The following is a 162,881-nucleotide window of genomic DNA, read 5'->3' as shown; positions in this document are numbered from 1 at the left end:
CCACACCACCCGGTGCGACCACTTCAGGGGCACAAACTTCCGTGTTCCCATTCTATCATTTCCGGCCGGTCCGTGTCAACCCGCTGCCTTCGCAGGCACTCGACACCAACCCGCCAGACCCGCTAGGATCTCGCTCACCCCGTCTCCGGAGCAACCCTCCAAACTTACCGTGACATTCAGACCGTGTCAAAGTCCCTGTTTTCCAGAGGCCAGTGCAGAGCCCGAACACCGAAGTTCGTTGAGAGGGGTTCACCCCTGGGGCCCGTCCGCGCTTTGAGGCGTCCGGCTCGCTCCCGGGGCATTGAGAACTTTAGGCGGGCCCTCAAGGCCCGTCAAATCAGGCCCATCCTGAGAAACCGCAGGTCACCGTAGATCCGTACGGGAACCCGTGACCTTCGCTACCCAAACGTTACCGTTCTAAACGGCCAAGGCCCCGGTTTCGTCACCGGGGCCTTGGCCGTACAGCGGAGGAAGAGGTCAGGCGCCGAGCAGTTCGACGCCTCCGATGGAGCGCTTGCCACGCCGCAGCACCAGGAACCGCCCATGCAGCAGGTCCTCGGCCGAGGGCACGTACGCCTCATCGGTGATCTTCACGTTGTTGAGGTAGGCGCCGCCCTCCTTGACCGCCCTGCGCGCGGCGGACTTCGACTCCACCAGCCCGCTCTGGGCCAGCAGGTCGACATAGGAGGCTCCCAGCTCGGAGATCTCGGCGCGCGGCACCTCCGCCAGTGCCTCCCCCAGCGTCCGCGCGGGCAGTTCCTCCAGCGAACCCTGTCCGAACAGGGCGGCCGAGGCCGCGATCACGGCGGCGCACTCGTCCGCGCCGTGCACCAGCGTGGTGAACTCGGTGGCGAGCGCGCGCTGGGCCTCCCGGGCCGCGGGCCGTTCCACCGCCGCCTTCTCCAGCTCCTCGATCTCCTCGCGGGACTTGAAGCTGTAGATCTTAAGGAACTTCACGACGTCGCGGTCGTCGGCGTTCAGCCAGAACTGGTAGAAGGCGTACGGCGAGGTCATCTCCGGGTTGAGCCACACCGCGCCGCCGGCCGTCTTGCCGAACTTGGTCCCGTCGGCCTTCGTGATCAGCGGCACGGTCAGCGCGTGCACGTGGCCGCCGGTCACCCTGCGGATCAGGTCGGTTCCCGCGGTGATGTTGCCCCACTGGTCGCTGCCGCCGATCTGCAGCGTGCAGCCGTGGCGCCTGTTCAGCTCCAGGTAGTCGTTGGCCTGCAGGATCTGGTAGCTGAACTCGGTGTAGCTGAGCCCGTCGCCGCCCAGACGCGCCGAGACCGACTCGCGGGCCAGCATGCGGTTGATCGGGAAGTGTTTGCCGACGTCGCGCAGGAAGTCGATCGCGGACATGCCCTCGGTCCAGTCGAGGTTGCTGACCAGGGTGCCGCCGCCCTCCTCGGAGAAGTCGAGGAACTTCTCCAGCTGGACCCGGATCCGCGCGACCCACTCGGCGACGATCTCAGAGGAGTTGAGCGAGCGTTCGGTGCTGCGGCCGCTCGGATCTCCGATGAGACCCGTCGCGCCGCCGACCAGACCGATGATCCGGTGGCCGGCCCGCTGCAGGCGGGTGAGGGTCAGCAGCGGGACCAGGTTGCCGACGTGCAGGGAGGGCGCGGTCGGGTCGAAGCCGCAATAGACCGTGATCGGACCCTCGGCCATCGCAGCCCGCAGGGCGTCGATGTCGGTGGACTGCGCGATCAGGCCGCGCCAGGCGAGGTCATCCAGAATCTCGGTCACGATCTTTGCTTTCCAATGCTCGAACGGTCAGTACGGCTTCGCCTACAGCCTGCCCGATCTCCGCACCACTTCGCCACTTGATAGACGCACGTTCCCGGTCAGACCAGGGTGAATCCCTACCTACGCCGCGGAACGTGCGGCCGGTACGGGGAAACCGTGCGGTCGCCGTCGATCCAGAAACGCCAGGGGGTCTCCCGTCCCGTCGAGACACCGGTACGCGGTCCCGAACGGATCAGGCCGGGGCCGGCGGGCTTCCCCTCAAGGACCGTGATCGGTCCCGGCGGGCAGGCGTCGAGCCCGTTGTGCTCCCGGGTGAACCCGAGCGCGACCGCCAGGCGCGCGGGCCCGCGGGCGAGGTCGCGCCCGGAGACCGTACGGCTCGCACCCGCCGATCTTCGAGCCGCCGCGGTCTCGATCCCGGCGACCACCTCACCGGCACGCATCAGCACACCCGAGCCGACTCCCTCAGGCAGGCAGACCAGGTTGGCGCAGAAGTGCATGCCGTAGGTGAAGTAGACGTACAGATGCCCCGGAGGCCCGAACATCACCGCGTTGCGCGTCGTCCTGCCGCGGAAGGTGTGGGAGGCGGGGTCCTGACCCGGCACGCCGTACGCCTCGACCTCGGTGAGACGGACCGCGACCGGGCCGTATGTGATCACACGGCCCAGAAGGTCGGGGGCGACCTCGGGTCCCGGCCTGTCGAAGAAGTCGCGGGTCAGCGGGATGTCCCCGGCGAGCGGACGCTCGCCGGGTGTCAGTTGCCGCTCGCCCACGCCGCCTGGCCGTCGACGGTCTCCCGCAGGTCGAGGAGCTGGTCGCGCACCCTGTCGGGGGCCGTGCCGCCGTGGGCCTTGCGGGCCGCGAGCGCGCCCGGCACCGAGAGCACCTCCCGGGAGTCGGGGGTGAAGTGCTCGGAGACCTTGAGCAGTTCCTCGTCGGTGAGCTGGTCGAAGTCCTTGTCGTTGACCTGGCACCAGACGACCAGGTGGCCGACCGCCTCGTGCGCCTCCCTGAAGGGGACGCCCCTGCGCACCAGCAGCTCGGCCAGGTCCGTGGCCAGGGCGAACCCGTCGGGGGCCGAGGACTCCAGCTTGGCGGTGTTGACCCGCATGGTGGAGACCAGGCCGGCCATCGCGGGCAGGACCAGCAGCAGGGTGTCGACGGAGTCGAAGACCGGCTCCTTGTCCTCCTGCAGGTCACGGTTGTAGGTCAGCGGCAGACCCTTGAGCGTCGTCAGCAGCGACATGAGGTTGCCGACGAGACGGCCGCTCTTGCCCCTGGCGAGCTCGGCGACGTCGGGGTTCTTCTTCTGCGGCATGATCGACGAGCCGGTGGAGTAGGCGTCGTCCATCTCGATCCAGCGGAACTCCTGCGAGGCCCACAGGACGATCTCCTCGCCGAGCCGTGACAGGTGCACGCCGATCATCGCCGCGTCGAACAGGAACTCCGCCGCGAAGTCCCGGTCGGCCACGGCGTCCATCGAGTTGGGCGCGGCCGAGTCGAAGCCCAGCTCCCTGGCCACCGCCTGCGGGTCGAGCGGCAGGGAGGAGCCCGCCAGCGCGCCCGAGCCGAGCGGGGAGACGGCCGCCCGCCTGTCCCAGTCGCGCAGCCGTTCGATGTCGCGGGTGAAGGCGTGGACGTGGGCCAGGAGCTGGTGGCCGAAGGAGACCGGCTGCGCGTGCTGCAGGTGGGTCATGCCGGGAGCGGCCGTCTCGGCGTGCTGCTCGGCCTGGCTCATCAGCGCGGTCTCCAGCTCGACCAGCCGGGACACGATGTGCCTGACGTGGTCGCGGAGGTAGAGGCGAAGATCGGTGGCGATCTGGTCGTTGCGGCTGCGGCCCGCGCGGAGCTTTCCGCCGAGTGTGCCGAGGCGCTCCAGCAGACCGCGTTCGAGCGCGGTGTGGACGTCCTCATCCGCCACGGTCGGCCGGAACTCTCCGGCCTGGCAGGCCCGCTCAAGGTCGTCCAGGGCGCCGATCATGCGTCCCAGCTCGTCCTCGGTGAGCAGGCCCGCCCTCTGCAGCACCCGGGCGTGCGCGCGCGAGGCCAGCAGGTCGTACGGTACGAGCCGCCAGTCGAAGTGCACGCTCACCGAGAGCCGGGTCAGCGCGTCGGCCGGCCCTCCCTCGAACCGGCCGCCCCACAGCCGCATCGGCTTACCACCATCAGTCACCGTTGTTCTCCTCCCCATTCAATCCGCGACCTTAGCCCAATCAGGCCAGCCGAGCGTCCCGCGCCGCCGCGATCTTGGAAGGAAGGCTCCACAGCTCGACGAAGCCCTTGGCCAGGGACTGGTCGAAGGTGTCGCCGGTGTCGTAGGTGGCGAGGTTGAAGTCGTACAGCGAGGCCTCGGAGCGCCTGCCGGTGACGGTGGCCCGGCCGCCGTGCAGGACCATCCGGATCTCGCCGGTGACGTGCTCCTGGGCCTCGGCGATGAAGACGTCCAGGGCCTTCTTCAGCGGGGAGAACCACAGACCGTCGTAGACGAGCTCGCCCCAGCGCTGGTCGACGGACCTCTTGAACCTGGCCAGGTCGCGCTCGACGGTGACGTTCTCCAGCTCCATGTGCGCGGTGATCAGCGCGATGGCGCCCGGCGCCTCGTAGACCTCACGGGACTTGATGCCGACGAGCCGGTCCTCGACCATGTCGAGCCTGCCGACGCCCTGGGCGCCCGCGCGCTGGTTCAGCTCGGAGATGATCTGGAACGGGGTCAGGTGACGCCCGTCGAGCGCGACCGGGACGCCCTTGACGAAGCTGATGATGACCTCGTCGGCCTCACGCGGCTGGGCCGGGTCGGAGGTGTAGGAGTAGACGTCCTCGATGGGGCCGTTCCAGATGTCCTCCAGGAAGCCGGTCTCCACGGCCCTGCCCCAGATGTTCTGGTCGATCGAGTAGGGGTTCTTCTTGCTGGTCTCGATCGGGAGGTTCTTCTCCTCGGCGTAGGCGATCGCCTTGTCCCTGGTCCACGCGTAGTCACGGGCGGGGGCGATGACCTTGAGCTCGGGGAAGAGCGCGGCCAGGCCGGCCTCGAAGCGGACCTGGTCGTTGCCCTTGCCGGTGCAGCCGTGGGCGACGTGGGTGCCGCCGAACTGCTTGGCCGCGGTGGCCAGGTGCTTGACGATCAGCGGCCGGGACAGCGCGGAGACCAGCGGGTAGCGGTCCATGTAGAGCGCGTTGGCCTGCAGGGCGGGCACGCAGAAGTCGGCGGCGAACTCCTCTCGGGCGTCGACGACGACGGACTCGGCGGCGCCGCAGTCGATGGCCCGCTTGCGGATGATCTCCATGTCCTCACCGCCCTGGCCGACGTCGATGGCCACGGCGATCACCTCGGCTCCGGTCTTCTCCGCGAGGAACGGGATGGCAACGGAGGTGTCGAGGCCGCCTGAGAAGGCGAGTACGACCCGGTCAGTCATGATCAGTCTCTCCAAAGTCTTGTGCAGGTGTTTCTGGTTGAGCTGGGATGGCCCGCCGAAGCGGGCTACATACGTCGGTCGGCGTGCCTCAGCAGGGCCTCGGCGACCGCTTCCCCACCCATCGGGTCGCGGCTGATGACGAGGATCGTGTCGTCTCCGGCCACCGTGCCGAGGATGGACTTCCAGCCTGCGTGGTCGATGGCGGAGGCGAGGAACTGCGCGGCACCCGGCGGGGTGCGCACGATCACCAGGTTGGCGGACGCGTCCGCCGAGACGAGGAGTTCCTCGGCGATCCGGCTCAGCCGGGCGGCCGGAGTCTCACCGCCGCCGAGCCTGGCCGGCGGGATTCTTCCGCCGCCCTCGCCCGGCAGGGCGTAGACCAGGGAGCCGTCCTCGGCCCGCAGCTTGAGCGCGCCGAGTTCGTCCAGGTCGCGGGAGAGAGTGGCCTGGGTGACCTCCACCCCGCTCTCCAGCAGAAGCTTAGCCAGGTCAGGCTGGGAGCGGACCGGCTGCCGCGCCAGGAGCTCGGCGATTCTCGCCTGGCGGGCCACCTTGGTCATGGGAATCGTCACGGTGTCCGCCCTCCCTTCCCGGACTGCGAGACCAGCCAGTGCAGCAGGGCCTTCTGGGCGTGCAGGCGGTTCTCCGCCTGGTCCCACACCAGGCTCTGCGGGCCGTCGAGGACGTCGGCGGAGATCTCAAGCCCCCGGTAGGCGGGCAGGCAGTGCAGAACGATCGCGCCTCTGGCGGCCCGGTCCATCAGCTCGGCGTTGACCTGGAAGGGCGTCAGGTCGGCGATCCGCTGCTCCTTGCCGTCCTGGCCCATCGAGACCCAGGTGTCGGTCGTGACGACGTCGGCGTCCGCCACGGCCGTCCCGGCGTCCGGCAGCACGGCGACCGAGCCGCCGGTGCCCACGGCGATCTCGCCCGCCTTGCGCAGGACCGCCGGGTCGGGCCGGTACCCGGCCGGGGCGGCGATCCGCACGTGCATGCCCGCCAGCGCCCCGCCGAGCAGGTAGGAGTGGGCCATGTTGTTGGCGCCGTCCCCGAGGTAGGTCAGGGTGAGCCCGGCCGTGGAGCCGAAGTGTTCCCTGACGGTCTGCAGGTCGGCGAGGATCTGGCAGGGGTGGAACTCGTCGGTCAGCGCGTTGACCACCGGCACGGAGGAGGCCGCGGCCATGGCCTCGACCCGCTCCTGTCCCGAGGTGCGCCACACGATGGCGCTCGTCTGGCGTTCCAGGACCCGGGCGGTGTCCTCGATGGACTCGCCCCGGCCCATCTGCGAGGACCCGGCGTCGAGGATGAGGGGCAGGCCGCCCAGTTCCCCGACGCCCACGGCGAAGGAGATCCTGGTGCGGGTCGACGGCTTGTCGAAGAGCACCGCGACCGTCTGCGGGCCCTCGAAGGGGCGGTAGCCGTACCGGTCCTTCTTCATGGCCGTGGCCAGGTCGAGCACCTCCGCCTGCTCGGCGGGCGAGAGGTCGTCGTCACGCAGGAAGTGCCTGGTCCCTGAAACGGTGGTGCCTTGCTCAGTCACTGGATGCCTCGTCGAGAAGTACCGGAAGCGCGGTCACGAAGGTGGTGACCTGTTCCGCGGTGATCACGAGCGGGGGTGCGAGCCGTACGGCGTCCGGCTGGACGGCGTTGACCAGGAAGCCGGCGCGCTGGGCGGCCTCCTGGAATCGGCCCGCGCGCTCGGCGGTCAGGACGACGGCCAGCCACAGGCCCCGGCCTCTGACCCCCTTGAGCAGGGGGTGCTCGACCGCGGCGATTCCCTCGGACAGCAGTGTCCCGACGGTCTTGACGTGTTCGAGCAGGTCCTGGCTCTCGATGGTCTCCAGTACGGCCAGCGCCGCGGCGGCCGAGACGGGGTTGCCGCCGAAGGTCGAGCCGTGATCTCCCTTGGCGAAGAGCGTTCCTGCGGCGCCGAGGCCGACGCAGGCGCCGATCGGCATGCCTCCGCCGAGGCCCTTGGCCAGGGTCAGCACGTCGGGCAGGACGCCTTCGTGCTGGTGGGCGAACCAGCGTCCGGTACGGCCGATGGCCGACTGGATCTCGTCGGCGACCAGCAGCGCGCCGGTCGTGTCGCAGATCTCCCTGACGGCCCTGAGGTAGCCGTCGGGCGGCGGGACGACTCCGGCCTCGCCCTGGGTGGGTTCGAGGAAGACCGCGGCGCACTCGTCGGTGACGGCGTTCTTCAGCGCGTCGGCGTCGCCGTAGGGGACGAAGCGGACATCAGCCGGGAAGGGCCCGAACTGGTCGCGGATGGCGCGCTTGCCGGTCAGCGAGAGAGCGCCCAGGCTACGGCCGTGGAAGCCGTTCTCCGTGGCCACGACGTAGGGGCGGCCGTTGGCCTTGCCGTACTTGATGGCGAGTTTGAGGGCGGCCTCGTTCGCCTCGGTGCCCGAGTTGGTGAGGAACACCCGGGCGGGGGCGCCGAGCAGGCCGATCAGCCGTTCGGCGAGCAGCACCTCGGGCTCGTTCAGGAACAGGTTGCTGGTGTGGGCGAGCGTGGCGACCTGCCGGGTGACGGCCTCGACGAGCGCGGGATGCGCGTGGCCGAGCGAGCTGACCGCGATGCCGCCGATCAGGTCGAGGTACTCGGTGCCGTCGACGTCCCAGACCCGTGAGCCCTCGCCGCGCGCCAGCACCACCGGGGGCACGCCGTAGTTGGGCATGAAGGCGGCCTCGAAACGCCTGCTGAGCGCTTCCGACTGGTTGCTCACGTGTCACTCCCGTTCAGCTCGTTGGTGGTGCTCGCCCGCCGCCCGGCCGTGTCCGGCAGGACCATGGTGCCGACGCCCTCGTCGGTGAAGATCTCCAGCAGCACCGAGTGGGGCACCCTGCCGTCGAGCACGTGCGCCTGGGGCACGCCGCCGCGGACCGCGCTCAGGCAGGCCTCCATCTTGGGCACCATGCCGCTGGACAGGCCGGGCAGGAGCCCGGCGAGTTCGGCGGCCTTCAGGCGCCTGATGACCTCGTTCTCCCCGGCGGCCGCGTCGGGGCGCCAGTCGCGGTAGAGGCCTTCGACGTCGGTGAGGACGATCAGCTTGGAGGCGCCGAGCGCCACGGCCAGGGCGGCCGCCGCGGTGTCGGCGTTGACGTTGTAGACGGTGCCGTCCTCGCTGCGCGCGACCGAGGAGACGACGGGGATGCGCCCGTCGTCGAGCAGCGCCCGCACCGCTCCGGCCTCGACGTCGACGATGTCGCCGACCTGGCCGATGTCGACCTTGACGCCGTCGACGACGGCGTGCTTGCGGACCGCGGTGAACAGGTGGGCGTCCTCGCCGGACATGCCGATCGCGAGCGGGCCGTGCCGGTTGATCAGGCCGACGACGTCACGGTTGACCTGGCCGACCAGGACCATCCTGACGACCTGCATGGCCTCGGGGGTGGTGACCCGCAGGCCCGCGGTGAAGGTCGACTCGATGCCGAGCCGGTCGAGCTGGGCGTTGATCTGGGGGCCGCCGCCGTGCACGATCACCGGCTTGAGACCGGCGTAGCGCAGGAAGACGACGTCGTCGGCGAACTTCTCCCTCAGGTGCTCCTCGGTCATCGCGTTACCGCCGTACTTGATGACGACGGTCGCGCCCTGGAAGCGGGCGAGCCAGGGCAACGCCTCGATGAGCGTGTGCGCCTTGGCCAGGGCCGCCTGGGTCCTTGTGGGGACGCTCATGACGAGTAGGCCGAGTTCTCGTGGACGTAGGCCACGGTGAGGTCGGTGGTGTGGATCGTCGCGGCGTGCGGGCCCGCCGACAGGTCGACGGTGATCGTCACGTCGCGGGGGCGCAGGTCCACCTTGGAGCGGTCGTCCCCCGCGGCTCCGCCACGGCAGATCCACACGCCGTTGATGGCCACGTTGAGCCGGTCGGCCTCGAAGACGGCGTCGGTGGTGCCGACGGCGGACAGCACCCGGCCCCAGTTGGGGTCCTCGCCGTAGATGGCGCACTTGAGCAGGTTGGAGCGGGAGACGGCACGGCCGACGACGACGGCGTCCTCCTCGGAGGCGGCGCCGATGACCTCGATGGCGATCGCCTTGGTCGCGCCCTCGGCGTCGACCAGGAGCTGACGGGCCAGGTCGGCGCAGACGGCGCGGACGACCTGCCCGAACTCGGCGAGGTCGGGGCTGACACCGGAGGCGCCGCTGGCCAGCAGCAGGACGGTGTCGTTGGTCGACATGCAGCCGTCGGAGTCGAGCCGGTCGAAGGTGACCCTGGTCGCCTCGCGCAGCGCGGTCTGGAGCTGCTCGGCGGGCACGTCGGCGTCGGTGGTGATCACGCAGAGCATGGTGGCCAGGCCGGGGGCGAGCATGCCCGCGCCCTTGGCCATGCCGCCGACCATGTAGCCGCCCTCGCCCTTGCGGAAGGAGATCTTGGAGACGGTGTCCGTGGTGCGGATGGCGTCGGCGGCGGCCAGGCCGCCGTCCCTGCTGGCCTGGGAGACCGCGATGCCGATCCCGCCGAGCAGGGCGTCCATCGGCAGCCGTTCGCCGATCAGGCCGGTCGAGCAGACCGCGATCTCGCCCGCGGAGTCCTGGAGCTCCTCGGCGACGCGCTCGGCGGTCGCGTGGGTGTCCTGGAAGCCCGCGCTGCCGGTGCAGGCGTTCGCGCCGCCCGAGTTGAGCACGACGGCCCTGACCCGGCCCCCGGCCAGCACCTGCTGGGACCACACGACCGGTGCGGCCTTGACGCGGTTGCTCGTGAAGACACCGGCCGCGGCACGTGACGGGCCGTCGTTGACGACCAGTGCCAGGTCGCGGGCGTCACCGGACTTGATGCCTGCGGCGATGCCGGCTGCCCTGAATCCGAGGGGGGCGGTCACGCTCATGGGGCGACTCCGTTGAGAGGAAGGCCGAGTTCTTCTGACAGGCCGAGTGCGAGGTTGGCGCTCTGGATCGCGCCCCCCGCGGTGCCCTTGGTGAGGTTGTCGATGGCGACGACGGCGACGACGCGGCCGGCGCGCTCGTCCAGGGTGACCTGGAGGGCGGCGGTGTTGGCGCCGAGGGTCATCGAGGTCGTGGGCCACTGGCCCTCGGGCAGCAGCCGCAGGAACGGCTCGTCCTTCGTCGCGGCCTGGTAGGCCTCGCGGAGCAGGGCGGCGGTGACGCCGGGTTTGGCGGGCGCCGTGCAGGTGGCGAGGATGCCGCGGCTCATGGGAGCGAGCAGCGGGGTGAAGGAGACCTTCACCGGGGCTCCGGCCAGCGGGGAGAGGTTCTGCTCCATCTCGGGGGTGTGCCGGTGGACGCCGCCCACACCGTAGGCGCCGACCGAACCCATGACCTCGCTGCCCAGCAGGTTCGGCTTGAGGGACTTGCCCGCCCCGCTCGTGCCGCTCGCGGCGACCACGACCACGTCGGGCTCGACGAGACCCGCGGCGAAGGCGGGGAACATGGCCAGCGTGACGGCGGTCGGGTAGCAGCCGGGGACGGCGATCCTGCGGGTGGCGCGGAGTTCCTCGCGCCGTCCGGGCAGCTCGGGCAGGCCGTACGGCCAGGAGCCCGCGTGGGCGCCGCCGTAGAAGTGCTCCCAGGCGGCGGGGTCGGTGAGGCGGAAGTCGGCGCCGCAGTCGACGACCAGCGTGTCCTGGCCGAGTTGCTCGGCGACCGCGGCCGACTGGCCGTGCGGCAGCGCGAGGAAGACCAGGTCGTGGCCGCCGAGGGTCTCGGCGGTCGTCTCCAGGAGTGCGCGATCGGCGAGCGGGGCCAGGTGGGGCTGGTGGGCGCCCAGGAGGGTGCCCGCGTTCGACCCGGCGGTCACCGCGCCGATCTCAATCTCCGGGTGTGACAGCAGCAGGCGCAGGATCTCGCCTCCGGCGTAACCGCTGGCACCCGCGATGGCCGCTTTCATCCGCCCCCCAAACACTGCATATTCATGCACGATTGCTCATGAACTTACTAGAAAGATTATGCACGCCGGGGGAACGTCATGCAAGCATCAGACAATCTACTCTTCCATCCACAAAACATCACAAAACATGCATGTGATCATGCGGGGCCCGCCCCTGCCCCGCCCGGTATCGTGATGTCTCCCGCCCCTTCATCTCCGGGGAGTACGAACGCATGGCCGTCCCTCACGACCAGGTCCTGGCTCGGCTCACCGCCCCGGGGCAGCTCTTCGAGATGGAGGAGGTCCCGGGTTCCTGTGGCCCGGTGAGAACGTGGAAACACGCCCCTGTCCACTTCCGGACACTGCTTGAGGCCAGCAGGCGCCACGGCCCCAAGGTCTTCCTCGTCTACGAGGACGAGCGCGTCACCTACGAGGAGCACTACCTGCGCGCCGCGACGCTGGCCAGGCGTCTGGCCGGGGAGTACGGCGTGGCCAAGGGCGACCGGGTGGCCATCGCCATGCGCAACTACCCGGAATGGGTGATCGCCTTCTCCGCGGTGCTGGCCGCCGGGGCGGTCGCCGTACCGCTCAACGCGTGGTGGAGCGCCAAGGAGCTGGAGTTCGGCCTGTCCGACTCGGGGGCGCGGGTGCTGATCGCCGACGGCGAGCGCGCCGCGGCGCTCGCCGGGGCCGGGTGCCCGCTGATCGTGGCGCGCGGCGAGGTGCCCGCGGGCGCCCGTTCCTTCGCCGAGGTGCTGGGCGCCGTCGAGCCGGACGTGACGCCGCCGCCGGTCGACCTCTCCCCGCAGGATCCCGCGACCATCCTGTACACCTCCGGCACGACCGGCCGCCCGAAGGGCGCACTCGGCAGCCATCGCAACCTGGGCCAGTCCCCGCTGACGGTGGCCTACGGCACGACGCGCAGCGCGGTCAGGGCGGGCAGGGACCCCGCGCGCAAGGCGGGGAGGCGCCGCGTCACCCTCCTGACCGTCCCCCTCTTCCACGCCACCGGCTGCTTCGCGGTGATGACCACCACGATGTTCGGCGGCGACGGCCTGGTGCTGATGCGCAGGTGGGACGCGGGACGCGCGCTCGAACTCATCGAACGGGAGCGAGTCACCAACCTCAGCGGCGTGCCGACCAACATCTGGCAGCTGTTGTCCCACCCCGGCCTGGCCGAGGCCGACGTCTCAAGCCTCACCTCCCTCGGGTACGGCGGCGCCCCCGCCCCGCCGAGGCTGCTCGAACGGCTCACCGAACTGCTGCCCAGCCGCTCCCCGACCAACGGGTACGGCATGACCGAGACGACCGCGCTGGCCATCGGCAACGGCGGCCCGGACTATCTCGCCAGACCCGACAGCGTCGGCCTTCCCGTGCCGGTGGTCGACGTGCGCGTCACCGGCCAGGGCGGTGAGGAGCTGCCGGTCGGCGAGGTCGGCGAACTGCGCCTGCGCGGCCCCAACGTGATCCTCGGCTACTGGAACCGGCCGGAGGAGACCGCGGAGGCCTTCGCGGACGGCTGGCTGCGCACCGGAGACCTGGCCAGGGTCGACGAGGAGGGCTTCGTCTACATCGTCGACCGGGCCAAGGACATGGTCATCCGGGGCGGGGAGAACGTCTACTGCGCCGAGGTCGAGGCCGCGCTCTTCGAGCATCCGGCGGTCGAGGACGCCGCAGTGATCGGCATCCCGCACGAGGAGCTCGGCGAGGAGGTCGGCGCGATCGTACGGCTCGCCTCCCCCGTGGGGGACGAGGAGCTGCGGGCCTTCCTCCGCGAGCGGATCGCCCCCTTCAAGGTCCCCGTCCGGTTCTGGATCCGCGAGAGCGAGCTGCCCCGCAACCCCGGCGGCAAGATCCTCAAGACGGTCCTGCGCCGGGAGGTCCTCGGCGCCTGACCTGCCGCCGGGGGCGGAAAACCGTTTGCCCCGATGCGGAGCGATACCAAAAACTGTCTCCTTGTGCCGGAGAAATCTGATCGCTCCCTCGGGGGGCTGCTGCGTAGAGTCGGAATGGACCTTGGGCCGCTCCGCGACTCACGTGACTTCCGGCTGCTGTTCGCCTCCGGGGCCATCACGATGTTCGGCACCTTCCTCACCCTGGTCGCGCTGCCGCTGCAGATGAAGCAGCTCACCGACTCCTATGTGGCGGTCGGCCTGGTCAGCGCGGCCGAGTTCGTGCCGATGGTGCTGTGCGGGCTCTGGGGCGGCACGATCGCGGACGCGCTCGACCGGCGCAAGATCATTCTCTACACCGAGGCCGGGCTCTGCCTCACGACGGTCGCCCTGACGGTCAACGCCCTGCTGCCCAGGCCGCAGATCTGGGTCCTGTACGTGGTCGGGGCGCTCAGCGCGGGACTGGGCAGCCTGCAGCGGCCCAGCCTGGAGGCGCTGCTCCCCCGGGTCGTCCGGCACGACCAGGTCGGCGCCGCCGCCGCGCTGTCCGGCTTCCGCTGGACCCTCGGTGCCATCGTCGGCCCCGCGCTCAGCGGCCTGATCGCCGCCGTGTTCGGCGTCGCGGCGGCCTACGGCGTCGACGTGGCCACCTTCCTGATCTCCATGGCCCTGCTCTGGATGGTCAGGATGCCCGCGCAGTCGAAGGACGCTCCCCCCGCCTCGATCGCAGCGCTCGTCGAGGGGGTCCGCTACGCCGTGCGACGTCCCGACCTGATGGGCACCTATCTGGTGGACATCGCGGCGATGGTCTTCGCCTCGTGCGCCGCGTTGTACCCCTTCCTGGCCGACGAGCTCGGTTCCCCGCAGGCGATCGGCCTGCTCTTCTCCGCCACCGCCGTCGGATCGCTGGTCGCCTCGGCCACCTCCGGCTGGACGGCCCGGATCCACCGGCACGGCCTGGGTGTCATCGTCGCGGCGGCCGTCTGGGGGGTCGCGGTCGCGGCGGCGTCCGTCATGCCGACCGTCTGGGGCGTGTTCGCCTTCCTGGCGCTGGCCGGGGCGGCCGACATGATCAGCGGCATCTTCCGCTCGACCATCTGGAACCAGACCATCCCCGACGAGCTTCGGGGCCGTCTGGCCGGGATCGAACTGCTCTCCTACACCAGTGGCCCGATGCTGGGCAACGCGCGAGCGGGCATGATGGCCCAGCTCGGCGGCACCCGCTTCTCCATGGGCGTCGGCGGGCTGCTGTGCGTCGGCGCGGTCGCGGCGATGGCGGCGCTGCTGCCCGGCTTCGGGCGCTACGACGCCCGTACCGACGAGCACGCCGTACGGGAGCGTGCCCGCCGTACGGCCGTCGCCGAGGCCTAGAGGTCCTGCTCGCGCCAGCCGTCGTGCTCCTCGGCGAGTTCCTCAAGCCGGGTCACGGCCTCGGCGGGCAGCGCGCCGCCGGGGTCCTCGACGACCACGAGCCACTGGGCGTCCTCGGCGTCGTCCTCCCCCGCGAGGGTCTCCCGCACCACCGAGGGCGTCTCCACCTGGGGGAACTCCTCTCCCACCAGGTCCGCGACCTCCTCGGCCTCCGTACGTTCGGCGAACACCAGCAGATGTCTCATTCATCCCCCACAGGCGAAGGCCCCGGCCGCCACGGGTCGTCCGTGGTGGCCGGGGCCGTACCGAATCCGATCAGACCCCGCGCAGCTGCGCTCCGGTCCGCTCACCCGCCAGGGCAACCGCGGCGTCGCGGGCCGCGGTGGTCTCCTCGACGGTGAGCGTCCGGTCGGCCGCCCTGAACCACAGGGAGTAGGCCAGTGACTTGTTCCCCCCACCGATCTGGGCGCCGGTGTAGACGTCGAACAGCCGGATCGACTCCAGCAGTTCGCCCGCCCCCTCGCGCAGCGCCGCCTCGACCTCGGCAACCGGCGTCGCGGCGTCGACGACGAGCGCGACGTCCTGGGTGGCGATCGGGTAGGCGGAGATGGAGGAGACCTGCACCGGGCCCGGCATCAGCCCTTCGAGGTGGGTCAGCTCCAGCTCCATCGCGCTGGTGCGCGGCGGCAGGCCGTAGGCCTCGATGACGCGCGGGTGCAGCTCACCGGCGTGGCCGACGAGGACGTCCCCGACGTACAGCGCGGCGCAGCGGCCCGGGTGCCAGGGCTCGTGCCGGTCGGCGCGGACGTCGAGGACGACCCCCGCCTCGCGGGCCACCACGCGGGCGGCCTCGACGGCGTCGGCCCAGCCTGCCTGTCGGCCCTTGCCCCACCAGCCGGAGCGCTCGAACTCGCCCGCGAGCACCACTCCGGCCCTCAGCGGCTGGGCGGGTAGCGCCGCCTCGATCGAGGCGAGCTCCTCCGCCTCGGGCCTGCGGTCCACGCCGAGGACCGGCGCGGTCGCGGGCGCGTCCTCGGCGGGCCGGTAGACCAGGCCCGTCTCGAACAGCGCCACGTCGCCGAAGCCCCTGCCCACGTTGCGGACCAGCGTCTTGAGCAGGCCGGGCAGCAGCGTGGTGCGCAGCAGCGGCTCGTCCTCGCTGAGCGGGTTGGCCAGCCGTACGGCCAGGCGACGGGCGTCACCGGCGGGCAGCTGCAGGTTGTCGAGGTCGCGCTCCCCGAAGAACGGGTAGGCCAGGATCTCGACGTAGCCGGAGGCCGCCAGCGCCCTTCCCGTACGGCGGCGCAGCCGCTGTCCCGGGGTCAGGCCCGCGCCCGCCGGAGCACCCGGCAGGATCGAGGGCAGCCTGTCGTAGCCCTCAAGCCGGATGACCTCCTCGGCGAGGTCGTTGGGGTCGATCAGGTCGGGCCGCCACGAGGGCGGGGTGACGGTCAGCATGTCGTCGCCGACCACGGCCAGCTTGGCGGCCAGTTCGTCCCCGGGCTCGACCGAGCCTTCCACGACCGTGCAGCCGACCTGCTCCAGGTTCCGGACCACCGTCTCGCGGTCGTAGACGACGCCCGCGACCCGGCCGGGGTAGCCGCTCGGGATGGAGATCTGGACGGGCTCGATCTCGATCGCCGCGTGGGTCACCCCGGGCTGGACCACGCCGCCACCCAGTTCGGCCAGCAGGCTGACCGCACGCCAAGAGGCGTAGAGCGGAAGCTCCCGGTCCACACCCCGCTCGAAGCGCTTGGACGCCTCGCTGACCAGGTTGTGGCGGCGGGACATCCGCGCGATGCCGCTGGCGGAGAAGTGCGCGGCCTCGATCACGATGTCGGTCGAGGTGTCGGAGATCTCGGTGTTCAGGCCGCCCATGGTGCCCGCCATCGAGATGGCACCCGAGGCGTCGGTGATGAGGATGTCACCGGGGTCGAGCGTGCGCACGGCGTGGTCGAGGGTCTCCAGCTTCTCGCCGGGCTCGGCGCGGCGCACGACGATCTCACCGTCAAGCCGGGTCGCGTCGAAGGCGTGCAGGGGCTGGCCAAGCTCCAGCATCACGTAGTTGGTGACGTCGACGGCCAGCGAGACCGGCCGCATGCCCGCGCGCGACAGGCGCGTGCGCATCCACAGCGGGCTCGGCGCCGCCGGGTCGAAGCCCTGGACCTCCCGCAGCACGAAACGGTCGCACGCGCTCGCGTCGGCGATCGAGGCCGGGTAGGACGGGGCCGCCTCGGCGGGCGGGGAGACGTCGGCGGGGTCGAGGAAGGCCACCCCGAAGGCGGTGGCCACCTCCCTGGCCACGCCGCGGATCGACAGCGCGTAGCCGATGTCCGGGGTGATCTCCAGCTCGATCACGTCGTCGCGCAGGCCGAGGAGTTCGGCCACGTCCGCGCCGATGGGCGTGCCCTCCGGCAGCACCATGATGCCGTTGTGCTCGTCGCTCAGCCCGAGCTCGCGCTCCGAGCAGATCATGCCCTCGGACATGCGTCCGTAGGTCTTGCGCGCGCCGACCTCGAAACCGCCGGGCAGCACGCCGCCGGGCAGCACGACCGGCACCCGGTCGCCGACGACGAAGTTGGTCGCGCCGCACACGATCTCCCGCGGGGCGGCCTCACCGACCTCGACCTGGCAGTGCCGGATCGGCTTCTTGAAGCCCTGCAGCTCCTCGATGGCGAGCACCTCGCCGACCACGACGCTCTTGACGTCATGACCGTAGGAGGTGACGGCCTCCAGCTTGAGACCGGCGGCGGTGAGCCTGTCGGCCACCTCGTGCGCGGTCACTGCGGGGAGATCGACGTACTCCCGCAGCCATGAAAGCGGGACCTTCATCAGACCTCCATTCCGAACGGAAGCGTGAAACGCACGTCTCCCTCGACCATGTCACGCATGTCCTCGACGTTGTGGCGGAACATCAGCGTGCGCTCGATGCCCATACCGAAGGCGAACCCGCTGTAGCGGGACGGGTCGACGCCGCAGGCGATCAGCACCCGCGGGTTGACCATCCCGCAGCCGCCCCACTCGATCCAGCCCTCCGACTTGCACGTACGGCAGTGCGGGTTGCCCGGCACCGCGGAGGCGCCCCGGCACACGAAGCACCGCAGGTCCATCTCCGCCGAGGGCTCGGTGAACGGGAAGTAGTTCGGCCTGAACCTGGTGGTGATGCCCTCCCCGAACATGAGCTCGGCGAACCTGTCCAGGGTGCCCTTGAGGTGGGCCATGGTCAGGCCCTCGTCGACGGCCAGTCCCTCGACCTGGTGGAAGACCGGCGTGTGGGTGGCGTCGAGCTCGTCGGTGCGGAACACCTTGCCCGGCGAGATCACGTAGACCGGCAGCGGACGGCTCAGCAGCGCCCGGACCTGCACCGGGGAGGTCTGGGTGCGCAGCACCTTGCCCGAGTCGACGGACTCGACGAAGAAGGTGTCGTGCTCGGAGCGCGCCGGGTGGTCGGGCGAGATGTTCAGCGCGTCGAAGTTGAACCACTCGCCTTCCAGCTCCGGCCCCTCGGCGACCTCGTAGCCCATGCCGACGAAGGCGTCCGCGATGCGCTCCTGCAGGGTGGTCAGCGGGTGGCGGGCGCCGCGGGCCGTACGGTCCCAGGGCAGTGTGACGTCGACGGTCTCCTCAACGAGGACCCGCTCGTCGCGCTCGGCCTCCAGCTGTGCCTGACGCTCGGCGAAGGCGTCCGCGACGGCCTTGCGCGCGCCGCCGATGCGTTTGCCCGCCTCTGCCCGGGCCGCGGGCGGAAGCGCGCCGATCTCGCGGTTGGCCAGGGCGATCGGCGAGCGGTCGCCGGCGTGCGCGAGCCGTACCTGCTTGAGTTCGTCGAGGTCGCGCGCCGCCTTGACGGCGTCGAGCGCCTCCGCCTGCATGCGCGCCACCTCGTCGGCGTGCAGCGGGGTCACCTCGACCGGGTCGTAGTTAGACAAGAGAAAGCTCCGAATCCAGGGCTTGAGCGGCCATGAGTCTAGTCGGGGAAGCCCACCGGGCTGGCATCCGCGCTCAGGCGAAGTCAGGGGTGCCGGTGGGCACCATAAATCGAAACTCGGCCCCGCCCTCGGGCCCCCGCTGCACGGAGATGGTGCCGCCGTGGGCCTCGATGAGACCCTTGACGATGAAGAGACCGAGGCCGGTGCCACCGCGGCGGCGGGCGTTGCCCCGCCAGAACTGCCGGAACACGCGCGTGGCCAGCTCGGGCGGAATGCCCTCTCCCTGGTCACGGACGGACACGGTCACTCCCCATTGGTTCGGTTCGACGACTATTGTCACCGTACCGCGCCCGTGGCGCACGGCGTTTTCCATCAGGTTGGCCAGCACCTGGTCGATTTTGTCCTGATCGAGCCAGGTCTCGGGAAGTTCGCCCAGCACCCGGAGCAGGAAGCGCCCCTCGGGCTCCCCCGCTGCGACCCGCCCATCGATGATCTTCTGGACCCTCGCCGGGACGTCGACCACCTGACGATGGATCTCAAGGCGCCCCGACTCGATGCGGGACACGTCGAGCAGCTCGGTGATCAGCCGGGTCACCCGGTCGGCGTCGGCGTTGACCGTCTCCAGCATGACCAGCTTCTGGTCGTCGGTGAAGCGGGTCCATTTGGCGAGCAGGGTCGCGGTGAACCCCTTGACGCTGGTCAGCGGGGAGCGCAGCTCGTGGGCGACGGTCGAGACCAGGTCCGCGCGGCTGCGTTCGAGCCTGGCCCGCGCGCCCGCGTCACGCATCGTGATCACCACACGGGCGATCTCGCCACCCCGCTCCGGCCTGCGCACCAGCCGGGCCGCGACGAGCATCTCCTGACCGCCGGGAGTGCGCAGCGGCAGCTCGGGCTGGCGGGTGCGGGTCGGCAGGCCGCCGTAGGTGTCGAGCCACTTCCACCAGTCGCGCCCGTCGTGATCGCGGAAGGAGAACACGTCCCGCACGTGACGTCCGACGGCCTGTTCCCAGCCGATCCCGGTCAGCCGGGTCGCGGCCCGGTTGACGCTCAGCACGTGGCCGTCCCGATCGGTCACGACGAGGCCGTCGGGAAGGTCGTCGACGTCGATCACACAGGCGGAATCAGCGCTCCGCTCGTCGGTGTGTTCGCCGTGCACGACCCCGCCTCCTCGACGCTACAACGCCGACAATAGCGGGTTTCGCGTGTCCTCCGGCAGCCTCGGGACGGGGGGCCTCACCCGCTCAGGGGACGTACACGTTGAGACCGGGCAGAGGCATACAGACACACCGCGGCGGCCGTCGCGAGGTTGAGGCTCTCCGCCCCGCCGTAGATCGGCACCCTGACCACCTCGTCGGCAAGGTCGAGGATCTCCTTGGGCAGCCCCCAGGCCTCGTTGCCGAAGATCCAGGCCGCGGGCCCCGAGAGGTCGACGTCGTCGAGCGTCCGCGTTCCCGCGCCGTCGGCGGCGAACACCCGCAGGCCCGCCCCTTTGAGCCTGTCCACGGCCTGTGCCACCGGGGCACCGGTGACGACGGGCAGGTGGAAGAGGCTCCCGGCGCTGGCCCGAACGCACTTGCCGTTGTAGGGGTCGACGGAGGCGTCGGTGAAGACCACCGCGTCGGCCCCCGCGGCGTCCGCGGTGCGCAGCACGGTCCCGGCGTTGCCCGGGTCGCGGACGTGGGCGAGCACGGCGACGAGCCTCGCCTGGTCGGTGACCGCGCTCTCCAGGGGAACGTGCACGAACCGGCACACCGCCAGGAGGCCCTGCGGGGTGACGGTCTGGGCCAGTTCGGCCATCACCTCACCGCTGGCCCGGTGCACGGGCACCCCCGCGGAGACGGCGGCGGCGACGAGGTCGGCGTGGCGCGCCTCGGCCTCGACGGTGGTGAACAGCTCGGTCACGACGCCGTCGAGCGCCAGCGCCTCACGAACCGCCTGCGGCCCCTCCGCCAGGAAGGACCGGTCCCGGTCCCTGAAGGCTCGTTTGGTCAGCCGCCTGGCCGCCTTGACCCGCGGCGACTTGATGTTGGTCAGCTCAGATCCCGCCATGTCCGTTCCCCAGGAATGCGAATGCGGCCCACAGCGTGATCGCTGTGGGCCGCGTGTTCTTCAGCGCGTTCGTCGGCGCCGGATTCAGCCGGCGACCGGCGCGTTCACGTCGGCCGGAAGCGCCTTCTTGGCGGCTTCGACCAGGGTCGCGAACGTGGCGGCGTCGTTGACCGCGAGGTCAGCGAGGATCTTGCGGTCGACCTCGATGGAGGCCAGACGCAGCCCCTGGATGAGGCGGTTGTAGGTGATGCCGTTCTGACGGGCAGCGGCGTTGATGCGCTGAATCCACAGACGGCGGAAGGTGCCCTTGCGGTCCTTGCGGTCGCGGTAGGCGTAGGTCATCGAGTGGAGCATCTGCTCCTTGGCCTTGCGGTACAGCCTGGAGCGCTGCCCCCGGTAGCCCTTCGCCCGCTCAAGAACGACCTTGCGCTTCTTCTTGGCGTTGATCGCCCGCTTCACGCGTGCCATTTGTATCTATCTCCCCGGGGGCCGTTACTTAGCGAGCAGCTTCTTGATCTTCTTGGCGTCGGCGTCAGAGAGCACGACCTCGGGCTTGAGACGACGCGTCAGCTTGGAGGACTTCCACTCGTTGTAGTGGGCGCGGTTGGCGCGGCGGCGCTTGATCTTGCCTGAGCCGGTGAGCCGGAACCGCTTCTTCGCACCGCTGTGCGTCTTCATCTTCGGCATCTCAGCCGTCTCTCCCTCGATCGTGCCGATGTCCCGGGCCGGTAACCCGAGTCAAGGGCATGCCTGACTGTGAGACCGGACCCGGCCTCGGCTTCATCTCGCGACTGCCTGACGGTTCAGGCTATGCGAGTCACTCCTGCGGAGCGGGCACCTGCTCGTCCTGAGACCCGTCCGCGGCATCGTCGTCACGCCGCGCCTTGGCCGCCGCCTTCTCGGCCTTGGCCTCGGCCTTCTTCTTGTGCGGCCCGATAACCATGATCATGTTACGGCCATCCTGCTTGGGCTGGGACTCGACGAAGCCGAGCTCCGTGACGTCCTCGGCCAGCCGCTGCAGGAGCCGGAAGCCCAGCTCGGGCCGGGACTGCTCCCGGCCGCGGAACATGATCGTTACCTTGACCTTGTCCCCCGCCTTGAGGAACCGCACCACGTGACCCTTCTTGGTCTCGTAGTCGTGCGGGTCGATCTTCGGGCGGAGTTTGATCTCCTTGATGATCGTGTACGCCTGGTTACGCCGCGCCTCGCGTGCCTTCATCGCGGACTCGTACTTGAACTTGCCGTAGTCCATGAGCTTGCACACGGGCGGGCGAGCCGTAGCCGCGACCTCGACGAGGTCGAGATCGGCTTCCTGAGCCAGCTTCAGAGCATCGCCGATGGAGACGATGCCAACCTGTTCGCCGTTCGGACCGACGAGGCGGACCTCGGGGACGCGAATACGGTCGTTGATGCGGGGCTCGGCGCTGATGAGGCCTCCTAGGTTGCGATCCGCCGCCGTCCTTGCAGGCGGCTTTGCACATACTCGATCGTGCCGGGAGGGTCGCGGAACACAGGCCGTTTCCAGGTCGAGAAGCGCGAATGCCCCGCACGTCGCGCATGCGGGGCCACATGAACTCGCCGATTCACACACCGCGAGCTCGGCCGGAGTCATCCGGCTGTGATCCTTGACCTGCCGACCTCTCGGTCGACCAGGTGGGAGGTGAACCTCCGCTTGCGCGTCCAGCAGGCATGCCGGACCGATCGAGTAGTTACTCTATCACACCCCCCGACACCCGCCGAATCATTCCCGATCCCACCTTCTCAATATGCCGATGGTCGATATATAAAGACCATATGAACCAGAGATCGATGCAGGAGCCGACGTTCCTGATCCTCACGGCCCTGGCCGCGGGACCCCAGCACGGTTACGGGGTGATCAGCGACGTCCAGGAGATCTCCGGCGGCCGGGTGCGCCTGCGGGCGGGAACCCTGTACGCCGCCCTCGACCGGCTCCAGTCCGAAAACCTGATCGCCACCGACCGCGAGGAGGTCGTGGAGGGCCGGATACGGCGCTACTACCGGTTGACCGCGGAGGGCGGCACCCGCCTGGCCACCGAGGCCGAACGGCTGCGCAGGCACGCCGAGGCGGCCTCGACCCGGCTGCGTGCCCTGGTCCCCGGCGTGGGCGGGGGTGTGGCGTGAGCACACTGGAGGAGCGTTACCGCAGGCTGCTGGCCCTCTACCCGGCCGAGCACAGGGCCAGGCACGGGGAGGAGATGCTCGGGGTGATGCTGGCGCAAGCCGGGCAGGGGTGGCGGTTCCCCGACCCGCGTGACGTGCTCGACCTGGTCAAGGGCGGGGTGCTGATCCGCCTGCGGCACGCCTTCGGCCCGGGCAGCGGCGGATCCTGGCGTGACGCGCTGAACATCGCCGCGATCGTCGCCCCGCTCCACCTGCTGGTCCTGGAGATGAGCACCTGGGGCACCATACTGTTGACCGTCGACGGCACCCAGCCTCTCCTCTACGCCCTGACGCCCGCCGTCTACGCGCTGCCGCGCCTGCTGATCGTCTGGCTCGCGCTGCGCGGCCCGCGCTGGGCGGCCGCGGCGTCGGCCTGGGTCTTGACGGCCGCCAGCACGACGATCCCGGCTGTGCTCAGCATGGGCATCGATCCGTTCACCCCCTTCGAGAGGGCGTTCTACGCGCTGCCCGACCTCGCTGTCGCGCTTCTGCTGACGTTCGCCCCCAGCCCGACGGCGGGGGCGGCACTGGTCGGCCGCCGTTCGCTGCTGCGCTGGACCGCCGCGGCGATCCTGACGATGAACGTCGCCTCGGCTCTGGAGCACTTCCTCGCCCCCGAGTACTTCCTCGGTTCCCTGGCCATGACGACGATGGTCTGCATGGCCTGTGGAGCGGCCAGCCGCACCCCGGCGGGACGCCGGGCCGTCATCCTCCTGGTGCCGCTGTTCCTGGTGCTCTACCGCGGCGTGTCGTGGTCCGGGATGTCGCACGACGAGTGGCTTCCCGGACTCGTCCAGGTCCTGGTGGGCGTCACCGCCTTCGTCGTGGCCAGGAGGGGCTTCCGGCCGTACGGCTCGGGGACCGTCAGCTCCCCGGAGCCGCTCGCCTGACGATCTCGGCCTTGCCCGCCGCGCGCATCGCCTCGACCGGGACGTCGGTCCGGCCGGTCATCATCTCGACCTGCCGGACCGCCTGGTGCAGCAGCATCGGGAAGCCGCCGACCACGGTGCCGCCCGCGGCCTCCACGGCCGAGGCCAGCCGGGTCGGCCACGGCGCGTAGACCACGTCGAAGAGCGCGGGCACCCCGGCCAGCAGGCCGGCGAAACCGTCCGCGGCGCCGGAGGGCAGGGTGGAGACGACCAGGTCGACGTCCAGGACGCTCTCCAGCTCGTCGAAGGTGCGCACCGACAGGGCGGTGCCGAGCCGTTCGGCCACCTGTGCCGTCTCGCCCGCCCTGGCCGGGTCGCGGACCACCAGATTGGCCCGCGAGAGGCCCAGCTCGCGCAGGGCGGCCAGTGTCGAGGCGGCCGTCGCCCCGCCGCCGAGGACTGTGGCGCCGTGCGGCGGCTTGACCCCGGCCTCGGTGAGCGCCTGGACGATGCCGTACACGTCGGTGTTCTCCCCGTGGCGACCGGCCTCGGAGAAGATCACGGTGTTCGCCCCGCCTACCTCGACCGCCAGGTCGGAGACCGTGTCGAGCAGCGGGAGCACGGCGCGCTTGAGCGGCATCGTCAGCGACAGGCCCGCCCAGCCGGGGCCGAGCCCGTCGAGCAGGGCGGGCAGCCCCGCCTCGTCGCATTCGAAGGCCTCGTACTGCCAGTCGTACAGGCCGAGGGCCTCGTAGGCGGCCCGGTGCAGGTGGGGCGAGAGCGAGTGGGCGATGGGCGAGCCCAGGACCGCCGCCCGTGTCATCCGCCGTTCCTGTTCTTCTCGAACTCCGCCTTCAGCTGGAAGAACTCGGCCTCCGTCGAGGCGAACTTGGTGATGCCGCGCTTGGGGTCTGTGGTGACGAACCAGATCCAGTCGCCCTTGGCCGGGTCGAGCGCCGCCTGGATGGCGTGGTCACCCGGGTTGGCGATGGGGCCGGGCGGCAGGCCGAGCCGCTTGTAGGTGTTGTAGGGCGACTTGCTCTCCAGGTCGGCGTTGGTGGCGGAGATGCCGTACTTGTTCAGCCCGTACATCACCGTGCTGTCCATCTCCAGCTTGCGGTTGCCGTCCAGGCGGTTGTAGATGACCCGGGCCACCTTGGACATGTCCTCGACGCTGCCCGACTCGGCCTGGACGATGCTGGCGATCGTCATGATCTCGTGCGGGGTGTGCCCGAGGCTCTTGGCCGCCGAGACGAGCCCGTCCTTGTCGGCCGTCTGGTTGAAACGGTCGACCATCGCGGTGAGGATGTCCGCCGCGGTCATCTTGGGGGTGATGTCGTAGGTGGCGGGGAAGGCGTAGCCCTCCAGGCGCCCCTTGGCGTAGCCGGGCAGGCCGAGCGCCTTGACGTTCTTCGCGGCCTGCTGGAACTCCTTGAGCGGCTTGCCGGTCTCCTTGGCGAGCGTCGCCAGGGTGTCGGACAGGCGCAGGCCCTCCTTCAGCGTCACCCGCTCCAGCAGCCGCAGGGACGGGTCGAGCAGCTTGACGGCCGCCGCCGAGGACATCCGCTTGCGCATGCGGTACTCACCCGGTTGCAGGGATGCGCTCTTGCCCGCGTCGGCGACGGCCCCGGTGAACGTCCTGGCGCTCTTGACGACGTCCTGCTTCTCCAGGGTCTGGGCGACGTCGGAGGCGGTCTGACCGTCCTTGATCTCGATGACGACCTCGCCGCTGCCCTCACCGGCGTAGTCCTGGGGAGTCGTCACCTCACGCAGCCAGGTGTAACCGTAGAAGCCCGCCGCGCCGAGACCGCCGATCAGGACGATGACCGCGAGCATCGGGGCGAGGAAGCCGCCCCTGTTGCGGCGACGCCTTCTGCGGCGGCCACGCCGTCCTGGAGACTGGCGAGAGCCACGCCGTGACCCGTCGTCGTCCTCGGCGCCGACCAGAAAGTCCATATCGAGCCCGTTCATAGATGCGCTGGCCAATCTCCCGGCAGGGACGGCGTGGCGTCAAGCGGGTCCGCCAAACCGAGGAGGAGCCCCGGACCGGACACCTCGGACCGCCGTTGGCCCTCGTTCGGACCGCCGGAGTGGATCGCCGCGCGCGGCGGAACGGGGGGTGTTCCGCCGGACATCAGTGCGTCCCGAGGTATCTGTTCAGCTGTTCCCGGTATCTCACAAACTCACTCTCTTTGTCAGTGAATTTCGTGATTCTATGCGCCGGATCCGTGGTGACGAACCAGAACCACCTTCCCCGGCCAGGCCGAAGCGCCGCTCTCAGCGCCTTCTCCCCGGGACTGGCGACGGGGCCCGGCGGCAGGCCGGGCCTCAGATAGGTGTTGTACGGCGAGCGCACCGTGGTGTCCTTCTCCGAGACCATGAGGCTTCTACGCCTTTGCGCGTAGAGCACCGTGGTGTCGAGCTGGAGGGGGGAACCGGCCTTGATCCGGTTGTAGATCACTCTAGCGATCTTCGGATAGTCCGAGTATCTCCCACCTTCCGCCTGGACGATGCTGGCCACCGTGACGGCCTCAAGCGGGGTCAGGTCCCTCCTGGCGGCCCGCCGTTCCAGGTTCAGGTCGGCGGCGGCGGCCTTGAAACGTTCCACCATGGCCCCGAGCAGCTCGGCCGGGGTCGTGTCCGGCTCCACCTCGTAGGTCGCCGGGAACAGGAAGCCCTCGGGGCCCCTGGCGTAGCCGGGCAGGCCCAGCGCCCGGAGGTTCCTCGCCGCCCCGGCCAGGTCGGCCCTGCGCATCCCCGTGCCCTCCGCGAGCCGGTCGAGCAGCTCCGGCAGACGCAGCCCCTCGGGGACGACGACACGCCGCACCATCCGGGAGCGGGGCTCGGTCAGCAGGTCGAGTGCCGAGGTGGCCGACATGCCTTTGCGCATCCGGTAGTGCCCGGGGAACAGGCTGCCCGCCTTCCCGCGTTCCTCGGCCACCGCGACGAACGAGCCCGCGCTCGCCACGACCCCCGCCTCGGCCAGCGTCGCGGCGATCTCCCCCGCGCTCGCGCCCTGCGCGATCCGCACGGTGACCGCTCCCGTGCCGGGCCCCTCGAAGTCGGCGGGGGTGAGGTAGGGCCTGGCCAGGACATAACCCCCGGCTCCGAGCAGCGCGGCGCCCGCGCCGCAGGCCAGCAGCCATGTCAGCCGCCGCCCGCTCACCGTCCGGTCCCGCCGCTCGGCCTCTCCTCACCGGGCCGCCGGGCGCCCGGCGGCCCGGACGAAGAACCTCTCGGCGCCCCGGAGGACGGCCCTGCCGGTGGACCGGCCGCCACGCCCGGTGGCCTGCCGGTCGCCCGTTCGTTGTCCAGGGCCGCCTGGAGCAGCACGACCGCCGCCGCCTGGTCGACCACGCCGCGCTGCTCCCTGGCCCTGACGCCACTGGCGCGCAGCCCCTGCTGCGCGGTGACCGTGGTGAGCCGCTCGTCGAACAGCCTGACGGGGACGGGCGCCAGCCGCGAGGCGATCCTGCCCGCGAACTCGCGGGCCACCCCCGCCGCCTGCCCCTCACGGCCGGAGAGCGAGGTCGGCAGGCCGACGACGATCTCCACCGCCTCGTACTCGGCCGCGATCTCCGCGAGCCGGTCGAGGTCGCCTCTGCCTCGCCGTACGGTCTCCACCGGCGTGGCCAGCAATCCGGACGGATCGCTGCGGGCCACGCCGATGCGGACCGAGCCGACGTCGACACCCAGCCGGATGCCACTTCTCATCATGTTCTCCGCCTCCGCCTCAGAGCCGCGCGCGGCTCACCGGCTTCGGCCGCTCAGGCGAGTGTCTGGGCGATCGCCTGTTCGACGGCGCCCAGCGCGTCGCCGATCGCCTCGGGCCGGGTCCCGCCGCCCTGGGCGACGTCGTCCTTGCCGCCGCCGCCACCGCCGAGGGCCTTGGCCGCGACGCCGACGAGCCTGCCCGCCTTGAGGCCGCGCTCACGGCCCGCGTCGTTGACCGTGGCCACGACGACCGGCCGGTCGGCGGGAACCGCCGCGACGACGACGACCGCCGCGCGATCCCCTGGGAACCGTCCGCGCACGTCAAGGGCGAGTTTACGCAGATCATCCGCAGAGGTGCCATCAGGCGCGCGGTGTGTCACCACGGACACTCCGCCCAGATCACGTGCTCCGGCGGCCATCTCGCCCGCGAGCGCGAGGACCTGGGCGGAACGGAGCCTGTCCAGCTCCTTCTCCGCGGTGCGCAGCCGGGTGACGATGCCCTCGATCCGCTCGGGCAGTTCCTCCCTGCGGGCCTTGAGCTGCTCGGAGAGCTGGGCGACGAGCACGCTCTCACGGGCCAGGAAGCGGAAGGCGTCCAGGCCGACCAGGGCCTCGACCCGTCGCACTCCGGCGCCGATCGAGGCCTCGCCGAGCACCTTGACCAGGCCGAGCTGGCCCGATCTCGCGACGTGGGTGCCGCCGCAGAGCTCACGGGAGTAGTCGCCGACCTCGACGATGCGGACGGTCTCGCCGTACTTCTCGCCGAACAGGGCCAGCGCGCCCATCGCCCTCGCCTCCGCCTGGGAGGTGTGGAAGGCGTTGACCTTCAGGTCGTTGATCAGGATGGCGTTGACCTCGTCCTCGACGTCACGGAGCACACTGGGCGGCACGGCGCCCGCCGCGGTGAAGTCGAAGCGGAAACGGCCGGGCGAGTTCTCCGAACCCGCCTGCGCGGCCGTCTCGCCGAGCGCGTTGCGGAAGCCCCTGTGCACCAGGTGCGTGGCGGTGTGGCTGCGGGAGATGGCGCGGCGCCGCTCGACGTCGATCTCGGCCTGGGCCTGGTCTCCGACCCGGACCTCACCGGTCCTGACCTTGCCCCGGTGCACGATCACGCCCGAGACCGGGGACTGCACGTCGACGATCTCGACCTCGGCCCCGTCGGTGCGGATGATCCCCTGGTCGGCGAGCTGGCCGCCGCCCTCGGCGTAGAAGGGGGTACGGCTGAGCACGACCTCGACGGTGGTGCCCGCGCCCGCGGCGGGGACCGGGAGCCCGTCGACGAGCAGGCCGATGACCGCGGACTCGGCGGTCACGTTGTCGTAGCCGAGGAACTCGACCCTGCCGGTCTTCTCCAGGATCTGGCCGAAAACCGAGATGTCGGCGTTTCCGGTCTTCTTGGCGGCGGCGTCGGCCTTGGCGCGGTCGCGCTGTTCCTTCATCAGCCTGCGGAAGCCCTCCTCGTCGACCTTGAGGCCCTGCTCGGAGGCCATCTCCAGGGTCAGGTCGATCGGGAAGCCGTAGGTGTCGTGCAGCTGGAAGGCCTGGTCACCGCCGAGGGTGCCCCGTCCCTTGCGCTTGGTCTCCTCGACGGCCGCGTCGAAGATCGCGGTGCCGGTGCGCAGGGTGCCGAGGAAGGAGGCCTCCTCCGCGTCGATGACGCCGTGGATCTGCGGGGCGTCGGCCTTGAGGTCGGGATAGAGATCGCCCATCACGTCGATGGTCACCGCGGTCAGGTCGTGCATGTAGCGCTGCTCGCCCGCGCCCAGCAGGCGCAGGTTGCGGATCGCACGGCGCAGGATCCGCCGCAGCACGTAGCCCCGGCCCTCGTTGGAGGGCAGCACGCCGTCGGCGACGAGCATCACGCCGGTGCGGACGTGGTCGGCGACCACGCGCAGCGAGACGTCGGCGCGCTCGTCACGGCCGTAGCGGGTCCCGGTCAGCTCCGCGGCCCTGTCGAGGATCTTGTAGGTGGTGTCGATCTCGTAGATGTTGTCGACGCCCTGCAGGATCGCGGCCATCCGCTCCAGGCCCATGCCGGTGTCGACGCTCTTGGCGGGCAGTTCGCCCACGATGTCGAAGTCGGTCTTGCTGCGCACCGTACCGAGCTGGAACTGCATGAAGACGTTGTTCCAGACCTCCAGGTAACGGTTCTCGTCGGCGATCGGGCCGCCGTCCCTGCCGTACTCGGGGCCGCGGTCGTAGTAGATCTCGGTGCAGGGGCCGCCGGGGCCGGGCACGCCCATGTGCCAGTAGTTGTCGGCCAGGCCGCGGCGCTGGATGCGCTCCGCGGGGATGCCGACCTTGTGGTGCCAGATGTCGTAGGACTCGTCGTCGTCGTGGTAGACGGTGACCCAGAGCCGCTCCTCGGGGAAGCCGAAGCCGCCCTCGGACTCGGGCTTGGTCAGCAGCTCCCAGGCCAGCGGGATCGCCCGCTCCTTGAAGTAGTCGCCGAAGGAGAAGTTGCCGAGCATCTGGAAGAAGGTGGCGTGCCTGGTGGTCTTGCCGACCTCGTCGATGTCGGGGGTGCGCACGCACTTCTGGACGCTGGCCGCCCGGGGGTAGGGCGGCTTCTGCTGGCCCAGGAAGTAGGGCTTGAACGGCACCATGCCCGCGGGGACGAGAAGCAGCGTCGGGTCCTCGGCGATGAGGCTGGCCGAGGGCACGGCGGTGTGCCCACGCTCCTCGAAGAAGCGCAGGAAGCGGCGGGCGATCTCTGCCGACTCCATGTCAGCGGCCATCCTTTACGTGGTAGGTGTAGGTGTTCTCAACACTGTCGAGGCCGAATCGGGAGCGCAACTCGGTTTCCCGCTGCGCCGCGCCGTCCAGCGCCTCGGCCGCGAAGTCCCGGGCCTGGTCCAGGACTCCCGAGGCGCCGCGCACCGCACGGCGCGCCAGGTGGTTCGGATGCAGTGACTGCAGCTTACGCATCGCCCACACGGCGCCGAACGCGCCCAGGGAGATGTAGAAGAGCCTGCGGATCATCGCCGCCGCCCTTCGAGGACCCGGGAGCCGGGCCTGCCGTTCCTGCGGGCCGACAGGGCGCGCCTGACGCCGTGGGTCAGCGCGGCGAGCTTGATCAACGGCCCGGTCACCAGGGTCTGGGTGACGTCGCTGATCTTGGCGGCGTGCCCGCTGACCTGCTTGACGTCCTTGGCGATGGCCTCGACGGCGACCAGCTGGCGGTTGGTCTCGCTGACGGTGACCGTGACGTCCTCCAGCAGCGGGACCACACGTTCGCCCAGCTCGGAGACCATCTTGGTGGTCTCGGTCAGCAGCCGGGCCAGCTTGACCAGCGCCACGGCCAGGAAGCAGACCAGGATCGCCCAGGCCATCGCGACGATCAGTCCGGCGACCTCTCCTGCGGTAAGCATGCGCCGATCTCCTTAGTTGACCCGGCTGGAACAGGCAAGACCTTACCGCGTCCCGAACCGCTTCCCCGGCATACCGTGACACGACGCCCAGGCGGTCGGCCGTACCCGCCCGGCTTCCCCGCCGGCGACGGCCCGTTCCGTACGGCCAGGGTCCTGGGCGCGCCCCCGAAGGCGTCCATGCAGAGCTGGGCGAACCGGCCGACCCCCGGGATCATGAGTGTCCAGCCCGCCAGGGCCCAGCCGAGGTGGATGTGGGTCAGCACGTGGGCGATCGCCGCCACCCCCTGGGCACCGCGCCCGTCCGCCGACTCGTAGGTGATCCGGCGCAGCCCCGCAGGGTGGTCCTCCGCGGCGAGCACGCGCAGCCCGGCGGGACGGCGCGCGACGATCCACCCGCCGACCTGCGAGCAGATCCCGCAGGTGGTGGCCACGTACACGGACGCGACGACCCCGGGGAAGGCGACGGGCCGCCACCTGGGCACCCACGCCCGTACGGCGCGCCGGTAGGCGGCCCACTCCCCGCCGAAGCGCGCGGTGAGCCCCTCCCCCTCGTGCCAGGCCGCCAGCCCCGCCCCGTAGGCGAAGGCGACCAGCGCCGCGGCCAGGAACACCGGGTCGAGCAGGGCGAGCAGCAGGTAGCCGCCCGTCATCGCGGCCTGCATCGGGTTACGGACGTAGGCGTAGGGCCCGGTGACCACCAGCCGTTCCGGCGGGTCGTACGGCAGCGGCGTCCCCCGGCCGGCGAGCGCGAACTCCCGTACGGCGGCCAGCCCGAGCAGCGAGGGCACGGCCAGCGCCTGCGCCATGAGGCCGAGCACCCACGTGGGCTGCCGCCACACCCCGGTCAGCACGATGGGCAGCGCCATGCCCCCGGCGGCCGCGAGGACGATCTGGGCGGCGGCCCTGAGGGGCAGGCGGCGGCCTCCGGCCGTCCAGGAGGCCACCAGCAAACCGGGGAGCAGGGCGACGGCCATCGCGACCGCCTCCCCGGCGAGCCAGTGCTCGCCGAGCACGACGACGGGCTCGGCCAGGGGCATCACCGCCAGGTCCAGCCAGCCGAGGGACGCGGCGACCAGCGGGATCGGCGCCCGGCGTGCCACCAGGCCGGGAACCGCGCCCCAGAGCAGTGCCCAGCCCAGCAGCAGGTCGATCGGAACGCCCCGGTAGAGGGCCCCTACCGCGGTGAAGCGCCACCAGCCGAGGTCCTGGGCGAGGAGGTTCACCGCGATGAGCGCCTCCAGGTTCCACAGCGTGGCCAGGATCGCCGCGGCCGCGTCCCGTTCTCCGAGCCCCCGGCGGACCCGGCCTCTCCAGGTGGCCGCGAGCACCGCGGCGACCGGTACCGCGAGGGCCAGACCGCGCACCAGCACGGGGTCGCCCGTCATCGGGCGAAGGTCCCGGCCAGGTAGTCGGCGGCCTGGCCGACGGCGTAGCGCTGCAGGGGGCCGAAGTACCAGCCGGGGTCGAAGGTACGGCGGTAGCGCAGGGTCACCGCGAGCCTCCCGTTCCCCCAGGTGAACTCCGCCTCGCGGAGGTCGAGCCAGCGGGTCAGCGTGGTGTCGCGGACCACGGAGAAGGTCACCCGCCCCGGGCCGCGTTCCTTCACCCTGAGGGTCATCGAACGTGGTTCGGGAAGGGCGCCGACGCCGAGGGAGCGGCGCGGGTTGAAGGTGATCTCCCGCAGGGCGCCGACCTCAAGGCCGGTGCCGGTTGCCGCCAGCGGCCTGGGGAAGCCGATCTTCAGGAACGCCGACTCGAACGGGCCGAAGCGGGGGACGGCGGCCAGGGCCTGTTCCGTCCCGGTCCCCGGGGCCGCCCGCACCGCGGTGACCGCGTTGTCACGGGCCGGTCCGGCCACCTCCGCGCCCACGGCGACGAGCGTGAGCAGCACCAGCGGGGCGGCGAGCGCGTGGGGTCCCCGCCGGTCGAAGTAGTCGATGACGGCCCCGATCAGCAGGCCGACGAGGTAGAAGAGCGGGGCCGCGAACAGCAGGCAGACGATCCCCTCGCCGAGCAACGGTCCCGCGAAGGCGAGGGCCACGGTGATCGTCGCCAGGATCGCGCCGGTCGCGGACCTCGGTTTGCTCGTCAGCACGACCGTGATGGCGATGACGGCGGGGAGGCCGACGTAGAAGAGCGTCGTCTCCTCCAGGTGGCCCGCGTGCAGCACCCGGTAGAGCAGGAGCGCGACGAACAGGGCCAGGAGCAGACCGGCGAGGTTCCAGCGTGCCCTGCGCTCGGTCCGGTCCTCGGGGAGCGGTTCCGAGTCCGGTGATTTTCCGGACGGGTCATCCATGGAGCCACCTCTTCATCGGTCGATTTAATCAGTCGATTAAACCGTATGATCGAAGAGATCGTCTTGGCAAGGGAGCGGTGAAGTGAACAAGCAGGCGGGCGCGGAGACCCGGGAGCGGCTGATCGAGGCCGCCGCCGAGACCGTGCGGACCGAGGGATACGCCGGGGCCAGCGCCCGTACCATCGCCAAGGCCGCCGGGGTCAACTCGGCGCTGGTCTTCTACCACTTCGGCGGGGTCGATCCGCTGCTGCTCGCCGCACTCGACCGCGCCTCCGAGCAGCGGATGACCGACTACCGCAGAGCCGTCGAGCAGGCCCGCACGCTGGAGGAGCTGGCCGAGATCGCCACCGCGATCTACCGGGCCGACCTGGAGGCGGGGCACATCACGCTCTTCTCCGAGCTCGTCGGCGCGAGCATCGCCAGGCCCGAGCTCAGGGCGGAGATCGTCAAGCGCTCCGACCCGTGGATCGACTTCGTCGAGCAGACGCTGGAGCGGGTCATCGGCGGCTCACCCCTGGCCAGGCTCATGCCGCCCCGCGACCTCGCCTACGCCGCGATCACCTTCTACCTGGGCGTCAACCTCTTCACCCACCTTGACGCCGACCGCTCCCGCACCGACGCCCTGTTCACGCTGGCCCGCCGGGTCGCCCCCCGCGCCAGGCTGCTGACCGTGCGCTTCCCCCGCCGCGGACCTCGCGCCCGACGGCAGGACGGCGCGCCTCCCTCCTGAGGGGCTACTGGCCACCGCGCAGGAAGGCGCGGATCCTGCTCCAGCGGTCGGCGAAGGCGGCCTCGGCTCCGTGCCGGGTCGGCCGGTAGTAGCGGCGGTCCCTGAGCTCGGCGGGGGCGTAGTCCTGGCGGACCAGGCCGTGCTCGAAGTCGTGCGGGTAGCGGTAGCCCTCACCGTGGCCGAGCCCCCGTGCCCCGGGGTAGTGCGCGTCGCGCAGGTGGGCGGGGACCTGGCCGATGTCGCCCCGCCGTACGTCCTGGGCGGCGGCGTCGATCGCGGTGATCACCGCGTTGGACTTGGGGGCGAGCGCGCAGTGGACGACCGCCTGGGCCAGGTTCAGGCGGCCCTCGGGCAGGCCGATGAACTCGACCGCCTGCGCCGCGGCCACCGCCACCTGCAGGCAGGTGGGATCGGCCATGCCGACGTCCTCCGAGGCGAAGATGACGATCCTTCGGGCGATGAACCTGGGGTCCTCCCCCGCCTCGACCATCCTGGCCAGATAGTGCAGCGCGGCGTCGGCGTCGGAGCCCCGCATGCTCTTGATGAAGGCGCTGACCACGTCGTAGTGCTGGTCGCCCTGACGGTCGTAGCGCACGGCCGCCTTGTCGACCGCGCGCTCGACCACCTCGACGGTGATCTCGTCCTCGGCGATCAGCGCGGCCGCCTCCAGATAGGTGAGGGACCTGCGGGCGTCTCCCCCGGCCAGCCGTACCAGGTGCTCGACCGCCTCGGGCGCCAGCCGTACCCGACCGTCCAGGCCGCGCGGGTCGGCGGCGGCGCGTTCGAGCACGCCGCGGATGTCCTCCTCCGACAGCGACTCCAGGGTCAGCAGCAGCGAACGGGACAGCAGCGGCGAGATGACGGAGAAGAACGGGTTCTCCGTGGTCGCGCCGATGAAGGTGACCCAGCGGTTCTCGACGGCGGGCAGCAGGGCGTCCTGCTGGGCCTTGTTGAAGCGGTGCACCTCGTCGACGAACAGCACGGTCTGCCGCCCCGACATGCCCAGCTCGCGGCGGGCCTGCTCGATGGCGGCGCGGACCTCCTTGACCCCGGCGGAGACCGCGGAGACCTCGACGAAGCGGCGCTTGGTCACCCCCGCGACCACGTAGGCGAGGGTGGTCTTGCCCGTGCCCGGAGGCCCCCACAGGAACAGCGACATCGGGGCCTCGCCCTCGACGAGCCTGCGCAGCGGCGTGCCCGGCCCGAGCAGGTGACGCTGGCCGATCACCTCGTCCAGGCCACGGGGGCGCATCCGCACCGCCAGTGGCTCATGGCCGCGGTGGGCCTCCTCCGCCGCCGAGTCGAACAGGCTGTCCACGCTCAGACAGTACCGTCAGGGGGCGGGCTCCCGATCCCTCAGAAACCTCCCCAGACCGCGACGGCGCCGCTGTGGCCCGCCCTCACCACGTAGTAACCGGCCACCACGGCCAGGACCACCGTCAGCGCGCGCAGCGCCGTCCCGACCCCCTTGGGCGCGCTCTCCGAACGCCCGGGACGCGTGAGCCGGACGAGACCGAGTGAGACCACTCCGAGCGCCAGTACGGCCAGCAGCAACGGGGTCGCGAAGCTCTCGTGCTCGGCGACGCGCTGCCCGAGCTCCCCGCTCGCCGAGGAGAAACGTCCCCTTTTGAGCTCCTCACCGCTCTGCCTGGCCGCGAAGACCGCCACGGGCGAGATGACCGCGAGCCCGACGACCGCCCAGGTCAGCACCGCGCGCGTGCGTGCGGCCAGGGCGTAGACGGCGGCCAGCACCACCAGCAGGGGCGTCAGGACCACGGCGGCGTGGACGATCAGCGGGTGGGCGGGCAGGCCCAGAATCTCGTCGAACATAGGGGGGCTCCGGTCATCGGCGGCGTCTGTGCAGGTGGGATCCCACCGTGAACGCTACCTGGAACGCGGCACTTCACCCGCGTCTTCCTCTCCTACCCCATCTGACGGATTCTGTCACTTACATCCATCACACGCCGAGGCGGGTACGCTTTCGCCCAGTCAATAGTCATGGAACAGCAATTCTGGAGGACGAAGCGGTGAGCGGCGAAGACCGCCAGAGCCAGCTGGCGCGGGAGCACAAGGAGCGGCAGGCCCAGCGGGCCCAGCAGACCGCCCAGCAGTCGACCGCAAAGTCGAGGCGGAACACCTTCATCGGAGCCGGCGTCGCGGTCGTCGTCGTGGCCGGAGGCCTGTTCGCCGCGACGAACCTCCTCGGCGGCAACGACCCCAAGCGCCCCGTCTCCTCGGAGAAGAGCGCGGCGGCCGACCCAAGTCAGGCCCCCGCCCTGCAGCCGTCGCCGACCCCCTCGGCGGAGCTGGCCAAGCTGACCTGCTCCTACCGCAAGGACACCAGCGGCAGCCCGGCCAAGTACGTGGGCATGCCCCCGGCCAAGCCCAACCTGAAGCTGAAGAACATGAAGATCACCACCAACCTCGGTGACATCGTGATCGAGCTCCAGACGGACCGGGCCCCCTGCGCGGTCAACTCCTTCGCCTTCCTGGCGAAGAAGAACTTCTTCGACAACACCAGGTGCCACCGCCTGGCCACGCCGGAGAACTCCGGGCTCGGCCTGCTGCAGTGCGGCGACCCGCAGGCCAAGGCCGACGGCAAGAACCCCACCGACGGCCAGGGCAGCTCGGGTTACGTCTTCAACGACGAGAACCTCGGCGGGCTGCCCTACACCAGGGGAACGGTCGCGCTGGCCCAGGCGGCCGAGGCGGCGAACCAGAACGGCAGCCAGTTCTGGATCTCCCTGTCGGACGAGACCGCCCAGCTGCAGCCCGACTACACACCCCTCGGCACGGTCACGCAGGGCATGGACATCCTCGACAAGGTCTACAAGGGCGGCTGGATCGAGAACCCCAACGACATCACCGGCGACGGTGGCTCGAACGCCCCCAAGATCCCGGTGATCATCAAGGACGTTCAGCTCACCTAGGGCCACCTCGGAGGGCCTCGACGGGGGTGAGGCCCTTTCGTCGCAGGCTCGCTCGCACCGACATACCGGTCATCACGGCCACCATCTCGCACACGGCGGGCGAGCCGCGACCTCCCGGGCCAGACTGGAGGGGAACAGGATCCGATCCATCTCCCCGGGGGGCGCCGATGCCGGAGAAGTTACCTTTCGAGTTCATACTGAGCCCCGATCCGCACGCCGCCTGCGCCGCGCTCAGGGGGAAGGGCCCCGTCCATCCGGTCGACTTCCCTCCCGGCATGGGCGCCTTCCTGGTGCTCGACTACGAGCACGGCCGTCCCGCCCTCAACGACCCCCGCCTGGCCAAGAGCGTCTCCTGGGTGCCCGAGCCGTTCCGCGCGCGTTTCCACGCCGACAACCGGATCCTGGCCGGCAACATGCTCGACAGCGACCCTCCCGACCACACCCGGCTGCGCCGCCTGGTCTCCAAGGCCTTCACCCCCCGCAGGATCGAGGCCCTGCGCCCCCGCGTCCAGAAGATCGCCGACGACCTGGTCGACGCGATGCTCCCCAGGGGCGGGGCGGACCTGCTCGACGACTTCGCCTTCCCCCTGCCGATCACGGTGATCTGCGAACTGCTCGGCGTGCCCGTCGAGGACCAGGACGCCTTCCGCGACTGGTCCGGCACCCTCGTCGGCCCCGCGCTCAACGAGGAACAGGCCAGGCACCGCGGCGAGGTGAACCTCGCCGTCGGCGACTACTTCACCGCGATCATCGCCGAACGGCGGGCCGCCCCGCGTGACGACCTGGTCAGCGCGCTGGTCCTGGCCCGCGACGACGACGAACTGCTCGACGACCAGGAGCTCCTGGCGGGCCTGACGCTGCTGCTCATCGCCGGGCACGAGACCACGGTCAACCTGATCGGCAACGGCATGCTGGCCCTGCTGACCGCCCCCGAGCAGCTGAAGCTGTTACGGGAGCGGCCGGAACTGCTGCCGTCGGCGGTCGAGGAGTTCCTCCGGCACGACGGACCGGTCGAGCGTGCCACGTTCCGCTTCGCCACGGAGGATCTCGAACTGGCGGGAGTCCACATCCCGAAGGGCAGCGTGGTCCACATCCTGCTCGGCGCGGTCAACCGCGACCCCGAGGTCTTCCCCTGCCCCGACGTCCTGGACATCACCCGCGCGGACAACCGGCATGTGGCCTTCGGCCACGGCATCCACTTCTGCCTGGGCGCGCCGCTGGCCAGGCTTGAGGCGTCGATCGCCTTCGGGACGCTGCTGGAACGCCTGCCGGGCATCGAGCTGGACTGCGATCCCGCCGAGATCCGGTGGAACCTCAGCGGGTCACTCATCCGCGGCCTGCGCACGCTGCCCGTCCGCTTCTGACCCGCCGTGCCCGTACGGCCCGCAGCCGTACGAGCACGGCCCCGGGGCGTTGACCCCCGGAGCCGTGCCCCACCGGCCCTCAGGACCGTCTCAGGCGTCCGCCTTGGGCTTGGCGTCGACGCCCGCCTCCTTGCGCTGCTCGACCGTGATCGGGGTCGGCGCGCCCGTCAGCGGGTCGAAGCCGGAGGCCGTCTTCGGGAAGGCGATGACGTCACGGATCGAGTCGCCGCCGGAGAGCAGCATGCAGACCCGGTCCCAGCCGTAGGCGATGCCGCCGTGCGGCGGCGGGCCGTACTTGAACGCCTCGAGCAGGAAGCCGAACTTGCTCTCCGCCTCCTCCTTGGAGATGCCGAGCACGTCGAAGACGCGCTGCTGCATCTCGGCGCGGTGGATACGGATCGAGCCGCCGCCGATCTCCATGCCGTTGCAGACCATGTCGTAGGCGTAGGCGAGGGCCTCGCCCGGGTGGTCCTGGAAGTTGTCGGCCCACTCGGGCTTCGGACCGGTGAAGGGGTGGTGGACCGCGGTCCAGCCGCCCTCGCCGTCCTCCTCGAACATGGGCGCGTCGACGACCCACAGGAAGCTCCACGCCGACTCGTCGATCAGGCCGCAGCGGCGGCCGATCTCCAGCCGGGCCGCGCCGAGCAGGTCGCGGGAGGCGGCGGCCGTACCGGCGGCGAAGAAGATCGCGTCACCGGGCGCGGCGCCCGCCTTCGCGGCCAGGCCCGCGGTCTCGGTCTCCGACAGGTTCTTGGCCACCGGGCCGCCGAGCGTGCCGTCCTCCCCGACGAGGACGTAGGCCAGGCCCTTGGCGCCGCGCGACTTGGCCCACTCCTGCCAGCCGTCGAGCTCCTTACGGGTCTGCGAGGCACCGCCCGGCATCACCACGGCGCCGACGTAGGGTGCCTGGAAGACCCGGAAGGTCGTCTCGGCGAAGAACTCCGTCATCTCGACGAGTTCCTGGCCGAAGCGCAGGTCGGGCTTGTCCGAGCCGAAGCGGGACATGGCGTCGGCGTAGGTCATCCGGGGCAGCGGCGTCGGCAGCTCGTAGCCGATCGTCTCCTTCCAGACGCGGCCGATCAGCGCCTCGCCCAGCGCGATGACGTCGTCCTGGTCGACGAAGGACATCTCAACGTCGATCTGGGTGAACTCCGGCTGCCGGTCGGCGCGCAGGTCCTCGTCGCGGAAGCAGCGGGCGAGCTGGTAGTAGCGCTCCATGCCGCCGACCATGAGCAGCTGCTTGAACAGCTGGGGCGACTGCGGCAGGGCGTACCAGTTGCCCGGCTGGAGACGGACCGGCACCAGGAAGTCACGGGCGCCCTCGGGGGTCGACCGGGTGAGCGTGGGGGTCTCGATGTAGACGAACCCGTGCTCGTTCATCACCTCGTGGGCCAGGTAGGTGGCCTTGGAGCGCGCCCGCATGGCCTGGGCGACCTGCTGGCGGCGGATGTCGAGGTAGCGGTACTTCAGGCGGGCCTCCTCGGAGACCCCGGTGCCGCCCTCGATCGGGAAGGGCAGCGGCGCGGCCTCGCTGAGCACCTCGACCTCGGAGGCCACGACCTCGATCGCGCCGGTCGGCAGCTCGGGGTTCTCGTTGCCCTCGGGGCGGACCCGCACCTGCCCGACGACCTTGACGCAGTACTCGGCGCGCAGGCCGTGCGCGTCGTCCTCCTCGCGGAAGACCACCTGACAGGAGCCTGAGGCGTCGCGCAGGTCGATGAAGACCACGCCGCCGTGGTCACGGCGGCGCGCCACCCAACCGGCCAGCGTCACCTGCTGCCCGGCGTGCTCCTTGCGCAGTGATCCCGCTTCGTGCGTGCGGATCATTTCTCCAGTCTCTCCTTCAGGGTCGTGACGATCTCGGCGAGCGGTACGGCGCTCTGGTCGCCGCTGACCAGGTCCTTGACCTGGGCGGTCCCGGCGGCGATGTCCCGCTCGCCGAGGATGACGGCATAGCCCGCGCCCGACCGGTCGGCACCCTTCATGGCGGCCTTGACGCCCTTGCCTCCGAACGACATGTCGGCGTCGAGGCCCGCCCGGCGCAGCTCGGTGATGAGCAGGAACATCCGGCGGCGTGCCTCCTCGCCCAGCGGCACACCGTACACCTGGACGTGCGGGCCGTCCGCCTCGTCGTCGAGCAGCCCCTCGGCCTCCATGGCCAGCAGCGTCCTGTCGACGCCGAGCGCCCAGCCGACGCTGGGCAGCGCCGGGCCGCCGAGCATCTCGCTCAGTCCGTCGTAACGCCCCCCGCCGCCGACCGCGGACTGCGAGCCAAGCCCGTCGTGGACGAACTCGAACGTGGTGCGCGTGTAGTAGTCAAGCCCGCGCACCAGCCGGGGATCGTCGGTGTAGGCGACCCCGGAGGCGGTCAGCAGCGTGCGGACCTCCTCGTGGTAGGCCTTGCACTCCTCGCACAGGTGGTCGACGACCAGCGGGGCGCCCGCGAGCTGGGCCTGCACCTCGGGACGTTTGTCGTCGAGCACCCGCAGCGGGTTGATCTCGATCCTGGCCCTGGTCGCCTCGTCGAGGTCGAGACCGCGCAGGAAGTCCTGCAGCGCGGCGCGGTAGGCGGGCCTGCAGACGCGGTCGCCCAGCGTGTTGAGCAGCAGCCTGACCCCGGTGAGGCCGAGCCCGGCGTAGCCCTCCGCGGCCAGCAGGATCAGCTCGGCGTCGAGGGCCGGGTCCTCCGCCCCCAGGGCCTCGGCCCCCACCTGCCAGAAGTGGCGGTAGCGGCCCTTCTGGGCGCGTTCGTAGCGGAACTGGCTGCCGGAGTACCAGAGCTTCACCGGGAGCCTGCCGTTGTGCAGGCCGTGCTGGAGGACCGCCCGCACGACCGACGCGGTGCCCTCGGGGCGCAGCGTGATCGAACGCCCGCCCTTGTCGGTGAAGGTGTACATCTCCTTGGAGACGATGTCGGTCGACTCGCCGACGCCGCGCACGAACAGCGCGGTGTCCTCGAAGACCGGCGTCTCGATGTAGCCGTACCCCGCCCGCCTGGCGGGGGCGGTCAGCGCCTCCCGGACGGCCAGCGCGCGCTCGGAGCGCGGCGGGAGCAGGTCGAAGGTGCCCTTGGGCGCCTGCAGAGTCATCTTCTAAAGTCCCCTGGTGGGACCGGCGTACGGCGTCGCCTCCGCCAAGTACGGATTGGTCGCGCGCTCGTGGCCGATCGTGGTCTGTGGTCCGTGTCCCGGCAGCACCACCGTCTCATCGGACAGCGGCAGGCACTTGGCCGCCAGGCTGCGCAGGATGGTCGGATAGTCCCCGCCGGGAAGGTCTGTGCGGCCTATGGAGCCGGCGAACAGCAGGTCTCCCGAGAACATCACCTCGGGGATCTCCCCGCTCCCGGGCAGCCTGAAAGCCACCGACCCCCTGGTATGGCCGGGGACGTGGTCGACCGTCAGCTCCATCCCGGCCAGGCTCAGCACCTCTCCGTCCGCCATCTCGCGCACGTCGTCGGGCTCGGAGAAGGTCAGCCCGCCGAACAGCTGCTGCCCGAAGGCCAGGGACATCCCCTTGATCGGGTCGGACAGCAACTCCCGGTCCTCGGGGTGGATCCACGCGGGGATGTCACGCGCTCCGCAGACCGGGGCGACCGACCACATGTGATCGAGGTGGCCGTGGGTGAGCAGCACGGCGACCGGCTTCAGGCGATGCTCGCGCAGCAGGTCGTCCAGGTCGCCCACGGCGTTCTGACCGGGGTCGACGACGACGCACTCCTCGCCCGCGGCGGGAGCCACGGCGTAACAGTTGGTCTGAAACGACCCTGCGGGAAAGCCGGCGATGAGCATCTGCCTCAGCTGATCTCGTCAAGAAAACGGATGGGAATGTAACCGAAGGGTACCGGTGCGGGTCGGCGGGCTGCGAACCATTACCCATTGGCCGATACGATTCGCCCACCTCAATAAGTGATACTCCGGCACTCGGGAGGGCGAAGTGGTGAGCGGCAAGGACCGCCAGAAGCAACTGGCCCGCGAGCACTACGAACGGCAGATGCAGCGGCGCGCCGAACGTGAGTCGCGTATGAAGCGCAATGCGATCATCGGCACGAGTGTGACCGTCGTGGTGCTCGTCGGCGGTGTGATCGCCGCGATGTCCCTGCTCGGAGGTGGTGGAACGTCCCCGGCGACCGCCGCCTCGGGCACCCCGTCCGCGCCCGCGAGCCCGGCTGAGACGGGCACCGGCGCCAAGCCGGCGGCCTTCGACCCCGCGGCGGGCACCTGTGGTTACGTCGCCGAGACCGAGGGCGGACCGGCCAAGAACGTCGGCCTGCCTCCGGCGAAGGTGGACACCACGCCGAAGACGATGACCCTGAAGACCAACCTGGGCGACATCGTCATCGCGGTCTCGGCGGAGAAGACTCCCTGCACGGTCAACTCCTTCGCGTTCCTGGCCGGGAAGAAGTACTTCAACGGCTCCAAGTGCCACCGTCTCGGTTCCGAGCAGTTCCCCGTGCTCCAGTGCGGCGACCCGCTGGCCAAGGCCGACGGCAAGAACCCGACCGACGGCCAGGGCGGCCCGGGGTACCGTTTCGTCAACGAGAACCTCGAAGGCGCGAAGTACACCCGCGGTGTCGTGGCCATGGCCAACAGCGGCCCGGACACCAACGGCAGCCAGTTCTTCATCGTCTACGGCGACGCCCAGCTGTCTCCGGACTACACCCCGTTCGGCACGGTCACCAAGGGCCTGGACATCCTCGACAAGGTGAACAAGGCGGGTGTGATCACCCCGGGCCCGGACGGCACCGGCGCCCCGAAGGAAACCGTGGAAATCAAAGACGTGACAATGTCCGACAAGAGCTGACGTAATACATCCAAGAGGCGGATAGCCTCGAAAGGCTGATGAAAGTTGCGGGAGGACACGGTGAGCACCGACCCGTGGGGCCGGGTAGACGACGACGGCACCGTCTACGTGCGTACGGCTGAGGGAGAACGGGCCGTCGGGTCCTGGCAGGCCGGCGAACCGGAAGAGGCCCTGGCCTACTTCCACCGCAAGTTCGACGAGCTGGCCGGGCAGGTCACGCTGCTTGAGCAGCGGGTCCGCGGCACGGATCTGCCGCCCGCCCAGGCGGAGGCGACGATCGTCAAGCTCCGCGAGGCGATCGTCGACGCGCACGCGGTCGGCGATCTCGACGGGCTGCTGGGCCGCCTCAACAGCCTCACGGAGCTGGTCTCCCAGCGCCGCGAGGAGGTCAAGGCCGCCCGCGACGTGGCTCGCGCCGAGGCCAGGGGCGTCAAGGAACGCATCGTCGCCGAGGCCGAGCGCATCGCCGACGACACCACCCACTGGAAGACCGGTGGGGAGCGGCTGCGCCAGCTCGTCGAGGAGTGGAAGGCCGCCGAGCGCATCGACCGGGTGACCGAGGCGGCGCTGTGGAAGCGCCTGTCCGCGGCCCGTACGGCCTTCGCCAAGCGGCGCAAGGCCTACTTCGCCGGGCTCGACGAGCAGCGCGAGGGCGTGCGTTCGGCCAAGGAACGCATCGTCGTCGAGGCGGAGGCGCTGGCCTCCTCGACCGACTGGGGCGCGACGGCCTCCGCCTACCGCGAGCTGATGCAGCAGTGGAAGGCGGCCGGCCGGGCCTCGCGTGAGGTCGAGGACGAGCTGTGGGGCCGTTTCAAGGGCGCCCAGGACCAGTTCTTCCAGGCCCGTTCGGCGGTCTTCGCCGAGCGTGACGCCTCGCTGGCGGCCAACGCCGAGGTCAAGGAGCAGCTGCTGGCCGAGGCCGAGAAGATCCTTCCGGTCTCCGACGCCCGCGTCGCCAGGAACGCCCTGCGTGGCCTCCTGGAGCGCTGGGAGGAGGCCGGCCCGGTCCCGCGCGAGCAGCGTGACCGGCTTGAGGGCGGTCTGCGCAAGATCGACGAGGCGGTCCGCAAGGCCGAGGAGGCCGAGTGGAAGCGGTCCAACCCCGAGGCCCGCGCCCGCGCGCAGAACACGGTCGACCAGCTGCGCAAGTCGATCGGGCAGCTTGAGGGCCGCCTGGCCAAGGCCCAGGCGGCCGGCAGGGACAAGGAGGCCAAGGACGCCGAGGAGGCCCTGACCGCCCGCCGTTCCTGGCTTGAGGAGGCCGAGCGCACGCTCGCCGAGTTCTCCTGACCCTCCGGCGCCAAAACGGGGGACGCTCCTTTCCGGAGCGTCCCCCGTTTCGCTGTATGGCCCGGGGCGGGCCTGAGAGGGCCTAGGAGGCGCCGCTCACCCGGTAGACGTCGTAGACGCCCTGGATGTTGCGTACGGCCTTCAGCACGTGCCCCAGGTGCTTGGGGTCGCCCATCTCGAAGGTGAACCTGCTGATCGCCACCCGGTCCTTCGAGGTCGTCACCGACGCCGACAGGATGTTGACGTGCTGGTCGGACAGGGTCCGGGTGACGTCGGACAGCAGGCGCGGCCGGTCGAGCGCCTCGACCTGGAGCGCCACGAGGAACACCGAGTCCTCCGCGGCCGACCAGGAGACCTCGACCAGGCGGTCGGGCTCTGACCTCAGCTGCTGCACGTTGGGACAGTTGGTGCGGTGCACCGAGACGCCGTGGCCGCGGGTGACGAAGCCGATGATCTCGTCTCCGGGGACCGGGGTGCAGCAGCGCGACAGCCGTACCCAGACGTCGGAGTCGCCCGCGACGACCACGCCCGCGCCGCCCCTGCCGCGGGGACGGCCGCGCAGCTTCGTCGGCACCGAGACCTCGGCGATGTCCTCCTCGGCGCCCTCGACCCCTCCGAGGGAGTGCACGAGCTTCTGCACGACCGCCTGGGCGGCCACGTGGCCCTCTCCGACGGCCGCGTAGAGCGCCGAGACGTCCGCGTAGTGCAGGTCCCTGGCGAGCACCAATAGGGACTCTCCGGACATCAGGCGCTGCAGCGGCAGGCCCTGCTTGCGCATCGCCCTGCCGATGGCCTCCTTGCCCGCCTCGATCGCGGTCTCGCGGCGCTCCTTGGAGAACCACTGCCGGATCTTGTTGCGGGCCCGGCCCGACTTGACGAACTTGAGCCAGTCACGGGAGGGACCGGCGTCCGGCGACTTGGAGGTGAAGATCTCCACGGTGTCGCCGTTGCCGAGCCGCGACTCCAGCGGCACGAGACGGCCGTTGACCCGGGCCCCGATGCAGCGGTGGCCGACCTCGGTGTGCACGGCGTAGGCGAAGTCGACCGGGGTCCCGCCCTCGGGAAGCGCGATCACCTGACCGCGGGGGGTGAAGACGTAGACCTCGGAGACCGACAGGTCGAACCTCAGTGACTCAAGGAACTCGCCCGGGTCGGCGGTCTCCTTCTGCCAGTCGAGGAGCTGCCTGAGCCAGGCCATGTCGCTGGCCGGCTTGAGCTTCGCCCCGGGCGGGCCCGAGGTGGTCATGTCCTCCTTGTACTTCCAGTGCGCCGCCACGCCGTACTCGGCCCTGTGGTGCATGCCGTGGGTGCGGATCTGCAGCTCGACGGGCTTGCCCTCGGGGCCGATGACCGTGGTGTGCAGCGACTGGTACATGTTGAACTTGGGCATCGCGATGTAGTCCTTGAACCGGCCGGGCACCGGGTTCCATCGCGCGTGAATCGTTCCCAGGGCGGCGTAGCAGTCGCGGACCGTGTCGACCAGCACCCGGATGCCGACCAGGTCGTAGATGTCGTCGAAGGCGACGTCCCTGGCGATCATCTTCTGGTAGACCGAGTAGTAGTGCTTCGGGCGCCCCTTGACCACCGCGCGGATCTTGGCCTCGCGCAGGTCTCCGGAGACCTTCTCGATGACCTCCTGCAGGAACAGGTCCCTGCGCGGGGCGCGCTCGGAGACCATGCGGGCGATCTCGTCGTAGCGCTTGGGGTAGAGCATGGCGAACGCGAGGTCCTCAAGCTCCCACTTGATGGTGTTCATGCCGAGGCGGTGGGCGAGCGGCGCGAAGATCTCCAGTGTCTCCCGGGACTTCTGCTGCCGCTTGTGCTCGGGCAGGTAGCGCATGGTGCGCATGTTGTGCAGCCGGTCGGCGAGCTTGATCACCAGCACCCGGATGTCGCGGGACATCGCCACGACCATCTTGCGGACGGTCTCGGCCTGGGCGGCGTCGCCGTACTTGACCTTGTCGAGCTTGGTGACGCCGTCGACCAGCAGGGCGATGTTGTCGCCGAAGTCCTTGCGCAGCTCGTCGAGGCCGTAGGCGGTGTCCTCGACGGTGTCGTGCAGCAGCGCGGCGCACAGCGTCTCGTCGTCGGTGCCCAGCTCGGCCAGGATCGTCGCGACCGCGAGCGGGTGGGTGATGTAGGGATCACCGCTCTTACGCTTCTGATCACGGTGGTGGTAGGCGGCCACGTCGTAGGCGCGCTCGATGAGCCGCAGATCCGCCTTCGGATGCGTCGCGCGGACCGTCCGGAAGAGCGGCTCAAGCACCGGGTTCATGGCGCCACCCCATTGCCCCCCAAAACGCGCGAGCCTACGCCTTACCGCAGGCCTGTCCTCGGTGGCTCCGGACATGGCGGAACCGGCATCGCCTGCCGGGACGGCCGTCTCGGGACCGCCACCGTCGGCGGTCACGTCGGGGACGACCACATCACGGGGCACTCAGACTCCTCACGTTCGAGTCCAGATCCCCCCAGTGTATCCAGACTGGCCAGGATGCCTTCCCCGGCGGGGTGGGATCAGACAATCACCAGGGAATGCACCTCGACGCCGTCCAGCCGTTCCCGCCCTTTGAGGAAGGCCAGCTCCATGAGCACGGCGATGGCGACGACGTCGGCGCCCGCCCTGCGGACCAGCTCCACCGCCGCACGCGCCGTACCGCCGGTGGCGAGCACGTCGTCGATGATCAGGACGCGTTCCCCTGGGGTGAAGGCGTCTCGATGGACCTCGATGGTGGCGGAGCCGTACTCCAGATCGTAGGACGCCTCAAGGGTTTCCGCGGGCAGTTTGCCTTTCTTGCGCACCGGAACGAAGCCCGCGCCCGCCCGATAGGCCGCGGGAGCGGCCAGGATGAAGCCTCTGGCCTCGATCCCGACGACCTTGTCGACCTGGTGGAGCCCGGCGAAACCGTCGATCACGGCGGCCAGGGCCTCAGGATCGGCGAGCAGCGGGGTGATGTCCTTGAAGAGGACGCCGGGCTGGGGGTAGTCGCGGATGTCCCGGACGTGGTCCAGGATCAGCCTGCTCAGGTCACTCATCGTCGCTCCCTCAAGGAAAAGCCTCCGTCCCCTCGGCGGGGACGGAGGCCTTGCTGACTTCCGGCTACTTCTTCTTGCGCTTGTCGCCGTCGGGCGCCGAGCCGTTGGCGGCCCCCGCGGGGACCGGCTGCTTGGCTCCCTTGACCGTCTGGCCGCCCTTGGCCCCGCCGCCCTGTGAGGAGAGCCTGCGGGCGATCGCCTGGTAACGCGGCTCGCGCTCCTTCAGCGTGACCAGCATCGGCGTGGCCACGCACAGGGACGAGTAGGTACCGACGATCATGCCGACGAACAGGGCGAGCGAGAGGTCCCTCAGCGTGCCCGCGCCGAACAGCGTGGTGCCGATGAACAGGATCGCGGCCACCGGCAGGATCGCCACCAGGGTGGTGTTCAGCGACCGGATCAGGGTGTGGTTCAGCGCGTTGTTCGCCGCCTGCGTGTAGGTCATCTTGGAGGTCGTGCCGAGCTTGGCGGTGACCTCCTTGATCATGTCGAACACGACGACCGCGTCGTACAGGGAGTATCCGAGGATCGTCAGGAAGCCCAGCAGGGTCGCCGGGGTGACCTCGAACTGGGTCCACGCGTAGACGCCCGCGGTGATCACCAGGTCGTGGAAGAGCGCCACGACCGCCGACAGCGCCATCTTCCACTCGAAGGCCACCGTGAGGTACAGGATGATCGCCAGCATGAAGACGATCAGACCGGTGACCGCCTTGTCGGCCACCTGACCGCCCCACGAGGCGCCGATCACCTGGAGGGTGACCTCGTTCTGCTGTATGCCGTACTTCTGGGCGACCGCCTTCTGGACCGTGGTCACCCGCTCGGGTGGCATGCTGTCGGTGGTGACCCGCCAGCCGTTGTTGGTCGTCTGGACGATGACCTGGTGGGCGCCCGCGCCGTTGAAGGTGTCGCGGACCTCTTCGATGTGGGCGCTGGGCGCCTTGAAGGAGAAGACCGAACCGCCCCTGAACTCGACGCCCAGGTTGAGGCCTCCGTTGAAGAGCAGGCCCGCGATGGACACCAGCAGCAGCACGGCGGACAGGCCGTACCAGAGCTTCCTGCGTCCGACGAAGTCGACGTCGATCTCGCCGCGGTACAACCGACTCGCGATGCCGGACATCATGCCTCCTGCGGAACGGTCTTGGTACCGGCGACCGTCGTGCTGCTCATGCGCTCGGCGTCGAGACCGGAAAGCTTGTGTCCCTTGGCGAAGAACTTCAGCCTGGCCAGCAGCGTGACGAACGGCTTGGTGAACAGGAAGACCACGACGATGTCGATGAGCGTGGTCAGGCCCATCGCGAAGGCGAACCCGGCCACACCGCCGACGGCCAGGAAGTACAGCACGACGGCGGCGATGAACATGACCGCGTCGGCGATCAGGATCGTCCGGCGGGCGCGGGTCCAGGCGACCTCGACGGCCGTGCGCAGCGACCGGCGGCCCTCCTTCATCTCATCTCGTATTCGTTCGAAGTAGACGATGAAGGAGTCGGCGGTGATACCGATCGAGACGATGAGGCCGATGATGTGCGGCAGCGACAGGCGGAAGCCCGCGAAGGCACCGAGGATCACGACCGCCTGGTAGGTGAGGATCGAGGCGGCCAGCAGGCTCAGCACCGAGACGACGCCAAGGCCGCGGTAGTACAGCATGGAGTAGACGACCACCAGGGCCAGGCCGATGCCACCGGCGATCATGCCGCCGCGCAGCTGGTCGGCGCCCAGGGTCGAGGAGACCTCGTCGATCGAGCTCTTCTCGAACTTCAGCGGCAGCGCGCCGAACTTCAGCTGGCCGGCCAGCTCGTTGGCCGTCACCTGGGTGAAGTTGCCGGAGATCTGCGCCCGGCCGCCGGTGATGGGCTCCTGGATGACCGGCGCGGAGATGATCACACCGTCCAGGACCATGGCGACCTGGTTGCGCGGCGGCTGGGAGTTGAACGCGGTGGTGGTCACCTTGGACCACTGGTCGGGGCCCTGCCCCTTGAAGGAGAGCTGGACGAGCCACTCACCGGTGGTCTGGTCGACGCCCGCGTTGGCGCTGGCGATCGCGCTTCCGGTGACGGCCGCCTTGTCGAGGACGTACTTGGCGCTGCCGTCCTGGCTGCAGCCGGCGTACTGCTTGTTGGGGTCGTCCTGGGCGCCCTGGCCCTTGTTCTTGGAGCAGTCGAGGGCCTCGAACTGCTTGAGCACCGCCGGGTCGATGCCGGTGGTGTCCACGTCGGCCAGCGGGTTGTCCGCGGGCGAGGAGGGCTGGGGCGAGGGGGAGCTGCTCTGGCCGGGCTTGGCCGAGGGGGAGGCCTCCGCCTTGTCGCCCTTCTTGCCGGTGTCCTGCTTGCTCTCCTGCTTGCCGGTGGCGGTCGGGGTCGCCTCCGGGCTGGGGTTGAGGAGCGCCGCCGACAGGGCGCGGCCCGCGGGCGAGGCGCTCGGGTTCGCGGCGGCCGTCGCGGTCGGCTCCGGCGTCTTCGTGCCCTGCTCGGCCGCGGGGGAGGCGGACGGGGCGGGGGACTTGTCGCCCTTCTTGCCGGGAGCCGTCGAGGAGGGGGAGGATGACGGCGTCGGCGCCTGGGTGGGCATCTGCCCCGGCGGCTGGGGTGCCCCTGCCGCGACCGCCATCACCTGACGGAAACGCAGTTCCGCGGTGGTGCCGACCAGCTTGACGACTTCCTCCTGGCCAACTCCGGGGACGGAGATGACGATGTTGTCACCGGATTTGGCGACCTCGGCGTCGGAGATACCGCTGCCGTTCACCCTGTTTCGGATGATGCCGACGGCGAGATCCAGGCTTTCCTCTGTGGGAGCCGTGCCGTTCGGGGTGACGGGCTGCAGTGTCACTGTCGTGCCACCGGCGAGGTCGAGGCCATATTCGGGGGTGTAAGCCCTGTTCAGGAGCATCACCCCACCCATGGCGAGAATAATCGCCAGTAGCAGTAGGAGCACGCGCCCCGGTCTGCTCTGGCCGCTGGTCGGTCGGGCCACTGGTCGTCAGTTCTTTCGGCTATAGGGAATGTTGGCGAGCCTACTTATCACTTCTTGGTCGTCGAGTCCTGGTCGTCACCGGGCGACTGCGCGGTTTCCACCACATTGTCATCCACGGTGTCGGTGTTCTCGGCGTCGCCCTGCGTGTCGTCGACCGGGCCCACCACACGCCCGATCGCGGCCTTGACCCAGCGGGTCTCGACGCCGGGGGCGATCTCCAGGATCACATCTTCGGCGTCGATCGCTACCACCGTCGCGAAAAGCCCGGTAGTGGTCATGATGCGGGTCCCCGGGGTGAGGGAGTTCTGCATCTGCGCCTGCTCCTGCTGCCGCTTACGCTGCGGCCTGATCAGCAGGAAGTAGAACACCACGACCATCAGCGCGATCATGATAAGGCTGGAGTAATTGCCGCCCATTGGGCCGCTCCTTCGGTTAAGGATGACCGGCCGGAGCCGGACGTCATGTGAGGCCACGCCGCGCTCAGCACGTCAGCCTACACAGCCAGCCAAGCCACGGAGTTTAGGCGAGCTGTTAGGAGCGCGGCAACGAGGTCACGTTCTGGCGCGCGGGGAAGTTCCCATTTTGATACGGTTGTCACCTTTTTGTGATCAACCCCGTGCGTTTTCTCACCGTAACTCAACGTCAGGACGCTGCGGGGTCATCCCCAAGATCATGCAGGTCAGGCCCCTGGCCGGGCATCGGCACCGCGCCGAAGGCTCCGGGAGGGGGCGTCAACCCCAGGTGGACCCAGGCCGCCGCGGTCGCGACGCGTCCGCGAGGGGTGCGGGCCAGCAGGCCCTGCCGTACCAGGAACGGCTCCGCGACCACCTCGACGGTCTCCGGTTCCTCCCCCACCGCGACCGCCAGTGTTGACAGACCGACGGGACCGCCACCGAACTTGCCGAGCAGGGCGCCCAGGACGGCGCGGTCGAGACGGTCGAGCCCCTCGGCGTCCACCTCGTAGAGGTTCAGCGCCGCGGCGGCGACGTCCCTGCTGATCACCCCGTCCGCCCGGACCTCGGCGAAGTCGCGCACCCGGCGCAGCAGCCGGTTGGCGATGCGGGGCGTGCCCCGGGAGCGCCCGGCGATCTCGTGTGCCGCGTCGCCCGGGAGACGCAGGCCGAGCAGCCGTGCCGAACGGTGCAACACCTGTTCGAGCTCGGCGGCCTCGTAGAAGTCCATGTGCGCGACGAAGCCGAACCTGTCACGCAGCGGCGCGGGCAGCAGGCCCGCCCTGGTGGTCGCCCCGACCAGGGTGAAGGGCGCCACCTCCAGCGGGATGGCGGTCGCGCCCGGCCCCTTGCCGACCACGATGTCGACGCGGAAGTCCTCCATCGCGAGGTAGAGCATCTCCTCGGCGGGACGGGCCATCCGGTGGATCTCGTCGATGAAGAGGACCTCTCCCTCGGAGAGGGTGGACAGAATCGCCGCGAGGTCACCCGCCCGTTCGAGGGCGGGCCCGGAGGTGAGCCTGAGCGGCGCGGAGAGCTCGGCCGCGATGATCATCGAGAGGGTCGTCTTGCCCAGACCGGGCGCGCCGCTCATCAGCACGTGGTCCGGGGGACGGTTGCGCCGCAACGCGCTGTGCAGCACCAGGGAGAGCTGCTCGCGCACCCGCGCCTGGCCGATGAACTCCTCAAGACGTTTGGGACGCAGCGCGGCCTCGATCAGGCGCTCGTCACCCTCCATCTCGGGTGAGACCAGATCCCGTTCCGCGCTCACGTCGTCTCCGCCTTTCCTGTGCCCTGTCTCACCGGACGCTCAGCACGCGAAGCGCGGCCTTGAGCAGCACGGCGACCTGGGGAACCCTGCCCTGCGCGATCTCGGCGTCGGCCTGGACGGCCACCGTGGCGACCGCCTCGTCGGCGTCCCTGACCGAGTAGCCGAGACCGACCAGGCCCGAGTGCACCTGGTCGCGCCAGGGCGGGACTGCGGCGGTGCCGTCGAGCGCGGCGTTGACCGCCTCCTCCGGCGTGCCGAGCTTGTCCTTGAGGTCGACGATGATCCGCTGAGCGCCCTTGGGGCCGACTCCGGGCACCCTGGTCAGCGCCTTGACGTCGGCGCTCGCCACCGCGATCCGCAGGGCGTTCGGCGTGTGCACGGCGAGCATGGCGAGGGCGACCTTGGGGCCGACCCCGTTGGCCGTCTGCAGCAGTTCGAAGACCAGACGCTCGTCGTCGGTGCCGAAGCCGAACAGTGTCAGGGAGTCCTCCCTGACCACGAGCGAGGTGGCCAGTCTGGCCTCCTCCCCCACCCGCAGCGCCGCCAGTGTGCCGGGTGTGCAGTGGACGAGCACGCCGATCCCGCCGACCTCGACCACCGCCCCCTCCGGCGCGATCGCGGCCACCCGTCCCCGCACCGAGGCGATCACTTCGTGCTTCCCTTCGAATATCCGGCCCTGCCCCCGCCGCGGAAGTAGGCGGCGGCGCTCGTGCCGGGAGCGGCGGCCTTCGCGACCGCCTCCGCGAGCCTGTTGCGCGCCCCGCCCCGCCACACGTGACAGATCGCGAGGGCGAGGGCGTCGGCGGCGTCGGCGGGCTTGGGCATCTCGTCCAGGCGCAGGAGCCTGGTCACCATCGTGCCGACCTGTCGTTTGTCGGCGGTGCCGCTGCCGGTGATCGCGGCCTTGACCTCGGAGGGCGTGTGCAACGCCACCGGCAGCCCCCGGCGGGAGGCGCACAGGATCGCCACCGCGGAGGCCTGCGCGGTGCCCATCACCGTCCTGAGGTTGTGCTGGGCGAAGACCCGCTCCACGGCGACCGCGTCCGGCTTGATCTCGTCGAGCCAGCTCTCGATGCCCGCCTCGATCGCCACGAGCCTCGCGCCGGTCTCGTCTTCCGCGGGGGTGCGCACGACCCCGACCTTGACCAGGGTCAGCGGCGCCCCCGGCCGTCCCTCGACCGCGCCGAGCCCGCACCGGGTCAGCCCGGGATCGACCCCCATCACCCGCAGTTCGGGCAACCGCACCGGCACGCCTCCACTCGCCGAACACCTGTTCGGTGCCAGACTCTACCGCCTGCGCGCACACGACGCACGGTTCCCGGGCAGGCACCCCTCAGAAGTGGTCCAGCATGTACGGCCTGGCGTGGAAGGCCCCGTCCAGGGCGGCGTCGCCGTCCGCGGAACCGGTCAGTCCGCCGGTCCTGCGCAGGGTCGCGGCCGGAACCCCGCAGAACAGGGCGGAGAACGCCCCGGCCGTGAAGACGGGCAGAGCCAAGGGGAGGGTACCCGCGGGCTCGGCCGTCGCCCGCCCTCCGGAGACGGACAGGTGCCAGGGCCCGGAGTTCTCCGGCCGCTGGGGGTCCTCGACCTGGATCACGGTGTCGAGGGTGACGCCGGGCGGGAAACCCCGCTCACGGATCGCCGCGGCCAGGTCGACGACGCGGAACATCCAGCGGGTCTGGCCCACCTCGTCCGTCGGGCGGTTCCCGATCAGCCAGAAGACGGGGTCGTCGGGGGCCACGACCGCGTGGACGGACCTGGCGATCGAGGCCGAGGAACCGATCAGGGACCACAGCGTCCGCGCGGTCGCCTCCGAGCCCGCGACCAGGACGGGAACCTCCAGGTCCTGGTCACGCCAGCGGTAGACGACGAGGCCGTCGTGCGCGAGATAGACGAAGTCGTCCCCCGTCGCCAGGCGCGCCCGCCAGACGTCGGCGTCCCAGCAGACGGGGCCGCAGGCGCGGGTGGCCAGGTGGACTCCCCGCAGGACCGAGACGACCCGCTCTGCGTCCTCCGGCCCGGCCCTGCGGACCTGGACCTGCTCGGTCCGCCTGATGGTCCGCAGCGCCTCGGCGGGCAGCACGGCGCGGTGCATGGCTCCGGCGTGCTCCCAGCCCAGCGATCGGTAGATGTGGGTGGTGGCCGGGTAGAGGGCGGAGACCGGGTGACCGAGGCCGGCGCAGCGCTCAAGGGTGGCCAGCATGATGGTCCGGCCTGCTCCCCCGCCCCTGTCCTCCGGGGCGACGGTCACCGAGGCGACGCCGCCGAGGGAGATCGGCCTGCCGTGCCAGTACTGGGTGAAGTCGTTGATCCGGCTCGTCGCGACCAGGCGGGCGCCGTCGAAGAGACCGAGATATCTCCCCGCTTCGAGTGCGGGGGTCACCATCCCGACCCACTGCCGCTGGACCGCCTCCGACACCGGTCCGAAGGCCCGCCTGCGATTGTCCGTCACCGCGTCGAGATCGTCCGCGGTCAGTTCACGTAGCTTCACAGCCACCCAACCTAGGCGGCGCGGTCCGGGCGGGGCGAATCGGTCGTCCCGCCCGGCACGACGGCCGTTCAGGCGTCGAGCTTCTCCAGGACATCGTCGGAGACGTCGAAGTTGGCCCAGACGTTCTGGACGTCGTCGCTGTCCTCAAGGGCGTCGATCAGCCTGAAGACCTTGCGGGCGCCGTCCTCGTCGAGCGGGACGTTCATCGTCGGCACGAAGCTGGACTCGGCGGAGTCGTAGTCGATGCCGGACTCCTGCAGGGCCTTGCGGACCGGGACGAGGTCGGTGGCCTCGGAGACGACCTCGAACTGGTCGCCGAGGTCGTTGACCTCCTCGGCGCCGGCGTCGAGGACCGCGGTCAGCACGTCGTCCTCGCTCAGCGAGCCCTTGGGCACCAGCACGACGCCCTTGCGGTTGAACATGTAGGACACCGAGCCCGGGTCGGCCAGCGAGCCGCCGTTGCGGGTCAGGGCGACGCGGACCTCGGAGGCGGCGCGGTTGCGGTTGTCGGTGAGGCACTCGATCAGCACCGCGACCCCACCGGGGGCGTAGCCCTCGTACATGATGGTCTGCCAGTCGGCGCCGCCCGCCTCAAGGCCGCCGCCACGCTTGCGCGCGCGCTCGATGTTGTCGATCGGGACCGAGCTCTTGCGCGCCTTGGTGATGGCGTCGTACAGCGTCGGGTTGCCGTCCGGGTCGGGGCCGCCGGTTCGGGCCGCGACCTCGATGTTCTTGATGAGCTTGGCGAACAGCTTGCCCCGCTTGGAGTCAAGCGCGGCCTTCTTGTGCTTCGTCGTCGCCCATTTGGAGTGGCCGGACATCGGCTAGAGCTCCCTCACCATGTCAACAAAATATGAATGCACACCGACATCCCCGGTAAGTTCCGGGTGGAAGGACGTGGCGAGCAGCGGTCCTTGGCGGACCGCGACGATCCTATCCCCAGCTTCGGCCCGAGCCAGCACTTCGACATCGGAACCGACAGATTCCACCCACGGCGCGCGAATGAAGATCGCCCGTATCGAGCCCCGGCCCGCGAAGTCGAGGTCCGCCTCGAAGGAGTCGACCTGACGGCCGAAGGCGTTGCGGCGGACCACCATGTCGATGCCGCCGATGGTCTGCTGACCCTCGATGCCGCCCTCGATCCGGTCGGCCAGCATGATCATGCCCGCGCACGAGCCGTAGGCGGGCATGCCGCCCTTGATCCTCATCCTGAGCGGTTCGAGGAGTTCGAAGGTCTCGGCGAGTTTCCACATCGTGGTCGACTCCCCGCCGGGGATGACCAGGCCGTCGACCGCCTCCAGTTCACCGGGGCGCCGTACGGCGACGGCCCTGGCACCCGCCGCCTCCAGTGCGCGCGTGTGCTCGCGCACGTCTCCCTGCAGGGCGAACACTCCGACGGTCGGGGCGATGCTCACAGTGGTCCTCTCCAAGGGCTCGGAACGCCCCTTCAGCGTATGGCCACTGTGCGCGTCGCCCCAAACCGGGTCAGGCCGGGGCAGAGGCATCCTGGAAGGTGTGGTCGACGTCGATCCGATCCAGGCTCCTCATGTGGTGGCGCCTGCCGTACAGGACGGCCATGCCCGCCAGGCAGCAGGCCGCGCCCAGGACGTACGGCACCGCGGGCCCGACCTCCTCGCCCAGCTTGGTGACGACGTAGGGCGCGAGCGCGCCGCCCATCCAGCGCACGAAGTTGTATCCGGCGGAGGCGACGGGCCTCGGCGCGTCGGAGACCTCCATGGCCGCCTCGGTGAACACGGTGTTGTTCAGGCCGATCGGCAGGCCGGACAGGATGACGAAGACGACGACGCCCGGGTGACTGCCCGCCTGCTGTGACAGGGCGATGCCCACCTGCAGCAGGGCGAGCGCCCCCAGCGAGAGGTGGAGCACGTTGACCGAGCCGATCCTGCGCTGCAGGGCGGGGGCGCCGAAGACCGAGGCCAGCGCGACACAGACGCCCCACCCGAAGAAGACCGCGCCGATGCCGTACGGCGACATGCCGAGGATGAAGGGGGTGAAGGCCAGGACGGTGAAGAAGGCGAAGTTGTAGAAGAACGCGGTGAACGCCGTCGTCGACAGGCCGCCGTGGGCCAGGGCGCGCAGCGGGTCGGACAGGCGGGTGCGCGCGGCCGGTTCCGGCGTGGTCCTCAGCAGGGTCAGGACGAGGACGAACCCGACGGCCATGAGGGTCGCGGTGCCGAAGAAGGGGGCGCGCCAGTTCCAGTCGCCGAGGGCGGCGCCGACCAGCGGCCCCATGGAGATGCCCAGGCCCAGGGCCGCCTCGTACAGGACGATGGCCGCCTCCGCGCCTCCGCTGGCGGCGCCGACGATCACCGCGAGGGCGGTGGCGACGAACAGGGAGTTGCCCAGGCCCCACCCGGCGCGGAACCCGACGAGTTCGCCGACGCTGCCCGAGGTCCCGGACAGGGCGGCGAAGACGACCACCAGGGCCAGGCCGAGCAGCAGGGTGCGCTTGCCGCCGATCCTGCTGGAGACCCAGCCGGTGACGAGCATGGCCACCGCGGTGACCAGGAAGTAGCTGGTGAACAGCAGGGAGACCTGGCTCGGGCCCGCGTTCAGGCCCTTGGCGATGGAGGGCAGGATCGGATCGACCAGGCCGATGCCCATGAAGGCGACGACCGCGGCGAACGCGGTGGCCCAGACGGACATCGGCTGACGCAGGATTGCGCCGCCGCTCTGTGAGGACATGGAAGGCGCTCCTTGGGAGAAGGGGGACGGGTGGAGGGGCTGTCAGGGGCGGCCCAGTTTGGCCAGGGCGGGAAGCGCCGCGGCGACGGCCTCGCGTTCGGCCTGGGTGAGGGCGCCGAGCCGGTCGCTCAGGTAGGCGATCCTGGCGCGCCGTACGGCCACCAGGCGGGCGCGGCCCTCGTCGGTGAGCTCGACGGTGCGGACCCTGGCGTCGGCGGGGTCGGCGCCCCGCGCGACCAGTCCCGGCTCCTCAAGGCGGTTGATCTGCACGGTCATGGTCGGCAGCTGGACGCCGTGTTCCTCGGCCAGCTCGGTCATCCGGCGCGGGCCGTCCTGGAGCGAGCCGAGCACGGCGTACTGCTGGCTGGTGATCGGCTGCCCGGCCGCCGCGCGGCGCAGCAGCAGCACCAGGTGGCGCAGTTCCTTGGAGAGGTTCTCCGCGAGTTCATCCGTCGTCATAGTTAGTCAGTCTAACTTAGCCTGTCTAACTATTATTCCGGAAAAACGGGACGACACCGGACATGTGTCGTCCCGTTGGGGGTTCAGGGGCGCCTGGTCTCCAGGTCGACGACCTTCTGGATGAGATCGGTCTCCGGTTCCGTGGGCATCCGGCTCGCCGCAGGCGCGGCCGGGCGCAGGTAGGTCTGCCGCACGCCCGGCACCCGGTCCTCGACCACGAAGGTCGCCTTCACGTGAGCCTGCGCGCCGGCCTGCCGTACCTGCGGGAGCACCGTGAAGTCGGCGGTCAGCAGGTCGGGCTCGATCCGGGTGAGCACGTAACCTCGCTGGTTGTTGTAGAAGCGCAGGTGCGGGTTGATCCTGAGGAACGGCTGCGTCGCGGGGTCGGAGTCCGCGCCGTCGCCCCCGGTGGTGATGGAGGTCGTGACCAGCTCAGAGCCCACCGTGGGGGTGGTCGGGTCGTCGTAGTCGAGCTTGAGGTCGGCCGCCCAGTGCGCATGCACGTCACCGGTGAGCACGACCGGGTTGCGCACCCCCGCGTCCACCCACCCCTGGGTGATCCGCCGCCGCGAGGCGACGTAGCCGTCCCAGGCGTCCTGACTGGTCACCTTGGCGGGCCCCGCGTCGCTGTCACGCTGGGCGAAGAAGACCTGCTGGCCGATGACGTCCCACCGTGCCCGCGAGCGGCGGAAGCCGTCGAGCAGCCAGCGTTCCTGGGTCTCCCCCGTGATCGAGCGCGCCGGGTCGGTCGCGGCCGGGCAGTCGCGGTAACCGTCTCCGCAGCCCTGGTCGTCGCGGTACTGCCGGGTGTCGAGCATGTGGAAGGTGGCCAGGGCGCCCCACCGGACACGCCGGTAGATCTGCATGTCGATCCCCCTGGGGATGGAGGTACGCCGCAGCGGCATGTTCTCGTAGTAGGCGCGGAAGGCCGCGGCGCGCCGGGTGAGGAAACCCGGTTGCGGGATCTCCGGTTTCTCCGGCACCTCGTCGGCCCAGTTGTTGTCCAGTTCGTGGTCGTCCCAGACGACCAGCCAGGGCGCCGCCGCGTGCGCCGCCCGCAGGTCGGGATCGGTCTTGTACTGCGCGTGCCGCTGCCGGTAGTTCGCCAGCGTCTCGGTCTCCGGCCCCTCGTGGTCGCGGACGTTGCCGCCGGGGATGGTGTAGGTGTCGCGGGCGTACTCGTACTGGTAGTCGCCCAGGTGCAGGACGAGGTCGGGTTCCTCCTCGGCCAGGCGCCGGTAGGCGGTGAAGTGGCCGTGCTCGTACTGGGCGCACGAGACGAAGGCCATCGTCAGGCCCGTGCCGAGCGACAGGGGGTGCGGGGCGGTCCTGGCCCGTCCCATCGGCGACAGGTACGGCCCGGTCCTGAAGCGGTACCAGTACTCCCGGCCCGGCTCAAGGCCGTCCAGCTCGACGTGGACCGAGTGTCCCCACCGGCTGTCGGTGATCACCGTGCCCTGCCTGACCGTCCTGTGCCCGGCGTCGTCGCCGTAGACCTGCCACCGGACGGGGAAGGGCAGGTCGGGCATGCCGCCGAGGCCGTCCTCGGCCAGCGGCAGGGGGGCGAGCCTGGTCCAGATCACGAACCCGTCCGGGCTCGGATCGCCGGAGGCGACGCCGAGGGTGAAGGGGTCGGCGCGCGGCCTGCGGGCGGCGGGAACGGCCGCGGCGGCAGGGGCGGGGACGTGCGCCGCCGCGAGGCCGGCGACGCCGGTGACGAGGAAGGAGCGTCGGCTGAGCCGGGACATGGGGCCCCTCGAAGGTCGTCGGACGTGGTCGCCCGCCAGCCTTACCGACGATCGTGACCTTCGAGTTAACGTTCCGGGTCATGAAAAAGGCGGCGTCCCGCAAAGACGCCGCCTTCTCGTGGTCCGCCCCCACCGGCCGCGCTCCGCCGGGCGGTGCTTCAGCCGGCGGAACCGGTCCGGTCCTGATCGGCTACCAGCCGCGCTCCGCCAGGCGGTGCGGGACCGGGATGTCGTCGACGTTGATGCCGACCATCGCCTCGCCCAGGCCACGGGAGACCTTGGCGACGACGTCCGGGTCGTCGTAGAAGGTGGTGGCCTTGACGATCGCCGCGGCGCGCTGGGCCGGGTTGCCCGACTTGAAGATGCCGGAGCCGACGAACACGCCCTCCGCGCCGAGCTGCATCATCATCGCGGCGTCCGCCGGGGTGGCGATGCCGCCCGCGGTGAAGAGCACGACGGGCAGCTTGCCCGCCTTGGCGACCTCGACCACCAGCTCGTACGGCGCCTGCAGCTCCTTGGCGGCGACGTACAGCTCGTCCTCGGCCAGCGAGGACAGCCGCCTGATCTCACCGCGGATCTTGCGCATGTGCATGGTGGCGTTCGAGACGTCGCCGGTGCCCGCCTCACCCTTGGAGCGGATCATCGCCGCGCCCTCGGTGATGCGGCGCAGCGCCTCGCCCAGGTTGGTGGCGCCACAGACGAAGGGCACCGTGAAGCGCCACTTGTCGATGTGGTTGGCGTAGTCGGCCGGGGTCAGCACCTCCGACTCGTCGATGTAGTCGACGCCGAGCGACTGGAGCACCTGCGCCTCGACGAAGTGGCCGATGCGGGCCTTGGCCATGACCGGGATGGAGACGGCGGAGATGATGCCGTCGATCATGTCGGGGTCGCTCATCCGCGAGACGCCGCCCTGGGCGCGGATGTCGGCGGGGACCCGCTCAAGGGCCATGACCGCGACGGCACCGGCGTCCTCGGCGATCTTGGCTTGCTCAGGGGTGACGACGTCCATGATGACGCCGCCCTTGAGCATCTCTGCCATGCCGCGCTTCACCCGGGCGGTTCCGGTGACGGCGGTCTCGGTGACTTCGGGCGTGCTGCTGGACACGGTCTCTACCTCACGACGAGCGGGTTGCGGATCACGGTCCGCCTCCCTGGGCGGGTTTCCGGCGTTCTCTATCGTAGGCGCTGAGTGGCATGTGCCCTTACACACCATCTTGTCGCGCTTATGCGATCTTCTTGGACATGATGGTAAGGACCGTCATGGTTCTCAGGGAATGACAGGCTTGGGCGCCGCCAGCACGATCCACACCTGGCCCGGGGCAAAGTTCATCGGCTCACCCGCCTCGGTGGTGAAGACCGTGCCGTCCTCCTCCGTCTTGCGCGACCAGGTGGCCTTGAACGCCTGGCCGTCCCTGAGCACGACCGCCCTGCCCTTGCCGACGCTGTGCACCAGGGGCGTGTAGCTCTGGTTCAGGTCGTGGAACTCCGAACGCTCGGTCTTGGCGTACTGCACGACGATCGTGGGGGCGCCGAGCTGGCCGCCCTCGGCGGCCATGTCCTTCTTGCCGTCCTGCCAGACCAGCCACCTGCCCGCCTCCTGCGACCAGGCGAAGGTGAAGCGCGCCGCCGGGTACCGGACCGTGAACGACTTCTTGGCCACACCTCCCTCAGGGGCGTCGCCGAAGGTGAAGCCGATGTCCTTGGCCTTGGAGGCCCCCGGCGCCTTGGCCAGCAGCTGCTTGGTGTTCGCGAACAGGTTGTAGGGCGCGTAGCGGCCCGGCTGGCGGAAGTAGGCGCCGGGGGCCCTGCTGTCGGAGACGTCGACCAGGGACGCGGCCTGGACCTTGGGGATCATCTTGGTCTGCACGCCCGAGTAGGCCAGGGCGGGCTTGCCGAACTGCGGCAGGATGTGCAGGTCGGAGATTCTGGCGCTGCGGACCGGGCCGATCTTGGGCGGCAGCTTCGAGGAGAAGACGGCCATCAGGCGGGTCAGCCCCGCCTCGACCTGCTCCACGTAGACGATGTCGGCGCTCCTGAGCCCTAGCTGGGGCTTGCCCGCCGAGGTGTTCTCGATCTTCGCGGCGAGCACGGGCCTGCGCGCGGCCCCGGGAAGCCCGGTGAAGGGGTGGGTCGGCGGGGGCTCGGGGGTGGGCGTCTCCGACGGGGAGGGGTCGGCGGCCTGCGGACTGCCTCCGGCTGCGGGCTCGTTCGAGGAACAGGCCGCCACCGGCCCGAGAACAGCCACTCCCGCCAGCGCGACGGCGATCATCCGGGGCACCCGCACGGTTCATCTCCTCAAATCGGCCATGAAACGCCCAAGAGCTTACCTGTGCCCGACTTGCCGGATATCCGAGTTCCGCGTGTCCTATTCGATGGCGAGCGCCTTCGGAGGGGTGTCGTCGATCTCGAAGAAGGAGGGATATTCGGTGTGTCCGGCCAGCCTGAGGGTCCTGGCCAGCCATCGGCGCTGGGCGGCGCGCGTCACGCCGACCGCGTTGTTGTAGAAGCGGCGGGAGTAGATCACCTTGGCCACCGCGGCGCCGAGTTCGTCGAGCAGTTCGCCCCCCTCCGGGACGTCGGCCAGGCGCTCACGGAAGCGCTCCTGGTCCACCACCGCCCGCAACGCGCGTGACAGGTCGCTCTCTGCGTGCTCGCGTTCCTCGGGCCCCGCCGTACGGGCCTCGTGCGCCGCGGTGGCCAGCACCAGGCTGGTGGCCGGGTCGAGCAGCCGGGAGGCGGCCAGTTCGAGCGCCACGGCGGCCCGTCGTACCAGGGCGGCGTCCAGCGACTCCCTGGCCAGCTCAAGGCGGATGTGCAGGCGGTCGAGACGCCCGGCCCGCCAGGAGACGTAGACGGCGGTGAGCAGCACGATCGCGCCCACCACCAGGATCAGGGTGGTCGTCACCGGTTGTCGTCCTCCTCGACTCCCGCGGTGCTGGCGACGGTCTCGTAGACCCGCAGGACGTCGCGGGCGACCGTCGACCAGTCGTACTTCCACACGGCCCGGCTCGCCTCGGCGGACAGTTCGGCCCTGCGCCCGGGGTCGTCGAGCAGCGCCGCGGCCTCACGGGCGAGCGAGGCGGCGTCCCCGGTCTCGAACAGCGCCCCCGCCCTGCCGTCGTCGAGCACCCTGCGGAAGGCCGGGATGTCGCTGGCCAGGATGGCGGCGCCTGCGGACATCGCCTCGGTCAGCACGATGCCGAAGCTCTCCCCTCCCAGGTTCGGCGCGCAGAACACGTCCACCGAGTGGTAGGCGCGCACCTTGTCCTCCTCGCTGACCATGCCGAGCAGGACGACACGGTCGCGGAAGGCGGCGGGAACCCTCGCCAGGGCCTCCTGCTCGTCTCCCGGACCGGCGACGAGCAGGCGCAGTCCCGGGCGGTGCGGGGCGAGCTCGGCGAAGGCGTCCAGCAGCACGGGCAGCCCCTTGCGCGGCTCGTCCATCCGCCCGAGGAAGCCGATCACCTCGCCCTCGTCCCAGCCGGGCAACGGCTCGGCGTGCGTGTAGCGGCCGACCGCGACCCCGTTGGGGATGAGCACCGCGTCGCCACCGACGAACTCGACCAGGGTCTTCCTGGCGGCGTCGGAGACCGCGATCCGGCCGCTGATCTTCTCCAGCGCGCTCATGAGCACCGGCGTCGTGACCGACAGCGAGCGGTAGCGCTCGTGCGAGGTGTGGAAGGTGGCCACGATCGGCCCCTTGGCAACCCAGCAGGCCAGCAGCCCGACGGAGGGTACGGCGGGCTCGTGCACGTGCAGCACGTCGAAGCGGCCCTCACGCACCCAGCGCCGCACCCGGTTGGCCGACAGGAAGCCGAACGACAGTCTCGCGACCGAGCCGTTGAAGGGCACGGGGACCGCCCTGCCGACCGAGGTCACATAGGCGGGCAGGGGGGCGTTCTCCGAGGCCGGGGCGATGACCGAGACCTGGTGGCCCTCCTCGATGAGGGCCTCGGCCAGGTCTCGGACGTGCGCCTGCACCCCGCCGGGCACGTCCCAGGTGTAGGGACAGACGATGCCGATCCTCACCTCCGGCCCACCCCTCGCGCGCCGTACCGGCCGTGTTCCGCCAAGGCGCTCATGTGCGGGGCTCCAGGTCCTCCAGCCAGAGCCGCTGGAGCATGTGCCAGTCCTGCGGGTGCTCCGCGATGCCCTTCGCGAAGACGTCGGCCAGGGCCTGGGTGAGGACGGCGACCTTCTCCGCGCGGGTGCCCTCCTGCGGGACGGCGATCTCGTCGTGGAACTGCAGGCCCCAGTCGTCTCCCTCGAACCACAGGGTCGTCGGGACCAGCGCCGCCCCCGTGTGCACGGCCAGCAGGGCGGGCCCGGCGGGCATGCGCGTGGCCGAGCCGAAGAAGCCGACCTCGATCCCCTTGGCCGTGAGGTCCCGCTCCGCGGGCAGCGCGACCGCGCCCCCCGCCCTCAGCCGCTGCGACAGGGTGCCGAAGGTGTGCCCGTCCCCGCCGGTGAGCGGCAGCACCTCCATCCCCAGCCCCTGCCTGAAGGCGGTGTAGCGCAGGAACAGCGACTCCGGCCGCAGCCGTTCGGCGACGGTGGTGAACGGGTGCCCCGTCGCGCGGAACCAGGCGCCCGCCATGTCCCAGTTGCCCATGTGCGGCAGCGCCATGACGACCCCCCGGCCCGCGGCGAGGTTGTCGTGGACCCGCTGGACGCCGACGGCGTGCATGCGGGAGAGGATCTCCGCCTTCGGCATGGAGGGCAGGCGGAAGACCTCGTGGAAGTAGCGGAAGTAGGAGCGCATGCCCGCACGGCTCAGCTCGCGGATCGCCGGGTCGTCCTTCGACGTGCCCTTGACCCGGGCGAGGTTGGCCTCAAGACGCAGGACGGAGGCGCCGCGACGCCTCCACAACCGGTCGGCGGCCGTCCTGAACGCCCAGGCCGTGAGGCGTTCCGGCAGGTGGGGGACGATCGCCCAGCCCGCGCCGAACCCCGCGGCGACGAGACGATCCTGGGGAGATGGCTTGCCTGTCATCGCTTTTTCCGATCAGCGGAGGGGGCGTGACGCCGAGGAGGAGGCCTGGCGGTAGACGTGCAGGAGACGCTGGACGACCGTGACCGCACTTCCCACGGCCAGCAGCCAGAGCCCCCCCGACAGCACGTACGGCACGCCGAGCCCGCCGATCCCCGCGGCGACCAGGCCGACGACCAGCCGTTCCGGCCGTTCGACGAGACCGACGTCGCACGTCATGCCCAATCCCTCGGCCCTGGCCTTGACGTAGGACACCACGGCGCCGGCGACCAGGCAGAACAGGGCGACCATCGCCAGCGCCCGCTGTCCGTCCAGCATGAGCCAGATCACCAGCCCCGAGAAGATCCCGGCGTCGCCGACCCGGTCGAGGGTGGAGTCGAGGAAGGCGCCCCAGAGGCTTCCCGGGCCCGACATCCTGGCCATGACCCCGTCGAGCAGATCGGCCAGCACGAAAATAGTGATCACGACACTGCCGGGGAACAACTGCCCACGGGGATAGAAGAAGAGAGCCGCGGCCACGGTGCCGATTGTGCCGACCGCGGTGACCATGTTGGGGCTGATCCCCCGGCGGGCGAGCGCCCTGCCCAGGGGGGTCAGGATTCGGGTCACGGCGGGGCGCAGAAGTTTCAGCATCGCGCTCCGATCGTAGGCCACACAACCTGTGAGCGCGCATCCAACGCTCCGCGACCGGATCACCTCGGCCCTCTTGTGATATTCGCCACACGGGTATTTGGTGAACACACCGCGTCCTTGCGGTGTACGGACGCGGCGGCGGACCCCGGGGTGTGGCCGCACGCGGCCGCGCTCCTTCGGCAACGACGCAGGAGGCGACGTGGCAGAGAAGGCAACCGGCGGGACAGCGGGAGCCGCGGGTAGGGCGCCCGCGGCCGACCGGCCGGACATGATTCGCAATGTCGTACTGGTCGGCCATTCCGGCTCGGGCAAGACGACCCTCGTGGAGACGCTGCTGGCCGCGACGCGGACCGTGCAGCGCGCGGGCCGGGTCGAGGACGGCGGCACGGTCAGCGACTTCGACGAGGTCGAGGTGCGCCAGCAGCGCTCGGTCAACCTGACCCTGGCCCCGCTGGTCCACAACGGCGTCAAGGTCAACCTGCTGGACACCCCCGGTTACGCCGACTTCGTGGGTGACCTGCGGGCCGGGCTGCGCGCGGCGGACGCGGCGCTCTTCGTCGTCTCCGCCTCCGAGGGGATCGACGGCCTCACCCGGATCCTCTGGGAGGAGTGCGCGGCCGTCGGGATGCCCCGCGCCGTGGTGATCACGAAGCTCGACCACCAGCGGGCCGAGTTCGACGAGGTGCTGACCGCCTGCCAGGACGCCTTCGGCGACGGCGTGGCACCGCTGTACCTTCCGGTCACCGAGGGGGGCGAGCTGAGGGGCCTGGTCGGGCTGCTGACCCAGACCTTCCACGACTACACCGGCGGCAGGCCCACCGAGGGCGTCCCCGACGCCTCCCAGCGGGACAGGATCGACTTCTACCGCGCCTCCCTGATCGAGGGGATCATCCAGGAGAGCGAGGACGAGTCCCTGATGGACCGTTACCTCTCGGGTGAGGAGATCGGCACCGAGACCCTCATCGGCGACCTGGAGAAGGCCGTGGCCCGCGGGGGCTTCTATCCGGTGCTCGCCACCGGGGCGGGGGTCGGCGCCTTCGAGATCCTCGAACTCGTCACCCAGGGCTTCCCCTCCCCTCTTGAGCACCCGCTGCCCGAGATCACCACCATCGACGGCAAACCGGTCACCGACGTCACCTGTGACCCGGAGGGACCTCTCGTCGCCGAGGTCGTCAAGACCACCAGCGACCCCTATGTCGGCCGCATCAGCCTGGTCAGGGTGTTCTCCGGCACGCTGCGCCCCGACATGACCGTGCACGTCTCCGGCCACGGGCTGGCCGAGCGGGGGCACGAGGACCACGACGTGGACGAACGCATCGGCGCGCTCTCCTGCCCCCTGGGCAAGACCCAGCGCACGGTCGCCGCATGCGTGGCGGGCGACATCACCGCGGTGGCGAAGCTGTCGCGCGCCGAGACCGGCGACACCCTGTCCGACAAGGAGCGGCCACTGCTGATGACCGCCTGGAGCATGCCCGACCCGCTGCTGCCCGTGGCGATCCAGGCGAAGTCGAAGGCCGACGACGACAAGCTCGGGCAGGCCCTGCAGCGCCTGGTCGCCGAGGACCCCACGCTCAGGCTGGAGAACAACCCGGAGACCAGGCAGCTGGTGCTGTGGTGCATGGGCGAGGCCCACGCGGACGTCCTGCTCGACCGGCTGAGCAGGCGCCACGGCGTCGAGGTCGAGAAGATCGGGCTGCGGGTGCCGCTCAGGGAGACCTTCGGCGGCAGATGCCAGGCGCTGGGCCGCAACGTCAAGCAGACCGGCGGGCACGGCCAGTACGCCATCTGCCATCTGGAGATCGAGCCGCTGCCCTCCGGCGGGGGTTTCGAGTTCGTCGACAAGATCGTCGGCGGTGTGGTCCCGCGTCAGTTCATCCCCTCCGTCGAGAAGGGGGTGCGCACCCAGATGCAGCGCGGCGTGCTGGCCGGCTACCCGCTGGTCGACGTGCGGGTGACGCTGTACGACGGCAAGGCCCACTCGGTCGACTCCTCGGACATGGCCTTCCAGATCGCCGGGGCGCTGGCGCTGAAGGAGGCCGCCGCCAAGGTTCCCACGCTGCTGCTCGAACCGGTCGACGAGGTCACCGTGCTGGTTCCCGACGACCACGTCGGCTCGGTGATGTCGGACCTGTCCTCCCGCAGGGGACGCGTCCTGGGCACCGAGCCGGTCGGCACCGGCCGCACGCTCGTCCGCGCCGAGGTGCCCGAGCTTGAGATCACCCGTTACGCGATCGACCTGCGGTCCATGTCGCACGGCACGGGGACGTTCCACCGTGTCTTCCTGCGCTACGAGCCGCTGCCCGCCCACCTGGCGGACAAGGTCGCGAGCTGACCCGAGGGAGGCGTGGGCGCCACCGCCCACGCCTCCCAAGGATTGACTACATAACAGTAGCGTCACGGAATGATTTCTTTTTTCAGGGCCAAAGTACCCCGGTCCCGATGACAGACTGATGAACCATGCGAACCGGACGTCCTTTGCTCGCCGCAACCGCCCTCGCTGTCCTCACGACCGGCGCGGCCTACACCTTCGGCCCGGACGCCCCTCCGGCGAAGCCGGCCAAGCACTCCAAGGCCTCCAAGACCACCAAGGCCGCCGAGTCCGCCACACAGACCGGGACCGAACCGGCTTCGGGCACACCGGCGGCGGACAGCGTGACGGCCGCCTGCGAGACGGACGCGAGATACCCCAAGCGGGAGATGCGCGGCATCTGGATCGCGACGGTGAAGAACATCGACTGGCCCTCGCGCACCGGGCTCTCGCCCGCCAGGCAGCGCGCCGAGTACGTCAAGATCCTCGACCAGGCGGTCAAACGCCGCTTCAACGCGGTGTTCTTCCAGGTCCGCCCGGCCTCGGACGCGCTGTACAAGTCATCTCTTGAGCCCTGGTCGGAGTATCTGACCGGCACGGCGGGCAAGGACCCCGGCTGGGACCCGCTGCCGTTCCTGATCGCCGAGGCCCACCGGCGTGGGCTTGAGTTCCACGCCTGGTTCAACCCCTACCGTGCCGCGTTCGAGGGGGGCGCGGAGGGGCTTCCCGCGGGCCACCCCGCCCGTGAGCACCCGGAGTGGATCGTCAAGCACGAGGGCAAGATCTACTACAACCCCGGCCTGCCCGCGGTCCGCGACCACGTCACCGCGGTCGTCAAGGACGTGGCCCAGCGCTACGACGTGGACGGCGTCCACTTCGACGACTACTTCTACCCCTATCCCGGCGCGGGCGCGCCGTTCGGCGACGACGCGGCCTTCAGGAAGTACGGCAAGGGCGCCAAGCGGGCCGACTGGCGGCGTGCCAACGTCAACGCGCTGATCTCCCAGGTCGACACGGCGGTTCACCAGGTGAAGCCGTACCTCAAGTTCGGCGTGAGCCCCTTCGGGATCTGGCGCAACAAGGCGCAGGACCCGACGGGCTCGGCCACCGGCGGCATGTCCGCCTACGACTCCATCTACGCCGACGCCCGCCACTGGATCAAGAAGGGCACGGTCGACTACGTCATCCCGCAGCTGTACTGGCCGCGCGGCTTCAAGGCGGCCGACTACGACGTGCTGGTGCCGTGGTGGGCCGCCCAGGTCAAGGGCACCGACGTCGACCTGTACATCGGGCAGGGCCTCTACCGGGTCGGGGCGACCGACACCCCGGCCTGGACCAAGGCGGGTGAGCTGGCCTCCCACCTGGCGGTGAACCGCAAGTACAAGGAGGTCAACGGCGACGTCTACTTCAGCGCCAAGCAACTCCTGACCAACCCGCTCGGCGCGCTCGACCGGGTCGTCGCCAAGTACTACTCCCGCCCCGCGCTGCTGCCCCTGATCAAGGGTCTCGGCGGCAGGGCCCCGGCCACGCCCGCGGACCTGAGGGTCCAGGACGGCACGATCAGCTGGAACCCCTCCCCCGACGCCCGCTCCTACGCCGTCTACCGGGTCGCCTCCGGTGAGGCCGGGGCGTGCGCGACCGCGGACGCCCGCAACCTTCTCGCCGTGGTGCCCGCCTCGGACCAGGCGCGGCAGAGTTTCACCGCGCGCGGGAGCGGGACCTACCTCGTCACCGCGCTCGACCGCCTGCAGAACGAGAGCCCAACTGCCAAGATCGTCCTACCTTGACCCGGTTGATACCGGTGATTCTCTTCTTCCGGTAGACCTCGGACGGGCTCTTCCCCTACCTTCCCGTACGGTGCCGACACTCGGCTGAGTCAGGGAGGTCTCCGGTGAGGCGAACGCTTGCCGTGTTCGCGCTGGTCCTGGGAGTGCTGTGGCCTGGGGCCGCGCACGCGGCGGCGCAACCGGCGGTCCGGGTCACGGCCCATGCGGACGGTCCCGCGCGGGTGGTGCTGATCGGGATCCCCGGTCTGCTGTGGAGCGACCTGACCCCCGAGGGCACGCCGAACCTGTGGGCCCTGGCGGGCCGGAGCGCGACCGGGTCGCTCTCGGTCCGCACGGTCGGCCGCGTGACCTGCCCCTACGACGGCTGGCTCACGGTCTCCGCCGGGATCAGGTCCGCCGTCGGGTACGGCTGCGGCCTGCCGCCCGAGCCCACCCCGGAGGGGCAGGGCGCCGTCATCCCCGGCTACGACTACCTGTACCGGGTCGCGGGGCAGCGCGGCACCGGCACGCTCGGCGACGCCGTGCACGCAGCGGGCGGCTGCACGCTCGCGGTGGGGCCCGGGGCGGCCCTCGCCCTGGCCGACCGGTCGGGGCGGGTCGACCGCTACGCCGCCTCCCCGGAACGGCTGACCCCCGGCGCGTTCGACGCGTGCCGGGTGGCCGCGGTCGACGTCGACGACCTGATCCGGCCCTACGTGACCGGCGGGCGGCTGCCCGAGGCCGAGGACGCCCTCACCCCGGAGCGGCGGGCGCAGGCGCTGCGGCTGGCGGACGCCAAGACGGGGGCGGCGCTGAACGCCCTCCCGCAGGACGCCGTCGTGCTGCTGGCGGGTCTGGGAGACCATGGGGGCGTCCCGCATCTGCGGGTGGCCATGATGCGCGCTCAGGACGCCTCGGGCCGTTTCCTCGGGGCACCCTCGACCCACCGTGAGGACGTCTCCATCGTGCCCGACATCACGGCCACGATGCTCGGGATAACGGGCGTGGCCGTACCGCCCTCGGTGATCGGGGTGCCCTGGCGGGTGGCGGCGAGCCGTACGGGCGGGGTCGAGGGGGCCAAGGCCGAACTGGTCGACGACGACGGGGCCGGCCAGGCGATCAGGGACATGGGCGGGATCTTCTTCACCTCGGTGGCCGCACTGCAGGTGCTGTTCTACGTCGCCGCCTTCCTGCTGATGCGCCGCAGGCGCGGGCTCGGCGGGGTCAGGGTGGCCGCGGTCACGCTGGCGTGCCTGCCGGTCTCGACCTACCTGGTCAACCTTCTCGCCTGGGAGCACACGGGGGCGCCGCTGGCCGCCGTGGTCGGCGGGATCGTCGTGATCACCCTGCTGCTGGCCGTGACCGCGCTGGCGGGCCCGTGGCGCCGTTCCCCGCTCGGGCCGCTGGTGTTCGTCACGGGGGTCACCGCGGCGGCCATCGCCGGTGACCTGGTGACCGGGACGAACCTGCAGTTCAACAGCGTCATGGGCTACACCGCCGTGGTCGGCGCCCGTTACTCGGGTCTGGGCAACATCCCGTTCGCGCTGTTCGCCACCTCGGTTCTGCTGGTGGTGACCTCGATCGCCCACCGGCTGGTGAGCGTGGGGCGTAAGAACGCGGCGGTCGGGATCGTGGCGACGCTGGGAGGAGTCGCGATGATCCTGGGCGGCTTCCCCGGGATCGGCAGTGACTTCGGCGGGGTGATCGCCTTCGTGCCCGGCATCGCCGTGACGGCGCTGCTGATCGCGGGCAGGCGGGTCTCGATCGTCAAGCTGGGCGCGTTCTGCGTGGCGGGCGGTGTCATCGTGATGACCATCGCCTATCTCGACCACCTGCGCCCGCCCGGCTCCCAGACCCACCTGGGCCGTTTCGTCGGCCAGATCTTCACCGGCGAGGCCTTCGAGGTGGTCAGCCGCAAGCTCGGCGCGATGCTGGGCACGCTGCTCAACCCGAACCTGATGCCGATCGTGATCGCCGCGTTCGCCTTCCTGGTCTACGCGCTGCTGCGGCCGGACGCGGCCAGCGCGGGGGTGCTGCCCGCGGCCTTCGAGTACTCCCCCACGCTGCGCGCCGGTCTGATCGGCGCCCTGGTCAGCGGGGTCGTCGGCACCCTGGTCAACGACTCCGGCGCCGCCGTGCTGTCCATGGCCCTGGCGCTGGCCGTACCGCTGGTGCTCTCGGTCGGGGTCAGGGCCCTCGGCGAGAGCGGATCCTACGCGGAGGCGGGCCAGGAGCCCGCGAGCAGCTCCCTGGTGTCGCGCAGCAGCTGAGGCAGCACCTTGGTGTGACCGACGACCGGCATGAAGTTGGTGTCCCCGCCCCAGCGGGGCACCACGTGCTGGTGCAGGTGGGCGGCGATGCCCGCTCCGGCGACGTCGCCGAGGTTCATGCCCACGTTGAAGCCCTGCGCGCCGCTGGCCTTGCGCAGGGCGGTGAGCGCCCGTTTGGTGAAGTCGGCCAGCTCGGCGGTCTCCACCTCGTCGAGGTCGGCGTAGTCGGCCACGTGCCGGTAGGGGCAGACCATCAGGTGGCCGGAGTTGTACGGGTAGAGGTTGAGCAGGGCGAAGACCGCGGTTCCCCTGGCGACGATCAGGCCGTCCTCGTCGCTCAGTTCGGGGATCTCGCAGAAGGGACAGCCGTCGCCGGGGCCGGAGCCCGCCGGCTTGTTCTCCCTCTTGATGTAGGCCATCCGGTGCGGAGTCCACAGTCGCTGGAAGTTGTCAGGGACCCCAGCCCCCGCCTGCTCGATCGGCTCGCTCTCCTGCATGCATTGCAGCATAGGCCCACCGGTTTCGGGCGTCCCCAGCCGGTGCCGCCTGTATATGCGGACAAAGCGGCCTATTTTCCGGCAGAATCCTCGCGAGCATGACCACCGAAAGCCGAGGAGTACCCATGACCGACGTCTCCGTCGAAGAGATCACCGAGGAGACCGACTCTCCCGCTGAGACCCCGGCCGCCCGCCCGTTCCCGCTGAACCTCTCGGCTTCCCTCGCCACCGCTCCCGCGGTCTCCGAGAACCCGGGAACCGCCGGGGCCGCCGCGGTGGTGAAGGGCCGCATCAGGGTGGCCGACGAGGTGGTCGAGAAGGTGGCCGCCCTCGCGACCCTGGAGGTCGCCGGTGTCGTGGGGCTCGGCGAGGACCCCTCCGGCGTGCTTGAGGCGATCGGCGAGCGGGTGGCCCCCGGAGCCAGGAGGAGCGGGCGGGGTGTGAGCGCCCACGTCCAGGACCGCACGGTCGCGATCGACGTCTCGATCGTCGCGGAGTACGGCCACGTCGTGATGGACGTGGCCAACGAGGTCAAGAACAACGTGGCCCGCACGGTCAGCCGGATGCTGGGCATGCGGGTCGTCGAGGTCAACGTGGGCGTCGAGGACGTCCGCCTGCCCGGCGAGCCCGTCACCGGCCGTTCCGCCGAGGACGTCTGACCCGGTGAGCGGCCCGTGCTCCGCGTCGGAGGCACGGGCCGCGCCGGAGGCGGGGATCAGACCTGGACGCGCCGCTCGATCGCGTCGACGATCTCGTCGATCGCCTGGGCGACGGGGACGCCGTTCTTCTGCTCGCCGTTGCGGAACCTGAAGGAGACCGCGTCGTTGGCGATGTCCTCGTCACCGGCCAGGAGCATGAACGGCACCTTGGCCTTCTGCGCGTTGCGGATCTTCTTCTGCATGCGGTCGCCGGAGGCGTCGACCTCGATCCTGACGCCCCGCTCGCGGGCCTTCTTGGCCAGGTCCTGAAGGTAGGGGACGTGGGCGTCGCCGATCGGGATGCCGACGACCTGCACGGGGGCGAGCCAGGGAGGGAAGGCGCCCGCGTAGTGCTCGACCAGGACGCCGAAGAAGCGCTCGATCGAGCCGAACAGCGCCCGGTGGATCATGATGGGCTGCTGGCGCGTGCCGTCCGACGACTGGTACTCCAGCTCGAAGAGCTTCGGCAGGTTGAAGTCGAGCTGGATGGTCGACATCTGCCAGCTGCGCCCGATGGCGTCGCGCGCCTGCACGGAGATCTTCGGCCCGTAGAAGGCGGCCCCGCCGGGGTCGAGGACGAGGTCGAGGTTCTCCGACTCGGCGACCTCGCGCAGTGTCGCGGTCGCCTCCTCCCAGTCCTCGTCCGAGCCGACGAACTTCTCCGGGTCCTTGGTGGACAGCTCAAGGTAGAAGTCGTCGAGGCCGTAGTCGCGCAGCAGGTCGAGGACGAACCTCAGCAGCGACTTCAGCTCGTCGCGCATCTGGTCGCGGGTGCAGTAGATGTGGGCGTCGTCCTGGGTCAGGCCGCGCACCCGGGTCAGGCCGTGGACCACGCCCGACTTCTCGTAGCGGTAGACGGTGCCGAACTCGAACAGCCGCAGCGGCAGCTCACGGTAGGAACGCCCGCGCGACCTGAAGATCAGGTTGTGCATCGGGCAGTTCATCGGCTTGAGGTAGTAACTGGCCCCCTCAAGCTCCATGGGCGGGAACATGCCGTCGGCGTACCAGTCGAGGTGACCGGAGATCTCGTAGAGGTGGCCCTTGGTGATGTGCGGGGTGTTGACGAAGGAGTAGTCCGCCTCCTCGTGCCTGCGCCGCGAGTAGTCTTCGAGCACCCTGCGGATCACGCCGCCCTTGGGGTGGAAGACCGGCAGCCCTGAGCCGAGCTCCTCGGGGAAGGAGAACAGGTCGAGTTCGGCGCCCAGCTTGCGGTGGTCGCGCTTCTCGGCCTCCTCCAGCATGTGGAGGTACTCGTCCTGCCGCTCCCTGGACTCCCACGCGGTGCCGTAGATGCGCTGCAGCTGCGGGTTCTTCTCGCTGCCCCGCCAGTAGGCGCCGCCGGTGCGCATCAGCTTGAACGCCGGGATGGAACGGGTGCTGGGCACGTGCGGGCCCCGGCACAGGTCCTTCCAGCACAGCTCACCGGACTTGGGGTCGAGGTTGTCGTAGATGGTCAGCTCGGCGCCGCCCACCTCGACGCTCTCCTCGGCGTCACCGCCGCCCTTGAGCCCGATCAGCTCCAGCTTGTACGGCTCGGCCGCCAGCTCCGCGCGCGCCTCCTCGTCGGAGACCCTCCTGCGGGAGAAGAGCTGCCCCTGCTTGACGATCTCCCGCATGCGCTTCTCGATGCGCTTGAGGTCGTCGGGGGTGAAGGGGTCCTTGACGTCGAAGTCGTAGTAGAAGCCGTTCTCGACCGGCGGGCCGATGCCGAGCCTGGCCTCGGGGAAGATCTCCTGCACCGCCTGGGCCATGACGTGGGCGGTCGAGTGGCGCACGATGGCCCGGCCGTCGGCGCTGGCCGCCTCGACGGGCTCGACCTGGTCGCCCTCGGACACCACGGCCGCGAGGTCCCTCAGCTCGCCGTTCACCCTGGCGGCGACCACCGAGCGGCCGTCCGCCCCGAGGGCGTCGCCGTACGTCGTGCCCCCCGCCACCACACGCTCGGCTCCGGCGAGGGTGATGCGCAGTTCTGACACGGCCGACACGGTTGCTCCTCGGTATGCGTGACGCTGGTTCTCGGGAAACCCGACTATGGATCCGATGCTACCGGTGTCCGCCACGCCTTTTTCCAGCGCGCCGCCGGGGCCGGTAGCCCAGTGAGGTGAGCTGCGCCCTGGTCCCCCGGAAGACGTTGCGGTCCAGCGGTTCGTGACAGTACTGGTGGATCGTCCATCTGTGCCACGGCTGCGGGATCTCCGGCCTGCCCGTCGGATGGTCGGGGGCGGCGATCCACAGCGGGTGGTCCTCAAGCCCGGCGCAGTTGCCCGCGTCGGCGAAGGCCAGAAAAGTGTAGATCACCGGCCTGACCCTCGCGCGGGCGGCGACGGCCTCGCACCAGGCGCGCGCGAAACGGGCCACCTTCCTGGGCGGCAGCCGGTCACCGGTCTCCAGGTCGAGGGCGACCAGGTCTCCGTGGCGCAGCCCGCCCGCCCGCTCGACCGTCCCGAGGAAGCGGCGCGCCTGGTCCTCCGGGTCGCCCGCGGGCCTGGCGAAGTGATAGGCGCCGCAGACGATCCAGTTCTCCCGCATGCCGGTCCAGTTGCGCTCGAACCACCGGTCGGTGAAGGTGCTCCCCTCGGTGGCCTTGGCGAAGGCGAAGGACACGCCGTTGTCGGCGTGCCCGCCCCAGTCGACCGCCCCCTGCCAGTTCGACACGTCGATGCCGTGCAACATGGGCAACATGGCGGCCAGGCTATTGACGGAGAGGCTTGCGCACACGCCGGCCACACCCTCGCCGTACGGCCGTTGCACCCGCTTTGACTAGGCTTGGTCGGCGTGAACGCAGCAGCTCAGACTTCCGGCGCCCACGGCGTCGGCATCGCCACCATCGCCTCAGACGGCACCGTGCTCGACACCTGGTTCCCCGACCCGCGCCTGGGTGACCCCGCCTCGCCGGGCACCAGGCGGCTGACCGCCCAGGAGGCCGCCGAGGCCCTCGGCCCCGAGGTCACCGCGCTTCTCGGACCGGACGATGCCAGGGGAGTCGAGGTGGTCGCGGTCTTCACCGGGATCACCAAGCTGTCGGAGGCCCCCGCCGACACCCACGACGTCTACCTCCGTCTCCACCTGCTCTCCGCCCGGCTCGTCCAGCCGCACGGGCAGAACCTGGACGGCATCTTCGGCCTGCTCGCCAACGTGGTGTGGACCAGCCACGGCCCGTGCCCCGTCGAGGGCTTCGAGGCCGTACGGCTGCGCCTGCGCGCGCGTGGCCCGGTGACCGTCCACGGCGTGGACAAGTTCCCCCGGATGGCCGACTACGTGATGCCCTCCGGAGTGCGGATCGCCGACGCCGACCGGGTCCGCCTCGGCGCCCACCTGGCCGCGGGCACGACCGTGATGCACGAGGGGTTCGTCAACTTCAACGCGGGCACGCTCGGCACGTCCATGGTCGAGGGCCGCATCTCGGCGGGCGTGGTGGTCGGCGACGGCTCCGACGTCGGCGGCGGCGCCTCGATCATGGGCACCCTGTCCGGCGGCGGCAAGCAGGTCATCTCCATCGGGAGCCGCTGCCTGCTCGGCGCCAACAGCGGCGTGGGCATCTCGCTGGGCGACGACTGCGTCGTCGAGGCGGGCCTGTACGTCACGGCCGGGACGAAGGTCGTCCTGCCCGACGGGAAGGTCGCCAAGGCCGCCGAGCTCTCCGGCTCGCCGGGCCTGCTGTTCCGCCGTAACTCCACCTCCGGGGCCGTCGAGGTCGTGCCGCGCTCCGGCACGGGCATCGAGCTCAACAGCGCCCTGCACGCCAACGACTGACCTCACACGCCCACCGCGCTCCGGCGGGATGTCACCCCGGGGCCGCCCGCCTGCCAAGGTTATCCCGGCGGACCTGGCACAGGCGGGGAGGACGGCATGGACGGTCGGGAGATGGCACGCGATGAGCCGGGGACGGCGGCGGCCCGGCTGGTCACCGGCGTCTTCGCCCCGCAGGTGCTGGTCATCGCGCTGCCCCCGGTCGTCGGGCTGCTGGCCGACGGCTGGCCGGGCGTCCTGTGGGGCCTGGGGACCTCGGCGCTGTGCGGCGGGGTCCCCGCCGGGGTGATCGCGGCCGGGGTCCGCTCGGGGCGGCTCGACTCCCACCATCTGGTCGACCGCGCGAGCCGGACGAAGCCGCTGCTGGTCGCCGTCTGCGCGGTGCTGGCCGCGCTGGTGCTGCTGGTCCTGCTGCGGGCGCCCACGCTGCTGGTCTCCACGGTGACCGCGATGCTGGCCGCCCTCGCGGTGACGGTCCCGGTCACGCTCAGGTGGAAGATCTCCTTCCACGCCGCCGTGTCCGCGGGGAGCGTCGTCGTGCTCTCCAGGGTGCTGCCCGCCGTACCGACGCTGGCCGCGGGGGCGCTGGTCGTGGCCGTCGTCTGCTGGGCCAGGGTACGGCTGGGCCACCACACCCCGCCCCAGGTCGCCGTCGGGGCGCTGACCGGGCTCGGCACCGCGTGGGTGACGCTGACCGCGTTCGGCCTCTGACAGGAGGGCGGTCATGACGGCGGGCGTCACAGGAGGGTCTTGAGGAACTCCCGTGTCCTGCGGCCCTCGGCGAACACCGCGGCGGCGAAGTCGGTGACCCCGGCCTTGGCGAGCTCGCCGATCCTGGCGGAGACGCTCTCCTCGTCCCCGATGATCGCGACGTCCGCCGGGCCCGCGGCCCCCTCCCGGTCGAGGACCGCCCGGTAGGACGGCAGCTCACCGTAGAGCGCGAACAGCTCGGCGGCCTTCGCCCTCGCGGCCTCGGCGTCGTCGGTGACACAGACCGGCAGGACGCACACGATCCTGGGCGCGGGCCGTCCCGCCGCCCGCGCGGCCTCGGTCACGGCGGGCGCGATGTGCTCGGTCACGGTCTTGGGGCCGGTCATCCACAGCACGGTTCCGTCGGCCAGTTCTCCCGCCAGCTTGAGCATGCGTGGGGCCAGCGCGGCGACCAGCACGGGCAGGTTCCCGGCGCCGGGGGTGGTCAGCCCGATCCGCGCGGTGAGGGTCTCGCCCTCGAAGGCCACCTGCTCGCCGCGCAGGAGAGGCACCAGGACGGAGAGGTACTCCCGCATGTACCTGGCAGGCCGGTCGAAGCTGTAGCCGTACATGCCCTCGATGACGACCTTGTGCGACAGGCCGACGCCCAGGGCGAGCCTGCCGTCGAGGGCGGCGTTGACCGTGAGCGCCTGCTGGGCCAGAGCCGCCGGATGGCGCGGATAGGCGGGCACGACGGAGGTGCCCAGTTCGATCCCGGGCACCTGACCACCCGCGACGGCCAGCGCGGTCAGCGCGTCGAGGCCGAAGATGTTGGACAGCCAGGCGGAGGAGAAGCCGTCGTCGGCCGCCCTCTCGATCTGCCTGCGCAGGTTCACCAGTTCGCCGGGCCCCGCCGGCTCACCGAGTGACAGTCCGATCCGCACCACAGAACTCCGTTCTCGTGACTGCGGCCAGTTTAGGCACCTGTTGATCGTTTTTCGGAGAACGCGACTCCCGGCGCGTTCACAGCCTGGAGCCGGAGACCATCGGGGTGACGTCGAGCCTGCCGTCGCCGCAGACCACACCGGCGAAGGGGATCTCCAGGTGCGCCACCTCGTCCGGCGGAATGATCATCAGGCGTGCCGCGGACGGGCACGAGGTCTCGCGCCCGCTCGGCACCGTGGTCCAGTGGAGTCTGGCGTGCGCCGAGGCCCCGGGGCGCAGTGTCACCCGGTGCGCCGGGACGTTCTCCCTGCGGACCCTGGTGCGCAGGGCGTCTCCCTTGGCGTCGAACATGACCAGGCCGACGAAGCCGTAGACCCAGCAGCTCTTCGCCGAGGTGTTGGTGAGCACCAGCGGCGCGTACCGCTGCCCCGCCCCCGCGTCCACCCGGCCGACGCCCGCCCTGAGCCCCTCGGTACGGCAGCGCCCGGCGGCCGCGGTGGACAGGCTCGCCCCCTCGAACACCGCCGTCCCGGTGCTCTGCTGTGTCCCCGTACCCGCCGGGGGGCCGGTGGGTCGTGCCGGGACCGGTGCGACGGCCGTCCCGGAGAGCGCGGGCGGGGCGCACGCGGTGACGGCGGCCAGCACCGCCGCCGTCACCAGGGAGGTCGCCGGGCCACGTCGTGTCCTGTTTCTCCATTCCATATCTTCTTGGACACACGGCGCCCGGGTTTTGTTGGCGTGCCTCGCCGGCCAGGCGTACCCCGTGGTCACGGCGGCCCGCCGGGTCGCCGTGACCGGGCGGGGCGACACCGGCCAGCAGGTCTCAAAGAAGCTCTACGTCACCACGAGCACGGTCGAACAGCGCCTCACGAAGGCCTACCGCGAACTGGGCGCCGGAAGCCGCACCGATCCGTCCTTCGAACCGGAGTGCCTTCTCATGCCGAGCATGTCGTCCGGCGGGTACGGGCTCCCCGCAGGCCGGGAAGGAGGAGCCGCCGTCGACCATGGCGGAGAACGGGTCGTGATCCTCGCCTTCGGCGGAGGGGACCCTTCCAGGTCTGCATCGGGGCCGGACAGCAGCAGGCCCGGAGGTTCGGGTAAACCTCCGGGCCCATGTCTGCGTCTTACTCGCGTGGGCGATACTGGGATCGAACCAGTGACCTCTTCGGTGTGAACGAAGCGCTCTCCCGCTGAGCTAATCGCCCGCCCTGCCGGCGCCTGACGGTGCCGACGTGGAAAACCATACAGCAATCCGAGAGCACTGGCGAAGCGACGCGGGAGAGGAGACGATCTTGAAGGCGCGACACGGACGCGAACCAAAGGTCCGTGGATGCGTCCAGCAGGGGGCTACGGTGTCATAGCATCGTCCTGATCCGTAGAAGCACCGTACGACCCAGGCTCAACCTCTATGGCCCGAGACGCCCCGGCAGGGGGAGTCGACGGTGACCAAAACGATACGCAAAACCCTTGCAAATATGGCCCTGTTGGTGATGTTTAGCCAGGTAGAGACCCAAATGTCGCGCTGTGATGTGCGTTACAGAAGGGCCCGGAGGCGGAATCTTCCCTACAGGTTTCTTTGTTCCGCGTCATAGCTCGGGACGAAGAGTCCGCCAGAGCAGTGAAAGCCCCGCAGAGGGGACCGACGACGAAAAAGGTTTGGCTGACGATGAACAGCTCCACCGTCTCTGCCGAGCTGGGCCTTCGGCTTGTGGTCCCCGACCGTACCACCGTCCCCCTGCTCGCCGGACTCAGCTACACGGCCGATGATCCCTACGCGATCAGAATGGCCTTCCATGTGGGGAACGACGAACCGGTCGAGTGGATCTTCGCCCGTGAACTGCTGACCGTCGGCATCGTGCGACGGGTCGGCGACGGAGACGTCCAGGTGTGGCCCGCGCGCGCCGACGGCGAGCGGACACTGCACATCAGTCTCACCTCGCCCTTCGGGCAGGCTCTGTTCGAGGTGCCTCTCGCGCCTCTCACCGAGTTCCTGCACCGGACCTACGAGCTGGTCCCCGCGGGCCGTGAGACCGACTTCATGGACCTCGACGCCGAGCTCAGCAACATGCTCTGGAGCTCCTGAGGCTCCGTCCGGCGCCGCCCGCGGGCTTCAGGCCCGCGGGCGGCGTCGCGTTTGCGGCGTTCCCGTGACGGATCACGGGTCGACGTCGGCCGCGCTCCGTTCGGCGAAGACCCGCATCGCCTTGGCCGTCACCGGGCCGGGGGCGGTGGGGAGCACGGTCTCTCCGACCGTCCTGATCGGCTGGATGTCGCGGGTCGTCGAGGTCAGGAAGGCTTCCTCGGCCTCGGCGAGCGCGGAGAGGGGAAGGTCCTCCTCCGCTCCCCCGCACCATTCGAGGGTGAGCGCGCGGGTGATCCCGGCCAGACAGCCCGCGGCGAGCGTGGGGGTGACGATCCGCCCGTCGCGGACGACGAAGACGTTGCTGCCGGTGCCCTCGCACAGGTTTCCCGCCAGGTTCCCGAAGATCGCCTCGCCACCTCCCCTGGCCTTGGCGTAGGCCAGGGCCAGGACGTTCTCGCCGTAGGAGGTCGACTTGACCCCGGCCAGCGCGCCGTGCTCGTTGCGGGCCCACGGCATCACCGTGACGTCCGCGGTCGCGGGGAAGGGCTTCTGGTCCGCGACGATCACGACGACGGTGCCGTCCGTCCCGCCCCGGTCCGAGCCGAGAGGGCCGGGGCCGCTGGTGTAGCTGATGCGGATCCGGCCGAGCGGCCACGACGGCGCCTGTGCCAGGCAGGCGCGCACGCCCGCCGCGACGAACTCCACGTCCGGCTCCGCCATGCCCATCCGCGTCGCGGAGACCAGCAGCCGGTCGAGGTGCCGGGTGAGCGCGAAGGGGACGCCGCCGACGCACTTGACGGTCTCGAACACGCCGTCGCCGACCAGCAGGCCGTGGTCGAAGACCGAGACCGTCGCCTGCTCTGGCTCTACGAGCCGCCCGTTGACCCAGACGGGGACGTTCATCGGGCTCCTCCTGAAACTGCCGGATCTGATGGTGGAACAAGTGCCGTTCCTCACGGGACGCCGCCCCAGGTTATGCCCGCGCGGACGGCGGTGCCGATCCCGCCGGCGGAAACGCCGCCGTCCCCACGGCGTCGGCCAGGAACCCGGCCAGCGCGCGGGCCGCGGGCAGGACCGAGGGCGGGGTGGCGCGTGGCAGCGCGGCGTACACGGACCTGCGCGGGGCGAGGTCGCCCAGCGAGCGCAGAACGAGGTCGCGGGGTACGGCGTGCGCGGCGATGCCGGGAACCAGCGTGACGCCGAGCCCCGCGGCCACGAAGCCGAACTTCCCGGTCCACTCGGCGATCCTGAGCCTGGCGCGCGGGCTGAAGCCCGCCTTGGCACAGGCCGTGTCGAGCATGGTCGTCCCGCCGGGAGGGGCCGCCTCGATCCAGGTCTCCTCCCGCAGTTCCCGCAGGTCCACCTCCGGCCCCGCGGCGAGCCGATGGTCCCTGGGCAGCGCGACCAGCAGCTCGTCATCGACCAGTTCGACGGTCTCGACCTCCTCCTCGTACGGCAGGCCCGACGGGTAGTCGCTGATCACGGCGATGTCGAGGGCCCCCTCCCGCATACGGCGCAGCAGGCCCGCGCTCGGCCCCTCGACCACGGTGAGCGCGACTCCCGGGAACTCGCGGCCGAAGTCCCGCAGGGCCCTGGGGACCAGCGCGACGTTGGCGGTGGCGAAGGCGCCGACGCGCAGCCGTCCCCGGTAGCCGCCGTGGATGCCCGCCAGTTCCTCCTCGGCCATGGCGAGCCGGTTGAGCACGGCCAGCCCGTGCAGGTGGAGCGCCTGGCCCGCGGGCGTGAGCCGTACTCCTCTGGGGAGGCGTTCGAACAGCGGGCCGCCCGCCTGCTGTTCGAGGGAGGCGATGCGCCGGGAGACCGCGGACTGGGTGTAGTTGAGCAGGGCCGCGGCCCCGGTGAACGAGCCGGTCCTGACGACGGCGTCCATGAGGCGCAGGGCGTCGATGTCGAACACATTCCTCCTTCGCATGGGATGCATGAAATCTAGTCGCTGGTGGAATGTCTTGGCCCCTCATAGCGTGAACGGCATGATTTCTTTCCTGGGTTTGGGGCGTATGGGCGCCCCGATGGCACGACGGCTCGTGGCGGCGGGGCACGAGGTCACGGTCTGGAACCGCACTCCCCGTACGGTCGAGGGGGCCGTGAGCGCGGCGACGGCGGCCGAGGCCGTCGCGAAGGCGGACCTTGTGATCACGATGCTCACCGGCCCCGCGGCGGTGCGGGAGGTGCTCACCGCGGCGGCCCCGGAGCTGCGGCCGGGAGCCCTGGTCGTCGAGATGTCCACGATCGGCCCCGAGGCGGTCACCGGGCTCCGTGACCTGCTGCCCCCCGGGGTCGGGCTGGTGGACGCGCCGGTGCTCGGCAGTGTGGGACCCGCCGCGGACGGCACGCTGACGGTGCTGGCCGGCGGCGACGCCGGAGACCTGGCCCGCTGCCGCGAGGTGCTTGAGGTCTTCGGGCGGGTACGGGAGAGCGGCGGTCCCGGCTCCGGGGCGGCGCTGAAGCTCGCGGTGATGAGCGCGCTGGTCCCGGCGCAGGTGCTGCTCGCGGAGAACCTGGCCCACGCGGCGGCGGCCGGTGTGGACACCGGGACGCTGCTGGACGTGCTCGGCGGGACCCCGCTGGCCTCACTCGTCGAACGGGTGCGCCCCGTCGTCGAGAACGGGCCGCAACCGACCGCCTACTCCCTCGGGCTCGCCGCCAAGGACCTGGGGCTGGCCGGACACGGGACGCTGGCGGCGGCGGCCGAGGAACTGCTGCTCGGGGCGGTCTCCGCCGGGCTCGGCGACCAGGACCTGACGGCCGTCTTCGGATACGTGACGGCGGGCCGTACGGGGAGCGCGGGGGTGCGCAAGGTGAACCCGGCCTCGGTGCCCGCGACCAACGGGTACTACTCCCACGCGACCAGGACCGGGGATCTGCTGTTCGTCTCCGGCCAGGTGGCGCTCGACGAGGAGGGCCGGGTGGTCGGCGAGGGGGACATGACCCGCCAGTCGGAGTACGTGATGGAGATGCTGGCGCGCATCCTCGCCGACCAGGGGTGCTCGTTCGACGACGTGACCCACATCCGGACCTTCCTCACCGACATGTCACGGCTGAGGGAGTACGGCGAGGTCCGGGGGCGTCACATCACCGGTGAGCCCCCGGCCAGCACGACCGTCGAGGTGTCCCGGCTGTTCATGCCGGGCCTGATGATCGAGATCGAGGTGGTGGCGGCTATTCCAGCGGCCCGGTGACGGACTCGGCTGCGACGACGACCGCGTTGCTCGCCACGAGCCTGGTCACCGCCTCGATCTCGGGGGCGAGGAAGCGGTCGGGGCCCGGGCCGGCGACCGTCTGGCGCAGCGCGGCGACAACGGCCCCGGTCGCGGGGGCGGGCCGGTGCGGCGCGCGGAGGTCCAGCGCCCTGGCCGCGGTGAGGATCTCCACCGCCAGCACCCGGGTCAGTCCGTCGACCGCGCGGCGCAGCTTGCGCGCGGCGGACCAGCCCATGGAGACGTGGTCCTCCTGCATGGCGGAGCTGGGGATGGAGTCGACGCTGGCGGGTGCCGCCAGACGCTTGAGTTCGGAGACGATCGCGGCCTGGGTGTACTGCGCGATCATGTGACCGGAGTCGACGCCGGGGTCGTCGGCCAGGAAGGCGGGCAGGCCGTGGCTGCGGGCCACGTCGAGCATCCGGTCGGTACGGCGCTCGGAGATGCTCGCCATGTCCGCGACCGCGATGGCGAGGAAGTCGAGCACGTAGCCGACGGGAGCCCCGTGGAAGTTGCCGTTCGACTCGACCCGTCCGTCGGCCAGGACCACCGGGTTGTCGACCGCGGAGGCCAGCTCACGTTCGGCGACGACGGCGGCGTGGGCGAGGGTGTCCCTGGCGGCTCCCGCCACCTGGGGGGCGCAGCGCAGGGAGTAGGCGTCCTGGACCCGGGTGCAGGTGCCGTCCCGGTGGGACTCCATGATCCCCGAGTCCTTGAGCAGGGCCCTGAGGTTGGCGGCGCTGGCCGCCTGGCCGGGATGGGGACGCAGCGCCTGCAGGTCGGCGGCGAAGACGCGGTCGGTGCCGAGCAGCGCCTCGACGCTCATGGCGGCGGAGACGTCGGCCGTCCTGAACAGGCGGCCGAGGTCGTCCATGGCCAGGATGAGCATGCCCAGCATGCCGTCCGTGCCGTTGATCAGCGCCAGGCCCTCCTTGGCCGCCAGCTCGACGGGCTCGATGCCCGCCTGCTTGAGCGCCTCGGCGGCGTCACGCAGGTCTCCGGCCGCGTCGCGGACGACGCCCTCCCCCATGATCGTGAGGGCCACGTGGGAGAGCGGGGCGAGGTCGCCCGAGCAGCCCAGGCTGCCGTACTCGTGCACGACGGGGGTGATCGAGGCGTTGAGCAGGTCCTGCAGGACCTTGGCCGTCTTCGGGCGCACCCCGGTGTGGCCGGTCGCCAGGGTGTGCAGGCGCAGCAGCATCAGCGCCCTGACGACCTCCTTCTCCACCTCGGGGCCGGAGCCCGCGGCGTGCGAGCGGACGAGGGAACGCTGGAGCTGGGCGCGCAGCGAGGGGTCGATGTGCCGGGTGGCCAGCGCCCCGAAGCCGGTCGAGACGCCGTAGGCGGGGGTGGGGCTCTCCGCGAGCTCGTCCACGCGGATCCTGGCCGCGGCCATGGCCGCGACGGCGTCGTCGGTGAGGCGTACCTCGGCGCCGTGCCGGGCCACCATGGTCACCTCGTCGAAGCTCAGCGGTTCCGGCCCGACGTTCACGACCGCTCTGTCACCCATGGCGTCACTCTCTCGAACTCAACGCGTCTCAGCGCATCTCAGTAACTAGTGCATGCGATGTTAGCTCCTTACATGCATAGATCGCCGCTATGCCTTTTCTGCCCTTTTCTGTGACTTCGACCACTCTGCGGACCACCCCACGTCTGTACCATCCGCGCTCCATAAGAGCGCAGGTCACAGCCGCGCCGAGGGCTCCGCCGAGATGGAACCTGCGTTCCGTCCAGTCGAGGCACGCGGGGGCGAATCTGCGCCGCGTGTCCCTGACCGCGTCCACGTCCACTCCGAGGTCGCCGAGCTCCCGTCTGCCCCGGCCGGTCACCTCGAAGGTCTCCTCCCCGGCGAGGTACCCGGCGGCCTTGAGAGCCCCGAGCAGATCGACCCCCGCACGGCCCGCCAGGTGGTCGTAACAGGTCCGCGCCTCCCCCAGCAGCCGCGCCTGGCGGGACTGGCGCAGGGAGCGGACCTCGGGACGCGCCCCCACCCGCGCGAGGACCTCCAGCACCTCGGCGACCTCGGGGCCCGCAAGGCGGTAGTAGCGGTGTCTTCCCTGGGCGACGACCTCGACCATCCCGCCCTCCAGCAACCTGGCCAGGTGGGAGCTGGCGGTCGGCGGGCTCACCCCGGCGAGCCCGGCCAGCTCACCGGCGGCCAGCGCGCGGCCGTCCAGCAGCGCGGTCAGCATCGCGGCCCTCGCCGGATCGGCGATGAGCGCGGCGACGGGGGCGATGTCGGCATCGGCGGCGATGTGTTCGGCGACCATGCCCTGACGTTACCTTTCACATCTTTCGCCCGGTATCGAAGTGTCCATGGGAGTCACGAACCCCCTGCGGCGGCGAGATCCGGTTTGGGGAGTCGGCGAGTATTCGCTAGAGTTCTGTCCGTGAGACCGGCTCGTCCGGGAACACACGCGGAAGTGGCTCAGTGGTAGAGCATCACCTTGCCAAGGTGAGGGTCGCGGGTTCGAATCCCGTCTTCCGCTCGAACAGGGGCCGCGGCCCCGCTCGGTGGAGTGGCCGAGAGGCGAGGCAACGGCCTGCAAAGCCGTGTACACGGGTTCAAATCCCGTCTCCACCTCTGGTTCTTCGACGAGGACGATTAGCTCAGCGGGAGAGCGCTTCCCTGACACGGAAGAGGTCACAGGTTCAATCCCTGTATCGTCCACCATCCCAGCGATCCCCCCGGGCCACGGCCCGGGGGGATCGTTCATTTCCGCCCCTGCCGTACGGCCCGGCCGCCCGCCTGGGCGGGGTGCTCCCCGGGAGCCGCCGGGGCGTGCAGCCGCTCGCCCAGCCAGGGCAGCGCCTGGGGGATCTCCCGGTTCCAGGTGTTGAAGTTGTGACCGCCGCTGGGCAGGATCAGCGACGCGGTCCGCATCGGATCCCTCGCCAGCGCCAGGAACGCGCGGGTGTCGGCGTAGTCGCTCTCCCCCCTCTCGCTGCTGGTGACCAGCACCGAGACGGGCGGGACCGGCAGGTTCCGCAACCGCCACATCAGGTCGTTCTCCTCGCGCAGCCTCGCGCTCCCGCCGAACAGGTCGCCCGTGGTCACATCGACGGCCGCGCGGAAGTAGCCGGACAGGGAGACCGCGGCCGAGAACGCCTCCGGATGGCGCATGGACATCTTCAGCGCGCAGTAGCCGCCGGTCGAACCGCCGAAGACGCCCCAGCTCCGCGCGTCGAGACCCGTCCGGTAGGAGGCGGCGACGGCCGCCCGCAGGTCCCTGGTGAAGTACGTCTCCACCTGGGGCCCGCCGGGCACGTCCACGCACTCGGTGTCGCGGGGCGGGACGACCGTCGGACGCATGAGCACCATGATCGTGGGAGGCATCCGCTTCCCGGCGACCGACTTCGCGGCCATGGCGGGAAGGTTCAGCCTGGTGATCAGGTTCCTGGCGTCTCCCGGGTAACCGGTCAGCGCGAGGATCACCGGGAAGCGCCGACCGGCGTACTTCTTCTCGAAGTACTCGTGGGGCAGGTAGACGTATCCGGGAGAGGAGATCCCGCTCTCCCCGCCCGAGATGACGACCTGCTCCAGCCTGCCCGCCGTACCCGGGGGCAGGGCGACCTGGCCGACCTCGGTCACTCCCTGGCCGGGACGTCCCGAGGCGGCGGTCCGGCCGTCCCCGGCGACGATGGGCGGCGCCGCGTCGCCTTCGGTGCCGAGCAGGTCACCCCAGGAGCCGTAGAACCCGAAGTAGGCGTTCGCCACCAGGCCGAGCGCCACAAGGGTGAGAATCTGGTTTCCCGCGAGCACCCCGACCCGGCCGAGGACCGAACGCCAGGTCCTCCCGCTCAGCAGCGGCCAGGCCCAGACCGACGCCGCCAGCGCCGCGACGGCGAGCAGGCCGAAGAGAAGCCGCGTCTCGACTGCGGTGATTCCCATGCCGCCCCTCACCCGGTTACCGCGTCCCCGTTCGATCTGTGCGCCAAACTTACTCAGCGCGGGTAAGGCCGCAGTTAACGTCGTGTTGGCCGGGCTTGCGCGGAGCGACGACCGTCACCGCTTAGCCTCCTCTCATGAGGGAACGTCCACCCATCTCCCGCCCCTGGGTGCCCGCCGCGGCGGGCTACGCGTCGCTGACGATCGGGATTCTGGACATCGTCAAGGCCGTCGTCCCCCCGTTCAGGGGGACGCGGGTCAGTGAGATCGCGGGTTTCCTGCCGGGCACGGTCACCTCGATCGCCCAGGCGGCCTCTCTCGTCATGGGCATCCTGCTCGTCATGCTCGCCCACGCCCTCAAGCGCAGGAAGGTGCGGGCGTGGCGGACCGTGGTCCTGCTGCTGCCGCTGAGCGCCCTCATCGAACTCGTGCACATGCACCGGATCATCGGCGCCGCGATCAGCATGCTGGTCTTCGCGGTGCTCGTCGTCAACCGCCGCGAGTTCCACGCCCTCTCCGACCCCAGGACGCGCTGGCGCGCGGTGTGGAACCTCCTGCTCATGTTCGTCCTGGACGTCGCCATCGGCTGGGTCGTGGTCAACACCCACCCGCACACCATCGTCGGGGATCCGAGTCTCAGCGACCGGCTCCAGCACGTGCTGCTGGGACTCGTCGGCCTGGAGGGACCGGTCGTCTACTCCTCCGGCAGGACCGCCGACCTGGTCTATTTCTCCCTCACCGGCCTCGGGCTGCTCACCGCGGTGACGACCGCCTACCTGGCGTTGCGCCCGGAGAAGCCGGCCGCCGAGCTCAGCGGGGAGCAGGAGGAGGCCGTGCGGGAGATGCTCGCCCGGCACGGCGCCCGCGACTCGCTGGGCTACTTCGCGCTGCGCCGCGACAAGAGCGTGATCTTCTCTCCCTCCGGCAAGGCCGCGATCGCCTACCGGGTCGTGGCCGGGGTCATGCTCGCCAGCGGCGACCCCGTCGGTGACATCGAGGCGTGGCCCGGCGCGATCAGGCGCTTCCTCGACGAGGCGACCCGGCATGCCTGGGTGCCCGCCGTGATCGGGTGCAGCGAGGCGGGCGGCGAGGTCTGGACGCGGGAGGGCGACCTGTCCGCCCTGGAGATCGGCGACGAGGCCGTCGTCGAGACGGCGGGCTTCACCCTCCAGGGCAGGGCGATGCGCAACGTCCGCCAGATGGTCAACCGCGTCGAACGCGCGGGCTACACCTGCCGGGTGCGGCGGGTCGGGGCCCTCTCCGAGACCGAGAGGAGGCTCATCCGCGAGGCCGCGGACTCCTGGCGCGGAACGGAGACGGAACGGGGCTTCTCCATGGCGCTCGGCCGCTTCGGCGACCCCGCGGACGACGAGTGCGTCGTCGTCACCGCACACCGGTCCTGTGAGGACGGTGCCGCCCCGCCCGGCGAGGACATCCGGGCCGTGCTGCACTTCGTGCCCTGGGGGCAGGACGGCATCTCCCTTGACCTGATGCGCCGTGACCGCGACGCCGATCCGGGGCTCAACGAACTGCTGATCGTCAAGGCCCTCCAGGCCGCCCCCGAACTCGGGGTGAGCAGGGTCTCGCTCAACTTCGCGATGTTCCGGGCGGTGCTGGCCAGGGGCGAACGGCTGGGAGCGGGCCCCGTGCTCCGCGCCTGGCACGCCGTGCTCGTCTTCCTGTCCCGGTGGTTCCAGATCGAGTCGCTGTACAGGTTCAACGCGAAGTTCCACCCGCTGTGGGTCCCCAGGTTCGTGGTCTACCCGGCCGCCCGCGACCTGCCGCGCATCGGCATCGCCGCCCTCCAGGCCGAGGCCTTCATCAACGTCGCCCTCCCCGGTGTCCCCCTCAGGCGCAGGCGCCGCTCCCGCCCCGGGGACGTCCCCGGGGAGCGGACGGCGCTGCCCGGCTGAGGCGCGCCGGAACCGGTCACGCTCCGGTACGGCGGGCCGCGGGCCGGACCGTCCCGTGGAGCGGTTTCCGAACCCCCTCCCCAATATCCAGGCTTTTCCAGAAAAGTCATCCCAACACTTGACTTTTCCACGAAATAAACCATGGGGACTTATCTCGATTTCTCCACCAGAAGAGGCGGATTTACCGTTGAGTCCCTCGTTCCCCAGAAGATGCTTTCCTCCCACGAGGCGCCCCGCCGTCCTCCGGGACCTCTTCTCGCACCCGTTCCCCCAGAGGCCCCCGCACTCCCGGCGCCGCACCGCCGGCACCCGGGAGGTCCCGCCAGGCGCGCGGCACACAGGGAGGTCAGGGGTCGTTTCCGGCACCCGCGCGGCTCCGCGCCGGAGCCCGTCGTACTCTGGGAGCGTGCCCACACCAGGTGACCCCGCCCCCGGCGCCCGCCTTCCGCCCCGCCCCACGGCGCGGAAGTGCCCTGCCGTACGAGCACACCGTGTGACCGTACGTGCCCGGCCCTGCCGGATCGGGCACGTACGGGCTCGGGCGACCCGTCATGCCGACTCCTCCGATCAGGCGCGTATGGGCTTTCGCTGGACACAGCCTCGCCAGAAATATGCCTCTTGAACCGGTTTGTCCATAGGCGTGTCCTGATTCGGCCAGTCTGAGGATATGCCTTGTCAATCCATATGACTGGTGCGAATACTTGCGATTTGTTCTTATTTATGGGAGAGGCAACGCAATGAAGCGAGTAATTGTTCACAAGCCCGGCACGATTACGCTCAGCGGAGCCGCCAGCCCCAAGCATGTCGGCTGACGTCGAGCCAACGGAACCGGCGCCCAGTGGTGGGCGCCGGCCCCTTACGAACACACAGGTGACTTAAAGGAGACCGGTGAGTCTGGGATCGTTCCCCCAGGAGGACCCGCCCCTCGCCCCGCTGCTCCTGCCCCCCGTGGACGCCGACCGGCGGTTGCGCGGGCCGTACACGGCCGCGAGCGCGATCGTCTCGGCTCTCGTGCCCGTCGCGCGGCCCGAGCTGGTGGCCCGCTACGACATAGAGCTGCGGGCGGTGGCGCCCGACGCGCACCACCTGATCCCGCTCAGGCGCCGGTCGCTGACCGGTCTGCTGCCGAAGGCGGAGCGGATCCTGGTCCACGCGCCCCGCCGTACCCTGCGTCTGTCGAACGGGTTCGCCGAGTTCCTCCGCGAGCATCTGGCCGAGACCGGGCCCAGGACGCTCGTCGTGGAGAACGTCCACGAGGCGGACCCGACCGACAGGGAACTGCTGGCGGTGCTGCGCCGCCGGATCGACCCCGGGCTGCTGACCGTGGTGACCGGCGGGCAGGTCGTGCCGGAGAAGTCCCTCAGCCCCGAGGAGCACGACGCGCTCGCCGACGCGCTGGAGCGGGAGGGGACGATCGGGGCGCGGCTCGGCGCGATCCCGCACCACCGTGAGCACGGCACGCGGCCGCACAGCGCGGTCGAGGCGCTGCGCTTCGCCGTCGAGTGGTGTCTTGAGGCGGGTTGTCACGACGCGGCCGCCGAGCTGGGATCACGCGCGCTGGCCCTGGCCGGTCCCGCCGAGACCCGGGAGACTCCCGAGGAGACCTGGTGGCGGCTGGTGCACGACACCGCGACCGCGCTGGGCGCGCTCGGCCGCGAGCCTGAGGCCCTGGCCCTGTTCGACCGGGCCAGGAGAGAGAGCGTCTCCCCCGTCACGCACGCCTCCGCGGCCTACTCGACGGCCATGCTCAAGGTCCGCGACCACGATCCGGCCAGGCGCGACCCCGAGGCCGCGCTCGCCTGGGTGAACCAGGCCGTCGCCATCTCCGGGCTGCTTCCCGACCCCCGTGAACGGGCCTTCAGGCTGGGCTTCGACCTCAACGGCCGGGCACTGGTCGAGCTGCGCCTCGGCCGTCCCGGCAGGGCCTTCGACCTCGTCCAGGAGGCGCTCGGCTTGGCGGAGCGGGACCTGCCGCCCGGCGAGCACCCGATCCACCGGATGGTGCTGCTGGCCAACAGGGCGCAGCTGGCCGTCGCGCTGGGCCGCCCCGAGGAGGCCCTGGAGAACCTGGACACCGTGATCGGGATCGATCCCGGCCATCCCGACTACTACATCGACCGGGGGAACCTGCTCCATCGGCTGGGCAGGAGCCAGGAGGCGGTCGCCGACTACGAGACGGCGATGCGGGTCGGGCCGCCCTTCCCCGAGCCGTACTACAACCGGGCCGAGATCCGCTTCTCGGCCGGTGACCACGAGGGAGCGCTCGCCGACCTGGACCACGCTCTCGAACTCGACCCGGAGTTCGTGGACGGGCTCGCCAACCGGGCGGGCCTGCTGGCCGCGCTCGGCGAGTACGGCAGGGCCAGGGCCGACGCGGAGGCGGGGCTGCGGATCGACCAGCTCAACCCGTACCTGCTGTGCGCGCTCGGCCAGATCGAGATGGCGCAGGGCCGTACCGAACGGGCGAGGGCCGCCTTCGACAGGGCCATCGAGCTCTCCCCCTCGCTGATGGCGGCCTGGGCGAGCCGGGGGATGCTGGCGTTCGAGACCGGCGACCCCGAGGGAGCGGTCTCCGACTTCACCCGGGCCCTCGAACCCGGCGCCGATCCGGCGTTGCTGTTCAACCGGGCGATGGCGTTGCGCGCCGCCGGACGGGAGGAGGAGGCCGTGGCCGACCTCACCCGGGCGCTGGATCTCGCCCCTGACGACGATGAGATAAGAGAGGCGCTACAGCGCCCTTGACAACCTTGTTACCCACGGGGAAATAGCGCATCATTCACCAGCATGAGCGCCCTCCGAAGGCTTATCCCAAAGTGGCCCACCGGCTCGGTATTAGGAAATCGGGAATTCCGGACTCTTTGGATAAGCCTTATCGCTTCCGTGGCCGGAGACCAGGTGTTTCCCGTCGCGGTCGTCGTCTCACTGCTCGACGCGGGCGGCACCGCCACGGAGGTCGGGGCGGTGCTCGCCTCGCGCTGGGCCGCCCTGGTCCTGTTCGGGCTCTTCGGCGGCGTGTGGGCCGACCGGCTGCCCAGACGGCACGTCATGCTCGCCTCGCAGGTGTTCCTGTGCTGCGTGGTCATGGCCGGCCTGGCGGGCGTCACCTCGGCCTGGGTGCTCGGCGGGATGGTCTTCCTCGCCGGGGCGGCCGAGGCCTTCTTCCGCCCCGCCTTCCAGGCGTGCCTCGGGTCGGTGCTCACCCCGGAGCAGCGGCCCGCGGGGGCGGCCCTCAACGCCGTCTCCTGGCGTGTCGGCGCCATCGCCGGTCCCGGCCTCGGCGCCCTCCTGGTCTCGTCGGCCCCGGTCAGGGCGGCCTTCGTGGCGGCCCTGGGGGCCTTCGCGTTCAGCCTGTGCGCCCTGGTCCTCCTGCGGGAGCCCGTGGTCGTCCGTACGGCCAGGGCCTCGGCCTGGCGGGAGATCGCCGAGGGGGTGCGTGAGGTCTGGCTGAGGCGCTGGATCGGGACCGTCATCGTGGTGACCGCGCTGCAGTCGATGCTCACGATCGCCCCGGCGCAGGTCCTGCTCCCGGTCCTGGCCAGGGAGAGCTTCGGGGGCGACGCCTTCTACGGGACCGGTCTCGCCCTGCTCTCCGTCGGCGGCCTGGCGGGAGGGGTGTTCAGCATGCTCTGGAAGCCCCGGCGGCCGGGGCTCGCGGCGATCACGGGGCTGACGGCGTACGGGCTGGTGCCTCCGGCCCTGTGCTTCTCGCAGGCCCCGTGGATCGTCTACGCCTGTTTCGCCCTGGCCGGGTTCGGGATCGAGGTCTTCTCCGTGCAGTGGGTGGTCTCGCTCCAGCACGAGGTGCCCGCGGAGCGGCTGGCGCGCGTGGTCTCGCTCGACTGGATCGCCGCCTCCGCGCTCACTCCTCTCGGCCTGGTTCTCACCGGCCCCGCCGAGGCGGCTCTGGGAAGCGCGCCGGTTCTTCTGATGGCCGGTTTCGCGGGTGTCGCTCTGCCATTGACGGCCTTCATGACTTCGGGAACGACATACTTCAGAAGTAAATACCGTCCAAATCCCACTAAAGCGAGAAAGAGGGTTGAAGTCGTTTCCGTCGCCTCCCATTATGATCATCAGTAAGGCGGGACAGCTCGAAGGAAAGACCAGCACGACCGATTCGGATGGAGTGCGTGATGGCCGGAAACGACAAGAGCCCGAGGCCCACCGCGGGTGCGGCACAGATCAAGAGAAGAATCCGCATCCGCAGGCTCGACAAGATCGAGATGGCCGGTAACGTCGCCAGCAACTCCAGTGGCAACTGACACCTAGGGTTCCGGCCGGTCCGGTGTCTCCCGAGTGACGCCGGACCGGCCCAGTGAGGTCCTCCGGGGGAGGCCGTGCGGTTACCGAGAGTGAAGAAGGAGCACACCGCCTACCGGCTGGCGGACGGCAGAATCCGGATCGGCGGCCAGGTCTACGGGGTGGCGGAGGAGATCGAGGATCCGGACGGCCTGGTGTGGGAGGCGCTGCGGGCGATGGACGGCACCCGGAGCCCCGCCGAGATCGCCGGGCTCCTGACCGGCCTGCCCGCCGCCGAGGCGGCCGAGCTGGTCGGCGAACTGATCCGCTCCGGTCACGTCGAGGACGCGGGGGCGAGCGCGCCCGAGGAGCTGTCCCCCCGCGAAAGGGAGCGCTACAGCCGCAGCCACGCCTTCTTCCGCTGGGCCGACCTCACCCCGAGAGAGCACGGCTGGGAGGCTCAGCTGCGGCTGCGCCAGGCCCGGGTCCTCCTGATCGGCCTGGGCGGCACCGGGGCGACGGCGGCGCAGGCCCTGGTGGCCTCCGGCGTCGGGACCCTGCACTGCGTCGATCCCGACCTGGTCGAACTGTCGAACCTCAACCGGCAGGTCCTCTACTCCGAACGGGACGTGGGCAGGCCGAAGGCCGAGACCGCCCTGGAGCGGCTGCGCGCCCTCAACTCCGACGTGCGGATCACCGGCGAGCGGGCGCGGACCACCTCCCAGGAGGATCTGGCCCGGCTGATGGACGGCTACGACGTGGTGGCGCTGTGCGCCGACGAACCCGGCGGGCCCGGCGGGATCAGGGTGTGGACGAGCCGGGCGTGCGCGGCCGCCGGGCTGCCGTGGGTCGGCGGCGGCTACAACGGCCCCTTCGTGACGGTCGGCGTCTTCCTGCCCGGACACGGGCTCTGCTACGAGTGCGTCATCGAGGCGCAGGAACGGCACAGGAACCTCCAGACCCCGCTGCACACCGACTCCCTTGGCCTGTCCGTCGACCTCGGCGGCCCCGGCGTCACGGCCGCCTCCGCCGGGATCTCCGGTCATCTGGTCGCCAACGCGGTCGTCAGGACCATCACCCGCGTCCCCGAGATCCACGCGAACTTCATCCACGGCGTCAACCTGATCGCGCCCGACCAGCTCGTCTTCCGCGAGTACGGCGAGGCCGGAAGGTGCGACAGCTGCCGCGGGCCTCACAGCCTCCCGGACAGGTAGCGCTCGGCCAGCTCGCAGGTTCCCTCGGTGTAGGCGGCGCCGAGTTCGGCTGCGGTCTCCACGCCGGTGTGCGTGCCGATCCAGGCGACCAGCAGCAGACGGCGGAACATGACGAACGTCCAGACCTCCGCCTCGTCCCGCGCGGGCAGGGGGGTGACGGCGCGATAACCCCGCAGCCAGGCGTCGACCAGTTCGGGGACCCTGGGGTCGTGCTCGATGAAGCTGAGCGCCGCGGCCAGGTCGTAGAGGTACCACCCGAAACCGCAGTCGTCGAAGTCGATCACGCTGGGCTCCCCGCCACCGGTCACCAGCAGGTTGGCCAGGCGCAGATCCGCGTGGATCAGGCCGTAGCGCTCCGGGCCCCGGCCGAAGCGGCGCAGCCGTTCCCGCAGCCGCGCGTCGAGCCGCCCCAGTACGGCACGGGCCCGGTCGTCGACGCCCACCCCGTCCCGCCAGCGGCCCCAGCGCGACTCGACGCCCAGGGCCGCGTCGTGGTCCCAGTGGAAACGGGTGAACCAGGCGGGGGGCCGCCAGGCGCGCGCGTGCCGGTGCATCCGCGCGGTGAGCGCGCCCAGCCGCTCGAACCCGGCCACCAGGGCGTCGTCCTGGGGCGGTTCTGCGCCCGGCAGGAACTCGAACATCACGCAGTCGCGGGGCTGCGCGCCGGGAACGGTCAGCACCCGCCGTCCCCCGGGCGTGGGAATCACCTCGGGGGTCCTGACCCCGGCCTCACGTCTGAGCGCCTCCAGCCACGCCAGCTCCGACATGATGGCCGGGGCCGAGTGGTAGCCGAGCCGGTGCACCCGCAGGATCCGGCGTTCCCCGGTCACCGGGTCGTCGATCCGGTAGGTGGCGTTCTCCGACACGTTGATCAGCGTGACCTCGGCGTCCGGCAGGCCGTACAGGCGGGCCGCCTCACGGGCGACGCCGTGCACCCGGGCCAGCACCGCCTCTCCGGCGGACAGGTCGTGGGCCCGCATGTTCCTAGGAGCGCAGGTAGGCCAGGACGGCCAGGACGCGGCGATGCTGGTCGCCGTCCTCGGCGTAGAGGCCGAGCTTGGCGAAGATGCTGCGGATGTGCTTCTCGACCGCGCCGTCACTGATCACCAGCTGACGTCCGATGGCCGGGTTCGACCTGCCCTCCGCCATCAGGCCGAGTACCTCGCGCTCTCTCGGGGTGAGCTGGGCGAGCGGGTCGTCGCGGCGGCGCCGTACCATCAGCTGCGCCACCACCTGCGGGTCGAAGACGGTGCCCCCGGTCGCGACCGCGCGCAGGCCCGCCATGAAGTCGTCGACGTCGACGACCCGGTCCTTGAGCAGATAGCCGACCGCGCCCCTGGCGTCGGCGAGCAGGTCGTCGGCATAGGAGACCTCCACGTACTGGGACAGGATCAGCACCGGCGCGCCCGGCACCCGCCTGCGCGCCTCGACGGCCGCCCGCAGGCCCTCGTCGGTGAAGCTCGGAGGCATCCTGACGTCCACGACCGAGACGTCGGGCCTGTGCTCGGCGACGGCCTCGATCAGCCGGTCACCGTCGCCGACGGCCGCCACCACCTCGCATCCGAACTCCTCAAGCAGCCTGATCAGGCCCTCCCTGATCAGGACTGCGTCGTCGGCCACGACTACCCGCACGGAACCTCCGCCACGATCACCGTCGGCCCGCCCAGCGGTGAGTCGACCGCGAGTGTCCCGTCGACCGCCTTGAGACGGTCGGTCAGGCCGGACAGGCCATGTCCCTTGGCGGTGTGCGCACCGCCGACCCCATCATCCCCGATGGTCAGCATGAGGACGCCACCGGCCTTGCTCAGCGTCACCGTGCAGACGTTCGCGTGGCTGTGCTTGGCCACGTTGGTCAGGGACTCGGCGACCACGAAGTAGACGGTGTTCTCGATGGCGGCGGCGAAGCGGCCGGTGATCTGGATGTCGAGCTCGACCGGGATCGTGCAGCGGCCGGCCAGCGCGGCGAGGGCGGGGGCCAGTCCCCGGTCGGTGAGGATGGGGGGCGCGATGCCCCGGGAGAGGGCCCGCAGCTCGTCCAGGGTCTCCCTGGTCGAGGTGATGGCCTGGCTGAGCATCTCCTCGACCGCCTGCGGGTCGCGCTTGAGCTGGCGCTGGGCCCGGGACAGGTCCATGGCCAGGGAGACCAGGCGCTGCTGCGGCCCGTCGTGGATGTCGCGTTCGAGACGGCGCAGCGCGTTCGCCTCGGCGGAGACCGCGGCCGCCCGGCCCTGGGCCAGGTCGTCGATGCGCTCGTGCAGTTCGGCGACGCCGGTCAGCATGGCGCGGCCGAGGCCCGCCCGCACCAGCGCGGCGCCGTGCAGCATCAACGGCAGGGTGACGGCGAACAGCACCCCGATGGCGGTGTTGAACGCCACCTCGACCACGGCGCTGTCGCCGAACCCGAGCAGTTCGGCGAGTCCGTGGTTGTCCGGCATCCTGGCGATGGCCCATCCGTAGATCGGGTAGGTCAGCCCCAGGATCGTGCCCGCCCACCAGACGACCGCGACGACGAAGGTCAGGATGGCCAGCGGGAGGGACACGATGCCGTAGAGCAGGTCGAGCCACGACTGCCCGCTGGTCAGCGGGTTCACCATGCGGCGGAACGCTCCGGCGCGCTCCGGTGCCGGCCGGTAACGCGGCCTGGGCACGGGACGGCCGAGTATCTCGGGCAGCATCCGCCGCTCCACATCGGCCATGCCACGCGCCATCATGAGCGTTCCCGCCAGAATCGGCAGACCGACCCAGACGACCACCGTTCCGACGCCCGCGGAGAAACCCACCACCGCCAGGACGAAGAAGACGAGGGAAAGCGGGAACCCGGCGATCAGATATCGGGTGTCGGAGCCGATGCGGCGCAAGACGGTTCTCATGCCGCCAACCGTATGAGCGCCGTAGCGGTCCTTCGACCCTGCGTGCCGGTGTCAAGAGGTGGGGTTTTCCCTACCCCGGGCAGGGGGGTGACGGCGAGGTCAAGACGGATGCGTGCGTTACTGCGCCGGCACGGGGCCGCGCGGGAGGGTCGTCTCACCGGCCCCTCCCCGAGTTCTCCCGAGAATCGAGACCCCCGTGACCCTCATCGCCCCCCGTTCGACGGCCCGCTCCGCACCGCCTCCTCCGGGACGTGACCCTTTTCTGGACGTCCTGCGTGTGTTCGGCATGGCCCTGGTCGTGCTCCAGCACTGGAGCATGCCGGTGCTCTCGTTCGCCGAGGGCCGGATCACCACGGGGAACGCGCTGGCGACGGGCTGGGCGTGGGCGATCACCTGGATCAGCCAGGTGATGCCGCTGGTGTTCTTCGCCGGGGGCGCGGCCAACGCGATCAGCTGGCGCGCGGCCGTACGGCGTGGGGAGACGATCCCGGTCTGGCTGGCGGCGCGGCTGCGCAGGCTGGCCCTGCCCGTTGTGCCGCTGGCCGCGGTCTGGATCCCGCTGCCGCACCTGCTGCTCGCCCTGGGCGTTCCGCAGCAGCCGGTGGTCACGGCCGCGCGGCTGGCCGGGCAGTTGCTGTGGTTCCTGGCGGTCTACCTGGTCGTGGTCGCGCTGACCCCGCGGATGCTCAGGCTCAACATGGTGTACGGCTGGCGCGTGCCCGTGGCCCTGTCCGCCGGGGCCGTGGTGGTCGACGTCGCGCGTTTCACCAGCGGGCTTGAGGTGATCGGGTTCGTCAACGTCGGACTGGTCTGGCTGGCCGTGCACCAGCTCGGTTTCCTCTACGCCGACGGGCGCCTTGGCCGCCCCTGGCTGCTGGCACTCGCCGGGTACGGCACGGCGGCCGCCCTGGTGGCCTTCGGCCCGTACCCGGGCAGCATGATCGGGATGCCGGGGGCGGCCGTCTCGAACATGGCGCCGCCGACGATCGCGCTGCTGGCGGTCGGCGTCGGCCAGATCGGGCTCGCCGCCGCGCTGCGCCCGTGGATCACGGAGTTCGCGGGATGGCCGGGGGTCGCCAGGGCGCTGCGCTGGGCCGGTTCCAGGATGATGACCGTCTACCTGTGGCACATGAGCGCGTTGTTCGTGGTGGCCGCGGTGGTCGTGGTGGGTCTCGGTGTCTCGACGCCGGAGCCGGGGACGTCCGCGTGGCTGTCCGGATGGCCGCACTGGCTGCTCGTGCTCGTCCTGGCGCTGTGGCCGCTGCTGCGGGGGTTCGCCAGGTTCGAGGCGGCCGGCGCGGCCTCGCCGTACCGGGGCGGGACGGCCAGGATCGTGGTGGCCGGGGCGCTGACCGGGGCGGGGCTGCTGATCTTCACCGTGATGGGCTTCGTTCCCGGGCCGGTGCCGATGGTGGGGACGGGCATGCTGGTGACGGGCTTGTTGCTCGGCCACTCCCCGGTTTCAACACCCCGTCAAATCCCGATTTATCGTGATTAAGTGGGGCGGTTCCGGCGCGTGGTGGCCGCCGGGCCGGTCCGACCACCTCCAGTTCTTCGGCAGTATTGAACCGTGAGCCTTGTAGATCGCCTGCCAGAAGAGATCGACGCCGACCCCGACACCATCTTCGACGCCTTCGTCGAGTGGAACGCCGAGCGTGGGCTCACCCTCTATCCCGCCCAGGAGGAGGCGCTGATAGAGGTCGTCTCGGGCAACAACCTGATCCTGTCGACCCCGACCGGCTCGGGAAAGAGCCTGGTCGCGGCCGGAGCGCACTTCGTCGCGCTCACCCGGGACGTGCGCACCTTCTACACCGCGCCGATCAAGGCCCTGGTCTCGGAGAAGTTCTTCGACCTGTGCGCGATCTTCGGCACCGAGAACGTCGGCATGATGACCGGGGACGCCAGCGTGAACCCCGGCGCCCCCGTCATCTGCTGCACCGCGGAGATCCTCGCCAACGTCGCGCTGCGCGACGGCGCCCAGGCCGACATCGGCCAGGTCGTGATGGACGAGTTCCACTTCTACGCCGAACCCGACCGGGGCTGGGCCTGGCAGGTGCCGCTGATCGAACTGCCGAATGTGCAGTTCATCCTGATGTCGGCGACGCTGGGCGACGTCACCAGGTTCGAGGCCGACCTCACCCGCCGCACCGGCAGGCCGACCGCGGTCGTCAAGCACGCCGAGCGCCCGGTGCCCCTGGTCTACTCCTACCGGCTCACCCCCCTCCACGAGACCCTGGAGGAGATGCTCACCACCAACCAGTACCCGGTCTACGTCGTCCACTTCACCCAGGCCGCGGCCATGGAGCGGGCACAGGCCCTGATGAGCATCAACATGTCGACCAAGGCGGAGAAGGAGGCCATCTCCGCCATGATCGGCAACTTCCGGTTCACCACGCGCTTCGGCCGCGCCCTGTCCCGTCTCGTACGGCACGGCATCGGCGTGCACCACGCGGGAATGCTGCCCAAGTACCGCAGACTGGTCGAACGGCTCGCCCAGGCGGGCCTGCTGAAGGTCATCTGCGGCACCGACACCCTCGGCGTCGGCGTCAACGTGCCGATCAGGACGGTGCTGTTCACCGCGCTGAGCAAATACGACGGCAACAAGGTACGGCGGCTGCGCGCCCGCGAGTTCCACCAGATCGCCGGACGCGCGGGCCGGGCGGGCTTCGACACCATCGGCTACGTCGCCTGCCAGGCCCCGGAACACGTCATCGAGAACGAACGGGCCCTGGCCAAGATCGGCGACGACCCCAAGCGGCGGCGCGGCTACTCCCGCAAGAAGCCGCCGGAGGGCTTCGTCGGCTGGAGCGAGGAGACCTTCGAGAAGTTGCAGACCGCCGAACCCGAACCGCTGACCTCCCGGTTCAAGGTCAGCAACGCGATGCTCCTGGCGGTGATCAACCGGCCGGGCGACTGCTACGCCGCGATGAAACACCTGCTCACCGACAACCACGAGGACCGCAAACTGCAGCGGCGGCACATCAGCCAGGCCATCGCGATCTACCGCTCCCTGCTGGCCGGCGGCGTGGTCGAGAAGCTTCCCGAGGCCGACGAACAGGGCAGGATGGCCCGGCTCACCGTCGACCTGCAGGAGGACTTCGCACTCAACCAGGCGCTGTCCACCTTCGCCCTCGCCAGCCTCGAACTGCTGGACATGGAGTCGCCCTCCTACGCCCTGGACATGGTCTCGATCATCGAGTCCATCCTCGACGACCCGAGGCAGATCCTGTCCGCCCAGCTCAACAAGGCCAGGGGGGAGGCCGTCGCGCAGATGAAGGCCGACGGCGTCGAGTACGAGGAGCGGATGGAGCTCCTCAACGAGGTCACCTACCCGATGCCGCTCGCCGACCTGCTGCTGGGCGCCTACGAGACCTACCGCCGCGGTCACCCCTGGGTCGGCGACTACACCGTCAGCCCGAAGTCGGTCGTCAGGGACATGTACGAACGGGCGATGACCTTCGCCGACTACGTCCAGTTCTACGAGCTGGCCAGGTCGGAGGGCACCGTACTGCGCTATCTCGCCGACGCCTACCGCACCCTGTCACGGACCATCCCCGAGCACCTCAAGACCGAGGACCTCATCGACCTCATCGAATGGCTCGGCGAACTGGTCCGGCAGGTCGACTCCAGTCTCCTGGACGAGTGGGAGCAGCTGCAGAACCCCTCCGGCGAGATCGAGGCGCCCTCCCTTGAGGAGAAGACCAAGCCCGTCACCGCCAACAGCCGCGCCTTCCGGGTGCTGGTGCGCAACGCGATGTTCCGGCTGGTCGAGCTGGCCGCCGTGGAGAGGGAGGAGGAACTGGCCGAGCTGGCCCCCGACGTCGACTGGGGAGCCGCGCTCGACGCCTACTACGACGACCACGACGAGATCGGCACCGGCCCCGACGCCCGTGGCCCCGGCCTGCTCCGCATCGAGGAGGAGAAGGAGTTCTGGCGGGTCCGCCAGGTCATCGCCGACCCGGCGGGCGACGGCGACTGGGGCATCGACGCCCAGGTCGACCTGGGCGCCTCCGACGAGGAGGGCCGCGCTGTCGTGCATGTGATCGGCCTGAATCGGTTGTAACGGGGTTCTCAGTCGTCCACGAGGTCCGGGGACAGGGGGACCAGGCCCAGGCGGCGCTCGTGGTCGGCGGCCAGGGAGCGGGGAGCGGTCAGGCACCAGGCCTCGGTGACCACCTCGGTCAGCTCCTCGGGGTCGGCCAGCGACAGGCGGATCTCGACCCAGCCGAACTGACCGCTGGTCCACGACCGGCCGTAGACCTCCGGACTCTCGCCGACCATCGCCGCCTGCTCGGCCAGGGTCGCCTTGAGCTGCGCGCTCTGCTTGGCCTCCGACAGGTAGCCGAAGCCCTTGCCCCTCACCCTGAGCCCGACCCACTCCTCACTGTGCTGGACCAGCTCGACCTCCGGCAGCGAGGACGCGATCCGCAGGAACTCATCAGGGCTCACTCCGCGACTGTGCATGGTGCAGAACTACCAGAGGGGACCGACAAGAATGGGGGCATGAGCGACGAGGCGATCAGGCAGGTGCTCGGCCTGCTCTACCAGGAGGACACGCTGCGAGTGTTCTCCACCCTGGTCCTGGGAGGCGCCCCCGAGGAGGCCGGGCCCGACAGGCAGGTCGTGCGGCGGGCGCTGGACAGGCTGGAGCGTGGCGGGCTTGCCGTACGGGACGAGAAGGGGAACTGGGAGGCGCGGCGGGAACGGTTCCGTGAGCTGCTGCACGCCTCGGCCAAGCCCGCCGAGCCCGCGGTCTCGGCTGAGGAGAGGATTCTGCGGTCCTTCCTCGTCGAGGGACGGCTCAGGGCGATCCCCAGCAAACGGGACAAGCAGCTGGTCGTGCTGAACTACATCGTCCAGGTCTTCGAACCCGGGGTCCGCTACCCGGAGAAGGACGTGGACGTCACGCTGCGCGCCTTCCACGACGACTACGCGGCGCTGCGCCGCTATCTGGTGGACGAGGGGCTGCTGAGCCGGGAGAACAACGTCTACTGGCGCAGCGGCGGCCCGGTCGACACGGTCGGCTGACCGGGCCTGGGCCGTGGGCTCCGGTCAGCCGCCCGAGACCTCCAGCTCGGCGTCCGGGACGACGATCTCGTAGGGGTCGTCCAACCAGCCGGCGGGCAGGTGGACGCGCTCACGCGGATGGGTCTTGCCGCGCGGGGTGTCGGCGCCCTCGGGCCAGGACTGGCCGGGGTCCAACTCGGCCAGCCCCCGCCTGAGATCGTCCAGGGTCTCCGCGGTGGCCAGGCGGCGGCGCAGGTCGGCGCCGACCACGAAGCCCTTGAGGTACCAGCCGACGTGTTTGCGGAAGTCGGCGACGGCGTGCTGCTCGCTGCCGAAGCACTCGGCGAGCAGCGTCGCGTGCCGGTCCATCGTCGCGGCGACCTGTCCCAGCGTCGGCCTGGCCAGCTCGGCGCCACCGGCGCACGCCGCCGCCAGGTCGGCGAACAGCCAGGGACGCCCCAGACAGCCCCGGCCGACGACGACACCGTCGCAGCCCGTCCGCGCCATCATCCGCATCGCGTCCTCGGCGCTCCAGATGTCGCCGTTGCCGAGCACCGGGATCTCGGTCACCGCCTCCTTCAGCCGCGCGATGGAGTCCCAGTCGGCCGTGCCGCCGTAGTGCTGCACCGCCGTACGGCCGTGCAGGGCGACCGCGGCGATCCCCTCCTCGACGGCGATGCGCCCGGCGTCCAGGTAGGTGAGGTGGTCGTCGTCGATGCCCTTGCGCATCTTCATCGTCACCGGCAGCGTCCCCGCGTTGCGCACGGCCTCACGCAGAATGGCCCGCAGCAGGTTCCGCTTGTACGGCAGCGCCGACCCGCCGCCTCGCCGGGTCACCTTGGGCACCGGGCAGCCGAAGTTGAGGTCGACGTGGTCGGCCAGGTCCTCCTCCGCGACCATGCGGACCGCCCTGCCCACGGTCGCCGGATCGACCCCGTAGAGCTGAAGGCTGCGCGGACTCTCGCCGGGGCCGAAGCGGATCATCTTGAGCGTCTTGGCGTTGCGCTCGACCAGCGCCCTGGTAGTGATCATCTCGCAGACGAACAGCCCCCCGCCCTGCTCCCGGCACAGCGTGCGGAACGGCGCGTTGGTGATGCCCGCCATGGGGGCGAGGACCACCGGAGGCCAGACCTCGAGCGACCCCAGTTTCAACGACTCCACCTGGTGTTTCTACCGCACTGAGCCCGATGGGACGAATTCCGCCTGGACAGGGCGGACCCACTCCGACAGTGGCCGACGGTGGAGGACAGGACGCTCCTGCGGCCGCGGATCACCTGCCCGCCGTCGAGCGTGGTTTCGCCGCGTCTCCGCGGCCCCGGCTGACCGCGGTTACGCAAGCACTCGGAAAACCCGCTAGAGTTCTCTCGTTGCCGCAGGGAAAACACCCGGCGAAAACACGCGGAAGTGGCTCAGTGGTAGAGCATCACCTTGCCAAGGTGAGGGTCGCGGGTTCGAATCCCGTCTTCCGCTCGAAGGGTCTTCGGGCTCTCACTCCGGTGGAGTGGCCGAGAGGCGAGGCAACGGCCTGCAAAGCCGTGTACACGGGTTCAAATCCCGTCTCCACCTCTGGTTCTTCAACGAGGACGATTAGCTCAGCGGGAGAGCGCTTCCCTGACACGGAAGAGGTCACAGGTTCAATCCCTGTATCGTCCACCAGAATTCACCGCCAGGCCCGGCCTGGTCGGCGGACAGACAAAGCTCCAGCTCACGGCGCGTGCCGAGAGTCTGGGGCTTTTGTCGTTTCCGGCCGATCCCCTCGCCGGTGCCGATGTTCGTCCCGTCATCCGGCTCTCCTCCCACGAAGGACTGCGACGATCCGGAGATCAAGGCCTGGCTGCTGCGGTACGGCTTCCGCAACGACATCATGAACGAGTACCTGGCCCACCTCGCGGCCACGACCGGTGACCTGTACTCGGAACTCCTCGAAGCGGAGGTCGACGACGCCCTGCTCGACGGCGCGGGGGACATACTGACCGCCCTGGCACAGGGCGGGCCGGCCGAGGACATGGACGACTACCCCGACGCCCTGCCCGTCATTCGCCGCTTCGCCGAACTCCTCGCCACCCGGCAGGCCACTCTCGGCAGGCTGAACAGCCTGCTCAGCGTCCTGGCCTTCCTCCGCACGTCTCCGGGCGACTCCCCCTGGGCCGCCTTGCTCCGCCGCTACGAGGAGCTCGCCGCCGAACCTCCGTGGAGCGACACGGTGCTGGCGCATCTGGGCGACCCGTACCGCGCCGACTTCGGCGACGCGCTGTGGGCGGCCGGACGGCTACGGCTGTCCGTCATCCCGCAGATCATCGACCACCTGGAGATCGAACCGCTGGACGAGTTCACCTGGTACCGGGCCGTCCGCCTCGCCTCCCCACCGCAGGCCGAACGGCTCAGCCGCCTGGCCGAGCGGCTCCTCCCCCTGCCCGGCCTGGCGAACGGGCCCGGCGAACATCACGGGTTCGGCGACGAGTACGGGCCGGACCAGTCTCTGGAAGCCGTCGTGAGCGGGCTGGACGCCTTTCCCGGTACCGGGTTGCCGCTGATCGACGTGGCGCTGCGCAACCGGATCACCCGGATCCGGCGCTCCGCCCTGGCCGCCCTGTCCGCCTGGCCCGAGGAGGCCGTACCCGATCAGGCCCGGGACTGGGTACGGCGGGCCTCGGCCGTCGAGCCGGACGAGGGCACCCGCACCGAGATGCTCGCCTTCCTCCGGGACCGGTGACCGGACGAACGCCGGGGCGGGCGAGCGCGAAAACGTGTTGGCCCGCCCCGCGCGGACGCGTGAGAATCCATGGGAAACGGTGAAGGCCGCCCGCCCGGAGCACGGGTGCGGCGTCCTGGAAAGGCTGTGATGGACGAACGGCGGACGGTGCGGATCTCCAAGTATCTCGCCAAGCACCTGCGGCACCGGCCCGAGCGGATCGGGATCACCCTCGACGCCGGTGGCTGGGTCGAGGTCGACACGCTCCTGACGGCCGCCGCCGCGCACGGCTTCCCCTTCTCCCCGGCCGAGCTGGAACAGGTCGTCGCCGACAACGACAAGCGGAGATACGTCATCGAGGACGGCCGCATCCGGGCCAACCAGGGCCACTCCGTCGCCGTCGACCTCGGCCTTCCCGTGGCGGAGCCGCCCGCGACCCTCTACCACGGCACGGTCGCGCGCAACCTGGCCGCGATCCGCGCCGAGGGGTTGCGGCCGATGAACCGCCACCACGTGCACCTCTCCCCCGACCGGGAGACCGCGACCCGGGTCGGATCCCGCAGGGGTGTCCCGGTCGTCCTCGTCGTGGACGCCGCGGCGATGCGGGCCGCGGGTCACGAGTTCCGGATCAGCGCCAACGGCGTCTGGCTCACCGACCACGTTCCCCCGTCGTTCCTGCGCCTTCCCGGATGACGCGCTCTTCCCGGACGGGGCAGCGGATGCGGATCAGCCGGGTACGGCTCGGCCGCGACGAGTACCGGGTGCTGTGGCCCGACCGGCCACCACGACGGGCCTTCCTCTTCGACGACGGAGGCTGGGCCCTGGCCATGTATGTGGACGGTGAGGCGGCGGCCGTACTGGCCGTGGCGTGGGGGCTGGCCGCGCGTTCCCGTCACTCGCTGGTCCACCTGCCCATGCGGGCCAACCTCCCGCCGGAGGAACCGGCTCCTGACTCCGGTGTGGAGCCCCTGGACCTGGTGCTCGTCCACCACTCCATGCGGTTCCCCCCGTCGCGCTGGCCCGCCGTACGGGCCAGGCTGGGGACGGGACGTCCGCACACCGTGTCGCTTCCCGGGGACGTCTTCCCCGACGCGGGCATGATCGACCACGACCGGGTCGCCCACCGGGAGTATCACGACCATCTCCACTTCGCCGTGGCCGCCAGGACGCTTTTCGTCGTCGGCGGTCCAGAGGCGTTCCTGCGCACGGGCGCCACCATGATCCGTCCGCTGGTCACCGAGGCCCCCGCCCATCTGGCGGAGCGGCCGGACGGCCACTTCTGCGCGGAGATCGACTTCGGCCGGCGGAGACGTTCGGGCAGATTGCACGTCGAATATCGGCCGACCTGGGCCCTCTGATCGCGCGCCGGGAATTGTCGGTCGCCTCTGCGATGCTGTGCGCGATCCGAAGGGGGCGCCTTCCCGCAGTGGTGGTCTCCGGAGGACACGTCCTTGATCCTCCTCCTCAGGAAGCACGCCATGATCACCACTGACCACGTCCCCGGCGCCCCCGGCTGGATCGACCTGGGTTCGCCCGACGTCGCGGCCTCGGCCGCCTTCTACGGCTCCCTGTTCGGCTGGAGTTTCCAGGCCGCCGGTCCCGAGGCCGGAGACTACGGTTTCCTCCAGCTCGACGGCAGGACCGTCGCCGCAGTCGGGCCGCTCGACGCGGGGGCGACCTCCGCCTGGACCCTCTACTTCGGCACCGACGACGCCGATGCCACGGCCAAGGCCGTCGAGCAGGCGGGCGGCACGGTGCGCTTCGGTCCCCACGACGTCTTCGGCGAGGGCCGGATGGCCGGTTTCACCGACCCCGAGGGGGCCGAGTTCGCCGTCTGGCAGCCCATCGCGACCACGGGTTTCGACCTGGCCACCGTCCCCGGCTCCCTGACCTGGACCGAACTGTACGTCCCGAACCCCGACGCCGCCCGCTCCTTCTACCAGGCGGTCTTCGGATGGCGGGCCCAGGAGACTCCGTTCGGCGACATGACCTACGTCGTGGTCTCCCCCGCCGAGGGGGAGAACGCCGACCAGGGCGGGCTCATGCCGCTTCAGGAGGGTGGCAGGCCGCACTGGCTGCCCTACTTCGAGGTCGCCTCCTGTGAGGCGACCGTGGCCCTGGCCGAGCAGCTCGGCGGGGCCGTCCACGTGCCCGCCTCGGACGTGCCCGGCGTCGGCTGCTTCGCCGTGCTCGCCGACCACCACGGCGCCCTGTTCGCCGTCATCACCAGCACCACCGCCTGAGGCCCCCGAACCGCCCGGCCGTTTCACCGGACGGCCGGGCTCCGGGCTGCTCTCGACCAGGACAGAGCCTTGGCACACAGCCGTTCGCCGGGGGGGGGCGGCCCAATGACGGTCGGAGAAGAGGTCAGGAGCCAGACGAGGGCTCCGGCTTGTTCTTGCCCTTGTACGGGGTGATGACGACGGTGCCCCCGATCCCTTGGTAACCCTTGTCGGCCGGGGTGAGAATCCCCGCCTTCTCCGGTTCGCACGGAATGCCCCATGCTCTGGCGGCGGTCAGGTCGTGGGTCTTGCCCGGCATCGCGCCGGACGTCCACAGGATCGCCCCATCCGGAGCTGCGATGACCTGCACGTTCATCCCGTGCATCCGATGCCTGCCGGAGAAGTGGGGCGGTCGGCCCGAACGCGGCCGGTGGGGATGAGCGTCCCGTCCAGGATCATGTGGGTCGGCCCGGCCTTCTTCGCCTTCCGCAACGCCGGTGTGAGCTTGGGTGAGCGGGCTGACAGCAGCGTGACGGTCTCCTCCACGTACCGCCAGGCCGTCGTCGCCGACCCCCCGAAGCCGGCGCTGATCTCGGTGAACGTCTCGTCCTTGCGCGGATAGACCAGCACCAGCAGGGCCTGCCGGCCGGGGTTGAGCAGCCGCCACGTCGACCCGATCGCCTTGCGACGACGGCGGATCAGCCCGGCAACGTAGTTCAGTGTTGAACGCGACAAATCGACGGCAGCGCGATAGAAGAGCACGCAGAGACCTCTGGTTCGGACGCGGTGATTGTGGTGATCAACCCGTCTAACAGGGGTTTCTCTATGTCACACGCCGAATCCGCAACTCGCGATCATGCTGTGACCAGCGGCCCAGCGCCAGAAGATGAAAAAGGCTCACTAAACCGATAATTCATCTCACAAGCCTCATTATCTATCTTGGCGGAGATCTGGAAATCCCCAGGCGTATACGACCGACGAGAAGAACGGACGGATTCGTTCGCGGCACCCCGCAGGTGGAATCGTCACCTTATTGACGTTCGCGGCCCGCCACGAGGGTCTCGAAGGCCCGCGTGAGCGCCAGGCCGTAGCCGTACTCGACAGCCGGGATCACCTCGGTCACGAGGGCCGGAGAGCGCGCCGGTCCCCCAGAGCCACGGAAGGGCGGCCGGCGGCCGGGCCCGGTAGGACGCGGTGGAGAAAGTCGATTTCGCCCTGTCCGTAAAGCCTGCGGGGCATCGAGGGGACGTCTGCCGCGGAGTGCTCATCCCCGGAATCGCGGGGCCTGCCGCCGCGCCGTCGTCATGCCCCGCCGGGAGCCCGTGACGCGGACCGACGCCGTGGAGGTTCGCCCTGGCGGCGGCGCGCGGCGGGTGACCCTGAAGGCTTCGGCAGTGAACAGGGGTGCCTGAAGCCTCACAACCGCCATCTTTTGTGGGAAATATCGGACTCTTCGTGGATTTTGTGAGTTTTTATCTTACGATCACTGTCTGGGGACCCCTGCCCGGCGGCGGGAAAAGTGAGCCCTCCTCGCCGGGCGCAGCACCGAAACACGTTTCCGCAGGACTGAAACCTGAAGTCCCTACGCAGAAAGGATTTCGATGACTGTTCGTTCCGGTATGCACCGGAGTGACGCACTTACGTCCCCTTTCGCCGCTCCGAGGTTTTCCGTGGCGATTCAGCAGGGGGCTCGCACGTGAGACCCGAGTTCCATCTGACCCTGCCCGCAGAGGACGGCACGAGCACCTTTCCCACGTTGCCGGGGTTCGTCACCGACGTACGGCCCAGCGCGGCGGGGCCGTACGAGCGGTTGGCCAGGATCGGCAGGGCGGCCGAGCTGGCCGGGCTGGGCGGGGTACTGGCGCCCTTCGACCCCGCAGGACAGGACTCGCTGATCGTGGCCGGAGGGCTGCTGCGCGGTTCCCGGCACATGCGGGTCTCGGCGGAGTTCCACGCGGGAATCGCGACCCCGGTGTACGCGGCCAAGCTGTCGGCGTCGCTGCAACGCTTCTCCGGCGACCGTCTCGACTGGCGGCTGGCCGTCGACCTCGACCCCCGGGTGGCCCGCTCCCAGGGAGACTTCGTCGAGGGCACGGAACGTTACGCCCGCGCCGAGGAGTTCCTCACCGTGGCCAGGGGGGTGTGGCACGAGGAGGACTACGGTTTCGCCGGGCGTTTCTACGAGGTGCTCGGCGGAGGCCTGCTGTTCCCCCTCTCCGGCCGGGAGTTCCCCCGCGTCCAGCTCTCCGGCACCTCCGCCGAGGCGATGTCACTGTCCGCCCGCCACGCCGACCTGCACGTCTTCGGCCCCGAGGACGACCTGGACCCCGCGATCGCCGAACTGCAGGCACTCGCCGCCCAGTTCGGCCGCGACCTGGCGTACGGCCTGCGCCTGCCTGTGCTGGCCAGGGAGGACGACGACGAGGCGCGCAGGGACGCCCTGCGGCTGTGGCTCCTGCGCTCGGGAACACGGGAGACCTTCCCCGAGCCGGAACGCGGTACGAGACTGTGGCACGGCTTCGGGGGTGCCGGCCTGGTCGGGTCCTACGAGAACGTCGCCGCGGCGATCCGCGGCTACCTCGACAGGGGTGTCTCCGCGTTCTTCCTGGAGGTGGAACCGCACCTGGAGGAGACCTACCGGCTGGGAGAACACCTGCTCCCGCTGTTGGCTAAGGAGATCCATAATGCCGGTTGACTTCTACTGGCGAATGGCCATGGAGGGCGACCAGCCGTCGCTGCGCAGGAAGGGGACCGCGAGCCGGGGCGGTTTCGCCCCCGGCGCGGTCGGCGGGCTGGCGCCCGGCCTCAGGCACGGCAAGCCCGACGGCTACAGTCACGTCGACTATCTGGCGGAGGTGGCCAAGGCGACGGAGGCGTCCGGTTTCGTCGGGGCGTTGCTGCCCTCCTTTCCGCACACCGACGACCCGTGGGCCGCCGCGGCGGCGCTCGCCAGGGAGACCAGCACCTACCGGTTCATGATCGCCTTCCAGCCCGGGTTCCTGCACCCGGTTCAGGCGGCGCGGATGACCGCGAGCCTGCAGCTGGCCACCGGCGGGCGGGCGGTCTACAACGTCATCTCGGGCGGTGGCGGCCCGCAGCAGCTGTGGTGGGGGGACAGGGTCGAGCACGACGACCGCTACGCCCGCACCTCGGAGTTCCTCGACGTGCTCAGGGGGGTCTGGTACGCCGCCGACCACTCCTACGACCACGAGGGCCGCTTCTACCGGGTGCGGGGTGGCGGCCTGCCCCCGGCGCTGGCCGGGCAGCCGTTCCCCGAGGTCTTCTTCACCGGCTCGTCGAAGGCGGCGATCGCCGCGGCGGGCAGGCACGCCGACTACTACCTTTCCTGGCTGGAGCCCCCGGCCGCGCTGGCCGCCAAGTTCGAGCAGGTGCGCGAGCACAGTGTGGGCGTCGGCCGTGCCCCGAGGTTCGCCGTACGGCTCGACGTGCTGGCCAGGGAGACCGAGGAGGAGGCCTGGCAGGAGGTCGAGCGCGGCTGGTCGCGGCCCGGCCCCGCCGCGACCCCGGCCTATGTCGGGCTGGGCGACTCCGTCGGCTGGCAGCGGGGTCAGGACATCGGCTCCGGCGGGAACGGCGCGCGGGGCGGTTACCGCGCGCTTGAGATCTCACCCAACGTGTGGGGCGGGTTCCACGTGCTGCGCGCGGGCCCCGCCTTCGGGCTGGTCGGTGACTACCGGCAGGTGGCGGCGCGGCTCGACGAGCTGATCGGGCTCGGCGTCGAGGCGTTCGTCCTGGGCGGGGTGCCTCACCTTGAGGAGGCCTACCGGGTCGGGGCGCACGTCCTGCCGCTGCTGCGCGGCGCCGTCGTACGATAGCCCGGAAGGTGTGACCGGGGCGGGGGCCTGGTCCTCCGGCGCCGGGGAAGATCCCAATCCCCTACGCCCGGAAATATCGGTTCGCCTCTCCCTTTAATTAACCCTGCCTTTCTAAAGTGTGAACAAATAATTGCCTCGGTGATCGACGGGGCATCGTGGGCCCACGAGGGCGGCAGGGCGCGGGAGTTTCTCGTCACACACAACGGGAAGAACAGCGGCCGACAATCGGGTTAACTTCCGGGAAAGCCTTCGGACCTGCGACAACGCCACTCGGCACGCATCCTGGACCACACACGGAAAGTGGCAGGAATCACACTCCCCGTACGGCCCCGCACCCCGTGATCGCTTTGACCTGGGGAAGTCGTGGTCCCCCATTGACCAGCCATAACGCCAAAAGACCGAAAATGTCTGAATAGCGGGTGTTCTAGGATCGTCGGATGGCGACGGCAACGAGTGGACTCACAGGGAGCCACATGCGGCGAGCGTGATCCGGCGCGCGCCTCGGTCGTCCGACTGGAGAGACCTTGCATCCGACCACGGTGGACATCGAGCACGCCCCGGCCCAGGCGACCCTCTCGGGAGGGCCCGCCGCGCCCGCCCGCACGCTGATCGACATCCTCGACGAGACCACGCGACGCCACCCCGACGCCGCCGCCCTCGACGACGGGCGGACCAGGCTCGACTACGCCGGCCTGCGCGAACGGGTGGACCGGATGGCACGGGAACTGCGCGCGGCGGGCGTGGGACGCGGCGACCGGGTCGGCATCCGGGTGCCCTCCGGCACCGTCGATCTCTACGTCGCGATCCTGGCCACGCTGACGGCGGGCGCGGCCTACGTGCCGGTCGACGCGGACGACCCCGAGGAGCGGGCCGAGCTGGTCTTCGGAGAGGCCGCGGTGAGCGCCGTCGTGGGCGAGGGCGCGGCGATCACGATCTCCGGCCCCCTCGGCGGTTCCCTGAGCCGGGAGTCCGCCGCGCCTCCCGGCCCCGACGACGACGCGTGGATCATCTTCACCTCGGGTTCGACGGGCAAGCCGAAGGGCGTCGCGGTCTCCCACCGCAGCGCGGCGGCGTTCGTCGACGCCGAGGCCGGCCTGTTCCTGACCGACGAGCCGCTGGGGCCGGGAGACCGGGTGCTGGCCGGGCTCTCGGTCGCCTTCGACGCCTCCTGTGAGGAGATGTGGCTGGCCTGGCGGCACGGCGCCTGCCTGGTCCCCGCGCCCCGCGCGCTGGTGCGCACCGGCATGGACCTGGGCCCCTGGCTGACCGAGATGGGCATCACGGTGGTGTCCACGGTGCCGACGCTGGCCGCGCTCTGGCCGGTCGAGACGCTCGACGACGTCCGGCTGCTGATCTTCGGCGGGGAGGCGTGCCCGCCCGAGCTGGCCGAGCGGCTGGCCGTACCGGGGCGGGAGGTGTGGAACACCTACGGGCCCACGGAGGCGACCGTGGTGGCGTGCGCCGCCCCGCTGACCGGGGAGGGGCCGGTGCGGATCGGCCTGCCGCTGGCCGGGTGGGAGCTGGCCGTCGTCGACGCGGGCGGCGACCCGCTGCCCATGGGCGAGACCGGCGAGCTGGTCATCGGCGGCGTCGGCCTGGCCCGCTACCTGGACCAGGCCAAGGACGCCGAGCGGTACGCCCCGCTGGTCTCCCTCGGCTGGGAGCGCGCCTACCGCAGCGGTGACCTGGTGCGGGCCGAGCCCGAGGGACTGCTGTTCGTCGGCAGGGCGGACGAACAGGTCAAACTGGGCGGACGCCGGATCGAGCTGGGTGAGGTCGACTCCGCCCTGCAGGCGCTGCCCGGCGTCGCGGGGGCCGCGGCCGCGGTGCGCACCACCGGTGGCGGGCACCAGTTGCTCGTCGGCTACGTCGTGCCCGGCGAGGGGTTCGACCAGGCGGACGCCAGGAAGAGGCTGCTCGACGCGCTGCCCGCCGCGCTGGTCCCGCGTATCGCGCTGGTCGAGGAGTTGCCGACCCGCACCTCGGGCAAGATCGACCGTGACGCCCTGCCCTGGCCGCTGCCCCGGCAGGCGCAGCGGCAGGTGGACGTGGACCCGTGGGTGGCCGAGTGCTGGCAGAACGTCCTCGGCGGGACCGAGGGCGACTTCTTCGCCGAGGGCGGTACCAGTCTCGCCGCGGCCCGGCTGGTCTCCGCGCTGCGGGAGCGTCATCCCTCGGTGACCGTCGGGGACGTCTACGAGCACCCGACGCTGCGGCGGCTCGCCGCGCACCTGTCGGCCGGGGACTCCACGGAGACGGCGACCACGAAGCGGGTCGTCGCGCCGATGCCGCGCCGCGCCTCGCTCGTGCAGGCGGCGCTCACCGTGCCGTTGCTCACCGCGGGCGTGCTGCGCTGGCTGGTCGGCCTGGTCGCGCTGACCAATCTGATCGTGCCCGGCGCGCCCGTCGTCTCGTGGTGGTGGGTGCTGGCCGGGACGGTGCTCTTCGTCTCCCCCGCGGGACGGATCGCGCTGGCCGCGGGCGTGGCCAGGCTGCTGCTGCGCGGCCTGCGCCCCGGCTCCTACCCGCGGGGCGGCTCGACGCACCTGAGACTGTGGTTCGCCGAGCGGTTCGCCGAACGGCTCGGAGTGATGGAGCTGTCGGCCGCGCCCTTCCTGACCCACTACGCGCGGGCGCTCGGCGCCCAGGTGGGCGCGGACGCCGACCTGCACTCCGCCCCGCCCGTCACCGGCATGCTCAAGCTGGGCAGGAACGCCGCCGTCGAGCCCGAGGTCGATCTGAACGGCTACTGGATCGACGGCGACCGGGTGCGGGTCGGCGAGATCAAGATCGGCGCCTCCGCCACGATCGGCGCCCGCTCGACCCTGTTCCCCGGCGCGAGGGTCGGCAAGAACGCGCAGGTCGCTCCGGGCTCAGCGGTCGCGGGCGCCGTCCCGGCCGGGGAGCGCTGGGCCGGGGCTCCCGCGATCAGGATGGGCAAGGCTCGCCACACCCCGGGAAGCAGGCCGCCGCGTTCCCCCCGCTGGGCCGCCGTCTACGGCCTGTCCGCGCCGCTGCTCGGCCTGGTTCCCGTCGTCGCCGCGCTGCCCGCGCTGGTCGTGCTGATGGGCGGGGCCCCGGCCTCGCCCGCCGAGCTGCTGTACCGGGTGCCGGTCGCCACCCTCGTGTGGATGGCCTGCACTGCCCTGTCGATCCTGGTCCTGGTACGGCTGCTCGCGATCGGCCTGCGGCCGGGCAGCCACCCGGTGCACAGCCGCCAGGCCTGGCAGGCGTGGGCGACGGGGCGGCTGATGTCGATGGCACGGGTCTGGCTGTTCCCGCTGTACGCCAGCATGGCGACCCCCGTCTGGCTGCGCGCCCTCGGCATGCGGGTCGGCCGGGACGCCGAACTGTCCACGGTGCTGGCGCTTCCCTCGATGACCTCCGTCGGAGACGGCGCGTTCCTCGCCGACGACACGATGGTCGCGCCGTACGAGCTGGACGCCGGGCGGCTGCGGGTCGGCCAGGTGCGGATCGGCAAGCGTGCCTTCCTCGGCAACTCGGGGATGACCGCCCCCGGCCGCAAGGTGCCCAAGGACGGGCTGGTCGCGGTGCTGTCCGCCGCGCCGAAGAAGGCCAAGGCCGGTTCGTCCTACCTGGGCATGCCGCCGGTCGAGCTGCGCCGTACCGCCGAGGAGACCGACCGCAGCCGCACCTACGACCCGCCCGCCCGGCTGCGGGCCGCCCGTGCCGCGGTCGAACTGTGCCGTGTCGTGCCCGCGATGTGCACGGTCGCGCTCGCCGTGCTCGTGGCGCTGTGCCTGCTGTGGCTGACCCGTTCGTACGGCTTCGCGGTCGCGGCGCTGCTGGGCGGGGTGGTCCTGCTCGGCGCCGGGGTGCTGGCCGCCGCGGTCACCACCGTGGCCAAGTGGGTCCTGCTCGGCCGGATCACGGTGGGCGACCGGCCGCTGTGGAGCTCCTTCGTCTGGCGCAACGAGCTGGCGGACAACTTCACCGAGGTACTGGCCGCGCCCTGGTTCGCCAGGATGTGGCTGGGCACCGCGCCGCTGAACCTGTGGCTGCGCTCGATGGGCGCGCGCGTCGGCCGGGGCGTGTGGTGTGAGACGTACTGGCTGCCGGAGATCGACCTGGTGACCCTGGGCGACGGGGTCTCGGTGAACCGGGGCTGCGTGTTGCAGACCCACCTGTTCCATGACCGGGTCATGAGCATCGATACTGTCGTTCTGCGGGACGGGGCGACGCTCGGCCCGCACGGGGTGGTGCTGCCCGCGGCGACGATCGGGGAGAACACCACGGTCGGACCGGCGTCCCTGGTGATGCGCGGCGAGTCGGTGCCTCGGGCGACCCGCTGGTTCGGCAACCCGATCGCGGCGTGGCACAAGCGCGCGTAGGCGTCCCCGCGTCGCAGGAAGGCACACAGGAAGTACGTGGTCGCGAACACCCCCCGTCCCCCCTACTTTCCCTCGCACGGTGACGACGCCTACCGGGTCGAGCACTACGACCTCTCCCTGGACTACCGGGTCGGCCCCAACAGGCTGGGCGGCGTGGCCAGGATCTCGGCGCGGGTGCTGCGGCCGCTCACCCGCCTGTCCCTGGATCTGGGGGCGTTGCGCGTCGACGGGGTGCTGCTCGACGGCAGGGCGGCGCGCTTCGCCCACCACGGCGGCAAGCTGCACCTCTCCCCGAAGGGACGGGAGCGGATCGAACCGGGTCCGCTCACCGTCGAGGTGCGCTACGCGGGCGCTCCCCGGCCCGTCGCCAGCCACTGGGGCGAGCTGGGCTGGGAACAGCTCACCGACGGCGTCATCGTGGCCAGCCAGCCGATCGGGGCGCCCTCGTGGTTCCCGTGCAACGACCGGCCGGACGACAAGGCCTCCTACCGGATCTCGGTGACGACGGCCTCGCCGTACACGGTGATCGCCAACGGCGAGCTGACCGGCAGACGGCGGGCCTCCTCGGCGACCACGTGGGTCTACGAGCAGGCCGAGCCGATGGCGACCTATCTGGCCAGCGTGCAGATCGGCCGCTACCAGCTGGCCGAGACGGGAGAAGGGGTACGCCTGGCCTTTCCGCAGGGGGCGGCGGCCAGGGCCCGCAACGACTTCGGCAGGCAGGAGCGGATGCTCGCGGTCTTCTCCGAGCGGTTCGGCCCGTACCCGTTCGGCTCCTACACCGCGGTCGTCGTCAACGACGAGCTGGAGATCCCGATCGAGGCCCAGGGCATGTCGATCTTCGGCCTCAACCACGTGGACGGCAGGCGCGGCGAGGAACGGCTGGTCGCCCACGAGCTGGCGCACCAGTGGTTCGGCAACAGCCTGACGGCCGCCGACTGGCGTGACATCTGGCTGCACGAGGGCTTCGCCTGCTACGCGGAGTGGATCTGGTCGGAGGCCTGCGGCGAGGAGAGCGCCGACGCTCACGCGGTGCGCTGGCACCGGCGCCTGTCCGCGCTTCCCCAGGACTTCGTACTCGCCGACCCCGGGGCGCGGCGGCTGTTCGACGACCGCGTCTACAAGCGCGGCGCGCTCACCCTGCACGCGCTGCGGCGCATCCTGGGCGACCGGATGTTCTTCGCGCTGCTGCGCGAGTGGACCACGGCCAACCGGCACGGGAACGTCAGCACCGAGGCGTTCCTGGACCTGGCGCTGCAGTACACGACGCGCTCCTTCGACGGTGTCCTGTCCGCCTGGCTGTACGGCTCCCGCCTGCCCCCGCTGCCCTGAGACCGGCACACGCGGAGTCGACAGCCCGGCCCCGCGGCGGCGAGGGTGGAGAGGTGGTCACTGACGATCCCCGCCGGGATGTGAACGTCGAGGATCTGCTGCGCGAGCTGGCGCCGCGGGTCCTGGGCGCGCTCGTCCGCCGCCACAGGCACTTCGACGCGTGTGAGGACGCCGTTCAGGAGGCGCTGCTCGCCGCGGCCGTACGGTGGCCGAAGGAGGGGGTGCCGCAGAGCCCGAGGGGCTGGCTGGTCACGGTGGCCTCCCGCAGGCTCGCCGACGAGTGGCGCAGCGAGCGGGCGCGCAGGCGCAGGGAGGTCACGGCCGCCTTCCGCGCGCCCGCCGACGAGTCGGTCGTGCCGAGCCCGGAGCAGGAGCGGCCTCCGGTCCGGGACGACACGCTCACCCTGCTGTTCCTGTGCTGCCATCCGGCGCTGAGCGCCTCCTCCCAGGTCGCGCTCACCCTGCGCGCCGTCGGAGGGCTGACCACGGCGCAGATCGCCCGGGCCTTCCTCATCCCCGAGGCGACCATGGCCCAGCGCATCAGCCGGGCCAAACAGCGCATCAGGTCGACCGGCATCCCCTTCGGCATGCCTCCGCGTGAGGAACGGGCCGAGCGGCTGCGGGCGGTCCTGCACGTGCTGTACCTGGTCTTCACCGAGGGGCACACCGCGACCTCAGGCCCCGACCTGCACAGTGGGGAGCTGACCGGGGAGGCGATCAGGCTGACCCGCGCCCTGCACCGGCTGCTGCCCGGCGACGGTGAGGTCGCCGGGCTGCTGGCGCTCATGCTGCTCACCGACGCGCGGCGGCCCGCGCGCACCGGCCGGGACGGCGCCCTGGTCCCGCTCACCGAACAGGACCGCGGCCTGTGGAACCGCGTCCGCATCGAGGAGGGCGTCGCTCTCGTCACGAACGCGCTGTCCCGCTCCGCGGTCGGCCCCTACCAGCTCCAGGCGGCGATCGCCGCGGTCCACACCGAGGCCGCGTGCCCGGAGGAGACCGACTGGCCGCAGATCCTCGCCCTGTACGAACTGCTCTCCCGGCTCTCACCCGGCCCGGTGGTCACACTCAACCACGCGGTCGCCGTGGCGATGGTCCGGGGGCCGAGGGCGGGGCTGACCCTGCTGGAGACGCTCGACTCCGACGGGCGGCTCTCCGGTCACCACCGGCTCGACGCGGTGCGCGCCCACCTGCTGGAGATGGCCGGGGAGCGGGAGGCCGCCAGGGAGCGCTACCGGACGGCGGCGCGCCGTACCACCAGCCTGCCCGAGCGGCGTTATCTGGAGACGCGGGCCGCCCGGCTGGGGTGAGCGGTTCACTAGGGTGGGCGGGTGCCAGTCCTCCCCGCCCGCCTGTCCCCCGCCACCCGTGTCCGGCTCGCCGCCGTGGCCGCGGCCGTCGTGACCGTCGCCGCCGGGCTCGCGGTCCGCGCGGTCACCGGCGGCTGGTTCGGCAAGTACGCCGGGGACGCCCTGTACACCGTGCTCGTCCACACGCTGGTGGTGGTCGTGGCGCCGCGCCTGCCGGCGGGCCGGGCCGCGTCGTGGGCCCTGGCCGTCAGCTGGGCGGTCGAGTTCGCCCAGCTGACCCCGGTGCCCGCCGCGCTGTCCGAGGCGAGCGTGCTGGCCAGGCTGGTCCTCGGCAGCACGTTCGGCGCCGCCGACCTGGTGGCCTACGCCGTCGGCGCCGCCCTGTCGTGGGCCGGTCACGCCCTCGTCCTGCGCCTTCGCCGTGGGTGAGCGGAGCGCCGGGGCCGTACCATGTGTGGACCATGCCTGAAGGACACACCATTCACCGGCTCGCCGGGCTGCACCGGCAGGTGTTCGCCGGCACGGTCGTCAGCGCGCTGAGCCCGCAGGGCAGGTTCGCCGCCGGAGCGGCGCAGATCGACGGCCGGGTGCTCAGAGAGACCGACGCCCACGGCAAGCACCTGCTGCTGGGCTTCGACGACGACCGGTGGGTCCACATCCACCTCGGCATCTACGGCAAGTACACCTTCGGTCAGGCGCCGCCGCCCGCCCCGACCGGCGTGGTACGGCTGCGCCTGAGCAACACCGCCGAGTACGCCGACCTGCGCGGCCCCAACACCTGTGAACTGATCGACCCGGTGGAGAAGAAGGCTCTGCACGCCAGGCTGGGTCCCGACCCGCTGCGCGCCGACGCCGACCCCGAGCTCGCCTGGCGGCGGATCGGGCGCAGCCGTACGGCCGTCGGGGTGCTGCTGATGGACCAGTCGGTCGTGGCGGGCGTGGGCAACATCTACCGCGCGGAGGCGCTGTTCCGGCAGGGGGTCGATCCCGCGCTGCCCGGGCGCGGCCTCACCCGGGAGCTGTGGACGGCGATCTGGGACGACCTGGTGCTGCTGATGGCCGAGGGAGTGCGCCTGGGGCACATCGACACGGTCAGGCCGGAGCACACCCCTGAGGCGATGGGCCGCCCGCCCCGCGTCGACGAGCACGGCGGCGAGGTCTACGTCTACCGGCGGGCGGGCATGCCGTGTTTCCTGTGCGGTTCCGAGGTCAGGACCGGGGTGCTCGCGGGACGCAACCTCTTCTGGTGCCCGGGCTGCCAGGGCGGCTGAGCCCGGGCGGCGTCAGAGCAGGCGCAGCACCGCCTCGACGGAGTCCTGGCCCGCCGGGACCAGCGGGAGACGGACGGAGGCGGTCGGGATGCGTCCCTGGGCGTGCAGCACGCCCTTGATGACGGTGGGGTTGGGCTCGGTGAACACGCTCGCCGACAGGGCGGACAGGCGGTGGCCCAGGGCTCGCGCGTGGGCAACCTCTCCCGAGCGCCAGGCCTCGACCAGCTCGACGAACAGCCCGGTGCGCAGGTGGGCCGAGGCGAGGATGCCGCCGGAGCCGCCCAGGGCCAGCAGCGCCGACAGGTAGGGATCGTCCCCGGCCAGTACGGCGAAGCCCTCCGGCGGGTCCGCCAGCAGCGAGAGGGTGTCCTGGTCGACGCCGCCGACGGCGTGCTTGACCCCGGCGACCATGGGCAGTTCCCCGATCCGCCGCAGGGTGGCGGCGCCGACGGACTGGCCGGTCCGGTAGGGGATGTTGTAGACGACGATCGGCACCGGCGTCTGCTCGGCCAGGGCGGTGAAGTGGGCCAGCACCCCGGCCTCGGAAGGGCGGACGAAGGAGGGCACGGTGACCAGCGCGCCGGTCACCTCGGGCCAGGTCTTCAGGGCGCGCAGCGCCTCAGCCGAACCCCGGGTGTCGCTCGAACCCGCGCCGACGATCAGTTCGGCGGACCGTTCCCGGCACACCTTCGCGCACACCTCGACGACCGCCCGCCGTTCCTCCTCGGCGAGCATGGCGACCTCGGCGGTGGTGCCGAGCGCGACCAGTCCCGCGGCGCCCTCCTCAAGGGCGGCGCGCGCCAGGTCCTCCAGGGCGTCCAGGGCGATCTCGCCGTTCCCGGCGAACGGGGTGATCAGGGGAAGGTAAACACCGCTGAGAGTCATGTCCCCAGCTTTCCGGCCGACGACCATACAGGTCCAGTTCCGTTTCCTTCAGAAACCGTTAAGCTGAACTGATGCTCGATGTGCGCCGTCTCCGTCTGCTCCGCGAACTCTCCCACCGGGGCACGATCGCCGCGGTGGCCGAGGCCCTGACGTTCACCCCCTCCGCGGTCTCCCAGCAGCTGGCCGCGCTGGAACGGGAGGCGGGTGTGGCGCTGCTCGAACGGACCGGCAGGCGGGTGGCGCTCACCCCCGCGGGAGCCGCCCTGGTACGGCACGCCGAGGCCGTGCTGGAGCGGCTCGAACAGGCGGCGGCGGAGCTGGCGACCGCCCGCACCGGACTGGCGGGAACGATCAGGATCGGCGCCTTCCCGGTCGCGACCCGCACGATCCTGCCCGCGGCCCTGGCCGCGCTCGGCCGCGACCATCCGCGTCTTGAGCCGATGGTCGACGAGATCGACCCCGCCGAGGTCGCCCCCCGGCTCAGGTCGGGCGACCTGGACGCCGCGCTGATCCACGAGTACGACCTCGTGCCCGCGGCGCCCGACCTGACGCTGGACACCGAGCCGCTGCTCGACGAACCGATGTATCTGGCCTCCGACCGGGCGGGCGACTCGCTCGCCGAGCGGCACGACGCCCCGTGGATCGTGTCGAAGCCGGGGACGCTCTGCTACGAGATGACCATGCGGGCCTGCCAGACGGCCGGGTTCTCACCCAGGATCCGCCACCACATCGACGACTTCACCGCCGTGCTCGCGATGGTCTCCGCAGGGCAGGGGGTCGCGCTCGTGCCCGGGCTCGGGGCGGCCGACCCGCCGGGGAACGTCCGGCTCACCGAGCTGCCGACGCGTCGCCGTACCCGGATCGCCTTCCGGCGGGGGGCCTCGGCGCACCCGGCGCTGACGGCCCTCACCCTGGCATTGCGCTCCTCGCTCCCCCGGGGGACGGCCGGCGGGCGGCAATGGGAATTCTCCAGGTAATCGACCGGTCACCTCATGTGATATGAAAGGTGAGGCACCGCCCCGCGCTTCCGGCGAGGGGCTTTTCTGAAGTGCACCACCATTGTCCAGCATCGGGATAATAAGGGAAGGCGGTCGACGTCCTCCGCCTTCCGATCAGAAGGTCACGAAGCCGATCGGTTAACGGATAACGGAGCGTGATAGTGGACGCGATGGACTGGACACTCCTGGCGGAGCTGCAGAGCGACGCGCGGCTGTCCTACAGCGAGCTGGCCCGGCGGGTGCACATGTCGGCCCCGGCCGTCGCCGAGCGGGTGCGGCGCCTTGAGGAGACGGGCGTGATCACCGGTTACCACGCGCGGGTCAATCCGGCGCTGGCCGGGCGGGGGGTGGCCGCGCTGATCAGGATGGCGTGCTACGGGCCGCGCTGTGTGCTCCGCGACGAGCAGGCGCTGGCCTGGCCGGAGATCCTGGAGGTGCACCGGGTGACCGGTGACACCTGCTGCCTGATCCGGGTCGCCGCGGCCTCCATGATCGCCTTCGAGGAGCTGATCGACAGGCTCGCGCCGTACGGTCACCCGTCGAGCATGATGGTCCTGTCCAGCCCGGTCCCCTGGCGTCCCCTCTCCCCCGCGAAGCACGACTGAGCCGGGCGTACGGCGACATTTGTTACCTATGGGATAGTTGCCGTGCGGAATGATCTCTGGCGGCGGACCTCGGAAAGGCGTTAGCGTCTGCGCATGCGCCACGTTGACATACCGGGCAGGCGGCTCAGGCTGCGAGAGGTCACCGTGGACGACGTGGACGCGCTGCACGCCGTCTACGGCGACCCCACGGCGACCGAGCACCTTCCCTTCGACCCCAGGACGCGCGAGGAGGTCGAGGAGATCGTCGCCGAGGCGATGCGGGCCGCGGAGACGGAACCACGCAGGCTGTACGTCCTGGCGGTGACCGACGTGGCCGAGGGCCGGACCATCGGCGTCGGAAGGCTGCACATCGAGCACGACCACCCGCACAGCGCCGAGATCGGCATGGGCCTGCGCCCCGACCACTGGGGCAGGGGCATCGGCACCGACCTGGTCCGGCTGCTGCTGGTCTTCGGCTTCCGGCACCTGGGCCTGCACCGCGTCTGGGGCGCCAGGTCTCCGGCGAACACCGCCGCCCAGCTCACCATGCTGATGGCCGGGATGGTCGAGGAGGGCAGGATCAGGCACCACGTGCGGGCCCGCGGCACCTGGCGTGACTCCGTCGTCCACTCGGCGATCGAGGACGAGTGGGAGGGCTACCGGGACGTCTGACCCCCCTCTGAGCGTAGGGTGTGGCGAACCACCACAGCCGACATACGAGGGCAAATGACAACAGGGCTGACCTTCCGCCTGTTCGGCACCCTGGAGGTCCGCGACGCCTCAGACCGGCCGCTCGGTCTGGGCACCCGTAAGGAACGCGCCGTACTGGCGATGCTGGCCCTCGACCCCGGCCGGGTGATCCCGCTCGACCGGCTGATCGACGAGCTGTGGGCCGGTGAGGCCCCCTCCGGGGCGACGGGCACGCTCCAGGCCTACATCTCGCACCTTCGCAAGGTCCTCGAACCCGGCCGCAGGCCCCGCACCCCGCCCTCGGTGCTGCTCACCCGTGAGCCCGGCTACCTGCTGGCCGTCGCCCCCGGCCAGGTCGACCTGACACGCTTCACCGCCTGGGCGCAGGACGGCGCCCGCGCGCTTGCCCGGGGAGAACACACCGAGGCCCGCCAGACGCTCGACCGGGCACTCGCCCTGTGGCGGGGCGAACCGCTCGGGGAGTTCGCCGAACTGGCCTTCGCCAGGCCCTCGGTCACCCGGCTCACCGAGATCCGGGCCACGGCCGTCGAGGACCGCTTCGAGGCGCTGCTCGCCCTGGGCGAGGACGCCGCGCACGTACCGGCCCTGGAGGCGCTGACCGAGGAGTTCCCCTACCGGGAACGGTCGTGGAGGCTGCTCGCGCTCGCCCTGTACCGCGCGGACAGGCAGGCCGACGCGCTCGGCGCGCTGCGCAGGGCCAGACGGCGGCTCGCCGAGGACCTCGGCATCGACCCGGGCCCCCGGCTCAGGCGCCTTGAGGAGGCGGTGCTCGGGCACGCCCCCGAACTGGAGGCCCCCGCGCCGACCGTGACCGTGCGGACCGTCGCACCCGCCGCGGGCGAGGAGCTGGTCGCGCGCTCCGCCCAGCTCCGGTCCGTCGGGGAACGGCTGGCCTCGGTACGGCGCGGCACCGGCGGCGTGCTGCTGGTCACCGGGGAGGCCGGGATCGGCAAGACCAGGCTCGCCCAGGCCGCCGCCGAGGAGGCCGAGGCCCGGGGCTTCACGGTGGCCTGGGGACGCTGCCTGGACGGCGGCGCCCCCGCCTTCTGGCCCTGGCGGCAGGTGCTGCGGGAGTGCGGTGCCGGGTCCTGGCCGCCCGGCGGTCTCACGGGCGGGTCCGACCCCGACGCCGCGCTGTTCGAGCTGTACGAGTCGGTCGTCTCCGCGCTGACCGGAACCGGCGGCCCGCTGCTCGTGATCCTCGACGACCTGCACTGGGCCGACGTCTCCTCACTACGGCTGCTCGGCTTCGTCGCGGGCGAGCTGGCCCGGCGCCCCGTGCTGGTGCTGGCCACGCTGCGCCCGGAACCCGGCGAGCATCCCAGGCAGCTGCGCGACACGCTCGGCGCGCTGGCCGGGCAGCCGGAGACGGAGCGGATCGAGCTGACGCCGTTCGGCGCGGAGGAGGTCTCGGCGTACCTGCGGCGGCACCGGGTCGAGGAGACCCCCGGCCTGGCCGCCGCGCTGCTGGAACGCAGCGGCGGCAACCCCTTCTACCTGGGTGAGCTGGTGCGCCTCAGGAGGAGCGAGCGAGGACTGTCCTCCGCCCTGCCGCCCGGGGCGCGCGACGTCATCGGCCGGCGCGTCGCCAGGCTCCCCGAACGGACGCGGGAGTTGCTCGGCGTCGCCGCGGTCGCCGGGCGCGACGTGGAGGCGGGCCTGCTCGAAGCCGTGACGGACGTCCCGGTCGAGGAGGTGATGTCCCTGCTCGAACCCGCGGTGGCGACCGGGCTGCTGGCCGAGGTGCCCGGCGGCCTCGACTACCGCTTCTCCCACGCCCTGGTGCGTGACGCGCTCTGCTCGGACCTGAGCCGCCTCGCGCTCGCCCGGCTGCACCTGAGGATCGGCCGCTGCCTCGAACGGACGCCGGGCGTCGAGCCGGTACGGCTGGCTCACCACTTCGCCGCCGCCTCCTCGGTCGGCGGGGCGGCCAGGGCCGTCGAACACGCGGGGCACGCGGCGCGGCAGACCGTGGAGCGGCTCGCCTACGCCGAGGCCGTCGAGCTGTGGGAGCTGGCGCTGTCCTGTCTTCCCTCCGGTGACGAGGCGGGCCGGTGCGCGGTGCTGACCGAGCTCGGGCAGGCCCGCCGTACCGTGGGGGACGCCGAGGGCGCCTTCGGCGACCTGGAGGAGGCGATCGGCCTGGCCCTGCGCACCGGCGACCGCGCCGCGCTGGTCTCGGCGGTCACCGTCTTCGGCGGGCTCGCCGTGTGGAACTGGCGGCCGTACGGCGTGGTCGACGAGCGGATGATCGCCGTCCTGGAGGACCTGCTCGCCGGGCCGCTCGTCGAGCACGACCGGGCCGCGCTGCTGGGCACACTGGGCATGGAGCTGTACTACGGGCCCCGGCGCGCCGAGGGCGAGCTGCACGCCACGCGGGCGGTGGAGATCGCCCGCACCCTGGGCGACCCCGGGCTGCTCGCCCGCACCCTGAACAACCACCTGCTGGTCAGCTGGGTCCCCGGGCGCAACGCCGAACGGCTCGCGGTGGCCGGGGAGATGCTGGCCGTACCGGGGCTGACCAGGGCGGCCGAGCTCGTGGCGCGGGTGCTGCGGATGGCCTGCCTGCTGCGCGCGGGCGATCTGACGGCCTGGGACCGCGACCTGGCCCGTTGTGAGGAACTCCTCGACGAGGTGCGCCGTCCCGAGCTTGAGGCGATGGTGCGCATCGCCGAGACCGCCAGGTGCACCTTGGAGGGACGCTGGGCGGACGCCGAGGCGCTCATCGGCGCCTTCGACGACGTCCGGTACGGCTCCAGCCTGTGGCAGGGCGCCGAGTTCCGCAGGCTGCTGACGAGGTTCGTCTGCGAGAGCGGGCGGGGCCGGCCGCAGCTCGTGCTCGACGAGCTGGTCGAGGCGGCGGAGCGGGCGCCGATGATCCCGTTGCGCCCGGTCGCCGTGCTGGCCGCGGTCGAGGCGGGCAGGCCGGACCTGGCGCGGGAGCTGGCCGAGCGCTGGGGTACCGAGGTCGGGCAGGACTGGATCGCCGACTTCCTGCTGCCCGTCTGGGGGGCCGTCTCCGCCGGGATCGGCGTGCCGGAGCCCGGGCCGCTCTACGAGGCGCTCCTGCCCTGGGCCGACCAGCTGGTCGTGGCGGGCACGGGCTGTGTCGCGTGGGGCTCGACCCACCATGTGCTGGCCGGGCTGGCCGCGCGGCTCGGCCGTACCGAGGCGGCGCGGGAACACGCCCGCGCGGCCGTCGCCACCCACCGTGCGCTCGGTCTGGCCCACTGGGCGGAACGTAGTCAGGCGCTGCTCAGCGAACTTGGAACGGTCGAACGGCGTGTTCCTCCACCCTCGGAAATGTCGTGACGGAATTGCCGCCTTTTTCGCTGACGGAAAGCGTGAAATGGGCCTAGAGTCCGCGCATGTGAGTGAGAGTTCCATCCTCCCCGTACGCGGGCGCGCCGTGCGGCCGTCAGGCAGGCACCGCAGACCCGTGCCCTCCCACCTTCCGCCGGAGGCACCCGCGCTGGTGCTGGCCACGCTCGGTGACGGCTCCGGTGTCGCCGCCGAACTGACCGCCCTGATCCGAGGGGACAACCCGCAGATCGAGGTCCGTCTCGTCGGTCTCGGCGAGGACGGCAAGGAGCTGGTCGCCGCGCTGGAGGACTCCGGCCGGGAACGGCCGCAGGACGGCACCGCCGCCGTCGTGGTTCCGCTGCTGACCGGCCCGCACCCGGTCGCCGACCCGCTGATCGCCGGGGCGGTCGCGGCCAGCGGGGTCACGGTCACGGTCACCGAGCCGCTGGGGCCGCACCCGCTGCTGGCGGAGGCGTTGCACATCCGCCTCGCGGAGCGGGACCTCGCCAGGGCCGACCGGATGCGGCTGCTCAACGTGTCCAGCCCGGTCGACGCGGTCATCCTGGCCACGGTCGGCGGGGAGGCCGCGGCGGCCGAGGCGCAGCCGACCGCTGTGCTGCTGGCCTCCCGGCTGACGCTGCCCGTCCTGGTCGCCTCACTGGACAGCGCCCCCGACGCCGCCGACGCCGCGGCACGGCTGCGCGGGATCGGCGCGCAGCGGATCGCGCTGTCCCCCTGCCTCATCGGCCCCGAGGCCGGCGCGGACCTCGCAGGCGCCACCGCCGCGCGGATCGACGCCGAGTGCGCCGCCCCGCTGGGCGCGCACGGCCTCATCGCCGATCTGGCCGCCCGCGCCTACGGGAGCGTCCTGGCCGCGGGCTGACGCCGGGGCCCTCTCCCCTCGGGTCAGGGCTCCAGCCAGACATAGCCGGCGAAGCGGCCGGTCCTGCCGTCCCTGCGGTGGGAGAACAGGTCCTCGGTCTCGATGGTGCAGCGGGTGTCGTGGGTGACCTCACGCACCCCGGCCTTGCCCAGCTGGGAGTTGATCGCGGCGCGCAGGTCGAGGGCGGGGGTGTCGTCGCGTGTGATCGACCACGCCTCGGGCAGCACGGCCGCGACCTCGGCGCGCAGGCCCGCGGGCACCTCGTAGCAGCTGCCGCAGGCCATCGGGCCGATCAGAGCGGTCATCCGCGCCGGATCGGCGCCCCGCCGGACCATCTCCTCGACCAGGGCCGGGACGACGCCGAGGACGGTGCCGACCCTGCCCGAGTGCGCGGCCCCGACCAGTCCCGCCACCGGGTCGGCCAGCAGGACGGGGGCGCAGTCCGCGCACAACGCCGCCAGGCCGAGGCCGGGAACGTCGGTGCACACGCCGTCCAGCGGGGGCGGATCGTCCCCGAAGGGCTCGGTCACGTGACGGACGTCGGCGCTGTGCACCTGCCGCATGAACACGACCCGTTCGAGGCCGAACTCCGCGGCCGTCGTGGCCCGGTTGGCGGCCACCGCCTCCGGGTCGTCGCCGCACAGGCCGCCGAGATTGCGGCCGTGGTACGGCTCCGCGCTGACACCGCCGTGGCGGTCGGTGATCCTCATCTGAAATTTCACGGCCCCGACCTTACCGACCGATGGAACCGCCCTCCCGGTCCCGTCCGTTTCTCCGGACGACGCATCCCCACGGAACGGGAGTCCGATGACGAAGATCGTCTATGACCGGAAGGAACAACTGCAGCAGATCGAGAGCGGCCTGCTGCCGGGGGAAAAGATCATCGCCGTCTACGACGCGATCGGCACCGGCACCGGTTTTCTCGGCCTAACCGACAAACGGGTGATCGTGCAGGACAAGTCCTTCGTCGGCAAGCGGATGGCCCTCACCAGCATCCCCTACGCCAGGATCTCCGCGGTGAGCGTGGTGAGCAACCGGTCCTTCGCCGGATCGTTCTTCTCCTCCGGGGCCATCGCCGTCCATGTGGGAACCCACACCTACGAGGTCGAGTTCCGCGGCGACGAGAAGGCCCACCACACGCACAACGTGATCCTGCACTTCATCACCGGGTCCTGAAGCCCCGGTGCGCCGGCGGTCAGGGACGGGTGAGCGAGCGGTACAGATCCATGGTCCGCTCGGCGATCCTGGGCCAGGAGAAGTGCTCGACGGCCCTGACCCGCCCGGCGGCCCCCAGCTCGGCGGCCAGCGCGGGGTCGGCGAGCAGCCGGTTGACCCGTTCGGCGAGGTCGGCGGCGAACCGCTCGGGGTCGTCGGGAGTGCCGTCGGCGGCCGACTGCGCGATCGGGACCAGCAGGCCGGTCGAACCGTCGGCGACCACCTCGGGGATGCCCCCGGTCGCGGTGGCGACGACGGCGGTCTCGCAGGCCATGGCCTCCAGGTTGACGATGCCCATCGGCTCGTAGACCGAGGGGCAGACGAAGACCGTGGCGTGGGTGAGGATCTGGATCACCTCGGGACGCGGCAGCATCTCCGAGATCCACACGACGCCCTCCCGCTCCTGTTCGAGCCCCCGCACCAGCCCGGCGACCTCCTCGGCGATCTCCGGGGTGTCCGGCGCGCCCGCGCACAGCACGAGCTGCACCCCCGGGTCGAACTCCCTGGCCGCGTGAAGCAGGTGGACCAGTCCCTTCTGCCGGGTGATCCGCCCGACGAAGACCACGTACGGCCTGCCCGGGTCGATCCCGTGCCGGGCCAGCACGTCGACGCCGTGGTCCGGGGCGTACTCGCCAGTGTCGATCCCGTTGTGGATCACGCTGACCCGCTCCGGCGGGATCTCCGGGTAGCAGGCCAGCACGTCACGGCGCATCCCCTCGGAGACGGCGATGATCGCGTCCGCGGTCGCCAGCGCGCCGCGCTCGGCCCACGACGACAGCGTGTAGCCGCCGCCGAGCTGCTCCGCCTTCCACGGGCGCAGCGGCTCCAGGCTGTGCGTGGTGACCACGTGCGGCGTGCCGTACAGCATCTTGGCGACGTGACCGGCGAAGTTGGCGTACCACGTGTGGCTGTGCACCAGGTCGGCGCCCGCGCAGCCCGCCGCCATCTCCAGGTCGACGCCGAGCACCCGCAGCGCGGCGTTGGCCTCCTGGAGCCCCTCGGGAACCCGGTAACCCGTGACCCCCTCCTCGGGACGAGGCGGACCGAAACACCGGACGCGGACGTCCGCAAGCCGGCGCAGCTCACGGGCGAGGTACTCGACGTGAACCCCCGCCCCGCCGTACACCTCGGGCGGATACTCACGGCTCAGCAGATCAACGCGCATGCGATCACCCTAGTGTTTCATCCCAGTGCGTCAGGTTAGGGTCCTGCATATGAGAGTCCTCGCGATCGTGCTCGCCGGTGGTGAAGGTAAACGGCTGATGCCGCTGACGGCTGACCGGGCCAAGCCCGCAGTACCTTTCGGGGGGATATATCGGCTCGTCGACTTCGTCCTGTCGAACCTGGCCAACGGCAACTACCTGCAGATCGTGGTGCTGACGCAGTACAAGAACCACAGTCTCGACCGGCACATCTCCCAGACCTGGCGGCTGACGTCGATGCTGGGCAACTACGTGACCCCGGTGCCCGCCCAGCAGCGCCTCGGCCCGCACTGGTTCTCCGGTTCCGCCGACGCGCTGTTCCAGAACCTGAACCTGGTCTACGACGAGATGCCCGAGCACGTCATCGTGTTCGGCGCCGACCACATCTACCGGATGGACCCCCGCCAGATGGTGGCCCAGCACGTCGACTCCGGCGCGGAGGTGACGGTCGCCGCGATCAGGCAGCCCCTCTCACTGGCCGACCAGTTCGGCGTGATCGAGACGGACCCGGCGGGCCGGAAGATCGCCGCCTTCCGGGAGAAGCCCAAGGACGCCGTCGGCCTTCCCGACGCGCCCGACCAGGTGTACGCCTCGATGGGCAACTACGTCTTCAGAACCCAGGCGATGCTCGACGCGCTGCGGGAGGACGCGCTCGACCCCACCAGCAAACACGACCTGGGCGGGAACATCATCCCGATGATGGTGAAGTCGGGCAGCGCCGAGGTCTACGACTTCGCCGACAACGTCGTGCCCGGCTCGACCGACCGGGACAAGGGCTACTGGCGGGACGTGGGGACCCTGGACGCCTACTACGAGGCCCACATGGACCTCATCTCGGCGCACCCGGTCTTCAATCTCTACAACACCCAGTGGCCGATCTACACCGGCCACGATCCGCTGCCCCCGGCCAAGTTCGTGCACAACGACGGCGACCGGATCGGGCGGGCCGTGGACTCGCTCGTCTCCGCCGGTGTGATCGTCTCCGGCGGCCTGGCCGAGCGCTCCGTCCTGTCCCCCGGCGTGGTGATGCACTCCCACTCCAGGGTCGAGGACTCGGTGCTGATGGGCAACGTGAAGGTCGGGCGGGGCGCCGTCGTCCGCAGGGCCATCATCGACAAGAACGTGGTCATCCCGGACGGCGCCAGGATCGGCTTCGACCTCGAATACGACCGCAGCCGCTTCGCGGTGACCCAGAACGGCATCGTGGTCATCGGCAAGAACGAGGTCATCGAACGTTAGTGTCCGCGCGCCGTCGGACGGCGCGCGGGACGGTCCTTCGGTCAGGCCGGGGCGGGAAGCCGGTCGAGGATGGCCTGGAACATGGCGGCGCTGGTCACCGCCATCTCGTCCATCCGCTCCTCCAGCCGGTCGAAGCGCCGGTCCATCACATCAAGACGCCCGTCGAGCGCCTCGAACCTCTTGGCCATGGCCTCGAACCGCTCGTCGATCATCTCGAACCGCCGATCAATGGCCTCAAACCGCCGGTCCATGGCGTCGAAGCGCTCGTCAACGGCCTCGAACCTCCTGTCGATGGCGTCGAAGCGCTCGTCGACGGCCTCGAACCTCCTGTCGATGGCGTCGAGGCGCCCGTCGACGGCCGCGAAATGCTCGTCGATCGCGGCGAAGCGCCGGTCGACGGCCGCGAAGCGCTCGTCGATCGCGGTGAAGCGCCGGTCGACGGCGTCGAAGCGCTCGCGCACCTCGTCGCGGAGCAGGTCCACCTTGGCGTTGACCTGCTCGACCCGCCGCTCGACCCGCTCGACGCGCCGCCCGACCTGCTTGAGCCCGTCGGCCAGCAGGTCGACCCGGTCGGTCAGCACGTCGAGCTTCGTGTAGACGGGCGTCAGCGCCTCGTAGGCCCGCACCGAGGCCTGCTGTCCGCATCTGGTGCCGAGCACGATGAAATCCTCCTCCAGGCGGGTGACCCGGTCCTCGATGGTGGGGGTGAGCATGGGGGGCTCCGTACGTCGTGGTCCAGCGTAGTCAGGCCACGCCGGCGAGAGTGGGAACGCGGGGGGTGAGTCCTCGCGGGTCTCAGCTTGGCCCCTCCTGAGGGCACTCCGCGGCCACTTCGCCAAAGAACCTTCCTCTTTTTCCCAGCGTTCTGACCTGCGAAAAGAACATATTTCGGGTCACCCGGTGCCAGGGATCTCAATATCTCCGTTGACGGAGTGAGTACTCACTCCGCATCATGAAAGGCATGAGACCCAAAGAGAACGCGACACCCGACCCGGCCCGGCGGCGTGCTCCGGGCATGAGCCAGGAACGCCGCCGGGAGATGATCGTCATGGCCGCGCTCCCCCTCGTCGCGGAGTACGGCGCCGCCGTCACCACCGCGCAGATCGCCAGGGCGGCCGGGATCGGCGAGGCCACCGTCTTCAGGGCCTTCACCGACAAGGAGGAGTTGCTCGACGCCTGCGTCGTGGAGGTGCTGCGCCCCGACCACGTGCTCGAACAACTCGCCTCCGTCCCCCTCGACCAGCCGCTGACCGAGCGGCTGACCGAGGCGGCCGAGGCCATGCGGGCGCACATGGCGCGGATCGGCACGGTCCTGGGCGCCCTGCACGCCTCGGGGCGCCGCTCACGCGGATCCCGCACGCAGGAGGAGGGGGCCGGAGCCCCGTCCGACCGCGCCGCCTCGTTCAAGGCGACCCGCGACGCCCTGACCGAGCTGTTCGAACCCGAGGGCGACCGGCTGAGGCTGCCCCCGGAGCGGCTGGCGGCGCTCTTCCTCAGCCTGACGTTCGCCGGCGCCCGCGGTTCGGCCGCCGACGTCGAACCGAGCGTCGCCGAGATCGTGGACGTGTTCGTCCACGGAATCCTGAATTGACCGAGGCGAAAGGACAGTCATGACCGTCACCCTGAACCACACCATCGTCCCCGCCGCGGACAACGGACGGGCCGCCCGCTTCCTCGCCGACGTCATGGGACTGGAGTGCCTGCCGCCCACGGGCTCGCGCGGCCACTTCGTCCCGGTGCGGGTCAACGACTCCCTCACCCTCGACTACATGACGGTCGAGGAGCCTCACGCGGTCCATCTCGCCTTCGAGGTGGACCCGGCGACCTTCGACGGCGTCCTGGCCCGGCTGCGCGCCGGCGGCGTGCCGTACGGCAGCCGCCCCGACGCCCCGGACAACGGCCGCGTCGACCATCCGCTCTGCCCTCGCGGGCTGTTCTTCAGGGACGAGAACGGTCACCTCTTCGAGGTCATGTCCCCCGGGTGAGCGGGGGTCACCGGCGCCATGGAAAGCGGGCGGCCCTTCCCTCCAGGAAGGCGGCGACCCCCTCGGACCGTTCCGCGCCGGAGCGCCGCTGCCAGTCGCGTACGCGTGCCTCGGCGTCGCCTCCCTCGACGATGTCGCCGATGATCTCCTTCGTGGCGGCCAGGGTGAGCTGGGAGCGTCCCGCGAAGGTACGTGCCAGGCCGTACACGCGTTCCCCGAGTTCGCGGGGCGGGTGGACCTCGTCGACCAGGCCGGTGCGCAGCGCGGTCGCGGCGTCGACGAGGTCGGCCGAGTAGAGCAGGAGCTTGGCGGCCGAGGGACCGACGAGGCCGACCAGGCGGCGGGTCGCGCTCAGCGGGTAGACGACGCCGAGCCTGGCCGGGGTGATCCCGAAACGGGCGTCGTCGGCGGCCAGGCGCAGGTCGCAGGCCATGGCGAGCTGGCAGCCCCCGCCCACACAGAAGCCCTCGATCATCGCGATCGTCGGTTTGGGGAAGCCCGCCAGGGCCTCCTCGGCGACGACGGTCAGGCCGGTGTCGTCGCCCGCCTCGGCCAGCCCGGCGATCTCGGAGATGTCCGCCCCCGAGCAGAAGGTGCCGCCCGCGCCGGTGAGGACGAGGACGCGCACGGCCGGATCAGTGGCTGGCGAGGCCAGGATCGTGGGCAGCGCCCGCCACATCGCCGCGGTCATCGCGTTGCGCTTGGCGGGACGGTTGATCCGCAGGGTCGCGACATCGCCGTCGACGGACAATTCGAAACCATTAAAGATCTCCACGAGATAGATTCTTCCTGGACATTTCACACAGCGCCGAGGCACCCCCGAACCTGAGAGGCCGGATGCGGCTGAAGCCCCCCTTCCCGAGGATGAACTCCGCCGAGCGCCGCATCTGGGACGCCTACCCCTCGGGTTCCTGGGTCGATCTGCGCAGCGGGGACGACCAGGCCGACGACCCGGCCAACGGCCCCGGATGGGGACCGGAGCGGACGGTCAGGGCGGAGGTCGTCGCGGCGCTGCTGCGGGGCGCGCGGCCGCCGGAGTCGGGCAGGAGCGCCGGGCTGCGGCTGGCGGGCGCCCACATCACCGGTGTGCTCGACCTCGCCGACGCCACACTGACCGGCAAGCTGCACATGGTCAACTGCTACCTGCCCGGGGGCGTCTCCATGACCGACACGATCGCCGTCGGCGTACGGCTGCGCGGGTGCGAGATAGCGCGGATCAGGGCGGCCGGGTGCACGGTCAACGCCATGCTCGACTTCGACGGCTCGACCGTCCACGGCGGTATCCGGCTGGACAACGCCCAGGTCAAGGGACAGGTCCGGTTCTCGGGACTACGGGTGAGCGCCGAGGAGACCACCGAGGCGTCCGACAACGCGGTCCGGGACGTGCGCAGGAGGATGTCGGAGGAGGAGCTCAGGGAGCGGGGTCACCGCCACGGGCAGTGGGCGCTGTGGGCGGGCGGCATGACCGTCGAGGGCGGGGCCTTCATGCGGGACATGCGGGTCAACGGCGGCCTGCGGATCATCGGCGCGAAGTTCCGGGGTGGCATCTACCTGCAGCGGTCGGTCATCACCGCGACGGGCCCCTACGCGATCCAGGCCGACTTCATGGAGGCGGGGGCCGCCGAGCTGAGCCGTGGTTTCCACGCGACCGGCACGATCAGGATGCGCAACTCGCGCGTCAACGGCGTCCTGTCCTTCGACGGGGCGACGCTGCGGGCTCCCGGCCGGGTGCTGCACCTGAGTCACGCCCAGATGGACGAGCTGATCCTGCGGCCCGACTCCATCGAGGGCGAGGTCAACCTCGCCTACTCCCGTATCGGCGTGCTGCTCGACGCCCCGGCGGACTATCCGGGCGCGGTGTATCTCAACGGGCTCGTCTACGAGGCGCTGCGCGGCTCGGCCTGGAGCGTCAACGACCGCCTGGTCTGGGTGGACAAGGACTCCTACGGCTACCGTCCGCAGCCGTACGAGCAGCTGGCGGCGTGGTTCCGCCGGATCGGCCACGAGCAGGACGCCCGGCGGGTGCTGCTGGCCAAGCAGCGGCGGCGCCGCCGTACGCTCAGGCCCGCGGGCCGGATCTGGGGCAGGCTGCTCGACCTCGTCGTCGGGTACGGCTACCGCCCCTGGCTCGCCGGGCTGTGGGTCGCGGTGCTGCTGGCCGCGGGCACCGGGGTCTTCGCCGCGGTCCCCCCGACGCAGATCGACCCGGAGGAGATCAGGGTCTTCCAGCCGTTCGTCTACACGCTGGACCTGCTGGCCCCGGTGAGCGTCTTCGAGCAGCGGGGGGCGTGGGACCCGACCGGCTGGACGCGGTGGCTGGCCTGGACGCTGATCGCCTCGGGATGGATCCTGGCCACCGCCCTGATCGCGGGCACGGCCCGGGTGCTGCGTCCAGGCCCGTCGTCCTGAGCGGGCCGTCCTGAGCGCGCCGGGGTCAGGCCATGTCCACCCGGAGTCTGGGCAGCGCCTCCGGGTACTTCTCCCTGACGTATCTCACCAGGTGCTCGCGCATGTCGCACTTGAGGTCGAAGGCGCTCGGCGAGTCGGCGGCGCTCATCAGCGCCCGCACTTCGAGCAGCCCGTTCGGCAGGGTGTCGGTGACCTGGAGGGTCCAGTCCTTCTGGTCCCACAGCGGGTGCTCGCGCAGGGCCCGGTAGAGCTCGACGCGCAGTTCCTCGACGGGGACGGTCCAGTCGATCCTGAGCATCACCGCGCCGATCACCCGGCTGGTGTGCCTGGTCCAGTTCTCGAACGGGTTGGTGGTGAAGTAGGAGACCGGGAGCACCAGCCTGCGTTCGTCCCACAGGCGCAGCACCACGTAGGTGAGGCTGAGCTCCTCGATCCGCCCCCACTCCCCCTGCACGACCACCACGTCGTCGAGTCTGAGCGCGTCGCTGAAGACCAGTTGCAGGCCGGCCAGCAGGTTGCCCAGCATCGACTGGGCGGCGATGCCGACGACGACGCCCGCGATGCCCGCCGAGGCGAGCAGTCCGGCGCCGAGCGCGCGTACCTGCGGGAAGGTGAACAGCATGGCGCCCAGCGCCAGCAGGACGACCACCGCTGAGGCGACCCGGCGGACCAGGGAGATCTGGGTGCGGATCCTCCTGGCCCGCCGGTTACGCTCCCCCTCGACGCTGACCAGGCGGTCGAGGACCACGTCGGTGACCGCGTAGGCGGCCTGGATGGCCAGCCAGGTGACGCATCCGATCATGAAAAGGGTGATCGTCCGCTCGATCGCTTCGTCGACCGGCCCCTTGGCCATGCCGGGAAGGTAGAGCGTGTTGGCGGTCGCCACGACCGCCAGGGCGAAGGCGGGCCAGGTGCAGCGGCGCACGAGCGGCCCGGCCAGGACCCACCGCTCGCCGATCAGCCTCCAGCGCAGTGCCCGCCGTACCATCTCCACGCAGGCGACGGCGGCCAGCATCGAGGCGATCAGGATGATCCATCTGGACACGGACGCTCTTCCCCCCTGACGGTCGCTTGCCGGGTGGATGCCCCGGGACGCGCGGCCTATTCAGAAGGCCTCGTCAAAAGCGACAGTTCCCTCAACTGCTATCTGATAGGCCGAAACTCTCCGCTCGAAGAAGTTCGCGAGCTCCTGGACGTCCTGCAGCTCCATGAACGCGAAGGGGTTGGCGGTGCCGTACCGGACGGGCAGCCCGAGCCGGGTCAGCCGCTGGTCGGCCACGTATTCGAGGTACTGCCGCATCTGGCCGGGGTCCATGCCGGACCGGCCCTCGCCGCACAGGTCCTCGGCGAAGGCCAGCTCCGCCGCGACCGCCTCCTCCAGCATCCGGGTGACCTGGACGCCGAGCTCGTCGTCGAACAGGCCGGGTTCCTCGGCCCGTACGGTGTCCACCACGGAGAAGGCGAACTCCATGTGCATGGACTCGTCGCGGAAGACCCAGTTGGTCCCGGTGGCCAGGCCGCCGAGCAGGCCCCGCGAGCGGAACCAGTAGACGTAGGCGAAGGCCCCGTAGAAGAACAGGCCCTCGATGCACGCGGCGAAGCAGATCAGGTTGAGCAGGAACGCCCGCCGGTCGTCCCGCGTCCGCAGGCTGGTCAGCCCGCCGAGCGAGTCGATCCACCGGAAGCAGAACTCGGCCTTGTCCCTGATCGAGGGGATGTGCTCGATCGCGGCGAAGGCCCTGGCCCGCTCCTCGTGGTCGGGCAGGTAGGTGTCGAGCAGCGTCAGGTAGAACTGGACGTGCACCGCCTCCTCGTAGAGCTGCCTGCTGAGGTACAGGCGCGCCTCGGGGGCGTTGACGTGCTGGTAGAGGTTGAGCACCAGGTTGTTGGCCACGATCGAGTCACCGGTCGCGAAGAACGCGACGAGACGGTTGATCAGGTGGCGCTCCTCCGGCGTCATCCTGGCCAGGTCCGCCACGTCGGAGTTGAGGTCCACCTCCTCGACGGTCCAGGTGTTGCGGATGGCCGCCCGGTAGCGTTCGTAGAAGTCCGGGTAGCGCATGGGGCGCAGGGTGAGGTTCATACCGGGGTCGAGCAGCATTCGGAGAATGACCTTTCGGCTTGGGTCACGGGGCCTACTGGCAGGCGTCGCAGTACTCGGGGTTCTCCAGCGAGCAGGCGATCACGTCCTGCTCGGGGAGCGACTGTGCCGCGGTGGCCGGCACAGCGGCCGGCACAGTGGCTGACACAGCGGCTGACACGGTGGTCTGCGCGATGCGGGTGGCCGGACGGGAGCGCAGGTAGTAGGTGGTCTTCAGGCCCGAGCGCCAGGCGTAGGCGTACATCGAGGAGAGCTTGCCGATGGTCGGGGTCGCCATGAACAGGTTGAGCGACTGCGACTGGTCGATGTACGGCGCGCGCGCCGCGGCCAGGTCGATCAGCGCCTTCTGCGGCAGCTCCCACGCGGTCCGGTAGAGCGTCCTGAGGTCGTCGGGGATGCCCGGGACGTCCTGGATCGAGCCGTCCGCCCGCTTGATCGCGTCCCTGATCTGCGGGGTCCACAGGCCCCGGGCCGTGAGGTCGGCGACCAGATAGCGGTTGACCTGGAGGAACTCCCCGGAGAGGGTCTCGCGCTTGAAGACGTTCGACACCTGGGGCTCGATGCACTCGTAGCAGCCCGCGATGGAGGCGATGGTGGCCGTGGGGGCGATCGCGATCATCAGCGAGTTGCGCAGGCCGGTCACGGCGATCCGCTCCCTGAGCGCCGTCCACTCCGCCGAACGGGCGGCCCCGTAGTGGTCGGGGTGCAGTACGCCGTCGGCGGCGCGGGTGTCCCCGTAGGAGGGGTGGCGCCCTCGCTCGGCGGCCAGGTCGCTGGAGGTGGCGTAGGCGGCCAGCGCGATCTCCTCGGCGATCCGGGTCGACAGCTCAAGCGCCCGCGGCGAGTCGAACGGCAGCCGCAGCGCGAAGAAGACGTCGGCCAGCCCCATCACGCCCAGCCCGACGGGCCGCCAGCGCTCGTTGGCCGCGCGGGCCTCGGGCGTCGGGTAGAAGCCCAGGTCGATGGTCCTGTCCAGGAACCTGACCGCGGTGCGAGCCGTACGGCGCAGCCGCTCCCAGTCCACACCGTCCGCGGTGAGGTGGGCCGCCAGGTTGATCGAGCCGAGGTTGCAGACGGCGGTCTCCGCGTCGCTGGTGACCTCCAGGATCTCGGTGCACAGGTTCGACAGGTGGATGACGTTGCCCGGACGGGCCGTCTGGTTCGAGGTCCGGTTCGAGGCGTCCTTGAAGGTCATCCAGCCGTTGCCGGTCTGGGCGAGCGTGCGCATCATGCGACCGTACAGGGCGCGGGCCGGGACCTGCCTGACGAATCCGCCCTCGGCCTCCGCCCTGCGGTAGGCCTCCTCGAACGCCTCGCCGTACAGGTCGGTGAGGTGCGGGACCTCCTTGGGGTCGAACAGCGACCACATCTCGTCGGCCTCGACCCGCCGCATGAACTCGTCGGGGATCCAGTTGGCGAGGTTCAGGTTGTGCGTACGGCGCGCCTCCTCGCCGGTGTTGTCGCGCAGTTCGAGGAACTCCTCGATGTCGGCGTGCCAGGGCTCCAGGTAGACGCAGGCCGCGCCCTTGCGACGGCCGCCCTGGTTGACGGCGGCGACGCTGGAGTCGAGGGTGCGCAGCCACGGCACGATGCCGTTCGAGTGGCCGTTGGTGCCGCGGATCAGCGAGCCGCGCGAGCGGACCCGGGTCCAGGCGATGCCGATGCCCCCGGCGTACTTCGACAGGCGGGCGACCTGGCCGTAGCGCTGGTAGATGGCCTCTAGCTCGTCCCTCGGGGAGTCGAGCAGGAAGCAGGAGGACAGCTGGGGCCTGCGGGAACCGGAGTTGAACAGGGTGGGCGAACTGGGCAGGTAGGACAGGGTGGCCATGAGCCCGTACAGTTCGGCGGCCTCCTCGACCGTCTCCGACAGACCGCAGGCCACGCGCAGCAGGAAGTGCTGGGGGCGTTCGAGGACCTTGCGGGTGCTCGGGTGGCGCAGCAGGTAGCGGTCGTAGACGGTGCGCAGCCCGAAGTACTCGAACCTGTCGTCGGCGGCCGGGTCGACCAGCGCGTCGAGGGCGGCGGCGTTGGCGGCGACGAAGGCGGCCAGCCCGTCCTGCAGGAGCCCCGCGCCGTGGGTCGCGGCGATCGACTCGGAGAAGGTCGTGACGCCGTGCTCGGCGGCCTCCTCGGCGATCAGGCCGGTCAGCAGCCTGGCGGCGGCTCTGGAGTTCTCCGGGTCGGTGATCACCCGGGCCGCGGCCTCCTCGATCGCCCGCCTGCGATCGTCCGGCGAGTGCCCGGTCTTCTCCGCCTTCTCGGCCAAGGTCTGTGTCACGTGCCACCCCTCGTGCAGGTAATCCCCGTACGGCTCACGGAGCAGGGCGCGCGTCAACGGGCGGCTCCCGGGCACGCCGGACCGCCTCGTCCCGCGGCTCTCCCTCGAAGCCCTGGACAACTCTCGTGCCGAGCGGGGACCTGGTCGGTCCCCTCTCCACACACCGCGGGCAGGTCTTCGGACTCACGGGCGTGACGCGCGCTCCTACCGGCCGTCGCTTCCCGGGCGTGGTTCACCCAGTGCTCAGTTGACGGCTTTCGTTCCCGTTCACCGCTGCGGGGCAGTCCCGGTCTCTCACCGGGTTCCCTGTTGCCTCGCCCTCGTGGGCGAACCAGCGACGACCAGGATCCTACATCTAGTGCCGCCTGACGCAACCACCCCAACAGTTTGTGTCGGGGATGCTCAGCAACCCGAGCTCGTTGAGCACCGCGCGGGTACGGCGGGTCTCCGTGACCAGCCACCGGCGGAAGTCGTCACCGCTCAGGTACGCCCGGTGCCAGCCGTTGGCCGCGCACACGGCCTGCCATCGGGGCGAGGCGTCGATCCGGTCGCACAGGGCGACCGCCCCGTCCCGGTCATCGGGGCTCATGGCCCGGGGACCGAGCACCCCGCACCAGTCGGCGTACTCCAGGCGCACCTCCCGCTCCATCAGCGTCGGCGCGTCGATGCCGTCGATCCGCTCCCCCGAGGAGACCGCGAGCGGCATCAGCCGGCCCGTGGCGATCTTCGGCAGGAGGGAGCCGGCCGAGCCGAGGAGCGCGGCCACCCGCCCCTCGTGCAGCGCCTCGACGGCCTCCGACTCGGTCGGGTAACCCGCGTACTCCATCAGCCTGACGTCGACGCCGAGGCACTTGCCGATCATGCCGTAGAGCACGTGGTCGGAGCCGCCCCCGGCCCCTCCCCCGACCACCAGCCGCGCCGGGTCGCGGCGCAGCGCCGCGACGAAGTCCTCGAAGGTCCGCAGCAGGGAGTTCGGGGAGACGGCCAGGACGGACCAGTCTCCGGCCAGCCTGGCCAGCGGGGTCGAGGCCGCCAGCACGGAGTCCGCGTCGGCGGTCTCGCCGCCCGCCAGCATCGGCACGCCCGCCAGGAACACCCGGCCCTCGCGCGCGAAGGGGCCCCCGACGGCGGCGGCGAACGCGGTCAGGGCGGCCATCCCCTGGGCGCCCGCGCCGCTCACCTCGACCGCACCGGCCATCCTCTCGCCGGTCAGGATCGCGGCCAGCGCGTGGGCGGCCTGGTCCCAGCGCCGCCCGCGGACGACCGGCGCGACGATGGTCAGCCTGCGCGCCCACCCCGCACCGGGGCCTCCCATGTCACCGCAGCCCCCGGCGACCATGACCCCCAGCGCGAGCGCGAGGAATCGCCTACGGTGCATAAGCGTCCCTTCCGCCGAGATCCCCCAGATCTCTCGATACCCTACGTTGCAGATATGTCACTCTCTGCACCGCAATTGGGGCATCAGGCGCTCACTCCACGGTGACGCTCTTGGCGAGGTTGCGCGGCTTGTCCACGTCGCGGCCGAGCGCGACGGCCGCGTGGTAGGCGAACAGCTGCAGCGGGATCGACAGCAGGATCGGGTCGAGCTCGATCTCGTTCCTGGGCACCACCAGGCAGTCGTCGGCCAGCCGGGGATCGGCCTCGCGGTGCCCGACCATGAGCACCCGCCCGCCGCGCGCGCGGATCTCCCCCAGCGTGGTGAGGTTCTTGTCCAGCAGCTCGTCGTCGGGGACGACCGCCACGGTCGGCATCTCCGGGCCGATCAGCGCCAGCGGCCCGTGCTTGAGCTCGCTGGCCGGGTAGGCCTCGGCGTGCACGTAGGAGACCTCCTTGAGCTTCTGCGCGCCCTCCCTGGCCACCGGGTATCCCCTGACCCTGCCGACGAACATCATGCTCGGCGAGCCGGCGTACTTGCCGGCCAGCTCCTTGATCCGGGGTTCGAGGGCGAGGATCTCCCCGATCTGGCCGGGCAGCGCGCGAAGGCCCTCCACGATGCGCCGGCCGTCGGCGGGCGACAGGTCGCGCACCCTTCCCAGGTGCAGGGCGAGCAGCGCGAAGGCGACCGCGGTCGAGGTGAAGGCCTTGGTGCTCGCCACCGAGACCTCGGGGCCCGCGTGCAGGTAGAGACCGCCGTCGACCTCCCTGGCGATGGCGCTGCCGACGGTGTTGACGATGCCGAGCACCCGGCCGCCCTTGCGCTTGAGCTCCTGGACGGCGGCCAGGGTGTCGTAGGTCTCCCCCGACTGGCTGATCGCCACGTAGAGGGTGTCCGGCTCGACGACCGGGCTGCGGTAGCGGAACTCGCTGGCGGGCTCGGCGTCCGACGGGATGCGCGCCAGCTCCTCGATGAGCTGGGCGCCGATCTGGCCCGAGTAGTAGGCCGAGCCGCATCCGATGATCTTCACCCGGCGGAAGGAGCGGCTCTCCCGCGCGTCCATGTTGAGCCCGCCCAGATGGGCGATGTGGAAGCGGTCGTCGAGGCGCCCGCGCAACGTCCTGGCGACCGTCTCCGGCTGCTCGGAGATCTCCTTGAGCAGGTAGTGCTCGTAGCCGCCGGTGTCGTAGTGCCCGGCCTCCCAGTCGACCGTCAGCGGCTCCTTGGCCGTCTCCCGCGCGTCGCTGGAGAAGGTGTTGAAGCCGTCGGCCTTCAGCACCGCGAGCTCGCCGTCCTCCAGGTGCACCACCTGGCGGGTGTAGCGGACCAGCGCGGCCACGTCCGAGGCGGCGAACATCTCCTTCTCGCCGATGCCCAGCACGATCGGGCTGCCGTTGCGCGCCACGACCACCTCGCCGGGGCGCCGGGCGTCGACCACCGCGACGCCGTAGGTGCCGACGACCCGCTTGAGCGCGGCGCGGACCGCCTCCGCCAGCGAGTCGGTGTCCTCGACGGTGCGGGCGATCAGGTGGGCGAGCACCTCGGTGTCGGTCTCCGACAGGAAGACCGCGCCGTCGGCCTCCAGCTTGGCCCGCAGCTCGTCGGCGTTCTCAATGATGCCGTTGTGCACGACGGCGACGCGCTCGTCGGCGGACAGGTGCGGGTGGGCGTTGACGTCGCTGGGCGCGCCGTGGGTCGCCCAGCGGGTGTGCCCGATGCCCAGGGTTCCCTTGAACCTGGCGGGCATTACGGCCGCCAGGTCGGCGACCCTGCCCTTGACCTTGCGCATCTTCAGGCCTCTGTTGGAGACCACCACGCCGGCCGAGTCGTAACCGCGGTACTCAAGGCGCTGCAGGCCCTCAAGCAGGATGGGGGCCGCGTCCTTCGGCCCCACGTAGGCCACGATTCCGCACATCTGACCGCTCCTTACCCGTAGACGATCCGGCGCAACTGGCGCAGGGACAGTTCCGGTGCGGCGACACGGCGGGAGCTCAGCTCGGCGGCGATCCTGGGAAAGATCGCGTCGTTGACCAGCCCCCTGGACTTGAGCTCGGCGTGACGCCGCCGGACGAACTCCTCGGTGGGCTCGGAGAAGTAGGCCAGCACGTCCGCCACCACCCTCGCGGCCTCTCCCGGACCGAGCGCGCTCGTCCGGGTCAGGTGGGCGATGAGGTCCTCGTGGGGATGCCATGCCGTCGACACAGAGGAGGACCATACGCAGCCATGTTGGCGTTTACCAAGTTTTCTGCCCGATTCCGGGCAGGAAAGATTGCCGTGGATCTCCCTCCGCCCGGCCATAAGACGGTCCGCGACCACCCATAACTCTGGGTAGTGATCACGCCGGAAGGGAACCTCATGCGCCGTCTGCCGGGGATATCGATCGTCGCCGCCCTCTCAGTGGCGGCTCCGGCACCCGCCTGGCAGCCCCCGCCGTACGGCTCCGCGTCCCCTGCCGCCCCCGCGAGCCTGCGGGAGGCCTTCACCCGGGCGGCCGGAGAGTACGGCGTGCCGGAGAACGTGCTGCTGGCCGTGTCCTACCTGGAGTCCCGCTGGGACGTCAACGGCCGGCTGCCCAGCGTCGCGGGCGGCTACGGCCCCATGCACCTGGTCGACGGCCGGGCCTTCACAGGGAGCGGCGTCCACCGGGACGCCGAGGGCGACCCCCGGGGCGACGAGAGCAGGCCGTACCGGGTCGGGACCCGGGACGTGGCGCCCGCGCCGCCCGAGGACACCCTGCGCCGGGCCGCCGAGCTGACCGGGATCGACCCCGGTGTGCTGCGCGCGGACCCGGCCGCCAACATCCGGGCCGGGGCGGCGCTGCTCGCCGACCACCAGCGGCGCTCCGGAGGCAGGCCGGACGCCGGAGCGGCCGGTTGGTACGCCGCGGTCGCGCGGTACGCGGGACCCGGTGAGACCGGGGCAGGGCGGGCCTTCGCCGACGCGGTCTACGCGACGATGCGCGCCGGGGTCTCCCGCGTGACCGACAGCGGCGAGCGGATCGTCCTGCCGCCCGCGCCCGGCCTGGGACCGGCCGGGACGGGGACACCCGGGCTGCGCCGCGCGTCCGGCACCGTGACGCCCGACTGCCCCCCGGAGGTCTCCTGCGAGTGGGTTCCCGCCGCCTACCGGCGCACGAGGAACGGCGGGCACGGCAACCACGACCGCTACGACGGCCGTCGCCAGGTCGACTACATCGTCATCCACGACGGGGAGACCTCCTACGACGCGATGACCAGGCTCGTCAGGAACCCCGACTACCTGAGCTGGCACTACACCGTGCGCTCCGGCGACGGGCACATCGCCCAGCACCTGAGGCCCGACGACATCGGCTGGCACGCGGGCAACTGGTACTTCAACTCCCGCTCGATCGGCATCGAGCACGAGGGCTACCTCGCCAAGGGCGCCTGGTTCACCGAGGCGATGTACCAGGCCTCGGCCAGGCTGGTGGCCCATCTCGCCGGGCGTTACGACATCCCCCTCGACCGGGCGCACATCCTCGGCCACGACAACGTGCCGGGCACCACCCCGGAGACCGTCCGCGGTATGCACCAGGACCCCGGCCCCTACTGGGACTGGGCCCACTACTTCGAACTGCTCGGCCAGCCGCTGACCGCCTCCGGGGACCAGGACGCGCGCTCGGTGATGATCAAGCCCGACTACGTCCTCAACCAGCCCTACTTCACCGGCTGTCTCCCCTCCGGGGAGTGCATGCCCGCGAGCGCGGCCTCGGTCTGGCTGTACAGCGCCCCCTCCGATGAGGCGCCGCTGGTCAGGGACGTCGGCAGGCACCCCGGCGGCGACTCGACCTACAACGTCTACGACCACGCGGCCCGCGCCTCCACCGGTCAGCGCTACGCCCTGGCGGGCCGCGAGGGCGACTGGACGGCCATCTGGTACCTGGGCCAGAAGGCCTGGTTCCACGACCCCGCCGGCGAACCGGCCTCGGTGCCCGCCTCGGGAGGCCTGGTGACCCCGAAACCCGGCCGCTCCTCCGTCAGGCTGTACGGCAGGGCCTATCCCGAGCGCTCCGCCTATCCCAGGGGTGTGTCCGCGCAGCGCCTCGTCCCGTTGCAGTACTTCCTGCCCGCCGGGCAGTTCTACAGTCTGGGGCTGACGACGAGGGGCTCCTACCTGCGCTCCTCCGCCACGGCCGCGGTTCGGCACCGGGTCGTCACGGGGGACGCGCGCTACCGGCAGATCCAGTTCGGCCACCGGGTGATGTTCGTCCGCGCCTCCGACGTCCAGGTGATCTCACCATGACGATCTTCCGCACACCGCCTCGGTTGCGCGCATCCGCCCGCCGGAGGCGCTAGAGTTTTCCCGTGCACCGGACATCGTTCCGGGCGACACGCGGAAGTGGCTCAGTGGTAGAGCATCACCTTGCCAAGGTGAGGGTCGCGGGTTCGAATCCCGTCTTCCGCTCCGGCAGGTCCGCGAGGGCCTGACTGGTGGAGTGGCCGAGAGGCGAGGCAACGGCCTGCAAAGCCGTGTACACGGGTTCAAATCCCGTCTCCACCTCAGTGCACCGACGTCGGGGGCTCCGGCATCCGATAAGGTAGCGCGAGTGCGGCCGAGGGGAGACCCGAGGCGGTTGTGCGGAAGTGGCTCAGTGGTAGAGCATCACCTTGCCAAGGTGAGGGTCGCGGGTTCGAATCCCGTCTTCCGCTCTGATGTTTCCCGAGGACGATTAGCTCAGCGGGAGAGCGCTTCCCTGACACGGAAGAGGTCACAGGTTCAATCCCTGTATCGTCCACCACGACAACGAAGCCCCGGCCCGCCAAGGGTCCGGGGTTTTTCGTTTCCCATGTGCACAGACTCACGGTCGTTCACGCGGCCGGGTACGGCAAGGCGCGCGACGACCCGGGACCTGGAACCCGAGGGCAGGTGCCCGGGGTCGCCTGAGCAGCCGGCGGCGGGGGTCTGCGGGGGTCCTGAAGGTCCCCGCCGCGTTGATCGAAAACTCAACGTCACGTTTCACACGCGGTTCTTACCGCTGAGGAGGCACCATAGAGGGACACATAATGCAAAAAACGGTTGATTGCCACGTTCGTCAGCCGTGGTGGAAGGGGCGAGCCTGTGCATCGCGTGGTGGTCGATCCGGAGGTACCGGCCGAAGTCGCCAGCCTCATGCGCCGGAACGGACGCCTGCTCTCCCGGTTCAGATCCGGCTGGAATCCCGAACCGGACGGCGCCGCACGCGTCCCGGCGGTGATCGTGGCCACCTTCGGTGCCACGATGCTGGCGGGGCTGGGCGGCACGCTACTCGTCGGGGTCCCGCTGGCCTTCTCCATCACCGCCGCCGTCATCTGCCTGACCGTCCTGGGTGTCATCTACCTGGCGACGAAGCCCGCCCCCGCCGACTCGGTCGAGCGCGTCCTGTACCGGCACGCCCGGCACTACCAGGGGGGCTACCTGATCCTTGAGGACTTCGACTACGGTGCCAGGGAACTGCTCGGCCGGGCGCAGCGGGCGATCGACCACATCCTGCGTTCCCGGGTCAACGTCATGGGCATGCTCGACAGCGTGCGCAACGCGGTGATGCTCCCGGCGGAGGAGTGGCAGATCGCCCGGCTGCTGACCAAGCTGTCGGAGCTGCGGGCCAGGCACCGTCACATGGCCAGGGGCGGCAGGACCCCCGAGGTCGCCGCCGCCATGGCGCCGATGGAGCGGGCCCTCGCGGCCAGCGAGGCGGCCGTCGTCGCGCGGGTCGAGGCGCTCGAACGGTACGCCGCCCACGTGACGCAGGCCGACCACGCCCTCGTCTCCCAGGGGCAGATCGAGGTGCTGCGCGCGCAGCTTCCCGAGTACGAGCAACTGGTCGCCGAGACGGGCGCCGCCCGGTTCCTCGCCCCGGAGATCGGCAACCTCAGCGAGGACGCCGAGCAGTTGCGGCGTGCCCTGCGGGACAGTCTCCGCTCCGCCCACGAGGCGTTCCGTTACCTCGACGGCCCCCTCTCCCGTTGACCCTGAATCGGTATCCCCTCCCACCGGATGGGTACCTTTTTCCCATGACGGGACAACCAGTGCTGTTGTATGACGGCGACTGCGGTTTCTGCGCCACCTGCATCGGGTTCGCCGAACGCAGGATCGGTCTGCGCGCGCGCCCGGTCCCCTGGCAGTTCGCGGACCTCGCCGAGTTCGGCACCACGCGGGAACGCGCGGAACACGAGGTCCTGTGGGCCGAGGACGGCCGTCTGTACGGCGGCGCGCAGGCCGTCGCCCGGCTGTTCCTGGCCGCCGGGAGGCCGTGGAGCCTGGCCGGGCACGCGCTGCGGGTTCCGCCGCTGCGCTGGGTGGCCCACTGGGGCTACCGGCTCGTGGCGGCCAACCGCCATCGCCTGCCGGGCGGCACCCCCGCCTGTGCCCTGCCCGCGAAACGACGATGACCGTCCTGCTGACCGGCTTCGAGCCGTTCGACGGCTCCTCGGTCAATCCGTCCTGGGAGGCGGTCAGCCTCGTCCAGGGGGTGCGGGCCGTACGGTTGCCGTGCGTGTTCGGCGAGTCGCTGGAGCGGTTGCGGGCGGCGGTGGCCGAGCACGACCCGTCGGTGGTCGTCTGCGTCGGCCAGGCCGGGGGCAGACCGGACGTGACGGTCGAACGGGTGGCCGTCAACCTCGACGACGCCCGCATCCCGGACAACGCGGGACGGCAGCCGATCGACGAGCCCGTGGTGCGCGGCGGCCCCGCGGCCTACTTCGCCACGCTGCCGGTCAAGGCGTGCGTCGCGGCGGCCAGGGCGGCCTCGGTGCCCGCGAGCGTCTCGCAGAGCGCCGGGACGTTCGTCTGCAACCACCTCTTCTACGGCCTGATGCACCTGATCGCCACCGAGCGGCCCAGGATGCGCGGCGGGTTCGTGCACCTGCCGTTCACCCCGGAGCAGGCCCTGGGCCACGGCGTGCCCGCTGCGCCCTCGATGCCCTCGGCGACGGCGGCGACGGCGCTGACCGCCATCGTGACCGCCGCCGTCTCCGTGGGTGACGACCTGCGCCTGGTCGGCGGCTCCCTGCACTGAGCCCCGCCACGGGGGCCGGTCTACAGGGGGACGCCGAAGACCGCGCGGCGTCCCGCGAACTCGGTGACGCTCCACAGCGTGTTCCTGTCCCGGACGCAGGTGAGGTCCTCGGGACCGCTCGGGTAGGGCCGCCTGGCCACCGTCTCCCCCGCCACGAGCAGGGCGCCGTTCCTGGTGGAGCCCGCGCCCTGGCTGAGGTACCAGGTCCCGTTGCAGGAGAGCGCGCCCTGGATCTTCGGCTCGGGCAGGAGGTAGGCGTCCACGGCCCTGGCGACCCCGGCGTCGTCGGCCCGCAGGGAGCCGTCCTGGTCGAAGGCCCAGCGAGCGACCCTGCCTGCCTCCTGCCGGGTCTCCACGTACTCTCCGGAGACCAGCGTGCCGGGGGTGGTGCTCCGGTCCACGGTCGCGAAGGAGAATCTGGCCTCACCCGTACGGCTCCAGGCGCCGGTCTGCGGCATCACGTAGCGGTAGCCGAAGGCGGTGTACACCCCGCCCCTCCTGCCGATCGTGGTCGTGCCGTCGCCGTTCACCTCGAAGATCTGCCGGGTGTCGAACACCCGCATGCCCCGCTCGGTGTCGGCGACGTACAGCAGGTCGCCGTACCAGGCGACGCCTCCGGCGTGGATGTTGATCGGGGAGATGCCGCCCGCGGTGTCGGCCACCACGAGCAGGACGTGCCGGTAGCGCAGCGTGGCCGGGTCGAGGAAGGACAGCCGGATGCCCCGTTCCGGCGCGGACTGGGGTTTGAAGTACCAGCTCACCACGAAGGCGTTCCTGGCCAGGCCCGCGTCGGAGGAACAGGTCAGGCCCTGGGGGTACCAGTCGGTGACCTCGTTGTCCGCGGCGTCGAAGCAGTACCAGTCGACCGGTTTGGGGTTCATCGTACCGAACGCCCTGGTCCCGGCCGCTCCCTTCCTGATCGCCACCCGGTTCGCCTTGGTCAGCACGGTCTCCAGAGGGACCCGCTTGAGCCATCTCCCCAGTGCCCCGGCCCCGGCCGCCAGGTCGCCGTCGTCACGTCTCAGCTCGAACGGTTCAACCGCCGTGGCCGTCATCGCGCTCATAGGGGGATTCTCCTTCTCCGACGGCCGTCCTGGCAGGCGGTCGAGATGCGGAGTTCACGAGTATGCCGGTCTCAGGCCCCTTTTGTGATCATATCTGGAGGATCATTCCGGCCAGGTGTGCACGGGCGCGCCGGTCAGCGCCAGCTCCCGGTAGCGGGCCACCATTCTGGCCCGTGCCGCCGGGTCCCCGGCGAGGTCACCCAGCGCCTCCCGCTGCCAGACCGACCCGGTACGGCGCCGCCCGACCCGCTCCCGGATGATGTTCAGCGTCCACTCGGCCTCCTCGGGCAGCACGCCGACCCGTTCGAGCCCGGCGGCGGCCGCGGGGAGCAGGTCGAGCGCCAGCCGCGCCGCCGGGATCTCCCCCGGCCTGCCCGGCCAGGCCAGTGGCGCGTCCAGGCCGTGGATCGCGGCCCGGTAGAAGTTGCGGTAGGCGGCGGAGAAGGGGAACTCCTCGACCGGCTCGACCGCCAGGGCGGCGGTGAGTCCGAGCAGGAACGCGCTGTTGGCCGCCATGTCCAGCGGCGTCGGCCCCGCGGGCAGCGAACGCATCTCCACCCGCAGGTGACCGCCGTCCGCCGGGTCGTAGACGGGCCTGTTCCACTGCCACACCGTGCCCTGGTGCAGCCGCAGCTCGGCCAGTTCCGGCACCTCCTGCTCCTGGCTCTCCTTCCAGGTCATCGGCAGCACCGGCTCGTAGTCACGGACGCACGCCTCGAAGATCTCCCCTGCCCCGGTCACCCACCCGGAGCCGAAGGCGACCCGCCTGTCCCTGCGGTCGCGCCGCTCCACGTCACGGTCGTCGGCGGCCTCCTCGAACAGCGCGATCCTGGTCTCCTCCCACAACCTCCTGCCCAGGAAGCCCGGCGAGTTGCCGCTCACCGCCAGGACCGGCCCGATGGCCAGCTGGGAGGCGTTGTAGACGCGGGCGAAGTCACCGGGAGGCGTGCGGAAGTGCACCTGCCAGGAGGTGTTCGCGCTCTCCAGGATCACCCCCTCGACTTCGAGCTCAAGCTGCTCGGCCCCCTCGATGCTCACCCGGAACGGTTCGGCGCGCAGCCGCCGCATCCCCCGGCTCAGCGCCCGGTAGCGGCTCTCGTCGCTGAGCGCCTCGTGGGTGAAGTCGAACTCGCTGAGCGAGGGCAGGATTCCGATCGCCACGACCCGGCCGCCCTGCGTCGCCGCCGCCGCGTCCGCCATGGCCATGGTCTCCTGCAGCTCGCGCACCAGCCCCGTGAACGGGCGCCCGGCGATCGGCAGCGGCGTCAGGTTGACCTCCAGGTTGAACCTGCCCAGCTCGGGCACGAGCCGCTCGTCGTCCGCCGCCTCGCGCACCTCGTGGTTGCGGGGAAGCGGCCTGCCCTCCGGGGTGACGAGGAAAAGCTCAAGCTCGGCCCCGATCGTCGCCGGTCCCGCGCCGAAGCCCGGCCTGGCGAGCAGTTCCCGAAGCTGGTCGAGCTGCTCCTCCAGCCGTTTCCCGAAGCGGGCGAACTCCGCCTCGGTGAAGCGGTCCTTGTCGACTTGCTGGCCCATCGGCACCATCCGATCAGTCGCTCCTGCTGTTGCCTCCTCCCTGTCCCGGCTGGACGGTTCTAATCAGCCCACCGCGCAAGTGCCGCCACGTACGGCGATGCGGCCAGGCCGGGGTCAGGCCAGGCAGGTCAGCGGCCTGCCGCCGTTGAACGCCAGCATGTCGGTGATCACGGCGGTCAGGTCGACCGGTCCGCCGAGGGCGGCTCCGTCCAGGTCGGCGTAGGCCCGGTGCAGGTTGCCGACGATCCGCTCGGGGTCGAGCAGCGCGCCGTACTCGCCGAGGTCGGTCTCCCTGGCGGTCTCCAGCGGCGAGAGGCCGGCCGCCCTGCCGCGCTCGGCGGTGTCCATCACGAACCGCAGATATCCCCGCACCCGGCCGATGACCTCGGGGCCGCAGACGTCGCCGTGCCCGGGGACGATGGTCGTGGCGCCCAGCTCCTCGATCCGGTCGAGGGCTTCGAGCGACCCCAGGACCGACCCCATCAGCACGAACGGCGTGCCGCCGTTGAAGACCAGGTCTCCCGCGAACAGCAGCGACCGCTCCGGGATCCACACGATGGAGTCGTTGGTCGTGTGCGCGGGCACGCCGATGTGCCGGACCTCGCAGCGCAGCTCGTCCGAGTACACGGTCACGCCGTCGGTGTAGGTGAGGAACGGCGGGCAGGCCCGCAGGTCGCCCCAGTCGACCTCGGTCCAGGCGATCGTGCGGTAGGCGGGGATGCCCTCGGCGAGGATCGCCTCCCTGGTCCGTTCGTGGCCGACGATCGTCGCCTCGGGAAAGGCGAAGTTGCCGAAGGTGTGGTCGCCGTGGTGGTGGGTGTTGACCAGCGTCGTGATCGGGTTCGCGGTGACCGACCTGATCGCCTCGCGGTAGGCCAGCGTGCGGCGTTCGGTCGAGCAGGAGTCCACGCTGATCACCCCGCGCTCACCGACCAGGAAACCGGTGTTGTTGACCCACCAGCTCCCGTCGGGCTGAACGTAGGCGTAGACGCCGTCCGAGACCTCCTCGATCCGGGCGGGTGGCAGGGGATGGTCGTGTGGGGATGAGCTCATAACGGCATTGTCGGGCCTGAACCGGCGACCCACGATCAGGAGGGCACGCCGTTCATCCGTCCGAGCCGCCTGCGGATCCGCTCGGCGGACAGCACGTTGAGCGCCTCACCCGCGGCGAGCGTGCGGGGCAGCAGCTCCGCCTGGGTGGTCAGGGCGCGGAAGAGGACCTCGACCGTCACATCGTGCTCGGGACGCAGGACGACCTCGACCCGGTCTCCCGCCTCGATCCGCCCCGGTTCGATGACCCTGAGGTAGGCGCCGGGCCTGGCGACCTGGGTGAACCGCCGTACCCATCCCTTCTCCGCGAGCCAGCCCGCGAAGGTCCGGCAGGGAATGCGCGCGGAGGTGACCTCCAGCACCAGATCGGCCCCGATCCGCCAGCGTTCGCCGATCAGTGCCCCGTTGACGTCCAGGCCCGAGGTGGTGAGGTTCTCCCCGAAGACACCGTTGGACAGCTCGCGCCCGAGCTCCGCCTGCCAGAGGTCGAGGTCCTCCCTGGCGTAGGCGTAGACCGCCTGGTCGTCGCCGCCGTGGTCGCGCAGGTCGCCGATCACGTCCCCGGCGACGCCGCTTCCGGCCGTGCCCGTCGGCCCGCCCGGCGCGGCCACGGCCACCGGCCCCGCCACGGGGCGCTTGTCGATCCCGGTGAGGGCGGCGTCGGTGTAGTCCGCCGGACGGCCGCGCCCGGCGTTGACGGAGAGAAGCTGAGCCATGAAGGCAGCCTACAAAGCTCTCCGGAGAAGTACGCGCCTCCCCGGTACCGACCTCGAAGGAGCTCGGGAGGACCGCTGAGGACATGTCCGCCGGGCGGACACCTGCACCCTTTTGGGCGGGATTTTTGACGCTCTGTCACCCGACCGAAACTGAGAGAAAAGGGCGGCCGTCACACCACATGACCAGTTTGTCCTCGTCATGAAAGATCCTTATCCCGTTCATTACAGCGTCGATCCCCAGTTGTTGATCTTCAAATCACTCCGATGGAAGCCTGTGAACGCCGCGGAGGCAACGTGCCCCCGCGCCGTCTCATCGCTGTTTCGAAAGGTGATCGACCCATGCGTTCCCTCGTCCTGTCCGCCGCCGTGGTCTCCACGGTCGCGGCTTTCGGCATGGCCCTCGCTCCCGCCGCGAGCGCCACGCCGTCCCCCTCCGAGTCTCCTTCCGCCTCCTCCAGCGGCGCCGGACAGACCGCACGAGGCGAGCAGCACTGCGTGATCCGCCCGAGCACCAGTAAGCGCCCCGTCAACATGAACTGCTACCGCACCTACACCGAGGCCGTCTCCGACGTCACCGGAGGGAGGGTCGCCGACGCCCCCGACCCCTCCATCATGACCAGCGCCGACCGCGCCGCCCTTGACCGCCGCATCGCCGCCGCCGGCCAGGCCGGCAAGCAGGCGGGCGTGCTGGCGGACGAGTACCCGGTCCGTGTCGCCACCGCGTGGGAGCACGAGAACTACCAGGGCTCCAGCATGATGTTCGCCAGCAAGCAGGGGTGCTACGGAAACTACAACGTCTACAAGTACGCGGAACTGGCGTACGGCTGGAACGACATCATCTCCTCGATCCAAACCTTTGAAGGCTGCCGAGGCCTGCTCTACGAGCACACGTACTTCGGCGGCTCCTACACCTACCGGTTCAACAAGCTCTCATCCCTTGGCCGGATGAATGACCGGGCCTCTTCCGCCCAGATCGGTTACATGCCGAACGAGTAAGCGTTCGTCGCCCGGCTGAACCTCTCCCGCCCCATCGACGGCGGGAGAGACGAGCCGGTTGGTACGACCGAAACCACGAGCGGTCATCGAGCCGATGTCGCCCGGACGCCGGCGAAGAACACACCGGTCAGGGTGGAATCCCCGTTCCTGGGATCCCCTCGGCGGCGGGCCTGTCGCCACACGTCGTGACAGGCCCGCCGGTGCCACCCTCGAACCGTCAGCGGGCGGGAACGAACCGCACGCTGCCGAACCCGGCGGACTCCAGGGACTCACCCGCCCACGGGGCCGCCCTCTCAGCAGGGGCTCGCGTACAGCAACGCGAAACGGTTCGTCCCGTTGACGGCGTCCCCCTTGGCGCGGCCGACGGGGTAGCACCTGAAGTCATGCGGGTTGCTCAGGACATGCGTCCCGGCCCAGGCTCTCGTAGCCGAAGGTTCCCGCCCCGGCGAAAGCGGAGCCGGGCACGGCCCCGATAAGCGCGACACCGACGGCGAGAGCCGCAGAGCGGTGGACATTGCACAGCGCAAAGCAATCACCCCTTGTCGTCGATCAACCACATAGGGCGAACCAGGGGACTCAACCCCGGGAAGAGGAAAGAAAAACGCGCGGACGCAGGCGGCGGAGAAACCCACCAAGAAACACCGGGCAAAGACCATTATTGACGATGAAGCGAAATATGCATTGATGGGCAGTGAGCTCGTAAACCCGTGTGGGGCGGCCGGCGGCGGCGACACCTTTTTCGAGGCGCCGGTACCACACAGACCGGTGGAACCGGCCCTGCCGTAGCGAGTGATACCTCCACGCCGGATATATCCGGCCTTCATGGGCAGGCGGACCACAGCCGCCTTTTTGCGTTTTCCATCCGCGCACAATGGCTCCGCCAGCTCCGAGCGACCACTCGTCACCTCCGAGACCGCCCCGAATCCGCACTTATACGGATGAGGAAGGGCTGCCACGTTTTCGGTGACCAGGCACGGCGACCGGGGCCACTCCAATCCCGATGACGCCAGGTAATGGTTACCGGGAAACACAGATCCATCGCCTGACGGAATAACTCATTGCAGCACTACCCTTACCCTCGGTAATCGATTCGGCGCCACACCAAAGGCAATCGCAGAAAGGATCTCCATGAAACTCGTCACCTGGACCCTCGTCGGCATCGCCGCTGTCGCCCTGCTGACGCCGGTCACCGCCCACGCGTCCTCCTCCGACTCCGCGGCCAACGCCGCCCGCAGCACCAAGGTCGTCTTCCACAACGACACCGACTGCACACTGACCCAGATCGGCAAGGAGACCTACCACGGCATCTGGGTCATCGAGCCCAACTCCAGCATCGCCCCGCACAGCAGCGACTACTTCAAGACCGAGTCCGACGGCGTCCTCACCGGCACCGAGGCCGCGATCAAGTACCGCGCCGACAACTGCTCCCGCGCGGGCAAGCAAGTCCGCTTCCACTGGGACAACCCTTACTACGGCCGTAACAGCTACGACTTCGACGGCACCGACGGCGCCTTCACCACCCGCTACACCGGCGGAAACGGCGACAACGCCACCGTCGACGCGCACGTGAGCTGACCCCTCCCCGGCCTGACCGGTCCCGGCGGGACCGGTCAGGCCCCCGGCGTCCACATGGACCCTCCCGCGATCGAGTGCTCCCGGCCCCGGGTCGCCATCCACTGAGCGCACCGGAGCCGTCGGCGATCTTTCCCCAGGCTTGCCGCCCACGTGCCGGTCTCTAGATCGAAAGCCGCGTATAGCAGGGAGGTGACGTCTCCAAGCACGGACCACCGGGGAAAGGCCAGCATGATTCAGCAGATGATCGCCCTGTCAGCCGTCGCCGTCATGGCGCTGAGCGGTACGGCCGCGGGCGCGGTTGCGTCCACGGCGCCGCCGGACGCCAACGAGCAGGACAGGAGGTTCCTGGTCCAGGCCCACCAGGACAACCTGGCCGGGATCACGGCGGGCAGGGCCGCCGTTCGCAAGGGTCACGACCGGGACGTGCGGGCCCTGGGCAGGCGGCTGGTCACCGACCACACACGGTTGGACGCGGAGGTCAGGCAGGTGGCCCAGCGGCTCGCGGTGTCCCTGCCCGAGGAGGCGACCACGGCGCAGCGCATCCAGTACAACCGGATCTCCGCCAGGAACGGGGACGCCTTCGACTGGGCGTGGCTGTCCGTCGCGGCCGTCGACCGCCGTGCGGCGCTCGCCCGGGGGGCCAGGGAGCTGGCCGACGGCTCCTCGGCGCAGGTCAAGCGGCTGGCCGCCGACGCCAGGCCCGTCCTGCTGAGGCACCTCGAACTGCTGCGGCGCCACTCGGGCAGCGGCGCGACGGCCGGCGAGCCGGGCAGGCCGGGCCGGACCACGGCCGAGACCACCACCGGAACCACCGAGACCGTCGAGCCCTTCCTGATCCAGGAGGAGGGTTAGGGTCGGACGATGACCGATCTTACGGACCTCGCGCAACTGGTCGGCGGAGACCATGGCCTGGCCGTCGTCTCGACCTTCCGCTCAGACGGGACGATCCGCTCATCCGTGGTCAACGCGGGGGTGCTCGACCACCCCGTCACGGGGCGGCCGATCGTCGGGTTCGTCGTCAGGGGTGACTCCCGCAAACTCGCCGACCTGCGGGCCAGGCCGTACGCCTCGGTGGTGCTGCGCGCGGGCTGGCGGTGGGCGTCTGCGGACGGGCCGGTCGAGCTGGCCGGGCCGGACGACCCGCTGCCCGGGATCGACGCCGAGGGGCTGCGGCTGCTGCTGCGGTTCGTCTTCGGCGCGGCGGGCGGAACCCACGACGACTGGGCGGCCTACGACCGGGTCATGGCCGAGGAGCGGCGGACGGTCGTCCTGCTGACCCCCGACCGTCAGGCGGGCAATCCCTGAGGTGGTTCCCGGCCGGGTGACCGCGGCTCCTGATCGACACCTTGACCCGGGGCCGCCGGCACCTGGCCGGTGCCCGTCCGAGGCTGTGGCCCGTCCGGCCGGCTGCCCGCCTCTGGCCGGTGCCCGTCTGAGGGGTACCGGCCCGTCCGGCGGGTGCCCGCCTGAGCGGGTGGTGGACCGTCCGGTCGGGTGCTCGCCCGGCCGGGGCGCCGGACCGTACAGTCGAGCGATGGACCCTCGTGACCGCGTGATCGAGTTGTTTCATCGGGTGGCGGCGTCGGTGCCCGCCTATGGCGCGTTTCTCAGGGAGCGGGACATCGACCCCGCCCTTATCAAGACATTTGATGACTTCGTACGGCTGCCGCTGACCAGCAAGGACACCTACACCCGCCGCTATCCCCTGCCCGAGCTGTGCCGGGACGGCGTGATCGGGGACATGATCTCGGTCTCGTCGGGGTCGACGGGGACGCCGTCGTTCTGGCCGCGTTCCGTCGCCGACGAGCAGGTGATCTCCGAACGCTTCGAGGAGGTCTTCAGGGACGCCTTCGGGGCGGCGGGGCGCCGTACGCTGGCGGTCGTCTGCTTCGCGCTCGGCACCTGGGTCGGCGGCCTGTTCACCCTGGCCTGCTGCCGTCACCTGGCCGCCAGGGGGTATCCGATCACCTGCGTCGCGCCCGGCAGCGACCGGCGGGAGATCCTGCGGGTGATCCCCGAGCTGGCCCCGCACTTCGACCAGGTCGTGCTGCTCGGCTATCCCCCCTTCCTCAAGGACGTCATCGACGCCGGGATCGCCGAGGGGGTGCCCTGGGCCGACTACTCGATCAAGCTGGTCACCGCCGGGGAGGTGTTCAGCGAGCAGTGGCGCACCCTGGTCGCCGAACGGGCGGGGATGACCGACCCCGCGCTCGACACCGCCTCCCTGTACGGCACCGCGGACGCCGGGGTGCTCGGCAACGAGACGCCGCTGTCCATCCGCATCCGCCGTTTCCTGGCCGAGCGCCCCGAGGTGGCCGAGGAGCTGTTCGGCCGGCAGCGGCTGCCGACCCTCCTGCAGTACGACCCGGCCGTGCGTTTCTTCGAGGAGCACGAGGGGACCCTGTTGTTCTCCGGCGACAACGGCGTCCCGCTCGTCCGCTACCACATCGCCGACGAGGGCGGCCTGGTCCCCCATGACCGGATGCTCGGTTTCCTGGCCGGGCACGGCTTCCGCCCGACCTCGGCGAAGCCGCGTCTGCCGTTCGCCTACGTCTTCGGCCGCAGTCACTTCACGGTCTCCTACTACGGCGCGAACGTCTATCCGGAGAACATCTCGGCCGGACTCGAACAGCCGCAGGTCAGCTCCCTGGTGACGGGCAGGTTCGTCCTTGAGGTGGCCGAGGACGCCGGGCACGACCGGCGGCTGGCCGTCGCGGTCGAGTTGGCGGCCGGGGTGCGCGGCTCGGCGGAGACGGAGCGCCTGGTCGGCGAGTCGATCCTGGCCCAGTTGCTGCGCCTCAACAGCGAGTTCGCCGCGTACGTGCCCCCGGCGCGGCGGCACCCGGTCGTCTCCCTGAGGGAGAAGGGCGACCCGGAGTACTTCCCGCCGGGCGGAAAGCACCGTTACACCAGGGGGTGAAACCCTCGCCGGGAGAAGGATCATTTCCCCGCCGGACCTTCCCAAAAATGATCGCGAATTCCTCGACGAGGACGGCCCGGCCGATCGGAACCAATCGTCTCCCCAGTTCAACGGACCACTCGCGAAAAACAGGGGCTTCGGTGATCGAATGGCGGCCGCACCCCGAGACCTACCGTAAAGAATGTCGTCGCGGCACCAAGAAAACACAAAGGCCCGGTTATGCTGGCATCCAGACGAAAGTGGAAAGGTTCTTTCATGAACAATGACGCCGTCTGGGTGCGGGGTGTCACCGGCGTCCAGATGCACCACACCACCGACCTGCAGGACGCGACCCGCTTCCTGGGCAACGCGGTGATGGCGCTGCGGGCCGCGCACGTGCGGACCGGCGACGAGCGCTACTCCGGTCTCGCCGAGCAGCTCAAGGCCGTGACCGCGCAGGCCCGGGGGCTGGAGAGCCAGGCCAGGGCGAGCATGGAGGACCTGCACGTGGCCGACCCCGAGCTGTTCCTGCGCTGCCGTGACGGCGAGGAGCCCTGGCCGGACGAGATCCAGGCGGGGTTCATCCCGCGCCACACCTGCCGGGACCGGTGCCTCTACCACGACCACGACGTCCTGGGCGCCATCACGCAGTGCACCTGCGGGCGGCCCCCGTGCCGGGCGTGCGCCATCGGCGGTGCGCCCGTGGCGTAGCCCCGGGAGATCTAGGCTTCTGCCATGGCACGAGCTAACGACGCCGTGGCGGCGGCCCTTGAGGAGTACGCCGAGCTGTTCGCGATGGCGGGCGGCGACGCCTTCCGGGTGCGCAGCTACCAGAAGGCGGCCAAGGCGATCGCCGGGTTTCCCGAGGACATCGCGGCCACCCCGGTCAGGAACGTGCCCGGCGTCGGCGCGGCGATCGCGGGCAAGGTCGAGGAGTACCTCGAACGGGGCGGCTTCCGCCAGCTCGACGAGCTGCGGGCGCGGATTCCCGAGGGGGTGCGGCGGCTGACCCGGATCGCCTCCCTCGGCCCGAAGAAGGCGGTCTTCCTGTTCCAGGAGCTCGGGATCGACTCCCCGGAGGCGCTCGCCGAGGCCATCGGGCAGGGACGGCTCCGGGGGGTGCGGGGCTTCGGGCCCAAGACCGAGGAGAACCTCCTCAGGGGGATCGAGCAGCTTGAGGTGGCGAGCAGGCGGGTGCACATCGGCGTGGCCATGGAGCTGGCCGAGCGGATCATCGCCTCACTGCCCGCCGAGCGGATCGCCTACGCCGGGTCGCTGCGCCGGATGAGGGACACCGTCGGCGACGTGGACATCCTGGCGGTCGGGCCGGAGAGCCTCATGGAGGTCTTCAGGGCGCAGCCGTACGTGGCGGAGGTCATCGCCTCGGGTGAGAAGAAGACCTCGGTGCGCACCCACGAGGGGCTCCAGGTCGATCTGCGCCTGGTTCCCGCGGAGTCGTGGGGCGCGGCGATGCAGTACTTCACCGGCTCGAAGGAGCACAACGTGCACCTGCGCGAGATCGTGGTGAAGAGGGGCTGGAAGCTCTCCGAGTACGGCCTGTTCGACGGTGGCCGGGTGATCGCCGCCGAGCACGAGGAGGACGTCTACCGGGCGCTGGGCATGGCGTGGATTCCCCCGGTGCTGCGGGAGGACGGCGGTGAGATCGACGCCGCGCTCAGGGACGGGCTGCCCGTCCTGGTCACCGAGCGCGACCTGCGGGGCGACCTGCACACCCACACCGACCTGACCGACGGCATCGCCTCGCTTGAGGAGATGGTCGCCGCCGCCCACGCGCGCGGCCACTCCTACTACGCGGTGACCGACCACGCCCCCGACCTGGCGATGCAGCGGATGACCCTGGACAAGGCCCTGGAGCAGCGCGAGCGGCTGCGGCGGCTCCAGGAGGACTATCCGGACATGCGGCTGCTGCACGGCACCGAGCTCAACATCGCCCCGGACGGCTCGGTCGACTGGCCCGCCGAGGTGCTCGCGGGCTTCGACGTGTGCGTGGCGAGCGTGCACTCCCACTTCACCCAGTCGCGGGAGGAGATGACCAGGCGGTTCGTCACCGCCTGCGAGAACCCGCACGTCCACGTGATCGGCCATCCGACGACGCGCCGGATCGGCAGGCGCCCTCCCGTCGACGCCGACTGGGACGAGGTGTTCCGCGCCGCGGCCCGCACCGGGACCGTGATGGAGATCGACTCCTTCCCCGACCGTTCCGACCTGCCCTCGGACCTGGTACGGCTGGCGCGCCACCACGGGGTGCGCTTCTCGATCGACAGCGACGCCCACGCCGTGCCCCACCTGGACAACCAGCGTTTCGGGGTCGGCGTCGCGCAGCGCGCCTGGCTGACCGCCGAGGACGTGGTCAACACCTGGCCGGTCGAACGGCTGCTGGACCTTCTGCGTCCATGATCCGCGGCGCTTCATGCCGTTCGCATGCGCAACCCTTACCTGACCGGGTGGGATGGAACGCCCTTCCTGTACGGCATGCGTATTTAGTGTGGTGAAGAGCGGGGGCGTCCTGAGGCCCCGGGGCGAAGCGGGGCGATGATGGACGTGAACAGTCTGTTTTCCGTGAGAAGGTCCGACCGATGCGCCAGCTGACCGCCCTCGACGCACAGTTCCTGCACGCCGAGACGCCGACGACCACGACCCATGTCGCCGGGCTGGCGATCCTCGACCCGGCGGGGTGCCCGGGGGGCACCCTGACCAGGGAGGCGCTGGTCGACCGGCTCAGGGAACGACTGCACCTGGCGCCCGTGCTGAGCCTGCGCCTGGCCGAGGTGCCCTTCGGCCTCGGCAGGCCGTACTGGGAGGAGGTCACCGACCTCGACGTCGCCGGCCACGTCCGCGAGCTGACCCTCCCCGCGCCCGGGGACGACAGGCAGCTCGCCAGGAAGGTCGCCAGGCTCCACGAACGGCGCCTCGACCGCGGCCGCCCGCTGTGGGAGATGTGTCTCATCCACGGACTGGCCGGGGGGCGGGTCGCGCTCTACGCCAAGATCCACCACTGCGCCCTGGACGGGGTCACCGGCGCGGAGACCCTGGCGGCCATGCTCGACCTCACCCCCGAGGCCCCCGAAACCTCAAAGGCCCCCAAGGATCACAGGGCTCACGGGGCTCACGGGGCCTCCAGGAGCCCCGAGGCCGAGGCCGCCCCCGGTCAGGGGACGCTCGCCGTACCGGAGGGCGAGGAGGCGCTGGGGCCGCTGGCCATGCTCACCGCCGCGGCGGGCAGGTCGGTGACGTACCCGGGCAGGGCGCTGCGCGCGCTCGGCCGGATGATGACCGACCTCGACGCGATACCGGGGGTCTCGGCGCTGCCCGGCGCGCGGGCGGTCGCGGAGACCGCCAGGACGATCGCCGGGAACCAGGCGGAACTGCCCGAGCTGCCGCCGCTGACCGCTCCCCGCACGCCGTTCAACGGCCCGATCAGCGCCAAGCGGCGTCTCGCCTACGGCTCGATCCCGCTCACCGAGGTCAGGCACGTCGCCAAGTCCTTCGGCCTCAGCGTCAACGACGTGGTCATGACGGTGTGCGCCTCGGCGCTGCGTTCCTGGCTGCGCGAGCACCACGCGCTGCCCGACCGGCCGCTGGTTGCCGCGGTCCCGGTCTCGGTCCGTACGGCCTCCGCGCGGGCCGGAGACGTGGTCGGCAACCGGCTGTCCGTCATGGTCACCCAGCTGCCGACGGACGTGGCCGACCCGCTGGAGCGGCTGCGGGCCATGGGCGCGACGATGCGCGTGGCAAAACGCCGGTTCGCCGAGTCACCGGCCACCTGGCTCGACGGGCTCTCCACGCTGCTGCCCACGGTCCTCACCTCGGTGGCGACCCCGGCGATCTCCCGGCTGGCCTCGGTCACGCTGCCGCCGATCAACCTGATCGTGTCGAACGTGCCCGGTCCCCAGCTGCCGCTCTACCTGTGCGGGGCCCGGCTGCTGGCCTATCATCCGGTCTCGGCGCTGAGCGACATGAGCGGCGGCCTCAACATCACCTGCTTCTCCTACGACGGGTCACTGGACTTCGGGGTCCTCGCCTGCCCGGATCGGGTGAAGGACGTGTGGCGGCTGATGGACCACCTGCGGGAGGCGATGGAGGAGCTGGCCGCGCTGGATCCGCGCTCCTGACCGTCCTCATCCCAGGGCGTGGGCGATCAGTTCGGCGACGGCGTCGGGGTCGATGTGGTGACCGGTGAGCTGGCAGAGGTTCTCCTGGTGCAGCAGCACGGCGGCGAAGGTGACCGCCGCGACCTCAAGCCGGGCCGCGTCGCCGCGCGGGGTGGGCAGCGCCAGCTCCAGGGCGAACCTGGCGCGCCTAACGATCTCCCCGTTCAGCCTGCCGAGCCGGTCGCGGACCGAGCCGTGGGTGTCGGCCTCGCGGAACAGGATGCGCCGCATCGCCGGGGAGGCCCGCAGCGGCAGGCGGCGGGCCAGCCGGGACAGGCTCTTGGCCGCGTCGCCGGGGACGGCCTCGACCTCGGGGGTCTCCTCGACGAGTGTGCGCTCGTCGACCAGTGCGACCAGCACGTCGATCTTCCTGGGGAAGTAGTGGAAGACGAGCCCCTTCGGCACCCGGGCCAGGCGGGCGATCGCCGCGGTCGGCGTGGCCTCGTAGCCGCCGCCCGCGAACAGTTTCTCCGCGGCGTCGAGGATTCGTGTGCGCGCGTCCGGGCCCGGGGCGTCGCCGGAGCGCGGTCTGAGGCTGCCCACAGCCAGACGATAACCGCCTGGTGGCGCGGTTTTCCATGCCGGTTTCCCGCTGGTTTCCCTACCGCGGGGAAAGCGGCCCCTCATCGGTTCCCCGCTCACCCGCCGTCGCCCTTCGCGACCGTTTCCGGACCGTCGCCAAAGGGTGCCCGGTGCGGTCCGTGATCATCGGACGCCTACCCTGATCAGCATGACCTTCTCCGAACTGAGCCTCTTCCCCGTCTGTCTCGGCGGCAACGTCTTCGGCTGGACCGCGGACCGTGACGCCTCCTTCGCCGTCCTGGACGCCTACGCCGAGGCGGGCGGGAACTTCGTCGACACCGCCGACGTGTACTCCGAGTGGATCCCGGGTCATTCCGGGGGCGAGTCGGAGACCGTCCTGGGCGAGTGGCTTGAGTCCCGGGGCAACCGCGACCGGATGGTGATCGCGACGAAGGTCGGCGCGATGAGCGGCCGGGCCGGCCTGTCGGCGGCGAACATCCGCCTGGCCGTCGAGGACTCGCTGCGGCGGCTGCGGACCGACCACATCGACCTGTACTGGGCGCACGTCGACGACCAGGAGACGCCGATTGAGGAGACCCTCGGCGCGTTCGACGCCCTGGTGCGCGAGGGCAAGGTTCGCGACATCGGGGCCTCGAACTACGGGGCCGAGCGGCTCACCGAGGCACTGGCGATCTCCGAGCGGGAGGGCCTTGCCCGTTATGTCGCCCTGCAGCAGCACTACAACCTGCTCGAACGCGACTACGAGGGTGGGCTGCGCGAGGTGGTCGCCGCCAACGGCCTGGTCAGCACGCCGTACTTCGGGCTGGCCAGGGGGTTCCTGACCGGGAAGTACCGTCCCGGTGTCGAGGTGCGCAGCGCCCGCGCGGGCGGGGCGACGCCGTACCTGGCCTCCGAGCGTGCCCTCAGGGTGCTGGACGCGCTGGACAGGGTGTCCGCGGAGCGTGGGGTGGCCCAGGCGACGGTGGCTCTGGCCTGGCTGGCCGCCCAGCCGACGGTCGCGGCCCCGATCGCCAGCGCCCGCACCGTGGAGCAGCTGGAGCAGCTGCTCGCCGTCGCCGATCTGAAGCTGGGCGAGGAGGAGCTGGCCCTGCTGGATGAGGCCTCACGCTGAGAATCCGGGCACCGACGGGCCCCCGCCCACCGGTGCCCGGACGTTATCCGGTGCCGTTCCTAGGAGCTGTTTAGAGTTCGGATCATGTGGTTGAGGTAAGGAGCTTCAGCCACATGATCGAGCCTCGGAGGTAGAGCCCGGCCTCGTAGCTTTC

At 70.8% G+C, this 162,881-nt stretch carries 141 protein-coding genes, 11 tRNA genes, 2 pseudogenes and 1 riboswitch; of the genes and pseudogenes, 69 read left to right on the top strand and 85 right to left on the bottom strand.

The genetic code is table 11. From position 1 onward, the window contains the following. Positions 1-477: 477 nt before the first annotated feature. From tyrS to argC, 10 genes are all read right to left on the bottom strand, one after another. Positions 478-1,746 (bottom strand): tyrosine--tRNA ligase, encoded by a 1,269-nt coding sequence (gene tyrS, locus ACIBVQ_RS31355; RefSeq protein ID WP_352011719.1) that lies wholly within the window; start codon positions 1,744-1,746, stop codon positions 478-480. 116 nt (positions 1,747-1,862) lie between these two features. Further along, entirely contained in the window at positions 1,863-2,519 is a 657-nt protein-coding gene (locus tag ACIBVQ_RS31350) for a DNA-3-methyladenine glycosylase (protein ID WP_399181828.1), read from the bottom strand. Beyond that, positions 2,501-3,919, bottom strand: a complete 1,419-nt coding sequence (gene argH, locus ACIBVQ_RS31345) for an argininosuccinate lyase (RefSeq protein ID WP_352011717.1) — start codon at positions 3,917-3,919, stop codon at positions 2,501-2,503. Before argH ends, ACIBVQ_RS31350 begins: the two co-directional genes overlap by 19 nt. Positions 3,920-3,959: 40 nt before the next feature. Beyond that, positions 3,960-5,159, bottom strand: a complete 1,200-nt coding sequence (locus ACIBVQ_RS31340) for an argininosuccinate synthase (protein WP_352011716.1) — start codon at positions 5,157-5,159, stop codon at positions 3,960-3,962. Positions 5,160-5,224: 65 nt separating this feature from the next. Beyond that, positions 5,225-5,719 (bottom strand): arginine repressor, encoded by a 495-nt coding sequence (locus ACIBVQ_RS31335; RefSeq protein WP_184716701.1) that lies wholly within the window; start codon positions 5,717-5,719, stop codon positions 5,225-5,227. A gap of 8 nt (positions 5,720-5,727) precedes the next feature. Beyond that, entirely contained in the window at positions 5,728-6,696 is a 969-nt protein-coding gene (gene argF, locus ACIBVQ_RS31330) for an ornithine carbamoyltransferase (protein ID WP_352011715.1), read from the bottom strand. After that, positions 6,689-7,837 (bottom strand): acetylornithine transaminase, encoded by a 1,149-nt coding sequence (locus ACIBVQ_RS31325; RefSeq protein WP_386194768.1) that lies wholly within the window; start codon positions 7,835-7,837, stop codon positions 6,689-6,691. The genes argF and ACIBVQ_RS31325 overlap by 8 nt, the downstream gene beginning before the upstream one ends. 44 nt (positions 7,838-7,881) lie before the next feature. Further along, positions 7,882-8,835: an acetylglutamate kinase gene (gene argB, locus ACIBVQ_RS31320; RefSeq protein WP_399181824.1), complete on the bottom strand. Its 954-nt coding sequence runs from the start codon at positions 8,833-8,835 to the stop codon at positions 7,882-7,884. Continuing rightward, a complete protein-coding gene (gene argJ / locus ACIBVQ_RS31315) occupies positions 8,832-9,986 on the bottom strand; it encodes a bifunctional glutamate N-acetyltransferase/amino-acid acetyltransferase ArgJ (RefSeq protein WP_399181822.1) in 1,155 nt (384 codons plus the stop codon). Before argJ ends, argB begins: the two co-directional genes overlap by 4 nt. Next, complete coding sequence (argC, locus tag ACIBVQ_RS31310) at positions 9,983-11,005, bottom strand: N-acetyl-gamma-glutamyl-phosphate reductase (RefSeq protein ID WP_399181820.1); 1,023 nt, start codon at positions 11,003-11,005, stop codon at positions 9,983-9,985. The genes argJ and argC overlap by 4 nt, the downstream gene beginning before the upstream one ends. Before the next feature lie 212 nt (positions 11,006-11,217). Here argC and ACIBVQ_RS31305 point away from each other — a divergent pair, with 212 nt between their 5' ends. Together ACIBVQ_RS31305 and ACIBVQ_RS31300 are read left to right on the top strand one after the other, a co-directional pair. Further along, positions 11,218-12,879 carry a class I adenylate-forming enzyme family protein gene (locus ACIBVQ_RS31305; protein WP_362911409.1) on the top strand — a complete coding sequence of 554 codons (1,662 nt, stop codon included), beginning with the start codon at positions 11,218-11,220 and terminating at the stop codon, positions 12,877-12,879. A gap of 114 nt (positions 12,880-12,993) precedes the next feature. Next, positions 12,994-14,247: an MFS transporter gene (locus ACIBVQ_RS31300; RefSeq protein WP_399181817.1), complete on the top strand. Its 1,254-nt coding sequence runs from the start codon at positions 12,994-12,996 to the stop codon at positions 14,245-14,247. Here the strand turns inward: ACIBVQ_RS31300 and ACIBVQ_RS31295 are convergent. The 8 genes from ACIBVQ_RS31295 to infC all read right to left on the bottom strand — a co-directional run bounded on the left by ACIBVQ_RS31295 (position 14,244) and on the right by infC (position 21,654). Next, complete coding sequence (locus ACIBVQ_RS31295; protein ID WP_362911411.1) at positions 14,244-14,492, bottom strand: hypothetical protein; 249 nt, start codon at positions 14,490-14,492, stop codon at positions 14,244-14,246. The genes ACIBVQ_RS31300 and ACIBVQ_RS31295 overlap by 4 nt on opposite strands. Before the next feature lie 70 nt (positions 14,493-14,562). After that, the gene (gene pheT, locus ACIBVQ_RS31290; RefSeq protein WP_399181814.1) at positions 14,563-17,079 is read right to left on the bottom strand and encodes a phenylalanine--tRNA ligase subunit beta; all 2,517 of its coding nucleotides are present in this window, start codon (positions 17,077-17,079) and stop codon (positions 14,563-14,565) included. Further along, the gene (gene pheS, locus ACIBVQ_RS31285; RefSeq protein ID WP_352011735.1) at positions 17,079-18,119 is read right to left on the bottom strand and encodes a phenylalanine--tRNA ligase subunit alpha; all 1,041 of its coding nucleotides are present in this window, start codon (positions 18,117-18,119) and stop codon (positions 17,079-17,081) included. Before pheS ends, pheT begins: the two co-directional genes overlap by 1 nt. Positions 18,120-18,249: 130 nt before the next feature. Continuing rightward, positions 18,250-19,332, bottom strand: a complete 1,083-nt coding sequence (locus tag ACIBVQ_RS31280) for an ATP-binding protein (RefSeq protein ID WP_399181812.1) — start codon at positions 19,330-19,332, stop codon at positions 18,250-18,252. 77 nt (positions 19,333-19,409) lie between these two features. Beyond that, positions 19,410-20,225: an RNA methyltransferase gene (locus tag ACIBVQ_RS31275; protein WP_352011706.1), complete on the bottom strand. Its 816-nt coding sequence runs from the start codon at positions 20,223-20,225 to the stop codon at positions 19,410-19,412. 84 nt (positions 20,226-20,309) lie between these two features. Further along, the gene (gene rplT, locus ACIBVQ_RS31270) at positions 20,310-20,693 is read right to left on the bottom strand and encodes a 50S ribosomal protein L20 (RefSeq protein WP_012892552.1); all 384 of its coding nucleotides are present in this window, start codon (positions 20,691-20,693) and stop codon (positions 20,310-20,312) included. 24 nt (positions 20,694-20,717) lie between these two features. Beyond that, on the bottom strand, positions 20,718-20,912 hold the full coding sequence (rpmI, locus tag ACIBVQ_RS31265) for a 50S ribosomal protein L35 (RefSeq protein ID WP_184716514.1): 195 nt from the start codon (positions 20,910-20,912) through the stop codon (positions 20,718-20,720). A 130-nt stretch (positions 20,913-21,042) separates the two neighbouring features. Then, positions 21,043-21,654: a translation initiation factor IF-3 gene (gene infC, locus ACIBVQ_RS31260; RefSeq protein ID WP_352011734.1), complete on the bottom strand. Its 612-nt coding sequence runs from the start codon at positions 21,652-21,654 to the stop codon at positions 21,043-21,045. Between the two features lie 365 nt (positions 21,655-22,019). Here infC and ACIBVQ_RS31255 point away from each other — a divergent pair, with 365 nt between their 5' ends. After that, positions 22,020-22,367, top strand: coding sequence for a helix-turn-helix transcriptional regulator (locus tag ACIBVQ_RS31255; protein ID WP_352011705.1), 348 nt, complete (start codon positions 22,020-22,022; stop codon positions 22,365-22,367). Next, positions 22,364-23,296 (top strand): hypothetical protein, encoded by a 933-nt coding sequence (locus tag ACIBVQ_RS31250; protein ID WP_399181809.1) that lies wholly within the window; start codon positions 22,364-22,366, stop codon positions 23,294-23,296. The genes ACIBVQ_RS31255 and ACIBVQ_RS31250 overlap by 4 nt, the downstream gene beginning before the upstream one ends. Here the strand turns inward: ACIBVQ_RS31250 and ACIBVQ_RS31245 are convergent. The 9 genes and pseudogenes from ACIBVQ_RS31245 to ACIBVQ_RS31205 form a co-directional block, all read right to left on the bottom strand. Further along, positions 23,271-24,098, bottom strand: coding sequence for a shikimate dehydrogenase (locus ACIBVQ_RS31245; protein WP_399181806.1), 828 nt, complete (start codon positions 24,096-24,098; stop codon positions 23,271-23,273). The two genes, ACIBVQ_RS31250 and ACIBVQ_RS31245, sit on opposite strands and share 26 nt — an antisense overlap. After that, entirely contained in the window at positions 24,095-25,231 is a 1,137-nt protein-coding gene (mltG, locus tag ACIBVQ_RS31240) for an endolytic transglycosylase MltG (protein WP_362911415.1), read from the bottom strand. Before mltG (ACIBVQ_RS31240) ends, ACIBVQ_RS31245 begins: the two co-directional genes overlap by 4 nt. A gap of 178 nt (positions 25,232-25,409) precedes the next feature. Beyond that, positions 25,410-26,441 carry an endolytic transglycosylase MltG gene (mltG, locus tag ACIBVQ_RS31235; protein WP_399181804.1) on the bottom strand — a complete coding sequence of 344 codons (1,032 nt, stop codon included), beginning with the start codon at positions 26,439-26,441 and terminating at the stop codon, positions 25,410-25,412. Positions 26,442-26,530: 89 nt separating this feature from the next. Next, positions 26,531-26,989, bottom strand: a pseudogene (ruvX, locus tag ACIBVQ_RS31230) (Holliday junction resolvase RuvX); the annotation flags it as partial. Positions 26,990-27,042: 53 nt separating this feature from the next. Next, positions 27,043-29,715: an alanine--tRNA ligase gene (gene alaS / locus ACIBVQ_RS31225; protein ID WP_399181802.1), complete on the bottom strand. Its 2,673-nt coding sequence runs from the start codon at positions 29,713-29,715 to the stop codon at positions 27,043-27,045. A gap of 1 nt (position 29,716) precedes the next feature. After that, a complete protein-coding gene (locus tag ACIBVQ_RS31220; protein ID WP_352011699.1) occupies positions 29,717-29,971 on the bottom strand; it encodes a hypothetical protein in 255 nt (84 codons plus the stop codon). Then, positions 29,968-30,360 (bottom strand): DUF948 domain-containing protein, encoded by a 393-nt coding sequence (locus tag ACIBVQ_RS31215; RefSeq protein ID WP_352011698.1) that lies wholly within the window; start codon positions 30,358-30,360, stop codon positions 29,968-29,970. Before ACIBVQ_RS31215 ends, ACIBVQ_RS31220 begins: the two co-directional genes overlap by 4 nt. Continuing rightward, positions 30,330-31,745 carry a methyltransferase family protein gene (locus ACIBVQ_RS31210; RefSeq protein WP_399181800.1) on the bottom strand — a complete coding sequence of 472 codons (1,416 nt, stop codon included), beginning with the start codon at positions 31,743-31,745 and terminating at the stop codon, positions 30,330-30,332. Before ACIBVQ_RS31210 ends, ACIBVQ_RS31215 begins: the two co-directional genes overlap by 31 nt. Further along, positions 31,742-32,656 (bottom strand): hypothetical protein, encoded by a 915-nt coding sequence (locus ACIBVQ_RS31205; protein WP_399181798.1) that lies wholly within the window; start codon positions 32,654-32,656, stop codon positions 31,742-31,744. The genes ACIBVQ_RS31210 and ACIBVQ_RS31205 overlap by 4 nt, the downstream gene beginning before the upstream one ends. Positions 32,657-32,738: 82 nt before the next feature. Between ACIBVQ_RS31205 and ACIBVQ_RS31200 the strand changes: the two genes are divergently transcribed. Further along, complete coding sequence (locus ACIBVQ_RS31200; RefSeq protein WP_399181796.1) at positions 32,739-33,386, top strand: TetR/AcrR family transcriptional regulator; 648 nt, start codon at positions 32,739-32,741, stop codon at positions 33,384-33,386. A 4-nt stretch (positions 33,387-33,390) separates the two neighbouring features. Here the strand turns inward: ACIBVQ_RS31200 and ACIBVQ_RS31195 are convergent, their stop codons facing one another. Further along, the gene (locus ACIBVQ_RS31195) at positions 33,391-34,704 is read right to left on the bottom strand and encodes a replication-associated recombination protein A (RefSeq protein WP_352011694.1); all 1,314 of its coding nucleotides are present in this window, start codon (positions 34,702-34,704) and stop codon (positions 33,391-33,393) included. A gap of 38 nt (positions 34,705-34,742) precedes the next feature. After that, positions 34,743-35,216, bottom strand: coding sequence for a DUF2231 domain-containing protein (locus ACIBVQ_RS31190; protein WP_399181794.1), 474 nt, complete (start codon positions 35,214-35,216; stop codon positions 34,743-34,745). Positions 35,217-35,413: 197 nt separating this feature from the next. Between ACIBVQ_RS31190 and ACIBVQ_RS31185 the strand changes: the two genes are divergently transcribed. Continuing rightward, positions 35,414-36,316: a peptidylprolyl isomerase gene (locus tag ACIBVQ_RS31185; protein ID WP_352011692.1), complete on the top strand. Its 903-nt coding sequence runs from the start codon at positions 35,414-35,416 to the stop codon at positions 36,314-36,316. Positions 36,317-36,483: 167 nt separating this feature from the next. Beyond that, the gene (locus ACIBVQ_RS31180; protein WP_352011691.1) at positions 36,484-37,680 is read left to right on the top strand and encodes a cytochrome P450; all 1,197 of its coding nucleotides are present in this window, start codon (positions 36,484-36,486) and stop codon (positions 37,678-37,680) included. 90 nt (positions 37,681-37,770) lie between these two features. On the opposite strand, the gene aspS is transcribed toward ACIBVQ_RS31180, so the two are convergent. From aspS to ACIBVQ_RS31165, 3 genes are read right to left on the bottom strand one after another with little or no spacing between them, the layout of a single operon-like run. Beyond that, complete coding sequence (gene aspS, locus ACIBVQ_RS31175) at positions 37,771-39,507, bottom strand: aspartate--tRNA ligase (RefSeq protein ID WP_352011690.1); 1,737 nt, start codon at positions 39,505-39,507, stop codon at positions 37,771-37,773. Continuing rightward, on the bottom strand, positions 39,504-40,769 hold the full coding sequence (gene hisS / locus ACIBVQ_RS31170) for a histidine--tRNA ligase (RefSeq protein WP_362775863.1): 1,266 nt from the start codon (positions 40,767-40,769) through the stop codon (positions 39,504-39,506). Before hisS ends, aspS begins: the two co-directional genes overlap by 4 nt. 3 nt (positions 40,770-40,772) lie before the next feature. Beyond that, the gene (locus tag ACIBVQ_RS31165) at positions 40,773-41,468 is read right to left on the bottom strand and encodes an MBL fold metallo-hydrolase (RefSeq protein WP_399181791.1); all 696 of its coding nucleotides are present in this window, start codon (positions 41,466-41,468) and stop codon (positions 40,773-40,775) included. Positions 41,469-41,616: 148 nt separating this feature from the next. Between ACIBVQ_RS31165 and ACIBVQ_RS31160 the strand changes: the two genes are divergently transcribed. After that, positions 41,617-42,480 (top strand): peptidylprolyl isomerase, encoded by an 864-nt coding sequence (locus ACIBVQ_RS31160; RefSeq protein ID WP_352011687.1) that lies wholly within the window; start codon positions 41,617-41,619, stop codon positions 42,478-42,480. A 60-nt stretch (positions 42,481-42,540) separates the two neighbouring features. Beyond that, the gene (locus tag ACIBVQ_RS31155) at positions 42,541-43,770 is read left to right on the top strand and encodes a DUF349 domain-containing protein (protein ID WP_352011686.1); all 1,230 of its coding nucleotides are present in this window, start codon (positions 42,541-42,543) and stop codon (positions 43,768-43,770) included. An 82-nt stretch (positions 43,771-43,852) separates the two neighbouring features. Here ACIBVQ_RS31155 and ACIBVQ_RS31150 read toward each other — a convergent pair whose 3' ends face one another. The 20 genes from ACIBVQ_RS31150 to pgsA form a co-directional block, all read right to left on the bottom strand. Beyond that, positions 43,853-46,045, bottom strand: coding sequence for a bifunctional (p)ppGpp synthetase/guanosine-3',5'-bis(diphosphate) 3'-pyrophosphohydrolase (locus tag ACIBVQ_RS31150; protein ID WP_352011685.1), 2,193 nt, complete (start codon positions 46,043-46,045; stop codon positions 43,853-43,855). Between the two features lie 239 nt (positions 46,046-46,284). Next, positions 46,285-46,803 carry an adenine phosphoribosyltransferase gene (locus tag ACIBVQ_RS31145; protein WP_352011684.1) on the bottom strand — a complete coding sequence of 173 codons (519 nt, stop codon included), beginning with the start codon at positions 46,801-46,803 and terminating at the stop codon, positions 46,285-46,287. A gap of 64 nt (positions 46,804-46,867) precedes the next feature. Further along, positions 46,868-47,923, bottom strand: coding sequence for a protein translocase subunit SecF (gene secF, locus ACIBVQ_RS31140; protein ID WP_399181788.1), 1,056 nt, complete (start codon positions 47,921-47,923; stop codon positions 46,868-46,870). Continuing rightward, positions 47,920-49,698, bottom strand: a complete 1,779-nt coding sequence (gene secD / locus ACIBVQ_RS31135; RefSeq protein WP_399181786.1) for a protein translocase subunit SecD — start codon at positions 49,696-49,698, stop codon at positions 47,920-47,922. The genes secF and secD overlap by 4 nt, the downstream gene beginning before the upstream one ends. 119 nt (positions 49,699-49,817) lie before the next feature. Beyond that, on the bottom strand, positions 49,818-50,186 hold the full coding sequence (gene yajC / locus ACIBVQ_RS31130; protein ID WP_352011681.1) for a preprotein translocase subunit YajC: 369 nt from the start codon (positions 50,184-50,186) through the stop codon (positions 49,818-49,820). A gap of 226 nt (positions 50,187-50,412) precedes the next feature. Then, positions 50,413-51,459 (bottom strand): Holliday junction branch migration DNA helicase RuvB, encoded by a 1,047-nt coding sequence (ruvB, locus tag ACIBVQ_RS31125; protein ID WP_352011733.1) that lies wholly within the window; start codon positions 51,457-51,459, stop codon positions 50,413-50,415. A 61-nt stretch (positions 51,460-51,520) separates the two neighbouring features. Then, positions 51,521-52,141 (bottom strand): Holliday junction branch migration protein RuvA, encoded by a 621-nt coding sequence (gene ruvA, locus ACIBVQ_RS31120; RefSeq protein WP_352011680.1) that lies wholly within the window; start codon positions 52,139-52,141, stop codon positions 51,521-51,523. Further along, positions 52,138-52,722 (bottom strand): crossover junction endodeoxyribonuclease RuvC, encoded by a 585-nt coding sequence (gene ruvC / locus ACIBVQ_RS31115; protein WP_352011732.1) that lies wholly within the window; start codon positions 52,720-52,722, stop codon positions 52,138-52,140. The genes ruvA and ruvC overlap by 4 nt, the downstream gene beginning before the upstream one ends. Before the next feature lie 103 nt (positions 52,723-52,825). Next, the gene (gene eis, locus ACIBVQ_RS31110) at positions 52,826-53,983 is read right to left on the bottom strand and encodes an enhanced intracellular survival protein Eis (RefSeq protein WP_399181783.1); all 1,158 of its coding nucleotides are present in this window, start codon (positions 53,981-53,983) and stop codon (positions 52,826-52,828) included. A 68-nt stretch (positions 53,984-54,051) separates the two neighbouring features. Next, positions 54,052-54,804: a YebC/PmpR family DNA-binding transcriptional regulator gene (locus tag ACIBVQ_RS31105; protein WP_352011678.1), complete on the bottom strand. Its 753-nt coding sequence runs from the start codon at positions 54,802-54,804 to the stop codon at positions 54,052-54,054. Between the two features lie 3 nt (positions 54,805-54,807). Then, entirely contained in the window at positions 54,808-55,398 is a 591-nt protein-coding gene (gene pdxT / locus ACIBVQ_RS31100) for a pyridoxal 5'-phosphate synthase glutaminase subunit PdxT (protein WP_352011677.1), read from the bottom strand. 70 nt (positions 55,399-55,468) lie between these two features. Continuing rightward, a complete protein-coding gene (locus ACIBVQ_RS31095) occupies positions 55,469-56,689 on the bottom strand; it encodes an MFS transporter (protein ID WP_399181780.1) in 1,221 nt (406 codons plus the stop codon). Positions 56,690-56,731: 42 nt separating this feature from the next. Continuing rightward, positions 56,732-57,148 (bottom strand): MarR family transcriptional regulator, encoded by a 417-nt coding sequence (locus ACIBVQ_RS31090; RefSeq protein ID WP_362911426.1) that lies wholly within the window; start codon positions 57,146-57,148, stop codon positions 56,732-56,734. Between the two features lie 83 nt (positions 57,149-57,231). Continuing rightward, on the bottom strand, positions 57,232-58,896 hold the full coding sequence (locus tag ACIBVQ_RS31085; RefSeq protein WP_399181778.1) for an alkaline phosphatase D family protein: 1,665 nt from the start codon (positions 58,894-58,896) through the stop codon (positions 57,232-57,234). 190 nt (positions 58,897-59,086) lie between these two features. Continuing rightward, positions 59,087-60,001, bottom strand: coding sequence for a pyridoxal 5'-phosphate synthase lyase subunit PdxS (gene pdxS, locus ACIBVQ_RS31080; protein ID WP_352011673.1), 915 nt, complete (start codon positions 59,999-60,001; stop codon positions 59,087-59,089). Positions 60,002-60,163: 162 nt separating this feature from the next. After that, positions 60,164-61,180, bottom strand: coding sequence for a DUF3048 domain-containing protein (locus ACIBVQ_RS31075; RefSeq protein WP_352011672.1), 1,017 nt, complete (start codon positions 61,178-61,180; stop codon positions 60,164-60,166). Between the two features lie 81 nt (positions 61,181-61,261). Then, positions 61,262-61,801 carry a hypothetical protein gene (locus ACIBVQ_RS31070; RefSeq protein WP_399181775.1) on the bottom strand — a complete coding sequence of 180 codons (540 nt, stop codon included), beginning with the start codon at positions 61,799-61,801 and terminating at the stop codon, positions 61,262-61,264. Continuing rightward, positions 61,798-62,925, bottom strand: coding sequence for a glycosyltransferase family 4 protein (locus ACIBVQ_RS31065; protein ID WP_352011670.1), 1,128 nt, complete (start codon positions 62,923-62,925; stop codon positions 61,798-61,800). The genes ACIBVQ_RS31070 and ACIBVQ_RS31065 overlap by 4 nt, the downstream gene beginning before the upstream one ends. Before the next feature lie 49 nt (positions 62,926-62,974). After that, complete coding sequence (locus tag ACIBVQ_RS31060) at positions 62,975-63,889, bottom strand: phosphatidylinositol mannoside acyltransferase (protein WP_399181773.1); 915 nt, start codon at positions 63,887-63,889, stop codon at positions 62,975-62,977. Positions 63,890-63,901: 12 nt separating this feature from the next. Beyond that, positions 63,902-64,519: a phosphatidylinositol phosphate synthase gene (pgsA, locus tag ACIBVQ_RS31055; RefSeq protein WP_362775845.1), complete on the bottom strand. Its 618-nt coding sequence runs from the start codon at positions 64,517-64,519 to the stop codon at positions 63,902-63,904. 199 nt (positions 64,520-64,718) lie between these two features. On the opposite strand from pgsA, the gene ACIBVQ_RS31050 reads away from it, so the two are divergent. The 3 genes from ACIBVQ_RS31050 (at position 64,719) to ACIBVQ_RS31040 (ending at position 70,863) form a co-directional block, all read left to right on the top strand. Further along, on the top strand, positions 64,719-66,851 hold the full coding sequence (locus tag ACIBVQ_RS31050; RefSeq protein ID WP_399181771.1) for an elongation factor G-like protein EF-G2: 2,133 nt from the start codon (positions 64,719-64,721) through the stop codon (positions 66,849-66,851). A 125-nt stretch (positions 66,852-66,976) separates the two neighbouring features. Then, entirely contained in the window at positions 66,977-68,614 is a 1,638-nt protein-coding gene (locus tag ACIBVQ_RS31045) for a glycoside hydrolase family 10 protein (RefSeq protein WP_399181769.1), read from the top strand. Positions 68,615-68,718: 104 nt separating this feature from the next. After that, on the top strand, positions 68,719-70,863 hold the full coding sequence (locus tag ACIBVQ_RS31040) for a hypothetical protein (protein ID WP_399181767.1): 2,145 nt from the start codon (positions 68,719-68,721) through the stop codon (positions 70,861-70,863). On the opposite strand, the gene ACIBVQ_RS31035 is transcribed toward ACIBVQ_RS31040, so the two are convergent. After that, entirely contained in the window at positions 70,806-71,360 is a 555-nt protein-coding gene (locus ACIBVQ_RS31035) for an HIT family protein (RefSeq protein WP_399181765.1), read from the bottom strand. The genes ACIBVQ_RS31040 and ACIBVQ_RS31035 overlap by 58 nt on opposite strands. A gap of 125 nt (positions 71,361-71,485) precedes the next feature. Here ACIBVQ_RS31035 and ACIBVQ_RS31030 point away from each other — a divergent pair, with 125 nt between their 5' ends. Continuing rightward, on the top strand, positions 71,486-72,019 hold the full coding sequence (locus ACIBVQ_RS31030) for an Asp23/Gls24 family envelope stress response protein (RefSeq protein WP_399181762.1): 534 nt from the start codon (positions 71,486-71,488) through the stop codon (positions 72,017-72,019). A 56-nt stretch (positions 72,020-72,075) separates the two neighbouring features. Here the strand turns inward: ACIBVQ_RS31030 and thrS are convergent, their stop codons facing one another. Further along, positions 72,076-74,043: a threonine--tRNA ligase gene (thrS, locus tag ACIBVQ_RS31025; RefSeq protein WP_352011662.1), complete on the bottom strand. Its 1,968-nt coding sequence runs from the start codon at positions 74,041-74,043 to the stop codon at positions 72,076-72,078. A 58-nt stretch (positions 74,044-74,101) separates the two neighbouring features. After that, on the bottom strand, positions 74,102-74,740 hold the full coding sequence (locus ACIBVQ_RS31020; RefSeq protein ID WP_352011661.1) for a GH25 family lysozyme: 639 nt from the start codon (positions 74,738-74,740) through the stop codon (positions 74,102-74,104). Between the two features lie 93 nt (positions 74,741-74,833). Between ACIBVQ_RS31020 and dapD the strand changes: the two genes are divergently transcribed. Together dapD and ACIBVQ_RS31010 are read left to right on the top strand one after the other, a co-directional pair. Then, positions 74,834-75,811, top strand: a complete 978-nt coding sequence (gene dapD / locus ACIBVQ_RS31015) for a 2,3,4,5-tetrahydropyridine-2,6-dicarboxylate N-succinyltransferase (RefSeq protein ID WP_352011660.1) — start codon at positions 74,834-74,836, stop codon at positions 75,809-75,811. 111 nt (positions 75,812-75,922) lie between these two features. Next, entirely contained in the window at positions 75,923-76,519 is a 597-nt protein-coding gene (locus ACIBVQ_RS31010) for a hypothetical protein (RefSeq protein WP_352011659.1), read from the top strand. Positions 76,520-76,545: 26 nt separating this feature from the next. Here the strand turns inward: ACIBVQ_RS31010 and ACIBVQ_RS31005 are convergent, their stop codons facing one another. The 3 genes from ACIBVQ_RS31005 to ACIBVQ_RS30995 form a co-directional block, all read right to left on the bottom strand. Further along, positions 76,546-77,442 carry a TIGR03564 family F420-dependent LLM class oxidoreductase gene (locus ACIBVQ_RS31005; RefSeq protein ID WP_352011658.1) on the bottom strand — a complete coding sequence of 299 codons (897 nt, stop codon included), beginning with the start codon at positions 77,440-77,442 and terminating at the stop codon, positions 76,546-76,548. Positions 77,443-77,521: 79 nt separating this feature from the next. Then, entirely contained in the window at positions 77,522-78,145 is a 624-nt protein-coding gene (locus ACIBVQ_RS31000; protein ID WP_399181758.1) for a DUF4232 domain-containing protein, read from the bottom strand. A 431-nt stretch (positions 78,146-78,576) separates the two neighbouring features. After that, positions 78,577-78,648, bottom strand: a tRNA-Val gene (locus ACIBVQ_RS30995). A 461-nt stretch (positions 78,649-79,109) separates the two neighbouring features. Here ACIBVQ_RS30995 and ACIBVQ_RS30990 point away from each other — a divergent pair. Continuing rightward, positions 79,110-79,526, top strand: a complete 417-nt coding sequence (locus ACIBVQ_RS30990) for an SsgA family sporulation/cell division regulator (protein WP_089210725.1) — start codon at positions 79,110-79,112, stop codon at positions 79,524-79,526. 72 nt (positions 79,527-79,598) lie between these two features. Here the strand turns inward: ACIBVQ_RS30990 and ACIBVQ_RS30985 are convergent, their stop codons facing one another. Continuing rightward, complete coding sequence (locus tag ACIBVQ_RS30985) at positions 79,599-80,429, bottom strand: aminotransferase class IV (RefSeq protein ID WP_399181756.1); 831 nt, start codon at positions 80,427-80,429, stop codon at positions 79,599-79,601. Between the two features lie 70 nt (positions 80,430-80,499). Further along, positions 80,500-81,459 (bottom strand): LysR family transcriptional regulator, encoded by a 960-nt coding sequence (locus ACIBVQ_RS30980; protein ID WP_399181754.1) that lies wholly within the window; start codon positions 81,457-81,459, stop codon positions 80,500-80,502. Between ACIBVQ_RS30980 and ACIBVQ_RS30975 the strand changes: the two genes are divergently transcribed. Continuing rightward, positions 81,458-82,726, top strand: a complete 1,269-nt coding sequence (locus tag ACIBVQ_RS30975) for an NAD(P)-binding domain-containing protein (RefSeq protein ID WP_386194715.1) — start codon at positions 81,458-81,460, stop codon at positions 82,724-82,726. The genes ACIBVQ_RS30980 and ACIBVQ_RS30975 overlap by 2 nt on opposite strands. Here ACIBVQ_RS30975 and hutH read toward each other — a convergent pair. Then, a complete protein-coding gene (gene hutH, locus ACIBVQ_RS30970) occupies positions 82,707-84,254 on the bottom strand; it encodes a histidine ammonia-lyase (protein WP_399181752.1) in 1,548 nt (515 codons plus the stop codon). The two genes, ACIBVQ_RS30975 and hutH, sit on opposite strands and share 20 nt — an antisense overlap. A gap of 28 nt (positions 84,255-84,282) precedes the next feature. Then, positions 84,283-85,014: an ArsR/SmtB family transcription factor gene (locus ACIBVQ_RS30965; RefSeq protein ID WP_399181750.1), complete on the bottom strand. Its 732-nt coding sequence runs from the start codon at positions 85,012-85,014 to the stop codon at positions 84,283-84,285. A 147-nt stretch (positions 85,015-85,161) separates the two neighbouring features. Between ACIBVQ_RS30965 and ACIBVQ_RS30960 the strand changes: the two genes are divergently transcribed. The 3 genes from ACIBVQ_RS30960 (at position 85,162) to ACIBVQ_RS30950 (ending at position 85,418) form a co-directional block, all read left to right on the top strand. Beyond that, a tRNA-Gly gene (locus ACIBVQ_RS30960) sits at positions 85,162-85,233 on the top strand. Positions 85,234-85,257: 24 nt separating this feature from the next. Beyond that, positions 85,258-85,328: transfer RNA gene (locus ACIBVQ_RS30955), tRNA-Cys, on the top strand. A gap of 15 nt (positions 85,329-85,343) precedes the next feature. Beyond that, a tRNA-Val gene (locus ACIBVQ_RS30950) sits at positions 85,344-85,418 on the top strand. A 39-nt stretch (positions 85,419-85,457) separates the two neighbouring features. Here ACIBVQ_RS30950 and ACIBVQ_RS30945 read toward each other — a convergent pair. Next, entirely contained in the window at positions 85,458-86,636 is a 1,179-nt protein-coding gene (locus tag ACIBVQ_RS30945) for an alpha/beta hydrolase-fold protein (protein ID WP_362911441.1), read from the bottom strand. Positions 86,637-86,770: 134 nt separating this feature from the next. Here ACIBVQ_RS30945 and ACIBVQ_RS30940 point away from each other — a divergent pair, with 134 nt between their 5' ends. The 5 genes from ACIBVQ_RS30940 (at position 86,771) to ACIBVQ_RS30920 (ending at position 93,996) form a co-directional block, all read left to right on the top strand. After that, positions 86,771-88,546, top strand: coding sequence for a phosphatidylglycerol lysyltransferase domain-containing protein (locus tag ACIBVQ_RS30940; RefSeq protein WP_399181747.1), 1,776 nt, complete (start codon positions 86,771-86,773; stop codon positions 88,544-88,546). Between the two features lie 888 nt (positions 88,547-89,434). Next, positions 89,435-91,288 carry a tetratricopeptide repeat protein gene (locus ACIBVQ_RS30935; protein WP_399181745.1) on the top strand — a complete coding sequence of 618 codons (1,854 nt, stop codon included), beginning with the start codon at positions 89,435-89,437 and terminating at the stop codon, positions 91,286-91,288. A gap of 42 nt (positions 91,289-91,330) precedes the next feature. Beyond that, complete coding sequence (locus ACIBVQ_RS30930; RefSeq protein ID WP_399181743.1) at positions 91,331-92,623, top strand: MFS transporter; 1,293 nt, start codon at positions 91,331-91,333, stop codon at positions 92,621-92,623. Positions 92,624-92,676: 53 nt separating this feature from the next. Continuing rightward, on the top strand, positions 92,677-92,805 hold the full coding sequence (locus tag ACIBVQ_RS30925; RefSeq protein WP_352011646.1) for a hypothetical protein: 129 nt from the start codon (positions 92,677-92,679) through the stop codon (positions 92,803-92,805). A 90-nt stretch (positions 92,806-92,895) separates the two neighbouring features. Further along, the gene (locus ACIBVQ_RS30920) at positions 92,896-93,996 is read left to right on the top strand and encodes a HesA/MoeB/ThiF family protein (RefSeq protein ID WP_399181741.1); all 1,101 of its coding nucleotides are present in this window, start codon (positions 92,896-92,898) and stop codon (positions 93,994-93,996) included. On the opposite strand, the gene ACIBVQ_RS30915 is transcribed toward ACIBVQ_RS30920, so the two are convergent. From ACIBVQ_RS30915 to ACIBVQ_RS30905, 3 genes are read right to left on the bottom strand one after another with little or no spacing between them, the layout of a single operon-like run. Further along, on the bottom strand, positions 93,975-94,976 hold the full coding sequence (locus ACIBVQ_RS30915) for a phosphotransferase enzyme family protein (RefSeq protein ID WP_399181739.1): 1,002 nt from the start codon (positions 94,974-94,976) through the stop codon (positions 93,975-93,977). The two genes, ACIBVQ_RS30920 and ACIBVQ_RS30915, sit on opposite strands and share 22 nt — an antisense overlap. Before the next feature lie 4 nt (positions 94,977-94,980). Then, entirely contained in the window at positions 94,981-95,628 is a 648-nt protein-coding gene (locus ACIBVQ_RS30910) for a response regulator transcription factor (protein ID WP_352011643.1), read from the bottom strand. After that, positions 95,619-96,866 carry a sensor domain-containing protein gene (locus ACIBVQ_RS30905; RefSeq protein WP_352011642.1) on the bottom strand — a complete coding sequence of 416 codons (1,248 nt, stop codon included), beginning with the start codon at positions 96,864-96,866 and terminating at the stop codon, positions 95,619-95,621. The genes ACIBVQ_RS30910 and ACIBVQ_RS30905 overlap by 10 nt, the downstream gene beginning before the upstream one ends. Before the next feature lie 196 nt (positions 96,867-97,062). Here ACIBVQ_RS30905 and ACIBVQ_RS30900 point away from each other — a divergent pair, with 196 nt between their 5' ends. Both ACIBVQ_RS30900 and ACIBVQ_RS30895 read left to right on the top strand, forming a co-directional pair. Continuing rightward, on the top strand, positions 97,063-98,364 hold the full coding sequence (locus ACIBVQ_RS30900) for an acyltransferase family protein (RefSeq protein WP_399181736.1): 1,302 nt from the start codon (positions 97,063-97,065) through the stop codon (positions 98,362-98,364). 72 nt (positions 98,365-98,436) lie between these two features. After that, the gene (locus tag ACIBVQ_RS30895) at positions 98,437-100,929 is read left to right on the top strand and encodes a DUF3516 domain-containing protein (protein WP_352011640.1); all 2,493 of its coding nucleotides are present in this window, start codon (positions 98,437-98,439) and stop codon (positions 100,927-100,929) included. Positions 100,930-100,937: 8 nt separating this feature from the next. Here ACIBVQ_RS30895 and ACIBVQ_RS30890 read toward each other — a convergent pair whose 3' ends face one another. Then, positions 100,938-101,315 carry an MmcQ/YjbR family DNA-binding protein gene (locus ACIBVQ_RS30890; protein WP_352011639.1) on the bottom strand — a complete coding sequence of 126 codons (378 nt, stop codon included), beginning with the start codon at positions 101,313-101,315 and terminating at the stop codon, positions 100,938-100,940. Positions 101,316-101,369: 54 nt separating this feature from the next. Between ACIBVQ_RS30890 and ACIBVQ_RS30885 the strand changes: the two genes are divergently transcribed. Beyond that, entirely contained in the window at positions 101,370-101,894 is a 525-nt protein-coding gene (locus tag ACIBVQ_RS30885; protein ID WP_352011638.1) for a DUF2087 domain-containing protein, read from the top strand. Between the two features lie 24 nt (positions 101,895-101,918). Here the strand turns inward: ACIBVQ_RS30885 and dusB are convergent, their stop codons facing one another. Then, positions 101,919-103,034: a tRNA dihydrouridine synthase DusB gene (dusB, locus tag ACIBVQ_RS30880; RefSeq protein ID WP_362911445.1), complete on the bottom strand. Its 1,116-nt coding sequence runs from the start codon at positions 103,032-103,034 to the stop codon at positions 101,919-101,921. 237 nt (positions 103,035-103,271) lie between these two features. On the opposite strand from dusB, the gene ACIBVQ_RS30875 reads away from it, so the two are divergent. The 7 genes from ACIBVQ_RS30875 to ACIBVQ_RS30845 all read left to right on the top strand — a co-directional run bounded on the left by ACIBVQ_RS30875 (position 103,272) and on the right by ACIBVQ_RS30845 (position 106,808). Then, positions 103,272-103,343, top strand: a tRNA-Gly gene (locus ACIBVQ_RS30875). Positions 103,344-103,368: 25 nt separating this feature from the next. Then, positions 103,369-103,439 (top strand) — tRNA-Cys (locus ACIBVQ_RS30870). 15 nt (positions 103,440-103,454) lie between these two features. After that, positions 103,455-103,529: transfer RNA gene (locus ACIBVQ_RS30865), tRNA-Val, on the top strand. Between the two features lie 106 nt (positions 103,530-103,635). Continuing rightward, complete coding sequence (locus ACIBVQ_RS30860) at positions 103,636-104,586, top strand: hypothetical protein (RefSeq protein WP_399181733.1); 951 nt, start codon at positions 103,636-103,638, stop codon at positions 104,584-104,586. A gap of 129 nt (positions 104,587-104,715) precedes the next feature. After that, positions 104,716-105,258 carry an RNA 2'-phosphotransferase gene (locus ACIBVQ_RS30855; RefSeq protein WP_352011635.1) on the top strand — a complete coding sequence of 181 codons (543 nt, stop codon included), beginning with the start codon at positions 104,716-104,718 and terminating at the stop codon, positions 105,256-105,258. Continuing rightward, positions 105,255-105,923: a hypothetical protein gene (locus ACIBVQ_RS30850; protein ID WP_399181731.1), complete on the top strand. Its 669-nt coding sequence runs from the start codon at positions 105,255-105,257 to the stop codon at positions 105,921-105,923. Before ACIBVQ_RS30855 ends, ACIBVQ_RS30850 begins: the two co-directional genes overlap by 4 nt. A gap of 120 nt (positions 105,924-106,043) precedes the next feature. Next, entirely contained in the window at positions 106,044-106,808 is a 765-nt protein-coding gene (locus ACIBVQ_RS30845) for a VOC family protein (RefSeq protein WP_386194689.1), read from the top strand. A gap of 142 nt (positions 106,809-106,950) precedes the next feature. Here ACIBVQ_RS30845 and ACIBVQ_RS30840 read toward each other — a convergent pair. Then, positions 106,951-107,549, bottom strand: a pseudogene (locus ACIBVQ_RS30840) (transposase family protein); the annotation flags it as partial. Between the two features lie 934 nt (positions 107,550-108,483). On the opposite strand from ACIBVQ_RS30840, the gene ACIBVQ_RS30835 reads away from it, so the two are divergent. The 7 genes from ACIBVQ_RS30835 (at position 108,484) to ACIBVQ_RS30805 (ending at position 118,888) form a co-directional block, all read left to right on the top strand. Continuing rightward, positions 108,484-109,482, top strand: a complete 999-nt coding sequence (locus tag ACIBVQ_RS30835; RefSeq protein ID WP_352011632.1) for an LLM class flavin-dependent oxidoreductase — start codon at positions 108,484-108,486, stop codon at positions 109,480-109,482. Further along, positions 109,472-110,623 (top strand): LLM class flavin-dependent oxidoreductase, encoded by a 1,152-nt coding sequence (locus tag ACIBVQ_RS30830; protein ID WP_399181729.1) that lies wholly within the window; start codon positions 109,472-109,474, stop codon positions 110,621-110,623. Before ACIBVQ_RS30835 ends, ACIBVQ_RS30830 begins: the two co-directional genes overlap by 11 nt. Positions 110,624-111,147: 524 nt before the next feature. After that, complete coding sequence (locus tag ACIBVQ_RS30825) at positions 111,148-114,975, top strand: Pls/PosA family non-ribosomal peptide synthetase (protein WP_399181726.1); 3,828 nt, start codon at positions 111,148-111,150, stop codon at positions 114,973-114,975. Positions 114,976-115,011: 36 nt separating this feature from the next. Next, positions 115,012-116,307 carry a M1 family metallopeptidase gene (locus ACIBVQ_RS30820; RefSeq protein WP_399181724.1) on the top strand — a complete coding sequence of 432 codons (1,296 nt, stop codon included), beginning with the start codon at positions 115,012-115,014 and terminating at the stop codon, positions 116,305-116,307. 53 nt (positions 116,308-116,360) lie between these two features. Next, positions 116,361-117,617: an RNA polymerase sigma factor gene (locus ACIBVQ_RS30815; protein WP_399181722.1), complete on the top strand. Its 1,257-nt coding sequence runs from the start codon at positions 116,361-116,363 to the stop codon at positions 117,615-117,617. Between the two features lie 21 nt (positions 117,618-117,638). Continuing rightward, positions 117,639-118,046, top strand: coding sequence for a DUF2809 domain-containing protein (locus ACIBVQ_RS30810; RefSeq protein WP_362775794.1), 408 nt, complete (start codon positions 117,639-117,641; stop codon positions 118,044-118,046). Positions 118,047-118,078: 32 nt separating this feature from the next. Then, positions 118,079-118,888: an Fpg/Nei family DNA glycosylase gene (locus ACIBVQ_RS30805; RefSeq protein WP_399181720.1), complete on the top strand. Its 810-nt coding sequence runs from the start codon at positions 118,079-118,081 to the stop codon at positions 118,886-118,888. Between the two features lie 12 nt (positions 118,889-118,900). Here the strand turns inward: ACIBVQ_RS30805 and ACIBVQ_RS30800 are convergent, their stop codons facing one another. Then, a complete protein-coding gene (locus tag ACIBVQ_RS30800; RefSeq protein WP_352011625.1) occupies positions 118,901-119,773 on the bottom strand; it encodes a 4-hydroxy-tetrahydrodipicolinate synthase in 873 nt (290 codons plus the stop codon). Between the two features lie 71 nt (positions 119,774-119,844). Here ACIBVQ_RS30800 and ACIBVQ_RS30795 point away from each other — a divergent pair, with 71 nt between their 5' ends. The 5 genes from ACIBVQ_RS30795 (at position 119,845) to ACIBVQ_RS30775 (ending at position 126,252) form a co-directional block, all read left to right on the top strand. Then, entirely contained in the window at positions 119,845-120,750 is a 906-nt protein-coding gene (locus ACIBVQ_RS30795) for a LysR family transcriptional regulator (RefSeq protein WP_352011624.1), read from the top strand. Between the two features lie 191 nt (positions 120,751-120,941). Further along, entirely contained in the window at positions 120,942-121,376 is a 435-nt protein-coding gene (locus tag ACIBVQ_RS30790) for an Lrp/AsnC family transcriptional regulator (protein ID WP_352011623.1), read from the top strand. Between the two features lie 93 nt (positions 121,377-121,469). After that, positions 121,470-122,027 (top strand): GNAT family protein, encoded by a 558-nt coding sequence (locus ACIBVQ_RS30785; protein WP_352011622.1) that lies wholly within the window; start codon positions 121,470-121,472, stop codon positions 122,025-122,027. A gap of 54 nt (positions 122,028-122,081) precedes the next feature. After that, on the top strand, positions 122,082-125,378 hold the full coding sequence (locus ACIBVQ_RS30780) for a BTAD domain-containing putative transcriptional regulator (protein ID WP_399181717.1): 3,297 nt from the start codon (positions 122,082-122,084) through the stop codon (positions 125,376-125,378). A gap of 58 nt (positions 125,379-125,436) precedes the next feature. Beyond that, on the top strand, positions 125,437-126,252 hold the full coding sequence (locus ACIBVQ_RS30775) for a hypothetical protein (RefSeq protein ID WP_362911455.1): 816 nt from the start codon (positions 125,437-125,439) through the stop codon (positions 126,250-126,252). 23 nt (positions 126,253-126,275) lie between these two features. On the opposite strand, the gene pgeF is transcribed toward ACIBVQ_RS30775, so the two are convergent. Then, entirely contained in the window at positions 126,276-126,962 is a 687-nt protein-coding gene (gene pgeF / locus ACIBVQ_RS30770; RefSeq protein ID WP_399181831.1) for a peptidoglycan editing factor PgeF, read from the bottom strand. A 97-nt stretch (positions 126,963-127,059) separates the two neighbouring features. Between pgeF and ACIBVQ_RS30765 the strand changes: the two genes are divergently transcribed. After that, entirely contained in the window at positions 127,060-127,428 is a 369-nt protein-coding gene (locus ACIBVQ_RS30765; protein WP_399181714.1) for a PH domain-containing protein, read from the top strand. 19 nt (positions 127,429-127,447) lie between these two features. Here ACIBVQ_RS30765 and glgA read toward each other — a convergent pair whose 3' ends face one another. Next, positions 127,448-128,632 (bottom strand): glycogen synthase, encoded by a 1,185-nt coding sequence (gene glgA, locus ACIBVQ_RS30760; RefSeq protein ID WP_399181712.1) that lies wholly within the window; start codon positions 128,630-128,632, stop codon positions 127,448-127,450. A 25-nt stretch (positions 128,633-128,657) separates the two neighbouring features. Here glgA and glgC point away from each other — a divergent pair, with 25 nt between their 5' ends. Next, positions 128,658-129,908, top strand: a complete 1,251-nt coding sequence (gene glgC / locus ACIBVQ_RS30755; protein WP_352011617.1) for a glucose-1-phosphate adenylyltransferase — start codon at positions 128,658-128,660, stop codon at positions 129,906-129,908. 41 nt (positions 129,909-129,949) lie between these two features. Here the strand turns inward: glgC and ACIBVQ_RS30750 are convergent, their stop codons facing one another. Then, positions 129,950-130,621 (bottom strand): hypothetical protein, encoded by a 672-nt coding sequence (locus ACIBVQ_RS30750; protein ID WP_399181710.1) that lies wholly within the window; start codon positions 130,619-130,621, stop codon positions 129,950-129,952. Between the two features lie 248 nt (positions 130,622-130,869). Here ACIBVQ_RS30750 and ACIBVQ_RS30745 point away from each other — a divergent pair, with 248 nt between their 5' ends. Both ACIBVQ_RS30745 and ACIBVQ_RS30740 read left to right on the top strand, forming a co-directional pair. Beyond that, positions 130,870-131,499 carry a TetR/AcrR family transcriptional regulator gene (locus tag ACIBVQ_RS30745; RefSeq protein ID WP_352011615.1) on the top strand — a complete coding sequence of 210 codons (630 nt, stop codon included), beginning with the start codon at positions 130,870-130,872 and terminating at the stop codon, positions 131,497-131,499. Between the two features lie 19 nt (positions 131,500-131,518). Further along, positions 131,519-131,893 carry a VOC family protein gene (locus ACIBVQ_RS30740; RefSeq protein WP_352011614.1) on the top strand — a complete coding sequence of 125 codons (375 nt, stop codon included), beginning with the start codon at positions 131,519-131,521 and terminating at the stop codon, positions 131,891-131,893. A gap of 7 nt (positions 131,894-131,900) precedes the next feature. Here ACIBVQ_RS30740 and ACIBVQ_RS30735 read toward each other — a convergent pair whose 3' ends face one another. After that, positions 131,901-132,668 carry an enoyl-CoA hydratase/isomerase family protein gene (locus ACIBVQ_RS30735; protein WP_399181708.1) on the bottom strand — a complete coding sequence of 256 codons (768 nt, stop codon included), beginning with the start codon at positions 132,666-132,668 and terminating at the stop codon, positions 131,901-131,903. 62 nt (positions 132,669-132,730) lie between these two features. Between ACIBVQ_RS30735 and ACIBVQ_RS30730 the strand changes: the two genes are divergently transcribed. Further along, complete coding sequence (locus tag ACIBVQ_RS30730) at positions 132,731-134,302, top strand: hypothetical protein (protein ID WP_399181706.1); 1,572 nt, start codon at positions 132,731-132,733, stop codon at positions 134,300-134,302. Between the two features lie 25 nt (positions 134,303-134,327). Here the strand turns inward: ACIBVQ_RS30730 and ACIBVQ_RS30725 are convergent, their stop codons facing one another. The 6 genes from ACIBVQ_RS30725 to ACIBVQ_RS30700 form a co-directional block, all read right to left on the bottom strand. Next, positions 134,328-135,347 carry a mechanosensitive ion channel family protein gene (locus tag ACIBVQ_RS30725; protein ID WP_399181704.1) on the bottom strand — a complete coding sequence of 340 codons (1,020 nt, stop codon included), beginning with the start codon at positions 135,345-135,347 and terminating at the stop codon, positions 134,328-134,330. Positions 135,348-135,407: 60 nt separating this feature from the next. Next, positions 135,408-136,403: a ribonucleotide-diphosphate reductase subunit beta gene (locus ACIBVQ_RS30720; protein WP_399181702.1), complete on the bottom strand. Its 996-nt coding sequence runs from the start codon at positions 136,401-136,403 to the stop codon at positions 135,408-135,410. A gap of 34 nt (positions 136,404-136,437) precedes the next feature. Next, positions 136,438-138,681 carry a ribonucleoside-diphosphate reductase subunit alpha gene (locus tag ACIBVQ_RS30715; protein WP_399181700.1) on the bottom strand — a complete coding sequence of 748 codons (2,244 nt, stop codon included), beginning with the start codon at positions 138,679-138,681 and terminating at the stop codon, positions 136,438-136,440. A 150-nt stretch (positions 138,682-138,831) separates the two neighbouring features. Then, a riboswitch (cobalamin riboswitch) is annotated at positions 138,832-139,032 on the bottom strand. Between the two features lie 4 nt (positions 139,033-139,036). Next, entirely contained in the window at positions 139,037-140,059 is a 1,023-nt protein-coding gene (locus ACIBVQ_RS30710) for a Bug family tripartite tricarboxylate transporter substrate binding protein (protein ID WP_399181698.1), read from the bottom strand. Between the two features lie 91 nt (positions 140,060-140,150). Next, positions 140,151-141,971, bottom strand: a complete 1,821-nt coding sequence (gene glmS, locus ACIBVQ_RS30705) for a glutamine--fructose-6-phosphate transaminase (isomerizing) (RefSeq protein ID WP_352011607.1) — start codon at positions 141,969-141,971, stop codon at positions 140,151-140,153. Positions 141,972-141,982: 11 nt separating this feature from the next. Next, entirely contained in the window at positions 141,983-142,258 is a 276-nt protein-coding gene (locus ACIBVQ_RS30700) for a hypothetical protein (protein ID WP_352011606.1), read from the bottom strand. Positions 142,259-142,411: 153 nt separating this feature from the next. Between ACIBVQ_RS30700 and ACIBVQ_RS30695 the strand changes: the two genes are divergently transcribed. The 8 genes from ACIBVQ_RS30695 to pcp all read left to right on the top strand — a co-directional run bounded on the left by ACIBVQ_RS30695 (position 142,412) and on the right by pcp (position 147,068). Continuing rightward, entirely contained in the window at positions 142,412-144,316 is a 1,905-nt protein-coding gene (locus ACIBVQ_RS30695; RefSeq protein ID WP_399181696.1) for an N-acetylmuramoyl-L-alanine amidase, read from the top strand. Positions 144,317-144,406: 90 nt separating this feature from the next. Then, positions 144,407-144,478: transfer RNA gene (locus tag ACIBVQ_RS30690), tRNA-Gly, on the top strand. 25 nt (positions 144,479-144,503) lie between these two features. After that, a tRNA-Cys gene (locus tag ACIBVQ_RS30685) sits at positions 144,504-144,574 on the top strand. Positions 144,575-144,651: 77 nt separating this feature from the next. Further along, positions 144,652-144,723 (top strand) — tRNA-Gly (locus tag ACIBVQ_RS30680). 14 nt (positions 144,724-144,737) lie between these two features. Next, positions 144,738-144,812 (top strand) — tRNA-Val (locus ACIBVQ_RS30675). A gap of 320 nt (positions 144,813-145,132) precedes the next feature. Next, positions 145,133-146,020, top strand: a complete 888-nt coding sequence (locus ACIBVQ_RS30670; RefSeq protein WP_399181694.1) for a hypothetical protein — start codon at positions 145,133-145,135, stop codon at positions 146,018-146,020. A 44-nt stretch (positions 146,021-146,064) separates the two neighbouring features. Further along, a complete protein-coding gene (locus ACIBVQ_RS30665; RefSeq protein WP_352011603.1) occupies positions 146,065-146,442 on the top strand; it encodes a DUF393 domain-containing protein in 378 nt (125 codons plus the stop codon). Further along, a complete protein-coding gene (pcp, locus tag ACIBVQ_RS30660; protein ID WP_399181692.1) occupies positions 146,439-147,068 on the top strand; it encodes a pyroglutamyl-peptidase I in 630 nt (209 codons plus the stop codon). Before ACIBVQ_RS30665 ends, pcp begins: the two co-directional genes overlap by 4 nt. A gap of 20 nt (positions 147,069-147,088) precedes the next feature. Here the strand turns inward: pcp and ACIBVQ_RS30655 are convergent, their stop codons facing one another. The 4 genes from ACIBVQ_RS30655 to ACIBVQ_RS30640 form a co-directional block, all read right to left on the bottom strand. Beyond that, positions 147,089-148,132: a hypothetical protein gene (locus tag ACIBVQ_RS30655; RefSeq protein WP_399181690.1), complete on the bottom strand. Its 1,044-nt coding sequence runs from the start codon at positions 148,130-148,132 to the stop codon at positions 147,089-147,091. Positions 148,133-148,234: 102 nt separating this feature from the next. Next, positions 148,235-149,665 (bottom strand): glutamate--cysteine ligase, encoded by a 1,431-nt coding sequence (locus ACIBVQ_RS30650; RefSeq protein ID WP_352011600.1) that lies wholly within the window; start codon positions 149,663-149,665, stop codon positions 148,235-148,237. A 114-nt stretch (positions 149,666-149,779) separates the two neighbouring features. After that, the gene (locus tag ACIBVQ_RS30645; RefSeq protein ID WP_399181688.1) at positions 149,780-150,718 is read right to left on the bottom strand and encodes an MBL fold metallo-hydrolase; all 939 of its coding nucleotides are present in this window, start codon (positions 150,716-150,718) and stop codon (positions 149,780-149,782) included. A gap of 35 nt (positions 150,719-150,753) precedes the next feature. After that, positions 150,754-151,431 carry an MOSC domain-containing protein gene (locus ACIBVQ_RS30640; RefSeq protein ID WP_399181686.1) on the bottom strand — a complete coding sequence of 226 codons (678 nt, stop codon included), beginning with the start codon at positions 151,429-151,431 and terminating at the stop codon, positions 150,754-150,756. Positions 151,432-151,770: 339 nt separating this feature from the next. Between ACIBVQ_RS30640 and ACIBVQ_RS30635 the strand changes: the two genes are divergently transcribed. The 8 genes from ACIBVQ_RS30635 to ACIBVQ_RS30600 all read left to right on the top strand — a co-directional run bounded on the left by ACIBVQ_RS30635 (position 151,771) and on the right by ACIBVQ_RS30600 (position 161,034). Next, positions 151,771-152,427, top strand: coding sequence for a hypothetical protein (locus tag ACIBVQ_RS30635; RefSeq protein ID WP_399181684.1), 657 nt, complete (start codon positions 151,771-151,773; stop codon positions 152,425-152,427). Positions 152,428-153,555: 1,128 nt separating this feature from the next. After that, positions 153,556-154,002 (top strand): aegerolysin family protein, encoded by a 447-nt coding sequence (locus ACIBVQ_RS30630; protein WP_362911471.1) that lies wholly within the window; start codon positions 153,556-153,558, stop codon positions 154,000-154,002. A gap of 228 nt (positions 154,003-154,230) precedes the next feature. Beyond that, on the top strand, positions 154,231-154,854 hold the full coding sequence (locus tag ACIBVQ_RS30625; RefSeq protein ID WP_399181682.1) for a DUF4142 domain-containing protein: 624 nt from the start codon (positions 154,231-154,233) through the stop codon (positions 154,852-154,854). A gap of 9 nt (positions 154,855-154,863) precedes the next feature. Next, positions 154,864-155,307 carry a pyridoxamine 5'-phosphate oxidase family protein gene (locus ACIBVQ_RS30620; RefSeq protein ID WP_352011594.1) on the top strand — a complete coding sequence of 148 codons (444 nt, stop codon included), beginning with the start codon at positions 154,864-154,866 and terminating at the stop codon, positions 155,305-155,307. Between the two features lie 229 nt (positions 155,308-155,536). Next, positions 155,537-156,922 carry a phenylacetate--CoA ligase family protein gene (locus ACIBVQ_RS30615; RefSeq protein ID WP_399181681.1) on the top strand — a complete coding sequence of 462 codons (1,386 nt, stop codon included), beginning with the start codon at positions 155,537-155,539 and terminating at the stop codon, positions 156,920-156,922. Positions 156,923-157,177: 255 nt separating this feature from the next. Further along, a complete protein-coding gene (locus ACIBVQ_RS30610; protein ID WP_362911475.1) occupies positions 157,178-157,612 on the top strand; it encodes a hypothetical protein in 435 nt (144 codons plus the stop codon). A gap of 24 nt (positions 157,613-157,636) precedes the next feature. Continuing rightward, positions 157,637-159,319 (top strand): DNA polymerase/3'-5' exonuclease PolX, encoded by a 1,683-nt coding sequence (gene polX / locus ACIBVQ_RS30605; protein WP_352011591.1) that lies wholly within the window; start codon positions 157,637-157,639, stop codon positions 159,317-159,319. Positions 159,320-159,498: 179 nt separating this feature from the next. Further along, a complete protein-coding gene (locus ACIBVQ_RS30600; RefSeq protein ID WP_399181678.1) occupies positions 159,499-161,034 on the top strand; it encodes a wax ester/triacylglycerol synthase family O-acyltransferase in 1,536 nt (511 codons plus the stop codon). 6 nt (positions 161,035-161,040) lie between these two features. Here the strand turns inward: ACIBVQ_RS30600 and ACIBVQ_RS30595 are convergent, their stop codons facing one another. Beyond that, the gene (locus ACIBVQ_RS30595) at positions 161,041-161,616 is read right to left on the bottom strand and encodes a TetR/AcrR family transcriptional regulator (RefSeq protein ID WP_352011589.1); all 576 of its coding nucleotides are present in this window, start codon (positions 161,614-161,616) and stop codon (positions 161,041-161,043) included. A 187-nt stretch (positions 161,617-161,803) separates the two neighbouring features. On the opposite strand from ACIBVQ_RS30595, the gene ACIBVQ_RS30590 reads away from it, so the two are divergent. After that, positions 161,804-162,727, top strand: a complete 924-nt coding sequence (locus ACIBVQ_RS30590; protein WP_399181676.1) for an aldo/keto reductase — start codon at positions 161,804-161,806, stop codon at positions 162,725-162,727. Positions 162,728-162,881: the final 154 nt, after the last annotated feature.

This window comes from Streptosporangium sp. NPDC049376, from assembly GCF_044466505.1.
Lineage (GTDB): Bacteria > Actinomycetota > Actinomycetes > Streptosporangiales > Streptosporangiaceae > Streptosporangium.
The sequence above is the reverse complement of the archived record's forward strand: the minus strand, read 5'-3'. Positions and strand labels throughout refer to the sequence as shown.

Excerpts from the sequence above, each read along its gene's own strand:
- ACIBVQ_RS31340 (WP_352011716.1), bottom strand. The coding sequence starts at position 5,159 with ATGACTGACCGGGTCGTACTCGCCTTCTCAGGCGGCCTCGACACCTCC.
- ACIBVQ_RS31335 (WP_184716701.1), bottom strand. The coding sequence starts at position 5,719 with ATGACCAAGGTGGCCCGCCAGGCGAGAATCGCCGAGCTCCTGGCGCGG.
- ACIBVQ_RS31325 (WP_386194768.1), bottom strand. The coding sequence starts at position 7,837 with ATGCCCAACTACGGCGTGCCCCCGGTGGTGCTGGCGCGCGGCGAGGGC.
- argB (WP_399181824.1), bottom strand. The coding sequence starts at position 8,835 with ATGAGCGTCCCCACAAGGACCCAGGCGGCCCTGGCCAAGGCGCACACG.
- argJ (WP_399181822.1), bottom strand. The coding sequence starts at position 9,986 with ATGAGCGTGACCGCCCCCCTCGGATTCAGGGCAGCCGGCATCGCCGCA.
- argC (WP_399181820.1), bottom strand. The coding sequence starts at position 11,005 with ATGAAAGCGGCCATCGCGGGTGCCAGCGGTTACGCCGGAGGCGAGATC.
- ACIBVQ_RS31305 (WP_362911409.1), top strand. The coding sequence starts at position 11,218 with ATGGCCGTCCCTCACGACCAGGTCCTGGCTCGGCTCACCGCCCCGGGG.
- ACIBVQ_RS31300 (WP_399181817.1), top strand. The coding sequence starts at position 12,994 with ATGGACCTTGGGCCGCTCCGCGACTCACGTGACTTCCGGCTGCTGTTC.
- ACIBVQ_RS31295 (WP_362911411.1), bottom strand. The coding sequence starts at position 14,492 with ATGAGACATCTGCTGGTGTTCGCCGAACGTACGGAGGCCGAGGAGGTC.
- pheT (WP_399181814.1), bottom strand. The coding sequence starts at position 17,079 with ATGAAGGTCCCGCTTTCATGGCTGCGGGAGTACGTCGATCTCCCCGCA.
- pheS (WP_352011735.1), bottom strand. The coding sequence starts at position 18,119 with ATGCAGGCGGAGGCGCTCGACGCCGTCAAGGCGGCGCGCGACCTCGAC.
- ACIBVQ_RS31275 (WP_352011706.1), bottom strand. The coding sequence starts at position 20,225 with ATGGCGGGATCTGAGCTGACCAACATCAAGTCGCCGCGGGTCAAGGCG.
- rplT (WP_012892552.1), bottom strand. The coding sequence starts at position 20,693 with ATGGCACGCGTGAAGCGGGCGATCAACGCCAAGAAGAAGCGCAAGGTC.
- rpmI (WP_184716514.1), bottom strand. The coding sequence starts at position 20,912 with ATGCCGAAGATGAAGACGCACAGCGGTGCGAAGAAGCGGTTCCGGCTC.
- ACIBVQ_RS31255 (WP_352011705.1), top strand. The coding sequence starts at position 22,020 with ATGAACCAGAGATCGATGCAGGAGCCGACGTTCCTGATCCTCACGGCC.
- ACIBVQ_RS31245 (WP_399181806.1), bottom strand. The coding sequence starts at position 24,098 with ATGACACGGGCGGCGGTCCTGGGCTCGCCCATCGCCCACTCGCTCTCG.
- mltG (WP_362911415.1), bottom strand. The coding sequence starts at position 25,231 with ATGGACTTTCTGGTCGGCGCCGAGGACGACGACGGGTCACGGCGTGGC.
- alaS (WP_399181802.1), bottom strand. The coding sequence starts at position 29,715 with ATGGAGTCGGCAGAGATCGCCCGCCGCTTCCTGCGCTTCTTCGAGGAG.
- ACIBVQ_RS31220 (WP_352011699.1), bottom strand. The coding sequence starts at position 29,971 with ATGATCCGCAGGCTCTTCTACATCTCCCTGGGCGCGTTCGGCGCCGTG.
- ACIBVQ_RS31215 (WP_352011698.1), bottom strand. The coding sequence starts at position 30,360 with ATGCTTACCGCAGGAGAGGTCGCCGGACTGATCGTCGCGATGGCCTGG.
- ACIBVQ_RS31210 (WP_399181800.1), bottom strand. The coding sequence starts at position 31,745 with ATGACGGGCGACCCCGTGCTGGTGCGCGGTCTGGCCCTCGCGGTACCG.
- ACIBVQ_RS31205 (WP_399181798.1), bottom strand. The coding sequence starts at position 32,656 with ATGGATGACCCGTCCGGAAAATCACCGGACTCGGAACCGCTCCCCGAG.
- ACIBVQ_RS31190 (WP_399181794.1), bottom strand. The coding sequence starts at position 35,216 with ATGTTCGACGAGATTCTGGGCCTGCCCGCCCACCCGCTGATCGTCCAC.
- ACIBVQ_RS31180 (WP_352011691.1), top strand. The coding sequence starts at position 36,484 with ATGCCGGAGAAGTTACCTTTCGAGTTCATACTGAGCCCCGATCCGCAC.
- aspS (WP_352011690.1), bottom strand. The coding sequence starts at position 39,507 with ATGATCCGCACGCACGAAGCGGGATCACTGCGCAAGGAGCACGCCGGG.
- hisS (WP_362775863.1), bottom strand. The coding sequence starts at position 40,769 with ATGACTCTGCAGGCGCCCAAGGGCACCTTCGACCTGCTCCCGCCGCGC.
- ACIBVQ_RS31165 (WP_399181791.1), bottom strand. The coding sequence starts at position 41,468 with ATGCTCATCGCCGGCTTTCCCGCAGGGTCGTTTCAGACCAACTGTTAC.
- ACIBVQ_RS31150 (WP_352011685.1), bottom strand. The coding sequence starts at position 46,045 with ATGAACCCGGTGCTTGAGCCGCTCTTCCGGACGGTCCGCGCGACGCAT.
- ACIBVQ_RS31145 (WP_352011684.1), bottom strand. The coding sequence starts at position 46,803 with ATGAGTGACCTGAGCAGGCTGATCCTGGACCACGTCCGGGACATCCGC.
- secF (WP_399181788.1), bottom strand. The coding sequence starts at position 47,923 with ATGATGTCCGGCATCGCGAGTCGGTTGTACCGCGGCGAGATCGACGTC.
- secD (WP_399181786.1), bottom strand. The coding sequence starts at position 49,698 with ATGGGTGGGGTGATGCTCCTGAACAGGGCTTACACCCCCGAATATGGC.
- yajC (WP_352011681.1), bottom strand. The coding sequence starts at position 50,186 with ATGGGCGGCAATTACTCCAGCCTTATCATGATCGCGCTGATGGTCGTG.
- ruvB (WP_352011733.1), bottom strand. The coding sequence starts at position 51,459 with ATGGAGGGTGACGAGCGCCTGATCGAGGCCGCGCTGCGTCCCAAACGT.
- ACIBVQ_RS31105 (WP_352011678.1), bottom strand. The coding sequence starts at position 54,804 with ATGTCCGGCCACTCCAAATGGGCGACGACGAAGCACAAGAAGGCCGCG.
- ACIBVQ_RS31095 (WP_399181780.1), bottom strand. The coding sequence starts at position 56,689 with ATGTCCTCACAGAGCGGCGGCGCAATCCTGCGTCAGCCGATGTCCGTC.
- ACIBVQ_RS31090 (WP_362911426.1), bottom strand. The coding sequence starts at position 57,148 with ATGACGACGGATGAACTCGCGGAGAACCTCTCCAAGGAACTGCGCCAC.
- ACIBVQ_RS31085 (WP_399181778.1), bottom strand. The coding sequence starts at position 58,896 with ATGTCCCGGCTCAGCCGACGCTCCTTCCTCGTCACCGGCGTCGCCGGC.
- ACIBVQ_RS31060 (WP_399181773.1), bottom strand. The coding sequence starts at position 63,889 with ATGACAGGCAAGCCATCTCCCCAGGATCGTCTCGTCGCCGCGGGGTTC.
- pgsA (WP_362775845.1), bottom strand. The coding sequence starts at position 64,519 with ATGCTGAAACTTCTGCGCCCCGCCGTGACCCGAATCCTGACCCCCCTG.
- ACIBVQ_RS31045 (WP_399181769.1), top strand. The coding sequence starts at position 66,977 with ATGCGAACCGGACGTCCTTTGCTCGCCGCAACCGCCCTCGCTGTCCTC.
- ACIBVQ_RS31035 (WP_399181765.1), bottom strand. The coding sequence starts at position 71,360 with ATGCAGGAGAGCGAGCCGATCGAGCAGGCGGGGGCTGGGGTCCCTGAC.
- ACIBVQ_RS31030 (WP_399181762.1), top strand. The coding sequence starts at position 71,486 with ATGACCGACGTCTCCGTCGAAGAGATCACCGAGGAGACCGACTCTCCC.
- ACIBVQ_RS31020 (WP_352011661.1), bottom strand. The coding sequence starts at position 74,740 with ATGTTGCCCATGTTGCACGGCATCGACGTGTCGAACTGGCAGGGGGCG.
- ACIBVQ_RS31010 (WP_352011659.1), top strand. The coding sequence starts at position 75,923 with ATGGCACGCGATGAGCCGGGGACGGCGGCGGCCCGGCTGGTCACCGGC.
- ACIBVQ_RS31000 (WP_399181758.1), bottom strand. The coding sequence starts at position 78,145 with ATGGAATGGAGAAACAGGACACGACGTGGCCCGGCGACCTCCCTGGTG.
- ACIBVQ_RS30990 (WP_089210725.1), top strand. The coding sequence starts at position 79,110 with ATGAACAGCTCCACCGTCTCTGCCGAGCTGGGCCTTCGGCTTGTGGTC.
- ACIBVQ_RS30985 (WP_399181756.1), bottom strand. The coding sequence starts at position 80,429 with ATGAACGTCCCCGTCTGGGTCAACGGGCGGCTCGTAGAGCCAGAGCAG.
- ACIBVQ_RS30975 (WP_386194715.1), top strand. The coding sequence starts at position 81,458 with ATGGGATGCATGAAATCTAGTCGCTGGTGGAATGTCTTGGCCCCTCAT.
- ACIBVQ_RS30980 (WP_399181754.1), bottom strand. The coding sequence starts at position 81,459 with ATGCGAAGGAGGAATGTGTTCGACATCGACGCCCTGCGCCTCATGGAC.
- hutH (WP_399181752.1), bottom strand. The coding sequence starts at position 84,254 with ATGGGTGACAGAGCGGTCGTGAACGTCGGGCCGGAACCGCTGAGCTTC.
- ACIBVQ_RS30965 (WP_399181750.1), bottom strand. The coding sequence starts at position 85,014 with ATGGTCGCCGAACACATCGCCGCCGATGCCGACATCGCCCCCGTCGCC.
- ACIBVQ_RS30945 (WP_362911441.1), bottom strand. The coding sequence starts at position 86,636 with ATGGGAATCACCGCAGTCGAGACGCGGCTTCTCTTCGGCCTGCTCGCC.
- ACIBVQ_RS30940 (WP_399181747.1), top strand. The coding sequence starts at position 86,771 with ATGAGGGAACGTCCACCCATCTCCCGCCCCTGGGTGCCCGCCGCGGCG.
- ACIBVQ_RS30930 (WP_399181743.1), top strand. The coding sequence starts at position 91,331 with ATGAGCGCCCTCCGAAGGCTTATCCCAAAGTGGCCCACCGGCTCGGTA.
- ACIBVQ_RS30925 (WP_352011646.1), top strand. The coding sequence starts at position 92,677 with ATGGCCGGAAACGACAAGAGCCCGAGGCCCACCGCGGGTGCGGCACAG.
- ACIBVQ_RS30915 (WP_399181739.1), bottom strand. The coding sequence starts at position 94,976 with ATGCGGGCCCACGACCTGTCCGCCGGAGAGGCGGTGCTGGCCCGGGTG.
- ACIBVQ_RS30905 (WP_352011642.1), bottom strand. The coding sequence starts at position 96,866 with ATGAGAACCGTCTTGCGCCGCATCGGCTCCGACACCCGATATCTGATC.
- ACIBVQ_RS30885 (WP_352011638.1), top strand. The coding sequence starts at position 101,370 with ATGAGCGACGAGGCGATCAGGCAGGTGCTCGGCCTGCTCTACCAGGAG.
- ACIBVQ_RS30855 (WP_352011635.1), top strand. The coding sequence starts at position 104,716 with ATGGACGAACGGCGGACGGTGCGGATCTCCAAGTATCTCGCCAAGCAC.
- ACIBVQ_RS30850 (WP_399181731.1), top strand. The coding sequence starts at position 105,255 with ATGACGCGCTCTTCCCGGACGGGGCAGCGGATGCGGATCAGCCGGGTA.
- ACIBVQ_RS30845 (WP_386194689.1), top strand. The coding sequence starts at position 106,044 with ATGATCACCACTGACCACGTCCCCGGCGCCCCCGGCTGGATCGACCTG.
- ACIBVQ_RS30830 (WP_399181729.1), top strand. The coding sequence starts at position 109,472 with ATGCCGGTTGACTTCTACTGGCGAATGGCCATGGAGGGCGACCAGCCG.
- ACIBVQ_RS30805 (WP_399181720.1), top strand. The coding sequence starts at position 118,079 with ATGCCTGAAGGACACACCATTCACCGGCTCGCCGGGCTGCACCGGCAG.
- ACIBVQ_RS30800 (WP_352011625.1), bottom strand. The coding sequence starts at position 119,773 with ATGACTCTCAGCGGTGTTTACCTTCCCCTGATCACCCCGTTCGCCGGG.
- ACIBVQ_RS30795 (WP_352011624.1), top strand. The coding sequence starts at position 119,845 with ATGCTCGATGTGCGCCGTCTCCGTCTGCTCCGCGAACTCTCCCACCGG.
- ACIBVQ_RS30790 (WP_352011623.1), top strand. The coding sequence starts at position 120,942 with ATGGACTGGACACTCCTGGCGGAGCTGCAGAGCGACGCGCGGCTGTCC.
- ACIBVQ_RS30785 (WP_352011622.1), top strand. The coding sequence starts at position 121,470 with ATGCGCCACGTTGACATACCGGGCAGGCGGCTCAGGCTGCGAGAGGTC.
- ACIBVQ_RS30780 (WP_399181717.1), top strand. The coding sequence starts at position 122,082 with ATGACAACAGGGCTGACCTTCCGCCTGTTCGGCACCCTGGAGGTCCGC.
- pgeF (WP_399181831.1), bottom strand. The coding sequence starts at position 126,962 with ATGAGGATCACCGACCGCCACGGCGGTGTCAGCGCGGAGCCGTACCAC.
- ACIBVQ_RS30765 (WP_399181714.1), top strand. The coding sequence starts at position 127,060 with ATGACGAAGATCGTCTATGACCGGAAGGAACAACTGCAGCAGATCGAG.
- glgA (WP_399181712.1), bottom strand. The coding sequence starts at position 128,632 with ATGCGCGTTGATCTGCTGAGCCGTGAGTATCCGCCCGAGGTGTACGGC.
- ACIBVQ_RS30750 (WP_399181710.1), bottom strand. The coding sequence starts at position 130,621 with ATGCTCACCCCCACCATCGAGGACCGGGTCACCCGCCTGGAGGAGGAT.
- ACIBVQ_RS30745 (WP_352011615.1), top strand. The coding sequence starts at position 130,870 with ATGAGACCCAAAGAGAACGCGACACCCGACCCGGCCCGGCGGCGTGCT.
- ACIBVQ_RS30740 (WP_352011614.1), top strand. The coding sequence starts at position 131,519 with ATGACCGTCACCCTGAACCACACCATCGTCCCCGCCGCGGACAACGGA.
- ACIBVQ_RS30730 (WP_399181706.1), top strand. The coding sequence starts at position 132,731 with ATGCGGCTGAAGCCCCCCTTCCCGAGGATGAACTCCGCCGAGCGCCGC.
- ACIBVQ_RS30720 (WP_399181702.1), bottom strand. The coding sequence starts at position 136,403 with ATGCTGCTCGACCCCGGTATGAACCTCACCCTGCGCCCCATGCGCTAC.
- ACIBVQ_RS30710 (WP_399181698.1), bottom strand. The coding sequence starts at position 140,059 with ATGCACCGTAGGCGATTCCTCGCGCTCGCGCTGGGGGTCATGGTCGCC.
- glmS (WP_352011607.1), bottom strand. The coding sequence starts at position 141,971 with ATGTGCGGAATCGTGGCCTACGTGGGGCCGAAGGACGCGGCCCCCATC.
- ACIBVQ_RS30695 (WP_399181696.1), top strand. The coding sequence starts at position 142,412 with ATGCGCCGTCTGCCGGGGATATCGATCGTCGCCGCCCTCTCAGTGGCG.
- ACIBVQ_RS30665 (WP_352011603.1), top strand. The coding sequence starts at position 146,065 with ATGACGGGACAACCAGTGCTGTTGTATGACGGCGACTGCGGTTTCTGC.
- pcp (WP_399181692.1), top strand. The coding sequence starts at position 146,439 with ATGACCGTCCTGCTGACCGGCTTCGAGCCGTTCGACGGCTCCTCGGTC.
- ACIBVQ_RS30655 (WP_399181690.1), bottom strand. The coding sequence starts at position 148,132 with ATGAGCGCGATGACGGCCACGGCGGTTGAACCGTTCGAGCTGAGACGT.
- ACIBVQ_RS30650 (WP_352011600.1), bottom strand. The coding sequence starts at position 149,665 with ATGGGCCAGCAAGTCGACAAGGACCGCTTCACCGAGGCGGAGTTCGCC.
- ACIBVQ_RS30645 (WP_399181688.1), bottom strand. The coding sequence starts at position 150,718 with ATGAGCTCATCCCCACACGACCATCCCCTGCCACCCGCCCGGATCGAG.
- ACIBVQ_RS30640 (WP_399181686.1), bottom strand. The coding sequence starts at position 151,431 with ATGGCTCAGCTTCTCTCCGTCAACGCCGGGCGCGGCCGTCCGGCGGAC.
- ACIBVQ_RS30635 (WP_399181684.1), top strand. The coding sequence starts at position 151,771 with ATGCGTTCCCTCGTCCTGTCCGCCGCCGTGGTCTCCACGGTCGCGGCT.
- ACIBVQ_RS30630 (WP_362911471.1), top strand. The coding sequence starts at position 153,556 with ATGAAACTCGTCACCTGGACCCTCGTCGGCATCGCCGCTGTCGCCCTG.
- ACIBVQ_RS30625 (WP_399181682.1), top strand. The coding sequence starts at position 154,231 with ATGATTCAGCAGATGATCGCCCTGTCAGCCGTCGCCGTCATGGCGCTG.
- ACIBVQ_RS30620 (WP_352011594.1), top strand. The coding sequence starts at position 154,864 with ATGACCGATCTTACGGACCTCGCGCAACTGGTCGGCGGAGACCATGGC.
- ACIBVQ_RS30615 (WP_399181681.1), top strand. The coding sequence starts at position 155,537 with ATGGACCCTCGTGACCGCGTGATCGAGTTGTTTCATCGGGTGGCGGCG.
- ACIBVQ_RS30610 (WP_362911475.1), top strand. The coding sequence starts at position 157,178 with ATGAACAATGACGCCGTCTGGGTGCGGGGTGTCACCGGCGTCCAGATG.
- polX (WP_352011591.1), top strand. The coding sequence starts at position 157,637 with ATGGCACGAGCTAACGACGCCGTGGCGGCGGCCCTTGAGGAGTACGCC.
- ACIBVQ_RS30600 (WP_399181678.1), top strand. The coding sequence starts at position 159,499 with ATGCGCCAGCTGACCGCCCTCGACGCACAGTTCCTGCACGCCGAGACG.
- ACIBVQ_RS30590 (WP_399181676.1), top strand. The coding sequence starts at position 161,804 with ATGACCTTCTCCGAACTGAGCCTCTTCCCCGTCTGTCTCGGCGGCAAC.